Annotated in this window: 174 protein-coding genes, 1 tRNA gene, 1 other RNA gene and 3 pseudogenes (1 of these 179 cut by a window edge); 68 read left to right on the forward strand and 111 right to left on the reverse strand. The window is 33.3% G+C overall.

Features of this window, described 5'->3' with window-relative positions:
* Positions 1–193 precede the first annotated feature (193 nt).
* The 8 genes from pyrR to LNP27_RS08945 all read left to right on the forward strand — a co-directional run bounded on the left by pyrR (position 194) and on the right by LNP27_RS08945 (position 5658).
* Entirely contained in the window at positions 194–733 is a 540-nt protein-coding gene (pyrR, locus tag LNP27_RS08910) for a bifunctional pyr operon transcriptional regulator/uracil phosphoribosyltransferase PyrR (RefSeq protein ID WP_229941295.1), read from the forward strand.
* Positions 734–779: 46 nt separating this feature from the next.
* Positions 780–1706: an aspartate carbamoyltransferase catalytic subunit gene (locus LNP27_RS08915; RefSeq protein ID WP_229941296.1), complete on the forward strand. Its 927-nt coding sequence runs from the start codon at positions 780–782 to the stop codon at positions 1704–1706.
* Positions 1707–1780: 74 nt separating this feature from the next.
* On the forward strand, positions 1781–2113 hold the full coding sequence (locus tag LNP27_RS08920) for a ribonuclease Z (protein ID WP_229941297.1): 333 nt from the start codon (positions 1781–1783) through the stop codon (positions 2111–2113).
* Positions 2114–2186: 73 nt separating this feature from the next.
* Entirely contained in the window at positions 2187–3092 is a 906-nt protein-coding gene (locus LNP27_RS08925; protein ID WP_229941298.1) for a ribonuclease Z, read from the forward strand.
* Positions 3093–3182: 90 nt separating this feature from the next.
* Positions 3183–3827: a pyridoxamine 5'-phosphate oxidase gene (gene pdxH / locus LNP27_RS08930; RefSeq protein ID WP_229941299.1), complete on the forward strand. Its 645-nt coding sequence runs from the start codon at positions 3183–3185 to the stop codon at positions 3825–3827.
* Between the two features lie 163 nt (positions 3828–3990).
* Positions 3991–4494, forward strand: coding sequence for a CAP domain-containing protein (locus LNP27_RS08935; protein WP_229941300.1), 504 nt, complete (start codon positions 3991–3993; stop codon positions 4492–4494).
* Positions 4495–4844: 350 nt separating this feature from the next.
* Positions 4845–4991: a pyridoxine 5'-phosphate oxidase C-terminal domain-containing protein gene (locus tag LNP27_RS08940; RefSeq protein ID WP_229944056.1), complete on the forward strand. Its 147-nt coding sequence runs from the start codon at positions 4845–4847 to the stop codon at positions 4989–4991.
* A gap of 163 nt (positions 4992–5154) precedes the next feature.
* A complete protein-coding gene (locus LNP27_RS08945; protein WP_229941301.1) occupies positions 5155–5658 on the forward strand; it encodes a CAP domain-containing protein in 504 nt (167 codons plus the stop codon).
* Between the two features lie 514 nt (positions 5659–6172).
* Here LNP27_RS08945 and LNP27_RS08950 read toward each other — a convergent pair.
* The 4 genes from LNP27_RS08950 to LNP27_RS08965 form a co-directional block, all read right to left on the reverse strand.
* A complete protein-coding gene (locus LNP27_RS08950; RefSeq protein WP_229941302.1) occupies positions 6173–8113 on the reverse strand; it encodes an OmpA family protein in 1941 nt (646 codons plus the stop codon).
* Between the two features lie 11 nt (positions 8114–8124).
* Positions 8125–9042 carry a PorP/SprF family type IX secretion system membrane protein gene (locus tag LNP27_RS08955; RefSeq protein WP_229941303.1) on the reverse strand — a complete coding sequence of 306 codons (918 nt, stop codon included), beginning with the start codon at positions 9040–9042 and terminating at the stop codon, positions 8125–8127.
* A 150-nt stretch (positions 9043–9192) separates the two neighbouring features.
* Positions 9193–22272, reverse strand: a complete 13080-nt coding sequence (locus LNP27_RS08960) for a DUF7507 domain-containing protein (RefSeq protein ID WP_229941304.1) — start codon at positions 22270–22272, stop codon at positions 9193–9195.
* Positions 22273–22300: 28 nt separating this feature from the next.
* Positions 22301–22822, reverse strand: a complete 522-nt coding sequence (locus LNP27_RS08965) for a hypothetical protein (protein WP_229941305.1) — start codon at positions 22820–22822, stop codon at positions 22301–22303.
* Between the two features lie 762 nt (positions 22823–23584).
* Between LNP27_RS08965 and LNP27_RS08970 the strand changes: the two genes are divergently transcribed.
* The 3 genes from LNP27_RS08970 (at position 23585) to LNP27_RS08980 (ending at position 27138) form a co-directional block, all read left to right on the forward strand.
* The gene (locus LNP27_RS08970; RefSeq protein ID WP_229941306.1) at positions 23585–24070 is read left to right on the forward strand and encodes a SixA phosphatase family protein; all 486 of its coding nucleotides are present in this window, start codon (positions 23585–23587) and stop codon (positions 24068–24070) included.
* Complete coding sequence (gene ppk1, locus LNP27_RS08975) at positions 24067–26157, forward strand: polyphosphate kinase 1 (RefSeq protein WP_229941307.1); 2091 nt, start codon at positions 24067–24069, stop codon at positions 26155–26157. The genes LNP27_RS08970 and ppk1 overlap by 4 nt, the downstream gene beginning before the upstream one ends.
* A 90-nt stretch (positions 26158–26247) precedes the next feature.
* Positions 26248–27138, forward strand: a complete 891-nt coding sequence (locus tag LNP27_RS08980; protein WP_229941308.1) for a Ppx/GppA phosphatase family protein — start codon at positions 26248–26250, stop codon at positions 27136–27138.
* Between the two features lie 14 nt (positions 27139–27152).
* Here LNP27_RS08980 and LNP27_RS08985 read toward each other — a convergent pair whose 3' ends face one another.
* The gene (locus tag LNP27_RS08985; RefSeq protein ID WP_229941309.1) at positions 27153–27596 is read right to left on the reverse strand and encodes a DNA polymerase III subunit gamma/tau; all 444 of its coding nucleotides are present in this window, start codon (positions 27594–27596) and stop codon (positions 27153–27155) included.
* Here LNP27_RS08985 and LNP27_RS15245 point away from each other — a divergent pair.
* Positions 27586–27714, forward strand: coding sequence for a hypothetical protein (locus LNP27_RS15245; protein WP_255673692.1), 129 nt, complete (start codon positions 27586–27588; stop codon positions 27712–27714). The genes LNP27_RS08985 and LNP27_RS15245 overlap by 11 nt on opposite strands.
* Positions 27715–27802: 88 nt before the next feature.
* Here the strand turns inward: LNP27_RS15245 and dnaX are convergent, their stop codons facing one another.
* Together dnaX and LNP27_RS08995 are read right to left on the reverse strand one after the other, a co-directional pair.
* The gene (dnaX, locus tag LNP27_RS08990; RefSeq protein WP_229941310.1) at positions 27803–28888 is read right to left on the reverse strand and encodes a DNA polymerase III subunit gamma/tau; all 1086 of its coding nucleotides are present in this window, start codon (positions 28886–28888) and stop codon (positions 27803–27805) included.
* Between the two features lie 229 nt (positions 28889–29117).
* Complete coding sequence (locus tag LNP27_RS08995; protein WP_229941311.1) at positions 29118–29417, reverse strand: hypothetical protein; 300 nt, start codon at positions 29415–29417, stop codon at positions 29118–29120.
* A gap of 121 nt (positions 29418–29538) precedes the next feature.
* Here LNP27_RS08995 and rnpB point away from each other — a divergent pair.
* Positions 29539–29854: RNase P RNA component class A (gene rnpB, locus LNP27_RS09000), an RNA gene on the forward strand.
* A gap of 77 nt (positions 29855–29931) precedes the next feature.
* Here rnpB and LNP27_RS09005 read toward each other — a convergent pair.
* The 4 genes from LNP27_RS09005 to LNP27_RS09020 form a co-directional block, all read right to left on the reverse strand.
* A complete protein-coding gene (locus tag LNP27_RS09005) occupies positions 29932–31716 on the reverse strand; it encodes a chloride channel protein (RefSeq protein WP_229941312.1) in 1785 nt (594 codons plus the stop codon).
* A gap of 182 nt (positions 31717–31898) precedes the next feature.
* Positions 31899–33584 (reverse strand): gamma-glutamyltransferase, encoded by a 1686-nt coding sequence (gene ggt, locus LNP27_RS09010; RefSeq protein ID WP_229941313.1) that lies wholly within the window; start codon positions 33582–33584, stop codon positions 31899–31901.
* 13 nt (positions 33585–33597) lie between these two features.
* Positions 33598–35283 carry a gamma-glutamyltransferase gene (gene ggt, locus LNP27_RS09015; protein WP_229941314.1) on the reverse strand — a complete coding sequence of 562 codons (1686 nt, stop codon included), beginning with the start codon at positions 35281–35283 and terminating at the stop codon, positions 33598–33600.
* On the reverse strand, positions 35280–35864 hold the full coding sequence (locus LNP27_RS09020) for an acyl carrier protein phosphodiesterase (protein WP_229941315.1): 585 nt from the start codon (positions 35862–35864) through the stop codon (positions 35280–35282). Before LNP27_RS09020 ends, ggt (LNP27_RS09015) begins: the two co-directional genes overlap by 4 nt.
* A gap of 124 nt (positions 35865–35988) precedes the next feature.
* Between LNP27_RS09020 and glmM the strand changes: the two genes are divergently transcribed.
* The 4 genes from glmM (at position 35989) to LNP27_RS09040 (ending at position 40785) form a co-directional block, all read left to right on the forward strand.
* Entirely contained in the window at positions 35989–37377 is a 1389-nt protein-coding gene (glmM, locus tag LNP27_RS09025; RefSeq protein WP_229941316.1) for a phosphoglucosamine mutase, read from the forward strand.
* A gap of 247 nt (positions 37378–37624) precedes the next feature.
* Positions 37625–39112 (forward strand): aminotransferase class V-fold PLP-dependent enzyme, encoded by a 1488-nt coding sequence (locus LNP27_RS09030; protein ID WP_229941317.1) that lies wholly within the window; start codon positions 37625–37627, stop codon positions 39110–39112.
* A 294-nt stretch (positions 39113–39406) separates the two neighbouring features.
* Positions 39407–40045: a rhomboid family intramembrane serine protease gene (locus LNP27_RS09035; RefSeq protein ID WP_229941318.1), complete on the forward strand. Its 639-nt coding sequence runs from the start codon at positions 39407–39409 to the stop codon at positions 40043–40045.
* Positions 40046–40095: 50 nt separating this feature from the next.
* Positions 40096–40785: an SIMPL domain-containing protein gene (locus LNP27_RS09040; RefSeq protein WP_229941319.1), complete on the forward strand. Its 690-nt coding sequence runs from the start codon at positions 40096–40098 to the stop codon at positions 40783–40785.
* A 172-nt stretch (positions 40786–40957) separates the two neighbouring features.
* Here LNP27_RS09040 and LNP27_RS09045 read toward each other — a convergent pair whose 3' ends face one another.
* The 5 genes from LNP27_RS09045 to dinB all read right to left on the reverse strand — a co-directional run bounded on the left by LNP27_RS09045 (position 40958) and on the right by dinB (position 48099).
* Positions 40958–41608 carry a sugar-binding protein gene (locus tag LNP27_RS09045; protein ID WP_229941320.1) on the reverse strand — a complete coding sequence of 217 codons (651 nt, stop codon included), beginning with the start codon at positions 41606–41608 and terminating at the stop codon, positions 40958–40960.
* 955 nt (positions 41609–42563) lie between these two features.
* Positions 42564–43124 (reverse strand): DUF6642 family protein, encoded by a 561-nt coding sequence (locus LNP27_RS09050; RefSeq protein ID WP_229941321.1) that lies wholly within the window; start codon positions 43122–43124, stop codon positions 42564–42566.
* Between the two features lie 60 nt (positions 43125–43184).
* The gene (locus LNP27_RS09055; RefSeq protein WP_229941322.1) at positions 43185–43676 is read right to left on the reverse strand and encodes a hypothetical protein; all 492 of its coding nucleotides are present in this window, start codon (positions 43674–43676) and stop codon (positions 43185–43187) included.
* 213 nt (positions 43677–43889) lie between these two features.
* Complete coding sequence (locus tag LNP27_RS09060; protein ID WP_229941323.1) at positions 43890–46943, reverse strand: DNA polymerase III subunit alpha; 3054 nt, start codon at positions 46941–46943, stop codon at positions 43890–43892.
* On the reverse strand, positions 46933–48099 hold the full coding sequence (dinB, locus tag LNP27_RS09065; RefSeq protein WP_229941324.1) for a DNA polymerase IV: 1167 nt from the start codon (positions 48097–48099) through the stop codon (positions 46933–46935). Before dinB ends, LNP27_RS09060 begins: the two co-directional genes overlap by 11 nt.
* An 83-nt stretch (positions 48100–48182) precedes the next feature.
* Between dinB and LNP27_RS09070 the strand changes: the two genes are divergently transcribed.
* The 4 genes from LNP27_RS09070 (at position 48183) to LNP27_RS09085 (ending at position 52059) form a co-directional block, all read left to right on the forward strand.
* On the forward strand, positions 48183–48959 hold the full coding sequence (locus tag LNP27_RS09070; protein ID WP_229941325.1) for an XRE family transcriptional regulator: 777 nt from the start codon (positions 48183–48185) through the stop codon (positions 48957–48959).
* 273 nt (positions 48960–49232) lie between these two features.
* Positions 49233–50624 (forward strand): exonuclease domain-containing protein, encoded by a 1392-nt coding sequence (locus tag LNP27_RS09075; RefSeq protein ID WP_229941326.1) that lies wholly within the window; start codon positions 49233–49235, stop codon positions 50622–50624.
* Between the two features lie 168 nt (positions 50625–50792).
* On the forward strand, positions 50793–51269 hold the full coding sequence (locus LNP27_RS09080; protein WP_229941327.1) for a hypothetical protein: 477 nt from the start codon (positions 50793–50795) through the stop codon (positions 51267–51269).
* Between the two features lie 613 nt (positions 51270–51882).
* Positions 51883–52059, forward strand: a complete 177-nt coding sequence (locus LNP27_RS09085; protein WP_229941328.1) for a hypothetical protein — start codon at positions 51883–51885, stop codon at positions 52057–52059.
* Between the two features lie 87 nt (positions 52060–52146).
* Here the strand turns inward: LNP27_RS09085 and trpA are convergent, their stop codons facing one another.
* From trpA to LNP27_RS09160, 15 genes are all read right to left on the reverse strand, one after another.
* Entirely contained in the window at positions 52147–52908 is a 762-nt protein-coding gene (gene trpA / locus LNP27_RS09090; protein ID WP_229941329.1) for a tryptophan synthase subunit alpha, read from the reverse strand.
* Between the two features lie 79 nt (positions 52909–52987).
* On the reverse strand, positions 52988–53308 hold the full coding sequence (locus LNP27_RS09095) for a gamma-glutamylcyclotransferase family protein (RefSeq protein WP_229941330.1): 321 nt from the start codon (positions 53306–53308) through the stop codon (positions 52988–52990).
* Between the two features lie 161 nt (positions 53309–53469).
* On the reverse strand, positions 53470–54651 hold the full coding sequence (trpB, locus tag LNP27_RS09100) for a tryptophan synthase subunit beta (RefSeq protein WP_229941331.1): 1182 nt from the start codon (positions 54649–54651) through the stop codon (positions 53470–53472).
* An 18-nt stretch (positions 54652–54669) separates the two neighbouring features.
* Positions 54670–55308: a phosphoribosylanthranilate isomerase gene (locus tag LNP27_RS09105; RefSeq protein WP_487318931.1), complete on the reverse strand. Its 639-nt coding sequence runs from the start codon at positions 55306–55308 to the stop codon at positions 54670–54672.
* A 121-nt stretch (positions 55309–55429) separates the two neighbouring features.
* Complete coding sequence (gene trpC, locus LNP27_RS09110; RefSeq protein ID WP_229941332.1) at positions 55430–56218, reverse strand: indole-3-glycerol phosphate synthase TrpC; 789 nt, start codon at positions 56216–56218, stop codon at positions 55430–55432.
* Positions 56219–56304: 86 nt separating this feature from the next.
* The gene (trpD, locus tag LNP27_RS09115) at positions 56305–57297 is read right to left on the reverse strand and encodes an anthranilate phosphoribosyltransferase (protein WP_229941333.1); all 993 of its coding nucleotides are present in this window, start codon (positions 57295–57297) and stop codon (positions 56305–56307) included.
* 54 nt (positions 57298–57351) lie between these two features.
* A complete protein-coding gene (locus LNP27_RS09120) occupies positions 57352–57918 on the reverse strand; it encodes an anthranilate synthase component II (RefSeq protein ID WP_229941334.1) in 567 nt (188 codons plus the stop codon).
* Between the two features lie 62 nt (positions 57919–57980).
* Positions 57981–58427 (reverse strand): lipocalin-like domain-containing protein, encoded by a 447-nt coding sequence (locus tag LNP27_RS09125; RefSeq protein WP_229941335.1) that lies wholly within the window; start codon positions 58425–58427, stop codon positions 57981–57983.
* A gap of 46 nt (positions 58428–58473) precedes the next feature.
* Entirely contained in the window at positions 58474–59874 is a 1401-nt protein-coding gene (locus tag LNP27_RS09130) for an anthranilate synthase component I family protein (RefSeq protein ID WP_229941336.1), read from the reverse strand.
* 485 nt (positions 59875–60359) lie between these two features.
* Positions 60360–60929 (reverse strand): YceI family protein, encoded by a 570-nt coding sequence (locus tag LNP27_RS09135; RefSeq protein WP_229941337.1) that lies wholly within the window; start codon positions 60927–60929, stop codon positions 60360–60362.
* A 28-nt stretch (positions 60930–60957) separates the two neighbouring features.
* The gene (locus tag LNP27_RS09140) at positions 60958–61590 is read right to left on the reverse strand and encodes an NAD(P)H-dependent oxidoreductase (RefSeq protein WP_229941338.1); all 633 of its coding nucleotides are present in this window, start codon (positions 61588–61590) and stop codon (positions 60958–60960) included.
* 7 nt (positions 61591–61597) lie between these two features.
* Entirely contained in the window at positions 61598–62053 is a 456-nt protein-coding gene (locus LNP27_RS09145) for a MarR family winged helix-turn-helix transcriptional regulator (protein WP_229941339.1), read from the reverse strand.
* A gap of 227 nt (positions 62054–62280) precedes the next feature.
* Complete coding sequence (locus LNP27_RS09150; RefSeq protein WP_229941340.1) at positions 62281–62919, reverse strand: thymidylate synthase; 639 nt, start codon at positions 62917–62919, stop codon at positions 62281–62283.
* Positions 62920–63126: 207 nt separating this feature from the next.
* Positions 63127–63612, reverse strand: coding sequence for a hypothetical protein (locus LNP27_RS09155; protein WP_229941341.1), 486 nt, complete (start codon positions 63610–63612; stop codon positions 63127–63129).
* Between the two features lie 12 nt (positions 63613–63624).
* A complete protein-coding gene (locus tag LNP27_RS09160) occupies positions 63625–64470 on the reverse strand; it encodes a hypothetical protein (RefSeq protein ID WP_229941342.1) in 846 nt (281 codons plus the stop codon).
* Between the two features lie 93 nt (positions 64471–64563).
* Between LNP27_RS09160 and istA (LNP27_RS09165) the strand changes: the two genes are divergently transcribed.
* Positions 64564–66111 carry an IS21 family transposase gene (istA, locus tag LNP27_RS09165; RefSeq protein ID WP_229941343.1) on the forward strand — a complete coding sequence of 516 codons (1548 nt, stop codon included), beginning with the start codon at positions 64564–64566 and terminating at the stop codon, positions 66109–66111.
* 16 nt (positions 66112–66127) lie between these two features.
* Positions 66128–66838, forward strand: coding sequence for an IS21-like element helper ATPase IstB (istB, locus tag LNP27_RS09170; RefSeq protein WP_229941344.1), 711 nt, complete (start codon positions 66128–66130; stop codon positions 66836–66838).
* 111 nt (positions 66839–66949) lie between these two features.
* Here the strand turns inward: istB (LNP27_RS09170) and LNP27_RS09175 are convergent, their stop codons facing one another.
* The 17 genes from LNP27_RS09175 to istA (LNP27_RS09250) all read right to left on the reverse strand — a co-directional run bounded on the left by LNP27_RS09175 (position 66950) and on the right by istA (LNP27_RS09250) (position 83753).
* The gene (locus LNP27_RS09175) at positions 66950–67288 is read right to left on the reverse strand and encodes an AAA family ATPase (protein ID WP_229941345.1); all 339 of its coding nucleotides are present in this window, start codon (positions 67286–67288) and stop codon (positions 66950–66952) included.
* Between the two features lie 15 nt (positions 67289–67303).
* A complete protein-coding gene (locus tag LNP27_RS09180; protein WP_229941346.1) occupies positions 67304–68053 on the reverse strand; it encodes a hypothetical protein in 750 nt (249 codons plus the stop codon).
* The gene (locus LNP27_RS09185) at positions 68031–68522 is read right to left on the reverse strand and encodes a hypothetical protein (RefSeq protein ID WP_229941347.1); all 492 of its coding nucleotides are present in this window, start codon (positions 68520–68522) and stop codon (positions 68031–68033) included. Before LNP27_RS09185 ends, LNP27_RS09180 begins: the two co-directional genes overlap by 23 nt.
* Before the next feature lie 14 nt (positions 68523–68536).
* Positions 68537–69310 (reverse strand): hypothetical protein, encoded by a 774-nt coding sequence (locus tag LNP27_RS09190; protein ID WP_229941348.1) that lies wholly within the window; start codon positions 69308–69310, stop codon positions 68537–68539.
* On the reverse strand, positions 69304–70296 hold the full coding sequence (locus LNP27_RS09195) for a MarR family transcriptional regulator (protein WP_229941349.1): 993 nt from the start codon (positions 70294–70296) through the stop codon (positions 69304–69306). Before LNP27_RS09195 ends, LNP27_RS09190 begins: the two co-directional genes overlap by 7 nt.
* Before the next feature lie 100 nt (positions 70297–70396).
* Entirely contained in the window at positions 70397–71167 is a 771-nt protein-coding gene (locus LNP27_RS09200) for a metallophosphoesterase (protein ID WP_229941350.1), read from the reverse strand.
* An 841-nt stretch (positions 71168–72008) separates the two neighbouring features.
* Complete coding sequence (locus tag LNP27_RS09205) at positions 72009–72614, reverse strand: hypothetical protein (protein WP_229941351.1); 606 nt, start codon at positions 72612–72614, stop codon at positions 72009–72011.
* 185 nt (positions 72615–72799) lie between these two features.
* Positions 72800–73645, reverse strand: coding sequence for an SMODS-associated NUDIX domain-containing protein (locus tag LNP27_RS09210; protein WP_229941352.1), 846 nt, complete (start codon positions 73643–73645; stop codon positions 72800–72802).
* Positions 73642–74526, reverse strand: coding sequence for an ATP-binding protein (locus LNP27_RS09215; RefSeq protein ID WP_229941353.1), 885 nt, complete (start codon positions 74524–74526; stop codon positions 73642–73644). The genes LNP27_RS09210 and LNP27_RS09215 overlap by 4 nt, the downstream gene beginning before the upstream one ends.
* Positions 74526–75041, reverse strand: coding sequence for an HORMA-1 domain-containing protein (locus tag LNP27_RS09220; RefSeq protein WP_229941354.1), 516 nt, complete (start codon positions 75039–75041; stop codon positions 74526–74528). Before LNP27_RS09220 ends, LNP27_RS09215 begins: the two co-directional genes overlap by 1 nt.
* A 1-nt stretch (position 75042) precedes the next feature.
* Positions 75043–76023, reverse strand: a complete 981-nt coding sequence (locus LNP27_RS09225; protein WP_229941355.1) for a CBASS oligonucleotide cyclase — start codon at positions 76021–76023, stop codon at positions 75043–75045.
* Positions 76024–76135: 112 nt separating this feature from the next.
* Positions 76136–79630 carry a DEAD/DEAH box helicase family protein gene (locus LNP27_RS09230; protein WP_229941356.1) on the reverse strand — a complete coding sequence of 1165 codons (3495 nt, stop codon included), beginning with the start codon at positions 79628–79630 and terminating at the stop codon, positions 76136–76138.
* Between the two features lie 95 nt (positions 79631–79725).
* Positions 79726–80274, reverse strand: a complete 549-nt coding sequence (locus tag LNP27_RS09235; RefSeq protein ID WP_229941357.1) for a GIY-YIG nuclease family protein — start codon at positions 80272–80274, stop codon at positions 79726–79728.
* Entirely contained in the window at positions 80274–81266 is a 993-nt protein-coding gene (locus tag LNP27_RS09240) for a ComEC/Rec2 family competence protein (protein ID WP_229941358.1), read from the reverse strand. The genes LNP27_RS09235 and LNP27_RS09240 overlap by 1 nt, the downstream gene beginning before the upstream one ends.
* A 10-nt stretch (positions 81267–81276) precedes the next feature.
* Positions 81277–81399 carry a hypothetical protein gene (locus LNP27_RS15250; RefSeq protein ID WP_255673693.1) on the reverse strand — a complete coding sequence of 41 codons (123 nt, stop codon included), beginning with the start codon at positions 81397–81399 and terminating at the stop codon, positions 81277–81279.
* 51 nt (positions 81400–81450) lie between these two features.
* Positions 81451–82188: an IS21-like element helper ATPase IstB gene (istB, locus tag LNP27_RS09245; protein WP_229941359.1), complete on the reverse strand. Its 738-nt coding sequence runs from the start codon at positions 82186–82188 to the stop codon at positions 81451–81453.
* Positions 82189–82205: 17 nt separating this feature from the next.
* Complete coding sequence (gene istA, locus LNP27_RS09250; RefSeq protein WP_229941360.1) at positions 82206–83753, reverse strand: IS21 family transposase; 1548 nt, start codon at positions 83751–83753, stop codon at positions 82206–82208.
* Positions 83754–83791: 38 nt separating this feature from the next.
* On the opposite strand from istA (LNP27_RS09250), the gene LNP27_RS15255 reads away from it, so the two are divergent.
* Together LNP27_RS15255 and LNP27_RS09255 are read left to right on the forward strand one after the other, a co-directional pair.
* On the forward strand, positions 83792–83920 hold the full coding sequence (locus LNP27_RS15255; RefSeq protein WP_255673694.1) for a hypothetical protein: 129 nt from the start codon (positions 83792–83794) through the stop codon (positions 83918–83920).
* Positions 83921–83950: 30 nt separating this feature from the next.
* Positions 83951–84142 (forward strand): hypothetical protein, encoded by a 192-nt coding sequence (locus LNP27_RS09255; RefSeq protein WP_229941361.1) that lies wholly within the window; start codon positions 83951–83953, stop codon positions 84140–84142.
* Between the two features lie 113 nt (positions 84143–84255).
* On the opposite strand, the gene LNP27_RS09260 is transcribed toward LNP27_RS09255, so the two are convergent.
* Entirely contained in the window at positions 84256–85101 is an 846-nt protein-coding gene (locus LNP27_RS09260; protein ID WP_229941362.1) for an RteC domain-containing protein, read from the reverse strand.
* Between the two features lie 312 nt (positions 85102–85413).
* On the opposite strand from LNP27_RS09260, the gene LNP27_RS09265 reads away from it, so the two are divergent.
* The 4 genes and pseudogenes from LNP27_RS09265 to LNP27_RS09280 form a co-directional block, all read left to right on the forward strand.
* Positions 85414–86391, forward strand: a complete 978-nt coding sequence (locus tag LNP27_RS09265) for a hypothetical protein (protein ID WP_229941363.1) — start codon at positions 85414–85416, stop codon at positions 86389–86391.
* 200 nt (positions 86392–86591) lie between these two features.
* On the forward strand, positions 86592–87545 hold the full coding sequence (locus LNP27_RS09270) for an AAA family ATPase (protein ID WP_229941364.1): 954 nt from the start codon (positions 86592–86594) through the stop codon (positions 87543–87545).
* A 9-nt stretch (positions 87546–87554) separates the two neighbouring features.
* A complete protein-coding gene (locus LNP27_RS09275; RefSeq protein ID WP_229941365.1) occupies positions 87555–90053 on the forward strand; it encodes a S8 family peptidase in 2499 nt (832 codons plus the stop codon).
* A 321-nt stretch (positions 90054–90374) separates the two neighbouring features.
* A pseudogene (locus LNP27_RS09280) lies at positions 90375–90605 on the forward strand (hypothetical protein); the annotation flags it as partial.
* A 252-nt stretch (positions 90606–90857) separates the two neighbouring features.
* Here the strand turns inward: LNP27_RS09280 and LNP27_RS09285 are convergent.
* The 3 genes from LNP27_RS09285 to LNP27_RS09295 all read right to left on the reverse strand — a co-directional run bounded on the left by LNP27_RS09285 (position 90858) and on the right by LNP27_RS09295 (position 94093).
* Positions 90858–92237 carry an AAA family ATPase gene (locus LNP27_RS09285; RefSeq protein WP_229941367.1) on the reverse strand — a complete coding sequence of 460 codons (1380 nt, stop codon included), beginning with the start codon at positions 92235–92237 and terminating at the stop codon, positions 90858–90860.
* A 228-nt stretch (positions 92238–92465) separates the two neighbouring features.
* Positions 92466–93422 (reverse strand): DNA replication/repair protein RecF, encoded by a 957-nt coding sequence (locus LNP27_RS09290; RefSeq protein ID WP_229941368.1) that lies wholly within the window; start codon positions 93420–93422, stop codon positions 92466–92468.
* 146 nt (positions 93423–93568) lie between these two features.
* Entirely contained in the window at positions 93569–94093 is a 525-nt protein-coding gene (locus tag LNP27_RS09295; RefSeq protein WP_229941369.1) for a thermonuclease family protein, read from the reverse strand.
* 64 nt (positions 94094–94157) lie between these two features.
* Between LNP27_RS09295 and LNP27_RS09300 the strand changes: the two genes are divergently transcribed.
* The 4 genes from LNP27_RS09300 (at position 94158) to LNP27_RS09315 (ending at position 96045) form a co-directional block, all read left to right on the forward strand.
* Positions 94158–94961 (forward strand): hypothetical protein, encoded by an 804-nt coding sequence (locus LNP27_RS09300; protein ID WP_229941370.1) that lies wholly within the window; start codon positions 94158–94160, stop codon positions 94959–94961.
* 68 nt (positions 94962–95029) lie between these two features.
* Positions 95030–95482 carry a DUF5675 family protein gene (locus LNP27_RS09305; RefSeq protein ID WP_229941371.1) on the forward strand — a complete coding sequence of 151 codons (453 nt, stop codon included), beginning with the start codon at positions 95030–95032 and terminating at the stop codon, positions 95480–95482.
* A gap of 67 nt (positions 95483–95549) precedes the next feature.
* Complete coding sequence (locus LNP27_RS09310) at positions 95550–95813, forward strand: hypothetical protein (protein ID WP_229941372.1); 264 nt, start codon at positions 95550–95552, stop codon at positions 95811–95813.
* Positions 95803–96045, forward strand: coding sequence for a hypothetical protein (locus LNP27_RS09315; RefSeq protein ID WP_229941373.1), 243 nt, complete (start codon positions 95803–95805; stop codon positions 96043–96045). Before LNP27_RS09310 ends, LNP27_RS09315 begins: the two co-directional genes overlap by 11 nt.
* 185 nt (positions 96046–96230) lie before the next feature.
* On the opposite strand, the gene LNP27_RS09320 is transcribed toward LNP27_RS09315, so the two are convergent.
* A complete protein-coding gene (locus LNP27_RS09320) occupies positions 96231–96653 on the reverse strand; it encodes a DUF6943 family protein (RefSeq protein ID WP_229941374.1) in 423 nt (140 codons plus the stop codon).
* A 587-nt stretch (positions 96654–97240) separates the two neighbouring features.
* On the opposite strand from LNP27_RS09320, the gene LNP27_RS09325 reads away from it, so the two are divergent.
* On the forward strand, positions 97241–97456 hold the full coding sequence (locus tag LNP27_RS09325) for a hypothetical protein (RefSeq protein WP_229941375.1): 216 nt from the start codon (positions 97241–97243) through the stop codon (positions 97454–97456).
* Positions 97457–98069: 613 nt separating this feature from the next.
* Here LNP27_RS09325 and LNP27_RS09330 read toward each other — a convergent pair.
* The 19 genes from LNP27_RS09330 to LNP27_RS09415 form a co-directional block, all read right to left on the reverse strand.
* Positions 98070–98390: a helix-turn-helix domain-containing protein gene (locus LNP27_RS09330; protein ID WP_229941376.1), complete on the reverse strand. Its 321-nt coding sequence runs from the start codon at positions 98388–98390 to the stop codon at positions 98070–98072.
* Positions 98391–98497: 107 nt separating this feature from the next.
* Positions 98498–100093 (reverse strand): reverse transcriptase/maturase family protein, encoded by a 1596-nt coding sequence (locus LNP27_RS09335; RefSeq protein ID WP_229941377.1) that lies wholly within the window; start codon positions 100091–100093, stop codon positions 98498–98500.
* Between the two features lie 654 nt (positions 100094–100747).
* On the reverse strand, positions 100748–101068 hold the full coding sequence (locus tag LNP27_RS09340; RefSeq protein ID WP_229941378.1) for a hypothetical protein: 321 nt from the start codon (positions 101066–101068) through the stop codon (positions 100748–100750).
* Between the two features lie 26 nt (positions 101069–101094).
* The gene (locus LNP27_RS09345) at positions 101095–102807 is read right to left on the reverse strand and encodes an AAA domain-containing protein (RefSeq protein ID WP_229941379.1); all 1713 of its coding nucleotides are present in this window, start codon (positions 102805–102807) and stop codon (positions 101095–101097) included.
* 2 nt (positions 102808–102809) lie between these two features.
* Positions 102810–107330, reverse strand: coding sequence for a sacsin N-terminal ATP-binding-like domain-containing protein (locus tag LNP27_RS09350; RefSeq protein ID WP_229941380.1), 4521 nt, complete (start codon positions 107328–107330; stop codon positions 102810–102812).
* A 143-nt stretch (positions 107331–107473) separates the two neighbouring features.
* Positions 107474–108157, reverse strand: coding sequence for a PP2C family protein-serine/threonine phosphatase (locus tag LNP27_RS09355; RefSeq protein ID WP_229941381.1), 684 nt, complete (start codon positions 108155–108157; stop codon positions 107474–107476).
* The gene (gene mads8 / locus LNP27_RS09360) at positions 108157–113595 is read right to left on the reverse strand and encodes a methylation-associated defense system ATP-binding protein MAD8 (protein ID WP_229941382.1); all 5439 of its coding nucleotides are present in this window, start codon (positions 113593–113595) and stop codon (positions 108157–108159) included. The genes LNP27_RS09355 and mads8 overlap by 1 nt, the downstream gene beginning before the upstream one ends.
* Positions 113596–113606: 11 nt before the next feature.
* Entirely contained in the window at positions 113607–115163 is a 1557-nt protein-coding gene (gene mads7, locus LNP27_RS09365) for a methylation-associated defense system protein MAD7 (protein WP_229941383.1), read from the reverse strand.
* Positions 115164–115165: 2 nt separating this feature from the next.
* Entirely contained in the window at positions 115166–119638 is a 4473-nt protein-coding gene (mads6, locus tag LNP27_RS09370; RefSeq protein ID WP_229941384.1) for a methylation-associated defense system protein kinase MAD6, read from the reverse strand.
* Positions 119629–120978 carry a restriction endonuclease subunit S domain-containing protein gene (locus LNP27_RS09375; RefSeq protein WP_229941385.1) on the reverse strand — a complete coding sequence of 450 codons (1350 nt, stop codon included), beginning with the start codon at positions 120976–120978 and terminating at the stop codon, positions 119629–119631. The genes mads6 and LNP27_RS09375 overlap by 10 nt, the downstream gene beginning before the upstream one ends.
* The gene (gene mads2, locus LNP27_RS09380; RefSeq protein ID WP_229941386.1) at positions 120979–122982 is read right to left on the reverse strand and encodes a methylation-associated defense system DNA methyltransferase MAD2; all 2004 of its coding nucleotides are present in this window, start codon (positions 122980–122982) and stop codon (positions 120979–120981) included.
* Positions 122983–122993: 11 nt separating this feature from the next.
* Positions 122994–123842: a nucleotidyl transferase AbiEii/AbiGii toxin family protein gene (locus LNP27_RS09385; protein WP_229941387.1), complete on the reverse strand. Its 849-nt coding sequence runs from the start codon at positions 123840–123842 to the stop codon at positions 122994–122996.
* A complete protein-coding gene (locus tag LNP27_RS09390; RefSeq protein ID WP_229941388.1) occupies positions 123832–124827 on the reverse strand; it encodes a type IV toxin-antitoxin system AbiEi family antitoxin in 996 nt (331 codons plus the stop codon). The genes LNP27_RS09385 and LNP27_RS09390 overlap by 11 nt, the downstream gene beginning before the upstream one ends.
* A 416-nt stretch (positions 124828–125243) precedes the next feature.
* On the reverse strand, positions 125244–127346 hold the full coding sequence (locus LNP27_RS09395; RefSeq protein WP_229941389.1) for a VapE domain-containing protein: 2103 nt from the start codon (positions 127344–127346) through the stop codon (positions 125244–125246).
* Between the two features lie 97 nt (positions 127347–127443).
* Entirely contained in the window at positions 127444–127725 is a 282-nt protein-coding gene (locus LNP27_RS09400) for a helix-turn-helix domain-containing protein (RefSeq protein ID WP_011964270.1), read from the reverse strand.
* An 89-nt stretch (positions 127726–127814) separates the two neighbouring features.
* Positions 127815–128723 carry a hypothetical protein gene (locus LNP27_RS09405; RefSeq protein WP_229941390.1) on the reverse strand — a complete coding sequence of 303 codons (909 nt, stop codon included), beginning with the start codon at positions 128721–128723 and terminating at the stop codon, positions 127815–127817.
* A gap of 249 nt (positions 128724–128972) precedes the next feature.
* Positions 128973–130190, reverse strand: coding sequence for a site-specific integrase (locus tag LNP27_RS09410; RefSeq protein WP_229941391.1), 1218 nt, complete (start codon positions 130188–130190; stop codon positions 128973–128975).
* Positions 130191–130922: 732 nt separating this feature from the next.
* Positions 130923–131045, reverse strand: a complete 123-nt coding sequence (locus LNP27_RS15260; protein ID WP_255673695.1) for a hypothetical protein — start codon at positions 131043–131045, stop codon at positions 130923–130925.
* Positions 131046–131169: 124 nt separating this feature from the next.
* On the reverse strand, positions 131170–131418 hold the full coding sequence (locus LNP27_RS09415) for a helix-turn-helix domain-containing protein (RefSeq protein WP_229941392.1): 249 nt from the start codon (positions 131416–131418) through the stop codon (positions 131170–131172).
* 980 nt (positions 131419–132398) lie between these two features.
* Between LNP27_RS09415 and LNP27_RS09420 the strand changes: the two genes are divergently transcribed.
* The 3 genes from LNP27_RS09420 to LNP27_RS09430 are packed head-to-tail and all read left to right on the forward strand — an operon-like array spanning position 132399 to position 139521.
* On the forward strand, positions 132399–135464 hold the full coding sequence (locus tag LNP27_RS09420; protein ID WP_229941393.1) for a SusC/RagA family TonB-linked outer membrane protein: 3066 nt from the start codon (positions 132399–132401) through the stop codon (positions 135462–135464).
* Positions 135465–135481: 17 nt separating this feature from the next.
* A complete protein-coding gene (locus tag LNP27_RS09425) occupies positions 135482–136909 on the forward strand; it encodes a RagB/SusD family nutrient uptake outer membrane protein (RefSeq protein WP_229941394.1) in 1428 nt (475 codons plus the stop codon).
* Positions 136909–139521, forward strand: a complete 2613-nt coding sequence (locus LNP27_RS09430) for a S9 family peptidase (RefSeq protein WP_229941395.1) — start codon at positions 136909–136911, stop codon at positions 139519–139521. The genes LNP27_RS09425 and LNP27_RS09430 overlap by 1 nt, the downstream gene beginning before the upstream one ends.
* Before the next feature lie 43 nt (positions 139522–139564).
* On the opposite strand, the gene LNP27_RS09435 is transcribed toward LNP27_RS09430, so the two are convergent.
* From LNP27_RS09435 to LNP27_RS09445, 3 genes are all read right to left on the reverse strand, one after another.
* Positions 139565–139828 carry a DUF6520 family protein gene (locus tag LNP27_RS09435; RefSeq protein ID WP_229941396.1) on the reverse strand — a complete coding sequence of 88 codons (264 nt, stop codon included), beginning with the start codon at positions 139826–139828 and terminating at the stop codon, positions 139565–139567.
* Positions 139829–139916: 88 nt separating this feature from the next.
* Entirely contained in the window at positions 139917–141446 is a 1530-nt protein-coding gene (locus LNP27_RS09440; protein ID WP_229941397.1) for a MauE/DoxX family redox-associated membrane protein, read from the reverse strand.
* Positions 141447–141544: 98 nt separating this feature from the next.
* A complete protein-coding gene (locus tag LNP27_RS09445) occupies positions 141545–142450 on the reverse strand; it encodes a helix-turn-helix domain-containing protein (protein ID WP_229941398.1) in 906 nt (301 codons plus the stop codon).
* A 564-nt stretch (positions 142451–143014) separates the two neighbouring features.
* Here LNP27_RS09445 and LNP27_RS09450 point away from each other — a divergent pair.
* Together LNP27_RS09450 and LNP27_RS09455 are read left to right on the forward strand one after the other, a co-directional pair.
* On the forward strand, positions 143015–143782 hold the full coding sequence (locus tag LNP27_RS09450) for a hypothetical protein (protein WP_132109420.1): 768 nt from the start codon (positions 143015–143017) through the stop codon (positions 143780–143782).
* A gap of 40 nt (positions 143783–143822) precedes the next feature.
* Positions 143823–144014, forward strand: a complete 192-nt coding sequence (locus LNP27_RS09455; RefSeq protein ID WP_132109421.1) for a hypothetical protein — start codon at positions 143823–143825, stop codon at positions 144012–144014.
* 229 nt (positions 144015–144243) lie between these two features.
* On the opposite strand, the gene LNP27_RS09460 is transcribed toward LNP27_RS09455, so the two are convergent.
* From LNP27_RS09460 to LNP27_RS15340, 3 genes and pseudogenes are all read right to left on the reverse strand, one after another.
* Positions 144244–145359, reverse strand: a complete 1116-nt coding sequence (locus tag LNP27_RS09460; RefSeq protein ID WP_229941399.1) for an IS91 family transposase — start codon at positions 145357–145359, stop codon at positions 144244–144246.
* On the reverse strand, positions 145338–145988 hold the full coding sequence (locus LNP27_RS09465; RefSeq protein WP_229941400.1) for a tyrosine-type recombinase/integrase: 651 nt from the start codon (positions 145986–145988) through the stop codon (positions 145338–145340). The genes LNP27_RS09460 and LNP27_RS09465 overlap by 22 nt, the downstream gene beginning before the upstream one ends.
* A gap of 57 nt (positions 145989–146045) precedes the next feature.
* Positions 146046–146312: pseudogene (locus LNP27_RS15340) on the reverse strand (hypothetical protein); the annotation flags it as partial.
* A 309-nt stretch (positions 146313–146621) separates the two neighbouring features.
* Between LNP27_RS15340 and LNP27_RS09475 the strand changes: the two are divergent.
* Together LNP27_RS09475 and LNP27_RS09480 are read left to right on the forward strand one after the other, a co-directional pair.
* On the forward strand, positions 146622–147638 hold the full coding sequence (locus tag LNP27_RS09475; RefSeq protein WP_229941401.1) for a DNA cytosine methyltransferase: 1017 nt from the start codon (positions 146622–146624) through the stop codon (positions 147636–147638).
* Positions 147639–147640: 2 nt separating this feature from the next.
* Positions 147641–148624, forward strand: coding sequence for a BsuBI/PstI family type II restriction endonuclease (locus LNP27_RS09480; RefSeq protein ID WP_229941402.1), 984 nt, complete (start codon positions 147641–147643; stop codon positions 148622–148624).
* 229 nt (positions 148625–148853) lie between these two features.
* Here the strand turns inward: LNP27_RS09480 and LNP27_RS09485 are convergent, their stop codons facing one another.
* The 3 genes and pseudogenes from LNP27_RS09485 to LNP27_RS15300 all read right to left on the reverse strand — a co-directional run.
* Entirely contained in the window at positions 148854–149969 is a 1116-nt protein-coding gene (locus tag LNP27_RS09485; RefSeq protein WP_229941403.1) for an IS91 family transposase, read from the reverse strand.
* Complete coding sequence (locus tag LNP27_RS09490) at positions 149948–150598, reverse strand: tyrosine-type recombinase/integrase (protein ID WP_229942651.1); 651 nt, start codon at positions 150596–150598, stop codon at positions 149948–149950. Before LNP27_RS09490 ends, LNP27_RS09485 begins: the two co-directional genes overlap by 22 nt.
* A gap of 57 nt (positions 150599–150655) precedes the next feature.
* Positions 150656–150922 (reverse strand): annotated as a pseudogene (locus LNP27_RS15300) (hypothetical protein); the annotation flags it as partial.
* A gap of 340 nt (positions 150923–151262) precedes the next feature.
* Here LNP27_RS15300 and LNP27_RS09495 point away from each other — a divergent pair.
* Both LNP27_RS09495 and LNP27_RS09500 read left to right on the forward strand, forming a co-directional pair.
* Positions 151263–153407, forward strand: a complete 2145-nt coding sequence (locus LNP27_RS09495) for an ATP-dependent DNA helicase (RefSeq protein ID WP_229941404.1) — start codon at positions 151263–151265, stop codon at positions 153405–153407.
* Positions 153407–156073 carry a tetratricopeptide repeat protein gene (locus tag LNP27_RS09500; RefSeq protein WP_132109423.1) on the forward strand — a complete coding sequence of 889 codons (2667 nt, stop codon included), beginning with the start codon at positions 153407–153409 and terminating at the stop codon, positions 156071–156073. Before LNP27_RS09495 ends, LNP27_RS09500 begins: the two co-directional genes overlap by 1 nt.
* Before the next feature lie 175 nt (positions 156074–156248).
* Here the strand turns inward: LNP27_RS09500 and LNP27_RS09505 are convergent, their stop codons facing one another.
* Positions 156249–157496 (reverse strand): site-specific integrase, encoded by a 1248-nt coding sequence (locus LNP27_RS09505; protein WP_132109424.1) that lies wholly within the window; start codon positions 157494–157496, stop codon positions 156249–156251.
* A 479-nt stretch (positions 157497–157975) separates the two neighbouring features.
* Here LNP27_RS09505 and LNP27_RS09510 point away from each other — a divergent pair, with 479 nt between their 5' ends.
* The 15 genes from LNP27_RS09510 (at position 157976) to LNP27_RS09580 (ending at position 175106) form a co-directional block, all read left to right on the forward strand.
* Complete coding sequence (locus tag LNP27_RS09510; protein ID WP_229941405.1) at positions 157976–159208, forward strand: phage integrase SAM-like domain-containing protein; 1233 nt, start codon at positions 157976–157978, stop codon at positions 159206–159208.
* 13 nt (positions 159209–159221) lie between these two features.
* Entirely contained in the window at positions 159222–160370 is a 1149-nt protein-coding gene (locus LNP27_RS09515; RefSeq protein ID WP_229941406.1) for a hypothetical protein, read from the forward strand.
* A 117-nt stretch (positions 160371–160487) separates the two neighbouring features.
* Entirely contained in the window at positions 160488–160775 is a 288-nt protein-coding gene (locus LNP27_RS09520; RefSeq protein WP_229941407.1) for a helix-turn-helix domain-containing protein, read from the forward strand.
* 95 nt (positions 160776–160870) lie between these two features.
* On the forward strand, positions 160871–161146 hold the full coding sequence (locus LNP27_RS09525) for a hypothetical protein (protein WP_229941408.1): 276 nt from the start codon (positions 160871–160873) through the stop codon (positions 161144–161146).
* Positions 161147–161301: 155 nt separating this feature from the next.
* A complete protein-coding gene (locus LNP27_RS09530) occupies positions 161302–161898 on the forward strand; it encodes a hypothetical protein (RefSeq protein ID WP_229941409.1) in 597 nt (198 codons plus the stop codon).
* An 89-nt stretch (positions 161899–161987) separates the two neighbouring features.
* Positions 161988–162326: a DUF1643 domain-containing protein gene (locus LNP27_RS09535; RefSeq protein ID WP_229941410.1), complete on the forward strand. Its 339-nt coding sequence runs from the start codon at positions 161988–161990 to the stop codon at positions 162324–162326.
* Positions 162327–162795: 469 nt separating this feature from the next.
* Entirely contained in the window at positions 162796–164055 is a 1260-nt protein-coding gene (locus LNP27_RS09540) for a DNA cytosine methyltransferase (protein WP_229941411.1), read from the forward strand.
* Positions 164052–165533: an ATP-binding protein gene (locus LNP27_RS09545; protein ID WP_229941412.1), complete on the forward strand. Its 1482-nt coding sequence runs from the start codon at positions 164052–164054 to the stop codon at positions 165531–165533. Before LNP27_RS09540 ends, LNP27_RS09545 begins: the two co-directional genes overlap by 4 nt.
* Positions 165526–168303: a Z1 domain-containing protein gene (locus LNP27_RS09550; RefSeq protein ID WP_229941413.1), complete on the forward strand. Its 2778-nt coding sequence runs from the start codon at positions 165526–165528 to the stop codon at positions 168301–168303. Before LNP27_RS09545 ends, LNP27_RS09550 begins: the two co-directional genes overlap by 8 nt.
* Positions 168290–169291 carry a PD-(D/E)XK motif protein gene (locus tag LNP27_RS09555; protein WP_229941414.1) on the forward strand — a complete coding sequence of 334 codons (1002 nt, stop codon included), beginning with the start codon at positions 168290–168292 and terminating at the stop codon, positions 169289–169291. Before LNP27_RS09550 ends, LNP27_RS09555 begins: the two co-directional genes overlap by 14 nt.
* A gap of 3 nt (positions 169292–169294) precedes the next feature.
* Positions 169295–171619, forward strand: coding sequence for an AIPR family protein (locus LNP27_RS09560; RefSeq protein WP_229941415.1), 2325 nt, complete (start codon positions 169295–169297; stop codon positions 171617–171619).
* 40 nt (positions 171620–171659) lie between these two features.
* Positions 171660–172097: a hypothetical protein gene (locus LNP27_RS09565; RefSeq protein WP_229941416.1), complete on the forward strand. Its 438-nt coding sequence runs from the start codon at positions 171660–171662 to the stop codon at positions 172095–172097.
* Positions 172098–172154: 57 nt separating this feature from the next.
* On the forward strand, positions 172155–172709 hold the full coding sequence (locus LNP27_RS09570; protein WP_229941417.1) for a hypothetical protein: 555 nt from the start codon (positions 172155–172157) through the stop codon (positions 172707–172709).
* 870 nt (positions 172710–173579) lie between these two features.
* Entirely contained in the window at positions 173580–173990 is a 411-nt protein-coding gene (locus tag LNP27_RS09575) for a DUF6943 family protein (RefSeq protein ID WP_229941418.1), read from the forward strand.
* 78 nt (positions 173991–174068) lie between these two features.
* Positions 174069–175106: a TIR domain-containing protein gene (locus tag LNP27_RS09580; protein ID WP_229941419.1), complete on the forward strand. Its 1038-nt coding sequence runs from the start codon at positions 174069–174071 to the stop codon at positions 175104–175106.
* Positions 175107–175184: 78 nt separating this feature from the next.
* On the opposite strand, the gene LNP27_RS09585 is transcribed toward LNP27_RS09580, so the two are convergent.
* The 27 genes from LNP27_RS09585 to LNP27_RS09715 form a co-directional block, all read right to left on the reverse strand.
* Positions 175185–175361, reverse strand: coding sequence for a hypothetical protein (locus LNP27_RS09585; RefSeq protein ID WP_229941420.1), 177 nt, complete (start codon positions 175359–175361; stop codon positions 175185–175187).
* Positions 175351–175584, reverse strand: a complete 234-nt coding sequence (locus LNP27_RS09590; protein WP_229941421.1) for a hypothetical protein — start codon at positions 175582–175584, stop codon at positions 175351–175353. Before LNP27_RS09590 ends, LNP27_RS09585 begins: the two co-directional genes overlap by 11 nt.
* Positions 175585–175620: 36 nt before the next feature.
* Positions 175621–176016 (reverse strand): DUF5675 family protein, encoded by a 396-nt coding sequence (locus tag LNP27_RS09595; protein ID WP_229941422.1) that lies wholly within the window; start codon positions 176014–176016, stop codon positions 175621–175623.
* A gap of 1 nt (position 176017) precedes the next feature.
* Complete coding sequence (locus LNP27_RS09600; protein WP_229941423.1) at positions 176018–176773, reverse strand: hypothetical protein; 756 nt, start codon at positions 176771–176773, stop codon at positions 176018–176020.
* 662 nt (positions 176774–177435) lie between these two features.
* Positions 177436–177520 (reverse strand) — tRNA-Ser (locus tag LNP27_RS09605).
* Between the two features lie 167 nt (positions 177521–177687).
* Positions 177688–178821 carry a 3,4-dihydroxy-2-butanone-4-phosphate synthase gene (gene ribB, locus LNP27_RS09610; protein WP_229941424.1) on the reverse strand — a complete coding sequence of 378 codons (1134 nt, stop codon included), beginning with the start codon at positions 178819–178821 and terminating at the stop codon, positions 177688–177690.
* A gap of 8 nt (positions 178822–178829) precedes the next feature.
* Positions 178830–180263, reverse strand: a complete 1434-nt coding sequence (locus LNP27_RS09615) for an LptF/LptG family permease (RefSeq protein WP_229941425.1) — start codon at positions 180261–180263, stop codon at positions 178830–178832.
* An 8-nt stretch (positions 180264–180271) separates the two neighbouring features.
* Positions 180272–180916, reverse strand: coding sequence for an outer membrane lipoprotein periplasmic chaperone LolA1 (gene lolA1 / locus LNP27_RS09620; RefSeq protein WP_428979020.1), 645 nt, complete (start codon positions 180914–180916; stop codon positions 180272–180274).
* Between the two features lie 49 nt (positions 180917–180965).
* Positions 180966–183413 carry a DNA translocase FtsK gene (locus LNP27_RS09625; RefSeq protein WP_229941426.1) on the reverse strand — a complete coding sequence of 816 codons (2448 nt, stop codon included), beginning with the start codon at positions 183411–183413 and terminating at the stop codon, positions 180966–180968.
* Between the two features lie 18 nt (positions 183414–183431).
* Positions 183432–183806 (reverse strand): diacylglycerol kinase, encoded by a 375-nt coding sequence (locus LNP27_RS09630; RefSeq protein WP_229941427.1) that lies wholly within the window; start codon positions 183804–183806, stop codon positions 183432–183434.
* A 10-nt stretch (positions 183807–183816) separates the two neighbouring features.
* A complete protein-coding gene (gene tpx, locus LNP27_RS09635; protein WP_229941428.1) occupies positions 183817–184314 on the reverse strand; it encodes a thiol peroxidase in 498 nt (165 codons plus the stop codon).
* A 190-nt stretch (positions 184315–184504) separates the two neighbouring features.
* Positions 184505–184762 carry a DUF6952 family protein gene (locus LNP27_RS09640; RefSeq protein WP_121926195.1) on the reverse strand — a complete coding sequence of 86 codons (258 nt, stop codon included), beginning with the start codon at positions 184760–184762 and terminating at the stop codon, positions 184505–184507.
* A gap of 58 nt (positions 184763–184820) precedes the next feature.
* Positions 184821–185129: a thioredoxin family protein gene (locus tag LNP27_RS09645; protein WP_229941429.1), complete on the reverse strand. Its 309-nt coding sequence runs from the start codon at positions 185127–185129 to the stop codon at positions 184821–184823.
* A 95-nt stretch (positions 185130–185224) separates the two neighbouring features.
* Positions 185225–185863, reverse strand: coding sequence for a peroxiredoxin (locus LNP27_RS09650; protein WP_229941430.1), 639 nt, complete (start codon positions 185861–185863; stop codon positions 185225–185227).
* Between the two features lie 243 nt (positions 185864–186106).
* Positions 186107–188287 (reverse strand): catalase/peroxidase HPI, encoded by a 2181-nt coding sequence (katG, locus tag LNP27_RS09655; RefSeq protein ID WP_229941431.1) that lies wholly within the window; start codon positions 188285–188287, stop codon positions 186107–186109.
* A gap of 372 nt (positions 188288–188659) precedes the next feature.
* The gene (locus tag LNP27_RS09660) at positions 188660–190258 is read right to left on the reverse strand and encodes a glycoside hydrolase family 3 protein (RefSeq protein WP_229941432.1); all 1599 of its coding nucleotides are present in this window, start codon (positions 190256–190258) and stop codon (positions 188660–188662) included.
* Between the two features lie 124 nt (positions 190259–190382).
* Positions 190383–191642: an MFS transporter gene (locus LNP27_RS09665; protein ID WP_229941433.1), complete on the reverse strand. Its 1260-nt coding sequence runs from the start codon at positions 191640–191642 to the stop codon at positions 190383–190385.
* A gap of 25 nt (positions 191643–191667) precedes the next feature.
* Entirely contained in the window at positions 191668–193200 is a 1533-nt protein-coding gene (locus LNP27_RS09670; RefSeq protein ID WP_229941434.1) for a glycoside hydrolase family 10-like protein, read from the reverse strand.
* A gap of 156 nt (positions 193201–193356) precedes the next feature.
* Complete coding sequence (locus tag LNP27_RS09675; RefSeq protein WP_229941435.1) at positions 193357–194628, reverse strand: acyltransferase family protein; 1272 nt, start codon at positions 194626–194628, stop codon at positions 193357–193359.
* A gap of 30 nt (positions 194629–194658) precedes the next feature.
* Positions 194659–195867 (reverse strand): anhydro-N-acetylmuramic acid kinase, encoded by a 1209-nt coding sequence (locus LNP27_RS09680; RefSeq protein WP_229941436.1) that lies wholly within the window; start codon positions 195865–195867, stop codon positions 194659–194661.
* 171 nt (positions 195868–196038) lie between these two features.
* Positions 196039–199038 (reverse strand): serine hydrolase domain-containing protein, encoded by a 3000-nt coding sequence (locus LNP27_RS09685; RefSeq protein ID WP_229941437.1) that lies wholly within the window; start codon positions 199036–199038, stop codon positions 196039–196041.
* 87 nt (positions 199039–199125) lie between these two features.
* On the reverse strand, positions 199126–200634 hold the full coding sequence (locus LNP27_RS09690) for a sodium:solute symporter (protein ID WP_229941438.1): 1509 nt from the start codon (positions 200632–200634) through the stop codon (positions 199126–199128).
* Between the two features lie 40 nt (positions 200635–200674).
* Positions 200675–201502 (reverse strand): N-acetylmuramic acid 6-phosphate etherase, encoded by an 828-nt coding sequence (gene murQ / locus LNP27_RS09695; RefSeq protein WP_229941439.1) that lies wholly within the window; start codon positions 201500–201502, stop codon positions 200675–200677.
* 53 nt (positions 201503–201555) lie between these two features.
* Entirely contained in the window at positions 201556–202761 is a 1206-nt protein-coding gene (locus LNP27_RS09700) for an exo-beta-N-acetylmuramidase NamZ family protein (RefSeq protein ID WP_229941440.1), read from the reverse strand.
* Between the two features lie 724 nt (positions 202762–203485).
* Positions 203486–204322, reverse strand: coding sequence for a DUF4397 domain-containing protein (locus LNP27_RS09705; protein ID WP_229941441.1), 837 nt, complete (start codon positions 204320–204322; stop codon positions 203486–203488).
* Positions 204323–204348: 26 nt separating this feature from the next.
* Complete coding sequence (locus LNP27_RS09710) at positions 204349–205896, reverse strand: SusD/RagB family nutrient-binding outer membrane lipoprotein (protein WP_229941442.1); 1548 nt, start codon at positions 205894–205896, stop codon at positions 204349–204351.
* A 16-nt stretch (positions 205897–205912) separates the two neighbouring features.
* The gene (locus tag LNP27_RS09715) at positions 205913–208972 is read right to left on the reverse strand and encodes a SusC/RagA family TonB-linked outer membrane protein (protein WP_229941443.1); all 3060 of its coding nucleotides are present in this window, start codon (positions 208970–208972) and stop codon (positions 205913–205915) included.
* A 214-nt stretch (positions 208973–209186) separates the two neighbouring features.
* Between LNP27_RS09715 and LNP27_RS09720 the strand changes: the two genes are divergently transcribed.
* The 10 genes from LNP27_RS09720 to LNP27_RS09765 all read left to right on the forward strand — a co-directional run bounded on the left by LNP27_RS09720 (position 209187) and on the right by LNP27_RS09765 (position 228937).
* Positions 209187–209936, forward strand: a complete 750-nt coding sequence (locus tag LNP27_RS09720) for a DeoR/GlpR family DNA-binding transcription regulator (protein ID WP_229941444.1) — start codon at positions 209187–209189, stop codon at positions 209934–209936.
* 207 nt (positions 209937–210143) lie between these two features.
* Complete coding sequence (locus LNP27_RS09725) at positions 210144–213059, forward strand: FAD-binding and (Fe-S)-binding domain-containing protein (RefSeq protein ID WP_229941445.1); 2916 nt, start codon at positions 210144–210146, stop codon at positions 213057–213059.
* A gap of 236 nt (positions 213060–213295) precedes the next feature.
* Positions 213296–214117 (forward strand): alpha/beta hydrolase, encoded by an 822-nt coding sequence (locus LNP27_RS09730; protein ID WP_229941446.1) that lies wholly within the window; start codon positions 213296–213298, stop codon positions 214115–214117.
* 6 nt (positions 214118–214123) lie between these two features.
* Positions 214124–215962: an outer membrane protein assembly factor BamB family protein gene (locus LNP27_RS09735; protein ID WP_229941447.1), complete on the forward strand. Its 1839-nt coding sequence runs from the start codon at positions 214124–214126 to the stop codon at positions 215960–215962.
* Positions 215963–216017: 55 nt separating this feature from the next.
* Positions 216018–217505 (forward strand): glycoside hydrolase family 10-like protein, encoded by a 1488-nt coding sequence (locus LNP27_RS09740; protein ID WP_229941448.1) that lies wholly within the window; start codon positions 216018–216020, stop codon positions 217503–217505.
* Positions 217502–220006: a beta-N-acetylhexosaminidase gene (locus LNP27_RS09745; protein WP_229941449.1), complete on the forward strand. Its 2505-nt coding sequence runs from the start codon at positions 217502–217504 to the stop codon at positions 220004–220006. Before LNP27_RS09740 ends, LNP27_RS09745 begins: the two co-directional genes overlap by 4 nt.
* 4 nt (positions 220007–220010) lie before the next feature.
* Positions 220011–221315, forward strand: coding sequence for a serine hydrolase domain-containing protein (locus tag LNP27_RS09750; protein ID WP_229941450.1), 1305 nt, complete (start codon positions 220011–220013; stop codon positions 221313–221315).
* A 285-nt stretch (positions 221316–221600) separates the two neighbouring features.
* The gene (locus LNP27_RS09755; protein WP_229941451.1) at positions 221601–223532 is read left to right on the forward strand and encodes an amino acid permease; all 1932 of its coding nucleotides are present in this window, start codon (positions 221601–221603) and stop codon (positions 223530–223532) included.
* A gap of 1128 nt (positions 223533–224660) precedes the next feature.
* Complete coding sequence (locus LNP27_RS09760; protein ID WP_229941452.1) at positions 224661–225884, forward strand: metallophosphoesterase family protein; 1224 nt, start codon at positions 224661–224663, stop codon at positions 225882–225884.
* Between the two features lie 11 nt (positions 225885–225895).
* Entirely contained in the window at positions 225896–228937 is a 3042-nt protein-coding gene (locus LNP27_RS09765; protein WP_229941453.1) for an SbcC/MukB-like Walker B domain-containing protein, read from the forward strand.
* A 415-nt stretch (positions 228938–229352) separates the two neighbouring features.
* On the opposite strand, the gene LNP27_RS09770 is transcribed toward LNP27_RS09765, so the two are convergent.
* A complete protein-coding gene (locus tag LNP27_RS09770; RefSeq protein ID WP_229941454.1) occupies positions 229353–230132 on the reverse strand; it encodes a glucose 1-dehydrogenase in 780 nt (259 codons plus the stop codon).
* Between the two features lie 56 nt (positions 230133–230188).
* A protein-coding gene (locus LNP27_RS09775; protein WP_229941455.1) for an amidohydrolase crosses the window boundary here: on the reverse strand, positions 230189–230686 show its 3' portion. The gene runs 1206 nt beyond the window's last position; the window shows 498 of its 1704 coding nt (coding positions 1207–1704); its start codon lies off the right edge, out of view — the gene reads right to left on this strand; it ends in the stop codon at positions 230189–230191.

The raw sequence follows: 230686 nt of genomic DNA on the forward strand, positions 1-230686 counted from the left end.
ATAGGGTGTGGTCATTTAATTTTTCTGTTATTGAGTTTAAAAGCCATTAGGAACGGTCGTTACAACTTTTAAATAATAACTAAAAATAGAATGTGCGAGTAAAAGTATTGCGACCAATTATTTTCTGTGTTTTTAATTATTAAATCATAAATTGGAATTCGTATATTTGCCGCACCAAACAATATAAACCACTATGAGTCAAAAAGTATTACTTACTGCAAAAGAAGTTACTATCATATTACACCGTTTGGCCTGTCAATTAATTGAAAAACACTTCGATTTTTCAAATACTATTTTAGTCGGCATTCAGCCCAGAGGCGTTTTTTTGGCGGAGCGTTTAAAAGAAATTTTAGAACAAGAATACCAAACTCCTGAAATTCAATTGGGTTACTTAGATATCACTTTTTTTAGAGATGATTTCCGTAGAACTGAAAAGCCACTAGAAGCAAATAAAACCAAGATTAACTTTATTGTTGAAAATAAAAAAGTCATTTTTATAGATGATGTTTTGTTCACTGGACGAAGCATTCGATCGGCATTGACGGCTATACAATCTTTTGGAAGACCTTCTGAAATTGAACTTTTAGTATTAATAGACAGGCGTTTTAGCCGTAATTTACCTATTCAACCTGATTATCGAGGTCGACAAGTGGATGCGATTAATAACGAAAAGGTGAAAGTGAGTTGGAAAGAAAATGATGGTGAGGATGGAGTGTATTTAATTACAAGTTAGTAGGTGTAAAAACGCTAACTATTAAAAACTAATAATCGTAATAAAAATGAAAGAATTAAGCGTAAATCATTTATTAGGCATAAAATATATCAACAAAAATGATATTGACCTAATATTTGAAACAGCCGATCATTTTAAGGAAGTCATTAATAGACCTATAAAGAAAGTGCCTTCGTTACGAGATATTACCATTGCCAATATTTTTTTCGAAAATAGTACTAGAACAAAATTATCTTTTGAACTTGCTCAAAAAAGGTTGTCAGCAGATGTAATTAGCTTTTCAGCTGCACAATCTTCTGTAAAAAAAGGCGAAACGCTAATCGATACAGTAAATAACATACTTTCGATGAAAGTGGATATGGTGGTTATGCGTCATGCTAATCCTGGAGCCGCTTATTTTTTATCTAAAAATGTAAAAGCAAGTATTGTAAACGCAGGTGATGGCGCTCATGAACATCCTACTCAAGCTTTATTAGACAGTTATTCCATTAGAGAAAGACTAGGAGAAGTTGCGGGTAAAAAAGTAGTAATTGTAGGTGATGTTCTACATTCTAGAGTTGCTTTATCTAATATATATGCTTTGCAAATGCAAGGCGCTGAGGTGAAGGTTTGTGGACCTAAAACACTTATACCAAGACATATTGAGTCATTAGGAGTTACTGTGGAATCTGATTTAAGAAAAGCATTAGAATGGTGTGATGTAGCTAATATGTTGCGGGTACAAAACGAACGAATGGATGTGAATTATTTTCCATCAACTAGGGAATATGCGCAGCAATATGGAGTCGATAAATCACTTTTAGAGTCGCTAAATAAAGAAATTGTAATCATGCATCCCGGACCTATTAATCGTGGTGTCGAGATCACAAGTGAAGTGGCTGATTCTGGTCAATCGGTTATTTTAAACCAAGTAGAAAATGGTGTTGCCATCAGGATGGCGGTTATTTATCTTTTAGCGTCAAAAATACAGTAACTAACCGGAAATCTTTGTAAATTAGCTCATTGTGTAATCGGGCTGCTTTTTTGCAGTCTCTTAAACTAATTATTATGAAAGTAGATCAAAAATCCCACACGATAACAATTAAAGATACACAAGGTGATTGCACTTCTTTTTTAATGAAGGTTACACACCAATATAAATCATTTGAAAATCATAACTTAATAATTGATTTACTCAATCATGATAAGCTATCTGTGAACGATATTAAATCTTTTATGCCTTTATCAAAACAACATAAAAAAGCCAAAAAATCTTTTATCGTCGTTGCTTCCGATTTTGATTATAATGCCGTTCCTGCTAAGTTAGCAGTTGTGCCGTCAATGCTGGAGGCTAATGATATCATTGCAATGGAGGAAATCGAGAGAGATTTAGGATTTTAGATGAGTTGGTGGTCGCCGATTAAAACTTGTCCTATAATTTATCTTAGAAGCAAACAACTGAATACGCAAAAAATTGAAACTAACCATACTTGGTTGCTATGCAGCTACACCTCGCACATTTACCAATCCTACTTCGCAAATTTTAGAAATTAAAAACAGACTTTTTTTGATCGACTGTGGTGAAGGTACTCAGGTACAATTACGCAAAAATAAAATTAAGTTTTCTAAGATTAATCATATTTTTATTTCGCATTTACACGGCGATCACTTTTTTGGATTAATTGGTTTAGTGTCTACATTCAGTTTATTGGGTAGAACTACTGATTTGCATATTCATGGTCCAAAAGGGATAAAAGAGATTATTACCATGCAATTGCGTTTGTCTAATTCATGGACCCATTTTGATTTATTTTTTCACGAATTGCAATCAAAGGAAAGCGAAATAGTATTCGAAGATGATAAAGTTTTAATCAAAACGATTCCGTTGCATCATCGTGTTTATACTAATGGTTTTTTGTTCCAAGAAAAAGTAGGTGAACGAAAACTTAATGTAGATGCAGTTCAAAATTATGAAATCGAGTCCTGTTACTATCAAAAAATAAAAAATGGTAAAGACATTACGTTAGAAGATGGAAGGGTTATCGAAAATGAAAAGTTGAGTTTTGATCCTATTCCTGCTAAAAGTTATGCTTTTTGTTCTGATACAGCCTACCATGAAGCCGTAATTCCTATTATCATAAATGCAGATATTTTGTATCACGAAGCAACTTTCTTGCAATCAGAAGAAAATTTGGCTCTTAAAACACTACATTCCACTGCTAAAGAAGCGGCGACGATTGCTTTGAAATCTAATGTAAAGCAATTAATTTTAGGGCATTATTCTACTCGATATGAGAACATCGAAATGTTTAAGCAAGAAGCAGAAACTATCTTTTCCGAAGTCTTATTAGCTGATGATGGAAAAATCTTTGAATTTTAAAGAAATCAATATACTTAATAGCACTGCTATTGGATTTTTCGATTGTTTAAATCGAATGATTTGACGTACTAACAATTTAAAATATAGAATATGAATGATTTAAGTAATTATAGAAAATCGTATGAGAAGAGTGAGTTATTAGAATCTAATATCCCTGAAGATCCAATTAACTTATTTAATAGATGGTTTCACGAAGTAGAAGACTTTGGTGGCGATAGCGAAGTTAATGCAATGACGGTAGCTACAATTGGCTTAGATGGCTTTCCAAAGTCAAGAGTAGTGTTGTTAAAAAAGTTTACAGAAGAAGGTTTTATATTTTATACTAATTACAATTCCGAAAAAGGAAAAGCGATTGCAGAAAATCCTAACGTATGTCTTTCTTTTTTTTGGCACACATTAGAGCGCCAAGTAATCATAAAGGGAATTGCTCGTAAAACTGCTGCAAATGTTTCGGATAATTATTTCGAATCTAGACCTGAGGGAAGTAAGTTGGGCGCCATAGTGTCAAACCAAAGTGAGGTGGTGCCATCACGTGCTTTTTTAGAAGAAAACTTAAAACAGCTCGAAAGTGATTATGAAGGAATTGTCATTCCAAGACCGGAACATTGGGGCGGATTTTTAGTAACCCCTTTATCCGTAGAATTTTGGCAAGGAAGACCGAATCGATTACATGACAGAATTAGATATACCAGCCAAGAAGATTGTTCATGGAATATCGAACGTTTGTCGTCTTAATGTAGGTTATTTATTATAATAGTATTTTTATTATGTAGTTCATCGATTATTTTTGGTGTTTTAACGATAAAATAATTATGTTTGAGAAAGAAAGCAAAACATATTATTTATTTTTTAAAGTTGTTTGCCCCACAATCTACTTTAAGCTTAAAATACTAAAATTATGAATCTAAATCTACTTCGTACCTTATTGCTTGGAGCTATTATGATTACTATGAATTCGTGTTCTTCAGATTCTTCTGAAAACCAAGCGAATGCTACAGCTGTACAAAAAGTGGTTGACTATTCTTATAATTCGATAGAGTTAGAGACTATGGAGTTGATTAATGCTCATAGAGTTAGTATCGGTTTAAATCGTTTGGAAAAAATAAACCATATGTCATACAAGTCAGAGGAGCATGATAATTATATGATTGCAAACAATGTTGTAAATCATAATGATTTTGTTGCTCGCTCAGAAAATATCATGAAAACTTTGGGAGCTAAAGCGGTGAGTGAAAACATTGCTTATAATTACAAAACACCAAAAGCAGTTTTAGATGCTTGGTTGGCTAGTCCTGGACATAAAGTAAATATTGAAGGTAATTTTACGCATTTTGGAATTGCAATCAAAGAAAATCCGGCAAACGGTAGAAAGTATTACACTAATATCTTTGCTAAAATTTAAGTTGAGTTTGTTTATATTTGAAAGGCTGTCTTATCCCCAAAAGACAGCCTTTTATTTTTTGTAGAAATGACAAAACAGGTATTAGTACTAACTGCAATTCAATAAACGGTAGTGCTAACACCGAAAATTCTAATCTTTGTTTTTTTTTGGTACAAATAAGAGCGGTAAGTGGTCAGAAAAAGAATTGCGCAAAAGAACACCATAAATATTTCAAATAATTTTTTCGAATTTCGGCTAGACGCAGGTAAATTGAGTGTCATAGTGTCAAACAAAACTAAGGTAATTCTTTCTGCTGTTTTTTTTTAGAAGAAAATTTAAAACAGCTCGAAATTGATTATGAAGGAATTGTCATTCCAAGACCGGAACATTGTGGCGGATTTTTAGTAACGCCTTTATCCGTAGAATTTTGGCAAGGAAGGCCGAATCGATTACATGACAGAATTAGATATACCAGCCAAGAAGATTATTCATGGAAAATCGAACGTTTATCGTCTTAATGTAGGTTATTTATTATAATAGTATTTTTATTATGTAGTTCATCGGTTATTTTTGGTATTTAAACGATAAAATAATTATGTTTGACGAAGAAAGTAAAATATACTATTGATTTTTTAAAGTTGTTTGCCCCACAATCTACTTTAAGTTTAAACTACTACAGTTATGAATCTAAATCTACTTCGTACCTTATTGCTAGGAGCTATTATGATTACTATGAATTCATGTTCTTCAGATTCTTCTGAAAACCAAGTGAATCCTACAGCTGTAGAAAGAGTCGTTAATTATTCTTATAATTCGATAGAGTTAGAGACTATGGATTTGATTAATGCTCATAGAGTTAGTATCGGTTTAAATCGTTTGGAAAAAATCAACCATATGTCATACAAGTCAGAGGAGCATGATAATTATATGATTGCAAACAATGTTTTTAATCATAATGATTTTGTTGCTCGCTCAGAAAATATCATGAGGACTTTACGAGCTAAAGCGGTGAGTGAGAACATTGCTTATAATTACAAAACGCCAAAAGCAGTTTTAGATGCTTGGTTAGCTAGTCCTGGTCACAAAGTAAATATTGAAGGTGATTTCACCCATTTTGGAATTGCAATCAAAGAAGATCCGGCAAATGGTAGAAAGTATTATACTAATATCTTTGCTAAAATTTAAGTTGAGTTTGTTTATATTTGAAAGGCTGTCTTATCCCCAAAAGACAGCCTTTTATTTTTTAGAGCAATCCCAAACCACTTATTTTTAGTAGCCATAGTCCGAAAAAAAAAAGATATGATTTTTTTTTACAGTTTATTAGCAGTTGAGGTATGATTTTGCTGGCTATTAATCGCATCTTGCCTTAAAACCTGCCCTTTTTATGCTCATAGCTGATAGTAGCTAGCTTAAAGTTCTCTTATTGGCTACTTATCAGTCTAAATTAGTTTCTACAACACGTCGTGTTATTAACCATGCTATATTCTTCTAAGTGTTTATCCATTTTGATTTAATATAAAGCCAATCTACACTTGCGTGAATAGGGCAGAGGCGGTCTTTGGGTTGTCCTTTTAATGATCTGTTTAGCACTAAAACTTATAGGCTACGAAAAGGTGTCTAGATTCTAAATTAGCTTTGAATTTTGGCTATAAAAAAAGGCTGTCTTTCCGGACAGCCTTTTAATCTTAATTAGTTTCTTCTATAAAGCAGTGATGATAAATTCACTTCTTCGGTTCATTTGGTGTTCTGCTTCTGTACATTCCACATTGTCAGCACATTTATTAACTAACTGCGTTTCACCATATCCTTTTCCAGTTAATCGGTTTGGATTGATACCATTTTTAATTAACCAGTTGATAGTCGATTTAGCTCTTCTTTCAGATAACGCTTGATTGTATTTAAATGTTTGTCTACTATCAGTATGAGAACGAATATCTAACTTCATCGCTGGATTTTGATTCAATACATCTAGTATTTTTTCTAAATCAAGTGCTGCTTCTCTTCTAATATTTGATTTGTCTAAATCAAAATAAATCATTTTAATTTTGAAGCATTTACCAAGATCATCTCCTATACTTACAATACATTTTTCATTTTCTAGTGCAATAGGTAAGTATGTTTTTCCATTTTCACTAGCTATTGTAATCTTTTCTTCTTTTGTCTTGTAATCTTGTTTTTGTGCTCTTACATAATATGTTTTTCCACACTCAACAGCAAAAGAATATGCTCCTTTATCATCAGAAGTAGTTGTACTAACATTGTTAAATTGGCTATCAAATAACGTTACTTTACTTCCAGGAAGTATTTTTGCAGTAGCAAAATCTGTAATTTCTCCATGTAATAACTGTTGACAAGTAATTCTTCTTTCTTCTAAAAATTTATAAATATCATCATAACCCTTTCCTCCATCTTTGTTCGAACTAAAAAAACCTCTTCTCGATTTTGTTTCAATTAAATAAGCAAAATCATCTTTTGGAGAATTTATATCAGAACCTAAATTTTGCACATCTCCAAAAGAGCCGTTTGGATTAATAGTAGTTACGAATACGTCTAATCCGCCTAAACCTGGATGACCATCAGATGCGAAATACAATTCATTCTCATCACTTACAAATGGAAAGGTTTCTCTTCCTTCGGTGTTAATTGTATTCCCCAAATTTTCGGGAGTTCCATAAGTGCCATCACTGTTAATTTTTACTTTAAACAAATCAGATTGTCCTAAAGTTCCGGGCATATCTGAAGCAAAATAAAGGGTATTTCCGTCAGGACTTAGTGCAGGGTGTGCTACGCTGTAATTGTCGCTATTAAAAGGAAGTTCTGTTATTTTAGTCCATTTCTCATTTTCTAAAGTAGCTTTATATATTTTTATTAAGGTTACTTTATTTGCATCTTTTCCTTTTTTACCGTCTAAAAAGTTATTTCTTGTAAAGTAGATTGTTTTTCCATCTTTACTAAAAATAGGAGTAGACTCATTGAATCTCGACTTTATGTTAGCATCAAACTTTTGAGTTTTACCTGGAGTCATGTCTTCTCCTAAAGTAGCTGAATATAAATTCGTGAAATGTTGATTCGTCCATTTGTGTTTTCTTTGTCCTAGACTTCCTGTATCTCGTGCTGATGCAAATACGATTTCATTACCGTTTATCGCAGTTCCGTAATCAGAATACTCAGAGTTTACTCCAGCATCTTCAATTTTATACCTTCCAGAATTAGCTTTTATCGCATCAAGATAGTTTACATTTTTCATAAACAGTTTTCCGCGACTATCATTTCCCGATTTTTGATTGAATAGTTTTAGATATTCGTTAGCTTTATCATTTTCGCCAACCGATCTCAAAGAATTTGCATAGCGGAAATAATATTCTGCTTCTAAATCGCCAGTATTCATTGCGAATAATTCGCCATACCATTTCGATGCTTTTTCAAGCTCACCGTTGAAGAAGTAAGAATTTCCTAAATTTTTAAAGAGGTCCACTGATTTGTACCCTTTTTCAGCAACTTTTTCATAGGTTTTTATTGCGTCAATATAAGCGTATTTTTCGTACTGTTTTTCCGCTGCTTTAACCTTTGCTTCTTGAGCGTATATATTCGATGAAAAAGCGAATATTAATGTGATATAAAGAAGTATATTATTTTTCATACTATTTGTTTTTAGAAGAATCGTGGAGTTGTGATTTTATCATTGTTTTTGAATATTTCATAACGCAAGAATATTTCATGTGAACCAGAATTATAATTATTTAATTTGGTTGTCTCGCGGTCATATCCGTAACCTATGTACATTCCGTCAGAAACTTGAAAACCTACCATTGCACTCAAAGCAGCACTCCATCTATAAGCAAGTCCAATAGTGAATTTCTCGCTAAACATGAAGTTTCCTGAGATATCTAGTTGAAGTGGAGCTCCTACGACCATTTTAGAAAGAACAGCTGGTTTGAATTTTACTTCACTACTTAAATCGAATACATAACCTGCCATCAAATAGTAGTTTATTTTTTCTTTGAAAATAGCTACTTCATTGTCATCGTAGCGATTTGATTCAATAAAATTTGGAATCGAAAACCCTATGTATGCTTTATCTGAATGCAAGTAAAGACCAGCTCCAATATTTGGTGAAAATTCATTCTTTATATTCTGCATAGAAGGATCTAATGGGAAAGCATCTACAGGATTCAATTTTGTCATGTCTAAATTGAATAGATTAGCGGTAGCTTTCATACCAAACGAAAGTTTATAATTCTCCGATGTAGGAATAGTATATGATAAATCAGCAGAAATAGTATTTTCATTCGTTGGCCCAATTTTATCATTGATAAAGGTAACACCTAAACCTAAGTTGCTATCATTTAAAGGAGTGTTTATAGAAGCTACATTAGTAACTGGAGCTCCATCTAAACCTACCCACTGGGTTCTATGTAAAGCAAAAATACTCATTGCTCCTCTAGAACCTGCGTATGCTGGATTGACATTAATTGTGTTATACATGTATTGTGTATATTGAGCATCTTGTTGTGCAAAACTCACAAAAGCTGTAAACATCAAAAAGATTAAAAATATTTTTGTTCTCATAGTAGTTTTATTGTTGGGGTTAAACTAGTTCCTTTGAAAGACATACAATTCCGATTAGAATAATGTTATTAGTGCTAAATGTATTAGCTAATTCTATATTTTAATCCTGAGGAAAATTTAGTAATCCTCAGGATTTAAAATTAGTTAAAATTATTTGGTAAGGTATAAGTACCCGTCCTTTTTATTAGTTTGAATATCACCATTTCCATCAACGGAAGTGTAATTTAAAATGTAGAAATACGTTCCAGTTGGTAAACCAGTCGATTGGCTAATAGTTGTTCTTCCACGAGAGATACCTTCGAAATTATTACTTTGGTTGTTATAGTTTTTAGTTTCAAAAACTAATACACCCCAGCGGTTATAAATTTCAACTGTATTCTCAGGATAACAAGAAGTATCACCAATGTTATCAATTGTAAATACATCATTTATTCCGTCTCCATTTGGAGAGAAGGCATTATGAACTAGAATTGTTCCACAACCTAATACTAGAGACTTTTCAACATCTACAGAGTCTGAAGCGCTGATACTAGTGTTATTTGGCGTAAATCCATTTGCAGTAGCAGTATTAGAAACAGTATTATTTACTAGATCAATTTTAGTTATCGTATAGTTTTCGTTAAATAGTTGAGAACGACCAGGTGCTAAGCTTGCTATAGTTGTACTCAATCCAGTTAATGGGTCAGTTACTAGTATTTGATACAAGGATACAGTACCCGTGTTTTTCACTTCGATAGTATAACTAATTACATCTCCTGCTAAACTATAACCATCTGTCGAAGCGGTTTTAACAACTTCTAATTTTGCACTTTGTACTAATGGAGTAGTAGTAGGCGTATCATTTTCTACAGTAGTTCCAGAAATATCTTTCACATCTTTTCCGTTAGGATCTTTACCAGTTGCTAGAGCCGAGTTAGTCACTTTACCAGCATCAACATCAGCTTGAGTAAGGATATATGTTCCAGTTACTGTTGCATTTGCTCCAGCAAGGAGAGAAGCGATTGGGCTATTCGTGATAGTCAATCCTGGCATTGGATCGGCAATAGCGATATTAGTAACTGTTACATTTCCAGTGTTTGTTACTGTGAAACTATAATTGATTTTTTCACCCGCTTGAGCAAAACCATCATTATTAGTGTCAGCAAACACGCCTTTTTTCACCAAGACAATACTTCCTTTTTGCGTTAGCGGAGTGTCAGTAGGGGTGTTGTTATCAACTGAAGTACCAGAGATATCTGTTACGTCATTTCCTTTTGGATCTTGAGCCGTAGCTAAAGCCGTGTTGACTACTTTGCCCGCATCGATATCGGCCTGAGTAATGGTGTACGTTCCTTTGATAGTGGCATTAGAAGCGCCTACTGCAAGAGTTGCAATTGGGTTTCCAGTAATGGTTAAACCTACCATTGGATCAGTTACTACTACATTCGTAAGCGAAGTATTTCCAGTATTGGTTACTGCAAAAGTATAAGTGATTACATCACCCACTTTACCCGTTCCACTCACTGTTGCTGTTTTCACAAGAGCAATACTTGGATTTTGCGTTAGCGGAGTGTCAGTAGGGGTGTTGTTATCAACTGAAGTACCAGAGATATCTGTTATGTCATTTCCTTTTGGATCTTGAGCCGTTGCTAAAGCCGTGTTAACTACTTTACCCGCATCGATATCTGCCTGAGTAATGGTGTACGTTCCTTTGATAGTGGCATTAGAAGCCCCTACTGCAAGAGTTGCAATTGGGTTTCCAGTAATGGTTAAACCTACCATTGGATCGGTTACTACTACATTCGTAAGCGAAGTATTTCCAGTATTGGTTACTGCAAAAGTATAGGTAATCACATCACCCACTTTACCCGTTCCACTCACTGTTGCTGTTTTCACAAGAGCAATACTTGGATTTTGCGTTAGCGGAGTGTCAGTAGGGGTGTTGTTATCAACTGAAGTACCAGAGATATCCGTTACGTCATTTCCTTTTGGATCTTTCGCCGTAGCTAAAGCCGTGTTGACTACTTTGCCCGCATCGATATCTGCCTGAGTAATGGTGTACGTTCCTTTGATAGTGGCATTAGAAGCGCCTACTGCAAGAGTTGCAATTGGGTTTCCAGTAATGGTTAAACCTACCATTGGATCAATCACTACTACATTCGTAAGTGAAGTATTTCCAGTATTGGTTACTGCAAAAGTATACGTGATCACATCACCCACTTTACCCGTTCCACTCACTGTTGCTGTTTTCACAAGAGCAATACCTGATTCTGTAACTGCATAAGTATAATTTCCGGTACAACCATTTTGGTCTTTAATTTCAACGCTATACGTGCCTTTTGTCAAATTAGTAAGATCTTTTGTTGTAGCACCATTTGACCATAAGTAGGTATATGGAGAAGTTCCTCCAGAAACAGTTTGCGTTATGGTGCCATTACTACATCCCACACAATTGCTATTATTTGTTACAATAGCTACTGAAGTAATTGCTGCTGCAGGTTGGGTAATAGTCACTGAAGCAGTAGCCTCACAACCATTGGCATCTTTCACTTTATAGGTATAGGTTCCAGCAGCTACAGCAGTAATAGCAGGATTAGCAGCATCGTAAGTATAAGTACCTGTACCTCCAACTGTAGTTAAAGTTACAGTAGTTGTACCACCGAAACAAGCAATTGGAGCAGCAGTAGCAGTTAACACTAATTGCGCTGGAGCAGCACTAATAGTTACCGAAGCAGTAGCCTCACAACCATTGGCATCTTTCACTTTATAGGTATAGGTTCCAGCAGCTACAGCAGTAATAGCAGGATTTGCAGCATCGTAAGTATAAGTACCTGTACCTCCAACTGTAGTTAAAGTTACAGTAGTTGTACCACCGAAACAAGCAATTGGAGCAGCCGTAGCCGTTAACACTAATTGCGCTGGAGCAGCAGCAATAGTCACTGAAGCAGTAGCTTCACAACCATTAGCATCTTTCACTTTATAGGTATAGGTTCCAGCAGTTAAAGCAGTGATTGCAGGATTAGCAGCATCGTACGTATACGTTCCAGTACCACCAGTTGTATTTAAAATAACGCTAGTTGTACCACCGAAACATGAAATTGGAGCAGCTGTAGCCGTTAACACTACTTGAGTAGGAGCAGCATCAATAGTAACCGAAGCAGTAGCTTCACAACCATTAGCATCTTTCACTTTATAAGTATAGGTTCCAGCAGTTAAAGCAGTGATTGCAGGATTAGCAGCATCGTACGTATAAGTTCCAGTACCACCAGTTGTATTTAAAATAACGCTAGTTGTACCACCGAAACATGAAATTGGAGCAGCTGTAGCCGTTAACACTACTTGAGTAGGAGCAGCATCAATAGTAACCGAAGCAGTAGCTTCACAACCATTAGCATCTTTCACTTTATAGGTATAGGTTCCAGCAGTTAAAGCAGTGATTGCAGGATTAGCAGCATCGTACGTATACGTTCCAGTACCACCAGTTGTATTTAAAATAACGCTAGTTGTACCACCGAAACATGAAATTGGAGCAGCTGTAGCCGTTAACACTACTTGAGTAGGAGCAGCATCAATAGTAACCGAAGCAGTAGCTTCACAACCATTAGCATCTTTCACTTTATAAGTATAGGTTCCAGCAGTTAAAGCAGTGATTGCAGGATTAGCAGCATCGTACGTATAAGTTCCAGTACCACCAGTTGTATTTAAAATAACGCTAGTTGTACCACCGAAACAAGAAATTGGAGCAGCCGTAGCCGTTAACACTAATTGCGTTGGAGCAGCAGCAATAGTCACTGAAGCAGTAGCTTCACAACCATTGGCATCTTTCACTTTATAGGTATAGGTTCCAGCAGCTACAGCAGTAATAGCAGGATTTGCAGCATCGTACGTATAAGTACCTGTACCTCCAACTGTAGTTAAAGTTACAGTAGTTGTACCACCGAAACAAGCAATTGGAGCAGCAGTAGCAGTCAACACTAATTGCGCTGGAGCAGCACTAATAGTTACCGAAGCAGTAGCTTCACAACCATTGGCATCTTTCACTTTATAGGTATAGGTTCCAGCAGCTACAGCAGTAATAGCAGGATTAGCAGCATCGTAAGTATAAGTACCTGTACCTCCAACTGTAGTTAAAGTTACAGTAGTTGTACCACCGAAACAAGCAATTGGAGCAGCCGTAGCCGTTAACACTAATTGCGCTGGAGCAGCAGCAATAGTCACTGAAGCAGTAGCTTCACAACCATTAGCATCTTTCACTTTATAGGTATAGGTTCCAGCAGTTAAAGCAGTGATTGCAGGATTAGCAGCATCGTACGTATACGTTCCAGTACCACCAGTTGTATTTAAAATAACGCTAGTTGTACCACCGAAACATGAAATTGGAGCAGCTGTAGCCGTTAACACTACTTGAGTAGGAGCAGCATCAATAGTAACCGAAGCAGTAGCTTCACAACCATTAGCATCTTTCACTTTATAGGTATAGGTTCCAGCAGTTAAAGCAGTGATTGCAGGATTAGCAGCATCGTACGTATACGTTCCAGTACCACCAGTTGTATTTAAAATAACGCTAGTTGTACCACCGAAACATGAAATTGGAGCAGCTGTAGCCGTTAACACTACTTGAGTAGGAGCAGCATCAATAGTAACCGAAGCAGTAGCTTCACAACCATTAGCATCTTTCACTTTATAGGTATAGGTTCCAGCAGTTAAAGCAGTGATTGCAGGATTAGCAGCATCGTACGTATACGTTCCAGTACCACCAGTTGTATTTAAAATAACGCTAGTTGTACCACCGAAACATGAAATTGGAGCAGCTGTAGCCGTTAACACTACTTGAGTAGGAGCAGCATCAATAGTAACCGAAGCAGTAGCTTCACAACCATTAGCATCTTTCACTTTATAAGTATAGGTTCCAGCAGTTAAAGCAGTGATTGCAGGATTAGCAGCATCGTACGTATAAGTTCCAGTACCACCAGTTGTATTTAAAATAACGCTAGTTGTACCACCGAAACAAGAAATTGGAGCAGCCGTAGCCGTTAACACTAATTGCGTTGGAGCAGCAGCAATAGTCACTGAAGCAGTAGCTTCACAACCATTGGCATCTTTCACTTTATAGGTATAGGTTCCAGCAGCTACAGCAGTAATAGCAGGATTTGCAGCATCGTACGTATAAGTACCTGTACCTCCAACTGTAGTTAAAGTTACAGTAGTTGTACCACCGAAACAAGCAATTGGAGCAGCAGTAGCAGTCAACACTAATTGCGCTGGAGCAGCACTAATAGTTACCGAAGCAGTAGCTTCACAACCATTGGCATCTTTCACTTTATAAGTATAAGTTCCAGCAGTTAAAGCAGTGATTGCAGGATTAGCAGCATCGTACGTATACGTTCCAGTACCACCAGTTGTATTTAAAATAACGCTAGTTGTACCACCGAAACATGAAATTGGAGCAGCTGTAGCCGTTAACACTACTTGAGTAGGAGCAGCATCAATAGTAACCGAAGCAGTAGCTTCACAACCATTAGCATCTTTCACTTTATAAGTATAGGTTCCAGCAGTTAAAGCAGTGATTGCAGGATTAGCAGCATCGTACGTATACGTTCCAGTACCACCAGTTGTATTTAAAATAACGCTAGTTGTACCACCGAAACAAGAAATTGGAGCAGCCGTAGCCGTTAACACTAATTGCGCTGGAGCAGCAGCAATAGTCACTGAAGCAGTAGCTTCACAACCATTAGCATCTTTCACTTTATAGGTATAGGTTCCAGCAGTTAAAGCAGTGATTGCAGGATTAGCAGCATCGTACGTATACGTTCCAGTACCACCAGTTGTATTTAAAATAACGCTAGTTGTACCACCGAAACATGAAATTGGAGCAGCTGTAGCCGTTAACACTACTTGAGTAGGAGCAGCATCAATAGTAACCGAAGCAGTAGCTTCACAACCATTAGCATCTTTCACTTTATAGGTATAGGTTCCAGCAGTTAAAGCAGTGATTGCAGGATTAGCAGCATCGTACGTATACGTTCCAGTACCACCAGTTGTATTTAAAATAACGCTAGTTGTACCACCGAAACATGAAATTGGAGCAGCTGTAGCCGTTAACACTACTTGAGTAGGAGCAGCATCAATAGTAACCGAAGCAGTAGCTTCACAACCATTAGCATCTTTCACTTTATAAGTATAGGTTCCAGCAGTTAAAGCAGTGATTGCAGGATTAGCAGCATCGTACGTATACGTTCCAGTACCACCAGTTGTATTTAAAATAACGCTAGTTGTACCACCGAAACATGAAATTGGAGCAGCTGTAGCCGTTAACACTACTTGAGTAGGAGCAGCATCAATAGTAACCGAAGCAGTAGCTTCACAACCATTAGCATCTTTCACTTTATAAGTATAGGTTCCAGCAGTTAAAGCAGTGATTGCAGGATTAGCAGCATCGTACGTATAAGTTCCAGTACCACCAGTTGTATTTAAAATAACGCTAGTTGTACCACCGAAACAAGAAATTGGAGCAGCCGTAGCCGTTAACACTAATTGCGTTGGAGCAGCAGCAATAGTCACTGAAGCAGTAGCTTCACAACCATTGGCATCTTTCACTTTATAGGTATAGGTTCCAGCAGCTACAGCAGTAATAGCAGGATTTGCAGCATCGTACGTATAAGTACCTGTACCTCCAACTGTAGTTAAAGTTACAGTAGTTGTACCACCGAAACAAGCAATTGGAGCAGCAGTAGCAGTCAACACTAATTGCGCTGGAGCAGCACTAATAGTTACCGAAGCAGTAGCTTCACAACCATTGGCATCTTTCACTTTATAAGTATAAGTTCCAGCAGTTAAAGCAGTGATTGCAGGATTAGCAGCATCGTACGTATACGTTCCAGTACCACCAGTTGTATTTAAAATAACGCTAGTTGTACCACCGAAACATGAAATTGGAGCAGCTGTAGCCGTTAACACTACTTGAGTAGGAGCAGCATCAATAGTAACCGAAGCAGTAGCTTCACAACCATTAGCATCTTTCACTTTATAAGTATAGGTTCCAGCAGTTAAAGCAGTGATTGCAGGATTAGCAGCATCGTACGTATACGTTCCAGTACCACCAGTTGTATTTAAAATAACGCTAGTTGTACCACCGAAACAAGAAATTGGAGCAGCCGTAGCCGTTAACACTACTTGAGTAGGAGCAGCATCAATAGTAACTGAAGCAGTAGCTTCACAACCATTAGCATCTTTCACTTTATAAGTATAGGTTCCAGCAGTTAAAGCAGTGATTGCAGGATTAGCAGCATCGTACGTATACGTTCCAGTACCACCAGTTGTATTTAAAATAACGCTAGTTGTACCACCGAAACAAGAAATTGGAGCAGCCGTAGCCGTTAACACTACTTGAGTAGGAGCAGCATCAATAGTAACTGAAGCAGTAGCTTCACAACCATTAGCATCTTTCACTTTATAGGTATAGGTTCCAGCAGTTAAAGCAGTGATTGCAGGATTAGCAGCATCGTACGTATACGTTCCAGTACCACCAGTTGTATTTAAAATAACGCTAGTTGTACCACCGAAACATGAAATTGGAGCAGCTGTAGCCGTTAACACTACTTGAGTAGGAGCAGCATCAATAGTAACCGAAGCAGTAGCTTCACAACCATTAGCATCTTTCACTTTATAAGTATAGGTTCCAGCAGTTAAAGCAGTGATTGCAGGATTAGCAGCATCGTACGTATACGTTCCAGTACCACCAGTTGTATTTAAAATAACGCTAGTTGTACCACCGAAACAAGAAATTGGAGCAGCCGTAGCCGTTAACACTACTTGAGTAGGAGCAGCATCAATAGTAACTGAAGCAGTAGCTTCACAACCATTAGCATCTTTCACTTTATAAGTATAGGTTCCAGCAGTTAAAGCAGTGATTGCAGGATTAGCAGCATCGTACGTATACGTTCCAGTACCACCAGTTGTATTTAAAATAACGCTAGTTGTACCACCGAAACAAGAAATTGGAGCAGCCGTAGCCGTTAACACTACTTGAGTAGGAGCAGCATCAATAGTAACTGAAGCAGTAGCTTCACAACCATTAGCATCTTTCACTTTATAGGTATAGGTTCCAGCAGTTAAAGCAGTGATTGCAGGATTAGCAGCATCGTACGTATACGTTCCAGTACCACCAGTTGTATTTAAAATAACGCTAGTTGTACCACCGAAACATGAAATTGGAGCAGCAGTAGCCGTTAACACTAATTGCGCTGGAGCAGCAGCAATAGTCACTGAAGCAGTAGCCTCACAACCATTAGCGTCCGTTACTTTATAGGTATAGGTTCCAGCAGCTACAGCAGTAATAGCAGGATTTGCAGCATCGTAAGTATAAGTACCTGTACCTCCAACTGTAGTTAAAGTTACAGTAGTTGTACCACCGAAACAAGCAATTGGAGCAGCAGTAGCCGTTAACACTAATTGCGCTGGAGCAGCAGCAATAGTCACTGAAGCAGTAGCCTCACAACCATTGGCATCTTTCACTTTATAGGTATAGGTTCCAGCAGCTACAGCAGTAATAGCAGGATTTGCAGCATCGTAAGTATAAGTACCTGTACCTCCAACTGTAGTTAAAGTTACAGTAGTTGTACCACCGAAACAAGCAATTGGAGCAGCAGTAGCCGTTAACACTAATTGCGCTGGAGCAGCAGCAATAGTCACTGAAGCAGTAGCCTCACAACCATTGGCATCTTTCACTTTATAGGTATAGGTTCCAGCAGCTACAGCAGTAATAGCAGGATTTGCAGCATCGTAAGTATAAGTACCTGTACCTCCAACTGTAGTTAAAGTTACAGTAGTTGTACCACCGAAACAAGCAATTGGAGCAGCAGTAGCCGTTAACACTAATTGCGCTGGAGCAGCACTAATAGTTACCGAAGCAGTAGCTTCACAACCATTAGCGTCCGTTACTTTATAGGTATAGGTTCCAGCAGCTACAGCAGTAATAGCAGGATTTGCAGCATCGTAAGTATAAGTACCTGTACCTCCAACTGTAGTTAAAGTTACAGTAGTTGTACCACCGAAACAAGCAATTGGAGCAGCAGTAGCCGTTAACACTAATTGCGCTGGAGCAGCAGCAATAGTCACTGAAGCAGTAGCCTCACAACCATTGGCATCTTTCACTTTATAGGTATAGGTTCCAGCAGCTACAGCAGTAATAGCAGGATTTGCAGCATCGTAAGTATAAGTACCTGTACCTCCAACTGTAGTTAAAGTTACAGTAGTTGTACCACCGAAACAAGCAATTGGAGCAGCAGTAGCAGTCAACACTAATTGCGCTGGAGCAGCAGCAATAGTCACTGAAGCAGTAGCCTCACAACCATTAGCGTCCGTTACTTTATAGGTATAGGTTCCTGCAGCTACAGCAGTAATAGCAGGATTTGCAGCATCGTAAGTATAAGTACCTGTACCTCCAACTGTAGTTAAAGTTACAGTAGTTGTACCACCGAAACAAGCAATTGGAGCAGCAGTAGCCGTTAACACTAATTGCGCTGGAGCAGCAGCAATAGTCACTGAAGCAGTAGCCTCACAACCATTGGCATCTTTCACTTTATAGGTATAGGTTCCAGCAGCTACAGCAGTAATAGCAGGATTTGCAGCATCGTAAGTATAAGTACCTGTACCTCCAACTGTAGTTAAAGTTACAGTAGTTGTACCACCGAAACAAGCAATTGGAGCAGCAGTAGCAGTCAACACTAATTGCGCTGGAGCAGCAGCAATAGTCACTGAAGCAGTAGCCTCACAACCATTGGCATCTTTCACTTTATAGGTATAGGTTCCAGCAGCTACAGCAGTAATAGCAGGATTTGCAGCATCGTAAGTATAAGTACCTGTACCTCCAACTGTAGTTAAAGTTACAGTAGTTGTACCACCGAAACAAGCAATTGGAGCAGCAGTAGCCGTTAACACTAATTGCGCTGGAGCAGCAGCAATAGTCACTGAAGCAGTAGCCTCACAACCATTGGCATCTTTCACTTTATAGGTATAGGTTCCAGCAGCTACAGCAGTAATAGCAGGATTTGCAGCATCGTAAGTATAAGTACCTGTACCTCCAACTGTAGTTAAAGTTACAGTAGTTGTACCACCGAAACAAGCAATTGGAGCAGCAGTAGCCGTCAACACTAATTGCGCTGGAGCAGCAGCAATAGTCACTGAAGCAGTAGCCTCACAACCATTGGCATCTTTCACTTTATAGGTATAGGTTCCAGCAGCTACAGCAGTAATAGCAGGATTTGCAGCATCGTAAGTATAAGTACCTGTACCTCCAACTGTAGTTAAAGTTACAGTAGTTGTACCACCGAAACAAGCAATTGGAGCAGCAGTAGCCGTTAACACTAATTGCGCTGGAGCAGCAGCAATAGTCACTGAAGCAGTAGCCTCACAACCATTAGCGTCCGTTACTTTATAGGTATAGGTTCCTGCAGCTACAGCAGTAATAGCAGGATTTGCAGCATCGTAAGTATAAGTACCTGTACCTCCAACTGTAGTTAAAGTTACAGTAGTTGTACCACCGAAACAAGCAATTGGAGCAGCAGTAGCCGTTAACACTAATTGCGCTGGAGCAGCAGCAATAGTCACTGAAGCAGTAGCCTCACAACCATTGGCATCTTTCACTTTATAGGTATAGGTTCCAGCAGCTACAGCAGTAATAGCAGGATTTGCAGCATCGTAAGTATAAGTACCTGTACCTCCAACTGTAGTTAAAATAACGCTAGTTGTATCACCGAAACAAGCAATTGGAGCAGCAGTAGCCGTTAACACTAATTGCGCTGGAGCAGCATTGATTGTAACTGATAATTGTGCAGACGAACAATTATTTTTATCTGAAACAGTCACTACATATAGACCAGCTGATAAGTTATTGATATCTTCAGTTGTTGCACTGAATGGATTACCATCTTTTGTCCAAGTGTAGTTAAACGGTGCAGTTCCACCCGTTGTATTAATGTCAATACTTCCTGTCGTAGTTCCAAAACATTTTATTTCTGTTTTACTAGCAAGACTTAATGATGGTTTTCCATTAATAATTACCTTAATAGCTTTTTTTGGACCGATACAAGAATTAGTTTGTCCTTCAGCAACATAATAAGTTACTTCTCCTACTGTATCTGTTAGCGGTATTATTGATGATTGCGCTGACGAAGTTAGACTTGTGTAATAATATAGCGAAAAAGCAGGATTGGTAGGAACAGCTGTTAAAGCAATAGCAGTATCACCTAAACAATATTGCACATCTGTAGTGGTAGGGGTTGACGTAATACTTGTTACAGTAATGGTGAATTCGAAATAACAACTACTACTTGCTCCAGCAGGAATCGCATAATAGGTTTTAGTCCCTACGGTAGCCGGGAATGGATTACTAGTTGTGTACTGATTCGTTTTTGCAAGTGAATCATAGAATGTTGATCCAGGAGGAAAAGCACCAGCTATGTCCGTAATAGGAATTGTAGTTCCTTCTTTGCAAAATGTGAATGCAGTTACAGTAGGCGTAGCCTGGCAATTGGCGGCTATATAAGCATTTGCATCAATAGCGATTGATAGAGGAGTAGGTATTGCATTTCCTTGACAAATTCCGCTAGTTGAATAACCTTGAATTAATGGCCTATCTGCAATATTTACCAAAGAGGTAGTACCAGTACCGCTCATTAAACCGCCTACTAAAATATTATTGTCACAGCTTGTGTTTTTTAGTAATGCACAGTTTTCAGTTGTCTTAAATTTAAAAGTAAGTTCGCCTAAAACTGTATTTGGATTTGTAGGTAGTGGTAATGTGCCAATGTCCCAAACAATAGATCCATTTGCTCCAAGAGTAGGATCAAATGTCAAACTATTTGGCGTTGGTAACGGACTAAAATTAACAGTTTTTGTAGCGCTATTAGCAACATAGGTTGCATTGTATGGAACAGGAATTACAATTTTTGAATTCTTTATACTTTCGGTTCCTTTATTTTTAATTTGAACTTTATATCCTAATTCTTGCCCTGGTTGTGCAGTAAATGGACCAGCTCCTACGACAGGACTGCCATTGATTGTTGTAGTAGAAAGAACACCTTCCATTTCCGGAACATAGGCATCAACAGCCATTGCCAGAGCGAAAATTACATAAGTATCTTGAGTTGAACCATATCTAAATTTTGTTGTAGTTTGATTGTTCCCTATAATAGTATTATTAGTATTTGGAATTTTAAACATACTAATGTCCAGACCTGTATTGTTAATCAAGTTTGGAGTTCTTGCATTTCCTCCCGTTTGAATAGAAGAGTTAAAGAAATTATCTGTTGTGTTTCCAGAATGATTAAGGTCTGCATAGGTAGTAGTGTATTTTTGTTGAATTTTAAAATAATCTCCAGCGATATCACGATCCCCTTCACCTGCAATTACTCCTACTTTAATCCCTACTTCACCTGTTTGAACCGCATTAAATCCATTAATATCTATGTCATAATTCAAAGTAGCACTACCTGCTACGTATGCGTGACCATCAAAAACAGTTATATCCCTGTTTTTCATGGCAGAATTTTCATAAATCACAATCATTGACCAACCACCGTAGTATCCAGTACTTCCACCATTTCCTTCTACTAAAGCAATGTCAGCGGCAGTATATTGTCCAATACCACGATTTTTTACAAAATTGGTAACATCAGCATAAGCTGAATACATCAATCCATCTGCTGTTGTTGGGTAATAAATTTCGTCATTACTCCCATTTTTGTTTGCTGAAATTGTGGTGTAACTACCGTCATTAGGACCTTTTAAATAAATTTTACTTTTATCAAAAGCCTTAGTAACGCCACCTTTAGTTACAGAAAAAGTTTTACTGCTTCTATTACTATTCGAAGATCTACCTGTCCAATACAAACCAGCAAATACAATATTGGAGCAATCAGAAGCTTTACCATCGTCCGTAGGTAAAACTAATGTTGAAGATGAAGAATTAAAGGTGTTCTTAACTCCATCCACATCAACATATACCATTTTGTTGTTTGAGTTATTAGTATTGTCTCCGTAATTTTCTAAAGTTAAATTAGTATTTCCAATTACGGTAAAATCCCCCTTCACTTTATAATTTTTAGTAAAAGGAGCAGTAGTTGAAGCCCTTTGTGTAAAGGATACCTTTACTTGAGCAGAAGCTGCAAATATATTTCCAAATAAAACTGTAATAATTAATACTAAATAAAGAAATTTGGAATTTATATTTTTAAAGTAGATTTTATTCATGTTTACTGTGTTTTGTAGGTTGGTACAACTATTCTGCTTTGTCTATTTTATAAAATATGCTATATTGGTCATTATAGTTTACTATCATATTTGCAATTTCCTGTTCGGTTATAGTAAAATCACTATTGAAATAGAAATATTTCAAGCTACTAAATTCTGAAAATTGCATCAGGTCAACTTTATAGTTTAAGTCGGATCTATTCTTTAATGTTATATTAATAATTTCAATATTATTTTTTAAAATACTTGGATCTCCAATTCCTGACAAAGACTGAGCATCAGTGTATAGACAAGTAGGATAATCTCCATACGTTTTTACGACACCACTAGATAAATAAACTGCTGACTGCGATTTAAAAACTAAATCTTCTATGCTTTGACTACTTGAAGCTGCCATTCTTTGTTTGCTTGCCGCTGGTTTATTAAGCAGATAAGAACTTAATTCAGTTATTTTAATAGGTGAAGATTGAGCAAATAGCTGGCCTGAAAAAACAAGTAATACTAGAAAAGTGAAAGTGCTATTTTTGATGCTGTTTAATGATGTATTCATGATTTATGGTTTATATTATTTTTTTTGGATTTTAATTAGGCAATTTTAGTTTTTATAGTTATTATTTATTTTTAAAATCTTAAATATTCGGATTTTAAAAATAAAGAACTTACTACTTTGTTAAGCTAATGTATTGGCTGAAAATGTGTGCTTATTTAATTTTAGAAAATTTGTTATGCGAGCTTTAGAAAACAAGAAAGAATTTATGGTTTTCATAATGATCGATAAAAACTTTAAATTTTTGAAGAATAGTATCAGATTGCTTGATTGATACGTTTGTGCGACATAAACATTTGCTATTCTCTTAGAAATTAAGAATAATTTGTTTTGCGATAAGTAAGAGTTTTGTTGTAGGTCAACAATTTGATTTGGGATACTTATTATCATAAGTTATATTTTAAAAATTGGACTATTTATTCTGGGCAAGAATGAATAACGGGATAAAAGTATTCTAATTAAATTAACATCTTTTAATTTTTCTATAAAATACCCAAATACTCGTTTAAGTACTCTATTCGATCTTTTAAAACGTTATAAAAATCATAAAAATCGGTATTTTAGTTAATTAAACTTAAACAAACGTTAAATTTAGGTATATTGTCTTACAACTGTTAGCATATAAGTTCACCATAGCTTGCTTTTTTAGAACTGTTAAATAATCGATCAAAAAAGAAGCGCATTTAGTCTTTCTTTCGTAAATTGTGATGTAATTTTTTATTACGTCAAACTAAATTTTCTAAATATTTAAATAGACTTTTAACTATGAAAAATTTAATTGTAGTACGTCATGCAAAATCAAGTTGGGAAGTTCCAGTGCATGATAAGGATAGAGGCTTGACCTGTCAAGGTATTAAAGATGCGCATCTTGTTTCTAATGAAGTTAAAAATAGAGTTCCAAAAACATATCTATTTTTTACCAGTACAGCAAAAAGAGCGGCAAATACCGCATTAATTTTCGCTCAAAATTTTGCTTATCCGCTTGAAAGTATCATTTATAAAGAGGACCTTTATACTTTCGATGAAAATAAATTGGAAAAATTTATAAGGTCATTTAGTAATACGTGTGAAACTGTTATTCTTTTTGGACATAATGGTGCAATTACAGATTTTGTTAATAAATTTGGAGATATTTTTATAGAAAATGTTCCAACATCTGGATTTGTACACATGAAATTTGAAACTGATGATTGGAATTTAATAAATAGAGGTAGCGTTAAGAGAACAATATTTCCCAAAAACTTAAGATGAATAAAGTATTAGAATATAAATATATTGAAAGAGAAAAAAGCTGGTTAGCATTCAACGCCAGAGTACTTCAGGAAGCTGGTGACAACACAGTTCCGTTATTAGAAAGATTGCGTTTTTTAGGCATTTTTTCAAACAATTTAGATGAGTTTTTCAGAGTTCGTTTTGCATCTATTAGACGGTTGAGCTTGTCAGGAATAACGGGCGAAAAATATTTAGGTGGGATTACAGCTCAGCAATTAGTTAAGGATATTACTGAAATTGTTATTCAGCAACAATCAGAAAGTTTACGAATATTGAATATTATTGAAAGCGAACTTGAAACGAAAAACATCTTCATCATAACGGAAACAGATATTTCTACTGAACAGGAAATTTTTCTAAAAGACTTTTTTATCCAAACAGTGAGTCCTGAATTAGTAACGATAATTTTAAATGATTTGGCTGAATTTCCGGTTTTGAAGGACACATCTGGATATTTAGCGATTAAATTAGTTATGAATGAAAATTCAGAGATTCGTTACGCTGTTATCGAAATTCCTAAAACTATAAATCGTTTTGTCGTATTGCCATCTAATGATGACAAGCAATACATTATACTCCTTGATGATGTTATTCGCCATAACTTAAGTAGCATTTTTAATATTTTTGATTATAAAAGTGTCTCTGCTCACATGATAAAAATTACTCGAGATGCGCAGCTCGATATCGATAGCGATTTGAGTAAAAGTATGCTCGAAAAAATATCACTTAGCGTAAAAGAACGAAGAATAGGCGAGCCCGTTCGTTTTATATACGATCAATTAATTGAGGAAGATACTTTGTCTTTTTTTCTAGACAAAATGAAAATCGAAGCTACAGATAGTATAATTCCAGGAGGACGATATCACAATAGAAGAGATTATATGAGTTTTCCAAATCTAGGAAGATTCGATTTATTATATGAGACTATTGATCCGTTACCTATTCCGGGATTAAGTCTTGAAGGGAGTATACTTGAAAAAATTAGCGAAAAGGACTATTTGCTAAATGCACCCTACCAGTCTTTCTCGTACTTAACGAAGTTTTTGCGTGAAGCTGCTTTAGATCCTAAAGTGATATCCATTAAAATAACATTATATCGTTTAGCCAAGAATTCTCAAATTATTAGTTCGCTGATAAATGCTGCTAAAAATGGAAAGAAAGTAACAGTGCAAATAGAGTTACAAGCGAGCTTTGACGAAGCTTCTAATATTTCGTATGCTGAACAAATGCAGTTAGAGGGTATCGAACTTATTTTTGGTATAAAAGGATTGAAAGTTCACAGTAAAATTTGCGTTATAGAAAGATTTGAAAACGATAAGATAAAGCGTTATGGTTTCATTTCGACCGGAAACTTCAATGAATCTACGGCAAAAGTGTATACTGATGTAACACTTTTTACAAGCCATCAGCAAATTCTGAAAGATATCATGAAAATATTTGATTTTTTTGATGTTAACTATAGAGTGCACCGTTACAAACATCTTATTGTCTCTCCTCATTATACTAGAACACGATTTATAAAATTAATTGACAGAGAAATTACTCATGCATTAGCAGGTAGGAAAACGCATATAAAGCTAAAAATGAATAGTTTGTCTGACTTCCCAATGATTGATAAATTGTATGAAGCTAGTAAGGCAGGAGTTAAGATTCAACTTCAAGTGCGAGGTATTTGTTCGCTGATTCCAGGAATTCCAGGAATGAGTGAAAACATCGAAGCGATAAGTATTGTAGATCATTATCTAGAACATTCTCGTGTGTATATTTTTGGTAATGCAGGACAAACAGAGGTATATATTTCTTCCGCTGATTTTATGACCAGAAATATTGATGGACGTGTCGAGGTTACTTGCCCCATCTATGATCAAGGAATAAAAAATGAGCTTATTGATAATTTTAACATCGGTTGGAAAGGGAATGTAAAAGTGCGTTTTCATTCGTATAAACTAGACAACAAGTATAAACCTCGCAATCATAATCCTATTTTTAGAGCGCAGTTTGAGACTTATAATTATTATAAAAAGAAGCTTAAAGCAGTGATGAAACCTGAAGAAAAACTTCAATAATTGATTAAAGAGAGCATCTAAATTAGTCCAAGTTGGAATTTTGTAGCTAACGAAATCCATTTATTCAAAAATAAACGAATCTATAACAAGATGATTAAAATAAAGAAATATGCTGCAATAGATATTGGTTCAAACGCCATGCGTTTACTAATGGTCAATATTGTAGAACAGGAGGGAAAAGAACCTCAATTTAATAAAAGTTCCTTGGTTCGTGTTCCCATCAGACTTGGGCAAGATGCATTTACTGTTGGCGAAATTTCTGAAGAGAATATTGAAAGAATGTGTGATGCCATGAAAGCTTTTAATCTATTGATGAAAGTGCATAAAATTGAAAGATATATGGCATTTGCTACATCAGCCATGAGAGAAGCATATAACGGAAAGGAAGTTGTAGCTATTATCAAGAAAAAGGCAGATATAAAGATAGAAATTATTGATGGAAAGAAAGAAGCTGCTATAATTGCTTCTACTGATTTACACCATTTAATAAAAACAGATCAAACCTATCTTTTTGTCGATGTTGGTGGTGGTAGCACTGAGTTTACGCTGTTTTCTGATGGTAAATTAATCAATTCTAGATCGTTTAAAGCTGGAACGGTGCGTTTGCTAAACGATATGGTTTGCGATGTAGTTTGGGATGAAATAGAAAAATGGATCAAAGTAAATACAAAAGATTACGAAGAAGTTATATTAATAGGTTCTGGTGGAAACATTAATAAATTGTTTAAGATGTCAGGCAAAATGCAGGAGAAACCTTTGTCATATATGTATGTCAATTCTCAATATGCATTTTTGAATTCCTTATCGTACGAACAAAGAATAGCTGAATTAGCGTTGAACCCTGATCGTGCCGATGTAATTATTCCTGCTGTAAGAATTTATCTAAATGCAATGAAATGGAGTGGTGCGAGAAATATTTATGTACCTAAAATTGGACTTTCTGATGGGATTGTAAAAGCAATGTATTACGGGAAAATATAGTCCAAAGATATTATTTACGCATCTAAATCTAATCCAAATGTTGTACGTAAAAGTTCAATATTTGGATTTATTTCTAGAAGCCTGTTGTAACGGTCTTGATCATTAAAGCTTCTTTTGTTTTCAATACTTTCATTGACAATTACTTCGATTGTAATATCGTGATTGTGTAAATGCCCCTTTAAATGTCCTAAAAGTCCATTTAATTCTTTCTCAAAATCTAATTTAGAACCTTCGTTTGGTAGTTCAATTGTTATTGCTGTTCCATCCAGTTTTGGATCATTAATAAGCAATAAGGATTCCATTATTTTATAGCCTTTATCACCTAAACGCTGAGCATACTTAGTCCATTGCAGTAGCATTTCGGTTTCTGTAAATGCTTCTGTTGGTAAGTGCGCTACCTCTTTTACAATTCCCTTAGTACTTTCTTCTAATGCTTTTTTGGCACGAATGCTAGACAATGAAAAAGCAGAAATCTTTGGAGCAGTAGATTCTGGAGTTGTAAATTTTACGGCGGGAGTAGGAGCTGCAGTAGGTAATATGATTTCCGGCTTTATGCCTATAGCTGGAGCTACGTGATTTTCAATTTTTACACTTTTTGGAGTTTTTACACTTATATTAGTATCAATTATAGAGTAATCATTCTTTCTAAAATAAGTAGGAGGAATTATAAATTGCTCAACTTTTTTTTTTCTCCATCAAAGGTGATAGAGGCAAGTTGCATTAGGCATAATTCAACAAGAAGTCGCTGATTTTGGCTTAATTTATACTTTAAATCACAATCATTAGCAATTTCGATTCCCTTCAATAGGAATTCTGGAGTGCATTTTTGTGCTTGAACGCCATACATTTTTTGTGCTTGTTCCCCAACTTCTAATAAGGATAGGGTGGCAGGAGTTTTAGAAACTAGTAAGTCTCTAAAATGAGAAGCCAAACCAGAAACAAAATGGTGAGAATCAAATCCTTTAGCTAGGATTTCATTAAATGCCATTAGTAATTCAGGGATTTTATTTTCAAGAATTAAGTCAGTAATGTTGATGTAGGTTTCGTAGTCCAGTACATTCAAGTTTTCTGTAACGGCTTGACGTGTTAAATCTTTCCCGCAAAATGAAACTACTCTGTCAAAAATAGATAGCGCATCACGCATTGCACCATCTGCTTTTTGAGCAATAATGTGTAAAGCATCGTCTTCAAAAACTACACCTTGACTGGTGGCAACTTCAGCTAAATGTTCTTTAGCATCCTTAACAGTGATTCTTTTGAAATCGAATATCTGACAACGCGACAATATTGTTGGAATAATTTTGTGTTTTTCGGTCGTTGCCAAAATGAAAATCGCGTGTTTAGGCGGTTCTTCTAATGTTTTCAAAAAAGCATTAAAAGCTGCCGAAGATAACATGTGAACCTCGTCAATAATATACACCTTGTATTGTCCCGTTTGTGGCGGAATACGAACTTGGTCAATTAAATTTCTAATATCATCAACAGAGTTGTTTGAAGCAGCATCTAATTCGAAAACATTAAAGGCAAAATCTTCATTTGGATCATCATATCCTGGCTGATTTATTTTTCGAGCAAGAATACGAGCGCAAGTTGTTTTGCCCACTCCACGAGGACCTGTGAATAAAAGGGCAGAAGCAAGGTGATTGCTTTCTATGGCATTTAATAAAGTGCTGGTAATGGCTTTTTGCCCTACAACATCTTTAAATGTTTGAGGACGATATTTACGTGCCGATACTACAAATTGTTCCATAGGATTTTTATTCGAAAGCAAATATAGGTTTTAATTTAAAGATGGAAAAATTTAAATATTGAAAGATTTTATATTTTACGATATGTGTTTGATTAGTAAATTCCCTAGCCCAGATAAGAGTGAAAATCCTCCATCGCCGTTCCGAAATTTTAGAGACGGCGATGGAGATTGTAGCGGATAGCTGGATTAAGCTCCAAAAGAAGAAATTGAAATTAGTAGTACTGAATGTTTATTTGGCTCTTCCCTTGATGGTAATGTCAATTAGAATTCGTGCTGCATTATTTTCGGAATTAGCTGAAAATCCAGTTACAAATACCCCTTTTTTGCCGTTTTTAGACTTAATCCCATAAACGGTTGCTTCATCATCTGGATTACTGTCTCCCTCATATCGATATATATGTTGAATTTCGCAATGATCAGGATATTGTGTTATTTCGCTGTCGTCGATATTGAAATCAAAGTCAAATCCCATTTCATATAATTCATCCAATGCTTGAGAAACCGTGGTGTAGTGATAGATATTAGACATAATAACGTTATTTACTGTTGATTTATAAAGGTAACTATTTTATGGTTAAGTGATTGCAAACTACTTGTTAAAGTAGGACTAAGAAAGTAGAATGCTAACAAAAAAAAAGTTGTAAATTTGCGCTACAGACCGCCTTATCGCCACGCTTTAGCGTGGAGGAAAGTCCGGACACCACAGGGAAGCATAGCGGGTAACACCCGTCGGCCACGCCTAAAAGCATGGTTAGGACAAGTGCAACAGAAAGTATGTACAGGTAATGCTGTAGTGAAACCAGGTAAACTCTATGCGGTGAAATATCAAGTATATCAGCATTTAAGGGCGTCTCGTTCGTTGCTGAAGGGTAGATAGCTTGAGTCACACAGTAATGTGTGATCTAGATAAATGATAAGGCCACGCTTTAGCGTGGACAGAATCCGGCTTATAGGTCTGTTTTTTTTATTTTAAAGATGCTGCTGACTCTCTTTATAGATCTTTTCCTGAGAGAGGAATTCTACACAATAAAATTGATATCTCATTAATCAATTGTCATTGCTTTAAGTTTAGTTCTATAAGCCTCAAGCGCAATAGATTTAGATATAAATCCGTAATACTTGTCGTTTTTAAGTACTGGCAAATATGTCATTTTTGACTTTTCAAATTTATTCATTACCATTTCCATACTTTCGTCAGGAGTGATAATCTCATTAAGTGGCAACATAACATCTTTGATCTTGGTGTACTTAACTCGATAGGTATTGAAAATTATTTCTCTTATCGTGTTGAAATGCACAATGCCTAGTAATTCATTTTCTGCATTGACCACAGCGAATATTACTTGGTTAGAATGCGAAATTAAATCTACTAGTTTTTCTAAATTTTCATCAGGTGAAACGGTTAAGAAATCGGTTTGAATAATAGAATTTGTATCTAAAGTTGATAATACATTCGTGTCTTTATTACTCGTGAAAGCGTGCCCTTTTTTAGCTAAATTCTTAACATCAATCGAGTGTTTTTCAAAACGGCGAGAGATCGCAAAACTAATTGACGAAACGATCATTAGTGGAATCATTAAATTATATCCTCCAGTAATTTCTGCAATTAAGAAAATTCCAGTTAATGGCGCATGAAATAAACCACTTAAAATCCCTGCCATTCCCACTAATGTAAAATTACTTACCGGTAATTTAGCAAGTCCTATAAGATTCACAAATTTCGAAAAGAAGAAGCCTAAATAAGAGCCTAAAAATAGAGATGGGGCAAAATTACCACCGTTACCACCGCTTCCTAAAGTGATTCCTGAAGCAAAAACTTTAACCATCATTGTAAAGCCAACAAACAGTAGAAGTGCCCAATTATTATCTCTGAAACTACTAAACAAAGTGTCCTCCATCAATTTGCCGGGATCATTATCAGATAATGTTTTTATCGTTTCGTATCCTTCACCGAAGAGTGTTGGAAATATAAAAATAAGAACCGCTAAAATTGAAGATCCGAATAATGCTTTTTTATAGGGTGTCAGCTTTAATCGCGAAAAAAAATGCTCTACTCTCTGAAAATTACGAGAATAGTAGATAGACATAAATCCGGTTAGTATTCCTAAAAGAACATAAAATACGATATTGTGGTAATCGAAGCTTTCTTGCTGTTTGAACGACAATAAGATAGTTTCGTCTAATGCGATTACAGAAACTAGTGCGCCAGTCGCCGCGGCAATCATGATAGGTGTAAATGCTGCAATACTCACATCGACTAATAAAACTTCGATAGCAAATAGTACTCCGGCGATTGGTGCATTAAAAGCCGCAGCAATACCCGCGGCAACGCCGCAACCTATTAACAAAGTTCGATCTTTGTATGATAATTTATAGTTTTGGGCATAATTAGAACCAAAAGCGGCTCCCGTAACTACAATTGGACTCTCTAAACCTGCAGATCCTCCTAAACCAACGGTTAATGAGCTGGTAATAATTTGAGCATACATTTGTTTTTTAGGTATGATACTCGCTTTTTTAGCAACTGCATATAAAATTTGCGAAGTTCCTTTTTGAATCGTTCCGCCTAAAACTCTTTTGACAACAAAAACAGTAAGCATAATACCAATTATCGGTAAAATACCTTTTATGAATCCCAATTTCCAAAATCCAGTTACATACGTAGCAAATGCGAAAACCCAATGGGCAAAAGTTTTTAAAACGATTACTGCAACTGCGGAAGAAATACCTACTAAAACTGCGGATAAAAATATGAATTGCTTGGGTGTCAGCAGGGATTGTGCTATCGCAATTATTACTTCTAATTTAGAAATGTATTTTTTGAACATTATGTTTTTTTAAGGGAATGCAAAATTACTTTTTTTTTAAGGTCATCAACTATTTTTTAATGCTTCTTTTGTAATTTATATTTATGGATAATTGCCGCTTTTGCGAAGTCAAATGGTTAAAGATACGAGGTTTTAAATTAACTCTAATTTGGTTGACTGAACATGTCTTGAAAATATTTTTGTTAAAATCCAACAGCTTTATCATCACCTCTAAAATCAGCTCCTCCTTCTAAAGTTTTATTTGGTAGTACTAAAATTGCATCTACTTTACCAATAACAGGTGTTGTTTTTTCATTAATTAAATATCCTTTTAATTTTAAATTTTCGAAAGTTGTTGTATCGAAAGTATTGGGTTCAAATGTAATTAAATCTGGTAGCCATTGATGGTGAAATCTCGGCGCATTTACAGCTTGTTGCATGCTTAATTTATATTCATACACGTTTAAAATGGTTTGCATTACCGCAGTAATAATAGTAGAACCGCCAGGTGAACCTACAACCATAAATAATTTTCCGTTTTTTTCTACGATTGTTGGTGTCATAGAACTCAACATTCTCTTTTGCGGAGCAATGCTATTGGCTTCATTTCCCACTAAGCCAAACATATTTGGTTCTCCGGGTTTAGCGCTAAAATCATCCATTTCGTTATTTAAGAAAAAGCCTAATTCATCGCAATAATATTTAGAACCAAAACCATCGTTTAGCGTTGTAGTTGCTGAAACCGCATTTCCAAACAGATCTACAATTGAGTAATGAGTCGTTTCTGTACTTTCATTATAAGTTACTTTTCCTTCCTTAATCTCTGATGATAAAGTAGCTTTTTCAAAATTAAAATTCGACATTCTTTGTTTCAAATAATCGGTAGACATTAATTGTTTTAAAGGTATTTTTACAAAATCAGGATCACCTAGAAAATAACTTCTGTCCGCATACGCTCTTCGTTCAGCCTCAACTATGACTTGAATAGATTGAGTAGAGTTATGTCCCATTTTGGATATGTTGAAAGGCTCGATCATTTTAAAAATTTGAGCCATACATATTCCGCCACTACTAGGCGGCGCCATCGAAATTATTTTTAAATCCTTATATTCAAAAGTGAGTGGTTTTCTCCATTTGGCTTCGTATTTAGCTAAATCTTCCATGGTGATTATAGCTCCTTTTTCCTGAAGATATTTGACTAATGTTTTAGCCGTATGTCCTTTGTAAAACTCATCTCTACCATTTTTTGAAATTCGTTTTAAAGTAGCAGCAAGAGAAGGATATTTTATGATATCATTTTCTTTAAATGCATTGGCAAATAGGGTTTTGTCACCGTTTGCTTTTATTATTCTAGCTCGGAAATCATTCAATCGAGCTTCTTGTTTTTTAGTAACCACAACTCCTTTTTCAGCCAGTTCAATAACTGGTTTTAAAATTTCAGTAATGGGTAAGGAGCCCAATTTTTTGTGAACTGCAAAAACGCCTGCAATTGTTCCTGGAACTCCAATTGCAAGAGGAGTATCTGTGCTTTTTCCTTTTATAACATTTCCTTTTTCGTCAAGAAACATATTTTTGCTCGCAGCTAAAGGCGCTTTTTCACGGTAATCTAATGATCCAATTTCGCCATTTGCTTTGCGATAGACCATAAAACCGCCTCCGCCAAGATTTCCAGCATACGGATAAGCAACAGCTAGAGCGAGTTCAGTAGCAACCATCGCATCAAATGCATTCCCTCCCTTTTTTAGAATTTGAGTTCCTATCTTAGAGGCTTCTTCACGAGCAGAAACTACCATCGCTTTAGTCGTAACTAGCCCAGTAGGTTGTGTTAATACGCTTTGAGCGTTGCTGCCCATTGAGATCATGCTTAATACAATTATGATTTTTCTCATTTGAATACTAGTTTTAGAAACCGGCGGCCTTATTGTCACCTCTTTTATCTGCGCCACCTTCTAATTTTCCGTTTGGTAAAACTAAAATTGCATCTACTTGACCTATAATTTCTTTATTTTTTTCATTTACAAAATATCCTTTTTTCTTTAGGTTTGCTAAAACCTCTTTAGAGAAAGAATTAGGTTCAAAAGTAATCTCATCAGGTAGCCATTGATGGTGAAAGCGCGGAGTGTCAACTGCATTTTGCATACTCATTCCGAACTCATAAACATTTAATATTGTCTGCAAAACCGAAGTTATAATGGTTGATCCTCCTGGTGTACCCACAACCATAAAAAGCTTTCCGTTTTTTTCTACGATTGTAGGTGTCATTGAACTTAACATTCTTTTTTCGGGAGCAATACCGTTGGCTTCACTTCCAGTCAACCCGTATAAATTAGGTACGCCTGGTTTAGCACTAAAATCATCCATCTGGTTGTTCAAGAAAAAACCTAATTCATCACAATATATTTTAGAACCGTAATTGTCATTTAGCGTAGTTGTTGCAGAAATTGCATTTCCTTCAGCGTCGACAATTGAGTAATGAGTAGTTTGGTTGCTTTCATAGCCTTTAATTATTCCAGCAGCAATATCTGAAGATTTAGAAGCTTTGTCAAATGAAAAATCTTTCATTCTTTTTTCTAAATAGGATGGTTCTAGTAATTCTATAACCGGCATTTTTATAAAGTCAGGATCACCTAAGTAAAAGTTTCTGTCGGCATAAGCTCTGCGTTCTGCCTCTGTAATTACTTGAATAGTTTTAAGTTCGTTGTGTCCCATTTGCGAAAGATTAAAAGGCTCAATCATTTTCATAATTTGGTTCAAACAAATTCCGCCACTGCTAGGTGGAGACATAGATGTGATTTTTAATTTTTTATATTGAAAAGTAATTGGTGTACGCCATTTTGCTTGGTACTTTTTAAAATCTTCAATGGTGGCATTGCCTCCTTTTTTGGCAAGAAAAGCAACGAGTTTTTGAGCAGTTTCACCTGAATAAAATTCCTCACGACCGTTTGCAGCAATCCTTTTAAATGTAGCTGCTAACGCTGTATATTTTATAGTATCATTTTCTTTATACACTTTTGAAAACAAACTATTTCGTCCGTTTCTTTTTATAAAAGTTTCACGATTGCTATTCAAACTTGCAGCCTGATATTTAGTAACAATTACTCCTCGTTCTGCTAGCGCGATCACAGGTTTTAATATTTCACCTATCGGTAAGGAACCGTATTTTTTATGAACTTCAAATATTCCTGCAATAGTACCAGGAATTCCTGAAGCTAGTGCTGTGGAGGTGCTTTTACCAGCAATTACATTCCTGTCTTTATCTAAATACATGTCTTTAGAAGCGGCCATTGGAGCTTTTTCTCTGTAATCAATTGATCCAGTTTCACCGTTTGCTTTTCTAAACACCATAAAACCACCCCCGCCAATATTACCAGCCTGCGGATGCGCAACTGCCAATGCTAATTCAGTAGCGACCATAGCATCAAATGCATTTCCACCTTTTTTCATGATTTCAACTCCAATTTGTGATGCTTCTTCACGAGCAGAAACTACCATTGCTTTTGTAGTTACTAAACCTGTTGGTTCTATAGTTTTTTCATTGGATTTACAGCTGAAAATAGCTAGAGCAAGCAGGAATATTATCTTTTTCATAAGGTTGTCATTTTATCGTTCGAAAATAGTATTAATTCTTTAAAAAAATGGGTAAACTCGTTCTCAAATTCGGAGTAGAATTCCGTTAAATCTTGTACTGCAAATCGCATATTTGATTGGTTTTTAGTACGTCGATCCATTTGCGTTAAAATATGTTGGATTCCCTCAATAGATTCATACGCAACTAACCAGTTTTCTTTAAATAAAGTAGGCATGATTGTCAGCGTTCTTTCTGAAAGCAAATGCTTATTATTGACCAATGATTGATAAAAATGATCTACAAATTCTGTCAGTTTTTCATCAGAGTAATTTTTCCAGTTTTTTGCTAGGAAATGATCGTATAAAACATCGACAATTACACCTGCATAGTGATGGTAGTTTTGATGAAGTCGCTTTGTACTTTGTCTAAAAACAGGATGTGCATCGGTAAATTTGTCAATGCTACGATGCAAAATGATTCCTTTCTGGATTTCTAAAGGATAGTTTTCAAACTGTTTTCCTCGTATTCCATCGGCCATAAAATTGCCGATTTTAATTAAATCATTATCGCCAGAAAGATAAATGTGTGCTAGAAAATTCATTCGCCTAAATTATGAATTTAAATGCTAATTTTTAAATTCTAAATGACTTTTGTAAACCTTCAATTATTACATTTGTAAAGAATAGAAATTTATACTTTAATATTAATATTTTAAGCACTAATAAATGACTTTAATTAAATCGATATCGGGGATTCGTGGAACAATAGGTGGTAAAGTGGGAGATAATCTAACTCCAGTTGATGCAGTTAAATTTGCCTCAGCATACGGAACCTGGTTGAAAGATTATAGTAAAAAAGAAAAACTAACAGTTGTTGTAGGACGTGATGCTCGTATTTCGGGACCAATGATACATAATTTAGTAGTAAATACTTTAGTAGGATTAGGAATTGATGTTATCGATTTGGGTCTTTCGACAACTCCAACAGTTGAAGTGGCTGTGCCTCTTGAAAAAGCAGATGGTGGTATCATTCTTACTGCGTCGCATAATCCAAAACAATGGAATGCATTGAAATTATTGAATGAAAAAGGAGAGTTTCTAGATGGTGATGACGGAATGAGAATTCTTGAAATTGCTGATGCCGAAGCATTCGACTTTTCGGAGGTGGATGATTTAGGCGAGATAACCATTAATGATGCGTATATGGATATTCATATTGATGAAGTATTGAATTTGTCATTAGTGGATATTGATGCGATAAAAGCAGCTAAATTTAAAGTAGTTGTTGACGGTGTAAATTCGTCAGGAGGAATTATTATTCCTAGATTATTAAAATTAATGGGTGTTGAAGTGATTGAGTTGTACTGTGACCCAAACGGAGATTTCCCTCATAATCCAGAACCATTAAAAGAGCATTTAACCGACATTTCAGAATTAGTTGTAAGGGAAAAAGCTGACTTAGGAATCGTAGTAGATCCAGATGTTGACCGCTTAGCATTCGTTTGTGAAGATGGTGAAATGTTTGGTGAAGAGTATACTTTAGTGGCTTGCGCTGATTATGTATTGAGTAAAACACCTGGGAACGCAGTCTCTAATATGTCGTCCTCTCGTGCTTTACGCGATGTGACCACAGTGCATAACGGAATTTATGAAGCGAGTGCAGTAGGTGAAGTGAACGTGGTTAAATTGATGAAAAAGAATAATGCTATTATAGGTGGTGAAGGTAATGGTGGAATAATTTATCCTGAGTTGCATTACGGACGTGATAGTTTAGTAGGTGTAGCTTTGTTCTTGACACATTTGGCAAACAAAAAAATGAAAATTTCAGAGTTGCGTGCTTCGTATCCTGAGTATTTCATGAGCAAAAATAAAATTGAATTGACGCCTCAAATTGATGTTGATGCTATCCTCATTGCAATGGCTGATAAGTACAAAGACGAAGAGATTAATACTATAGATGGAGTAAAAATTGATTTTGCTGAAAATTGGGTACACTTAAGAAAATCAAATACGGAACCTATTATTCGCATTTATACGGAAGCCGCTACTCAAGAAAATGCAGATGCGCTAGCACTTCGAATTATTGACGAGATAAAAGATGTCGCTGGTTTATAAAATCATATGTTTATAATTAATTACCCTTTCAAAACTAAAATTGAAAGGGTTTTTTTATGAAGTGACGTAAAAAAGCAATTTTAAAATTTTGTCAATTAAGTACATTTTTATGGCAAAAAATGGAGCTAATATTGTCATTTTGAAGATTTGAATCTAAAGAAAACTGTAATTTGATCATATTAACAAATGTAGAAAATGAGTATCTCATAAAATTCAATATCTTTGGAGCCAAATTATACTTAAAAAAATGATTACCAAAATAGCACCAACAGAATTAGAATTATACTTTCAACAGTTTCGCAAAAACATAATAGGAATCGATCAAGAATTTGAATCTCCTTATGGTAAAAAGCAAATTATATACACCGATTGGACTGCGAGTGGCCGCTTATACCGCCCAATTGAAGAAAAGTTGATGAATGAATTTGGTCCTTTTGTGGCTAATACGCATACGGAAACTACTATTTCAGGAACGGCGATGACAAAAGCCTATCATAAAGCCAGAAATATTATTAAGGAACATGTACATGCAAGTGCAGACGATGTTTTGATTACTGATGGAACTGGAATGACAGGAGTTGTTAATAAATTTCAAAGAATTTTGGGTTTAAAAGTACCAGAGAATCTTAAAAATTTCATCACAATTCCAGCGGAAAAGAAACCAATCGTTTTTATTTCACACATGGAACACCATTCTAATCAAACTTCTTGGCTGGAAACAATTGCTGATGTAGAAGTAATTCCTTCTTGTGCAGACGGTTTATTTAGTACAGAAAATCTAGAATTGTTGCTAGAAAAATATAAAGAACGTCCTTTTAAAATTGCCTCAATTACTTCTTGCTCGAATGTGACAGGTATTAAAACTCCCTATCACCAAGTCGCTAAAATTATGCACCAGCATAATGGACTTTGTTTTGTAGATTTTGCTTGTTCAGGTCCTTATGTCAAAATCGATATGCACCCAGAAGATCCTGATAGTTATTTGGACGCTATTTTCTTTTCGCCTCATAAATTTTTAGGTGGTCCTGGAACTAGCGGGGTTTTGGTATTTAATAAAAAATTATATCAAAATTTAGTCCCAGATAATCCAGGTGGCGGAACGGTAAGTTGGACAAATCCATGGGGCGAACACAAGTATATTGATAATATCGAAGATAGGGAAGACGGAGGTACTCCAGGTTTTCTTCAGGTTATAAAAACGGCTTTAGCAATTCAGTTGAAAGACCAAATGGGAATTGAGAATATCTTAAAAAGAGAGCATGAAATTGTAGATTATATTTTCTCTGAATTAGGTAATGTTACAAATATAAAAATCCTTGCAGCGCAACATCAACAAAGGTTAGGCGTAATTTCTTTCTTTGTAGAGGATTTACATTTTAATTTGGGAGTAAAATTATTGAATGATAAATTTGGTATTCAAACTCGTGGTGGATGCAGTTGTGCTGGTACTTATGGGCACTTCTTATTGCACGTAGACCAGGAAACTTCTAGTAAGTTAATCGACGAAATTACATTAGGAGATTTAATCAGAAAACCAGGTTGGATTAGAATGTCTATTCATCCTACGACTACAAGTGATGAAATTGAATATGTTTGCGATGCAATTAAATCATTAGCCAAAAATCATACAACTTGGGCTTTAGATTACGATTATAATCCTGAAACTAATGAGTTCATAAATAAAAAAGCACAACCACTAGAAGACGAATTTGTAAAAAAATGGTTTACAGTCTAACAGTTTAGCTTTGCATTTTATTAAGAATCACTTATTAAACTTTTTAAGGTTTTCTAAGTGATTTTTAATTTTGAATAAGAAGTAGATGTAATTTGTGAAAGCGGAGTAGTAAATATAAATCCTACTTTCGCATCTTAAAATTTAAAAAAAAATATATTCAATTTGCTCTACAAATTACATCTAATATTTTTAAAGAGAAAATAGGTTGAAAATATTGATTAACATTAATTTTTGCCTCTTACTTCCTATACATTTCAGAATCACTATCTTTACAATTCACAATAAACAAACTCTATGAATACCATTTTGATAGCAATAATTATTTTAAATGTTTTAATTAGTTACAAAGGTTTTAATGATCTTTCTTTTTTTAGGAAATACGAATTTCATGTAGGAAGTATTCGTGCAGGAGAACAAATCAGAATGTTGTCATCCGGTTTTCTTCACGTAGATATGACTCATTTACTATTTAATATAATGACACTTTGGTTTTTTGCTCCAGTTGTTATTAATTATTTGGGTGTTTTTTCATTTGTATTAATTTATTTTGGAAGTCTACTGTTTGGAAGTCTACTCACGTTAGCTTTTCATAAAAACGATTATGGGTATAGAGCCGTTGGCGCATCTGGAGCAGTAACTGGTGTTTTATATTCCGCTATTTTATTGCAACCGGATATGATGTTAGGAATCTTTTTTATAATTCCTATGCCTGCTTATCTTTTTGGAATTCTTTATTTATTGTATTCAATATATGGTATGAGAGCTAAAAACGATAACATTGGTCATACGGCGCATTTTGGAGGTGCTGTAGGCGGTTATTTGATAACATTAATCAAAGAGCCCACATTATTGGTAGAACATACTTTGATGGTGGTTTTATTAGCTATTCCTATTGCTGCTCTTTTTGTGATGCAGAAAATGGGAAAACTATAATGGCACAACTTTTGAAAAGGAAATAGTAAAAACAATTAAATTTAAAAAAAATGAAAAAAGCACTATTCATGTTGTCAATATTATTCATAACGATCTCTTATGGACAAGAAGTAAAACCAACTCCTCAGATTAACGTAAGTGGAGAAGGAAAGGTTAAAGTTATTCCAGATGAAGCTACTATCGCAGTAACTGTTGAGACTAAAGGAAATAATGCTAAAGATGTTAAAAAGCAAAATGATGTCAAGATCGAAGCTGTTTTAAAATTTATCAAAAAAATGAATTTGTCGCCAGCTGATTTTAAAACCCAACGTGTTGCATTGAATCCGCAATATGATTATGAAAAAAAGAAACACAGTTATAATGCTACACAAACAATCGAAATTTTATTGAGAGATTTATCAAAATATGATGAGTTAATGGACGGATTAGTGGATGAAGGAATTAATAGAATTGATAATGTAACATTCCAATCTTCAAAGATGGCTGAATATCAATCAGAGGCAAGAAAATTAGCGATTAAAGAAGCAAAAATGAAAGCCGAAGATTATGTTTCTGTTTTAAAACAAAAAGTAGGTCCAGCGTTTACTATAACTGATAATTCACAAACGTATTATCCCCGACCAATGTTCGCTGCCATGAAAACAATGGAAAGTAGTGATATGAGTGCGCCAAGAGAAACACTTGCAGCGGGTGAAATAAATATTACTGCTAATGTTACTGTTAGTTTTATTTTGTATTAAATAAAGATCATACTCAGTAAATATACTTTATCAATTAATCACATTGATTACTAATAAGTACTAATAAATATATACTTCTTATAAAAAAGGAGCATTTGATAGTCAAAATAAATTTATACTATCAAATGCTCCTTTTTTTAGTTCATAGGTGAATGCAAACTATATAATATGTTTATTCCATTAAATTCAAAATTCCAAATGAAGATGCTATGTGAAAATTGGGCTCTTCAGTGTCTGGATCTACCCAAGAAATCCATACGGGCTCAAAAATAGATTTCTCTGTTTCATTATATTTAGCCCTAAAAATTCCGGTTTCAATTTTGTTATCCTTTATTAAATTCAGCATTTTTAAAGATGAAATACTTATTGATCCTTCAACGGTAAAATTATCGTCGTTGATGGATGATTTTACTTCTATATTATTCTGAGGCCAGTTCCAGTCAAAATCAAATTTTTTATTAGGATATGCTACAAAATCCATAATTCGAGCTGCTGTATCAATTTCTAAACAATAGTAAGGATTTAGTGAATTATCAGCTCTAAAAAATAATTCTACTCTATCAGAGCTTCCAATACTTTCAATTCCATCATCTTTTTTTTCGATGTGAATCATTGTATCGAATACAGTAAAACAGAAAAATAAATTTTCACCATCCCATACCGCTTTAAACTCTATTTTTTTAGGTTTCTCCTCATCCCAAGGAGAAGTAAAATCAGTTAAAATTACGGCATTTTGCCATAAAGGATTATCGCCTTTTCCGGTAACTTCTAGAAGATTTTCTTCTACTAACTTTACTTCGTAATTTTTCATTTCTTGATTCATAAATACTATTTTGAGGATGTAAATTGCATTACTTTTTATTTTTTCTAAAGGTGCATAGCAGTACAAAACCAAAATTACAAATTAAACGCATCATGTGGAAATAAAATTGCCTTGTTTGTGTGTTTGTTTATAGGCATATTTGTATGTGCTTTTCGTAAAAAAAGTCCAAGCTAATTAGCCAATTTTTTAGCAATTTTAGGATTAAGTTTTACCACATTATTTTGCTCACCAATAGCTGTGGATATGCAAATAAAAACCACACAGTAAGTTAAGCTATATTTTTGTAATTAATTTTATTGTTAAATAGTTGTATAATCTAAAATAGAATATCTTCTTGTTGTGTTGGATCAAATTTCAATGTATTGCTTCGCTGTTCTATCGCTCGGGTCACAGATTTCCAGTTTTATTTGTTCTTTTAGATAACAATGTCATTTTATAGATATGAGAATTGTTATTCCTTGAAATAATACAAACAATCCCTTGAATTGTATAAATTAAACCGCTAATTAATCTATAATTTAGTAAATTAGAATTCAAGCTAATCTTTACGCTTACTTTTTATTATTAGAAAGGAAATTAAAGAAAAAATTGTCTTCTAATTTAGTTTACTTTTATTAGTCAGCTGAATATAAATTGAATCGATACTTGCTCTAACGAAGGTCACGGGTAGTCAGGTTGTTGAAGTAGCTGTAACGATGTAAGCGCTTTCCACCCGTTCGTTCTTACACAAAAGTCTACGTTTTTGCTTTATGCAGAGATCAGTCACACAACAACAGAACAAGTATCGGTCAATTTTTTAATTATGAAATACAAAATCAGGGTAAATACTAGCTTTATAAATGGTCTTGGTGGTGCATTAGTGTTGACTATACATAATGAATTCATACGAAATGAAAATTAGGATGTGCCTCGAATTGATAGTATTGGGGAATAGTGATTACAATAATGCTCTTTTTTAATAATACAGTCTGAAGTCAAGAAGTTTGCAAAGGGCATATTGTTTATGATGTAAATCTTCGACTATTGTTATTAAATCAGTTTCATCTTGGCATAAATGAAAAAAAAGTTTATCCAGATGAATGCTACTTAAGTTAGCAAATGCAGCTCCATAACCCGATATAGCGCGTGCGCCAGTTATGTCTAAAAAATATTGAGCTTCTTCTGCGCTTAAGTCTAATACTTTTTCATTTGCAAAATGCACAATTTTGCCTTTCATTTTGCCTTCAAATAGTTCCGCTATTTCCTCTAACCTATAATAGTAATCGTGAATGCAAATAGTGTTTTCTTGACCTTGCATCACTAAGTATATAATTTCATAATCCTTAAAATTATGATCATCATATAGTAAAGCACCTAAGCTTTCTTCTAGTCCTTCAATAGTATCACAAGTTTTATAGATGCTTGTAATGCCTTGATCAAAAGCTAATTGTTCTAAGTGTTTGACTACTTCGGTAGTAGTTTGAATTTCTACGTCAGGTACGGCTTCGAGACAGAAAATAAATTTATCCTGATCCATTTTGGGTTTTTAAAGGGCTTTTATAGCAATAGCAAATGTATGTTTTTTGGATAAATATTTTTAATCTTCCTCGTCAAAAAAATTATTGATATCAAAATCATCACCATCAAAGTCATCATCTTCAGTAGGGGCTATAGCACCTGGTGGATTGAATAACCCCCACTTATCCCAAATGTAATTGTTAGTGTCAAAACTGTTTACCCAATCAATAAATAACAAGCGGAATTCCTCGATTTCTTTTCGGATGAGTTTTATATATTCTAAATCGGTGTAGTTTTCATGAAATCGTAAACTACCTACTTGTACATATAAATGCATCGCATATTCTCTAATCAGAGCGGCATTTTGCATTCGAATGCTATATAAATCACCTCCTTCAGCACCTGCGATCTTTGCTGTAATAAGCATTGCGTCAGCGCGCATAAAGTCTTTTGTATCTTGAATATAGTCATCGTCTTCAGGCAAAGAAGCCATTAAGCTTTCTACTAATTGGTAAATTAATTCTGATTTTTGGTATATGGGTAAGTTGCGAGTTTTGTCTAAGCGGGACATAGTTATCTAGTTAATGTTCTTGTTATACCAATTTATAAATATAATTTGAATTAAAGTATTTTTTTTATTCTGGGGAATGGATTTATTAAACATTAATAAAAAATAAACACATTTGACAACTTCTAGTAAAGTGGTTAACTAGAAAAAACGAAGTAGATGTAAAGAAAATTAATTTTTGACAGACTTTATGATGTTATTTTTAGACTAAACATATTATTTAGCACTCATTTTATGTCTTGGCAAATTGATGTCTTGAGGATAAGGCGCTCGTTGTGTCATACTCACATCTTCTTTAATTTGTTGATGCGTTTTGTACTGACGTTCGTTAGAATTAGAATAACGCGGATCAGGAATAAAAGGCATTTTTGCCATTTTAGAAATAGTAATAGTGGGAAAGTGGTAATCGACTTCTACAGTGCCTAATAGTAAATAACAACCTCCGCCTTGAAAAGGATATTGCTTTAAGCTATTAGGGAAATGTGCTGTGTCAAAAAAATTTCCTTCGGCATCGATCCAAGTGCCAAAAAACATAGCGCCCATTTTAGTAGGAACATGTTTTCGGGAGATAAGATAGGCTAACATTTTGACGGTTTTTTTATGATAATTTATTAAATTTTTAGCCAATACATCTCCGCGATATTTAGTCTGCAATAACTCAAAAGGCGAACAAGAAACAGGAAAACTCAATAGTTCTATTTCGTCAAAAGCATCTTCAAAGGGAGAGCGTTTTAGTACCGGAAGTTGGTATTCCTTAACCGGTTCTTGAAGTAACATTAAATTCCGATTTTCAGGTTTGAAATTCACTAATATTAATCGTGCGATAACGAGTAATTGGTTTTTTGTTTGGCCCGTAAAATGAAAAGCACCAATGAAAATCAATAATTGAATTCCTTCAATACCTATAGGAATGCGATTGATAAAATCTTCTAACGATTTGTATTTTCCGTTTTTTTCACGTTCTAAAACAATGTGATGCGCTACTTTGGCTTCAAGCCCTTCTAAATGCATTAAACCTAGAAAAACTTGAATTCCGTATAGAGTAGTTTCATAATCACTGTTGTTTACGCATGGTGTATTAATAATTCCACCAGACATTTTTGCTTCATGTACATAAACTTCTGTACGATAAAAACCACCTTGATTGTTGATAACCGCTACCATAAACTCTATTGGATAATTTACTTTTAAGAACAAACTTTGATAACTTTCTACAGCATAGGAAGCGGAGTGCGCCTTACAAAAGGAATAGCCTGCAAAGGATTCAATCTGTCGATAGATTTCTTGACTTAGTGCTAAAGGATGCCTTTTTTGTTGGCAACAAGCAAAAAAGTTGTCTTTTACTTTTTGTAATGCGGCCGCTGATCGGCCTTTGCCACTCATAGCGCGACGCAGAATATCACCATCAGATGCGGGAACGCCTGCAAAGTGAAGTGCAATTTTGATTACATCTTCCTGATATACCATAATGCCGTAGGTTTCGCCTAATTGCTCCTTGAAAACCTCATGAAAATATTCAAACTGTTCCGGATGATTGTGCCTGAAAATGTATTCTTTCATCATCCCGCTTTGAGCAACACCAGGCCGAATAATTGATGATGCCGCTACAAGGGTTTTGTAATTATCACATTTTAGCCTTCGCAACAATCCGCGCATAGCAGGACTTTCAATATAAAAACAGCCAATAGTATTCCCAATACTTAAATACGCATTGCACTTTGATTCGTTTTTTGATAATTCGGTATCGCGAATGTTGACGTCGATACCTCGGTTTTTTTTAATCAGTTTTACGGAATCATCAATGTGACCAATGCCGCGCTGACTTAAAATATCAAATTTTTCAAAACCAATATCTTCGGCAACATGCATATCAAAGAGTACGATGGGAAATCCTTTAGGAGGCATCTCTAAAACGGTGTAATTTGTAATAGGTTGCTCAGAAATTAATATTCCACAGGAATGCATACTGCGTTGATTGGGATATTTTTCCAGCAACATACCGTATTTTTGTACTAACGCCACTATCGCATTGCTGTCATGCAGTTGCATTGGGTTTTTAGCAAGGGCGTCCAATTCTTCTTTGGGTAAACCAAAAACTTTTCCGACTTCCCTAAAAATCGAGCGGTACTTAAACTCTACATTGGTTCCACAAAAAGCAACATGTTCTCGCCCATATCGATTGAAGATATATTCGAGGATTGCATCTCGTTCTTTCCAACTCCAATCAATGTCAAAATCAGGTGGACTTTTGCGGTTGACGTTTAGAAAACGCTCAAAGTATAAATCGAGTTCAAGCGGACAAATAGCGGTAATACCTAAACAATAACTTACAATACTATTAGCGCCGCTACCGCGACCAATGTGCATGAATCCCATGCTATTGCTATATCTAATAATGTCCCAAGTGATTAAAAAATAACCGCTAAATTTTAATTCGTGTATCACTTTTAATTCTTTTTCTACTCTCGCTCTAGCTAATGGATTGTTGTTGCCATATTTTTTTATTAATCCTTGATTGGCAAGACTGGTTAAAAGTTGGATGTCATTTTCACTACTCTCCGTATAATTGATTTTATTTTTTGGTGTTTTAAAATCAAATTCAAAATTGCATTCTTCAATGATATTTTTAGTGTTTTTAATAATTTGTGGGTATTCACTAAATTTTATTATTAGTTCTTCTAATACAATCATGATGTCTGACGTACTGCAATAATCAGTTTCAGTAAGTTTTGATAAAATAATATTAGTATCAATAGCACGCAATATTTTATGCAGGTTGAATTCTTTTTTAGTGCGGAATGTAACGGGTTGTAAAACAACCATTTTTTCTAGTTTTTCTTTCCATTTAGCATGAAAAAGCAGCGAAAGTTGTTCCGGGCGTATGCCTAAAAATTCAAAATGGCTAAAGCTATCAGGAGCATTTTCGATAGGATAAATTACAGTAACATTTTTAAATTCAGGTGCGCAATTGGGTAGGGGAGTTCCATCAAAATTATGTTTAGTCAAAAAACGATTCATTTCGGCTAGACCTTTTGCGTTTTTAGCCAAGCCAATATAAAGCAGTTTATTATTGTATCTAAATTCGATTCCAACAACTGGTTTTATGTTTGCCGCTTCGCATTCTTTTATAAAATCATAAATTCCAGTAACGGTATTAATGTCTGTTAATGCCATTGCTTTTACATTAGATTGTACCGCAAGTTGTACTAAATCAGCTAATGGAATAGTGCCGTAGCGCAGGCTATGATAGGAGTGGCAATTAAGGTACATCTTTATGTTTTGTTTTTAAATTGGCGCCAGCACAGCGGTTAATTGCATCAAATCCATAACGTCTTTTCATTTTATCCATCGCTTGATAAAGTGATAGCATTTCCTCAGTATCTTCAAATAAATTAATTTGGTAGGTACCGCGAACTAATCCACTGAAGCGAATACCAATCAATCGCAACCGCATTCTGCGTTGGTATAATTTATCAAATAAATCAGTCACGGTTCTTGTGAGCGTATGATCAGCTGAAGTGTAGGCGATTTTAGATTGTTTTGTTTCGGTATCAAAATTTGCGTAACGTATTTTTATCACTACTGTTGAGGTCAGCCATTCCTCAGATCGCAATTGAAACGCTAATTTTTCGACCATACCAATCAAGATTGATTTTAGATTTTTAATATCAATTGTATCTTGAAGGAAAGTATGTTCGGTTGAAATTGACTTTCGTTCTGTGTAAGGTTCAACGGGATTATTGTCAATTCCATTGGCTTTTTTCCATAGTTCTAAACCATTTTTTCCAATCATTCGTTGCAATACTTCAGCTGGCATTTCTGAAAGTGTTTGTATGTTTCGAATGCCAATGCGCGATAGTAATTGAAAAGTAACATTGCCCACCATAGGGATTTTTTGAATCGAAAGCGGATTTAAAAATGGTTGTACCATAATTTCAGGAATTTCTAATCTTCCTACTGGTTTTGATTCACCTGTTCCAATTTTAGAAACTGTTTTATTCACAGATAAAGCAAAGCTAATGGGTAATCCCGTTTCCTTTGTAATGGCTTGTGCTAGCTCATTTGTCCATTGGTAGCAACCATAAAATTTATCCATTCCTGTAATGTCTAAATAAAACTCATCGATGCTGGCTTTTTCTACAATAGGTGCTTTTTCTTCGATGACTTGAGTAACATCATGAGATAATTTAGAGTATAATTCCATATCGCCTTTCATTACTTTTGCTTGTGGACAAAGCCGTAGCGCCATTTTGATAGGCATCGCCGAACGAACGCCAAAAGTCCTAGCTTCATAGGAACAAGAAGCCACAACCCCACGTTCTCCGCCTCCAATGATTAAGGGCAAACCATTTAGTTTAGAGTTGGTTAACCTTTCGCAGGACACAAAAAAAGTATCTAGGTCCATGTGTACAATTGAGCGTGACATTTCGTTTTATTTAGTTTGCAAAATTAGTACAGATAATAACATTTTTTGTTACATTTGCTGTTACAAATTATAACAAAGTTGTTATGTCCTTATTTTCAGACAATATTAGAGCCCTACGTGTAAAGCATAAAATTTCACAGGAAAAAGTAGCCGAAAGTCTTATGATCACTAGAGGACGCTATGTGAAGTACGAAGACGGAACTTCAGAAGCGCCTTATGAAATCCTGAAGAAAATGGCGCAGTATTACCAGATTAGTATTGATTTATTACTATCTGTTGATGTGCGTAAAATAGAAGTTAGCGATTTATTAAAACTCGAAAATAATCGATTGATTTTACCTATTCAAGTAGATCAAATGGGAGAAAATCGCATTGAAGTGGTGACTCAAACTGTAAAGGCAGGCTATCTAAATGGATATGCTGATCCCGAATATATCGAACAATTACAACAAATTTCATTACCATTTTTAGGCGTGGGTAAATACCGTGGTTTTCCGGTTGAAGGGGATTCTATGCCACCGCATCAGGACGGCGATATTATTGTGGGTAGTTATGTAGAACGCTTAGGCGAAGTGCTAGATGGCAAAACATATATTTTGATTACTAGGAGCGAAGGGATGGTTTATAAACGACTCAATAAAAACAAGAAAAATGCTTTAGTTGTAGCATCTGACAATTATTTCTACCCGCCTTATGAAGTCAAAGCATCTGATATTTTAGAGATTTGGGAATACCAATGTAGTATTGCTCGAAGCGATAGGAAAACAGAAGCCTTAGAAAGTGATACGATCAAAAATATGTTTGTAGAATTAAAACGAGACATTAGTGAAGTGAAAAATAGTATTGGTTTAACTAATTAACTTGTTCGAAAGGTAAAGTGGCACAATTTTTAAGTTTACACCAAAACTTAAGTAATGAAAATAATTTAATCTGATATTTTGTCTCGCTGAGCGGAGTCGAAGCGTTACTACTTTTATGCCTTCGACTCCGCTCAGGCTAAGAGAAATAACACTTGAAGATAAATTCGTTTGCGATAACCTATTGATTATTTTATTCTAAATTATTTCTAAAATTAAAGTTGGAGAACTTTTTACTTTCAAAAGCAAACGAGGGTATAACTCAGTATTAAAAAAATGAAAAATCAGGAATACGCAATAGTAGATATTGAGACAACAGGCGGTAATGCAAGTCATAGCCGCATTACTGAAATCGCTATTATTATACATGACGGAACAAAAGTGATTGACCGCTGGGAAACACTTGTAAATCCACAAAAACATATACCACCAGCCATTTTTGCATTGACTGGTATTACTAATGAAATGGTTAGTGAAGCACCAGTTTTTGATGCTATTTCAGATAAAGTTTTTGAATTACTATCTGATCGTGTTTTTGTTGCTCATAATGTCAATTTTGATTACTCTTTTGTACGACATGAATTAGAAACTGCGGGTATTAAATGGACCGCTAAAAAATTGTGTACCGTACGAGCAGCACGAAAAATTAGACCAGGGATGCTTTCTTACAGTTTAGGCCGACTTTGTAAATCTTTAGATATTGATTTAGAAAACCGCCACCGTGCTGGAGGAGATGCCGATGCAACAGCAATTTTATTTACTAAATTGTTAGAATGGGATAGTGAAAAGGAAATGGACAAAATGATCAAGAAAACATCCCAAGATCAAAGACTTCCACCTAATCTCCCACGAGAGAATTTTGAGCAATTACCAGAAAAACCAGGCGTTTATTACTTTTATGACGAACATAAAAAAGTAGTTTATGTAGGTAAAGCGGTAAACTTAAAAAAACGTGTTGCCTCACATTTTGGCGGACATACCATCACACCACAAAGACAAAATTTCTTACGCGATATTCACGCTATTTCTTTTGAAGTTTGCGGCACAGAACTGATGGCTTTATTGCTAGAATGTACCGAAATAAAACAATTGTGGCCCATTTACAATAAAGCATTAAAAAAGTTTGAGCCCAAATATGGCTTCTTCGAATATGAAGCTAGAAATGGATATCGGTATTTAGCTATTGGTAAACTAGCCAAAAATCAAAACTGCATTGAAACTTTCGATACTATTTATGGCGGAATAAACTTACTGCAGGAATTAGCCGCAAAGTTCGAAATTGATTATCGCTTTTGTAAATACGGAAGTATGTCTGATGATGCATTCCCGACACAGAATGATACTGCGGATTTGCCTGAAATAGAACAGCACAATAGCCAAGTTCAAGCGGCAATCGATTCGTATTTGAATACGAGACAAAGCTTTGCTATTATTGATAAGGGAAGGACAAAAGACGAACGCAGTTGTATTTGGGTAGAAAAAGGACATTTTTACGGAATGGGTTATATAGATCTAGATCTAGCGATTAATAATGCATCAGAAGTGAAAGAATACCTAACTCCTTATAAAACGAATCAATACATAATGCAACTGATTTTTTCATTTGCACAGAAATATCCACGCACTGTTCATCTTCAAAAAGATGGTTTTATAGCCTTAGATGTGTAATGGGGTCAAAGTTCATAACTGTACTTTTATAAATTAAAATATCCCATTAAAGAACTCATCCTTTAATTAATTAGGATGAAAATTTATACAAAAGTGACACTAAACATTTTATTTCTTCGTAAATTAGCAATAGTTATACACTGGATTAATTAATTAATAGAAATTGCTATGAAAAAATTAGGTATTTTTTGTTTACTAGTAACTTGTATCGGATTACAAAGTTGTAAAAATGATAAAAGTGAAAAAACTCTACAGGTTAAAGAAGTTAAGGATGCAACAAGCACGGAATGTTACCGAGCAATTTACGAGCAGGATACGCTGAATTTGAAACTCCTTACTTTTAAAGATGGAGAAGTAAATGGTAATATGGAAATGGCAATTGCTAACATGCCAAAAAAAGTAGGAGAAATAGTTGGGGAATTTAAAGGCGATACTTTATTTGCGAGTTATACCTTTATTCAAGGAACCAACAAAGAAAAAACGTTTAAAAATCCAATGGCATTTTTAAAACGTGGTGACCAACTTATTTTGGGTAATGGACAAATACAAATAACAATGGGAGCTTCCCATTTCGTAAAAGGACAGCCTATTGACTTTGATAAAGTTAAATATAAATTTAGTCCTGTTGACTGCGTTGAAAAATAATAAAAGCTAAAGGGGAGAGGAATTTCCCCTTTTTTTATGTTCTTTTTTTAAGTTATTGTTGAGTAGTTATAATAATTTGAACTGGTTAGAGAATGTATTTTAAACTTGCATTGGTTCAAAATATGGTTGCCTAAAACATGATTTCTATCCAATTATCAAAGGTTCAACTTGTTCAGTTTTTAAGCTTGTGAATTGACTGAATTCTTCTATTGATACAAACTCAGTTTAAAGCTTGTTGAGCTCCTTACTTATTTTTTGTAATAATCTAATGCTTTGACGATAAATCTTTCCTGTAATGCATTGTATGTCCTTCGGGTAGATGCACAACCTCTTGTTTTCTGTTCTCATACTTATCTATGGATTTGATTGGGCTTTGATTTACTTGAAACTCCTATATGACCCGTCCTAAAATAACTATACAAGTTATTAAATTAATCCCGCCAATGACGTTAAAACAGAATTGTTGGGTTGTAGCTTATGTAACTTATCACATCGGAATTGTAAGGGCAAGTTCTTCCCGAAAAGCGTTAGAAAAGCTGAAAGATTTGGTTTATAAAGCTTTATAGCGCAATGAAGGCGTAGAAATAAGGATTCAATCTAAAAAAGTAGTGTTATGAATATAGTTCAAAGAGCAAAATCATTAACCCCAAAATTTTTCAAGGTTTTGAGAAGTATTGGATTGGCTTTGTTAAACATAAGCAGAAGTGTCATTGCAGCTCCATTTGTTTTACCAGTGGCAGTCGTGACTCTTGCAAGTTATTTGCCAGTTGCCGGTGGTATTGCACAATAGTTCCAGCAGAGAAATCTTTTCACGAACAAAAAAAACAGCGATTAAAACAATTTTTAAACGCCGTTTTCTAATGAAATAAAAAAGAAATTATAAAATCTCTTTTACAAACTCTCTAATTTTTCCAGTTCCATTCTCAGTTAAATGTTTGATGAATGCACTTCCAATAATTGCTCCCTTAGCATATTGTGTAGCTTGATTAAATGTTCCTTTATTGCTGATTCCGAAGCCTATAACTTGAGGGTTTTTTAGATTCATGTTGGCTATGCGTTTGAAATATTTAGCTTGTTCTGCACCAAAACCAGTTTGTGAACCTGTAACACTGGCGGAACTAACCATATAAATGAAACCATCAGAAACGCTGTCTATAAAGTTGATACGCTCAACTGAAGTTTGTGGTGTGATTAGGAATATATTCTTCAATCCGTATTTTTCAAAAGTGGCTTTATATTCATCAGCATAAACATTAACAGGAAGATCAGGTATGATTAAACCATCGATTCCTATTTCAGCACATTTTTTGCAGAAATTCTCGATTCCGTATTGTAGCATTGGATTAAAATAGCCCATTATTACTAGTGGAATAGAAACGGTTTTACGAATGTCTTTTAGTTGATCAAACAAAACTTGTGTGGTCATTCCGTTATGCAATGCTTGCGTCGAACTCGCCTGAATGGTAGGTCCATCCGCCAAAGGATCACTAAAAGGCAATCCTATTTCGATCATATCGACACCATTTTTTTCTAGATCCTGAATGATTTGTACGGTGTCGTTTAAGCTAGGATATCCTGCAGAGAAATAGATGGAAAATATCTTTTTTGTTTCTTGTAATTTTTGATTTATTCTGTTCATTGCTTATTTATTGTTCCATCTACTAGTTTTTAGAACTTGTACATGGTTTATCTTGTATTATTTTATTAATCGGTTTTACTTAAATTGCGGCACTGTAAGCCCAAGCTTTTTGGTTGGATTGCAAGTGTACTTCCACGCGTCTGTAATGCAGCCCTTCGTACCGATCTACTTGATTCAGTTCTTGTTTTGTGACTTCATATAACATGCCTGAAATGGTATCTTCTGTTTTATTAGTTTCGTTAATAATAGGATAGTGTACTAATCCAAATTCCTCTTCAATTTGGATTTCTTTAAGTATATAGCCTACTAATGTTTCTGGAGTTCCTTCTAGAATACGACCAAAAAGATCTTTTTGATGGTCTTCATTTTTTAGACTGGCGTATGCGAATAATTTTTCCATAGTTTTTATTTTTGAAAATGTAACGTCAATTTTATTTGGTTTTGGTTTGTTTGCATTAAGGATTATAGTGAAAATCCTTTTCCTTTTTTCTTAAAAAGGAAAAGATTGTAACGGAAAGCCTGACCTCGTTGTAACGCTAGTGAAAGCGAGGAAATGCCCCCTTATAATTTGAAATAATCAATATAGGTGTTCAAATCTTTATCGCCACGACCGGACAGATTGATGACAACGACATCCTCTGGTTTGAATTGCATTTCGTCGAGAACTGCAAAGGCGTGAGCACTCTCGATAGCGGGAATAATTCCTTCCATTTTAGATAATTGCAGTCCAAAATTCATAGCTTGTTCATCAGTAATTGAGATAAAAGTTGCTCTTCCAGAAGCGAATAAATGAGCGTGCATAGGGCCAACACCTGGATAGTCTAATCCTGCCGAAATCGAGTAGGGCTCTGTGATTTGGCCATCAGTTGACTGCATTAATAGCGTTTTACTTCCGTGAATGACACCCACTTTTCCTAGGGCTGACGTAGCGGCACTTTCGCCAGAATGAACGCCTAAACCTGCTGCTTCAACAGCTATAATATTGACATCCTCATTGTCTAGAAAATGATAATAGGTTCCAGCAGCATTGCTTCCGCCACCTACACAAGCAATCACGTAATCAGGGTTTTCACGACCTTCTTTCTCTAATAATTGTTCTTTAATCTCCTTAGAAATTACGCTTTGAAAACGAGCTACCATATCAGGATAAGGATGAGGTCCTACTACAGATCCTATGATATAATAGGTGTCAACGGGATTGTTAATCCAATCACGAATGGCTTCATTTGTAGCATCTTTTAGGGTTTTTGAACCTGAAAGAGCGGGACGAACTTCGGCTCCTAGCATTTTCATACGCGCTACATTTGGCGCCTGACGTTTAATATCAATTTCGCCCATGTACACAATACATTGCAATCCCATAAGCGCGCAAACGGTTGCCGTAGCAACACCGTGCTGACCAGCTCCAGTTTCAGCAATGATTCTAGTTTTGCCTAATCGTTTAGCGAGAAGAATTTGTCCAATCGTGTTATTGACTTTATGCGCTCCAGTATGACACAAATCCTCTCGTTTTAGATAGATTTTAGTATTGTATTTCTGGGAAAGTCGTTCCGCAAAATACAGCGGCGTAGGACGACCTACATAATCTTTTAACAGCGCATCAAATTCTGCTTGAAAATCTGGTTCAGCTGTTATTTTTAAATAATTCTGGCGCAATTCTTCTACATTTGGATATAACATTTCTGGAATGTAGGCTCCTCCAAATTCTCCATAATAGCCTTTTTCGTTTACGTTGTATGACATGGTTTTATTTTTAAAATCTTATATTTTAGCAATGCGATACATTGCATCTTGACATAATTGTATATTTTTTAATCCTGCTTCGATTTCGAATTTGCTATTGACATCGATGGCGTGAATAGGTAAGTTTGTTTTAAATAGTTCATTTACGCTATCTAATTCGTTGATTCCAATTCCTCCACTCAAAAAGAACGGTTTTGTCGATGGATAATTTTCTAGTACTTTCCAATCGAATGTTGTTCCGTTTCCTCCTGGTAATTTCCCTTTAGTATCAAAAAGGAAATAGTCACAAATAGCTTCAAATGGTTTTAATACTTCAAAATCAAATGTATCAATAATTGAGAATACTTTTATAATTTTAATCTCGACTTCTTTGAGATTTTTAATTTCTTGTTTCAAATTTAAACAAAACTCAGCTGATTCACTGCCGTGTAACTGAATGACTTGTAAATCATATTGTATGACTTTTGCCAAAATAACTTCGATTGTTTCATTGACAAATACACCTACTTTTTTAATAGATTTAGGCAATTCCTGAATCACTCCATCAAAATAGCGAGCTGATTTTTCCCAAAATATAAATCCCATATAATCGGGTAGAAGCATGGCTACTTCGAGAATATTATCAGGGTGTTTCATACCGCAGATTTTAATCCCCACCCCAGAGCTCGCCAAAGTGGAGTTAGCCGAAGTATCTTGATGGTTTGTATTTTTTTTCATTTTACGTTTAAAGGAAAAATCCACAGATTAAATCTGTGTAAATTTGTGAAATTTGTGTTTTTTATATTTTATTTAAGTTTTGAATAAATTCTTTAGCTGCTTTTCCTGCGTTATCCGTTTTCATGAAGTTTTCTCCTATCAAGAATCCTTTAAAACCAAAAGGTTTTAATTCATTGATCGCTTCGATCGACGAGATGCCGCTTTCAGAAATTTTAACAAAATCAGTTGGAATTTGAGAAGCAAGTTGTTTGCTAAAATCTAAACTTACTTCGAAGGTTTTTAGATTTCTATTATTAACTCCAATCATATCTAATGTTGGCATAATAGATTTTTCTAATTCTTCCTGATTGTGAACTTCTAAAAGAACTTCTAAACCTAAATTTTTTGCAAATTCCGATAGCGATTTAATTTCTTCTCTGGTCAAAACTGCTGCGATTAGGAGAATTAAATCGGCTCCGTGCGCTTTAGCTTCTAGTATTTGGTATTCATCAACAATAAATTCTTTTCGTAATAACGGAAGATTTACTGTGGCTCGTGCCAAAAGTAAATCGTCTAGCGAGCCACCAAAATACTTCCCGTCAGTTAAAACTGAAATTCCACAAGCGCCTGCGTCCTCATATCCTTTAACCACTTCCTCAACGGTAAAACTATAGTTTATTTCCGCTTTTGAAGGAGAACGACGTTTGTGTTCTGCAATTATTCCTGAATTGCTATTTTTTAAAGTACTGCTCAAAGAAATGGTCTTTTTTTCGAAGAAAACAGAAGCTTCTAGTTGTGAAATAGGTATGATTGATTTTTTGAGAATGACTTCTCTTTTTTTGTCAATTATTATTTTGTCAAGTATATTCATATTATTTTTACCAATAAGGCACTACGTTTTTAATCATTTTTATTATGCCTCGAAAGCGCAAAGGCACCAAGTTTTTTGAACTGTCATTATCTACTCAACTCTTGTAATTTCTTCAAAGATAAATGAGCCTTTCCAGATAGTAAACTTTCATTCGCTATTTGAAATCCTTCTAAAGGACTGCATTTTGTAACGGTAGCAATTGCCATTGCTGCATTGGCACAAACCACATTGTTTTGCGCTTCGGTACCTTTTCCTGAAATTATATCAATAAATAATTGCGCCGATTCATCAATAGTTCTTCCACCTTCAATTTGGCTTTGCGCCAAAAGCGAAACACCAAAATCTTCTGGGTTCAACATTCCTTCTCTATCACTTGTAATAAGCTTTGTTGATCCCGTTAAAGAAACTTCATCATAACCGTCAAGCGAATGCAATATGGTGAAATTAACAGCTGTATTTTGGTATAAATAAGCGTACATTCTAGCCAGTTCCAGATTGAAAACGCCTACCAATTGATTCTGTGGAAATGATGGATTTACCATTGGTCCAACCATATTAAAAAAGGTTTTTACCGCTAATTCTTTTCTAATAGGACCTACGTTTTTCATGGCTGGGTGAAATAGAGGAGCGTGCAAAATAGCAATTCCTGCTTGATCCATACTTCGTTCTAGAAAATCAGCATCATTACTGAATTTGATTCCTAGTTTTTCCATTACATTGCTCGAACCGGAAATGGAAGAAAGACCATAGTTTCCATGTTTCGCTACTTTTATTCCGGCTCCCGCTGCTACAAAAGATGCCAATGTGGATATATTGAACGTATCTTTTCCATCACCGCCTGTTCCGCATAAATCTATAGTATTATATTCTGATAAATCGATGCGAATACACAAATCTAATAATGCTTCACGGAATCCCGACAGTTCCTCGATGCTCACGCTGCGCATCATATACACAGTGAGAAATGAGGCAATCTGGCTGGTATTATAGCTTCCGTTAGAAATATTGACCAATACATTTTTTGCCTCTTCTTTCGATAGCGTTTCGTGATTTATTAATCTATTTAATATGTTTTTCATTTTTTTTGTGTTGCTGAGGGAATACGATTTCGATGGTTTTAATTACTTTTTCTACTAACTATTTACCCAGTTTTTTAAAATCTGTTTTCCATTGGGTGTTAAAACACTTTCTGGATGAAATTGCACACCACGAACATCATACGTTTTGTGACGCAATGACATCACTTGTCCGTTTTCTTCATACGAAGTCGCTTCTAACACTTCAGGTAAATTGGCATCAACTACCCACGAATGGTAGCGTCCTACTTCAAATTCATCCGCCAAACCATCAAATAAATGTTCATCGGTTACCGATTTTTTTACGATAGTGGCAACGCCGTGGTATACTTTGTCTAAATTGGATAAGGTGCCGCCAAAAACTTCGCCAATAGCCTGCTGCCCTAAGCAAACCCCTAAAATACTTTTGGTGGAAGCATAATGACGAATAACGTCTTTTAATAAGCCCGCTTCATCTGGAATTCCAGGTCCTGGAGATAATAAAATTTTATCAAAAGAGGCGAGCTCTTCCAATTCAAATGCATCGTTTCGGTAGACTGTTACGTCGCAATTTAAATCTTCTAAATAGTGAACTAAATTATAAGTAAAACTATCGTAATTGTCTATGACTACTATTTTTTTCATTTCATATATTGATTGAAGGTGTAGGAAATTAAAGAGTGCTATTGTTTTAGTCCCTTCTTTATTTAGTTTTTCTCTCTCACATATTTTTCGTTAATAATACGGTTTATGCCTAAGTTTTCTAATTTTTCAGTTCCAATTTGAGTCAGCGTATCGTTCGAAATTGTCACTACAAATTCAAATTTATTATTTTCCCACTGACGATTGTTGAAATAGTCTAGATGTTCGGTATAAATACTGTCTTTCAAAGTGTATTTCCCTGCTCCAGCAAAAAAAACGGCCTTAGTACTATCTTTTCCTTGATGTAGATCGTGATTGAAAAAAGCAAAATGCGAATCGTTGATAATTTTTATCATTTTAGTTGACGAATCAAACGTAGAATAAGAGCTATCTTTCTCCGTAACTTCTGCAGAAATGAGTCGCCAGGTACCTTCCAACTGATTGTTTTTTTTCTCAGAATTGCAGGCTGTAACTACCGCCAATACGGCTAAAAATAATATGTTTTTTTTCATTTTTAAATACTGTTTTAAGTGGTGTACATTTCTAGATTTTTTATCTTTAAATTTTCTCTGCTAAATCTAAAGCTGCATTCAAGGCTCTCAACTTATTATACACTTCTTGCATTTCACTTTCTTCCTCGGAACTTGCTACAATTCCAGCACCTGCTTGTGAATGCAATTGATGGTTTTTACTTAGGAAAGTACGAATCATAATAGCATGATTAAAATTACCTTCAAAATCCATAAAGCCAATGGCACCTCCGTAAAAATTACGATTGGTTTTTTCGTAATCTTCAATTAATTGCATAGCGCGATGTTTGGGTGCACCACTTAAAGTTCCAGCTGGAAAGGTATCTGCAACCACTTGCATCGTAGTTGCCTTTTCATGCAAATGGCCTGTTACTTTTGAAACCAAGTGAATCACGTGTGAGAAAAACTGAACTTCACGGTATTTTTCGACATTGACATCATGACCGTTCCGACTCAAATCGTTTCTTGCTAAATCGACCAACATGACGTGTTCGCTATTTTCTTTTTTGTCTTCTGATAATTGCTTAGCAAGAATGGCGTCTTTTTCGTCATCACCAGTACGCTTGAAAGTTCCAGCAATAGGATGAATTTCAGCTTTACGATCTTTTACAATTATTTGCGCTTCTGGTGAAGAGCCAAATATTTTGAAATCGCCATAATCAAAAAAGAATAAATAAGGCGAAGGATTAATGCTTCTTAAAGCGCGATATACATTAAACTCATCTCCTTTGAAACCTTGTGTGAATCGTCGTGATAGTACTAGTTGGAAAACATCACCTCTAAAACAATGCTTTTTGGCTAAAGCCACATTGTGTTTAAACTCGTCGTCAGTCAAATTAGAAAATCCTTGTCCTTCTTTATAGAATTTATAAGAAGCAATATTCCTAGATTGCAATAATTGTTCGATTTCCGATATATTATTTCTTCCATCTAAGCTGTGGCAGAATATATAAGCTTCATTTTTGAAGTGATTGATGGCAATAATATTTTGGTATACCGCATAATATATATCAGGAATGGTATTGCTATTTTCTTTTTTTGCAATAGTTACTTTTTCGAAATAGCGTACGGCATCATAAGAAATATAACCAAATAAGCCGTTGTTAATAAACTTAAAGTTGTTTTTCTCCGATTTAAATTGGTGAGAGAAATCCTGAATTATTTGAGGTATATCAGTAGTAGAATCAATTGCGATTTTTTCCGAAGTTCCATCAGGATAAGTTTTAGAAATAATTTCGTTTTCTACTTTGATAGAGGCAATAGGATTACAGCAAATGTAGGAGAAACTGTTGTCGTTACCATGGTAATCACTACTCTCGAGCAACAAGCTGTTTGGGAATTTATCTCTAATTTTAAGATACACACTCACAGGAGTTATAGTGTCTGCGAGGATTTGTTTGTAATTTGTATTTAATAAAAATGATTTCATTTTTGTATTTATTTTGTACTGATTAGTAATTGTTTATCAGTTATCATTAATTCGAATTTGAAACAAAAAAAAGGCCTGTCGTGATGACAAGCCTTTTATATATAGTTTTAAATAATACTATAGGAGCTTAGTTCACGACGACTGACGTAAATTGTTCCACCACCAAATATTGTTTAAAATTGTTTTCATAATTTATATTGTTGTCACAAATGTATAAATGAATTTTGATTATTCAAATCATCAAGACGTTAAATTTTTTTGATTTTTTGATTTTTTTGTTAAAATATGGTATCTACTTATAACGAGATACGTCATTTTTTTAAACCATTAAGAAAGTTTATAAAAATTAAGGCCTTGCTACTATTAATGTTTTAGTAGTTTTTTTTTTCTAAGTACTAAAAAAATCTAGATTATTAGTCTTCTACTATATAAAAACAAAACCCCAACAATTTCTTGATGGGGTGTGTGATTAAGTGTATTGAAAATTAGAATTTTAAAGTGACAGCTAAATCAAAATTATCGTTGATTACTTTGTCTCCTAAGTTTTCGAAGAAATTTCCAGAATTGTATTTGATGTCATATTTAGTTCTGTCAATTTTTACATTTGCTGAAGCAGTATTTGCCGTTGTAGCAAGATCAAAACTAACAGGTTTAGTTATTCCTTTTATAGTCAAATCACCATTTACTGTGTAAACATTTGGTGACTTAGCACTTACTTTTTTGAAAACTAAAGTAGCAGTTTCAAATTTGTCAGTACCAAAAAAGTCATCTGCTTTTAAGTGACCTTCTAATTTTTCTTTTCCTTGACCTGCTTTTAAATCGGTTACGATAAGTGAAGTCATATCAACATTAAATGTTCCTCCTACTAATTTTTTTCCTTTGAAAACTAAGTTGCCATCTTTTAGGTTAACTGTTCCTTCATGTTGTCCAGTTACTTTTTTTCCAGTCCAGTTAATAGTACTTTTTGAAGCATCAACTTTTTTAGTTTGTGCTGATACTGATACTGTAGATAAAACTACTACTAATGCTAATGCGATTGATTTTAAATTCTTCATTTTTTTAATGTTTAAATTTGATTAATAATTATAGTGTAATAAATAATTCTTCGTTTGATTTTCTAACTTTTTTAAAATGCTGCGTAGCATCTTCATCATGTCTATAACCCATAGTTGCAATTAATGTTGCATGTAGTCCTAATTTATTAAGTCCTAATAATTCGTTAACTTGCGCAGGTACAAAACCTTCCATAGGAGTTACATCAATTCTTAAATCTGCCGCTGCATTTAATAAATTTCCTAACGCTAAGTAAGTTTGTTTTGCTGACCAAATATTCCTTTCTTCTTCTGAAAGAGCTGTTATAGTTGTTTTCATGAAATCCATATAGCCTTTCATACTTTCAAGGCTAGCCTTCCTTGTCTCACTCACATTTTTAAAGTAACTATCGATTCCTTCTGCTCCAAAATTAACTTCATGTGCAAAAATAATGATGTGTGATGCATCCGTAATTTGAGATTGTCCCCACGCAGCTGGTTGCAACTGTGCTCTTAACTCTGGATTTTCAACAATAATAATTTTATATGGTTGCAATCCGTATGAAGACGAACTTAAGCGAATTGCTTCTTTAAGTATATTTAAGTCTTGTTCTGCTATTTTTTTAGAGGCGTCAAACTTTTTTGTAGCGTACCTCCAGTTCTGATTTTCTATAAAACTATTCATCGTTTCTTTATTGATTCCTGTATTTTTCTAATAATTGGTTTAATTGAGCAATCTCATCTTGAGTTAAATTACTAGATAAGGAATTTTCATGTTTAATTACTTTTGGATCAAGTTCTTTTAAAACATCTAAACCTTTTTGAGTAATAAGAACTTCAATTTTTCGTCTATTTTCAGAACAAACTTTCCTAGTAACTAAACCTTTTGCTAGTAATTTGTCCACTAAGCGAGTAGTATTACTCGTTTTAGCTACCATGCGCTCTTGGAGTAGAGACATGTTTGCCGGATTCCCTTTTTGCCCTCTTAATATTCGAAGTACATTATATTGCTCACTTGATATATCATAAGGCTTTAGTATTTCATTAAAATTCTCCGTAATCATATTGTGTGTGTACACGATATTCAGAATAATTTTTTTCGAATTATCCATTGGGGCCGTCGATTTTAAAACATCTTCAATTTTCATATTTGTATATATGTAATTTGTTGGTACAAATGTAACATATTTTTTATTTGTATATACAAGTTTAAGTGGTTTTTTTTTAAATTATTTTTTAATTAAATGTAAATAGGCCTTATAATCGAAAAATTGAAATGTACACGAATACGAATTCAAATGTACATTTTTTCAACCAAAACAAACAAAGCCAGCACCTCACAGTACTGGCTTTTTAAATAAAGTTTAAACACCATTTAACCCACGTTTAAACTAAACTTAACCGAATCACCGGATAATAGCTGCTGTGTACCTTCAAGGTTGTTTTCATACACGTGGACATTACCCAGAAACAACGTGATAGACTTCAATGGCAAATCAATCTGTTTACTGATTAAATACAAGTGATAGATGTCAGCAGGCAAGCCCAGATTAGCATCACTAGAACGCTGATAAGCACTTATAACGAGCTTTCCTTTCTCTATTTGAAACTGAATTAAACTAAGACAAGGCTGTTGGTTGCTCTCAGTGTTGTTAGAACCAAGGAATAACACATAATTCTTAGAGGTGCGCTTCTCTTTGTTGATCTTATCGATAAGCTTAGGCAGCTGCTCAAAGTACGTTGGATAACTATTGACTAGAATAGGACCACAATAATCCCACCATGAAACCCCAATATCACGATACGCCTCCGTAGAGCGTTCGCCGGCCATAAACAACACTAATTCATCTTTTAGCTTTTTTCGTGCTACAGCATGGCCTTCAAACAGGTCTAGCAAGTCAATTGGCTTTAATTGGAGTTCTTGATTAAGCAAATAAGTGATATTCCCTTTCTTATTTTTTTGAACCTTTCCTTTAGTAATTATTTTGTTTAATATTTGGTGATATTTATTCATTTCGATTTTTGATTGATGATTGATTATTAATTTTAATTTGATTTACTTTGCGCTACCACAGAATTATTAAAATAGCAAAGCCACAAGCATAGAAGACTTATGTCCTCCAACGCCTGTGGCTTCGTGCTATATTTTTAAATTCTGTGGTAAGAGTTGAAAATGTTGGAGGACTATTTTTTACTTCCCGTCTACCTGAGAACTACACACTTACTCTACAAATTGAAATTGATTACTTAGATGTTCACCTTTCATAATTACTGAGTTCAATATCCAATCCTTTACAAACTGATTCGCTGGATTTATTTCAGGACTTTCAAAAGTTCCTCCTGTCAGATAATTCAAAGCATCCTCATAACTTGGAACTCCCCAATCAATCATGGTGTAATCAGTTGGGTAGGCTTTATTATCTTCAATGTATTGGATCAAACCTCTTGGCTCTTGCGCTTCGATATCCGTATTGAATTTGAATGTAGCTTTGCGATTGCTGTTGGTTTCGTCAGCATTCATGCCATGAAAAGCTAAGTAAGATGATTCTAGCACTACAGTTGGTTTGTCTTTTAAGTACATTTCAAAATCTATTCTGAAATAGTTTTGTTTTCGCTGAATTTGAAAAGAGTTTTCTTCAATTACCACATTGTTGAACGTTCCTTCAGTAAGAATTGGCGAATTGTAAATTGGCGCTATTAGTTTCATATATTTTTAATTTTAGTAAACAATCATTTTAATACCTGTGGATGTTCTATATTCACAACCTATTGGTAATCCTGCTGTAAGGGCTGCTGCATTATCTTCGTGAACTGGTATAGAAGTATAAATATGGTAGCCATTTTCATCTATGTATTCTCGTAATATTTTAGTCTGCATATTTGTTGCTACGCCAGTTTTTTGACCTGTAAAAAATTCAAGTCTTGATGTTCCACCACCTTTACCACCAGAAGCTACAAGTTTTAACTTTCCACCATTCAAGTTTGGACTTCCTTCAGCAAAATTTGTCTGCATATATATACCATTAGTAAATGCCGCATACACATTAAGGTTAGGTAAAGAACTTAGTCCCCATGTAGCCCCTAGATTTACAGTTGAAACAAAAGCGCCTGTTAATCCTATCTGTTTATAACTTCCTTGTTGATAACTTCCTGTATATAAATCATTATTAGGCGTAATGGTAATGCTTAATGCAATCACTGTTGAATATAAGATAAAGTCTCCAGCACCACCAACTCTTTTGTATATAGGGCCATCTGTGCAGCCATAAATATCTCCAGTATTAGAAACCGCTAAACCCGTCCAGTTTCTCGATGTGACACCTAGAGCTATAAAATTGCCAGTACCTCCCGTCATTTTATAAACATCGCCACCTTTTACAGCTGCATAAATATCTGAACCTACAGCACACATTCCCATCCAGTTTCTCGAAGTTTGCCCTAATGGAACCAATGAACCAGTACCACCAGTTAATTTATAAATATCGCCACCATAATTAGCAAAATAAATATCATTTGCTACCGTAGTGGAAAAACCGGTCAAATTGACCACCACTTTCCAGTTCAAATTGACCACCTGATTTTGGGTTAAATTGATTATTAAAAACTACTGACTTTTTCATGTTGTTAGCACCATACATTCGTTAAAAAAATACGGATTATGGCAAACAAAATAACAGACATGAGTAAAATTAGAAAAGTAATTAAATTCTATTGTGATGGAAAGAGTAAGTTATTTATAAGTAGCTACTTATCCCTTTCCAGGAATACGGTAAAGAAGTATATTTCTTTATTTGAAGTTCTCGGATTAAACTTTGAATTAATTAACGAAAAAACAGATGCCGAGTTAGAACTTTTGTTTTCACACACTACAGTGGAATCCATTAGCCCCAAATTGCAGAAACTTCATGATTTTTTTCCTAAAATGGAACGGGAACTAAAAAAAGTTGGAGTTACCGTACAACATATGTGGGAGCAATATATTGCCGTAAACCCTGATGGCTATAGGAGCTCACAATTTGGCCATCATTACAAAATATGGGGTAAACGAGTCAATCCAGTGATGCACATGAATCACAAAGCGGGTGATAAAATGTATGTGGATTATGCTGGAAAAACACTCTCGTTCATTGATAAAGACACGGGAGAAATCAAAGAAGTACAGTTTTTTGTAGCCATATTGGGAGCCAGTCAATACACCTATGCCGAAGCTTCAATGAGCCAGCAAAAAGAAGATTTTGTTACTTCGGTAGAAAATGCCATGCGTTTTTTTGAAGGCACTCCTGCGGCAATTGTCCCCGATAATTTAAAATCGGCAGTGATAAAAAGCAGTCGTTTTGAACCTACTATCAATGAAACCCTGGCTGATTTAGCGGAATATTATCAAACCACAATCTTACCTGCCAGGGCTTATAAACCAAGGGATAAATCATTGGTTGAAGGTGCGGTAAAGATATTGTACAGAAGGATTTACGTAACTCTAAAAGAAACCAAATTCTTTTCTCTAGAAGAATTAAACCAGCAGATATGGGATTTATTAGATGCTCATAATAGTCGAAAACTCACAGGACGTCCTTACTCCCGTAAAGAATTGTTTTTAGAAGATGAGAAACAAAAACTACGCCCACTACCACAAGAACGCTTTGAAATCAAATACCAATCCTTTGCAACGGTGATGCAAAACGGACATGTCCAATTAAGTCAAGACAAAAATTACTATAGTGTTCCGTATCAATATGTAAAGAAAAAAGCGAAACTCTTGTATACCAAATCAACGGTAGAGATCTATTACAAATACAATCGAATAGCCATTCATCCGAGGAATTACAAACCTTATGTCTATACCACAACCCCAGAACATTTAGCCAGTACACACCAATTTGTAGCCCAATGGAGCGCTGCCCGCTTCATTGATTGGGCCAGCAGTATTGATGAGGCAGTAGCAGAATATATCATGCAGATAATCGAAAGCAGGAACCATCCTGAACAGGCTTATAAAAGTTGTTTAGGAATACTCAACTTCGAAAAAAAGGTTGGTAAACAGCGATTAATAAATGCCTGTAAACGGGCACTTGATTTTAGAATTTACAATTTTAAGACCATACAAAATATTTTAGAAAACAACTTAGACCATATTGATTTTGAGCAAGAACCCGAGCAGGAACTCCCGAATCACGGTAACATAAGAGGAAAACAGTATTATAACTAAATTAAATCTTGAAAACATGAATGAATCCACAGTAACAAAAATGAAACAAATGAAGCTTTATGGTATGTTCAATGCTTTTAAAACAGCCATTGAAAGCGGGAAAACAGACCACTACACGCTAGATCAGTTTGTATCGATGATTATTGATGCCGAATGGGATGAAAGACATAATCGTCGCATTGAACGCAGTATCAAGAATGCCCGATTCCATTACAAATCAAATATTGAAAGTATCAATTTTGACCAAACCCGTAATCTGGATCGAAACATGGTGCTACGTCTGGCAGAATGTGAATTTGTAGAAAAAAATGAAAACATCTTAATCACGGGAAGTACAGGTGTAGGTAAGAGCTATTTAGGTACAGCATTGGGTTATCAAGCCTGTATACAAGGTTTTAAAGTGAGTTATTTTAATACATCGAAGTTGTTTGCTAAATTAAAAATGGCCAAAGCAGATGGCTCTTACCTGCGAGAGCTTGCTAAAATTGAAAGGCAAGACGTCATTATACTTGACGATTTTGGACTCCAAGCATTAGATAGTCATAACCGAATTACCCTTTTAGAGATCATTGAAGACAGGCATAATAATGGTTCTATAATTGTAACATCACAAATCCCAGTGCAAGGCTGGTATGACATCATTGGAGAAAAAACAATAGCTGATGCAATTTTGGATAGGCTGATACATCAATCTCACCGAATCGAATTGCACGGAGAATCTATGTGAAAAAAAAGGGGCATAAACAAAAGCTAATATTTAAGTATATTTGAATACTAATTAACAGATGAAAAAAAGTAGTTTTTAATGAAAAATGGAGGTGGTCATTTTGCTCCGGAATTAGGTGCTCACTTTAAATTGGAATTGGGTGGTCACTTTAAATTGGAATTGGGTGGTCAATATCACTGGAATTTGCACTAGTCCTTTAAATTCAAGTTCAATTCTTAACTTTTCAGAATCCTTATAGAAATCAAAATCATCAACTTTAATCCACTCATAAGCATGAGTTTTTAAAACTAATTTGATTGCATCAATAATAGCAGTTTTACCAGAGTCATTTTCTCCAATTAAAACATTCAAACCTCTATTAAAAGGGACAATTAAATCAGGATTATCAAGTTCAAAAATTTCTGAACCATATTTTCTAAAATTCCAAAGTTTGAGTTCTGATAGATGCATAGAAATTTTTTTAATTTATTTTGATGAAACTGTTCCTGTTTGCTTTAATCCATTAACATTTCGTCTTGAAAATGTAGCAGTACCAGAATGAAATATGTCAAATATTATATTCAGACAATATCTTTTTTCGAACTCTTCTTTAATTCTTTTTGCCTGTTTGTTTGGTTTGCCCGAAATCATAAGACTGGGAGCAATGTGTATTGGATTCTCTTTTTTTGCTGTATTAGTTAAAATATCTTTCCTTAATTCGTTTACAACTCCTATAAAATTGAACAATAATTCAGGAAATGGATTAAATTGTTTTACCTCACAAAAAGTCATCAAATCTTTATTTTCTACAAAACAAAATCTCCTTTTAGTATCATAATATTCTATTGTTTCGTTAACGGAATCTTTTTTTATAATACTTATGTCCGGTGTTGTAAATATTTCAATATGATGCGAGGATTGTACCGCTAGATTATGCTGAATTTCGAAAATATAATCTTTTCCTTCAATATTTTTAGTTACTTTAAAATGAGAGAAGTTTGATTGTACGCCTGATGTAAAGCATTTGTATCTGTATTTTCCAACTTGAAGGTTTTCGATTGACGCTGTATAGTCATTGTTCTCATAAAAAGTTACTATATGGTTAAAACAACTCATTTCAAAAAAATCACTCATTCTGGTGGCTTGATTTGCTAAGGTTGACTTAAATTTATTTACAAACGCTATAATTTCTTTTTCAAGTAATGCTTTTTCTTTAAAAGGGGAGATCGTCTTCAATGTTTTTTCCGATTCCTTTGTCGTTTCTTTCGTCATAGTCGTCAAATGATTTTACTCTTTTTATATTTGATAAAAATTCTTTAGTTTCTGTATAATCAAAATCATTTTCAGAAATTCCAAACTTCTTAATTAATGTTCGATAGTTAATTAACAATGCTAAAATTTTATTTTTTTCTTCAAAGGTTAAATCATAACTACCCATTGAAATTGTATCTGCTTTGCTTATAGAATTTACTGTTCCATAAAACTTAACGGCACCATCTAAATTTGAAACTACTCGTTTATGAAAAATTGACAATGCAATAAGTAATTCTAATGTTTCATTGTAATCACTTAAAAATTTAAAACGGGCTGAATTTTCTACCAGAAAATTGGCTTCCTTCACTCTGTTCTGGAACTCTTTATATATTTGGTTGGCTAATTTAAAAGGAAGTCCATAAGTGAAAATATTTATTATAGGTGTACTCATTTTTTATCTAATTATTAAACACTATTGAGATTAAAGGCTCTAATTAACAGCCCAAACAACTCTTTAACATCAACATTTCCAGCCCCCATTTCTTTAAAAATTTGTTTGTCTGGCAAATCATCTTTTACGGCTTCAACGAAATTTGCAATGTCTGATATAATGCTTTCGGAAATGGTAAAGTTATCTTCTGGAGTTAGTAATAATAACAATCTGAAAATATCCATTTTGTGTTTTCGCAATTGCTTTTCATCTATTTTTTCGCCGTTTTCCTTACGGGTTTTATAATCCAAGAATGCTTTAGCTTTCAAACCGATCAAAGCTTCCGTATTGGCCAAATGTATTCCGTTGTCTAATTGGCTGTGTTGAATTGTAAAGTTATAGTAATCGTCATCCATCAGTATTGCCGATAGACTCGAAATCTCCGTATCTACAGGAATTGGTGTTAAATGGGTTCCCTCGTTTAAATCTAATAAATCGGGTATTCTTGAGAATAATTCAATTTGAAAAGGGAAGTCTTCCAGTTGTGGTTTTTGAAAACGATAATATTTTCTGTCGTCTTCGCTTTTCTCTTTGACTTCATAATTTCCTTGTTTTATGAATTCCCAAAAATGAGCTACAAATTCCGGGCTTAATGCTTCTATAACTAAAATTATATCAATGTCTTTTGTTGCTCTTGGTGTTAAACCAATATTGTCAATGATTATGTCACAAGCAGTTCCTCCGATGATGATATAATTATCTGTGAAATCTTTAAAATGTTGTCTGAAAATTTCTAAACCTCTTACCATATGTATTTTTCTATTATTTGGTCTAATGCCATATCTGTTCTTTCGTCAATAAACCCATCTTTCAAGCTAATGTATAAAGACAATGGATCTACATTATTTTTCTTTGTGATTCCTTTTGTGATTAATTCCGGATTATATTTCCAAACTTCTAAAGCATAGTTTCCGCTTTCATTATTTAGATTTACTAATTGGTTTGTTTTTTCTAACTCATAGAATTTGCTTTTTTCTATGGCAAAATACTCCAATCTACTTGGATTCATATCACTGTATTCTTCCAATGCCGTAGCGTTAGAGCAATACATTTTTATTGTTGGTTTTTCATCTACATAAACTGTTTTTAGTACTGGATTTACAAGATGTTTTTCAATACTTTTCCAAAGTTTTTGTATATCAGTTTCAAACACAATATTTTTTTCTTTAGTTCCAACAACCTCAACAATAGCTAATCTTTTCAAATTTTCAATTGCTTTTGTTATTCCCATTTGTGTGTATTGGAATTTTTCTGCCAGTTCTTTGAAGGTATATTGACTTAAATTATCTTCTCTGTGCAGTATTTGATATAGCAAAATTAATTGAGAGGAAGGTAGCAGCAGGAATTCTTTTTGAAATGCTTTGTCCTTATTAAAATCTTGAATATCAATAAGTAATTCAGCAAGAAACATTTGTTTTCCCGGAACGATGAAACTAATTTTTTGGTCAATAAGTCTTTTCCGGTTTATAGCCGTGATGTCTTCTGTAACAATAATAATTCTTTTGTCTAATACTTTTTGGATTGCTAAAACTTGTTGTCTTAATTGTGCAGCATTGAAAGCATCTTCTTTATTAACCTGTACTAAAATTAATTCGTGATTGTGTAAATGAGTGACATAAAAATTAAAATTGTTTTTGAAAAGGAACGGTAATTTATTGGTGTAATCTTTTGATAACTCTTTTATTTCAAGGTCTTTTCCTAGTATTTGATGGATGTATTCTTTTAATTTTTCCATAATAAACTAATAATTGTTATAATAAACTCGATTGGTTTATTGTGCAAATATAGGTTTATTATACTAAATGTCAATTTATTGTATTATTAATATTAATTATTTATATTGAAATAATAGCTCTGTCGCTATATCCTATATTCTCATTGTACTTGACATATCCTAATTGGTTTGTTAATAATTTTGTATTTCCAACTATGAAATCATTGACGTTGGTGTGATGATGTCCATAAATCCAATATGCTACGTTGTTATCTTCAATAAAATCAGTCAATTCAGAAGCGAAAGCCTCATTGATTTTACTATCGGCATATTTTTCAGGGTAATTGATAAATGTAGGCGCATGATGCGTGATAACAATCGTTTTTTTAGATGTGTCATTTTCCAATACCTTATGGAGAAACTCTATACTGTCTTGGTGTAACTTATTGTAATCATCTGGATTTAAAAGATGCTCATTACATTTTATGACTTTAAAGTCAGATAAACTTTCTTTAATTAACCAGTATTTGGCAGGAGAAATATTCGACCACAAGGTAGAGAATACAAATTTCACTCCCGAAATTTCTTTGGTACAATTGTTTACCAAAAATACATTGTCTCTGATTTGTTCATCCAAAACACCACTTTTCTCGGCAATATCATAGTAGTAATATTCGTGATTACCGGGTATCCAAAAAGTCAATTTGAAATGCTCAGAAATATAGTCGAAGAAATCTTGATGTTTATCCATTATTGCAAAAGGCACAATATCCCCAGCCAATATTAGAATTTCTCCTTCGGGCTTTATTGGGTTTTGAAGAATATACTTTTTGTTGTCAGGGAATTCAAGATGTAGATCTGAACAATATTGAATTTTCATATTATTTTCCATTAGTGGTGCTCTAAGTTAAATAAATGGATTTAATTTTTCACTAAAAAGGTATTTTTGGGAAAATATTTTCCAGTATAGGTAAACTGTAAAATTTGAAAATGATTACTTTTTTCCACTAAAATGAATTTCAAAAGCATTAAGCGTTATTATTTTCCAGTAAAAGACTATTTAAAGAAAATATTTTCCATTATAAAAAGAAATATTAAAAATTAAGTATCATCACAATATTTATACCTTTTCGGGTATAAATATTGTGTTTTTCGCTTAGTTATACCTTATCGGGTATAAAATTGGATATATTGCATATCGCAATATGCGATATGATCCAGAAGACTTAGAAGAATATACAGATTGTTTAATTTGCAAATTATTCTAATAACGGCGATTATCGCCGTTATTAGCGATTTATTTAAACTTCATTTTATGGTTTCTAATAAAGCGAAAAATAGATAATAAATCTAATTGGTTATTGTTAAAATATAGGTTTACTGTATTGTTATTCAGTTATATGTATTAAATACAGACAGAAATTACTGAAATTATCATACTGATAATACTTTATTTTTTTTATGCTACCGAATTTTGTTTTGCATGTATCATCATTTGCGTCTTTATGAAATTTCCTTTACGCTCATTTCGTAATACGAAAATATGATTTGATTCTAGTGTTTGAAAAATTGAGTGTTTTTTTGTTCACTTTGTTTGCATGTTCACGTTTACGTGAACAGTGTTTTTTTGTGAACATAAATAAGTATAATTGAGGTTGCCTGTGTTATTCTAATTAAGGTTTGATTTCTAACGGGAATATTTCGGGACTTTAAATAACAGACTTTTGTTATTTCTAATTATTATTTTCAAATTTTTCTTTTAGGCGGAGATATTCTCTATATTCTTTTTCCTCGTGCTTCCTTTGGGAAAATGTTTCAAATGCTTCGTATTCCGGGGAATCATAATTCATGAAATCTGGGATTTTTATTATTGCCCAGTCTTTTGCAATATCTTTCCAAGTTTTGGCTGCATTTGCGATTGTATTTCTCCAATCCTCATCGGAATTTCTTTGTATTGTGTAATCGTAGTCAACCGAATGTGGTAATACTATTCGAGCCTGTGAATGCCACCATCCGTGAAAGGGATTCACATAAAATTTATCTAATACCTCTTTTAGAGGATGAAAAAGTGCTTGAGATTGATGGTATTTCATATAAGCAAGAATTTTATAGGCTGCAATTAATTCTTGGTCTTTGTCTTTAAGTGTAACTGACAAATGCCTTGCAGTCTCTTTTAAAGGTGTTTCCTGAAAATATTGCTGACGATTTTCTTTTAGATCATACCAAGGTGAATTGATTGTATTTTCTCCTATTATAAAATCCCTAATTTGCACTTCAGGCACATTTAAGCCTTTCCAATAATTATAGATCTGATTCCACTGTGTCATATAGCTTTTCATAAAATTCAAATTTAATAATATATTTCAATTATTAAATTTATAATATAATGAATATGCAAATAATTCCTATTTAATAAACCAAAATCTGCATGATAAACTTGATTGGTTTATTATGCAGATTTAAGTTTACTGTGTTGTATTTTAGTATATTATAAAAATATTCAATTTATAAATGATAAATTATATTATTCTTTACTCCATTTCATGTTTAAAGCCCACTTTGTATGTTGACCAATATCATAGAGTTTCTTCTTAGTTCTTTTATCGTGTCCTAAACAGTCAATTAGTTCTCTATCTACCCACTTTATGTACTCTGTATCTCCTTGATTCTTCAGTGCTAAAAGTTCTTTGCGTTGTTCTACGTTTGGTAAAAGTTCTAAAATATCATACTGCAATATTTCGGGACAATTCCAACCAGCTGTTCTCTTTACGGGTGTCGTAACTCTACCAAGTAGATTGTAGTTGACATATGGGAAGTTCTCTTTTGATAATAACTCGGCCTTGCCTTCTATAAGTTCTTCGTAAAATTCTCTCCAATGGTTAATTTCACGGTTCTGACCCTCATTAAACCAATCTAGAAATTTGATAGCATTTTTAGCTGGAATAAAGATGGCAAAATCATCCTTCATTAAATCTTTATTCGGAAGTTTGAGATCATCTATTGCCTCAAATTTTTCTTTTAGTAAGCTTTGTGTACCTTCTAATCGTTTGTACTTTCCGCCAACCAATTGGTAATGCCCATAATTTGAATTTTTCACTAATAAATATTCATCGTCTATTTTAATAATATATAAATAGGACATTGAAAATCTGATTTTTTCACCTTTCAATGCAAGAAAATATATTTGCAATAATAGATACAATCTTTTGCTATTTATAAAAATATGTTCAATGAGAAGCTCCATTAAAGTAGCTAAACCTATTACACCAAAAATTACAACGTCTTTTTGGTATTCCGAACCAGACATTTGGAAATAGCCATAGATTATAAAACCAATGGCTATTATTGTTTGAATTATTCTTCTTATCATATTATCTCTGGACTAGGTTGGATTGATACAATTGTTTCTTTGATTATTTCAAAGGTTAATGGTTTGTCTGGATAGGCCTTGGCAACCGCTTCCGGAAGAACTTTTAATCTTATGTCAGAAAACGAATAGCCTACTTTGTCGGTGTCTTTTTTTAGAGACAACTCTGCTAATTCGTTTAATTGTTCACCAGTAAAGGTAATACCCTTTAAACTCTTTTCATAAAGTTCGATACATTCTTCTTTTGTAGGTCTCTTAAATTCAAGTACTACAGCTGCACGTCTTAGAATTGCTTCATCTATAAAATGAAGGCGGTTAGTGGACATAAACACAATGGCACGACCGTTCAATTCTCTTATTTCGTCAATTTTTTGGATTAATGTATTGACTGCGGCTTTTTCTTCCTGATGCATTTGACTTGTCGATCTTGTGGTCGCAATTGCATCTGCTTCGTCAATTAGAAGAAAGGCTATTCTTTTCTTTCCGGCTTGTTCTTTAAGTTGTGAAAATGCATCATTAACTAGTTTACCCATTTCGCCATGCAAACCTTCGCCACGAACACGAGTGCTCAACTTGAGAAAAAATCCTTCTTTACCTAATTCACGAGTCATTCTATCAGCAATTGAAATCGCAGATATCGTTTTGCCAGTACCGGCATCACCCGCTAGAATAATAAGAGGATATTTATCCTTTAACTGCTGTATTATGGGTAACTCAACTTTATGGTGTTTGTTACTCCAATCGGTAAGGCTGCCTTGGTCTAAAAGCAGTTTTAGATTATTGTAAATTCTTTCGAATTTGTTTTCAAAACCAATGAAGGAATCGGTCTGGGTTTGAACTTCTTTACTTGGAAGTTCCATTATGTTATCAAATATTGCAGCCATTATTTAAAATTTGTTTTTTGAAGTTCGTATCCTTTACTTGAGTATAGTTGTGCATTTCCGGAACTAAGATGTGAAAATGAAGTGTCATCAGTAGTCGCTGACCAGCTAAGTCGAAAATAATTGTTGGTTTGAAAATCCTTCTTTTGTTGTTCAGATAGACCGTGCCATTTGGAGGAATAAGACAGATACATTGTTAGATATGTATTGTTGATATTCTCCCAATCATTATTCTGTCCAGGTCTTGCGCTATCTGTTGCATTACCATCTGCATTAATAGAAAATTTTGTTGCTCTTAAAGTATGGTCATTTGAATTTTGTTTCAATGCAATTGAAACATTATCCAAGTAATTATTCTCGGCTAATTTAATTATGTCGTGCATAATTTTATCAACATATTCAGTTGACCATTTATTGGTTCTTCTAGCTATTGTTCTAATGTCTGCTTCAAAATTTTCAAATGTTTTACGAATATCGATAACCGTATACGTATTAGTACTTGTCTTAGTATTGTACATATTAGTTGATATTAAAAGTTGGACCAAATACTCGTTTCCATTCCTCAATGGTAGCAGCTTCATTATTCTTTGATTGGGCATAATTTAAGCAGTCAAAAGCTTCTTCGGCTTGCTCAATAATTTCTTGCCACACCGTACTGTCAATTTTTTTCGAGGCATTATTTTCATTGTTCGTATCATCGGCAATGTAAATTGGAGTGGAATAAGAAGGGATCTTATTTATGGCGTGATCAAATTTGATATTTGGAAAATTCGAACCACTAACAAATTGGAAAAAACGGATAATCGCTTCTTCAATGTTAGTTTCTACACCTAACGTCTCGTCTAGGTAGGCAACTATCAATTCTATTGTAAAGGATGTTATTCCTGGTTCAGTATCCGTTGGCTTAAGCTCCTTGTAATTTTTCCACCATTTTAGTGCTCTTACAATAGCGGTGTAACTTGGATTATTCTTACGCAAACTGATTGAGAAATCAATGTGGTTTTCGATGCTTGTTATGTATTTTCCACCACCGCCTCTTTGTGGTTGCCAAACATATCGTTCAGGTTCGCTAATAGGAACAACAGGAACAATATCAACCTCTAGTCCGGAACCAGAAAAACGAATGGTTATTGATTTAGTATTCCCCGTTGCATCGTATTCTCTTTTGATATCTTTTTGAGGATAGATTTCCTCTAAGTATTTGACAATGTAGTCGTGTAGCTTTTTTAAATCATTTTGGATATTTCCATCTCCACCCACAAAAAGAATTAAATCGATGTCGATTGGATTGTCTCCTGTTGGTTTTAGAATGGTGTGTTTTTTCCACGAACCTGCCAATAGGTATTTGGTAACTTTGAGACCGTTACTTTCGTCATTCTTGATTTTGTCTTCTAACTTTGTTTTGAGATTGTTTATTTGATCTCGGTACTTCTGCATGTTGTCCTTTTGTAGTTTTATTTTATCTACAAAGTACAATAGTTGATTGTTTTCTAATTTCATTTTACAGTATTAAAGATTAACACTGCAAATATTAGCATGAACTATGCATTATATGTGCATAGTAAAAAAGAGGTAAATACTGTTTTTTATAAGTTATTAAAAAAACAGCATTTTAAGTTCCGGATTGATTGTTGTTGAAGTCTTGAATGATTTTGAAAATGAAGTCCGCTTGTTGTTCGTTGAATACACCATCAATGCCTAAGCTATGAAACTTTTTAAATGGGGAGTCGTATAGTTTTGTAGGATCTATTTTTCCGTTTTTGGTTAAGAAAAGTTTGATTGTATCCAGAAATTGTATTTGTACCGCACTCAGTTGGTAATCGTTTATAAATTTAGCGAAAGCGGCATCCACACAATCAGCAGATAAGCCAATTAGTGATATAATGAATTGGACTAGGTTCAATTTTACGCCTAATTCCTGTTCGATATGGTCTTTTTTGATGCCTTTTTTAAAGAGTATAGTTTCTAAGGATTCTAATTCTTTGGCTGTTATCGTTTCCCCTTTCTGGATCCTATTAATGGTTATGTTGTCTTTGTTTTTTCTAATTATTTCCTCCAGACGGTGAATATTACTGGTGAATGGCGATGGATATGGTTCTCGTTTTTCATTGACAAAATCGGTAGTAACCACCTCATCTTCATTTAAGAAATCTTCAAAATCGGTAGTCACGTATTTTTGGTCTATTGGATCGATATACTTTACAAGATCTCTGATTCCCGAACGTATTTTTTCAAGATGTTGAACGCCGTCAGTTTCCCAGAATTTTTCTTCTAATGGTAATTTAATTAACCCTTCTTTCTCTTTTACGTCTGGAATGGTGGTTTTCTTGAGTAACTTTTTTGATAAAATAGCCACTTTTGTGATAGGAATGGTTAAGCTAGCCACAAACTCGGGCGTGTTTGGTGTTTCCAATCGCTTAATCATAAGTGCATACAACAGCTTGTCATAAAACCTTGCTAAGTCTGTATCTCCCTTGGTTGGTCGGACTAATGGTGCTATAATTTCCTGTATGGTTTGAACGTCTTTCTTTGATAAGTGATTCCAAAGTTCTCGATTTTCGCTGCCATATTCTAATACCGCCTGCATTTTCATTTTAACATCAAATCGGTGCTTGTCTAGTTTTGCTATTTCTGAATGAAGTTCGTTTAGTAATGTATTGCGATAGGCTGTTAGATAGGCATCACATTGGAATTTATCCTCTTTTAGATATTGCGCCAATTGTAATTTTAGACCAAATACCACCTCTGATAAACTTTTTTGAGAGCTCGTTTCAAAACCCATTGGATTTTCTTTGAAGAACTCAAAATTACCGCAGAGATCGAATATTAAAAAGCGTTTTTTGTCTTTTCCTATACCAAATAAATCTGGTCGTAATCGTGAACCACGGCCTATCATTTGCCAGAATTTCGAATAGGATTTTACCGGTTTGTAGAATACTAAATTGACACAACTTGGTGCGTCAATTCCAGTATCCATCATGTCTACAGATATTGCAATTTGTGGTAGTCTTTCTTTTTCCTCGTCACAGAAACGCAGTATGAATTCTTCGGCTTTTGGCTCTCCGTGCGTAATTACTTTTACATAGTCATTACCAAATTGTTCTTTGTCCAATTCCATAAAGATGTCTTTTAGGAACTGTGCATGTTTTTTATTTCGAGCAAAGATGATGGTTTTACCCAATTCTTCGTCACCTCGTTTTTTAATCCCGTTTTTGATTACAAATTGAAGTGTTTTTCGGGCGGTATCTCTATTAAAAAGCCATTCGTCCAGTTCTTTTGATTGTATCCATTCATTACCGGACGCTTCTTCACCGTCCAGAATTTCCTCTTCAAATTCTTCTTTTTCTTCGTCTGACAGTTCATCATATTTGATGCCCTCTCTCAAGAATTTAGTTGGTACTTCAATAGATCGGTAAGGAGATAAATGTTTGTTGGCTACCGCTTCTTCAAAGGTATAAGCATCTGTGGGTGACTTATCGGCCAAGCCGAATATGGAATAGGTGTTTTTATCAATGCTATTTTTTGGCGTTGCCGTTAGCCCTAAGTATAGTGCATCAAAATAGTCGAAAATGGCCTGGTACTTTTTGTAAATGGAACGGTGTGCCTCATCAATGATTATTAAATCAAAATGGCCTACGCCATAAAATCGTTTGTCATCCACTTTTGAGCCATCTATTAAGCCCATCATGGTTTGATAGGTTGAAAAAGCAAAACGCGCGTCGGGATTGTCTTTTTCTTTTAGGAGATTTACGCTTGAATGTTCGGGCAATAACTTTACAAAATTGCCTTTGGCCTGACTTACCAAACTTTTTCTATCGGCTAGAAATAATATTCGTTTTGCCCAATTGGCTTCCAGTAATAATTTAGACAGTGCAATACTGGTTCTGGTTTTTCCTGTACCGGTTGCCAATACCAATAAAGCGCCTCTGCTGGTTCCAATGAGGTTTCCGGTGGATTTATCGTTACCTGCAAAATGTTCGGCAATACTTTTGATGGAACGCAGTTGGTAGCCTCTTCCGGCTATATTAGTGTCTATAATCGCAGTTCTAATGTCGGCACGATTCTGACGACGGTACATGAGTGTTTGCAATTCTTTCTTGGTGTAAAAACCGTGAACTAATCGAGCCGATTTGTAGAACTGGTCATCCCACAAGAAGGTTTCAAAACCATTACTGTAATACATTACTGGGCGACGACCGTACATTTTTTCTAAACTATCGGCATATAATTGTGCTTGGTTTTCGCCTTTGCTGGCGCTTTCTAAGGTTTTTTTAGCTTCTACTAATGCCAAAGGCAAACCATCATCATCCCATAATACATAATCTACATAACCCGTTTCCGAGGTATTGGTAGATGAAGGCATGTATTGCACTTTGAATTCTCGGTCTTTTATACCTACCAAATCCCAGCCTGCTTCACGCAAGGAGACATCTATAAAATACTTTCGTGTTTCATATTCGTTACGTGGGTGATGTACGGCATCGTCGGTACTGGCTTCTTGTTTGTTGGCTTCTATTTGGGTTTGTAAAGCTTCAATTTGCTTTTTGAATAACTCATTTTCTTGCTCTAGCTGCTTATTTTTATCAGAAGCTTCTTTGAGTTGTGTTTTAAAAGTAGTTAACTCTTTGTCAAATTGTGTTTGAACACTTTTTAGTTGCTTTTGTGAAAGGGTATTGTGTCCTTCAGTAGGCACCAATTCCCAATCAAACATTTCTAATGGCCCTAGATCATTAACGGCATAGGATTTTGCAAACCATTTGCTGAAATAAAACAGATTGGATATAATTTGCTCTGCATCAGTATCCGAAACAGGTTTGTTGTGTATGGCCAGATTCCCCACTTTACGGATGAGGTCTATTTCATTATACAACTTATGCGGAAATTGTTCTTTGAATTCGTGATGCTTCATCAGTGAATTCAATGAAGTGTCAAAAGGGAGGTGTAGTTCGGAGTCGTTATTGAACATCCAGTTGATAGCGAGTTCCAACGCCATACGCGCGTAGGTCAACGAAGTACGCGGATCTGTAATGGCGTTTTGTTCTGCCTTTTGGCTTCTTTCGAAAAAGGCCGACCATTCTTGTGCTAAAAACTGAAAGTTTGTTTTCATTTGTCGTTACTATTTGTTCTTAATGGTCAAATGTAATTCGCTTGATTTATAAGCTATCAGCATCATACTAAAGTACATTTCATTCGACTAAGATACTAATGTGTTCTGAAACTATTCCATTTAGTTTTGAATTTTCCTGCTAAAATAACTTCTAAAAAATACAAATCGTAATCTTCTGGTATTGAATATAAAACTACTTTGTAATTTTGAATTACTGTTTTAGCTGTATCCATATCCTCGTTTGTGATGGTTGCTCTAGTTGCTTCTTTGCCTTCTAATTTCCATTTTGCCTTTGTTTTTAAATAGGCTAGGGAACATTCGTTGTGGTTTTTGCCCCAAGCGTGTTGTCGCAACCTTCTAAAAACAGTGCGACTAATGCCAACATATACTGGTATAATACAACCATCTTTTTCTTCGCCAAAAATATATAATCCTTTGAATTCCTTTACCTCATTTGGTGAATAGCCCAATTTATCAAATTCCTTTTTGTCTCTTGTTATTTTACCATTTACCGTTCTATATAACTCACCAACTTTTTTACAATGTGAGCTATTAAATTGTAATAAAATAGCTTTAGCTACATCATCTACAAGATTAAGTAAATCACTTAAATTTTGTGGATATGGTTCGTTTTTATAATTCATTATCTAAATCGTAATAAACATCCGTAATTGAAAGCGTTTATTTGTGTGTTTGCAAATATTTTACCCCTCATTTTATTAGCTTCAATTATGTCTATTATATTTTGACGAGGATGTTTATGTGTATTTCCCAATCCAAAATTAATTACCCACCAATTTGCATTTGTATATGTAGTAATTACAGCGGCTTCGATATAATAATCAGCTCCATGGTGCGGTATTTGGAATATCCCAACATTGTCAATATACCTAGTATTTATCCATTTTGACTGCATCTGATTTAAGCAATCTTCATTGAATCTTATATCACCGGTTAATAAAGTTCCTATTGGCCTTCTTAAAGACCAATATGGGAATACCCTAAAATACATTCTATGGTTTCTAAATAGCCTTGATAATTCTCCATGATAAATTACTAAACTAGTATCATTGATTAATTGACCATAACCAAAATTTGAAGAATAAATCGTATTAAAATTGGATTTGAATGTAGTAGTGTGAGTACTTATATAATTGGCAATATCATCAAAATTAACACTAGGAGTACCTAAAAGAGTTCTTAAATCTGAATGGAAATTATTTACTGATGTTAAATCTCTTTGCTTATTGAAAAACTTGAATTCCCAAAAGGCAATGATTGAAAATCTACCTAAAGCGTAATAATGAGAAACTTTTGGGTTTTGTTTTTCAATATTGCTGTTTGGAACTAATTGATTTGAAATTTCAAAATCAAATTCATCAGACAAAAATCTATCGAAATCAGGATCTTTTAAGTCTGGTTCATTGTTGCCGTTTGAGCCTTTTTCATCACTTGGATGAATAAAGACTATTTGTTCAACCTTTCTTTCCAATAAGAAGCTTATAGGGTCTTGAATAAATGCAAAAGTATCAGGATCTCCTCCGGATAAACTGACATCCGTATAAGCGAGTATTAATTCATCAAGATTTAAATAAGGTAGAATTGCTAATTTTGCTCCTCCAGTTTGATTTAACAAATCTCCAATTTTATTGATGTGATTGCAAATTCCAGTGATATTGACCACCCAATTCCAATTTAAAGTGAGCACCCAATTCCAATTTAAAGTGAGCACCTAATTCCGGAGCAAAATGACCACCTCCATTTTTCATTAAAAACTACTTTTTTTCATCTGTTAATTAGTATTCAAATATACTTAAATATTAGCTTTTGTTTATGCCCCTTTTTTTTCTCATAGATTCTCCGTGTAGTTCGATTCGGTGAGATTGATGTATCAGCCTATCCAAAATTGCATCAGCTATGGTTTTTTCTCCAATGATATCGTACCAACCTTGTACCGGGATTTGCGATGTTACGATGATAGAGCCATTATTGTGTCTGTCTTCAATGATCTCTAAAAGGGTAATTCGGTTATGACTATCTAATGCTTGGAGTCCAAAATCGTCCAGTATAATATCATCTTGCCGTTCTATTCTTGCCAGTTCTCGAAGGTAAGAACCATCTGCTTTGGCCATTTTTAATTTAGCAAACAACTTTGAAGTATTAAAATAACTTACCTTAAAACCTTGTATACAGGCTTGATAACCTAATGCTGTACCTAAATAACTCTTACCCACACCGGTACTTCCTGTGATTAAAATGTTTTCGTTTTTCTCTACAAATTCGCATTCTGCCAGACGTAGCACCATGTTTCGATCCAGATTACGGGTTTGGTCAAAATTGATACTTTCAATATTTGATTTGTAATGGAATCGAGCATTCTTGATACTGCGTTCAATGCGACGATTATGCCTTTCATCCCATTCGGCATCAATAAGCATCGATACAAACTGATCAAGTGTGTAATGGTCTGTTTTTCCGCTTTCAATGGCGGTTTTAAAAGCATTATGCATACCATAAAGCTTCATTTGTTTCATTTTTGTTACTGTGGATTCATTCATGATTATTGGGTTTTAATTTAATTATAATACTGTTTTCCTCTGATGTTGCCGTGAACAGGGAGTTCCTGCTCGGGTTCTTGTTCAAAATCAATATGGTCTAGGTTGTTTTCTAAAATATTTTGTATGGTCTTAAAATTGTAAATTTTAAAATCAAGTGCCCGTTTACAGGCATTTATTAATCGCTGCTTGCCTACCTTTTTCTCGAAGTTTAGTATTCCCAGACAACTTTTATAGGCTTGTTCGGGGTGGTTTCTGCTTTCGATTATTTGCAAAATATATTCTCCTACGGATTCATCAATACTACTGGCCCAATCAATGAAGCGGGCAGCGCTCCATTGGGCTACAAATTGGTGTGTACTGGCTAAATGTTCTGGGGTTGTGGTATAGACATAAGGTTTGTAATTCCTCGGATGAATGGCTATTCGATTGTATTTGTAATAGATCTCTACCGTTGATTTGGTATACAAGAGTTTCGCTTTTTTCTTTACATATTGATACGGAACACTATAGTAATTTTTGTCTTGACTTAATTGGACATGTCCGTTTTGCATCACCGTTGCAAAGGATTGGTATTTGATTTCAAAGCGTTCTTGTGGTAGTGGGCGTAGTTTTTGTTTCTCATCTTCTAAAAACAATTCTTTACGGGAGTAAGGACGTCCTGTGAGTTTTCGACTATTATGAGCATCTAATAAATCCCATATCTGCTGGTTTAATTCTTCTAGAGAAAAGAATTTGGTTTCTTTTAGAGTTACGTAAATCCTTCTGTACAATATCTTTACCGCACCTTCAACCAATGATTTATCCCTTGGTTTATAAGCCCTGGCAGGTAAGATTGTGGTTTGATAATATTCCGCTAAATCAGCCAGGGTTTCATTGATTGTTGGCTCAAAACGACTGCTTTTTATCACTGCAGATTTTAAATTATCGGGGACAATTGCCGCAGGAGTGCCTTCAAAAAAACGCATAGCATTTTCTACCGAAGTAACAAAATCTTCCTTTTGTTGGCTCATGGAAGCTTCTGCATAGGTATATTGGCTGGCTCCCAATATGGCTACAAAAAACTGTACTTCTTTGATTTCTCCGGTATCTTTATCAATGATGGAGAGTGTTTTTCCGGCATAATCCACATACATTTTATCACCGGCTTTGTGATTCATATGCATTACAGGATTGACTCGTTTGCTCCATGTTTTATAATGATGTCCAAATTGCGAGCTTCTGTAACCATTAGGATTTAGGGCAATATATTGCTCCCACATGTGCTGTATGGTAACGCCAACTTTTTTTAGTTCGCGTTCCATTTTAGGGAAAAAATCGTATAGGATCTGCAATTTGGGACTAATGGATTCCACAGTAGTCTGTGAAAACAAAAGTTCTAGTTCTGCATCTGTTTTTCTATCAATTAATTCAAAGTTTAATCCGAGAACTTCAAATAAAGAAATATACTTCTTTACCGTATTCCTGGAAAGGGATAAGTAGCTACTTATAAACAACTTACTCTTTCCTTCACAATAGAATTTAATTACTTTTCTAATTTTACTCATATCTGTTATTTTGTTTGCCATAATCCGTATTTTTTTAACGAATGTATGGTGCTAACAACATGAAAAAGTCAGTAGTTTTTAATAATCAATTTACCCCAAAATTAGGTGGTCAGTTTGCTCTGGAACTGGTGGTCAGTTTGCTCTGGAACTGGTGGTCAATTTACACTGGAAAGTGGTGGTCAATTTGACCGGTTTTTCCAGCTATACTTTATGATTTTGTGATTCAGTACGAAAGGAGTATCCTTACTGATCCCATTCTGACTGAAACAGATAAACAAATTATCCTGACCACTACATCTTTTGCCCGACATTCGGCTTATGAGACTAGAACGGAATCGACAGCTATAATTGATCCAGACTGGCGTAAACTTGTAACGCATCTCATTGGTGATAGTGAAACTATTGAGTAGTATCCTCCTGCTTTGCAATTGGCTGTTTTGATTTTATAAAGAATTGACTGCCTTGTTTTTAGGTGTTTTTCACAAGCAATGTTAAAAGGCTGCTCTATTTTGAGCAGCTTTTTTTAATTTTCATCTGCTTCGTCCATACGGATCATGAGTTTGTTTTTGAGTGTATTCAGAAATTTTGTTCTCTCAGATTTTCTGTTTCGGATTTCCAGAAAAACCCTATTGAACTGTCCTAAATCAATATTAAAAGAGTACTCGAAAAAGGTTGTGACTTCTTTTAGTCCTGAAGTTCCGTTATTAAAAACGCCTTCTGTATGGAGTGCATAAATCAATTCAATCAATTCTACTTTTGATCCTGTCCATTTCGGGCCTTTATGGAGTGGGGAAGTTGATTGTATTGTTATTGCCTTTCGGTTTAATTTTGCTATTTGCTCTTCCAGAAAAACTTTTATCTCATCGTTGGCTAGTATTCGAGCCACTTTATAGTCATGGGAGGTAGTGAAGCGATGATCTGCTTGAAAATAAAAACTGTCTACCATTAGTTTAAGATCATATTTTGCCCTTATAAAATATTTATTATCCAGGCAGTTGTTGCCGGTGCGGTAGTAGCGGTAAAACTCCCGGTTCTTCTTGAAAAAGACTTTTAACTTATTGAGTTCTGCTTTATAATATTTACCCATTGTTTTTTGAGACCCGAAAGACTTGTTGGTTTCAATATTATAGATTTCGTTATAGTAAATCAGTTTTGCAGCAAACTTTGGCTTGATGTCCCGGAAGAATTCTATTTCCTCTTTTTTGTTTAGCTGTTTATATTTTATGAAAAAGGTTTTTAGTTTCTCTAAGGCAGCAACGCTATTCTCTATTGCCTGTTCGGCCAACTGTACCTGATTTTCTGTTTCCAGATGGATCAATTTTAACTGATGTTCTAACTCAGACATCAAGGATTCAGCAAACAATTTCATTAGGGCTGTTTTAGATTTACAATTTGACTGATTCAGTAATTGAATCAAGAGGCAAATCTATTTGATGGTTGCTTGGGTTGCAAATGGTGTGCTGTTCGATTCCCGAATTGAATAGTGAAATTCCCGAATTGCATAGTGGTAATAATTTGATTTTTTTCTAGTGTCTATGATACTTACTTAAGTAGTTTTAAAATAAACAGTAGTATTCACGGAATGTGATGCCACCATCGCGAATCAGTATGGTAAATGTCTAGATTTAAACTATCTTTATCTATGATATTACTAATATTTGTTTAGATATTTAATCAATAAATGGAAGAATTTGAAAAAAATTATGCTAAAGTTACAGAGACTCTACTTGATTATGGATGGATACTTACTCCGTTTATACTTAATCGGGATTTTATAAAAATCCAACGATTGGTATCAACAATAGACAGAACTACTTCTCTAACAGATATTGAACGTGAAACATTTCAAAAAGAAATAAATATCCTTCTAACTGATATTATTTTTAATCCATTGTTTCGGGCATTTTTTGTTTATAGGGCAAAGGAGGTTAAGTATATTAAAGATTTTTCACACCATATAGAAAGAGGACTACTTCATTATTATAACAATGATTATTTTTCTACGGTTTTATGTTTGTTACCAGCTATAGAGGGATCACTCTTGGCTTATTATGGATGGGAATATGGAACAATTAGAAAGCCATCAATTACTAAATTAATTCAAGAAATAGAAAAATGTAGGGTTCGCACTTATGACACTGTAAAGTATAAAATGTATTCTAAATGTATTTCTCTTTTTTTACAAAAATGGATATTCTCAGATACAAGTACTGCTGATACCTCTTTTTCTTATTTGAATCGACATTATGTTTTACATGGAATGGGGAATAATAATTATTATTCGATAGCTGATGCCCACAGACTGATTATGTTTTTTGATTTATTCATTGAATTTCTTTCACTTGAGCAAAAGATAAAATATAGTTTTATACCCGACCCAGGAGTTAATATTTCAATTGACAGTAGGAGTGGCTATTATTTTAAGTTGCTTACCACCAAAATAAAGAGAGAAGAAGTTATGATAACGGAATATGAGTTTATGAAGCAAAACATAAACTATTATGTTGAAAAAGATATTCCTAACTTCCAAGAAATGGTTATTCGTTCAGCTAAAGAACATAAAGCATTTATGAATGAAATGGAATCTAAGTTTGGGAAGATAAAAAAGCAAAAACAATCTATTTGCAAAAGAATCAAGCACTATTTTGCTAGAAGGTAACGGTAAAATGTAAATATTTGGGTTTTTTACGTTTCTCATTGACAGTTACGGAATGCAATTATACCTTCATGTATGGATAACTGGTAATAGTTCGATGTTAGGAGACCTCAAAGAGTAGGTTAACTATGGTAGCACTTCTTAAAAATGAAGATAAGAGCAACTAAATATTAAAAAGTCTATTTTTTTATTACTTTTGTTTTATGGCAACAGCTGAACAAATAAAATCCTTACTTCAATCTCATTACAAGAACGATAATGATCGATTTACCTCTATAGCACTACAAGTGGCTGCACATGAAGCGAGGCAGGGCCATATGTCTATAGCTAAAGATATTAAAGCCTTAGTTGATCGTTCAAAAACTGATGGATTTAAAGTTATTAAAATCAATCCCGATTTAAGTGATTTAGTTCTTGTCTATTACCCTGAAAACAAGTTAAGTGAATTAATACTTTCCAGTGAAGTTAATAATAAGCTTCACAGAATCATTAAAGAATACAAACAACGAGATAAAATACAAAAATTTGGTCTACAGAATCGTAGAAAAGTTCTTTTATCTGGATTACCAGGTACTGGTAAAACGGCTACAGCTTCGGCTATTTCCGGAGAATTAAAACTGCCTTTATACGTCATTATGATGGATAAACTAATGACTAAGTATATGGGTGAAACAGCTTCCAAACTTCGTCAGATTTTCGATATGATGATTTCAAATCGAGGTGTTTATCTGTTTGATGAATTTGACGCTATAGGTGCCGAAAGGGGAAGGGATAATGAAGTGGGTGAAATGCGTAGGGTTTTAAATTCTTTTTTGCAATTTATTGAACAGGATAGTTCTGAAAGCATTATTTTCGGAGCAACAAATAATATAAAAATTCTTGATTCAGCACTTTTCAGACGTTTCGATGATATTATAAATTATACGTTACCCACCAAAAATGATATTGAAGAATTAATAAAATTAAAACTGAATAAATATTTAGGGAATTTCTCATTAGATACGACAATTTCGGCCGCTTCGGGGTTAAGTCATGCGGAAATAACAAACGCTTGTTATGATGCGCTCAAAGAAATAATATTGACTGATAAAAATATTGTAACGCAAAAAATATTAATTCAGATGGTAAAAGATAGAAAAATTCACCATATGCTGTAATTACTATTTATGAGCAATGACTTCAAGCCCCATTTATTCCTTAAAAAGGTTTACACTACTCAAAATTTCACTACCACTCAAAAGGGAGGTCCCTCTACTATAATTTTCCCTCAACGAGACAGAGCGCAACATGGCGAATTTTTATTATCTGCTTTAACAGATATCTGGGAATTTCATAATAAAGAGATTACAGAAAGGAAAGAAATAGGGTTACCTGTAAAAAATGGAGAATATATAAGTTTCACCAGTGCGGTAAATGATAATTTGCAATTAAGCTCTTTGGATGCTAATGGTGCAAAATTATTAAATGTTAAATCTGATAAAGAAACGCAACAGCAAATTGCAACTGTTTTTATTCCAGAAAATAAAAAAGAAGGGCTTTTAAAAAAGGTTGAAGAATACTTATCTCAAAATGCTATATACAAGGGCGTAGATCAAAAGAAACCTAAAAACCAGCCATTAGTTGATACAATTGAAAATATCTCCGTTTCTACAATTGAAAATATTTGGAGCAGTCCTATTGAATTTTTACCGCGGGAACAGCAAATATGGTGCGAATTATGGTTAGATACAGAGGTAGCTAATCCTGATCATTATCTTCAACATCTTAAAAGTATTTGCACAATATTTGATATTGAATTAATTGAAAATTATATCAGTTTTCCACAAAGAACAATTGCTGTTGTGAGGGCAGACTACGCACAATTGTCCGAATTAATTAGATCTTTTCCTTTAATAGCAGAAATTAGAAAAACGGAAGAACTAAATAGTTTTTGGCTTAGTCAAATTACAGTTGAACGTGAAGATTGGATTCAGGATGCGCTAAGCAAAATCAATTTCACAGCAACTAATAATTATGTAACTATTTTAGATACCGGTATTAACAATGGGCATTTATTATTAAGTCCGCTTTTGTCCGACTCAAATAGATTAACTGTTGACTCTGCTTGGGGTATCAACGATATGAGTGGTCACGGAACTAGAATGGCCGGCGTAGTAGCTTATGGAAATTTGAATAGTATATTGGAAAATAATGTTAAAACCAACATCAATCACCTGTTAGAATCTGTAAAAATTTTACCGCAAAACGGAAATCAGCCCCATCAATATCCATTTATAACATTAGACGCTGTTAATACTGCTGTGATTAACAATCCTGATTTTAAAAGAATATATTGTTTGGCAGTAACAAGTGAATTTCAAAATGATTTTGGGAAACCTTCAACGTGGTCAGCTGTAATTGATAGTATAATATTTGGAGCAGATGAAAATGACAAAAAACTATTTGTTATAAGTATAGGTAATGTTCGCGATGAAGAAGATTGGAAAAACTATCCAAACAGTAATTTGGATTTAGCGGTGGAAAGCCCAGCTCAATCTTGGAATGCAATAAGCGTAGGTGCATATACTTTAAAAACATTGGCTGATAGGCAAACTGTAGCCAATCATGCCGAATTATCGCCTTTCAGTCGTACTTCAAGTTCTTGGGAAAATTCTTGGCCAATAAAACCTGATGTCGTATTTGAGGGGGGGAATCTTGAAAGTCTAAACAATGGAGACGTATCTCAGGAAGATGATTTAGAAATATTGACAACATCTAATATCTCCATTACAAATAATTTTTCAACTATAAATGCCACAAGTGCTGCAACGGCTTCAGCATCACATTTTTTAGCAAAACTTCGAGACACTTATCCTGAAGCCTGGCCTGAAACACTTAGAGGTTTAATGATACACTCTGCAAGTTGGACAGAAGAAATGTTTAATCAATTTGGATATGACATTGCCAAAAAAAGTTCCGAGGCTTTAAGACTTCTTAGAATTTACGGTTATGGTGTTCCAAATTTGGAAAAAGCAATTAAATGTAAGTCCAATTACTTAACATTTATATCAGAACAATCAATTCAGCCCTATGTATTAGATGGAGGTACTATCAAAACCAAAGACATCCATTATTATGAATTTCCTTGGCCAAAGGAAGTATTGCAAAATTTAGGAGCAGCAAACACAACGTTGAGAGTTACTCTTTCTTATTTTATAGAGCCAAACCCAGGTGATAAAGGGTATTCTACAAAATATTCTTATCAGTCAACTGCGTTAAAATTTTTATTGATTAATCCAGGAGAAGATTTTGATAATTTTAAATTGCGAACCAATAAGATAAATCAGGATGATTTAAAGCAATTGCTTGGTGTACCTAAACTAGATTCAACTGACATTGAAAGAGAGACGGGTAATGATAGATGGTCATTAGGTGCGGATAATGTTTTTAAGGGGTCCATACACAGCAATTATTGGAAAGGGACAGCCGCTGAAATTGCAAGCTGTAATATTTTAGCCATTTATCCAGTGGCCTCAGGTTGGTGGAAACAACTTAAGAAACAAAATAAGGCTAATAGTAAATTAAAATATTCTTTAACTGTCTCAATCGAGACACCTGAAAACACAACCGATATTTATACTACTATTGCAAATAAACTAATTGTAGAGAACCTTATTAAAGTATAGTTTTTCTTCAAAAGACATCAATTTTAATTTATTTATAAAAGTTTAGGTTTATTTTTCTATTTCTACTTTTTCAACTATCGTTTTTAAACCAGTCCTTTTGATGATGATAGCTTTTACATTCGATGAAACTATCGACAATTATAACTGGTATTGCTATATGGATCTCATACCACTGCATTGGGATTATAGACTTGATTAAACCTCAAACCTATAATTTTATATTGGCAATCAAATAGTATGGTGGGTGATTCGGGAATTGGATATTTAGCAGGAAGTGTAGGTGGCAAAAGTTCGAGGTCGAGAGACCTCGAAGAGCAGAGTTATAATCACACTAATTTAACGGGACTCGAAAAAGTAAATGGGGAACACAGTTTAATCATGCTGGTATACAACATCAAACGCTCGATCAATATACTGGGCGTGTCTGATTTAATTGCCAAACTCAAAAAATGGAACTCCCCCTATAAAGCAAAAGTTTATTTTGTCTGTATAACTAACTATTTTAGGGTTTATAAAGACATTATTAAAAATGAGCTACAATTTGCTGCCTAAAAAATAGCTTGCAGTAGATCGACTATATTTCTGTTTAGGTGTATGTATTATTTGCAAAATTATCAGAAAAGGAGGTTTTTTCACAGCCTGACGGTTTGGCGCTTGGCGAAGAAGTGGATTTCGAAGAATTGAACTGTCTGTCAGCACTGAACTTGATACGAAGCACAAAGCTTCATTTAACCACTGAACCCGCTTTTTTGCCAAACGCCTGTTATGCCTTCGTTGTTCTTTTTCCGTGTCAACCATTTGTCGCTATGATGTAAATATTTTACGCACTTTTTTAAATTCTTCATAGTCCACTTTAAGTTCTGTAATTGTCGGTGTTGTATGTATTTCTTCTGGGCTACTATGACCATCAATTGAAACACAACACTTTTCATAAATGTCATTTACCTTTCCCTTGTTGGTGTCGATTTTGCTTCCTTCAATTCTCAAGAGTGATGGAAACGCAACCCCTTTTTTATATCTCTTAACTGTCTTTTTGAGTAAGTCATCCTCCACCGAAATTTCAATTGCAGAACGTAAATGTCCATATCCTTCTGCTGCAAGTTTGGCTTCATCTTGGTCAGGAGATGGTTTTATATCAATAACTGCTTGAAGTTTTTTCGTGTAATAACTAAAAGAATTTATTTCTTCAACTTCATCTAATATTCCAGTTATTCCAAAGTTGTTCTTCACTTTATGAAATTCAAAATCAACATTTGCTTGTTTATTTGTGTCTAGCTCTGATTGTTGAATTAGGCTATGAAGCAATAATATACTATGAGTGAATATGATGACTTGACGTTGTTTAGAAAGTTCAATAAATCTTTTCCCTACTTCATCTATTATTCTATGGTCTAAACTATTAACAGGGTCATCAAAAATAACTGGAGCTTTGATATTGTCCAATTGCAGTTCAGTTAAAAACTCGGCTAATGAAATTGCTTTTTGCTCTCCTTCACTTAATATATCTGCAAGTGTATAACTTGAATTAAGTCTATGCCAAATCTTGGATTTCCCTTTATCGGTTCCAAAATTAAGTTCAATTTTTAAATCTGATTTTTTGAATAGTTTTAATTCTGCTTGAAACAAGTCATTGAAATTTTGTTCAACTAATTGTTCCCTTGCATCTGTTGTTTTTCTGCTTATTGCATTAGTGGAAAAGCTATTTGATTTTGATTGAAGTGCTTTGACTATTTTAAGGTTTGAGATTATTCCTTTAATTTCAATCACTTTGGTTGAAAGAAATTTGCGGTCTTTCAGTTCATTAATTTTATTTTTCAGTTCTGTTTCTTTTGTTGCAAGATTTGATAGTAACAATTTCTTTTGCTCAAGAACTATATTAATAGCTGTTTTTTTATCGGTTAAAAAATTAATGTATTTGACATAGTCAAAGCTGAATAATGAACCGTCAATAACTTTATCTGTTATAAAAGTTGATTTTAATGCTTCTAAAGTGGTATTGAATTCTAATATTTCTGTTGGCTGAATTGCTTTTTGGTTTTCATCTATACCGAATGTCGATTGATGAAAAAGTAAGTTTGTTTCAATTTTTAGGACTTGATTTATAAGATTTGTTTTCTGTTGTTTTAATGAGGATAAATTTTCCTGCGTTTTGTCATTTAGAAGTGTCCTATAACTTAATAACAAAGTTTTAGCTTCATTTTCAAGTGGTTGTAAACAATAAATACAACTTTCCCCTTCATTAGGATATTCTGGCTTGTTAATGACTTTTATATAATCTTCTGCTGCCTTTATGAAAGATTGGAATTGAGGAGTTTCGTAAAACTCAATTCCGTTACTCTCTGCTATTTCTTTAATTCCTGTTTTGGTTTGACTTTCTAATGTTGCTATTGACTTATTTAAGTCAATAAGTTTCTACCAATCCAGTGATGTGAAATTTGTTTGCGAAGTTTCGATTTTAGTGATTATTGACCCAAGTTCAGTGAATGAACTGTTAAGGTTTTGAATTTCTGTTTCAAGTAAAGCTTTGTTTAATTGTGATAATTCTGTTTGCTTATCAATTAATTCTTGCTCTTGTGTTGGAGTTATATTCGAAAGTTCTAATAGTTTTTGTTCAGTTGAAGTTGCAGAAAGACTTGACACAAAAATTTGTTGTGGCGTTCCTAAATTCAAAGTGTCTGCCCAAGAAATTGCAGTTGGATGTAAGGCAATTTTAGCATTTAGTAATTGTGTAAGTTCATTAAGTTCTGATGATACAATATTGAAAAGATGAAAGCCAATAGGTGAAACAATTAATTGTCTATCGGAAAGCGAAATTTGAACGCAATTATTATTAAAAACTGAAATATTTTGAAGTTCAGAATTTTTGTTATCTCCAGTCCAATTAAATGTTTGAGTTATTCCATTAGATTTGAAATTTATGATTGCTGTTTTCGCTTCAGCTGCACCATAAATATTTGGATGAACGGTATTGTTTGGATCATAACTAAATCCTAAACTTTTTAGTACTCTGCCGTATCCCGTTTTTCCAGTTCCGTTTTCCCCGTAAATGACTGTTATGTTTTTACTAAATTTTAGGGTTTGATTTTTTGCAAGTTTATTTACTCCTGTTATGTCTGATAACGTTTCTAATTCTATTATTTTATCCGTTGGAACATAGTTTGGTTTTGTCGTAGTTAGTGCAGGAAGTCCTGTATGCAAATTTATTGATTGCAAAAAGTAATTGAATACTTGGTTTCTGTCGGCTGGTAATAAATTGCTTTCTGTGCTTACGATTTTCTCAATAAGTAACTTGCTCCATTCTCCATTACTTTCAGCCCACTCCCAAAGGAAGTCAACAATTTCTTTTTTGTTTGTTGTCGTAGAAGCCATATTTTTTTGTTTGTCAGTTTGTTGTTAGCAGGGTCGCCCTACAATGAGGCATAACTTGTATATATCTTCTTAACGCCTGTAAAGAGTTGTATTTATTGGTACTTTTTAATTTTTAAAACCCTATAGTACAACATAAGTACAACAAATCAGAATACTTTTATTTGACTATAGATCCCAATATTATTAAGCTGCGCTTGGCGGTTCATCGCTTGATACTCTGCTAGCTTACCACAATAATATTGTTGGGTTGCTTTAGCATACCCATTTTGTAAAAGTAATTCATTTAAACATAATCCACTAGGCAAAATTACATACCCTAATTGTCTGTTCCAGTAGTCATAATAGTTCTCCTGTTCTGTAATAATAGTTACAACCGTTTTAGGCGGTGCAACCGACAAAACGAAGTGCAAGGATTGCAAACCAAATTGGAGCAATAATTGGGCAGGTAAACTGCTTTTCTCCTCATCCTCTATCATCTTCCTATTAATCTTTACTTCTGGTGCATCCAAGCCATAAAGTCGGATTTCTTTTTTCATTTGAGTGAAACGATGGCAAATGATTATGCTATCTCCATCAAGCACTTCTTCAATTTGCCAATGGGTTTCCACTATGTACGGTGCTTTTGCATTGTATTGCATTGATTTACAGTATTTTAAGTTATTGATAATCAAAGATAATACTTGAAATTTGTCTTATGAATTTTATCTAATTATTAATCCATTAAAACTTAAAAAAATGGCAAGACAGAAAGGTGTTATCAAGTATGTTGGAACTCTTGGAGATATCCGACACTTCAAAATCAAAGGACAGGAAGGCTACTTCGCTGGAATGGTTGGTGGACCAACTGGTGACCAAGTGAACACAGCTCCTGAATTTGAGAGAACTCGTGAGAATATGAACGAATTTGGCGCTTGTGCCAAAGCCGGGAAATCTGTTCGAACTGGTTTGTCTCAAGTAATGAAACAAATGGCGGACAGCCAAGTAACTGGAAGATTGACTTCTATAATGAAGAAAATCAACCTTGAAGACCAAACGGAAGCCAGAGGTTACCGTAAAATTGAAATCTCTACACAAAGAAATTACTTAAAAGGTTTTGAGTTTGACAAAAACTCTTCTTTCAATGGTATTTTCAACGCTCCTTACTCATTAACTCATACAGTTGATAGAGAAAGCGGAGAGTTTGTAGTTCCTGATTTTAATCCAGCGAATTTGGTTAATGCTCCATCTGGTGCAACTCACTTTCGTTTGATTTCCTCTCTTTCAGTAGTGAGTGATTTTGAATACAACGCTACCACAAACAGCTACGATCCTATGGATGCAGATTTGAATGAGGTAAACGACATTCAATACAGTCCTTTCTTGGATTTGTACGCTCCAGTTCCTGCCACTACAATTGTTGCAACTTTACCTGGTGGAGTTCTTCCAACGGTAAACACAACCGTTTTGCAGTGCATCGGAATTGAGTTCTACCAACAAGTGGGACCAAATTACTACTTGTTTTCCAGTGGTAACTGCTTGAAAGTTGAGGATGCTTTTTAGAAAAACCTTCCGAAAATCCCTCGCCAAAAGTGAGGGATTTTTTGTTTAATCTCAAATCTATCAAGACTATGGAAAGCAAAATAATAAGAGTAGCCCAGGGCAAAGAAAGTACATTGAGCCAGCTATACATTAACGGAATATTTCAATGCTATTTGTTAGAGGATAAAATTAGAGAAGTAAAAATCCCTTCTCAAACTGCCATTCCAAAAGGTGTTTTTAATTTGAAATTGAACACTTACGGAGCTAAAAATGTGGATTACAAAAAAGCATTTGGAAAGCTGCATCAAGGAATGATTGAGATTTCTGGTTTACCCAACTTTAGCTTTGTTTATATCCATACCGGAAATACCATAAAAGATACTGCTGGTTGTCCGCTTTGTGGTTTTGGTTTTGGGTTTGTTGATGGAAATTACCAAGTTTCTCAAAGTGTTGCAGCTTACAAAATGATTTATCCAAAATTGGTTGCATTGGCAAAAGTTGAAACCAATACAATGATCATTGAAAATAATTTTCAATTCTAAATCCTCATCCGTCCTTTGGACACCTTCTCCAAAGGAGAAGGAAAAAGGATTTTAATTTTTTAACACAATGGAAAATATCAACATCATCGCTACACTTTTTGGAACACTTATCACTTTGCTACTCTCGATTGTGGCTTATTTTATAAAACAATTACATACCGATTTTAAGAGTATGGAAAAAGATTTGGTTGAAGTTAAAACGATGGCTTTAATCATCAAAACCGAGTTCAAAAGTGGTAACGATTTACTTAACCAAAAAGTAGAATATTTAGAAAAAAGAGTAAATAACATCGAATTAACAATTTTAAAAAATCAAGATTATGAAAAATAAAAATATGAGTGTCGTGGAAAGAACATTGGCACCAATTCCAAAATGGTTTAAAATACTTCGTGCTGTCGGAATTGCTTTGGCTTCTGTTGGTGGAATTATCATCGCTTCGCCTATTGCCTTACCTGTTGGACTGGTTTCGGCAGCTGGTTACTTGGTTCTTGGAGGTAGTATTATTTCAGTAGTTTCTCAAACTGCTGTAAAATCGGAAGAACTGCCAGAACCAAAGGAATAAAAAAACTATAAAATGACTTTAGAAGCTCCGTTTTTCGGGGCTTCTTTTGTTTATAGCAGTCAATAAAAGCAGATTGCTTTGCTTTTCTTCGATTTATTTAAGTGGTGCAATCATATTGCACTTATGCGTTGGTTTGCTTGGGAATAAGGCGCAAACAATCCTAGTCCAGTTGGACCAGGATTGTTTTATTTTCTACAGTAACGGTATAAAATGGCTCTGCGGATGTCATTTATGAGCATCATATCCTCTTTGTATTGTTTTTCTTTTTTCTCCAGAAGTTTGAGAGCTGCAACATTTTTTTGGTGCTGCTCGTGCTCCACCATCATTAAACTGGCTTGTGGATTGAATTGTTTTTTGAAATCTGGAAGACGCAAAAACGAAATTACAGAACCAACTAAATGCTGATGCCAGAATTTTGTTTGCCATAAACTATAAGCAATGAAAAAAAGGCTTTCGCAGTCTTCTTCGTTTGAAAAAATGATAACAAAACTGTTAGTAAATGGCGTTTTTTGTGGCTTTCCGCTGTTCATCCCCTTGTTAAGTACAAATAAATGGGGTTTTGTGTAAACGGTGTCTTTCCGGTGGGTCTTGATGATGAAATTTAGCATAACATTCGGCTTTAAAAATGGATTAGATTTTCAATTTTCCGCAGGTTTTCAGTTGAACTACTGGTGTGCCTCGCTACGCTCCGCCCATTAAATTTTTCAAAAGAAAAAAAAGAAAAAAAGAAAGCCGTTCGTTTAAGTGGAAGGTTTCAGAAAAAAAAGTTTTTTAAAAAAAATACTACCCGATACATCAGCGGAAGTATGAGTGTGAAATCGGATATGGGTATTGTTGCGAACCGTTATGGGTGGAGATTTTTTTTAAAACCCGTAGGGCTTGAACTTTTTTTTCTGAATACCTGGAACTTATCTTTGCTCTCTTTTTTTTTATTTTTTATTTTGAATATCCAAATCAAATGTTGTTGTTTAATCGGGGTAAATGTGAAGGATTGAGTGTTGAATTGGAAGATGGTCGTCTTTGGAAAGTGTGTAAAATTTTGAGTGACGGATGAAAAAACTACATCAAATAATAAAAATGCTTTTCATCCGGCACTGAAATTTTACACTCTTTCGTTCTCCTTTTGATTTTTGAGGATGCTTGGTCGTCAATCGGCAGTAGTAGTTTACAGGTAGCAGTAGATATTCTTGTGGAAATGGGAAGCATCTTCAAAAAACAATGCAACTACTTGCGTAGTGCGTTGGCAGCAGCTCGGAGCAAGTGTATCATTTTTTTATTTGCTGACTGGGATGTTTCTGATTGCTTTTGTGGAAAAGGTGATGCCATAGACTTGAAAGAAAGAGAATGCTTCAAGCTTGAAGAAAATATATTAAGTAACGGTATGGCATCGGCTTTACCGCTGAAGCAATGACTTGGGTTTTTCTGGCAAATGAAAAAATGATACTCTTGCTGGCTTCTTTTGGTTTTGTGGGTGTTGTGAATTGCTTAATCTGAGATTGTGAATTTTAGAAATAGATTTGATAAGCGATTTACAACACTTACAAAAGCAATGCAAATACTATCCGATTTAAACACAAAGTTGATAAAAACAGTGACCGTAAACGTTCTTAAAAGCAAGTACAACCGTAAATTTTCTTATGAAATAGAGAACGTTGTTGAAGACAGTGGCGAAGGACGGTTTTTTTTATTGCCGGCTGGTGCGAGGAAGCAATGAAAAAAGTTGTCCTGGAGCCACTGGCACGAGCGTTGGGTGTGGCGGCTTTTTTACATAATGTTATTATAGTGCATCCGTGATTTTCATTAGAAGCAGGGTGTTTCTTTATGCACTATAATGCCACATTATGTAACTAAGCTTGGGGAAAAAAATTACTGGCACGAGTTGCGAAGCGTACGTGTTTTTTTTGAAAACCGTGCCAGTAATTTTTTTTGGAGCGTTGGCAAAGGAGTGGCATTTGAAATGTAAGACTTTCTATTTATTACCGAACGTAAATATTCGTCCTTTGGAGTAATTATTGAGTTTTAAACTAAAATTTTCTTGGGTTTTTTCTAAGGTATTCCATTGCTTCATTTTCAATATCGTCGCGAGTTTTTATTCTTTTTGAGAATATCCATTCTTCAATTTCTTCTTTTTTGAAATAAAGTCTTTTACCACTTTTGTAGTGTGGAATTTCACTTGTGGAAGTCAACTTATAGATTGCAGAAACACTAAGTTTCAAATATTCCGATAGATTTTTTACATCCATTGGAGCATTATTTACTTGTATTGGATTAGTAGTATTTAGACTTGCAATAGCTTTTTCAATTCTATCCAGTCTTTCTAAAATGAGTTCAAAAGGATTTTCCATAGTTTAAATGAAATTAGTGAAATGAAGCAAACAAAGATGTGAGTTTTGGAATACTTGGACTAAACGAAGATTTTGTGCAGTTGAATGAGATAATGATTAAAAAAAAGCTATTCTTTATAGACAACTTCTTTAGCCCTTTTACCTGCTTCAATTTTCGCAGTCCTTTTTGCTAGTTTGAGCTCATATCTTTGATATGATTTGTTTTTTATGTATTGTTCTAATATGCTAAAATGGGAAGTTAACTGTCTTTTTATACTTAAAGAATTCATCCCTTCTTTTTTAACACCTTTTGAGTTAGAATAAAATTCTTTTGAAGAATTTATCGCATAAGAAAGAAAGTTTCTTTTTCCTAAATGAGAATATCTTTCAAATATTTGCTTTTTGAGTATCTTGTCTTTTTTAGATTTATCACTATACGACATCATTATTGACTTTATAATTCTGCCCTTCATTTTTCTAAAATATCGTGATAAACTACCGGGACGAATGTATATATTTTGACCATTAAATTCAAAACCTAAATATTGTAAATTCTTATAATATTGTTGTTCGTTTTGGCTATTTATTGTCGCATTATTTTTATTTATTTTACTCTTATTAAATCCTCTGATTACTCCTTTAGAATTGGCATAGAATTCAATTAACTCTGTTTTCTTTCTTTGAATTGTAACTTTATATTTTTCAATTTCTTCGACTAGTTTTTTATTTATAAAAGTAGCATCACTAGTATTACAAATGATGATGATATCATCACAATATCTTCTGTATGTGAAATCAAGTTTTATACTTTGCTCTTTTAACCAATTGTCGAAATCAATAAGATAAATATTTGAAAGTACAGCACTCATAGCAGAACCTTGTGGAATACCACGATGTTCAATTGTGCCATCAGTTTTATTCTTTTTTTCTTTGTTGGTTACAATCAATTTTCTTCTACGCAATAAATTGAATTTTTCTTTGAATGTAGAACCAGCCACACTATCAGGTATTAAATCTAGAAGCGATTGCCAATGTTTGTCGTATTTGTCTAAATTAATTTGAAAATGCTTTAAAATACTATTCTTACTTACATAACTGTATTTTGTTAATGATCTAAATACTTTATATTGGTCAATAGGTAATACAGGTAGTCCAAGAATTTTATGCCACTTTTCTTTTAATATTGAATGGTCAATATTATCAAAATATCCTGTTATATCAATGGCTATTGCTGAACACGACTTATTATTTGTAATTCTTTGTTGAACAATTTCAAAAACTTCTTTTGCAAATTGGATATTGCATTTACCATCTAAATCAGTTCGGTAAGCTAATATACATTCATCAAATTTATTTGTATTTATGTATTCTTGATACTTTTCATTTAAAGCAAACGCATAAAAACCATATATATATGTATCAAAATGAGAAGCAAATGCAATTGGCCTAATCTTAGTATCCAAAGCAAATTGTTGTTCAGTCTCTTGATATCTAAATCTTGGAGTTTTAGTTAGAATTTTAACAAAAGGTAAAAAAGAATGATTGGCTATAGCATTTAAACTGCTATCAGAAACTAATTTTTTTATTTTATCACTGTCGTTTTGAAAATCAAAAAAAGGATCTAATTGAGGATATTTTTTAATGACAAATTCTTCTTTGCCATCAACAACTTTGTCATAATATCTTTGCCAAAGCTCATCTGTGTATAATGATTGTACTGCCATATTTTTATAGGGACATTAGCGAGCAAGCAATATCAGTCCTTTTCAATACTCGCTAATGCACAATGTTTATCATTGCTTGGCTGATGACTTGCCTCCATCATCTAGGATTTGCACCTTTACAAGCCTTAATCCACACTTGGTCAATCATAAAGACAAAAACGCCTTGTATGTGACACTTCAGATTAGATTTCTCTAACCCTTTCAAGATTACTTACAGCGGGACTGCACTGCTTTTATTTTAAAACTTGAAACCTTGCAGAATATGTTTACTATCTGCTCGGACATACTAAACATAAAGTTTAGGAGACTTTTTTAACAAAGTAAATGTTATGAAATCAATAAATAAATCAATATACTTGACAACAGGAGTATTATGTATGATATTAGTGGTTCTGTCAGGCAGCCTGACAGCTAATATAGAAGCATTGGTACAGTTGTTGCTGGTCTATCAACAATTCATCAACTTAAACATCTAACCACTTGGACGTTTCCAAGTGCATTTCAATTCCTACAAATATTAAGCCAAATAAATAAGATGTCACATTGACATAGTTTATCTAGGAAATTAGTGAAATGAAGCAAACAAAGATGTGAGTTTAGGAATACTTGGACTAAACGAGGATTTTGTGCAGCTGAATGAGATAATGATTAAAATTAATCTACAAACATAGTTATCCTAAAATCTAATGCTTTCTTTTTACAATGTGGACAATAGTTATTGACCGTATTTAACTTTAAATCAAAATTATTTATTGTGTTTTTATCGTGATTATTGCCTTTTAGCACATCATCAGTGTAGAAAAGATATTTATCTGAATTCTTGTGTTCTAGATAATTAATATTTTCAAATTCTAAGGTTTCTTTATTAATCGCCGGAACAGGACAATTCGTTTGATAACTAAACCTACCACCACCGTATCTGAACTCATTTGAAAAACCACAAGATTTACATTTTGATACTATTATGTTTCCCATTTATTTTTAAAATATAAAATATGAATTTATGAATTGGTTATTATTTTATTCCAAAACTCAGCTACTAATCCAGTAGCTGGGTTAATATTCTCAAAAATTGAATCAGTTATAATTAGTGTACAATATCTTGCTCTACTCGTAGCTACATTAAAACGATTTATATTAAAACTAAAACTAGGATTATCATATGGTATAATAAAAAAAGTGAAATCACATGTTAAACCTTGAATTCTGTCAATTGTTTCAATTACAATGTTTTCATTATTAGATATTTCAGAATAAATGTTGTCTTGCAGAAAATTACGTGATTTTCTGAACGCTGTCAATATGGCTATTTCTAAATCTGGTTTTTCACTTTGTAATTCCTTTATTATTCTAATAAGTAAATGTGCAATTGAAATTGTAAACTTGCCTTCGTGTTTTATTTCTGAAAAATATATTGAAGTTCCTCCTTTAGGATTAAATAGATTATTTAATTTTTCAAATTGGATAGAAGGTGTTTCTAATTCAGATAATGATATTAAAGAGTTATCATAGAAAATACCAGTTTGGTTAACTGCTTCAGGAAGCAATCTATATGAACCTGTCAGTCTTATTTTTAGACATTCTTCTTTTGAAGCAAAATGCTTTAGCCCATATATAAGCCAATTTATTTTTTTATCAATAATAGAAGGATTTCTCTGTGAAACAACAGGAGGCAATTGCATGTGATCACCAACTATTAATAATTTACGACCAAGAGCTTTAGCACAAGCAATTGTACCTAAAAACGATTGACTGGCTTCTTCTAATATTACATAATCAAAAATAGTTTCAAAATCTGTTTCATTGGCAATGCCCGTCATTTTATAATATGTAGTTAATACTAACTCTCCTTTGGCTGGTAAGACTGTTTCACAATTTTTTAACCCTTTACAATGTTTTTGCTCTTCTGAATTTAAATTAGTTTTTGAAATTTTACCAGCATTTAAATGATTTGATAAACCATCCTTAGTGACTAATTCAATTAAAGCACGATTTGTTAAAGCGGTCACTAAAACTGATTTATTGTGTTCTAATAAATAATTGCAAATTTTAGCTAAAATTGTTGTTTTACCAGTACCAGGTGGTCCTTGAATAATAGCAACATCAGAGCTATCAAAATTATTATTTATTTCTACTAAAACATCTGTATTTTTATCTTCTTTGGAAACCTCAAAATTATTATCATTGTATTCATTATCAAGAATTCTTCCTGGCATTGAATCTGAGTTAATTTTTTTTGTTGCTTCAATTAAGTTTGTATAATATTTTATTGGAGGTTCTTTTCTTCCAAAAACAATATATTGACCAATTATTAATGATTCTAAAAAAGTAATTTCTGCCTGGCTAAAACCAACTTCAATAAATTCATCCTTTTCGTTTTTTTGAATAAAGATTGGAAGTACATCTGAAGTAATTTCAGCATTACTTCTTAGGTTTTCATATGAGATATTTTTCCAAGTTGAGAAATCAAAAACAGAATCAGGAAACTTTAATGCTAAAAGAGGTACTTTTAAAGCTGGCGCTGTTGTTTTTCTAAATTTTACAATACAATTACCTCTTATGCTATCTGTACCTAAATAAATACCTAAAAATAATTCTTTAGAGTTTTTTAAGTCATCAATATTTGATTTAAAATAAAGTTCATATTCATTTAGAAGAGATTCTATTTCTCTTTCATAAAATTTAATTTGTTTGTCTCTAGTTAATGAACCCATACTTATAAATAATTTTCGTCACCAATATTACTATTCTTTGTAATCATATTATTTTCATTATTAAAAATATCGGTATTTAATTTTTCCGCCATTTCTTGATTTGTAATGAATAATAATTTAGTAGAACTGACTGGTGCGTTTTCCATCAATTTATTTACTAATTCAATATCTTTAGCACTATTATCAACACGGATTAATGTATATGGATTATAGGGTAAGTTTATTAAATCGTCTTTTGAATATATTATTTTGAAATCATCATTTCCTAAGTAAATCCAAAGCTCTATATTGTCACCTTCTAATTTTTTCCAGCTATAAGGATCCAAATACAATAATCCTTTTACTGATGAGCGAAAAATAATGTTTCGTATTTCCCCTTTATCATTTTTGAAAGATTTGACATTTGTTTCCCGAAATTCTTCTGGGTTACTTGGAGAGAAGCCAATACTATCCAAATTTAATATCCCTTTAAGTGATGCCGAAAAGTTTGCTTCTAATTGAGATGTTAATTCTTCGGTAAGTTCTCCTCCAATAATTTGTTTAAGAGTTTCTATTTCGGTTAATGAAAAATCGTTTGAATTTGTATAATTGGGTTCTATATTTTTATTTAAATAATCTTTATTTTCATCATTTTTAATTACCTTAAGTTTGTTAAGTTTTTTTCTAATGACTATTTTATCTGAATTATTTATCCCAAATTCTTCACATAATACATCCAATAGAATTAATTCATCGGCAAAAAATAATTTCTTATTATTTTGATCATTATAGAACATAACGGGCTCAGAATATGTAGGATAATTATCAAAAGTTAGTTCAATATTTGAGCATTGAACAAAATCATAAGTATTAAAAAAATATTCAATTTCAGAAATATCGTGAGCTATTATTTTGTCATTAAAGTATTCTTCAACAACTTCTTGAATTTCTTCAATAATTATTACGCTTTCTATTTCTTCTTTTGTATGCTGTATTGTTAAATTAATATCCTTAATAACAGTAATACCAAGTTCAGTCAATTTGTTTTTAAATTCTTCATTATAATCAAGATTGTCAATGGAGATTTTATATAAGTTGTTAGATTTTGATATTATAGAAATTGCTAATGATTCTAAAGATTTATCTAAATATATTGTATCAGTTATTTTCCTAAAGTCATTATCTGAACATCTAAATTCAATAGATTCACAAATAATATCTTTTTGTTCATCAGTAAAATCAGCATTGTTAAGATGGTCAATAATTAGATTATTATAATCGTTGTTTTCATATTCTTTATTTGATAGCAACGCTTTTATAATATCTTGACTATCTAGTTTGTCTTTAAAATTTAAACACTCAGAAAGACCATTAAATTTCTTAATATCAAAAGTTAAACAATTATCATTATCCTTTAAATAAATTTCTAAATCTGGAGAATATACCTCTTGAGCTGAAACACAAATACCGCTTTTAATTGGAAAATATTTATTGTCTGGATAATTTAAAAATAATATAAAAAGACTTTCATTAATTTTTGGATGAGTAAGGCCTGTGTTTACTTTTTTTATAATTAAATGATAGTCACTAATATTAATTAGCTTATCCCAAAATATATTTAAGTTGTCATATTTATTATTAATATGTTTAAAAAAAGCGATGTAAAAAAAATTGTCTCTAACAGTATAATTACCAATCGGAAATGGATATGTTTTAAATTCCTTTTTTTCATTTAATTGATTAATTTTAATACCAGGAGTGATATTAAATTTCAATAAAAAATTATAAAAATCAATATGATTTTTTTTATCTAACAATTCCATGTATTCAGAAGAAATATATTTTACATCATCAATGTTTTGAAATAATTCTTTAGAATAAAAATCCACTTCGTCAATATATTTTGAAAATGAATTGTCAATAAATAAATTCAATTTTGCTGGGCTGACAATTGAATTATCAGAACATAATATTGGGAAATTAAATAAATTGTCGCGATTTACATCAAGATCTTTAATTGTGCTGAGAAAGTTAAAAATGGATATTAATGAATTTAAAATATCATTTTGATTACTGCTATGAACTTCTTTAAAATCATTTTTAGATAATTTTCTTAATGTTCTATTAAATAGTCTATTTTCTGTAATTTCTATATCTGCAATTTGTTTTATAAATTTAATAAATTCATTTTTTTGAATTTTGTATTCATTACATATTTTATCAATGTTAACATAATTCATATCGTTGTCACCATATCTTTCATTTAAGAATGAGTAATCTTCCTTGCTATTATCCACTTTCATCATTATAGCATCCTTCAATACAATCAATTGCCCGTCATTACATTCAATTAGAAGTTCAGAAAATTGATTATTAACTAAAAGATTGTTTCGTGAATCGACAAGATCTTTATTAGAAAAAAGAAAATACCAAAGATTATTAATGTACTTTTTTTTATTTGTTTTTAATTCATCACTATCAACCTCATTTAATAATAGTTTTTTGACTATTTCTTCAATATTCTTTGCTATTAAATCAACTGTGAATTTTACATCATAATCATCGATTGATAATATGTTAAATAAAGATTTTATATTTAATTTACTAACAAAAATATTTTCTAATTCCGAAGGACAAGGTTTATATAATTCTAAATAATTAAAAGTTTCTTTATATGGTGCGGGTATGAAAACAGTAATATCTGAAACATAATAATCTAGACCGGATATTAAAAAGGGTGTAACTTTCTCACTAATTATTTTATATATTCTTTTATGATTTTCTAAAATTCTTATTCTAAACAAGAAAAAAATAAATTGTTTGTAACTAATAAAATAATCTTTTTTGAAAGTAACTAGATTAAATAAATCAATTAAATCTTTTTCATTGAAGGTATCAATTTCCAAGTAGTCAATTAACTTATCTTCTTCATCTATTAATAAAGAAGATAGAATGTGTTTATCTAAGAATTTTTCTATTTGATTAATGTATTTCTTATCAATAATTTTAAAAATTCCAGTCTTATCAATAATTAAGTTATCCTTTTTAATATTTACGTTATCAAGGTCTGGCAATTCTAATTTGATACTATTCGCCAAATAGTTTTCAGCTATTATTTCTAAGGCACTAATATTACTATTTTCAAAATCAGGGATTAATTTTAGAAAATCTGAGTACTTATTATCATTTATTAAAATTTGTGAAAAAGTAAGTAGTGTTTCTGAAGCAAATTTTAAAACTTCATCATTGTATTTTAAGTTCTGTACTAAATCTGTTCTATCTAAATCAGGAATGAAATCAGCATTTATGATATATGGCAGACCGTGTTTTGTGTTTGACAAAGGCAGATAAGTAAAAAGATTTATCAGTTCGGAATTGTCAATTAATGGTAAAGCAATACTAACTTTTGGCTTTCTAAAGTTTCTCATTTTAGATGGAATTGCAGTAATGTTTTCATCTAACAATTCAGCTATTACTTCTGGATTTGTAATTTCATATTCTTTAGAAATAGTCAAATATTTACCATCTTGATTATTATTCACTTTTAAAGTTAGTATATCGAAGTTTTTTTGTTTTTCGATTTCTTTTTCTAATAGGATAATTTCACCTGGAATTTTTATTTCTAGACTAACCAGGTTTTCTAAGAATATTAACAGATATGGATTTTGAGATAATTGTTTTAAATATTTTATAACATCACTTTTAAGTTCTTCACTTATCAGTTCAATTGCAAAAGCAACAGGAACGTTAAAAAAATCAAATTGTTGAATTTCATCAACTTTATCTTTTTCCAATTGAAATATAGGCAAAACTTCCCAAGGTAAATGAGCACCAGTTTCAGCTTTTTTAAAACTAAAACTAAAATTACCGGATCTAATATACACATTGTGTGTGTATCTAAATATTGATTTAAAACCGATGCCTTTATAACCAATCCTTTCTCTATCACTTTCATTAATTTGTTCTCCAGCTAAAATACCCGTAATTGATTTAAAATTATTTTCAGTAAACAATGAGCCGTTATGTTTTACTAATAAATAATTGTTGAATATTTCGAAGGTTACAGATACATTTTTAAAATTTTTATTTGGGTGATCAACTGCATTTTGAATTAACTCATACAAGAAAGTAAGTTCATTAGACGATAAATCTCCTCTTAATCTATCTAGCATATTTCTATGCATACTAAGGTATCTTTCTGGTAAACCTAGATGTTCTTTAAGTTCATTTTCTATTATCTTTTTACTTCTTGTAAAAGATAAAACATCATCTAAATAAGTTCTGAATACTTTAGTGCTTAGATTAAAATTTTGTTTTTCATCATTATAATCAGTTATTGCAACAGACAATATATCTCCCTTTTTTATAACTGAAAATAGCTTTTGTGACAATTCTCGCTCATTAGCAATATTTGAAACATGCAATCTACAATCATATCCTTCAATTTTGAACAATATAAGTTGAGCTTCTGTTAAAATATTTTCTACTTCAAGATTATATATTGAACCAAGTTCATATTTAGATTTTATTTCTTGCCAAGTCATAATTTAAATAGTTGATTTATTTGTTTTATGCAAATAATTTATTTTTTAATAATTTTATTTTAACCACTATAAATAATTATTTATGTGAATATATACTCTGTAGTTAATCTCATTTATTTCACCAAGAATTTTTTTCTATAGTTTTACAAATCATTATTAATTCCAATAATATAGCTGTAATTATCTTTTGATTTTTCAATTAATTCATTATTTATTTTTTCAAAGTCTAATCTAACAAAATCTAGAATTGATATTGTGTCAGTTACTCCATCTGAACATATAACAAAACTGGAATAATCATAATTCATAATTTCAAAATATCCCTTTTCAATTATTTCTCTTTTACCAGAGATAGACTTTGTTACAATATGTTTATATTTTTCTATATTTTCAGAAGAAATAATATTTCCCATATCCAACATTTCATTTATTAAAGAATGTGATTTTGATTTAAATATCTGATTATCATCTTTAAATAAATACAATGAAACATCACCAACCCAAAATAGAAAAGATTTTTCTTGACCTAGTATTAAACATCCTAAAGTTGCTCCAGACTTAGTGTCATATTGGTCAATTAACCCCTTTATTGATAAATTAGCTTTTTTTATAGCTTCATCTATTGATGTTGAGTTGACTTGGTTACAATTCCTTAGGTAATTAAAAACTGTCCCTGCAACTAAATCAGCAGCTTTCTTCCCATTTTCATAACCACCCATACCATCAGCAATTAAATAAATTTGAGTATCCGAAGATAATTCCTCAATGAGAATAATATCCTGATTTTCCTTTCTTTTACCGATACCTGTATGTGAAATAATATTCATTATTTTCTATCTGCTTTTAAAGTTGCTCCACCATGTTTAGTAAATCGAGGTCTAGTTGAGATTTTAACTGGATTGTTTGTGATACCTAACTCTGTTGCTTTAGATGACCAGAGAAAACCTTCTCCTGGTTTTAACATACTTAAATCATTAGCTGATAAGTTTCCTAATTGATTTATTGACTTTTGTATATGCTTTAGCCATTGAGGAGAATTAAATTTATGTAATAAAACAACTGAGCTTAATTCAATTATTTCATTTGGTAAACTTGGTGGGTCTTGACTTGCTATCATTATACTAACACCTTTATGACGCATTTCTCTAATAGCAGTCACAATATTATTTGTTAAATCTTTGTTGTCCATGTACTTGTGAGCTTCATCAAATACAATAAACTTATTAAACGGTTTTTCATTATAAACTTTTACCCCAGAGAAAATGTTTAACATTATTACAAATAAACCTAAAGCTTCATCTTTTACAATAAATTCATCTCTTAAGTCTACAATAATTAATCTGCCTGGTCTTATTATTTCTTTAATATACAAATCATCATTAATATATTCTTGAGCAAAATTTAATTTCTGACGTGCTAAAGCTTTTTGAGAAGAAGTAAGCAGTTCCGATTCTTCAACACTCTCACGTAAACCAACTAATGAAAGATCATTTCTTTGAGCTCTCATTATAGCTTTAAGTTGTCTTATGTATGCAGAATCGTTACCAATTGCACCTAAAAGAAACATCCAATCTTGAACATTTAATTCTTTTGAATTAAAAGAAATTGGCAAGACTTCAATTGAAGGAAACTCAAGTCTTCTCTCTTCAATTTTATCTATAGGTGATAGTAAGACAACATCTTCAATTGATGCTGGATTTGCCCCATATTTTTCTTTTAAGATAGCAAGTTCACGTTGTTGATCATTTTCAAAAATCATAGAAGTGAACTCTGGCTCATAATCCATGCTTTCACTATAATGAAAAATAACTCCTGCCAAAGGTGAGTTCAAAATATTTACATTTTGAACTTGTTTTAATACCATTTCTGAAATGGTACCAATTGTGTAACTTTTACCACCACCTTGAATACCAAATAAACTTATGGTATTTGTTTCAGATAAATCTATTGCTATTTTTTTATTATGAATTGACGTGCCCAGTAAACCAAACTGTTCAGACGATGACGATTTACCTATTAAAATATCATATTCAGGAGCTTTAAAACTTTCAAAATTGTTTTTTTTATCTGAATCTATTTCAACAATTTCAGATTTTTCAATTGCTATTATTTCATTATTATCAAGCAAATGCTCATCTTCCAATTTAGGATTTTCCTCGATTTCTAATTCTTTATTCTCATCCTTTTTCTCAATAGTGTGATTTTGTGAACCGGGTCTTTTTTCCTTCTCCACTTCAGAATCACTTCGCATATTTTCGTCGTTTGACGGTTTTAGTTTCGGTTCATATTTTTTTAGAAATGGTTTTAGTTTTTCATTTGCATTAATACTAATAGCTATATCTTTTGTTAAATCAAGGTCCTCTAATCTTTGTGTATTTAAATCTGAATCTACGTCCAATATTTCTTTAATTAGCGAATGCCCAAAAGTAAAGATTGTAGTATTTTCATCTAAAATCTGTTTTAGATGTTTTTTATCAAATGAAAAATCAAAAATAAATCCAACTCTATTAAATTTTAAAGTATAACCATCATTCAAGGTTTGAATAAAGTTAATATATGAATTATAAGCATTGTCCGAAAGATATTGATATCGAAAAGCTCTCTCAATGTAAAATTCTAAGATACGTTTAAATTCCAAATTTTTTATTTCTCTATCTAATCTATCTTGCGATTTATAGTTATTTGGGTCAAAATGTGTTTTTAAAGCAAGTATCGTATTTTCGATTTGCTCCATCATCTTACTTTTTAATTCATCTCTTTCACTTGTACTTAAATATGTTCTACATTTAATTTCTAATACAGAAATGTTTATTTCTCTTGTTTGAGTATTTACGGTAAAAACTAAATTATCAGCTCTACTTTTAGAATTTGAACTTAAATTCTCAAATAATTCTTGATGCAAGTCTATTGGAACTATAAAAGCATTTTCTAAAAGACCTTTCTTTTGAAGAACTCTTTTTGAAAAGGCAGAACCAATAACTTCAAATGCTTTATTTTTTGAAGAATTTAATTGTAAAACCAAGGAACTACTAATTGCTCTTAAATCTTCTAATAAAGTTTTAATACAGATTATATCTTTTTCATTAGTTACATCTAAACCAAATTCTTCAAAATGTGGACTCAAAAGACCTACAATTTCGGATGAAGGTTTTGTTGTTAAATAAGATGAAATCCCAGAAATATCTTCACTTGGTATATAATCTAAGAGGAAAGGTATTTCATTATCAACCGATGGTTGGTCAAATATTTGAGGACCTAAATTTTTATCAAAAGTTATCACCCAATCTGAGTATTCATGTAAATGAGAAATTAAAACTTTATCGCGGTCATTTAAATCCAATTGAATTGCTGGTATTGCATCTGTATTATGCGAAGCTAGTGCACATGCAATATTTTTTTGAAAATTAGTAAATATTGAAGTTGAAAAAAATGATTTTGCTTTATTAACATCAATATAATTTATCCATCGCATCGTATCTGTACCTTTATCAAAGAATGCATCCGTTGTATTTATTGTAAATAAACCATTTAAGAAATCTGATTTAAAATCTAAATTTGGTTTAGTTAATGTAATTTTTGATGTAAAAGGATTTACAAGGAAGCTTAAATGAGCATTGAATTCTTCAGGTGTTGTAAGGAAATCTTCAATACTATTAATTGAAAATCTTAACTTCGGAAACAGTCTATTTTCAGAAGCTTGAGAAAACAATTCCGCTTCCTCAGATATATTAGTTTCTGGATTTATTAACTCTTTTAAAGCATTTCCAGGCTCAATTAAAGATACATTACCAATAAAAATACGAACTTCAAATTTAGTGTCAGAATATTCATTTATTCGGCTTAGTTCCACAAAAGCATCTGCAAATTTGTCTGCATCGCCAACGTTGAATAAATTAATAACTAACTTATCTGTATATGGGTGCTGAATCAAAAAGTTTTTAAGATGTTTTACCAATAATGTTTTACTTACTTCATTATCAGTATAATTATCTTTAGATATATTTAGAATTGATTTATAATAATGTTTTAATTGATGGGTTACAGGTACAAGGTTGTCTTTACCTTTTAGATTTTCAACGTTAAAATAAATACCCCAACCAAAAGTTATTTCACCAGAATATTCATAATTAATAAAATTTGAAGGATCGACAAATACATAAGGATTATTGCTAGGATGTATTTTACCAAGAAAAATCTCTTGTAGTCTATTCCAATCCTTCGCGTGATCGATATATTTTATAGTTTTATCTTGCCAGTTTTCAAAGACTTCTATCAGATTATAAAACCACGCTAACCTTAATGGATGCAATGGCGATATTAAAACTGCACTAACACTTTCATTATTAGGTAACTTCGTTTTAACTTTAACTAGATCTAAAAACTGAATTTCTGAATAAACTAGCTTAAGCTTTTCTTTGTCACTTTCGTCAAAATCAGTCTTACTAATTTTTTTGTTTAATTCGTTAATCCAATTATTATATCTGTCAAGATATTCTTTAATTTCTTCTTTGAAATCAGCGATATTAGCGGTTTCAAAAATTCCATTTTGATTATTGTTTGTTGCTAATATTTTTTTAAATAATTTCTCTCTTGCTATTAGTAATTTTTTTGGTGCAATCTCATTTAAATTACTTGTTAAAAATTCTATACTTTCAAATCCTATTGAAGTCTGATTGTTGCTTACTTTAACATTCACATAACCAATTGAAGAAGAATTTTGTAAAAACTCTTCTTCAATTTTACGAAGTTTCGAGGAAACTATAATTTGATAATTATGTTTCTGACTATAATTTATATGAAATATTGAGTTTGTTTTTTCTTTTTCATCATTTAGCCAAATATTTGATGTTTCACTTGGTGTAGGATTTTGAGAGTCTGAACCTTCTTTCAATAATTCAATATTAAATTTAAAGTGACCTTGTAAGACATTATTCAATTTGTCCTTTCTTTGATTTTCTTCTTTATCAGGATTCTCACTTATTTCATATTCAAAGTCTTCCGTATCAGAACTTAATTTGAAATTATAATTTTGTTTGGATTCTTTTGTCTTACCTTCCTTTTCCCATGCTTCTTGAATTTTATCACTCAAAAAATCATCGTTTATATTTAAAATGTTTCCATTTTCATCTTCAGCAATTATTTTAAAAAAATAGGACCCTTCTTCTAAATTATTTGTGTTTAATTGTACAGTAGCTTCCCTATATTCTTGTTTAGCATTTGAATTTCCTAATTTTCTCAAAGTATTTATTTCAACACCAGCATAACCATCTACTTCCATTAATAGAACTCTAAAAAACTTTAATTCATTAACTTGATTTGGTGGTGGTGTTGTTTTAAAACGTATAGTTACATTTGAGTTAGAGTTTTCTTTCGCTTTTAAAACTTTTCTTCCTTCTTCTTCTACAAAATCTGTTGAACGAACTTCTAATACTTTTAGCTTTATTTCTTTAAAATTTAAATTTGGTATTTTCCAATTGTTAAACCACAGATTTGGATATTTATTTGAGACAATATCTACTAAATCAGAAATTGATTTAAGTTCCGATTCTTTTTTAAACAAATCAACAATCTCTTTTTGAATTGAATCTTTTTCAATCTCTAAACTTTCAACTCTTTCATATAGTGTTTTGTTAAAAGTAGAAAGCGTTTGACAACTTTGAAGATTAAGTGATAATCTCGATCTTATTGAATTAAAATCATTTAAGAGTGCTTCATCTGGTAGAATTTCTAAAAAATTGAGTGATTTACCAAATGATATTTTGTCATACGAATTATCTTTAATACTAATTAAAAATAATATGTAATTAAATTTGTTATTTTTTGAAGGTTTTAAGATGTCTTCAATTGCTTTTATTACAATTTTGAATTCAGAAGGTATATCACTAATCAATTCTTTCAATAACTCATTTTCTATATTATCTAAAGCTATTTCCTTAAATGTCGCATTACCATATGAATCCTCTGCAGCTGTCCTATTGTTGGCTGGGATTAAAATTAAAAGAGGTTTGCTTTGATTATTTCTTAATTCAATTAATTTAGTTGCTGAAATAAAACAATCTTGTTCTTCAATTTCATTAACAATAAAAACATCAATATTAGGAAAACAAATAGTAAGTTCTTGCCACAGTACCTTTAATTGATTTTCCCCTAGACCAGTTATTTTCATACAATGTCCAGGCTTGGCAGTTTCAAATTCATTGTTATGTAGCTTAGTTATTAAGCTTACTATTCTTGAGTAATATATTTCTTTATAATTATTTTTCATCTTAAAAAAATTTAATCCATTTGATATCTAGGTCTGACCTTTTGTAGAATATATGCATCACTTAAATCGTTATAAAAGCCAATTTGTCTTAATTTAAATTTAAACGCTTCTACATTTTCTTTGAAAGCCAAAATAGTATTTACATCAGCATTACTAAATCTTTCCTCACTTAACCCATTGATAATAAGACCGTATCTTTCTCGTAAATTCTTAGTTAATTCTTCTATTGACAAACTTTTTGTAACAAAACGATCGTTCTCTAAATGTAAAACCTGAATTTGAACTAGCGTTTCTAACAGTCTGGTTCCTAAGACATATCTTCTAGGGTGTTTTTTGCTTCTACCCTGTGCGAGATAGCCTCTTTCATTATTTTTTTGAGAAATACTATCCATAAATTGAGGATAATATTTCAATTGATATGGCCCCTTTATTTTCATTAATAATTCTACATATCGATCAAAATAGGTAGTTTCATATTTTACCATTTCGTTAACCAAGTCTTTATCTTCTTGTTCGAAGTTTCCATAAATGTAATCCCAATGTGTTTCAAACTTTAACTCGAAAGATTCACTTTTTTCCTTTAATATTCTTAAAACTTCTATTAATGAATCTGAATCGGTCTTATCTAATTTAAATCTTGCAATTACAGCATTTATTTGAAAAGTAGCTTTGATGTAATTATACAGTGAATTATAATTTTTAGCTGCATCTTCGATGGCAATTGCAGATATTTTACTTTCAAAATTATCTGTAACATCAACGACAATGTTCCAATCTTCTTCCATTTTTAGATTACCTTTTTCTATTAATTGAGGTAATGAAGAAATAACTTTATTTACGTACAATGACAAATGAAATGAAGTTATTGTTTTTAAATAATCAATTAGAACATTTCTAGGAATTTCATTTTTATAAACTAATAATTTATGGACATCATCACAATACAGTTCCGCCTGTTTTTTATTAATTGGAGATATTTTATTCAATTCTGAATTACTTTCTAAAAACCCAGGATTAATATTTTTTATTAAATGTAAAATCCCTAAGCTATCTACATCCAAGTTATTACCATTTAAAAACTGACTTTGGCTTGCATCCCAACCCTCCATTAAGAAATTTTTTAATTCGTTTTTAACTGCTGGCTTTTGACTTAACATTAAATATAATTGATCAGCACTAAAGAAATCTCTAGTTTGTTGCGCATTACGAACTCTGTAGCTTTCAAGATGAATTGGTCTTAAAGAAGATATTTTTTCTTTTTCTGAATTTCCTCTATTTACAAGATTTATTAAATTTGTTCTTAACCATAATTCAACCGCCTCGGGGTTTTCTTTAAATCCTTCAATACCTCCATCTTCTTCTAACTTTATAAAGATTTCTTTTAGTTTTTCCAATTTAATGAATACATTTTCGCCTTTACGTGCTCTTTGTTTTGGTCTTACGCCATTATGTTTTAACAGCATAAACAAATTTACTAGTGTGCTATCTATATTGTTTACTTTGGCATCGGCAGTAAATATTAGTTCATTACGGAAAATGCCTTCATCTTTATTTAAATTTATTGCCATACTTATATTGTTACTTTTTTAATTGTTATTTTACTTGAACCCATTTTTTTGATGGAAAAGAATTCCTTATTGTTTGGAGTTACAACAATTTCATCATATTTAAGATTTTCTAATAGATTTTTAAACACTATTAGTTCCACAAATTTTCCTTTTAAATCATTTAATGATGGGCTAAATCCTTTTTGAATAAAATGAAGCATTTCATATAAATCTAAAGAAATGGTTAAGCTAATATGTTTGTGCTTTTTATGCCTAAAAATTAAACTATCCGCTTCATACTCTATGTATTTTGTGAGATGCTCTGATTTATTTACAAATAAATCAAATTCTTCTAATGGGAAGAGTTTGAAAGATTTTCCATAAAGATCTTTAATTTCAGTTGAAGCTAATACTAAATTTTTCTCATCTAAATCTTGATTGTTACAACCTTCATTTAAAGAAACCGCACGAGATATCGATTTTTTTATAGAATCATCTAATTCTGATTTGCTCAAAACGTTGACGAAATCATAAACTGATTTATATGGCAATCTTAATAAGTAGCCGGGTTTACCTAATTCAACATTTTTATTTTCACCATCATTACTTTTATGTATTGTATTTATCTTGCCAAAGAATTTACCTTCATAGAATTGGTGTCTAACAAATACTTTTTGTCTGTTTCTTATTCTTTCAATATACTCATCACTTTGGTCATAAGCAGCCTTATAGTTTTTTGCTTCATTGAAAATTTCTAAAAAATCAAAATTCCTTTCTTCAAATAGCAAATAATCTTTATGGTAATGTTTGTTAAAAAATAATTCTCTGTCTAAATTAGGAATCGCTACTTCACCAATATCTGTTTCCCTTATTAATTTAATAAGACGGTCTTTGTTTCCCGAATCTATTATTTTAGGGTTAGAAATATTGAAATAATAATATTGCCATAAACTTTCAATTTCATTTTTATTGTTTTCTACTAATTCCGGAATGTCTTCACAAGCGACATCTCTAGTTAAAAGAAAAGCGATAAAAGATCTTATATCACGCATAGTAATATGTAATTCTCTTTTTAAGCTGACAGTTCTCAAGAGCCATTCTAACCTGTTTATAACTGAATCTCCAGAAATATCATCATTTAAGGTCTTTACATTGTAATTAATAAAACATGAATTAGCTAAATCACAACCTTCACAATTTCTCCAAAGTTCTTTTCTTGTGAGTTGTTTGACTTGTTTTTTAAACAAACTTCCAATTGCATCATTATCTGAAACAACAGAACGGAGATTAAGATTTATAACTAAAATACCTTCTGGAAGGTCAACATTACCCTCTTCATAAAAATAATCTTCAATGCTTTTTGATAATTTTTTATGTTTTGTAGAAGTTGTCAAAAATTCTACTAAACGACCTTCGTTGATTGCTATTATTCTTCCTTCAGGAGCTCTGTTGTAATTTAAAAGATTTTCGAATGGATTAAAAAACTTCTCTAAAACTGCTGTGTTATCAATATCTTTTTCGTCTTGAGATCCATCATAATTACTTTCATAATTAACACCATTTATCATGAAACGTGCCCCATTATTATGTTCAAAATGGTGGATATTTTTTACTGATGGATTTTGCTCAATTTTTTTTACGAAAGCTGTTTTACCATCACCTGCATTTCCTGTAATAATTACTAGTTTATATTTACCATCAATTATTGCTGGCAAAAGCGTTTTATCAAGTTTTGTTGGAGTATAGGTTTCATCATCTAATTCACTTGTTTTGATATTTACTCTAGTACCAAAATTTCCATATTTTGATTGACTATACAATGAATTGACATAATCAACCATGTTTATTCCTTCGACTGAAATTTTATGCGACTTGATTTTGTCTTTGTTTTTATCAAACAAATCTTTAATTGCATTATAAACTCTATCGACATTGCCAGGATTAAAATTACGGGCACCACCATTCCAAAAGACTTCATTGATAATCATTTCATCATCTACCTTTAGGACTAACTTAATTTTTTCTCCTAAGTCAATAGACGTTTTGTATTTTTCAATATTATCTTTAAATCTTTCAAGTGCGTTTTGTATGGCAGCATGTAAGTCAACATAGGTATTATTACTATTGTGTAATTTTAAATTGAATGACGGTGATTGTATTATTGAAATTTGGGTATGATATAATTTGTTTCTTGAACTAGCTTCCTTTGTATTTGGAATAATTTCTTCTAATAAATTTGACTCTAAATTTTTGAGAGCTGAAAGCATTTCTTCAGCTGTTTTAAATCTATCTTCCGTATTGGTTTCAATTGCTTTTGAAATGAAGTTTGAAAATTCATTTGAAATACGAGGTTCAATTGATTTTGGAGTATTGGCTTTCCTATCTCGTATAGGCATTTTATTGGGATGCCAAGGATATTGTTTACAAATTAACTCAAATAAAGTAACACCTAAAGCAAACAAATCAGCGGATAAATCCCAGTTTACTTTATAATTACTTTCTATTAAATCAGGAGCTAAATATGGGTTTGTACCTACAAAATCTTTGTTTTGATTCATAGTTGAAGCTACATTAAAATCAATCAACACAAAACGTTCACCATTATCCCAAATGATGTTTTGCGGTTTAATATCCCTATGAATTATTGGTTTTTCTCTGTTTTGCATCGCAACTAATGCGGAAAGAATATCTACGCCAACATTATACGCTTGATGTATTGGTAGACTTATATCTGTTGAAGTATATTGTCTTAGATTCTCTCCTTCTAAGTATTCCATCAATGTGTAAAATTGACCGGAAGGTGTTTCACCATTCCACTTAAATTTGACAATATTTTGATGGTTTAATTCGATTAAAGCTGCGTATTCATCTTTTACAGAATTTACATTTACACTATCGTTAAAAAGTTTCAGCGTATAAAAATTATCTTGCAAGCGATGCTTTACCTTAAAAACTTTAGAATATCCACCTTTGCCTAAAACTTTATGTATTGCAAAATCGCCAATTGTATCTCCTTCTTTAATTTCTTCAAAAGATATTATTTTCGATGGCTCGTTTTTTTCCTCATCCTTTTTACTTTTAGTTGTATTTAAAGATATAGCATTGTCAATTATCTCTTGTAGTTTTTCAATACTTTCAATACGCAGAAACTCATCTGTAATTATAGTCTTAGAACAAATCTCGTCAATCCATTTAGGAAGATTAGTGTTTACATGAGATGGCATTAGATTATCTGGTAATTTACCTCCTAAATTATTTAACTCAAAAGGTGAGGAAAAAGGCTCTTTGTCTGTAAATAACCAATAAATCAATACTCCTAAAGAATAAACGTCTGAGGCAATAGAAGCATCACCAATAGTCAATTCTAATGGATGATAGGCAGTTGCATTACTTTGATTTATGGTTGGCATAACCGTATAACCTTCATCTGAATGGTCCATAAAATATGACTTACCAAAGTTTCCTAAATAAGCATATCCACTGTTTAAATAAATGTTGTCTGGATTGATGTCTCTATGGAAAATATTTTCTTTATGTGCTTCTTTTAAAGCCACCATTACGTTTTTGATAATATCAACCTTTTCTTTGAACGTAAATGTTTTAATTCGAGATTCAGAACGCAAAGAGTTTTCGTCCATGAGATCTGATATTTCGTAGAATAAATGGTTTTCCTCATCAATTCTAAAATCAACGTTTAAAATAAAAGGTTTTCCTTTTATATTTTTGAGTGCGTTGTATTGGTTTTTAATTTTGTCTTCTCTATTTTTTAATTCCTTAGGAGACAAACCAACCACCTGCATAGCGTACTCTTTTATTCTTCTGTTTGATGATGTCGATCCGATTTGCTTCGCCAAGTATTCTACAAAATTGTTTTCTTGATGAAGTATTTTGATAATTTCAAATTCATATATGCGTTTCTTTTCTTCTGCTCTTTTTTGATTTTGCTGACCTGTTAGATAATTAAGAATTGGCTTTTGAATGTCTTCAATTGCATCTTCACTTTTATTCAATTCACCGGCATCTGTAATAAAATTGATTAACCTTTTATTTAGTTGAAAGGTTAGTTTATCGTCTTCAGGAGTAATAATAGGAATGGTATAGTTATCATACGAAAGAGTAACGATATTTTGAACCCAAGCTCTTGCCCAAGATGGATTGAACTCTTTTAGCTTTGATGCTAAAATTGCCGATTTTTGCCGATTGGTTCTTAATGGATTTCTACGAGGTTGGTCGTTTAAATACCAAGTATTATCATCTCCTTCAATACGACCACGCCAATCTTTATTTTCAATATTAAAAATCGCATGTGGTGCAATTACAATTAGATCATATTCCCAATATTGAGTAAGATTATTTTTTGTGTTTGTAGAAATTAATTCAACATTAGGAATTAAAAAGAAATCATCTGGAAGATTGACTTCTAAAAAATCCATTAGTTTTTTTTCTCCAGCGTTTACTACACTATCAAAATAGGTGGGTTTAACTATTATTGCCATGCGTCTATTTCTTTTTCGATTAAGTCTATTGCTTGGTTTTCTTGTAAAATTGCTTGGTTTATATTAGATAAATAAATCTCAATTTTAGTTTCAATTAAAAGAATTTTGTCCTTATCTAAAATGGGAACTTTAATATCACCAATATATTCTTCATTTAAATGTAGAATTACAGACCCATAAGAGCCCGATACTAATGAATTAATACCAATATTAGATTTTAAAAATGCAAATAAATATTTATTGCTTACAGCAGAATTATCTTTAAGCACGATTCTAATTGCATCTTCAGATACTGCAAATCCTTCTATACAAGGTAATGAATAGACCGTGTCACCTAGTGTTCCGCTTCTAGTAGTTAAAAGCCAACCTTCTTTAACAATGAAGCCTTTTGAAGCTTTCTCGCTTATGAATTTTTCGGTTTTTGTAGGATTTGCTTTTTGCATTTCAGAAGTTGATAAAAATGGGATGCCATTTTGAACATAATTTCTTTTTGATCTTGGCCCTATAAATATACCGCTCGTTAAATCCTTAAGTGTTACAAATTCAATATTTTGTTTATTTATAATATTTTCAACATTTGCAGAAACAACATTATAATTAGCGTCAAATCTTTTTTTATGATCATTAATTTTATTTATACAAATATTAGAAGTAATATACCCACCAGATTTATATTTAATATCCATAAAATCAAACAATTCAAGACATTCCTTCAAATATTGATTTGCTTCAACTCGCAGATTGGCTGAGTCTACAATTAATTGATGAAGTAATTGTTGCTTCTTTTCCTCCAATAATGGTACTGGAATAGCTTTAATCATTTCTTCAGAAATATATGGTTGTACACCACCGGATGCTAATTTGTGGAAAAATGTATTACCATATTTAGATACTAAATAGGCATAAATATATCCTGATATTTTTTTATCTTTTGCAGTAATTCTAATTATATTATCAGAACCCATTGCTTTTAATTCTTCATATTCTGAATTAATGTAAGAAGTTTGTCCAATTGCACCAACCCGACCAGTTACAATCATTCCTTCTTTAAGCACAGATTTTTCGTCAAAACCATGTTTTTTTGAATTGAAATTACAATTTTCAAAAGGATTATTTTTTGAAATATCTGAATTGCTCAAATATGGATAACCTTTCTCTTTTGAAGTATAAATTCTTTTTGTACGTCCGGCAGTAAATATCTCAGAAGCTAAATTACCAAGAAAATCAAACTTCATTTTTTGAATTTTACTCGAATACAAAACTCCTTCAGATAAATGATAGGAACCATCAAACCTTAAAGAAGAATTAATTTCATTATAGTTTATTGTTGCGTATTTCATCTAAAATCTATTTTTGAATTTAATAAATTCTTCCACAATTTTTGGTAAGTCATCATCTAAAAGTTTCTGTTTTTCCTTACGTACTTTTACTTCTTTAATTTCGTCTTTATTTGTAATTACATATTTGTTTTCAACTGTATAAAGAATTTCAGCACCATCTTCGTCTCTAACATAAATAGGATTTCCTCTTCGGTCTTTCCCTAATTTCTCTGCAATTGCCATAAACACATCATAATCTTCATCCGTTTCGCGCGCAATATTTTTAGTATTATCTGTTTTCTTTTCTAAAAACAACAAAGAGGATTGAACACCCACTTGAGGTAAAAAGGCCTCAACTGCTAAATCTACAGAAGCTAAAATTTTGAAATTTTCTAAAATCCATTCTCTTACTGGTAAGGTGTTTGGATTTCCTAAAATACCATCGGGCAATACTATTGCCATTTTACCACCTGGTTTTAATAATTTGTAACAAGCTTCTATGAATAGTACTTCCGGAGCATCTGAATATTTAGATAAAAAGAATTTAGCGGCAATTTCTTGCTCTACCTTTACTTTAGCACCAAATGGAGGATTAGTAAAAATCATATCGAATTTACCGCGAGCATCATCAGTATAATTGTTATCGATGTCTTGCATTTTATCTAAGCTCTTTTTTATAGATGCTTTAATTTTTTCTAATTCGTTAGGATCTTCCCAGTTTGGGTAATCTAAAGAATTTACGTGAAAAATATTTGCGTGACCATCACCAGCCATCACCATGTTCATACGAGCTGCCTTTTTTAAATCTGGATCAAAATCAAAACCATAAATATTGGTTTCGGCATATTTACGAACTCTTTCATTTACTTCATAGGTATTGAATTTTTCAATTAGCAAAACCTCTTCCAAATCAGGATATAATTCTTTTGCAATTTGTTTCCTTACATGTTCTAATACCATAACTAAAAAACCTCCTGAACCACATGCCGGGTCCAAAACACGAGTTTTTTCGTTAGGATTAAGCATTTCAACCATTGCTCTAACAATGTTTCTTGGTGTGAAAAATTGACCTGCTTCTTGTTTTAAAGTGTTGCTTACAATAGTTTCATACGCCATTCCTTTTACATCGACAGTTGCATCTAGAAATGAATATTTAGCTAATTCACTAGCAATAAAAGCAATCCCTTTATCTGTAAGTGCTATTGCTTCGTTTCCATCGAAAACATCTGAAAAGGTACTTTCACCTTTTAATTCTTCAAATATATCTTTTATACGTTTGGCGACACTTTTTCTTCCTTCATCAGTATTTTTTTCTTTTATTCCAACCCAAAATTTTCTGCGGTATGATTCACCAGTTTCTATACAAATAAATCGTCTTTTTTCATCGTATAGTTTACAAAAGATAAGGTATAACAATTGCCAAAAGGCATCTTTTTTTCGCCCTTCATTGCCATAAATATAGTCGTGAGAACGTTTGAAAACCTTTATTAAAGAGTCATTTGCTGGTTTGCGGCTATGAGAACGGTCAGCACGATCAAGATCATCGATAGATTCACCATGTCCTGGAATATCTGCTAAATCAGAAAAGATAAAATCGAAACCTAAAGTATCGTCTTCTTTTTGAAGGTATTTTAAATCATTGCCATTCGTCCAAAGACCGAAATCACAATTATCTAAAGCAGCTAGAGCATTCTCTAAAGTGATGGTAACACCTTTCTTTTTATCGTTTTCCTTTATTTTCTCATCTTGAACGACTGCGATTCTAATAATGTCTTCTTGATTTTGATTGGAATTTTCTTGATAAACAACTACTTCAACTTTTTGTTTTTTTGTCTTAGCAGTGTCCGGATCTACGAATGTTATATTTATATCACGAGCAATGTTTTTTAAATCAAAACCATACTCTTCACTAAGCATACGGATTATAGATTGTATATTTTTTTCTTGTGAAGTTGCTTTTTTGGGTTTGTCTGTTAAAACACAAACTAATTGATTGTCTTCAATAATAATTTCTTCAGTTGCCATATTTAGTTTTGTTATTTTTTTAATTGATTTACGATTATTTGAATACATTCATATAATTCATCGAATTGTAAACCTGTGTGTGTTTCTATCATTTGATTTAAAAGTACGCTCCCTTCTTTCTTTTCTAGTTCAACATTTAGCGTGGCAATTAAAAAATCTAGAAGCTTTGCATTATCTTTAACTAACTCTTTTAGATCAATTCCTATTAAACTTGAACTAGCTTTAAGTTCAGTATAATTTTCAATATCATATACTTGATCATAATATTCTGTTGCTGCTCTTTCATCATTAATATTTAAATAGTTCTTCATAATGAAGACTAAGTCATCAGCATCTTTATTTACTTTTTGATTTCGGTCTCTCCAGGCAACAATTTTTAAAAGGAAGATGCCTATTAGGTTTACTACATCAAATTCAATTTCATCATCTAATGTTACAGAAACAGTTGCTTTTTGAACTTCATTAAAGCCTAATACAGTCATTGCGAAGTCTTGGTCTGGAGGCCAATAGATTTTATCATTTTCCTCCATTATATCTCCATACGGAACAATATCTAATTCAAATTTATCCAAATATAAAAACCTTTGTTTTTGATTTTTATCCTTAGAAAAATTATCAAGTTTAGTAAGTTCTTCTGAAATTTCTTTGAACTTTTCCCATTTATCAATAGTAATTGCAATATCAATATCTTGAGTTCTTCTTCCTGATTGCTCACCATTTATTTCTAAAATAATATCTCTTGCTGTTGCACCTATAACAAAAAATTTAACTCCTTCTTTTTCAAAAAAAGGAATTAATTCTTCGAGTAAAGGCTTCAATAATGGATGCTCTATTTTTTCGCTACTTATTTTATAACTCATTTTCTAATATCATTTTAGCAGCTTCTATATTTCTACTGTTATTTGTTCCCATTAAATCGGCATAAACAACCAGAGATGGTGCCAGATTATTATTAATTTTTGATAAACTTTCTAACCAACAAGTATTATAAATCTTAACATTACCGTTGTTATCAGGGATTAATTTTAACTCTTTGCCTAAATTTGTTAATTCCTCGTTTGAATAAATCGTATATTCCAGAGGTTTAAGGTAGTTTGTTATTTTTTCAGCAGCAGGTTCACCTCCGAAAAATATATTATTGTTTTTATTATTATTTACGGATAACCGTAATTGTTCAATATTTATAGCTTTATATGCTTTTCTAAACAATCTAGGCTTTAAGGTTTCATTGTACGCAATAAACCATCTTTCTATAAGTTCATCAATATTTTTAAGGATTCTTTTTTCTTTTGATTTTAAGATATAATTATTATTCTCTAATTCTTTCATTATTTGACTCACAGAACCTAACGCAATATTAGATTGATCAGCCAATGCTCTGTATGAAAAATCAAGAGATTCTTTATTAGTAATTAACAATAATATCAATTTCAAACCAGCTTCTTGAAATACTCTAGCTTGATTAACATTTTTAGGTTTGATATGTTTTTTTCCTTCAATAATTATCTTTAAATCTTTTGTGTTTATATAACAATTTCCTGCTACATCTAAATAATTGATTTTGTTTTCAATTAATGAATCTGCGACATCTTTTGCTATATATTCACCAACAAAAAGTGTGTTTTTATTGTTTATTATTGAATTCCTAAATTCATTTATTTGATTAATTATTATGCTCAAATTAGAATTTCTGGCGTTTTTCTTAGCTATACAATAAAACGTTTGATCATTGATTTGTATAACAGCGTCATAAGGCTTTCTGTTACTATCAATAGTAATTTCAGACTTTATAAGTTCTTGTAAATTAGAGAAGGCTTCGTAGACAAAATCATTATCCTTATACATAGTGTTCAATATTTATTAATGTTCATTGACAATGAACGTTCAAATATAATGAACATAATATTAACAAAAAAATTATTCTATGAAAAAAAACAACTTCAAATGTATTTAATATTAAAAAGGCAAGGAGGGTAAGGTAATTTGGGATAAAAGATTTTTTATTATTTTAAAAAATAAAAAACAGATTTATGTGGCTTTTCTGGCGCAAAGTGGAACTGCAACTTTATCGTTTTGCATTATTGTAGTCTTATGCTACCCGATTGTTTGAAATGGAAAAAAATAAAAAATGTTTGTTGTGTTTTTTGGTTACCCTGCCTGCCCTTTGAATTTAGTGCAAAATGGTAGAAAGAAAAGAAACAAAAAAAAGTGACTAAATATTGAATTTAGTCACTGATTAAATTGATTAGCACAGATAACAATTACTTTTGTTCTTCGTCTACAGTTTTGTTTTTATTGTCAACTTCTTCGTAGGTGTTTTCGATTAAAGCATATACTGCCAAGCCATTTTTTTTTAGTCTGATGAAGTTGTGTTTTTTTAATGCTTTCCCTAATTTGTTTATTGTTGCATCATTAATATTTATTTTAGCTTTTTCAGCAATTTTTGATGCTATCTGAGAAGCATTTAAAAAAATATTTGCTTTGTCTCTCTCGCAAGGTGAAAACCACGTTAACAATAATTCTTCTTCTGGGCTATGTAGTTGGTATTGTTCGTTATTTTCGGTGATGGATTTGATTTCTTCCTGATCAAACCAAAATCTAAAACCACTTTTAAAAAGAAACAAAGCTTGTGAAAAAGCCATATTAATATCCACATCGTGCTGGTATTTGATGCCTTCCAACTCGAAACAAAGAAACCTTCTACTTCCTGTACTATCGTTTAAGAACTGTGCTGTATTGACACTTCCAGCAAATGATGCGCGTCTTGGCATTGTTTCATTATTGTGTCCGTAGGCTTTTCTCATTCTGATTTGGGTTTTTGTAATGATTTCTTTGAGTGATCCAATTTCAGAACGGTTTAAATTTTCCAGCTCGTCCAAATTAATTAACATACATTCCGCTAGTTGTACCAATGTATCTTTATTGTTTGGGTTTATAGTACCGGAAAATAAATACTCTTTCAAAGGTTTTGGAACTAACTTTTCAACCCAAGTTGTTTTACCTAATCCTTGTTTGCCACTAAAGACAATTACAGTGTGATTGATTACTTTTTCATCTAGCACACATCCCACCATTGCCACCAACCATTTTTTGAAACATTGCTGCCAAAGGTCTTGTTTTGTGGTCGTTATTGTGTTGGCTAATTCGGTAATATAATCGGTCTTTTCATCATAAGTAGGCAAATTGAAAAAGTAATCTTCAAATGGATTGAACAGCTCACAAAAATCAGAATACAATAGATTTCTTAATGAAGATAAATTTGTTTTAATTCGACCTTTTAGACATTCGCGAAGCATTGAATTTTCAATAAAATCATTCATTACATTCCATTTCTTTTTGCCAAAATATTGAAACTCTAACTTACCTGAAACCATATTATGACGAAATACATATCTTGTTGATAAAAACAGCTCTAAACGGTCTATTTGAGTTGGTTTTGGTTTGTCTTCGTCGTCTTCATCAGTTGTATCTGTAATTGAAAAATTGGCTGCCTTTTTTGGTTTATTAGGTTGTTCAAATTTTTCATTTTTACCAAACTCGTGAATGTTACCATAGGCACTGTTTACTGCTTGTGTTACTTCCTTTTCATCATAGCCAAAATCTGTTAGAATATATCCTAGAGCTTCCTGTAATGCAATACCTTTTCGGTTTAGATTACACGCAAGTTGGTGTACGAATACGTTGCGACTACCATTCACGAATTGCACTTTTTTTTCAGTAAAATTTACGCAATGGTTGTAGATGGCATCGGTGTTGTCGGTTGTTGGTTGCACTTCGACAGGCTCAGTGTGACAAACGTTTTCAAGAGGCATCTCGACTGCGCTCGATGTGACAAAGGTTGAAGCGTTTTCATTTAGGTATAGATTTTCATCCCAGGAATAAAAACATAGTCTTGTTACATCTTTGCCTGATTTGTCGATTTCTAGTTTTAGAATACTTTCATAATGTGCTTGGACCAATAGAAATGCTTCTTTGTGATTTGCTTTGTCTGAATTTATTTTTACCAGAATTTTTAATCCGTTTCCAGATGGACTAATAAAACACGCATACGTGAACTCACTTTGTGCAGCTATCATCTTTGCATTTTGTAATTGTTCTTTGCTTAATTTGTCGATGTCGAGAATGATGCAATTTGAATATTCTGCCAAGAACTCCAATTTACGACCACCAACAAACTTACCTGAAGGTGTGAATGCCGGAAGTGATTTTTTGGCTTTGTTGTATGCTTCCTCTTTCTTTTCAGCCAGTGATTTACGCAAATAAATTATGCCGGGTTTGTACTTTCCTGTTTTGATTTCTTCTAAAATTGTTGGAATTGTTTTGTGTTCCACCACTTCGTTGAAATTCTTGAATATTGTTACCATAGTTTAGAGTTGATAGTTGTTGGTTGGCAGTTGTTGGTTCTCATTTGTGTGAAGTCTGCATTCACAAACTTCACAAGTTCCGTTGCAGCTGCTCATACTATCGTCCTTTAAATGATTTGTTGTAATGCTCCGTAAGGAGTTTTTCAACATCAGAAAGTTTGTAATAGATTTTGTTTCCCACTTGACTAAATGAAATTTTACCTTCGTCTCTCCAGGTTTGGGCTGTACGTTTTGAAATTTTCATCAATAATAGAAATTCTTGATTGTCCAGAAAGGTTTCTTTCTTAGGGTCAGCCTTGATAGAGATTTGGCTTTGAATTGTGTCTAATTTACTCATTAGATCTGTGAACTGGTCTTTTGTGAAGATAATTGCATCCATTTTTAAATGTTTTAAATTGTTATGGTGCAAATGTGAGAAGTAGTAAAAAGTCTTTTAGTCCCCACTTGGTCTCCAGGGGACCATTTTGTTTAAAGCAATTTGTCGATGTCCAGTCTTTTATGGGTGTTCGGACGTTTATCCTCTTTGGAAGGTTTGAGGATTGTTTTGACTGTTAGGGGACTTATTTCTTTACCCTCCTTATCCAAGAAGGAATTTACAATCCAATCCGCTAGATCGTTTGTGTTTTCGTCAATATAAGGTTTGCCATCAATAAAAAGTTCGCGATTTAATTGGTAAAACATATCTACTAATTGGTTTAGATTTCCATTGAATTTTAGTTTTTTGTTTGGATTTGGGCTGCTTAATTTTAGTTTTTGAGCTTCTTCAATTGCCGCTTGTATTTTTTGTAAGGCATAAATATTCTCTATTTCTTTGGTGCATTGTGCATCATAAAACGGTGTCTTTTGATTGATAAACTCAATATTAGCTTGTTGGTATTCAAACATTTCTTTTGTTAACAACAATATTTTTTGATTGTCATCATTGATATTATCCAACTGCTTTTTTATCTCATAAAATGAGAAATGACGGTCTTCACTTTCAGCATTAATGAATTTTTTAGGAGTTTTTACTACAGGTTCTTTTACTCTGGAAGATTGCAGCTCAGTTCGTTTTTTCTCGATTAAAAAATACAATTTATTGTATCTACTCATAGCTGTTTTGGAACTGAAAAAGGCTTCATTATTGGCTAATAATTTTTCGAGTTTACATATCCATATTTCCGGGTTCTTCACCTGGTTGAATTGATAATCGATAAATGCAGGAAATTGGGATTGTTTGAGTTCTAGAATTTTTGCAATTAAAGCATTGCAATAGTTTTGAATAGTGATTTTTTCTTCAACGATTATATCAAATAAAGGATTTCTGGCTAGAGCCGAAGGCACTGCCAATAATTCTACAAACGGAGCTGTTTGCATATTTTGATCCTTTGAATTCAAATTTTAATATGTTTTTTTTGGTATTCATTTAGTATTGAAAGGTAATTAAAAGCGGTTTTAAATTGGTTGCTTTTTGGAATTCCTAGTGTTTTCTACTGGAATTCGTTTATCACTCGTTTCGAATGCTTTAAAAATTACTTGTTTACTTTGTTGTAAAGTTATAAAATAAAAAAAATCCTTGTTAAAGGATTTTAGTTGAAGTTATTAACAATCGTTTATGGTCAATAAAATAGGTGCTTAACAGATTTTTTAAAAAATATAGTTGTCAACCGCTTTATCCAGTTCTTCGCTGATGATTTTGGCATATACTTGCGTTGTGCTGATGTCTCGGTGGTCCATCAATTTAGAAACGTGCTCAATTCTCATTCCATTATTTAAAGCATTGGTTGCAAAACTGTGTCTTGATAAATGGAAAGAAAGGTCGAAAGGGAGTTTTATTTTTGTCCCCAATTTTTTAAGATGCCAATTTGCCAATTTATTGAAAGCTGCTGTTTGAAAATAACGTTTTGCCTCGCTTTCCAAATAACCCTTTTTGTCGACAATAACCGGAAAGATAAAATCATCGTGATTGGCATTTTCTTTTTTGTATTTTTCTAAAATATCGATAGCCACTTTACCAATTTTAAACTGGTGTACTCTTCCAGTTTTACGAATGTGTTTGTTGATTTTATGTTCAGCTTCATTGTAATTAGAATATTGCATTTCGATAACATCACTAAAACGCAAACCTCCGGCATAAATAGAGAAAAGAAATAAATCTCTCCACATCATAGCTTTTTTTCCTTCTATGAGCTTTAAATTGGTTAAAGCATCAATCTGTACTTTATTAAGAAATAATCTTTTAGAAGAGCTGATTTTTAGGGTTATTTTGCTAAATGGAAACATAGTTTCGGGAATTACTTCTTCACGAATAGCATCCCTGAATATGGTTCCGAGCACAATTATGGAAAGGCGTTGCGTTGTATCTCCGTTGCCTAAAGTATCTCCTAAATGAAATTTATAGTCGTTTAATAGTGCTACCGTAATTTCATCAAAATACACATCCTTTGTTCCCATATATTTTTCAAATTTATCAACCTGAGAGGTGTATGCTCTGTAAGTGGAATAAGAAACAGTACTTTTGATTTTCTCTAATCTCTTTCTGGCATATTCAAAAAAGTTTGGCACTTCTTTTCCCTTTATGGCTTCTTTGAGCTTTTTAACCGATACGGTTTTTACTTTGCGTTCCATATCTGCAACCTGACCTTCAGCATCAGCGATCTTTTGAGATAATGCAGCATTCATCCGGGCACTGTTGGAATGGTTCTTTTTTACTTTCTGCTTTGCTTCATCCCACTCGTTCTCTTTTAGCTTCACTCCAGCAGTGATAAATTTCGTTTTTCTATCTTTTATAATTCGGATATACAAAGGGCTGTGTCCTGTTTGGTCTACCTGATGTGTTCTTAAAATTAGTTTTACTGATGCCATAATAATAGGAATTTAGAAATGTTATACTACTTTTGTAAAGTAATGCAAACGAGTGAAAGTGTTGTAAATAAAGGGTTTTCAATTGGGTGCATCGTGATACGAAGGTACAACATTGGGTACAACAAAACAAGTATTTCGTTGCTTTTTGTTGCTTAAATTTGCATTGTTCATTTTTATAAAGTCAATGAATACAACACTTTAAGTGCAAATGGGAGGGTTGAATGAAAAGTTGTAGATAACTTGTATATAACATCTACGAGTAACACTTTTTTTTAAGTTTTACAATATCTCAAGCTATATATTCTAGTTCGTAAATAAAGACTTTTAAAACTATTGTTACAATACCCACATTTAGTGATATTTTGACTTTAATTTAAGAATATAATAGTAAGCTAATTCTAATGCCGTATTTTTTTCATTTCTTTCTTCTAGTTCTCCAGCTATCATTATAATGCCTATTCCTCATACATTCATAAAACTTCCCTCTCAGATATAAACCTAAAACCCATACCACAACAAACCCAATGATTTCATACCATTCCATATTTTGAATCTTTAAGTAAGGTCAAAATAGGGGTTTAAATTTTTATATAATATGCATTTTGGGAATTTCGATATGCAATGTGGGAATATCTATAGACATAAAAAAAGATGCCTGAGCATCTTTCTACCTATTGTTTTCATATTTTGAGGATAACGTAACCCTTTAAATAATCACAAATCTACTATTTGTCACTTTCGTTTAGGCGGTTTTAATGAAGGTGTATTACCAGGAGTGTCTTTATTATCACGTTGGCGTTTGTCTGGCTGTCCTGTTGATGTTGCTGTTCTTTTTGGTCCTGGTTTAAGTGCCATAATTTCAGAGTTTTAAGTTGTTAAATCTAAATATATAAAAAAAGTCAGAATAATAAAAATGTACAATTAATTTCATGAAATCTTTGGCGATGGGTGCTTAGTTGTGGTATTTGCACTATCTAAACTATTCTTTTTCTAAATCTACTTTAAAATCAAAAAACTCCTTAGGCTGTATTTTAAGTCCATATGATAAATTAAGTATTGTTTCTAATGTTATATTTTCAGTTCCTTTTTCAATTTTACTAATAAAACTTGCGTCGAGATCACAATTTTCAGCAATCTTCCTATAACTTAAACCTTTCTGTTTTTTTATTTCTCCGAGCCTTTTACCAAATTGCAGTAAAAGTGCACTTTTTGTAGTTTCATTAATCATAGCCTATGTTTTAGGCAATTTCTTTAAATTTAAAGAAATTAATGTGGCAATATATTACCACGTTAATGTTTTTTAGTATATTTGTTTTATCATTACATTAAAGTAGTGTATTTTTGCGATTCTTCAAATACAATATTGAAGCATTCGCTTTGAATCTCGTTTCAGAAAACTGGTAATTTTAACACACGAGAAGATAAGTACTATGCTCACGTCCCATGGCGTGGGCTCACTTATTCGTGTGTAGGGTATACCAGTACCTTGATAGCGTTTAAGCTGAGTTCCATGCCATTTTTTATTTATAATGGGCTCAATACTTTTCTTAGATTCTTAGCACCTCTTCATTTTTTTTTATAGTCTCGCAGCAGTTCAAACCGCTAAAATCCGTATGCCTATGAAATAAATATAAAATATAACTTACTTAATGCCTGCGCTGTTTCTTTATTTTGAGTTAGTGTTTCAGTGCGGGCTCATTTTTAATTTTTAATTGTGAAAAAAAAAAGGAGTAAAGGAACAAAGGCGCAAATCCTAAAAATCAATCTTCCTTTTTTATATCACACTTACGCCACATTACCTTAGGAATACAACTGGGTTTATAACATCTGAATTATTATAATGAAATACTACAAACAAATACAAATAGGAATAATTTTACTTTTTATAGCAACGATGTTCATGTGGCTTTATGGTTGAGATAGTTTCACCGAAGCTGATCTTCTAAAGTCATATTGTGAGGAGCAAAGAGGCCATTTTTATTTTAAATTTTGAATTTTAAATTGGGGTAAATAATAAAAATATAAATCTAACTAAAATCATGCCTATGATAGAATAATAATATTGCAGTTGCTTTTCGTCGTATCTCGAAATGAGATTGCTTCGTGCCTCGCAATGACATAACAAAAAAAGGCCCTCCAACCGTCTGGACAACTGCATAGAGGACCAATGCTAACAAAACTAAAGTTTCATTTAACTATACCAATATTATGAATAAATTTTCATTTTACAAGGGTAAATGGTGGATTCCTATTTTTCTATGGGTTTACCTTATTCTTACACCACTATTTTCTTACGGTTCGATATGTGTCGTAAATTCAAAATTCGAAAGTCATAAAGTAATTCCCTCGACTGCGCTCGGGATGACACAATCTATTGTAATTACCGGAACGGTAACTGACAGTCAGGGTGTACTGCCTGGTGTTACTGTATCGGTTCAGGGAGAATCAACAGTCACCATTACCGATTATCAAGGTAAATATGGCATAACGGCCACGGCCACTGATATTCTTGTTTTTTCTTTCGTAGGGTATACCACCTTAAATATTCCTATAGCTGGACGCACTATAGTTAGTGTACATCTACAAGAGGATGCCACCCAACTGCAGGAAGTGAAAATTAATGCTGGTTACTATTCCGTTAAAGAAAGCGAGCGCACCGGAAGTATTGCGAAAATTACATCAAAAGATATTGAAATCCAGCCTGTAACGAATGTTCTTGCTGCGATGCAAGGGAGGATGGCAGGGGTGCATATTACACAACAGACCGGAACTGGTGGAGGAGGGTTTAACATCCAGATTCGCGGACAGAACAGCGTAAGAAGAGGCGGCAACTCACCTTTGTACATTATTGACAATGTGCCGTATTCAAGTGAGGAAATTGGGAACGGAATGTCGATGTCGGTGATGTCGATGAATACTAATCCGCTAAACAGCATAAATCCAACCGATATTGAAAGTTTGGAAGTTCTTAAAGATGCGGATGCAACTGCCATCTATGGATCTCGTGGTGCGAACGGAGTGGTATTGATTACGACCAAAAAAGGAAAGAAAGGCAAGACCCGTTTTAGTGCGTCGGTAGCACAAGGTAGGGGAAGCGTTCCACATTTTATGAAAATGATGAACACGGAACAATACCTTGCTATGCGTGCAGAAGCATTTGCGAACGACGGCATAGCGGAATATCCGGAAAGTGCCTATGACATTAATGGAACTTGGGACCAAACCCGATCTACCAACTGGCAGAAAGAATTAATGGGAGGCACTTCAAAAATTACCAACATTAACGGCTCTATCTCCGGAGGTTCAGAGCAAACCCAATTTATGGTATCTGGAACTTATGGAAAGGAAACAACCGTGCTCCCTGGTGATTTTGGTTACAACCGTGTTAATGCGAGGACAAGCATTAATCACGCATCGGCTGACCATCGGTTTAAGATTGCTTTTACGGGTGGCTATGGTATACAAGATAACAACCAACCCTCGACCGATCTTACCACGGAGGCTTGGCGACTAGCTCCAAACGCTCCGACGCTTTATGATGCGGAAGGGAATCTTAATTGGGAAAACAACACTTTTGAAAATCCGCTGCGCTACTTAAAAGGGTTATCGAAATCTAACACCTACGACCTTGTTGCCAATACAACACTTTCCTATAATTTACTCGACAACCTTGAAATAAAAAGCAGTTTTGGGTATACCGACCTAAACCATCATGAAAGCAGTACTTTTCCCTCGACAATGTATAACCCATCCTTTGGGATTGGTAGTGAAACTTCCCGTATTTTTTATACCGATACCAAAAGGAACTCGTGGATTATCGAACCACAACTGAACTGGAAACCTACCTTGGGGGCTGTGAAAACAGAGTTGCTGCTAGGAAGCGCTTTCCAACGTCAAAATAATAGATCTCTTTCAGTTCAGAGCAGTGGCTTTTCCAACAACAGCATGATTTATAATCCCGCTGCGGCCACAAATACTTCGATTCTTGGCTTTGACGAATCAGTATACAAGTATCAATCGTTTTTTGGCCGTGCTAATTTTAACCTAAAAGAACGCTATATCATTAACCTCACGGGAAGGCGAGACGGTTCAAGCCGTTTTGGTGCTGGTAAACGTTTTGCATGGTTCGGAGCCGTAGGAGCAGCGTGGCTTTTTTCGCGTGAGAAATTATTGCAGGACAATAATGTGCTGAGTTTTGGAAAGCTTCGTGCCAGTTATGGGACAACAGGAAATGACCAGATTGGGAATTACCAATTCCTGAATACGTACACGCCATCAAATGCCAATTATGACGGAGTAATCGGTCTGCAACCCTCACGTTTGTATAATGCTAGTTTTGGGTGGGAAACCAACAAAAAACTTGAAGTAGCGTTAGAGACCGGATTTTTGAAAGAGCGAATCTTTCTGACCGCGGCATGGTACCGCAACAGATCTTCCGATCAATTGGTTGGAATACCGTTGCCGGGAACTACGGGTTTTACTGAAATACAGTCGAATCTTAATGCTTTAGTTGAGAATCGCGGGGTAGAACTAACCTTGCATACTGTAAATGTGAAAACTACTGGTTTTAACTGGAGTACCACAATCAATTTTTCGGCTTCAAAAAACAAGCTGCTCTCGTTTCCAAACCTTGAAAGTTCTACCTATAGTAATTCGTATGTGATTGGGCAGCCATTGAATATTGTAAAAGTATATCATTATACCGGCATTGATCCTGCAACGGGTATTTACACTTTTGAGGATGTAAATGGAGATGGTATATTGACAGAGCCCGCAGACAAGCAGACCGTGAAAGACTTAAACCCGGCTTATTTTGGAGGAATTCAAAATACGTTGCGGTTTCAAAGATGGCAATTTGATTTCCTCTTCAATTTTGTAAAGCAACAGAATTATAATGTACCACGAACGATGGGAGTTGCCGGCACGATGAACAACCAAAGCATCGCTATAGTTGACCGCTGGCAATCTCCGGGAGATATAGCTTCTTCACAAATATATACTTCGGGCGCAAACGGCACAGCTGAAAATGCCCTTTACAATTATGCAGCCAGTGACGCAGGGATAACAGATGCATCATTTATAAAACTCAAGAATGTTTCCATCAGTTATGAATTTCCAGAGCGGTGGCTTAAAAATGTTAACTGCAAGGCAACTGTTGAAGCGCAAAACGTGTTCACTATTACTGGCTATAAAGGGGCTGATCCTGAATTTGCCGGTTATGGATTTTTGCCGCCATTGCGCATTATCACCGCGGGATTACAATTTAACTTTTAACCTTTAAAGAAAGAGATATGAATACCAACAAATTTTTTAATCCGTATTGTACCAAAAAAGCAAGGGTTTATAGGATTCTTTCCGGCGTGACCCTTTTGTTTATTATGTTCTGGTTTACCAGTTGCGATGACTTTACAGCGATTGATACGCCAGTATCACAACTAAACACCGTTGCTGTTTTTGAAGAAAAAAACACCTCATATAGTGCGATGGCAAATGTTTTTGCGCAAATGCGCGACAATGGAATGCTAACCGGAAAAACTACTGGAATGCAGAAAGAAATGGGATTGTATGCCGATGAACTCACCTGGTATGGAAACAGTGCTCAGAGTTCGGCTAATTTCTTCACTAATACGCTCATTTCGACACATCCCACTTTAGCCATCTGGTGGAATAACAGCTATAGCCAGATCTACGCGGCCAATGCTGTAATTGAGGGTGTAGCAGGATCGACAACACTCTTGCAAGTTGATAAGGATCAATTGACAGGAGAGGCAAAATTTGCCAGAGCATTTGTTCATTTTTATGTTTTACAACTTTGGGGCAGTGTGCCTTACGTTACCGGAACTGATTATATGTATAATAGTACCGTTAAACGTTTGCCCGCTGCTGAAGTATATGCAAAGATTATTGAAGATTTAGAATCTGCCATTACGTTGTTGCCGGAAGAATATACAAATCCGACACGAGTTCGACCGAATTTGTACGCAGCGCAAGCCTTATTGGCAAGAGTCTATCTGTATGCCGGAATGTTGCCTGAGGCAGCCAACAGTGCGTCTACAGTACTGAATAAGACTGATACCTATACATGGGTCACTGAACTCAATACTGTGTTTTTAAAAGGAAGTACAGCAACCATTTGGCAATATGCGCCAAGAACACCAACAAGAAATACCGATGAAGGAACCACTTTTATATTTAATGCGGGTCCGCCCAATTCCGTGGCGTTGACTAACTCCTTAGTGAATACATTTGAGGCAGGCGATCAACGCAAGGCTAAATGGATTCGATCAATAAGTAAAGGCAGTACCACTTGGTATCATGCTTATAAGTACAAGAAAACAGGTAGTAATACCCCCCAACTTGAATTTTCTGTAGTGTTGCGTCTTGCTGAAATGTATCTTATTCGCGCTGAAGCCCGAGCAAGACAAGGTGAACTTACCAATGCTAAAGATGACCTAAATGTAATCAGGAATACTGCTGGTCTTGGAAACACAACCGCTGTTACCCAAGATGAAATACTTGATGCTATACTGCATGAGCGACGAGTGGAATTGTTTAGTGAGTTTGGCCACCGTTTCTTTGATTTGAGACGTTTTAATGCACTAGATCGGACACTATCGGGTGTTAAAGGGGATTGGAACAATACTGATAACTTGTTACCACTGCCACAGACCGAGTTGAACCTGAACCCTAACATTGGGCCTCAAAATTCTGGTTATTAATGAAGGCTCTATTTTATAGTATTGGACGTACCTTTTTAGATAGATGTCGGCCTTCGTGTTTTTTGTTTCTTTTTTTTGCATTGGTTTCCTGCCCTTTGATGGGGCAGGGGTTACAAAAGAAAGCTGTAACAAGAGAAGATTATCCACTGTGGCATTATATGGATGCCGAAGCGATTTCTGATGATGGAAATTGGATTAGCTACCGTAACTATTATGATGTCACTGATTCGTTATTTGTTAAACACCGAAAGTCTGCCAAACTTTATAGTTTTGCAAAGGGAAAAGACGGGGCTTTTATAGCTAATCATTTCGTTTGCCAGACCCCTGACAGCATTGTTCATATTGTTTCGTTGCAGAATGGAGTTGAAAGGAAATTGAGAAATGTTAAAGCATTTACGGTTTCTAAGGCTTTTATCGTTACAACGGAGTACGGTGAAATCGGGGATTTGTTATCCGTTTATACTTTAGATGGTGTTTTGTTACGCACTGATACTGATGTAGAATCTTTTTCTGTAAGTCCTGACACTAAATTTATTGCAGTGGCGGTGAAAAGAGAAAATACCTATCAAGAACTTCTGGTAAATATGGAAGATATTAAAAAGCAAAAAATCATAGCTAAAAGTGAAAAAAGAGGACCTTTCCTAAACCCTAGCTGGTCAGAAGACAGTAAAGCAATTGCTTTTATGAATTACAATGAAAAGGAATCAAATCTTTTTTATTACAATTTAGCTGAGAAAAGACTTGTAACGTATTCTACCAATGCTATTGAATTCCCCAAAACCATGAATCTAATACCGTCAAGGAAATTAACGATATCGAAGAACAACAAGCGTGTTTTCTTTAAAATAAAGCAACGGAAGGAACTTGACATTGTGCGTAAAGAAAATGACGTACAGATATGGAATGCAGCGGACAAAAATATTTATCCCAGTCATATTGTTACAGAGGGGTATTCTAAAAACCCGAAGCAGGTTATGTGGGAACCCGATACCGGTCGCTTCTTACAGTTTACGGATTCAATACAGCCTTATGGCGCATCTGCTGGGGACGAAAGCTTTGCTTTAACATTTAATCCAAAAGACTATGAACCACAGAGCAAGTCGGTACCTGACAAGGATGTGTATATTAAAAATCTTACTACCGGACAAAGTAAATTAATGCTTCGCAGGCATGTTGGTGGTGACTTCAATCTTCTAGTTTCGCGGAATGGAAAATATATCAGTTATTTTAGGGATGGGCATTGGTATGTTTATGATGTTGCACAAGGAACTCATACATCAATCAGCAGTAATTTACCGTATACCTTAAGCTTTCAAAGTCTTACTGAGAAAGAGGAAAATGGCTACGGTAATCCCGGATGGACGGTCGAAGGCGAATGTTTGTTGTATGATCAATTCGATATCTGGAAAGTTCAATCAGACGGATCTAATCCCGTAAGGTTAACACAGGGTCGTGAGCAGGGAATCATTTTTAGGATTGTAGCACAAAGTAAAGAGCAAACACCAACTATAGCCGACAGGATATTTACTAATGCAGAATTTGACCTTAAGAACTCACTGCTTTTAAGTGCGAGAGCTGTTGATTATTCCTTCAATGGGTTTTACTTATTGAAGCCAGGAAAGGGAATGACAAAAATATGCTATGTGAATAAAAGTGTGACCGGAATAATGAAATCTGAACGAGGTGATTATGCATGGGTGGAAGAAGATGTAGACCAGCCCCGACGTATCATGGTTGGTAAAGTTGACGGTAAATTTACTGCTGTAGTTGACAGCAATAAACAGCACAAAGAATTTCACTGGACCAAATTGCAGGTAATACATTATAAAAATTTAAAGGGAGAATCACTACAAGGACTTTTGTATTATCCATCAGGTTACGATAAAAATAAGCGCTATCCCATGATAGTACACCTTTATGAAAAGCAATCGTACCAAAGGCATTCCTATGTTAATCCTACTATGACGAATGAAGATGGTTTCAACATCAGCAATCTGACTGCTAAAGGGTATTTCGTTTTGCTTCCAGATATTACCTATGAAGTTGGCAATGTTGGATTTTCAGCATTAGAATGTGTAGAAGCCGCAGTAAAAGAGGTGAAAAATTTAGCTCTAATTGAGGATGCAAAAATCGGTTTAATTGGGCACTCTTTCGGAGGCTCTGAAACAGATTTCATTATCACCCAAAGCAATTTGTTTGCGTGTGCAGTAGCAGGATCCGCTACCACGAATTATTTAAGTTCCTACTTATCCGTTTCCCAAATTTTACAGATTCCAAACTTTTTTAAAATGGAATATGGCCAGGCTAGGATGAAATCATCTCCGTACGAGAATATGGAATGGTATCTGAAGAATTCGCCGGTTATTCATGCTGCAAATGTTAAAACTCCACTATTATCCTGGACCGGGTTGAAAGATCCGCAGGTAGAACCGAGGCAAAGCTTTGAATTTTATATGGCGTTGCGACGATTGGGTAAAACTCATATCATGCTTGCTTACCCTAATGAGGGACATGGTATGGAAAAGAAAGAAAATGCAATAGACCTAACAACAAAAATTGAGGAATGGTTCGATCATTACCTTAAGGGTAAGAAGGCTCCGATATGGAAATAGTAACAAAGCAGTCCCAAGGGACTGCTTTGTTTTTTTTAACTACTTATGGTTTGTAACCGGTAAGTACACACTCGTCATTACCGTCCATAATTTTTAATTGTGCTCCGGTACTTACTTGCCCCACTCGACAAACAATACCGTTGTTCACATTACTACAATCATTTTTTTGTTCACAATCCGTACCTTGAGCATTGTGAGGAATAAATCCCGGTACGAGACCTGAACTTCTTTTTGCTGATGCATCCGTACTGAATGCACTGGTTGCTGCCGCAACAATTACCAGCATTGGTACAATTAATTTTTTCATGATATAAAAAATTTGTGGTTATGGCTTACTCTGTTTACAGGTTTTCAGCCTTTTCCCTGATACCGGCCGGGTATATTTTTAGTTATGTTCATTTTGATTTTTTATACGGTACTTCATAAGTATCAGTTATCTTTTTGCTAATTCTATTTACAGAAAGGTACTTTCCGGAAAGTGCATATAATTTATTACCATTAACCCGAAAGCTTGTCATTTCGTAGTTGTCGATATTATAAATGTATATGGTACCAACGTAGGTTCCATTTGTAAGGTTGTAAACATCTACAATTGAAGCTTCTTTTAAAATCCTGTTGTCCTCATATCTGCCAATACGCTGAGATTTGATGAACAATAAATTATTATATACTGCTGAGGTTTTATTGATAATCAAAGGTGGTTTTGACATTTGCTTTTCGCCACTTGTCATTTGAGAAACCTGAATTTGTGCGACTTGTACTGTGTCAATCGTTTTTCCCTGAGCAGTCATTTTCATTGTCGGACTGATGGATAAATATTGATTTCTATAATAAAAGATATAGGTTAACTTGCCAAGTTGGTTGTTGTAGTGCAGCATACCGTCGGTATCAAAAATACCGTCCACTTGTTTTTTAAGTACGTTTGTATTTTCCGCGATTATTCTTTTTTCATTCAAGCCGTACGTCACCAACCTGTTGTTCTTTTTAATATAACTAGTAAGCCTTAATGCGACAGTTGAAGAATCTATTGGTTCAGCTATTGTAAAATACGGTATTTTTCCTAACTGGCTTGTGGCTTTCCAATCCTTCATTTTTCCTTTAAATATTGAACGTACTGTTCCATCTGTCACGAAAAAGTATGGAGAAACTATCTTTAACTTTATATCCCTAAAAGGAAGTTGAGGTTGATCAAGCTTCACTTTTACGCGATTTTTTGATTTTAATGCAGTATCAATTTTTGTAATATACAGCGGTGTACTATAATTCCCCAAGTAGATTGTGTCCTTATCAAAACCTGCAAAATAATACGAGTTTATCGCGAGGTCATATTTGTTATATGCCGCTTCAGCGTGGGACGGAAAGCGGCGAATAAAATTATTTCGTTTGTGGATAATGTCTTCAGAAATTAGAAACAGCACTACTACTGAAGTTATACTTAAAGCAGCAGCAACAGTTACTGTTATTGAAAATTGTAGGGTTTTCATTTTTGTAAGCCAATATCTTTGGTCCGAAAAGGTGAGTATAAGCCCTAAAAGAGCTAATAAAATAAATATTATATTGAATATCAGGTGCTCATTCCAACCAAGATCCTGTAAAATTCCACCACAGGAACACGGGATATTTGAACTAAAATTTAAGATGATGAAAATATAAGCTGTAAAGGCAATCATTAGACAGAAAGAAGCAAATAACCCACTAATCCTCCATCGTGGAAAAATTAACATTAGAACTATTATCAACTCTAAAACGGGTACACCAATAGCGACATAACCTGCAAATGCGCTCAGTAATGGAGATTGACCAAGTTTAATTCTAAAATCATGGTAATCCAGAATTTTACTAATTGCAGCATATGTAAAAAGGAATGCGTACAAATAGCAAATTGCTAAAATAATATTATTCTTTAAATTTGTTGGTGATTTCATTTTGTGTTAGTTTGATACTGTAAAATTGTAAATAAAAAACTTATAACATTATGCAAATCAGGCATTTCGTTATTCAAAAATAAAATAACGCAAAAGTATTAGGGTTGAAGATCTTCTTCAGGTCTCGAAATGTCACTTGGTTTGTAGCCAAATCTTTTTTTGAAGGCTTTGTAGAAATTAAGATAGCCCTTAAAGCCATTCAGATATGCAATTTCTTTTAAAGAAACGGAGGTTTGCCGGATCATTACATGTGCTCTTTTCAAGCGTTCTTCTTGATAAAAGTTATAGACACTGGTTTTAAAAAAGGTTCTAAAACCATTTTTTAATATGTGTTCTTCAATAGCAAACATTTGTGCCAAGTGATGTAATGTGGGTAAAGGTTCATCCAGATGGCTTAAAATATATTCATGTAAATTATGTACTGCAGTCACTTCATTGTGTTTGCGAATTTTTGAACCAGATAGACGGTCGTTAATGTCAAGCATCTCTTGAAGTATGGTTGATACTGAACTTACAATTATTTCATCGCTATATAGTAATCGAGATACTGTGCAAAATGACGGTAGCAGGTGATTATCACCAGTAATTAAAATTAATTGCAAAGTAGTGTTGTAATGGGGGTTTTTATCTAATTCAACAAGAATGCCGTTCCAAAGATCTTTCGATTGCTGAGCGATCAATTTTCCAAAATCGGTATTGACAATTGTATCCGGTTTATATTTAAGAGTGAGTGGTACCTCATTATTAAAACTCAGTAAAATAAAATCATTATTCAATACAAATGTTAATTGAATTAGATTTTGGTACAGATAGTAAGCACTGATATAGCCTGATGCCAGATTTATTTTTTGGAGATCTTCCGCAATTTTATTTAATGTGACAGCAATACTTTTTAATTCATCATTGCTATTATCCTGGATGCGGATGGTCATATTTCCACTTGCCATTTCAAACAGCATTTGGTAAATACGTTTAATCCGGACCTGATTAAATTGGTCTGACATAATTATATTATTTGAAGTGATTTGCTGGAGGAAGAAAAGGAAAAACCTTTGCAAACCTATCTAAATAAATTATACGAAGCTAAAAGTATGGTGTGCAATTCGGGAATTGAATAGGTGTTTTTTAGTTAAAAGTGAGTGGTAAATCGTTTTTTAATTCCATAATCAAAGAGTAATTCTCGATGCGTTTTAAAGTTGGGGTATGGAGTAATTGTTATGTGGCTTTTACTTCTTTTCCAGAGATGGAAGGTTTATGAGTTTAGGAGGGATTATAATAAAAATGATAGTTGGAAGAGTAGGAGGAAGGAATAGAAAGATGCTAGGAGGTGTCATTTTTTGTTTTATGCCGATGTGGGATACATATCAGTTGGGTATCCAAATAAATAGTTCTTTTGATTATTTGTAATAAAAACTTTATATCTATATTTGTTCAAAACGGACAATCAATAGCGACAATCAACCCAATTTTGAGTGTATAGTCGCTACTTTATAGCGAGTATAAGCAAGTTATGGGCAAGTTGACCGGAACGCAATAAAATCACTATAAAAACCAAAACGTCTGAACCAATGGAATATCCAGAAATTTTTGTAAAAAAAGCAAAAGAATGTAAAAAAACAGAAACCTATATTGGAACAGGTAATCCAAATGGCAAAATTTTAATTGTTGGTAAAGAAACAGCAACAGACACTGAAAACAAAGCAAATGGAAACGAACTGTACGTAAGATTTCAAAATGAAATGCTTCAAGATTTCAAGGAGAATGCTATTAAATGGAATTTAAATATAGAAAATCTAGTTAATGTAGATTCTTTACCAAATTGGATTGGAGGAAAAAATTCTCCTTTGACTTCAAATCCATTGTTCCCTTTTAAAAGTTTACATCCTAAGGAATTGAGAGAAGGTCAAACTTGGAGTAAATATCAAAAGCTACACGATTTAATATTTTTAAACGATTTATCATTAATAAAAGAAAAACAGATTGATTTTCACAATAATTTCTTTTTGACAGAGATGAATAGTTCACCCGCAAAATTCACAAAAGATGCTGACAAGAGCGGAATTCCAAATAGAAAACAATTTTTCAAAGAAAGTGATTTTTTTCAAAATTTTCCTGTTGTCATATTAGCTTGTAGCAATTATATCAATGGTAATGAAATCGAAGAGATTTTCAATGTGAGTTTTGATAAACAATGTGGAGTTGAAAAGCAATTATTTTGGACACATTATAATTCTGATAAAACAAAATTGGTAATTCATACAAGACAATTAAGCACAAATGTTTCAGACAATTTGTTGATAGAAATTGCTAATGAAGTTCGCAATTTCTTAAAATAAAAATTAATTAAAACCGATTAAACAAATAAAACACATTATTATGGCAGTTTATAAATTAAAAGCAAAGGGAAGTTACGGGAACATGTCTAAAGGATATGAATTTCAAGTTATTTCTTCAACAATTCCGACTCCAAATGCAACTGACATCGAAAAAGAAATTGAACGATTAGGTTTTAATTCACAAGCAAAATCATATAAAAGTGCTGGGAATTTTGAAGTAACAAAACTGTAACTAAAAACACAACCTGCCCATAACAGCTAGGGATTCGTTGGGTGCGAAGCACCAACAATGAAGCACGTGTTGAACGGAACCGGTCACTGGCAGGAACTATGGAATTATCGCAAAATTAATTGAGGAATATTTAGAGGATTTAGTATCCTCTTTTTTTTTGGAGTATTTTTTCAGTTGGTTTTAATCTGTTTTACGTCACAATAGAACATAAGTTCCCTTACCCATAAAATTAACTTTCACAGGAAGTAGCACTTTGGCTACCGCCAAGATACCAAGCAGGCGGACCACGCTGGTCAAAAACCGCTATTCGGTGTAAATTCCCAGTTTTACAACACGGACATTTGGGTAAAAAGGGCTTTTTTTCTACTTTTTCCAATGTTTTAACCTTGAGTTTCTCCTGCAAAAGTTTCAACTTTTGGCGCTTCCAGCTGCTACTCAAAAAGCCATAATGACGGATTTTTACAAAACGTTTGGGCAAAACATGCAATGAAAACCGCCTGATAAATTCCCCGTGAGTGAGCGTCATTTGCTTCTTTGCTCCCGCTACCCGATAATCCTTGTAATCAAAAGTGACGTTTTGATTGTCGATATTTTTTATTCGATGGTTGCTAATGGCGATTTTATGGGTGTATCTTCCTAAATATTCTACCACAGTCTTTGGACTTCCAAAAGGCTTCTTTGCAAAAACTACCCAAGGTTTTCTCCATAATTCTTGACGTATTTGTTCGTATTTAATCGGCTCTTTTGCTTTGAGTTTTTCGCAATATTTCGCCTTAAAAACTTTTGATAAAGCTTTTACTGGAAACAAGAATTTACCATCCATTCTGCTATTTTGCCATTTCCCTTCTTTATTCACTCCTCCACCAGGAACAATACAATGCAAGTGCGGATGCAAACTCAATTGCTGTCCCCAAGTGTGCAAAACGGCTATCATTCCAGTCTGTATATCCTTGGTTTTACCAAATTGTCCTAGCGTTTCCCAAGTCGCTTCAAACAAAATGTCATAAACCATTTTGGGCTGATGAATTGCTAAAGAATTAATACTATCTGGCAAGGTAAAAACCACATGAAAATAAGGTACTGGCAAAAGCTCAGTGGCTCTTGCCTGAATCCAATCTTCTCGCTTGTTACCCTGACACTTTGGGCAATGCCGATTGCGGCAACTGTTGTAACTGATCCTGATTTTTCCGCAACCATCACAGGCATCAATATGGCCACCTAGTTCTGATGTTCTACAGCGTTTTAGGGCAGATAAAGTTCGGAGTTGCCAAGTGTTTAATCCTAAAGTTTCAATTCTTGTTCCAAGCTTTCTCAGCACATCGGCTACTTCAAACCTGGGCTGCATTGAGCAAAAAGAGTATCAAGCGGACTAAATTTTTGTTGGCTCTCTAATTGAGCAATCTGCAAATATTCTATGGTTGTTTCTATATTTTGATGTCCCAAAAGGTCTTTGAGCGTTATGATATCCATACCGTCTTCAAGCAAATGTGTGGCGTAGGAATGGCGTAGTGTGTGTACATGAACTTCTTTGATAATCCCAACGGCTTTGGCGACTTGTTTTACCGCCCATTGTACGCCGCGCTGGCTGTATCGATTGTCAAAATCGCCTCCAGATCGCTCTATCGGCTGACCATTAAAAAGATACTCTTTGGGTTTTTCGGCTTCAATATATTTCTTTAATCCTCGGATTAAATGAACCGAAAGGGGTACATAACGGTCTTTCTTTCCCTTGCCCTGTACCACTTTGAGTTGTTTTCTATCAAAATCTAAATCTTGTAAACGCACCGAACGTGCTTCCATACAACGAAGTCCACAGCCGTAAAGCAAACCGATAAGGACTTTGTGCTTGAGCAATTTAGCCCCTTGGAGCATCGCCCAAACTTCAGCTTTACTGAGTACTACAGGAAGTTTTTTCTCGTGTTTTATAGAAGGTAAACGTAAGTATTCATAAGCTAACCCCTCCGATTTTAGCAAAAATCGAAGACCGTAAACAGTGTGTTTAAAATAGGTTTGTGAAGGGGTTTTCGACTTTTTTTGTAGATAAAAAAGGTAGTCATGTATTTGCTCAGGGTCCAATTCGGTGGGAATCTTCCCAAAATACAAAGCAAGAGAAGCTACATGGAGCGAATAATTTCTAAAAGTACTTGGGCTTCGTCCTAAAACCGAAATGGTGCGCTCAAATCGATCTATTAGTTCCTCAAAACCCGGAACTTCTCGCCTGGCTTGGTTGAGAATATTGTTTTCTCTTAAGGCATCAGGATGCTTTTTTTTGTAGTCATAATAATAGATTTTAGTTATCTTTGAAAAGTACTACTTTTTCGGTTTCGCGCTACCGAAGGTTTAGTTCAACACTCGTTTGGCAATAGAGCAAACTTTAGTGGTAGCATCGTGTTTACGTTTATAATTTAATTTTGTAGTTTCCGAAAAATCTCGGTTTTAATTTTTGCTCCATCGCCAAGCGAGATAACGTTGTGTGTAATGCTAAAAAACTTTGTGGTAAATTCACTAAATCATTACATTATAATTCTTAACAATTTAGTTGAAAACTCATAAGTAATAGACTTTTTATCTTCTTATTTTTTAACTAAATTTGACAAAAATCATTTAATGAATTATATAGACCACATAAACACTATACTTAAGCCACAAATAACTGAAAAAGAAGTTGTACTTGACTTATTTGCAGGTTGTGGAGGTTTATCATTAGGTTTTGAAGCTGCTGGTTACAAAACTATAGGTTTTGAAATGGAAATTGCTGCCTCTGAAACTTATAAAAAAAATCTTGTGGGAGAATGTCATGCAATAAAACTTGACCTATCATTTGAATATCCTAAAGCTGACATTATAATAGGCGGACCACCTTGTCAACCATTTAGTGTTGGAGGAAATCAAAAAGGGATTGAAGATGCAAGAGATGGATTTCCGTTGTTTATTGACGCTGTTCAAAAATTGAAACCAAAAGTTTTCATGTTTGAAAATGTACGTGGGCTTTTATACTCTAATAAATGGTACTTTGAAATAGTTATAAAAGAACTTCAAAAGTTAGGTTACTTTATTGATTATAAACTATTAAATGCTGTTAACTTTGGCGTTCCACAAAATCGTGAAAGACTTTTTGTTATTGGACATCGAAGTAGGTTTGATTTTCCAAAACACAACCCAAACAAAGTTACTGTCGGTGAAGCTATTGGAGATACAATGCATACAACTCCACCTGAAAGTAAATTTTTCACGGCTTCAATGGATACTTATGTTGCAAAATATGAAAAAGCTTCTTCGTGTGTAAATCCAAGAGATTTATATCCTACTAAACCTGCAAGAACATTAACATGTAGAAATCTTGCTGGTGCAACTGGTGATATGCAACGTGTAAGACTTGAAGACGGAAGACGTAGAAGATTATTACATAACGAAGCTGCAAGGCTTCAAAGTTTTCCAGATTGGTTCGAGTTTGTCGGTAATGAAACTCAACGATTTAATCAAATTGGTAATGCAGTTCCTCCGCTTTTGGCTTATCAAATAGCATTAGCTTTAAAGGAATGTTACCAAAGGGAAGATCAATTTTCACCAGAAGAAATTTTAGAAAAAAAAATACAAGCTAACAATATGCTTACTCTATTTTAAATATGAAAAACTACATCACCAAAAGCAAGAAATCTAGATCGGTTAAAAAAATTATTGACGAAGCTCTTGATATTTTAGAAAGTGTTGGAATTCCTCTAAATACGAAAACTGAAAGAGGGATGGAAAAAATGGCAGTTTGCTTTTTAGCTGTTGCAGGTGTAAAAAAAGATTGGAGTAAAGCGATAGAAAATGCTAATCTTAAATCACGTGACATTATAAATATTGTCAATGAGAACTTTGAAGAAAACATCTCTCCAGGTTCTTATGACGACATTAGAAGAAAAGATTTAAAACTTCTTGTTTTAGCTGATATTATCATTAATAGTGGTGTAAATAAAGGTTCAGCAACAAATGATCCAACTAGAGGCTATGCTTTACATCCTGACTTCAAAAATCTAATTACAACATATAAAACAACTGATTGGAAAAACTCCTTAAAAATTTTTAATGAAAATAAACCTAGTTTAGCAGAAATACTTTCAAGAAAAAGAAATCTTGAGCAAATTCCTGTAAAACTTCCTGACGGTAAGCCTCTTGAACTATCACTTGGAGAACATAATGTTTTACAAAAAGAGATTATTGAGCAATTTTTACCACGTTTTGGTAGCGATTGTTCCGTTCTTTATATTGGTGATACTTCTAATAAATCTTTACACATGGAAATAGAAGAATTGAAGAAACTTAATTTCTTCGAACTATCGCATGATGAACTTCCAGATATCATTGCATATAGCAAGAAAAATAATTGGCTTTATCTTATTGAAGCTGTTCACAGTTCTGGACCAATGAGCGAAATTCGGGTTCACCAATTGAAAAAACTTTTAAAAGACTCTAAAGCGGAATTAATTTTTGTAACGGCTTTTCTTGACAGAGCTCAATTTAGAAAATGGGTAATGGATGTTGCTTGGGAAACCGAAGTTTGGATTGCTGACAATCCAGATCATATGATTCATTTTAATGGACATAAATTTTTAGGAGCATATTAATCAAACAGAAGCACTACACACAACAGCTAGGGATTCGTTGGGTGCGAAGCACCAACAATGAAGCACGTGTTGAACGGAACCGGTCACTGGCAGGAACTATGGAATTATCGCAAAATTAATTGAGGAATATTTAGAGGATTTAGTATCCTCTTTTTTTTTGGAGTAGTTTTTCAGTTGGTTTTAATCTGTTTTACGTCACAATAGAACATAAGTTCCCTTACCCATAAAATTAACTTTCACAGGAAGTAGCACTTTGGCTACCGCCAAGATACCAAGCAGGCGGACCACGCTGGTCAAAAACCGCTATTCGGTGTAAATTCCCAGTTTTACAACACGGACATTTGGGTAAAAAGGGCTTTTTTTCTACTTTTTCCAATGTTTTAACCTTGAGTTTCTCCTGCAAAAGTTTCAACTTTTGGCGCTTCCAGCTGCTACTCAAAAAGCCATAATGACGGATTTTTACAAAACGTTTGGGCAAAACATGCAATGAAAACCGCCTGATAAATTCCCCGTGAGTGAGCGTCATTTGCTTCTTTGCTCCCGCTACCCGATAATCCTTGTAATCAAAAGTGACGTTTTGATTGTCGATATTTTTTATTCGATGGTTGCTAATGGCGATTTTATGGGTGTATCTTCCTAAATATTCTACCACAGTCTTTGGACTTCCAAAAGGCTTCTTTGCAAAAACTACCCAAGGTTTTCTCCATAATTCTTGACGTATTTGTTCGTATTTAATCGGCTCTTTTGCTTTGAGTTTTTCGCAATATTTCGCCTTAAAAACTTTTGATAAAGCTTTTACTGGAAACAAGAATTTACCATCCATTCTGCTATTTTGCCATTTCCCTTCTTTATTCACTCCTCCACCAGGAACAATACAATGCAAGTGCGGATGCAAACTCAATTGCTGTCCCCAAGTGTGCAAAACGGCTATCATTCCAGTCTGTATATCCTTGGTTTTACCAAATTGTCCTAGCGTTTCCCAAGTCGCTTCAAACAAAATGTCATAAACCATTTTGGGCTGATGAATTGCTAAAGAATTAATACTATCTGGCAAGGTAAAAACCACATGAAAATAAGGTACTGGCAAAAGCTCAGTGGCTCTTGCCCGAATCCAATCTTCTCGCTTGTTACCCTGACACTTTGGGCAATGCCGATTGCGGCAACTGTTGTAACTGATCCTGATTTTTCCGCAACCATCACAGGCATCAATATGGCCACCTAGTTCTGATGTTCTACAGCGTTTTAGGGCAGATAAAGTTCGGAGTTGCCAAGTGTTTAATCCTAAAATTTCAATTCTTGTTCCAAGCTTTCTCAGCACATCGGCTACTTCAAACCTGGGCTGCATTGAGCAAAAAGAGTATCAAGCGGACTAAATTTTTGTTGGCTCTCTAATTGAGCAATCTGCAAATATTCTATGGTTGTTTCTATATTTTGATGTCCCAAAAGATCTTTGAGCGTCATAATATCCATACCGTCTTCAAGCAAATGTGTGGCGTAGGAATGGCGTAGTGTGTGTACATGAACTTCTTTGATAATCCCAACGGCTTTGGCGACTTGTTTTACCGCCCATTGTACGCCGCGCTGGCTGTATCGATTGTCAAAATCGCCTCCAGATCGTTCTATCGGCTGACCATTAAAAAGATACTCTTTGGGTTTTTCGGCTTCAATATATTTCTTCAATCCTCGTATCAAATGAACCGAAAGGGGTACATAACGGTCTTTCTTTCCCTTACCTTGTACTACTTTGAGTTGTTTTCTATCAAAATCTAAATCTTGTAAACGCACCGAACGTGCTTCCATACAACGAAGTCCACAGCCGTAAAGCAAACCAATCAGGATTTTATGTTTCAGTAGTTTGGCACCTTGAAGCATCGCCCAAACTTCAGCTTTACTGAGTACTACAGGAAGTTTTTTCTCGTGTTTTATAGAAGGTAAACGTAAGTATTCATAAGCTAACCCCTCCGATTTTAGCAAAAATCGAAGACCGTAAATAGTGTGTTTAAAATAGGTTTGTGAAGGGGTTTTCGACTTTTTTTGTAGATAAAAAAGGTAGTCATGTATTTGCTCAGGGTCCAATTCGGTGGGAATCTTCCCAAAATACAAAGCAAGAGAAGCTACATGGAGCGAATAATTTCTAAAAGTACTTGGGCTTCGTCCTAAAACCGAAATGGTGCGCTCAAATCGATCTATTAGTTCCTCAAAACCCGGAACTTCTCGCCTGGCTTGGTTGAGAATATTGTTTTCTCTTAAGGCATCAGGATGCTTTTTTTTGTAGTCATAATAATAGATTTTAGTTATCTTTGAAAAGTACTACTTTTTCGGTTTCGCGCTACCGAAGGTTTAGTTCAACAGTGGTTTTGCTCAATGGCTTGGGCTTGGTTTTTTCCTGCGGAAAAAACGCTGTCCGCCAAAATTGGGTTTGTGTTTGGAGAGTTCGGTCTTGAATCACAAGCCACTGCGCAAATCCACGGGACGTTATGCCTCATTCTAAAAAGACGACAGTGCAACAAAAGAACGACAGAAATATGACGGAAAGAAAAGCCAATGCTTCCGCAAAATCAAAAGAGGTGCAACCCAACGCACAAGCCGACTCACGGTTGCACTACATTTGTTTTTTCCAAAACGTACAAATAACAATATGAATCTTAAGGAAACTTTTGCTGAATACGAGCTAACTCCAGGACAAACAAATCTTATTGCCGAATTGGAAGAATTTCTTGCCGACAAATCAACATGCTTTTTGCTTAAAGGTTATGCAGGAACTGGAAAAACTTTTATGATGAAAGGGCTCACAGACTTTCTTTCTACAAATAAAAGAAGTTTTAGAATTTCTGCACCGACAGGGCGAGCAGCTAAAGTAATTTCACAAAAGACAAAACACAAGGCATATACAATTCACAAATCAATTTATTCAAGCAAAGACTTGAAAGAATTTAAAGTAAAAGAAGAAGACGGAACAGAAACTTACAAATTCTATTACGACTTAAAGAACAATGTAGACCCTGCAAACACAGTTTACATAATTGATGAATCGTCAATGCTCTCAAATGTTTACTCCGAAGGAGAATTCTTTAGGTTTGGTTCAGGTTACTTATTAAAAGATTTAATTAATTATATCAATTTTGATAACAATGACCACAATAAAAAAATAATTTTCATTGGTGACAATGCACAGTTACCTCCAGTCAATATGAATTTTTCGCCAGCATTGGACTGCAAATATTTAAAAGAAAATTGTAACATTGAATCAAAAGAGTTTGAGCTCACAGAAGTAGTAAGACAAAAAGCGGACAGCGGAATACTTCATAACGCAACCAAAATACGTGAATCATTAAAAGCTAATCTTTTCAACCAACTTGATATTGAAATAAATTTCAAAGACATAAATAAAACGAAACACGAAGAACTTCTTTCAAAATATTTACAAGCTTGTAACAATAGCATTGATGACGAAACTATAATTGTGGCTCATTCCAACTCATCAGTAAAAGAGTATAACGACTTTGTTAGAAACCACTTTTTTCCAAATCAACAATTTCTTACGGTTGGAGACAAAGTGATTTTAGTTAGCAATAATTACAATCATCAAAAAATGGAATTGCTTAATGGCGATTTTGGCTTTGTAAAACAAGTATCGCCAGTAAATGAAAGCAGAGTAATTAAATTGAAACGAAAAAATAGAGTTGGAAAATTAGTCGAAATTGATGTTCGTTTGACTTTTCGCAACGTAATGATTGCTTTTACGGACGAAGAACAAAACAAACAAGACATCGAATGCAAGATAATTGAGAATCTACTCTATTCTCACAATCGTGATTTAAGTTCAGACGAGCTGAAAGCTATTTATATTGATTTCAAAATTCGTAACGGCTCATTAAAAGCAGGAACTAAAGAATTTAAAGATGCTTTGAGAGCAGACCCTTACTTCAATGCTTTAAGAATAAAATTTGGTTATGCAGTAACTTGTCATAAGGCACAAGGTGGAGAATGGAAAAATACTTTTCTAAATTGCAAAACGTCAATGGGTTATTTCAATTCAAGTTATTTTCGTTGGCTTTACACAGGAATCACAAGAGCAAAAGAAAATCTATTTGCAATTGACGAACCACATTTTAAAATTGGAAGTAACCTTCAACCACCAAGGATTGAAAATATCGCGCCCCGACAAGACATACTTGTTTTAAGTGATGAAATATTAGAAATGGAAATACCTTTTGACCTTCCAAACGAAACACCATTTTTAAGAAACATATTTCTTGCAATAAATGATGTTCTGAAAGATGCGAACTTGAAGATTAATTCAGTCAAACATACAAGTTATTTGGAACATTACACTTTCTCACAAGGAAACGAAAATGTAGTTTTCAAAATCCATTTCAACAATAAAAATAAAATCACAAGAATTGAAAAACCAACAAACAGAACAGAACTTGTTGAGTCAATTTATTCTGTGTTAACTCAACTTGAAAATAAAGCAATCATTTTAACAGAAGAAAAAACGACCGAATCAAAAAGCGAGAGCCTATTTGAATTTGAAAAACCATTTTTAAAAGAGTTTTATGACAGCATAAAACTGAAAATAGAACCCACCAATATTTACATCAATAGTATTGAACACAACTCTTATTGCGAAGTATATGAGTTTAAGAAAAACGGACTCATTGCAACTTACAAGTTTTGGTATGACGGTAAAAGCATCTTTAAGAAAACGGAAATTATTCCAGCAAGAACAACAGGTTTGACGGATGAAATTAATGAACTTCTAAAACACACTAATAATTAATGGATTCTAAAACTGTTTTTGAACTTAGAAATGAAGCCAAAAATTTAGAAGGTATCTCAAAACTCAATAAATTAACTGAGGCATTAAATCTTGCACAAAGATTATTTTCTGTCGAACCTTATGATGAGTGGATTCAAAAGGCATTTGCTTACACTCTAATTGATTTAAGTAAATACTATATTTTCAATAAAAACATCAATCAAGCTGGAGTTTATTATAATCAGCTACTTTTAATAAACTTTCAAGAAGTTGACGATATTATAGAAAGCCAAAAGAATTTTCTTCGTCCGAAAATTGATGTCAATTATACAGAAGTTCAAAAAGCAGAGGAACTAAGTAAAAATGGAAATCATCGAGATGCTTTAAATATTTTCAAAAAACTGATTACTGAAAATCGTCTAACTGAGCTTCACCACGAAGCTTATGGTTGGGTAATATACAGATACATAAAAGATAAAGAAAATGAATTAACCTCAATTCAAGTTAGAACCTTTCTAAGAGATTATATAGATTTAAAGAATGAAAGACCATCAATGCTTCATTCTATGATTTTGAATTTCGCACTGCATTATTCAAAAGACCATTCTGATTTCAATCTTTATAATTTCTTTAAATTATGGAATCCTTTAAACTTAAGGAATGAAGATAAAAAGAAGCAGCATTTTAATGATAAGGAAATCCCATCATTAATTTCAAGAATATTTAGAGAATTCAACGAAAAAGATTTATCAATAGATATTGACTTTCTAATTGAAAATACTGATTTAAATATCGGGGAGGATTTGAATACTTGGGAGTGTTTTTTAGATTGGGATGATTTGAATACTTCGGTTAAAATATACACTTCTACTCAAAAGGTATTAGATTTATTAAGAGAGCCTTATTTCTGGAGATTATTCAATGCCTACAAAGAAAATAAGAAGTCTGAACTATGGAATGTCTTCAATAAATACAATCAGACTTTTTCAAAATATGAAAGGTCAAAATGGCATTCTGAAATTTTGAGTATTGCCGAACGATATATGCAAGAAACCGAAGAATGGAGATTTTTAGATTTTTTCAAAATTTGGAATCCTGAAAACCTACTTGACGAAGACTGGAAAGAAGTTAAGAAAGATAACAAAGTTTATAAACCACTCGCTATTAAATGCATAAAAAAGACTTTTGAAATTATAAAGACCCAAAACAAAGAGTTTAGTGAAAATTGGTTGATACCTATTTATTCAAAAGCCGTTCAACTTTATCCAAATGATGAATGGCTTTTAAGGGAGAACGCTTTATTACTCATTAAAAACAATGAATTTGAATCAGCAATTAATATTTACAGAAAACTAGTTTTAGAGTTAGGCGACAAATCGTATATCTGGAATGAGTTTTCTTCTTGTTTCAAGAACAAAAAAGACTTAAAAATCGGAATGCTTTCAAAAGCTATTCAGCTTGAAAAAAATGAAGATTTTCTTGGCGATATTCATCTAGAACTAGCTAAGACACTTTTTGATAATGGCTTAATCGAAAATTGTATTGTTGAACTTAATTCTTATAAAATACATAGAGAATTGAAGGGTTGGAGATTATCAGAATCATTTATTGAAATTTCGAACAAAACAAAAAATCAGAACACTAACCTAAAAGACAACAAAAGTCTCTATGACAAATATATTCCTATTGCTGAGCTATATGCTTACGAAGAAATTGACTGGACAGAAGTAATATTGGTAGATAAATGGAAAAATGAAGGCAAAGAAAGAATTGCTTTTACAAATGGAAAAACAATTGATTTTTCAATTGGTAGCAGACGATTTGGTTTATTAAAACAATCATCAATAGGTAAAGTCTATAAATTTAAGTTGCACAAGCAAGAAATCAAAAAAGAGGTTGAAGCCAAATTTGCTTGGATGGGAAAAACAACTATCACAGATTATAAATACATTCCATTAATTGTTGATAAATCAGAAAAACCAGACTGGTCAATTCTTGATGATATTTATGCTACAATTGATTACATCAATACTGAAAAAAATATAATTCACGCTATTACCACGGATAACAAAGAAGTATTTTTCCCAAAAGGCAAAATTCAATTACAGATTGGCGACTTTATTAAAGCTAAATATTACAGCAAGAAAGTAAAGGATGAAATCAGAATTGAATTAAAAGACATTGCCAAGATTGACAAAGAAAATGCAGTTGTTCATTTTTCAAAAATAATTGCAGTTATTGATGGAGTAAACAAAGAAAAGAATCTTTTTCATTACGTTGGAAGCGCAACTGTTCAAGGTATTATTCGATTCACAGAAACCGATATAATTCCAGAAGAAGGGAAGTTTTTAGAAATATTTTACACTTCAAAAAAGCATAGAACCGAAAATAGAACAATTATTAAACCAATTCAGATTAATGAAACCGAAGAAATAAATCCTAAATTAATAAAGTCTATAAATGGTATTTTGGTATTGAAATATAAAACTAGTGGAGGTACTGTTGATTTTTATGACTTGGATGAGGATGATATGAGCTACACATCACCTGACTTTGGTTTTGTTGGAGATTTTTATGTTCCAAAAAATGTTTTATGTGAAAATAAAATAACGACGAATTGCAATATTACAGCAACAGCAATTTTTTCGGGAGACAAATGGAAAATCATAAAATTAGAAAAAGTATAAGCCACCGCATTTGGTAGCACATTTGCAGTTTTTTCCAAACGCAAAACGACACGAAAATGAACAAGTAAACAACGACTGAAGAAATAAGAACGAGGCATAACTGCCGTTTGGCAATATGTCGGGTTTTAGGCTTAATTTGAAGTTGGTTTTGTATTTGTGAGAATTTAAAAAAGTGTTAATTGGTATTTTTGATAATTTTATCATTGTTGCTGTTTGACATTTTGTTTCTTAAAACCATCATATCCTCACTCACTTTTTTATCCAATATTTTAGCATAGTGTTGTGTGGTTCTTATGTTTTTATGGCCCAACATTTTACTCACACTTTCTATTGGAACACCATTTGTGAGCGTTACAGTTGTCGCAAAAGTGTGTCGGGCAATGTGGAAGGTTAAATCTTTTTTAATGCCACAAACATCCGCTATTTCCTTTAAATAGCTATTCATTTTCTGATTGCTTAAAATGGGTAGCAGTTTATCTTCATTTATGCATTGTGGATGATTGGCATATTTCAGAATTAATTCTTCCGGTATAGGGAGGAGGGGAATACGAGAAGCGGTTTCTGTTTTTTGACGATGGGTGAATATCCATTTTCCACCATCAATACCCATACTGATGTTTGATACCGTTAAGTTTTTGACATCGATGTAAGCCAGACCGGTAAAGCAGCTGAAAACGAAAATATCTTTGACTAGGTTTAGTCTTTCAGTTATGAATACTTTGGAATAGATATCCTGAACTTCTTCTTGCGTTAGATAATCTCTTTCGACTTCCCTAATTTTTGATTTATAGTTTGCAAATGGATCTTTATCTAGCCATCCATTTGAAATACAGATTTTGATTATCTTTTTGAAGTTCTTAATGTATTTGACTGCTGTGTTGTTAGCGCATTTGCGGACACTTCTTAGATAGAATTCATATTCTGTTATGAAAGGATGGTCTATTTTATTGATTTCAATATCGGATATGTTGTATTTCCACTCCAAAAAGTCTTTGGTGTGCTTGAGTGAGGTTTTGTATCGCTCTAGTGTTCCAGGTGCGTATTCGAGCCCTATTAACTCTTCTACTTTCCGGTTGTGCTCTTCGAAAATAGGGATGAGCATACGTTCACGCTCATTGATGCCGAGAAGTCTATTTTTGAAAACTTCAATTGTGAGGGGTTCATTGCGGTGAATTAATTCCATTTGGATATCGAATATTTTTGATTTCAGTAAATCAAGGTATTCATTTAATGAACGAGCATTCTCTGTGTTGCCTTTCATTTTTGACATCTCAGGAGACCATTTAGCGGAATCTATGAATTTTTTGGTACTGAACTCTATTCGATTTCCATCTACAGTTAATCTTACATAGATAGGAAGTAGACCAGCAGCATTAGCTTTTGTGCTTTTGGCATAAAAGTGCAATGTGATTTTAGTTTTCATAGTGGTAACCTTTTAATTATTATTCAATTTAGATTTCTAAAGGATATCAAACAAGATGTTTAAATAGTGGACTAGTGTTAAATTAGCCATTGAACAGGTTGTTTGAAATGCTTAAGTTGATTCAGCGAGACCCTGATTTTTGAAAAATTCTAGGGTCTCGATTTTATCTCGTTAAGGATGAGATTAGATGAATAATTTGAATATGTCATAAAAGCAAAAACCCCGTAAATCATAAGATTTACGGGGTTTTGATACCATTTGTTTTTCTACTGGCGGAGAAAGAGGGACTCAATTTTTAAAAACTTCCAAAAAATGAATAATCCTATCTATATGTATAAAGTCAATAAATCCAAAGCCTTACAGAGGTTTTTAATTTTATTATCTCTATATGTCTGGGATTAATTTGGATAGTTTTTGATAAATGTGGGCTAGATGTGGACTAGATTTTGTATCTTTATGTAATATAAAAAGGCAAAATTATGGCTTCAATCAATCTACTTTTACAAAGTAAAAATAGTCCAGCAGTAATATATGTTCGATTACGTGATGGAAGAACTCTTGACATCAAAGCTAAGACAAATTATCATATTGACATTGATAATTGGGAGGAAGCGGAACAAAGACCAACAAAGAAAGCTATGAAGTTAATTGACTTCGCCAATCTGGACACAGATTTAGCAACTTTAAAAAATGACCTCCTCAAAGCGTACAACAAAAGTAAAGGTGTTAAAACTGTTGACGCACAATGGTTAAAAGATTTTGTAAACCCACCCCAAGTAGGCGAAAAGCATACGGATAAACTTGTAGATTACATTGATACTTTTATAGAGTTTAAAAAACGTGATGTAAAAAGTAGCACTATAACAAAATGCAATGTTATTAAACATCTATTGGAGCGTTATCAGAACCATACTAAGTCAACTTTATATATTCGTGACATTGACACTAAATTCAAAATGGATTTTGAAAAATATTGCATTAGTGTTGGTTATGCTCCAAATACAACCTCCAGGAACATTCGTTTTGTTAAAACTTTCTGCAGGCACGCTAAATCAAACGGTGTAGAAACACATCATCAACTTGATAGCATCAAAGCAAAATATTACAAAGTTGAAAGTATCTATTTATCCCTAAAAGAGATAGAAAGCATCGAGAAAATTAAAGCTAAAAAATTAACCGATGGTTTAGAAAATGCTCGTGATTGGTTATTAATAAGCTGCTATTGTGGCCAGAGGGTTTCTGATTTCTTACGTTTTGATAAATCGATGATTAGATATGAAAAAAACAAAGCCGGAGAACTAAAGCCTTTAATCGAATTTACACAGGTTAAAACCGAAAAAATAATGACAATTCCATTACATTCAAAAATAATGGAAATACTCAAAAAATACAATGGTGACTTTCCTAGAAAGATTTCAGACCAAAAATACAATGAGCATATCAAGAAAGTTTGTGAAAAAGCAAAAATAAATGAACCGATTCACGGTATTTTGTTTGACCAGGAAACAAAAGAAAAAGTTGAAAAAGACTATCCAAAATGGAAATATGTTTCTTCTCACATTGGAAGACGTTCTTTTGCTTCAAATAATTACGGTATTATACCAACCTCTTTTTTAATGTACATTACTGGTCATACTACAGAAGGGATGTTTTTAACTTACATCGGTAAAAGCAATAAGGATATTGCAATGGAGTTAACTAATTATTTTTAATAAATACTTGAAGATGGAAGTTAAAAAAGCAATTGAAAAGTTATATAAACTTGATAAATTATCAGAAAAACTGGAATATTACAGAAGCTGTTTTTGGCCTCCAATCCAAGTGGGATTTTATTCTGAACCTACAGGTTATAATATTAATGGAATACAACACCAACTTTTTTGTTTATGTGATCAATGTAAAGTCAAAAGCCCTTTTATGGATTTTGAAACGTATAGAGATATTCGTAACCAAGAAACCCAAAGAATTGCAGATTTTTTTGAATCAAAACTAGACTATGAAACTAAGGTTGAATATTTTTTCAAGATAAGCCAAGATTGTGGCACTACAAGTTTTACTTTGACTTTTGTCCCGGATAAATTAGAAGAATTGGATATTAAAGTACTTCCATATAAAAATATATATACAATCGACATCTCTCCAAAAGATAATGCCGAAATATCTATATTAAAAAGCCATCTTAAACAAAGACTATTAATTGGCAAGTACTCATTTTTTATGGCTCAATTTACTTTTGAAAAAAGAGTTGAAGATCTTGAGAAACTTTTAAATATTAATAGAGTAAAGGATAATCGTGACGATTTGTATTATGAGGAACTTGATAAAATTAGGAAATCTAAAATAAATAGGGATTCTAAAAAACAAAAGGATATTACTTTATTTAAAATATTAGCTATTGCCGATGATATTATTAAAGGCAATCATATAGAATCATATAATGATTTTTCAAAACTAGAAATGACAATTCTTGCAGAAGATAATAATAAATACAAGGAACATTTAACTCGTTTATTAGAGGGCAATAATATTCCATTTGTAAATCAAAAAGAAAATTCTAGTATTCAATCAGAAGATAAATATTTAAATTGTATTTGGTTTCAAATAGGATTGGTTTTCGTTAATGGCAAAGCACAAGAATTGTATGAAAAATACAAATTAGAAAAAGGACATTTTTTAAAAATTACTTTAGAATTAGGTTTCAAGAAAACAGATAGACCTTATTTTTCTGAAACTTTAAATAATTCTACAATCAATTCTAAAAATATTTATAGAAGTGCTAATAAAATGAAGACTATTTACAAATACTGTTTGGAAAACCAAATTTCATTAAATGATAGTTTTATGAGCATTTACAATGCCTTACAAATTAAATAAAACTAAAACAACTTTGGTACTAAAAACAGTACTAAAACAGTACGGTACCGCAATGTAGTACCAAACGTATATACTCAATTTTGCCTTGTTAATAATTTTAAAACAGGCAAAATTTATATGATCACAAACTCAATCCTACTCGAATGCTTATCTGTTGAACAACTCCAACAAATGATAGGCACATCCGTTAAAAACGGAATTCAAGAATTTCAAAATGAAATTAAAACAAAAGACAATTCCGAGGAATTGCTTTCTAGGGACGAAACTTGTCAATTTCTTAAAATCGATTCGTCAACGTTGTGGGCCTGGACCAATGCAGGTAAAGTTAAAGCCTATGGTATTGGTGCTCGCCGTTATTATAAAAGGAGTGAATTATTAGAAAACCTCATCTTACTCAAAAAGTAGGAAAGAGGTTTTCTTTTTTTTAAGCGGGCTAAAAAATACTACAGCCCGCCTGATCTTCAAAATTCACAAAAATTAATAACATCAAAACTATAATTATGGTTCATTCACGTGCGGAAAGACTGCAAAACATAGAAAAACGGTTAGAGGATTTAACAAAAATAGTTATTCAAAGACAAACCCAAAATAAAAAGGATTTGTTTATTGATGACGAAGAATTTCAATACATAATGGCATTCTGTTCCGGAACAGCAAGATACTGGAGGGATTTAAATATAATTGAATACAGTCAAATTAATGGCAAAATAGTCTATACAATTGATGCTGTAATTAAGATGCTTGAGGAACAATTTAGAGCATTAAAAAAAAAATAGAGACCAACAATCACATTTCGGTTCCTATTGAAATGTTGATCGATTCCCAGAAATTTGCTTATCAAAAAGACTTATGTTTTTTTCTTTTTTTAAAACTTACTTTCAAAGAGGGTAAGGTAAAATTAGATTCAAAGGGGTTATTGATTATTGAATTTATGCTTCAAATAAAATGCAGAAAAACATCACTCAGATACATTCAACTCTTACTGGAATTAAACTTTATAACTTACAATGAGAGAACAAGCTATTACACAATTAATTCATTTGACAAAATAAGACAATTTCACGATTGGAAAGTAAGACTAGCTTTTCCGATAGATTATTCAACATATCACAAAATACAAGCAGTTACAGGGGCAGTTATTTATGGTTATCTCCACAAGGATTTTTGGAGAAAAGTGAAGAGAAAGAAAAGCGTACAAATAAAAGGGTGTACCTATAATTTTCCATCTCCAACTTTCAACTATAAAAAACAAATGGCTCCTGTTTCTGTTATTGGTGTAAGCAAGCTTTTTAAAATATCAATTGCGACAGCTTCAAGATTAAAAACCGCTGCTTACAAAGAAGGATTTATCAAACTTAAAAAGAACTACGAAGATATTCATATGGATATTCCATTATTGGTATTAATCCATAAATATGTTGATTTGAATGATAATATTGTTTATCACAAGGATGATTATCGAATGCAGTTAATTGACACCGTTTATCCTCTTTTTTATTTTATAAAGAGAACTAACCTGAAAACATAAAGAAAAGGGATTATAAGGGAAAGCCGAAAGGGATTAAAATCTTTTCAAATTTGATTACATTTACTATCCATTTCATCAAAATATAAATAATGAAGAAACCAACATACAAACATCAGGAATTCATTATAAACAAAGACTACGAAAGAACAGAACAAAAAAGATACTGGCTAGAATTGACAATCAATAAAGATTGTACTGAAAACATAATTGTAATAATGAAAAACCCAAGCAGAGCAACTTTGGAAGTTTCAGACAAAACAGTTTTCAACCTTTGCAATTACATCTTTCTAAACAAAAACGATAGGGCAGAATTAAAAAACATTGGAAAAATAATAATCCTAAACCTGATTCCTTTTTATGAAACATATTCAAAAGAATTAATTGCACTCAAAGGCGATTATAGACTCTGCAAATTTGGAACTAATTAAAAAGTACACATCTAAAGACAGCAGGGTTATAATTGCTTGGGGAATCATCCCAGCAAACTTTATAAGGAGTATGAAATCCTAAAACAAGAAGTATTTCGAATTTTGAAAGACAATAATAACGAAGTGTACTATGTAGATAAATTTTCTGATGCAGGAAATCCAAAACACGCTCAAATTTGGGGATATAAAAATGAACTAAAAAAAATTGATATAGAATAATCATCATTATCATTGTTTTCATTTTTTCTAAGTTTTGAAACTATGAGGCTGATTATATTTTATAATTTATTTGAAAAATATTCAGCTATTACGGAAAACCACATTTTTAAACCATTACAATAAATTACATTTGATTATTATTATTATTATTATTATTAATCTGATATATTCATTTGTATTAAAATTGTACATTTGAAAAAGACACTAATAACATACAATTGACAGCACAAGAATACATAAACAAAAATAAATGAAGTACAATTTCATAGACTTATTTGCTGGTGCAGGTGGGCTTTCGGAGGGATTTATCCAGGCAGGGTTTGAGCCTATTGCCCACGTTGAAATTGAAAAATCCGCTTGCAACACTTTAAAAACAAGAGCTGCCTATCATTACTTAAAATCAAACAATAAGTACAAAACTTATGTGTCTTATTTAAAAGGCGAAATATCAAGAGAGGAATTGTATAGCTGTATCCCAAAAGAAATATTAGATTCAGTAATAAATTTACCCATTGGAGAAGAAAATAATCAATTAATCCAGAATCAAATTGATAAAAGTTTGGGTAAAGAAATGGTAGATTTAATAATTGGAGGTCCTCCTTGTCAGGCATATTCATTAGTAGGAAGATCGAGATCCAAAAACAATATGGAAGGTGACCCCAGAAATCATCTGTTTGTCCAGTATGCTGAATATTTGGAAAAGTACCAACCTAAAATGTTTGTTTTTGAAAATGTAATTGGACTTAAATCGGCTAAGAAAGGACATTATCTAGCTGAGATGGAAAAGCTATTCAATAAAAAAGGTTATCAAATCAAGTTGTTTACACTTGAGGCAATTAATTTTGGTGTATTACAAAACAGAAAAAGGGTCATTATTTTAGGATGGAAACCAAATAAAAAATTGATAGTTCCAAATCTTGAAGAAATTAAAATTGATAGTACTTTTTTAGTCAATGATTTACTGAAAGACTTACCGATAATAATGGCAGGAGAAGGAAAAGATAAATTTTTAAAATATAAATCTTCTACTACAGACTATTTAAAAAAACACTCATTAAGAAATGGCATTGATGTTTTAACACAGCATATTGCCAGACCACACCGTGAACAAGATAAGGAAATTTATAAAATTGCCGTAGAAAGTTGGAACACTAACAAGGAACGATTAAATTACAACAACTTACCGGAACGACTCAAAACGCATCAAAATAGGACATCATTTTTTGATAGATTCAAAGTAGTTGCGGCAGATGTTCCCTACTCCCAAACTGTAGTTGCCCACATTGCTAAAGACGGTCATTATTATATTCATCCAGACATCAAACAGAATAGGTCTATTAGTGTTCGTGAAGCTGCCAGATTGCAATCTTTCCCTGATGATTATTACTTTGAAGGTGAAAAAGAAGGAGCCAATAGAACAGCTGCATTCAAACAAATTGGAAATGCTGTACCACCGTTAATGGCAAAATTCATAGGAGAAGAAATTTTAAATGTACTAAAAGGCATATGATTGATTACTCTAACCTACAATCTACATCAGCAGAACCGGAAGCGAGTTCTATGATTGAAACCTTTCGAGCCATCGGTTATTCCATTGAAACCGCAATTGCTGATATTATTGATAATTCAATAACTGCTGGTGCAAAAAACATATGGATTGATTATGATTGGAAAGGTCCAAAAACAACTCTATCAATTTTGGATGATGGTAATGGTATGAACAACGAACAGCTCATTCACGCAATGAGACCTGGAAGCAAAAATCCTTTGGTCGTTAGAAATGCTGATGATTTAGGACGTTTTGGATTAGGATTAAAAACAGCATCATTTTCTCAATCAAGAAAATTTACAGTTGTATCTAAAAGCACTGATTACAAAGCTGTTTTATGGAGTTGGGATTTAGACTATGTGAATAAAGTAAAGTCTTGGAAACTTATTCGTTACGTACCCTACGAAGAAAGATGGATTGAAAAAATAGAATCCGTAAACTCAGGAACTTGCGTAATTTGGTGGGATTTAGATAGATTAACCAAAGACACATCCGAGGACAGTGAAGAATCCAAAAGTAAGTTTTTGGGAACTATGGATAGCGTAAAATCCCATCTATCAATGGTATTTCATAGATATATGGATGATGGATTGAAAATATTTTTTAGAGAAAGAGCTATCACCCCTTGGGATCCTTTTATGATTGGTATAGATGGGTTACAAACAAAACCAGAAACTCGACTAGAGGCTGGTCAAATTAAAATAAAAGGGTTTGTGTTGCCTCATCGGTCAAAACTTACGGTAGAACAATATAATTATGGTAAAGGTCCAAAAGATAGTTGGACTGCACATCAAGGGTTTTATGTTTACCGAAACAGGCGACTTTTAGTTGCTGGAGATTGGTTAGATCTTTTCAAAAAAGAGGTGCATTATGATTTATGTAGAATTCAAGTTGATTTACCTAATAATTTTGACGACGATTGGCAAATTGATATTAAGAAATCAATTGCAAGACCGCCATCCAAATATATTGAATCTATTATTGCTTTAGCAAAAGAAGTTCGAAATCAAGCTGTAGAAGTATATAGACATAAAGGTAAAGTACTTAAAAGAAAACTCGCATCTGATGAATATTTTCCGTTTTGGGAAGAACGTGCAAGACACGGAAAAAGATTTTATAAGATTAATCGAAATCATCCCTTATTGAGCGAGTTATATTCAAAATCCGGTGATTTAAAAAGAGAAATTGAAAAAATAATCCAATTTATTGAAGAGACAATTCCTATTCCTTTAATCACGCTTCAAGAGAGTGAAAACGATAAACCACACGGACAACCTTTTGAAGGAATTGAACACAGCGCTATAAAAGAGACAATGCAAAAGTTATTCAACAGTTTTATAGCAAACGGTTTGACTATCGAAAAAGCTAAATCACGAATCATAAATACAGAACCATATAATTTCTATCCTGAATATATTGAATTTTTAACCAATGAGTAAAAAAGACCCAATAAAAAATATAAGGCAATTATTATCAGATAGCACTTCTTATACACGTGTTGAAATTGAAGATGCAGTCGATGAAGTACTTAAAATGAAGTATTTTGTTAATGAGAATCGTGAAATGCTTATAAGAAGAATTGAAGAGCTTTACACGATTAGACAAGATGAATTTAAGTCTATCGAAAAGGCTGACGAAAACTTACCTTGGTTAAGCGAAAAAAGAGTTGAATTAGATTTCACAAATGGATTTTGGGGTAGATATAGAGAGTATTTAGAAATAGAGAAGAATTTTGCTCCTGATGTTATAAATAAGTTGGACAGGCTTACAGATAGCATACTTGACAATCTTTTTGACCCATCACTTAAAATCACCATTAATAAAAAGGGATTAGTTGTTGGGCAAGTCCAATCTGGTAAAACTGCCAATTACACCGGTCTTGTTTGTAAAGCAGCCGATTCTGGATTCAAGCTAATAATTATTATGGCTGGAATTCACAATAACCTGAGAAGCCAAACACAATTAAGAATAGACGAAAGTTTTCTTGGATTTGATACACAACACACTAGGGCTTTTGACCAAAGAAGTATTCAAATTGGAGTAGGAGATCCATATTTTGGCTCTCCAATCGTTGCTCATTCTTTGACTTCAAGTATTGAAAAAGGAGATTTTACACAAGGAGCTGCAAATGCTTTAGGATTAAATTTCAACACATCAGAACCCATAGTAGCAGTTATTAAGAAAAACCCGCACGTTCTAAGGAGAATTCATCAATGGTTAGCAGCGCAAGCCAGTGAAGATAATGAGTTAGGTAGGGTTATTAGAAATAAATCACTTTTATTAATTGATGATGAAGCCGATAATGCTTCAATAAATATCTCAAACGACCCTGAAAAACAAAGTTCCATTAATAGTTGGATTACTCAAATTTTGAATCTTTTTGGTAAAAATGCTTATGTTGGATATACAGCAACACCATTTGCTAATATTTTCATTCCACTAGATGATCAAAATTTGTTTCCTCGAAATTTCATTAAAAATATACCAGCACCCTCAAATTATATTGGTCCAGAAAAAGTATTTGGTTTCAGTCCTCTTGAAGAGGATGAAGAATCAAATACTGTATTACCTATTGTAAACAGAATAAATGATTATCGTGATTTCGTACCGGATAGACATAAGAAAGACGACCAACTTCCATCTACACTCCCTGAATCATTAAAAAGAGCAATTCGTTGCTTTATAATAACCTGTTCAATTAGACGATTGAGGGGGCAAACAACAGTTCATAATTCAATGCTGGTTCACGTTTCACGTTTTCAACGCTGGCAAGATCATATTTCTGAATTGGTTTCTAATCAATTTTATTATTATCGTGTAGGGATTGATCAAAATGATGCTGAAATAATTAATGAATTTAGAAAGACCTATGAAGAGGATGAAAATGGCTATAAATCTTTTATAACTGTTTCTAATAGTATACTAAATTCGGAATTAACAAATCTGGATTCTCAAACACAGATTCACTCGTGGGATGATGTTGTACTACATTTGAATGATGCTGTTTCAAGAATTAAAGTAAAATCTATTCACGGTGGTTCTGGAGAAGCATTAGACTATTTTGACCACAAAAATGGTTTGTCAGTTATTGCAGTCGGCGGCAATAAACTCTCTCGAGGGCTTACTCTTGAAGGACTTTCCATTAGCTATTATTTACGTGCTTCCAGAATGTACGATACTTTGATGCAAATGGGAAGATGGTTCGGTTATAAAGGAGGTTATGTTGATTTATGCCGTCTTTTTACAAGTAGAGAATTAAACGAATGGTTTTGCCATATTACCTTAGCCTCAGAAGAACTAAGAGAAGAGTTTGATTATATGTCAGATATTGCAGGCTCAACACCTGAACAATATGCTTTAAAAATTAGAACATCTCCAGATGGATTGATGATATCTGCAATAAACAAAATGCGCAATGCAACTACCGTTCAAATCTCTTGGGCTGGCAGATTAGTTGAATCATATGAATTCAGAAAAGATATTTCAGTAATTAACAATAACTTCCAGAATACTAAAAGATTCATTTCAACTTTACAAGCATATAATATCCCAAGACCAAATAATGCCTATTTGTGGTATGATGTTTCGGCACACAATATTATTTCATTTTTTGAAGGAATTCAATCGGTTGAAAATTTAAAAAAAGCTGAACCAAGAAAATTAATTCAATTTATTACAACCCAAATACGAAATGGTGAATTGACAGATTGGAGGGTTGCATTAATGTCAAAACCTAATGCAATTAATAATTCGGATTTTACCATAAACAATATCACCACGCCAGTTGGTCATTGGAAAAGAACGGAAGATGACAAAAACTCAAGTGAACAATTGTATTACCTAAGAAAATCACATATCATAAGTCCATCGGACGAATTTATAGATTTTACTGAGCCTGAAAAGGTAAGAGCAATGGAGCTTACTAACCTTCATAGAAAAAAAGAGGGTGAGGCTACGTATCCAAACGGACAAGTTGTTAGAAATGAATTGAGAGACCCAAAGCAACCGTTGTTATTAATTTATTTACTTAATCCAAAAGAAAGTCAGACAAATTTACCTGATGGAACTAATCCATTTGTTGGTTATGCTGTAAGTTTTCCAAAAAGTAACTTCAATGCCCCAGTTTCTTATGCTGTTAATGAGGAGTTAATTGATAAATTTGATTTTGTTGAAGAAGATTTTGAAGACTATGGAGATGATGAAAACTGAAAATATTTGGATGAGTTTAGAAAGTGACACTTCTACTCACACTGGATTACTTTATAAAAGGTATGATGCCACAGTAATACCAGATGTTTTTATTGCAATAAAAGCACCTGAAAAACTTAGGTGCATTGCTTTTAGGATAAGTACTTCATTTTCATTTGATGAAAATCAATGGAACAAACTCAAAGACATCAAGATTGAAACATTGCCTGATGAACGAGATAAATCAAAAAAGTTTTTACTTATTCTGTTGCTTAATAAACAACATAAGGACATATTCTCAACTCTATGCGAAGATTTAATTTTTGGTGTGTCAGAAGTCACATCTGAAAAGTCTTTAGTGGAAAAATTGCTTGAAAGATTAGCCAAGTGGCAATCATTATTTGAAAAAGTTGGCAATCAAGGATTATCAGATGAAGCACAACGAGGTCTTTATGGTGAAGTTTTTTTCTTGCGAGAGTTTTTAAAAAATTCGTTAGACATAAATTACTGTCTTAAATCTTGGCTTGGACCAGAAAGGTCAATTCAGGATTTTCAATATTCAAATTGGGCGGTAGAAGTAAAAACAACCCACGGAAACAATCATCAAAAAATACACATCACAAGTGAAAGACAATTGGATGATTCAATAATAGAAAAAATATTTCTTTACCACCTCTCTCTTGATGTTCGTATTGGAAATGGTGAATCATTAAACAGTTTGATTGATAATGTTTTGGAATCATTATCTAACAACACAATGGCAGGTAATTTATTTCGATTTAAATTATTGGAATCAGGCTATTATGAGGTTCATAGACAACTTTATGAGGAATGTGGGTATACTATTAGACAAGAAAATCTTTATAGGGTTACAGAAAATTTTCCTAGAATAACAGAGTCTCAAATTCCTATAGGTGTTGGTGATGTTAAATACTCCATTGTACTATCTGAATCAGAAGAATGGAGAATTAATCAAGATTCGCTTTTCAACGAAATAAATTCAAAATAAAAAATGAATAATAAAGAACTAAATAAGTTTTATATAGATATTCAGGAAGAAATAAATTCCAACCTAATATCAGAAGAAGAAGGAACAAATCCTGAACAAATTTTCACTGAAATTGTATTGTCTTTTCTTGCTGATGCTGGTGAAACCGAAAATTATCGTGTTTGCTATGATGAGAAAATTAGTAAAAGAGGTGTTGAGCATAAAATCAATGGATATTCTCTTTATGAAAATTATGAGACCCTTGATTTATTCGTAACAATATACAATAGTGACGAAACCGTTCAATCGGTTACAAAGGGAGATGCCGAAAAAACCATTGATAGAGCAGCTAAATTTTTCAGAAATTCTATTTATAAGGATTATGTAAATGAAATTGAAGAAAGTTCAGAAATTTTTGACCTTGCTCAAACATTAGCAAATGTGCCTGAAGTAAAAGAATTCCTTACAAGGGTTAATATTTTCTTGATTTCCAATGGAGATATAAAAGCAGATTTAAAAACTTCAGACAAAATTGCTGGCTATACTGTTTTTTATAGAGCAATAGATATAAATTACTTATTCAATCTTTCTGTAAAATCTCGAATGCCTATTGAAATTGATTTTGAAAAATCAGGATACAAAGTACCCTGTATCGTCAATGAAACTGAAAATTCCGATTATCAATCTTGGTTAGCTATAATCCCTGGCATCGCCTTAGCAGATATCTATGAAGAATATGGAGCACGTTTACTAGAACAAAATGTACGTTCTTTTCTCCAATTTACTGGAAAAATAAATAACGGGATTAGGAAAACCATTCTAGGTGAACAGCATATGTTTATGGCTTACAATAATGGTATTGCAGTTACTGCCGAAGAGATTACAATTTGTATTTTACCAAACAACCAAGGTAAAGCAATTGCACAAGTTAAAGATTTTCAAATTGTAAATGGTGGACAAACAACTGCCTCAATTTACCACACTTGGAAAAAAGATAAAGTAGATATTTCAAAAGTATTTGTTCCCGTTAAACTAACCATTGTAAAAGACCGGAAAAATTTCTCAGAAATTGTTGGACGAATTGCCGAATATGCCAATACTCAAAACAAGGTGTCAGCTTCTGATTTGAGTTCAAATAAAGAAAATCACGTTCTACTCGAAAAATTATCAAGAACAATTTGGGCTCCACCCTTAACAGGTGAAACATACCAAACTCGCTGGTTTTTTGAGAGATCACGAGGTCAATACAAAAATGAACGCATACGTTTTGGTTTAAATCCTACCAAAAGAAAACAGTTTGACAAACAAAATCCTAGAAATCAAATGTTTACTAAGGAGTCACTGGCAAAATTCATCAATGCTTACGAAGAAGTTTATAATGGAAAAAAACTCGTTATAGGACCACATATAGTTGTGAGAGGAAGTCAAAAAAATTATGCTCAATTTCTTAATTACAATTTCAACAAAAAACCAGATAATATATGGTTTGAAGATGCAATTGCTAATGCAATTTTGTTCTCTTCTGCAGAAAAAGTTTATGGTGTAAAACCAAATGCAATTGGAGATATGCGTTACATCACAGTTCCTTATTCTATTGCTTGGCTTGGATTTAAGTTAAACTACAAACTTGATTTGTATAAAATCTGGAAAGAGCAAAGCCTTAGTGATATTTTGAAATCTAAGTTGCACGAGATTATGTCAAAGATGGAGGAATTAATTAAAACCAAAGCCCCTGGCTCTTTATATGGTGAATGGGCAAAGAAAGAAGAGTGCTGGAATTTCATTAAGGAACAAAATTTTCACATTGACCTTGATGTTTTAAAAAGTGGTTTAGAAAACAAAACCCCTGAAAAAAGAAAAAAACTTTCAGAAGACGAAACCCAACAGGCAGAAACCGAAGCCTCATTGAATAGACTGAAATCGATTCATTTTAAGACTTGGAAAAAAATTGAAAACTGGGGTCGAGAAACAAGTAATTTAAGTCAATATCAATTCGATATGGCTTATACTCTTGGAAATAAAATCAAGTCAAACCGTGCAATAACAGATATAGAAAGAAATCAAGGAGAAATAATATTAAATATTGTAGCTGACCAAAATGCGGAACTGTTCTATGATATGGACGAATTCTTTAACGAAGAACAGAAAGTAGAGATAAACGAAGTTGAAATTACATTAGATCTTATCGAAAAAATTGTACAATGGGACAAAAAAAACAAGAGACTCGATGCATACAAATACGGGTTTATGGCAGATTTGTTAAACGGTAAAAAGACATTAACCGAAAGGAACAAATTTCTAGCTAAATTAAACCTCAAAACAATTGAAAAATTCGGGTTCAGAAACTAACCTAAAAGCAATATTTTATTATGTTTTTTTTAAATAATTAATGAGAGTAGAAATCTTTATCAACGGATACAAATACTTACGGCCTTCAAAAAATTTCAGTCAATCATTTTTAAAAATCATTGATTTAGCTTCCTTAATGAAGGAGTATTTCGATTTATATAAGACAAAAGCGGATGAAATTAAAATACTAAAAGAGGTTTGCCTTAATGACGATCTTGTGTTTATAATTCACAAACATTTGACCTTAGAGATAGATTTTGCAATGAATTTATGCCCGTACGATATTGTTTATTGTTCTTGTCTGCAACCATTGACAGAAAGAGGTGAGGTTATTAAAGAATTAATGATCGACAATTATCAATTAATCTTAACCAATAGAAATTGGCTAGAAACTAATTTTTTGAAACTATACTTCGAATTGGTAGATTATGGCGAAGCAGATGAACGTCTAATAAATGCCCTAAGACGAAAAACTTAAGTATTATATAACAATTTCCATTAGGTGAAACGGTCATTCAATTTAATTTATATAATTATGAGTACTTTTTTAATAATATTTCTAGTTCTTTCATTAATTGGGGGATTGATGTCAAGGTCAAGTGGTCGGGTTGAAGTCAAAGAATTTAAAAAACCTGTTTTTGCTAATGAGGTTGAACCTGCTTTAAATAAACAAGAATTAAAAGCTATGATTCTTGACAAAGCTAATGACACATTATATGCATATAATAATGGTAATCTAATGATAAAACTTTGTCAAGATTATTTCCATCGTTTTGGCTGGGATGTAGTTATTCTAGAAATTATTATTACAGCTTTAGCTTCGTATAAAAGATTTGACGAAGCATATAAATATGCTAATATACTGTGTAATGATGAATTAAGTTATATGTGGGGATTTTTCTTTAAAGCTGAAATGTGTTGGTATAAGGGTCAAATATTTGAAGGCAATAGATTTTTTAGAATTTCTGTTGAAGAATGGGGTATGGATCAAGAATATGTTAATACTAGAAAAAAAGAACTATTGTGGGAGGTCAAACCATTTGAGCTTAGAGATAAAAATGCTCTCGACGATGAAAAAAAGTATTTATAAAACAATCATTTTATCACAAAATTTTCTAGTCAATATTTTTCTTTACAATAAATAATGTACTTGAAATCAAGGGCAATCAAGCGGTCTCTCTTCGGTCGTTCTCATTGTTCCGTTCGGCTGTTCCAGTCAGTCGTGCCTCCTTCCGTTCCACAGCCACTTCACAGCACTAAAAAAAACAGCAGCTTGAAAATAAGCAGCTATTTTTTTTGCGCTGTTCGTTCCTCATCTTCACACGCTCTCTTCCTTCGTTCGGTCGGGCTTATGCATCCACAATACAGCTTCATTCCGTTACAGTCATTCGTTCGCTTAACGCTCCATTTCATTCCACTGCAAGCTCTCTCTTTCTCTTCACTTCATTCCAGCCGTATTATGTCTGCCGCCCTCAGTTTTTTCAGCGGTTGCTCCTTCGCACAGCCATCGGGGTTGGCTCCGTTCAGTAAAAACTTCACTTTACCCTAAATCAAGGTACGCCTTCGGCTGACTTATATTTTTTCCCCGCCGTTTCACGCTGCTATCCCTTCTCTCCACTTCGTAAAAACTACGTTCTGTTTTCGGTCTAGCGTGGCTGTTCGATTGCCGCAACACCGCCAACTGCGCTCCTCATTCATTCCGCTATAATTCCGCTATCGCTACATTTTAGCTCCATTCCTTGCGGTGCTTGGGGGTGTTAAAAATCTTCAACGACTACCACTATGCATTTTCTTGAAAAGAAAGAGAAAAAAATCCAGCAAATTTAGCATCCATTCCTCACTTCCAGTCGGTCGTTCCTTCCTCCGTTCCCGTTCGTCATTTCTGCTGATTATATGGCTTTCTTTTTTTCTCTTTTTTCTTTCAAAAAAATAAGGTCGAATATTTTAAACCAACAGCACTATGCCAAATTTCATCATCAAGACCCACCAAAAAGACACCATTTACAAGGGAAACCAAATCTTTATTCTCAACAAAGGAATGAACTCTGGAAAACCCCAAAAAGAACCTTTTACCAATAGCTTTGTAATTATATTCACGGACGAAAAAGATGCCGAAACAATCTACTGGTTAGCGTATAGTCTATGGAAATCTAAATTCTGGCACCAATTTTTAATTGGGTCCGTAATTACATTCTTGCGGATAAAAGATTTCAAAAAAGATTTTGACTCAAAAGTCAGTACAATGATGCAGGAACAGGAACTCCACAATAAGCAAGTCCAAGCGTTGCGGTTGCTAGAACAAAAAGAGGATCAATTGCATCAAAACATTTTGCTTATAAATGAAATGCGCAGAGCGATTTTAAAATCGTAACTGTAAGAAAAAAAAATATTGAATAAAAGATATATATTTGATATAATTCACAATTTGGAACAATTACATAAACATTCAATGAAAAGCAATTTTACAATATTTTACTCTTGGCAATCTGATTTAAAGAATAATTCAATACAAACTTGTATTGAAAAAGCTATTAGGGAAGTAAAAAGAAAATTTGAAAAAGAAATTAAATTAGAAATTAATGTTGATCGCGACACTAGAAACAAAAGTGGTAGCCCAGCTATATCATCAACTATATTAAATAAAATAGATTTATCTGACATATTCATTTGCGATGTAACAATAGTTAATAAAAAATGGATTAATAAAATTTTTAATTACAGAATAACTCCAAATCCAAACGTTTTAATTGAATTAGGTTATGCTATTAATCAAGTTGGTTGGGAAAGAGTTATTTGTATAAATGATTTAAATTTTTCGAAATTAGAAGAATTACCATTTGACATACGAGGTCATCGAATTACTTCATTTAATAGTTCTAGAGAAAATTTTAAAGAAGAATTAAAAAGTCAATTGATTATAGCTATTAAATCAATAATTGAAAACTATGATAAAATTATAGAAGAGCAGAATAAAAAAAACAATAAATCTCACGATTTAAAATTATATCACAAATTCACCGAATTATGTAGTGAAGCAATTTTGTTAGACAGTATTTCGCTATCTGTGGATAGTTTGCATATAACTAAATACTATTTTGAAAAATGGGATTTGTTACAAGAATTCTACAAAATATCTGAAAATATTTTCATTGATGAGTCACTAAATGAAACCGTTTTGAAATTTCTAAAAGAATTAGATAAATTTCACTCTTTGGTCGTAACAGCTTTTCATTTAGATAATGATAATAGTCAATACAAAGAATATTTGTCATTAAGAATGAGCGATATTGATCTAACTGAAGAACAAGAATATGAGTATAAGCAAGTTCAAATTTATAAGCCTATAAAAGAACCATTTAGAGAGGAAACTTGGACGGATTCCGATAAAAGAATCCTTACTCTTCAAGATAAATTATATGTGCAGGGAGAAATTGTTAAATCCTCATATAGAGATTTTGTTATTACTATTAAAAAGAAATTATTATAACAGTCGCTAAAAAAAAAGCCAGGTCTCACGACTTGGCTTTCTTAGTTAGTCCGGAAAAGGTTACCAATAATAACCGGACTATTTTTTTTTGATTTTTGTCAACCATTTCAATAGGAGGGAAACCATATAACTGACAGTTGCCCCAATGACCGCTAGGATAATTGTTTTAGCAATATCTTCTGAAAGGATATTAGGCAAAACACTCAAAAAAGTTCCAGATACGGTTCCGGTTCGGAGTGAAATGTTAGTCTCCATCTCTAGGTTTATTTAGGTTCTCTTCAACTACAGTCATTTGGCTAACTGCGGATAAAACACCTCCTGCAACTGCCATATAGCCAGCAACACTGACAACGACTACGGGTAAAACCACAGGGGCGGCGATCACACTGCTACTGATGGCCAACAATACCAGACCAATACTTCTCAAAATCCTAAAAAACTTCGGAGTGGGAGCTTGCGCTCTTTTTATAATATTCATATTTTCTCGTTTTTGTCATTTCCGTCAAAACGGAAATTAAGATTGAACAATTACCGAAACATTTTCTTTGCTGTCCAAAGCCTTATATACCAAGTCTTTTAATTTGGAATAAGCTTTTCTAGACATTAGACCTAAACCAGGTCCGGAAACTTTCGTTACTGGAGCAATACAACCATTCAATTCTTTCTGTGCATTATTGGCAGGATGAAACAAAATAAAGCTTCTGTTTTTCACGTCAACCACTTCTAAATGCCATTGAAATCTGCTACTGTACCGCTTTTTTAATAAATATTTCCCTTCCGGAATGCAGGAAACCCTTTTCTGGTTTTCCATCCAAGGTAACTCAATTGTATAGCAAATGAATTTACCTTCACATTCGAGTTTTCCGTTCGTTCCGTCAGGGAAATAAGTTCTTTGTAGTACGATGACCATTCTACAATCCGCTCACCTGAACCAATGCCAATGGGTTATATGCGCCATTTTTCAAGGCGTACATTTGTCCATTTACCTCTTGGTAAAACTCAACTCCCAAAGCCAAAAACAAGGGTTTGGTACTTCCCGGACTAACTGTATTCACTTGGTTGATGGCTACCGTAGCAACAGCATCCCAAGGTAAAATCGCAGTTTCGGAATGTGCTTCAACAAATGTTTCGGTTTCAAAATCAATTTCGGCACCAGCAGAAATGATTTTGAAATGAGTGGTTCCAGTTGGTGCAGCAATCATATTGGCTGGAATAAATTCCGCCAAATCAACAGTGATTTCTCCCGAAACGCGGTCAATTGCTCCCACAAATGGGGCAAATAAACTGGTTCCCAGTTTTCCTCTAATGTTGAATTCAAATCCTGAAAGTAATTCCGCTTCTCCATCAATCACGTTTCGTTGCCCTCTCAAACTGGTAACATCCGCCTGGATCACTTTTACCATTGCTTGAGTAAGTCGGCTTACCATTCTGCCATCGCCAGTATTGATGAGCAAAGCTCTCAAGGAAGTTCTCAAAATCTTGCCGGCCTTGCCAGCTCTTCCAAATTCAGAACCGTTCTCACGTGTTCTCTGGAATGCAGGGTCGCTCGCAATTCTGCTCGCATCGATTCCACCTTTTTCACGAGCCAAATGCCCGTCCTGGGTTTTGTAAAAAGTAATATCTCCGATAGTACCTTTCAACTTAATTATGCCTTTTTGCCTTGCCATAATTCCTAAAATTTAATTAATAATTTGTCTAAAATTCCATCAATCATCATCCTGTTGCAACATCATTCGATTGAATTGGTAACAAATATGTCATTTAAAGTTTTAATATAAAAGAAACGTTTCATTACTTTGTACCATAATGATATAGATGTCAAAAATAAGCATAAATGTCACTTGAAAATAAAAGAATATATTCACTAATTTTATAATCTGTAATGAATAATTTAGGTAGTAGTCAAAAGCTACTCAAAGCCTAGTCAAAGCTATAGATAGTGTATGAAAATCGAAAATAGGAGGTTGTGTATCTACCCGAAGGATATACAACGCATTACAGGAAAAAGTTATCGTCAAAGCATTAGATTGCTGCATAAAATCAAAAAGGAGCTAAATAAGCTCCAAAATGAGTTTGTAAGCATAGAAGAGTTCTGTCAATACACCAGTCTAAAACAGGACCAGGTGGAATTATTGATAATTGGGTAATATTAACTTTAAGTTGTTTGTGATTTGTTCGAACCCTTAACATAGAAACCAAATTTGTTATTAATAACCACCGGTATTTGGTGGTTATTTTTTATTCAATTGATTGTGGGCTAAATGTGGGCTAAAACTAAAAATAAAAAACCCTAACGCCTTTGTTTACAAGGGTTAGGGTTTTAATTTCGCGGAGAAAGAGGGATTCGAACCCCCGGACCTGTTACAGTCAACAGTTTTCAAGACTGCCGCATTCGACCGCTCTGCCATTTCTCCAGTGAGCGACAATCATTACCTGATTGCGAGTGCAAATATAAGCACCTTTTTCGATTATCAAAAATAATTTGAAGAAAAATTTCAACAGTTTTTCGAACTATTTTTTAATTGTTTCATTTCCTTTGCGTTACCACAAAATTATTTTTTACAAATAAAATTAAATAGTGCTAATAACGTACGTATTCTGTTATTTCAAGTCCATAACCAATCATTCCTACACGTTTTCCTTGCTCGGTATTAGAGACCAATCTAATTTTAGAAATATCAATATCATGTAGAATTTGCGCCCCAATACCAAAATCTTTATTATCGATTTTAATTTTTGGTGCTTTCAATTCACCAGCTGCTTGCAATTCTTTCAATTCTGTAATACGATTTAGTAAATTTACCGATTGCATATCTTGGTTAATGAAGATAACAGCGCCTTTTCCTTGCTCATTGATTGTTTTAAACATATCGTCAAGTTGCTGATCTGCATTGTTAGTTAAGGTGCCTAAGATGTCATTATTTACCTGCGAAGAATTAATTCTTGTCAAAATAGCCTCTCCTAAGTTCCAAGTCCCTTTAGTCAACGCAATATGAATTTGCTTATTTGTCGTTTGTTGATAAGCTCTTAAACGAAAAGTTCCAAAACGAGTTTGGATATCAAAATCTTCTTTCTTGATAATAAGGCTGTCGTGCTGCATACGATAGGCAACAAGGGCTTCGATAGAAACTAATTTTAAGTCAAACTTTTTAGCTACTTCTACTAATTGCGGTAGGCGAGCCATAGTTCCATCTTCATTCATGATTTCTACAATAACACCTGCTGATTTAAATCCAGCTAAACGCGCAAAGTCAATTGCTGCTTCTGTATGCCCAGTTCGTCGTAAAACACCACCCTGTTTAGCAATAAGCGGAAAGATATGTCCTGGCCTTGCTAAATCGTGTGGTTTAGTATCTGAATTTACTAATGACAATACCGTTTTAGCTCTATCGGCTGCTGATATTCCAGTAGTTACTCCGTTTCCTCTTAAATCTACTGAAACTGTAAAAGCAGTTTCCATTGGATCCGTATTATTGGTAACCATAACATGCAAACCTAGTTCTTTGCAACGGCTTTCCGTCAAAGGAGCACAGATTAATCCTCGTCCGTGCGTAGCCATAAAATTTATCATTTCGGGAGTTACTTTTTCGGCTGCTGCCAAAAAATCACCTTCATTTTCACGATCTTCATCATCAACAACAATTATAATTTTTCCTTGACGAATATCTTCAATTGCTTCTTCAATTGTGTTGAGGTGTATTTTATTTAAATCCATTTAGGGTATTAGTTTTGTGATGGTAATATTTTTTTTATTAATTTTTGGAATGGCGCTAAAATGACATCCATATTTACTAAACCAATATCATTTGTAGCTCTATAAGTTAACAAAATGGCTAATGGAGTCAAAATAAATGAAGATAACCAAGCTCCCATAAATGGAGTCATTCCGTTTTCTTGAGCTAATCTCTTTCCAAAAGTATTTACAAAGTGAAAAGTTATAAATATTAAAATAGCAAATACAATAGGCAAACCTAGACCACCTTTTCTAATAATTGCGCCAAGAGGAGCGCCAATGAAAAACATTAGAAAGCAGGCAAATACAATTACAAATTTGTCGTAAACGGCAAGTAAATGGTTGTTGATGTTTTTTTGCTTGTTAAGAAATTCAGTATTTGACGATTCTATCGAATACATAGTGTTTGACAAGTTACTGCTAGCTGAGTTTAAAATTCCAGATTTCTCAACATTATTATATAGTGACAAAATATCGTTTGGGAGCGGTTTTTTTTTCGAACTTACCACTAATTTATTTTTAGTTGGGAAAATCACTTTAGCATTACTGTTATCTGAAAAAGCAATAAGATCCGCTTTCATGTTCGTTTTTAATGAATCTATGGTGTAATTTAGTTCATTGACATTAAGCATCGTATTGGTGTTTGCAACTGATTCCTGATTGATGTCGACTTTGTTAAGTTCTGATAAATCAATATTTATAATTTGCTTTTTGAAAGAGCTTTTCGCGAAAGGCATTTTTTCACGGTCTACGTAGCTCTTAGGGGTTATGTCTTCATAATAATAACCTTCATTGAGCACTAATTGTAAAATGTTAGATTTTTCGCTGCTTACTAGTTCTCCATTTTTAGCTTTAATAACGGTTTTGTTTCCATCTCCATTTTGTGATTTTTTATGAATGGTAATTCCGGTAAGTGTATTTCCTTCTGGACCACTTTTTTTATTGACTTTGATATTATAAAACCCAACATCATTAAATTGTCCTTCGGCTATAGCCAAAGCAGGCTTGAGTTGTGCAATGTTTTTTCTAAAATTGATGAACTTGTATTCTGCAAATGGGATTACATTATTAGCAAAGAAAAAAGCAACTATACTTAATAATAAAATAAATATAGTTAAACTTCTCATTGCTCTTTGTAGTGAAATCCCTGAAGACTTCATCGCTGCAAATTCATAGTTTTCAGCTAAATTTCCAAAAGTCATTATGGAAGACAATAATATCGAAAGCGGCAATACTAATGGAACAATTCTAGGCATAGAAAAGCCAAGAAATTTAAAAACCATGATCAGGTCTAAATCTTTCCCGGCTAATTCCGATATGAATAACCAAACGGTTTGAAGTATAAATATGAAAAATAGGATTACAAATACAGTAGTAAATGTAGTCAGGAAGGTTTTTAATAAGTATTTGTCGAGAATTTTCACCTAGTGCATTAATCTAATTTGTTGATGTAGTAATTTGGATATTTACTCGCCGCAAATGTAAATTGATTTTTTGACAAAGGTTGGTTGGTTTTGAAAGAATTAACCGTTAATGTTGTTTTTGTACCTTTTTTACCTACTTCTATCAAATTGTAAATGTGTTTTGTTTGCACATCGATTCCCAAAAGGACTTCTTTTCTTTGGTCCTTAGGATTTGTAGAAACCAATTTGATATACTGAATCTTTCTTCCTTTTACATTTTGCAATATATCCATATTATACTTGTATCCAGTATTGAAAAAAGTAAGCATTTTTGAAGGTGTAATCGCTGAATCGTCTTTTTCATTAACAGTAGAAACAGTTATTTCCTCGTCTTCAGGTACGATAGTATATGTTTTTTTACCATCAAAAACCTTTGTAACTCCCATGAAATTCAATACATATTGATTTCCTTTCATAGTAACATTTCCTTTACTATCCTGATTAATGTTCTCTTTAGTGTTATTCAACGAATATTTAAAGTCAATTGTAATGTTGTCGTAACTTCTAACTTTAGCGGTAACTTGGTCTAAGAGGTCTTTTGCTTTTTTGTCTTGTGCTTGAATTGAAAATCCAAAAAGGAATAAAGTTGTTAATAAGAGGATTCTTTTACCCATGATTTGTATGTTGTTTTTCTTAGAATCTTGATTTTTTGATTGCATCATATTATTTATTTTGTTCATTATTGAAAAATTGATCAAGAGAACTCATATCTAGAATATTTACACTTCGTGCTTTACTACCTTCAAAAGGACCAACAATTCCAGCAGCTTCCAGTTGATCTATCAATCTACCAGCTCTATTGTATCCTAATTTTAGTTTTCGTTGTAGCAGTGAAGCTGATCCTTGTTGTGCATTTACAATAATTTCAGCTGCTTCTCTAAATAAAGTGTCTCTGTCCGATATATCCATATCAAGATTAATGCCACTATCTTCTCCAATGAATTCTGGAAGTAAATAAGCAGTTGTATATGCTTTTTGAGAACCAATAAATTCTGTTATTTTTTCAACCTCTGGTGTATCAATGAATGCGCACTGTACACGTACCACATCGTTTCCATTAGTGTAAAGCATGTCTCCACGACCAATTAATTGATCCGCCCCTTGTGTGTCAAGAATAGTGCGAGAGTCGATTTTTGAAGTAACTCTAAAAGCTATTCTAGCAGGGAAGTTGGCTTTTATCAAACCTGTAATTACATTTACCGATGGTCTTTGTGTTGCAATAATTAAGTGAATTCCAATTGCTCGGGCTAGTTGTGCTAATCGTGCAATAGGAACTTCTACCTCTTTTCCTGCAGTCATAATCAAATCGGCAAACTCATCAACGACTAACACGATATAAGGAAGAAAACGGTGTCCATTTTCAGGATTCAATTTTCTAGCCTTAAATTTGTCATTGTATTCTTTGATGTTACGCACCATCGCATCTTTCAATAAGGAATAGCGGTTGTCCATTTCAACACAAAGTGAATTTAATGTATTTACTACTTTTGCATTATCAGTGATAATAGCATCATCCATATCTGGAAGTTTCGCTAAATAATGTCTTTCGATTTTATTAAAAAGTGTCAATTCTACTTTTTTAGGATCGACCAATACGAATTTAACTTCAGCTGGATGTTTCTTGTATAAAAGCGAAGTTAGGACAGCATTCAAACCAACAGATTTTCCTTGACCTGTTGCTCCAGCCATTAGTAAGTGAGGCATTTTAGCTAAATCAACTACAAAAGTTTCGTTAGAAATTGTTTTTCCAAGAGCAATTGGCAACTCCATTTCTGCTTCTTGAAATTTGGCTGAGCCAATAACACTTTTCATTGAAACCATCGTAGGATTCTTATTGGGAACCTCGATTCCTATCGTTCCTTTTCCAGGAATAGGAGCGATGATACGAATTCCTAATGCCGACAGTGATAAAGCGATATCATCCTCTAAACTCTTGATTTTTGAAATACGAATTCCTGCCTCAGGGACAATTTCATATAAAGTAACCGATGGTCCAACTGTTGCTTTTATCTGCGCAATTTCAATTTTGTAATTGCGAAGTGTATCTACAATTCGGTTTTTATTTTCTTCTAACTCTTCTTGATTGATTGTAATTCCACCAGTCGAATATTCTTTTAATAAATCAATTGTCGGGAATTTATAATTGGATAAATCCAATGTTGGATCGAATAATCCAAAGTCAGCAACTAGACGAGAGGCCAGATTTTCTTCGACAATATCTTCTTCAGGTGCTGTTTCTATTACAAAAGAGTCGTCGACAGTTGACATTACTGTTGGTAATGGCGGCGGAGTGATTTCCATTGCAATTGGTTTTACAACAGGATCTCTATTAATATCTGATGAATTACTTATTGTTGGTTTCAAAGCCTCTTTGTTGATTTCAAATTGAGAACCATTAGTTTTCAAATGTATGTCATCAAGTTCTTCTTCAACAACCGCAAATTCTTCAAGATTATAATCTCCTTTTTTATTGTTTAAAGGATTTGTAATGGAAACAGATTTAATCTCGTTTTTAGTATCATTGAAAAAGGACTGAATGTTTTCCGGAGAAAGTTTCATTTTGAAAATGATATATATAATTAATCCAAATATCAAAATCAATAATGTCCCTGTTTTTCCTAAATAATCTTGGAAAAATAAATTCAGTTCATATCCAATTGTTCCTCCTAATTCTGGTGCAGAAGTGGCAAAAAAACCAAACAATACGGATATAATAATGATTACAAATAAATCCCAAAACCAGATGTTTTTCAATTTTCGAACACTAATATCCAATACCATATAAATTCCAGAAAGGAAAAATAAACGCACAAATATAAATGCGGCAAGTCCAAAACCGCGGTAAATTAGTAAATCAGCCAAGTAAGCGCCAAATTTACCCAGCCAGTTTTCAACCACTTCTGAACGGTTGGTTAATTCATGAACAGCACTCTGATCCTGTTTTCCGTATATGAAAAACGAGATAAAAGCAAATAATAAAGCAATAGAAAATAATACCACTAATGAACCAATAACAAATTTATGTTGTTTCGTTAGTTTAAAGGGAGTTTTTACTACGGATTTAGAATCTGTTTTTTTATTTAAAGGGGCTGTTTTTGTTGTCTTTGCCATTCTTGCTTGTAAAAATACCTATAAAAAATATGGTACGTATATTATTAAACCAACTGCTATTGCTGTCATTGCTGCAAAAAATACTGCTCCTGCAGCAATGTCTTTTATGAATCCAATTTTTTCGTGATAATTAGGATGTATGAAATCAGCTATTTTCTCAACGGCAGTATTTAAACCTTCCACACTCATAACCAAACCAATGGCAAAAGTCTGAAAAATCCATTCTGCTTTAGTAATTCCAATATAGAAACCAGCAATAGTCATCAAAATTCCTAACGAAAATTGAACCATTATACTGTGTTCAGTTGTAATTAATTTTTTAGCTCCCTGAACGGCATAAGTCATGCTTTTCATTCGTCCGGAAACGAAGGTATTGTCTTTCTGAAATTCCATTAAAGAGAGGTTATAGTACAGCTAAAGCAGCTTCATAATTAGGTTCATTAGCAATTTCGCCCACTTGCTCTGTGTGCGTAACTGTTCCGTTTTCGTCAAGAACTATAATCGCTCTAGAGTGTAATCCAGCCAAAGGTCCTTCAGTAATTTCTAAACCATTAGTTTTACCAAAAGCACCCGTTTGAAAATCAGATAAATTAATTACATTTTCTAATCCTTCAGCGCCACAAAAACGTTTTTGAGCAAAAGGTAAATCTCTTGAAATGCACAATACTTTTGTATTAGCTAAGTTAGCAGCAGTTTCATTGAATTTTCTAACTGAAGTTGCACAAGTTCCTGTGTCAATACTTGGGAAAATATTCAAAACTAATTTCTTACCAGCAAAATCACTTAGTGAAACTACTGAAAGATCATTGTTGATTAATTTAAAATCAGCCATTTTAGTACCTACTGTTGGTAATTCTCCTGAAGTATGAATTGGATTTCCTCCTAATGTAATTGAAGCCATGATGTTTGTTTTTTTGTGAGGTTCAAAAGTATGAAAATTATTTAAGAAAATCTTATGAAATGGGGGTTTAAAGTTTGCGTTTTTAAGTCAAACGATAAACATTATAAACTGCAAACTCTTTTATTTATTGCAAAAAAAAAACGCGCTCGTTTAAGAGTGCGTTCCTATTTATATTGTATTCTGAATTGTTTTATTTGTCTATCGAACCTAAAACTCGTTTCATGAAAGTATTTAAAGCTTCTTTTTTATCGGTTCCAGATTTTACTAATTTATTTACTTCTAATGCGCCGTACATGTTTGAAATTAATTCACCAATTACATCTAATTCTTCATCTTTCAATGATGAAATTTCAGTCATTGCTTCCAGAACCTCTATAGTTTCGATGATGTAATCTTCATCATTTTCTTCTATAAATTGTGTCAAATGCTTAATTACAGGTAATTTCATAGGTCAGTTTTTTTGTTTATTTTAGAGTATTCGTTAGTTGTAAAAACTACCGTATAACTTATATAATTTCTTGTACTAAATCAATAAGTACTTCTTGCTTATTAGTTTGTGTTTCGTTTACCAGTTTACCATTTACAAAAGTGGCAAAAGTTGGTAAATTACTAACATTAGCTAATTTTCTTGATTCAGGAAAATTCTCAGCGTCAACTAATGCAAAAGTTATTGCTTCGTTTTCACTCGCTAATTTTTTGAACTTTGGCTTCATAATTCTACAGTTTCCGCACCACGATGCTGAAAATTGAACAACTACTTTCTCGTTTTTTGAGATTAAATCTTGTAACGTATCTTCGGTTAATTCGATTAACATATTTTTATTTTTTAAAATTCAATTTCAATTTCAAAAATCAATGGCAAAATTCAATAGTTGAAATTGATTTTTGCCATTGAAATTGATTTCTTGTTTTAGTTTAAGCTTAAATATTCAGCAGTACTTTGTCTGTCAGCGCTCATTGCATCTTTTCCTGCTTCCCAGTTTGCAGGACAAACTTCACCTTTCTCTTGAATATGAGTGTAAGCATCAACCATACGTAAGTATTCGTTTACGTTACGACCAAGTGGCATATCGTTTACACTTTCGTGGAAAATTTTACCAGTTTCATCAATTAAGTAGGTAGCTCTAAAAGTAACATTAGAACCTTCAATAATTACTGAATCCGTTTCTTCAGAATATTCAGTTGAATCAATATCAAGAATACCTAAAATGTTAGATAAGTTTCTGTTTGTATCAGCAAGAATTGGGTACGTTACACCTTCAATTCCACCGTTGTTTTTTGGAGTGTTTAACCAAGCAAAGTGTACTTCATTTGTATCGCAAGAAGCTCCAATTACTATTGTATTTCTTTTATTAAATTCTGGTAAAGCAGCTTGAAAAGCATGTAGTTCAGTTGGGCAAACAAATGTAAAATCTTTTGGATACCAAAACAAAAGTACTTTTTTGTTGTTTTTTGTAGCTTCTTCAAAGATGTTTATTTTTAAATTATCACCCATTTCTGAAATGGCATCAACTGCAATACTTGGGAATTTTTTTCCTACTAAAGACATATTATTTTATTTTAAATGTTATTGTTTTTTGTTGGTGCAAAAGTACTCAAAAATCACTGAGTTTCGCACTAATTTTATCCTATTTACTTATGAAATTATAAAGAAAAGCTATAATGCATAAAATGTTGTATTTGTAGATTTACAAGCCTTTTATTTTATTGTAAATCAGTATTTTATATAAAATTAAAATCCACCGTTTAACTGGTGGATTTTAAAATTAATTATATACTAATTTGATGTTTTTTAATTCAAATCGAATCGATCTAAATTCATCACTTTTGTCCAAGTTTTAATAAAGTCTTGGATAAATTTTTCTTTATTGTCATCTTGTGCATATATTTCAGCATAAGATCTCAAAATCGAATTAGATCCAAATATTAAATCAACTCGCGTTGCGGTCCATTTAGTAACTCCAGTTTTTCTGTCGACTATGTTGTATAAATTTTCTCCAACTGATTTCCAGCTGTAGTTCATATCGGTTAAATTTACAAAGAAATCATTAGTCAAAATACCTTCATTATTAGTGAAAACCCCCAGTTTTGTACCATTGTAGTTAGTGCCAAGTACACGCATACCACCAATTAAGACCGTCATTTCTGGAGCTGTTAATCCTAAAAGTTGTGCTTTATCTAACATCAATTCTTCAGGTTTTACTATGTACTCTCTTTTCATGAAGTTTCTAAAAGCGTCATTAGTTGGTTCTAAAACAGCAAAAGATTCTACATCCGTCTGTGCATCAGTTGAATCTCCTCTTCCTGCGTAGAAAGGAACTTTCACATTAAAGCCTCCATCTTGAGCCGCTTTTTCAATTGCTGCACTTCCGCCAAGTACAATTAAATCAGCAATACTCACTTTTTTAGTTAATCCAGATTGGATTTCAGTTAGTTTTGTTATTACTTTTTGCAGTCTTTCTGGTTCATTTGCAATCCATTCTTTTTGAGGAGCTAAACGAATTCTTGCACCATTTGCACCACCCCTAAAATCAGAACCTCTAAACGTTCTGGCGCTATCCCAAGCCGTGTTGATTAATTCGACTCTTGTTAAACCGCTATTTAATAATTGTACTTTTAATTCTTCAATTTCAGCTTCTGATAAAGTGTAATCAACTGTTGGAATTGGATCTTGCCAAACTAACTCTTCTGAGGGAACATCAGCACCTAAATATCTGTTTTTTGGACCTAAATCTCTATGTGTTAATTTGAACCAAGCTCTAGCAAAAACATCATTAAAATAAGCTGGATCTCTGTGGAAACGCTCTGATATTTCTCTGTATTTTGGATCCATTTTCATTGCCATATCGGCATCAGTCATGATAGGATTTCTTTTTACTGCAGGATCAAAAGCATCAACAGGCATGTCCTCATCTTTGATGTTTATTGGTTCCCATTGCCAAGCACCGGCAGGACTCTTTTTCAATTCCCAGTCATAAGTTAAAAGTAAATGGAAATATTCATTATCCCAACGCGTAGGATGTGTTGTCCAGGAACCCTCTAAACCACTTGTTATCGTATTTGCGCCATTTCCGCTTGGATTTATCCAACCAAAACCTTGATCGTGAATTTCACCACCTTCTGGTTCTTTTCCTAGCTTAGAAGCATCTCCATTTCCGTGTGCTTTCCCAACGGTATGACCTCCAGCAATCAATGCACAGGTTTCTTCATCGTTCATAGCCATTCTTTCAAAAGTAACACGAACATCATGAGCTGTTTTTAAAGGATCAGGTACGCCATCAACTCCTTCTGGGTTTACATATATTAATCCCATCATTACAGCTGCTAATGGATTTTCTAAGTCTCTTTCTCCAGAATATCTGCTGCCTTCACTCCCTGATTTTGCTAACCATTCTTTTTCTGCTCCCCAATATACTTCTTTTTGTGGGTGCCAAATATCTTGTCGTCCACCAGCAAATCCAAAGGTTTTGAAACCCATTGATTCATAAGCCATGTTTCCAGCTAAGACAATTAAATCTGCCCATGAAATTTTATTACCATATTTTTTCTTGATAGGCCATAATAACCTTCTGGCTTTGTCTAAGTTTCCGTTATCAGGCCAGCTGTTTAAGGGTGCAAAACGTTGATTTCCCGTTCCACTGCCACCACGACCATCTGATATCCTGTACGTTCCAGCCGAATGCCAAGCCAATCGAATCATTAATCCACCATAATGACCCCAATCTGCAGGCCACCAATCTTGGCTTTCTGTCATTGACTTTTTTAAATCATTTTTTAATGCTTCTAAATCTAATTTTTTAAATTCTGCAGCATAATTAAAATCATTTCCTAATGGATTTGTTTTGGAATCATGTTGACTTAAAATATCTAAGTTTAGTGATTTTGGCCACCAATCTTGACTATTAGATACGCTTATTGAAATGTCATCTTTTTGATGAAAAGGACATTTGCCAAGTTCATTCGAATTTTCCATATGATTTCTTTAGGTTTGTGTTAATACTAAGTTCTACAAATTTACAACAGAGATGTAGTTTTATAATTGATTTTGATTATAATTTTTTATAAAATCATAATAATTAATGATAGTTGTGCTTTTTGTATTTTTTAATTTCGTTTAATGAACTGAATAAACATTAATTGTTCTTGTTTGAACAGAAATTAGCATCATTCTGCGCTTTGAATAGTTATAACAATCAATAGTAAATATAAGAGAATAGATGATAAAAAACAAAACCTATGAGCTTTTAAAAAACTCATAGGTTTACTAGATATTGTATTTTATTATAGCTTTGAAATTTTACTACAAGTGATACTTTATTAATCAATAGTTTAATTGAAAAAAATATTATAAACCATTGATGAACACTGGAAGAGATCCTTCGCATTCCAAGTTATGTATCAATTGCTGCGCAGCAATTTCTTGAAACTCTGTAAAATCTTGATAAACTTGAATAATTCCGAAAGTAGATTCCAGATTTGGAATTACTTGTAACGAATACGGGTTTCCAAAAACATATAAAACACATTTTTTACTACTAAATATGTTTTTTAAGAATTCTAAAACTGCTTCGTCAATATCAAATTTATTCAATGGTTTTGCTTTTGGAACAAATAACGATAGTATTAAGGTGTCGTATTCAGCAAGATTTTTTTCTAAGGCTTCAATTTCATGTATAGATCCCATTTCAATTGAAAATTCTGGGGAAGAAATTGTTTTGTTTAAAGTTTGAAAAAAAGTGTTTTCAGTACTTTTGTATAAACTTATCTTTGCGACTTTTCCTTTTTTGGATCCATCCAAAAAAACAGAAGTATTGTTGTTATCTTTAATTTTAGTGATAGAATTCTGAGCTATTTTTGTATTAAGTTGAGCTGTTTTTTCAAAATCTAAATCACCAGAAATAAAACTATTTGAGTCAATAATTCCTACTTTTTGTTTGCATTTCATCAAGCGGTTATAACTAGCTTCTATGCGTTCAGGTGAAGCGTTTTTTAGGATTTCTTGAATTCCTTCAACAACATTTTCTGCAAAACATAACACATCATTTCCAGCATTGAAAGCTTCCCATTCCAGTTGGCCTTTTTTATCATACAAACTCGAAACACTATGCATGTTCAGCGCATCAGAAATGACTAAACCATCATAACCCAATTGCTTTCGCAAAAGCGTTTCTATAATGGATTTCGATAAAGTTGCCGAGGTGTTTTTACCTTCATTTAAAGCGGGAACGGCCAAATGGCCAACCATAATAGAATCGACATTATTTTCAATTCCTTTTATAAATGGAACCAATTCGTTTTCTAATAATTGCTCTAAATTTTCTTCTAAAATAGGCAATCCTAAATGAGAATCGACGCTTGTGTTTCCATGACCCGGAAAATGTTTAAGACATCCTAAAACGCCTACATCATTCATTCCTTTGAGATATTCTAAAGCAAAATTGCTGACTTTTTCTTTATTTTCACCAAAAGAACGATAGCCAATTACAGGATTATTTGGATTGTTATTAATATCAGCTAAAGGAGCCAAATTGTAATGAACTCCTGCAGATTTTAAATCCAGACCTATTTGTTTTCCTACTTCATAAACTAAATGTGATTCGGACTCTGGTAAGGCGCCCAAAGTAATTGCATAAGGATACTGAGGCGTTTTTTCGACACGCATGGCTAATCCCCATTCGGCATCAATACTCATTAATAATGGAGTAGAAGCACATTTTTGATAACGTATAACAAGATCTTTTAAACGTTGATAACTATCATCATTGAAAACTACCTTTTTTTTAGTTTCATAATTGGTTGCGGCACTCGCTCTACTATGAAAAAATGTGAGTCCACCTATGTTATGCTGCTTGATTAATCGCTCCATTTCCTGAATATTTTCTTCTGTATCATTGATGAAAACTGCTGGAAAGAAAAATTGTCCTATTTTTTGTTCTAATGTCATCGTTTTAATTTTTGAGTAACAAATGAAGATTTAAATGTTTTCTAAAAGTAAATTTGGAGATTTATAATAATAAAATAACCTGCATATCTGTGTAAAATTTTTGTACCAATTCTTAATAATACTATTACTCTTGTTTCTTGCCAAACTCTTTTGGAAATATCAAAAATCTTGAAAGTATCAATCCTGGAATTGTGGCTATAAATACCCAAATAAAGAAATTACCATATCCTAAATAATCTTGAATATAGCCACTCACCATTCCTGGAAGCATCATTCCAAGTGCCATAAATCCAGTTGCAATAGAGTAGTGGGAGGTTTTTGATTCGCCTTCAGCTACGTAAATCAAATACATCATAAAAGCAGCAAAACCAAAACCGTAACCGAATTGTTCTGCTATTACGGTCAGATAAATGTAAATAACCGAACTAGGATGGAAATGTGATAACAAAACAAATCCTATTATTGGTAAGTGCATTGCTAAAATCATAGGTAACATCCATTTTCCTAAACCATGTCTCGAAATAGCAATTCCGCCTAAAATTCCACCAATTGTTAACGCAATTAGTCCAAAAGTTCCATAAATAATACCCACATCTTCAGTTTGTAATCCCATTCCGCCATCAGAGATCGGATCAACTAAAAATGGAGTTAGCATTTTTAATAATTGTGATTCTCCCAAACGAAATAAAAGAATGAAAGCCAGTATTAATCCAATTTGTTTTTTCTTGAAAAAGCTGCCAAAAACTTTACCGAAACTTTTCTCTTCATTTTCTCCAAATTTAATTGAAAGTTCCGCTTTTGGCGTAGCAAAATAATTATAAACAGTTAAAATTGACATAACAATTCCCACGAAAATCATAGTATAAGACCACGCTTGTACATTATTACCAAAACGATGCTCTAAATAACCTGCTAGCAAAATAATTAATCCATTTCCAGTAAGCATCGATGCTCTATAAAATGTACTTCTAATCCCTAAAAAGAAAGATTGTTGTTCTTTCTCTAGAGCTAGCATATAAAAACCGTCACTTGCCACATCATTTGACGCTGATGCAAAAGCAGCCACCCAAAAAACGGCTAAACTTAATATGAAAAATTGATTAGCTGGAATAATGAGACCTACAATTAAAAAGGCAATTGAAATGAGCAATTGCATCGATAAAAACCATTTTCTTTTAGTCCCGTATAAATCTATAAATGGACTCCACAATGGTTTTATTACCCAAGGCAAATATAATAAACTGGTATATAAACCAATGTCTTCGTTGCTTATTCCCAAATTTTTGTACATTAATACCGAAACGGATATTATGATTACATACGGAAAACCGGAAGCAAAGTTTAAAACGGGAATCCAATACCAAGGTCTGTTATCTGTTTTCATCAAGGGAAATTAAAGTCGGTTAAATTTATAGTGTGAAGTTTACTTCTGTAGCTTCACTTTCGTTACCATAATAATCAATAAAGGTCACGGCGTATTTTGTGTTTTTATCTATTTTATAAGCAGGGATGGTAACTTCTACAGTATCATTATTTGTTTTATAGGGTATTTTATCCAGTATTTGAGTTGCATCGTTGCTATCGATTTTTGCATTAAATTCGGCACCATAAACCATAAGATATCGTACTTTACTGTACATTGGATATTGCACCGTAAAGCGAGAAGAAATAGGATCAGATAGTACGTTAGTTACTGTTGGCACAATAACCATGTTTCGAACAGAATTGGCAACTACAGGAGTAAGTGCTGGATATTGATATTGATTTTCCATCAATAATTTAGTGACACTTTGATTTTTGTTCAGGAATGATTTGGCACTAAAAAAAGCATTACCCTGAATGTTTTTAAAGCTTCTCGCATAATCAATTTGATTCGGAATTTCTTTTGGATTATTCCATCTTTTATCTGAATCAGCATTGACTTTATAACTTCCATTACCAATATAAACGTTTACATTAGTTGAGTTTTCAGACCACCAACGCAATAATTTTGAATAAGAAGCTGTAGGATGATCCATACTCCAATACAATTGTGGAATTAGGTAGTCAATCCATTTGTATTGCATCCATGCCATTGGATCAGCAAATAAATCATCATAATTAGTTTGTCCAGATTTAGTGTCTGAACCTTTAGGATCCACCGATTTATTTCTCCAAACACCAAAAGGACTAATTCCAAATTGTACCCAAGGTTTGATGTTTTTTATCGAAATAGAAATACATTTTACAAATTCATTTACGTTTGATCTTCTCCAATCTTCCAATGTCATTCCGTTTCCATACTTTTGAAAAGATGCACTATCATTGAATTTTTCTCCAGGAACTTTATATGGGTAAAAATAATCATCAAAATGAATCGCGTCAATATCGTAATTGGTAACAACCTCTTCAACCACTGCCGTTAAATGATTTTGAACCTCTGGAAGCGCTGGATCGTAGTAATATTTCCCAGCATATTTAATCATCCATTCTGGATATTTAAAGAAGTCATGATCTGGACTTAACTCGTTAGTTTTTAAATTCATCGTGGCACGATAGGGATTTAACCATGCGTGAAATTCGAAACCTCTTTGATGTGCTTCGGTTATCATCCACTCTAAAGGATCAAAATATGGACTGGGTGCTTTTCCTTCTTTTCCAGTCAAATATTTAGACCATGGTGCTAGTTTTGAAGGATAAAAAGCATCTCCAACACTACGAATCTGAACAATTACGGCATTGTAGTTTAATTTTTTGTACGTATCTAAAATCTCTAAATAATCTGCTTTTTGCTTCGCTACATTATCATTGCCACTTTTGGGCCAGTCAATATTAACTACAGTAGCAATCCATACGGCTCTAAATTCATTTTTTGGGTTGTTAGTTAATTCTTGTGCGTTGCTATTCGAAAAAGAGAGTAATAAAATCCAAATAAATAAAATGGCGTCCTTGTAATTTGTCATTAGAGTTTTGTTTATAAAGTATTCAAAAATAGTTTTTTTACTACTGTTTAACCAATTAAATCAGCTTTAAAAATTTGATTTTATTCACTAGCGCAATTTCTTTGCCAATTAATCACAGTTTTGCTCAAAAGGAAAATTTTGGTTCAACTTGAAAACTTATACTTTAAAAATTAATTTATATTTATAAAAAATCCATAAGATTACAGACCAAAAAACAGCGTACGATAACGCATAAAAGAGTGATGCATTTAACGGATTACTAAAAATTGGAACAATATTAAAATCATAGATAAATTTCTGAAGATTGATTTCTTCAGATGGTATTTCTGGATTATTGATTTTAATTGCGCTCAAAGCTCTAGGGATTATTCCTGAAAAGAAAAACACAATCATCGGATTTACACCCCAAATTAAAAATAACTTGGTCCATTTTTTATAATTAGCCACATCGATAATATAATATAAAAACGTTAGACATAGTGCAGCAATTCCAGCTGTATATAACACATAAGAGCTCGTCCAAAGTGATTTATTTATGGGAAAAACAGTGTTCCAAATTAATCCTAGAACTACTAACACAATCCCTATAATTCCTATTTTTTTAACGATTTCAATTTTTGTGTTTTGTAAGTTCAGTATTTGGCCAATGAACATTCCTAAAATACCGGTAGCTATTGCAGGCAATGTACTTAAGATTCCTTCGGGATCCCAAGTTTTTGAGGAAGCCCATAAATGTCCGTTTAATAGTGAATTGTCAATCCAAGCCGCTAAATTGGTGCCTTTTTCAAAATTAGGTGCTCCAAATTCTGGAACCGGAACTAAAGCCATTAAACCCCAGTACGCCAGTAAAATAACTGCGGCTACTAGAAGTTGTGTTTTCAGATTTGTCTTCAAATAAAGTAGAGAGCTAAAGAAATATACAATTCCTATTCGTTGCAAAACTCCAGGTAGTCTTACATCTTGATAGGCTGAAATTCCGCTGTAGGCTAAGAATAGAAGCGCTGCTAGAATTAGAAAAACCAAGTAGGTTTTAATTTTTAAACTAAAGTTACCTAAAAGGGCATAAGCAACTGCAAAAGTAATGAGTAGTCGAAGTAGCAATAAAGGAACTCCTTCTAGACTTAAGATTTGAATTCGGCTAAAATAATTCAAGAACAATCCAAGACAGAAAATACGTAACGAACGAACAACAATTTTATTAAAAACGGCTAAATCAAAATGTTTAGATGGCATTGCAAAAGGAACTGCCGTACCCATTATAAAAATAAAAAACGGAAATACTAAGTCAGTAGGAGTGCAGCCATTCCACTCTGCGTGCTCTAAAGGAGGATATATGTGTGCCCAACTTCCGGGATTGTTAACAATAGTCATCAATAGAATTGTGAATCCTCTAAAGACATCAAGCGAAATTAAACGTTCTTTTTGCATTTTATTTTGGTTAATTTTGGTTAGTGTTTATTAGTTAGGAAATGAAATTTTCCCCATTGAAACAGATGGAATACCTTTTCGGATTCCGAAATCAGAGGTACCGCCGGAAACGGTTTCGTTTGCTAAAATTGCAAATAAAATCGCTTCTTTAGCATCACCTGAAATTCCTAAAGTATCAGTTGTGGAAAATTGACAAGGAAGTAATTCCTTCAGCCATTCTACTAGTAGCGGATTGTGCGCTCCGCCACCCGACATGTAAATGGTGAAATTTTCAACAGTATATATTGTGTTTGTTATTGCTGTATGTATAGCTTCTGCAATGGTTTCAGCACTAAATCGTGTTAATGTTGCTAATAAATCGGGAATCGAAATGTTTTGTGTATTGCTTACTGCTCGTGCTTTTGTAACGTACTCGACACTAAAAAGTTCTGGTCCCGTAGTTTTTGGAAATGGCTTTGCAAAAAAAACATCTGATTTTAAAATTGTCAAAAGTGCTTTATTGACAGTACCTTTTTTAGCAATTTCTGCATCTTTATCATATGATTTATCTGGAAAATAAAGTTTTGTAAAAGCATCGATTAAGGTATTTCCAGTTCCCGTATCAGTAACAAAAACTTCTTCGGGATTGCTACTTGCTGGTAAATAAGTAAAATTTGAAATTCCTCCCATATTCAGCATAATTCGATTGTCTCCTTTTTTTGAAAACAGAAAATAATCACCATAAACTGCCAAAGGAGCACCTTCGCCACCTGCAGCAACATGTTTTTGCCTGAAATCAGAAAGTGTGATTATTCCTGTTTTTACCGCTATGTGATCGCCATCTCCAATTTGTAAAGTAGCATTTGGAAACTTTTCTTGCTGGTGTAAAATCTTGGGTGCATGAAAAACAGTTTGCCCGTGTGATGCTATTAAGTCGACTTTTTCTGGAGAAATATCCCAACGCGTGAGACATTCTAGAATCATATCAGCATGTAAAGCTCCAATCCATTCATTTAACAGAACTAGTTTTTGAAAATCGATGGTTTGTTTTGCAAAAACAGATCTAATTTCTAATTTTATATCATCTGAGTAGTCAACAGTATTAAATTGCATCAAATTCACTTTCGTTTCTTCGCCAGAACCTGATATTTCGCATAAAGCCACATCTAAGCCATCTAATGAAGTTCCAGACATCAAACCAATAATGGTTCGCGTTGGTTTTTGAGCAATTTTATAAAGAGATTCTAGATTTGAATTCATGATTCCAGATGTAAGTAATGAAATTAAGGACTGTTTTTAACTATCTAAGAAATTTAAGAACATCTGCATTTTTGCTTTACCGTTTTCTTAAATGATTAAATATGACAAGTCGTAAAGTTAAAAGTTTTAATTGTTTTAAATAAGATTATGTAATTTAACTCAGTTAGAATTCTATTTTATAATCGCATCTTGGATTATTTTCTGAATATCTTCTCTAATTTTCTCTTTGGCTAATTTATTTCCTGCCGTTGTAACTTCTGGATAGGTTCTGTTTGAGAGAAAAATATAGACAATTTCAGTTTCAGGATCTACCCAAGCAATGTCACCCGTAAAACCGGTATGACCAAAACTAGACTCAGAGACACATCCACAAGTTGGACCATCTTTTCCTACTCTTTTATCAAAACCTAAACCTCTTTGTACGCCTTCAGCGGCGTAGTACGAGGTATTAAAAGCATTGAATGTTTGTTCAGAAAAATAACGTTTGTTGCCGTAATTTCCTTTTTGCAAAAATAATTGCATCATTTTAGCCACATCCATCGCATTCGAAAAAATTCCGGCGTGTCCCGCAACTCCGCCTTCCATTGCTGCTGCCATATCATGTACATATCCTTGCACGACCTGGTGACGGAAATAATTATCCACTTCTGATGGTGCAATATTATTTTTATCAAACTTTGTTAATGGATTATATAGCGTATTGTTCATCCCAAGCGAGCTATAAAAATTTTTCTGACTCAGAATTTCTAAAGGTTGTTTTGTCTTTCTTTCTAAGTATTCTTTTAGAATAATAAAGGTAAAATCACTGTATTTGTATTCCTTTTTTAAGGACAATGGACTTTCAGCTATAAGTTTCATAATGGTGTCATGATAATCATTTCTAAGGTAAAGATCATCCGCCACTTTAGTTGAAAATTGTTCATTTGGAACTTTCCGATAATACTTTTCCATAGGTGAGTTATCACTATTTAACGTTGCTTTATAAAATGGAATCCAAGCTTGAAGACCAGCATAATGGGTTAGTAAATCCTTGAAACTGATATTCTCTTTGTTTGTGTTTGCAAAAAGAGGCACCATTTTTTTTAATTTAGTATCTAAATTAACTTTCTTTTTATCATACAATTGCAGCACATTTGGCAGTGTTGAAATCATTTTCGATAAAGATGCAACATCGTATAAATCTGAATTGGTAACCTTTTTTGAATTATCATACGTAAGATGGCCATAGGATTTTTGGAAAATCACATTTCCTTTTCTAGCTACTAAAACTTGCATTCCGGGAGTCATTTTGCCATCAATTGCTTTTTGAGCAATGCTATCAATTTTAGATAAAATCTGTGGATTCATGTCTTCATTTTCAGGAGCTGTAAAACCCAAACGATTCAATTTTTCTATTGATAAACCATAGTTTACTGGAAAAGAATTATTTATAGAAACTGGTAGTTTTCCTTTGGCCTCGACCGCACCAAAAAGTAATTCTGCAGAAACAATCTGACTTACATCTGAGTTTTGGTAGGAAACCACTAATCCTTCCATATCATCAAAATTTGTAATAGGAAGTAAGGAATATGGTTTTGTAAAAACATCTAGAATCACTTTGTTGTGTTTTGCAATTTCTTGTAACCAAAGCATTTCTGTTTCTTTGAAATCTTGCTTGGCCCAAGTTTTATTCTCTTTGTGGAAACCAATGATAACGGTATCGTATTTTTTTAATTCAGTATTTAAGCTATCAATATTAGTATGCGAAACTTCGGTTATTTCAGTATATTTTTTTAATGTTGATACAAAAACACTGTTTACAGCATCGCCTAATTTTACGTAAGCTATTTTTTGACTTAAATCTTTAATAGGTACGATATCCTTCTTATTTTTCAAAACGGTAATCGCATTTCCGTACAGTTTATAGCTTAAAGCTTCATTCTGAGAAGGATTTATGTCAGAAATTAGGTTAGCCATTTCAACAGGTTTGTACGAATTTAATCCCGATTTGAATTTATAATGCAATATTTTTTTTACCGAATGAGCCAAACGTTCTTCAGTAATAACTCCTTCGCTGTAAGAAGCTTCTAATTTTGTCATGGCAACGGGAACATTTTCGGGGCAAAGCAAAATATCATTTCCTGCAAGAAGTACCGCTAGCTCAAGATCACCAGGACCTTTGAAGTTACTAGCTCCTTTCATCGCTAAACCATCGGTAATAATCAAACCATCAAAACCCAACTGATTTTGAAGTACGTTCGTCACTACATTATACGAAGCAGAGGAAGGATAATTTTCTTTAGTCTCTAAACTTGGAATATTAAGGTGACCAACCATAACAGAAACTAAACCTTCATCAAACATTCTTTTATAAGGATACAATTCGATGTTATCAATGCGTTCTTTTGAGAAATTAACTAATGGCAGCGTGTAATGAGAATCAGCAGAAGTATCGCCATGACCAGGGAAATGTTTACCGGTGCTAAAAACTCCTTGCCCTTGGACTCCTTTCATTAAAGCAATGGCTTTATTGCTGACATTAGTTTTGCTTTCGCCAAAAGAACGATTCCCAATAATAGGATTTTTAGGATTGGTATTAATATCCAATACAGGTGCAAAATTGAAATGGATTCCCATTCGTTTTGATTCAAGTCCCATTTGTCTACCCACTTTTTCAATTAAATCTAAATCTTGGATCGCTCCTAATGTCATATTCCAAGGGAAAACGTAAGTAGAATCTAATCTCATGCTCACACCCCATTCGGCATCAAGTCCAATAAATAAAGGCACTTGTGCTTTAGCTTGATATTCATTTGTCAATTTAGCTTGACGAACTGGTCCACCTTGAAAGAAGATAACGCCCCCCACTTTATAATCTGTAATCAACGCTTTAATCTGATTTTCGTGAATAGAATCTTTATTCGAATAGGCTGGAACCATAAACAATTGTCCTAATTTTTCGCGAACGGTCATTTTGCTATAGATGCTATCTACCCAATGAGTTTCAGCATCAGAATCTTTGAAGAATTTTTTTCTTTCTGATTTATTTAATGCCGTATAAATTGCATTATCTTCTATAAAGGAGTCCTTTTTTATGTTCGCAGCCGTACTTGATTTTTTAGTAGTAGCACAATTGGTAATTAAGAATAGAAATGCTGTGTAAAAGCTAATCTTTATTAAGAAATTTTTCATTTACTTTATTTTAAGTGAAGTGCATACCTGTCTCTTATTAGAGCGGTACACAATAATTTAATCTAATTGTGTAAGATTTTTATGGGACTAAAAACTTATTCTTTCCGTGCTGCGCGAACTGGTTATCAATAAACCGAGATAAGTCAACAATCCGTTGAGAACTATTAATTCATTGTCAAATACATATCCAGAAAATAAGGTTCTGGAATACTCATTTATTAAGTAGGTAAATAGGGGAGACAGTAAGCAAATAAAGGGAACTAATTTGTCATTGACATTCCTGTTTTTTTGGAATAAACCAAAAGCATATAATCCTAATAATGGCCCATAAGTATAAGAGGCAACTCTAAAAATCATTCCAACAACAGAACTATCGTTAATAGAATTAAAAATAAGTATTACTAAGAAAATTAATGCTGAAAAACTAATGTGTACAAAATGCCTAGTAAGAACAGTATTTTTCTTAAGTTGATTTTCGGCTTTATCCATACCTAAAAAATCGACGCAAAAAGAAGTTGTCAATGCAGTCAAAGCCGAATCAGTAGTAGCGAAAGTAGCTGCAATAATCCCTAGTAAAAACACGATAGCTGGAATTATAGAGAGATGATTTAGGGCTATTTCTGGAAAAAGTAAATCAGTTCTTGGTTTGCCTGTAATTAAATCTGTAGGCACTGCAATTCCGTTTTTGTTTGCATAAATGTAAAGTAATGCACCTACACTCAAGAAAAATATATTGATAACTACAAAGATTCCTGTGAAAGTAAACATGTTTTTTTGGGCTTCGCCAATGTTTTTACAACTCAAGTTTTTCTGCATTAAATCTTGGTCAAGACCTGTCATTGCGATCGTGACAAACATTCCGCCTAAAATTTGTTTCACAAAATGGAATTTGCTTCCTAAGAAATCATCAAAGAAAAATATTTTAGAATAATTACTATTTTTCACCTCTTCAAATGCACCAATAGCACTCAAATCCATACTATCACAGATGAAATAAATTGTTAAGAAAACGGAACTCACTAAGAAAAACGTTTGTAACGTATCTGTTATAATGATGGTTTTTAGTCCACCTCTATAAGTATAAGAAAATATAAGTAACAAAGAGATCAAAACGGTCATCGCAAACGGAATTCCATAAAAATCAAAAACATAGCGTTGCAAAACAATAACTACTAAATAAAGTCGGAAAGCAGAACTTATTGTCCTACTAATTAAGAATATAGAAGCTGCAGTTTTATAGCTGTAAAACCCCATTCTCTGCTCAATATAGCTGTAAATTGAGGTCAAATTCATTCTGTAATACAGCGGTAATAATAATTTTGTAATTATTATAAAACCAATGGCATTTCCTATGATAAACTGAAAATACTTGAATTGTTCACCACCAGCTGCACCAACTTCTCCAGGAACTGAAATGAAAGTCACGCCAGAAAGAGCAGTTCCTATCATCCCGAACGCCACTAAATACCATTTTGAATTTTTATTGGCAGTAAAAAATGCTGCGTTTCCATCATCTTTCCGACTCACTCGGTGTGAGATATAAAATAATACTCCGAAGTAAACGATGATAAGGATGAGGATTGCGCTTGGTGTCATTCTATGTGGTTATTGTTTGGTTAGTATATAGTTGTTTAAATTAATGCTCTAAATTTTTATTTTCAGCTAATAAAACAGCTCTTACGCTTTTGTGTTTATTCAGCAATTCAGCCGCTAATTTTTCATCGATTTTTAGTTCTTCAACAATCATTTCTACACCTCTTTGCACGAGTTTTTTATTTGATAACTGCATGTCAATCATTTTGTTTCCATACACTTTTCCTAGTTTAATCATCACCGAAGTAGAGATCATATTTAAAACTAATTTTTGTGAGGTTCCCGCTTTCATACGCGTGCTTCCTGTAAGAAACTCGGGACCTACAACAATTTCGATAGGAAAATCAGCTTCTTGTGAGATTAAGCTATTGCTATTACAAGAAATACTTCCGGTGTTAATATTGTTTTCACGAGCCATTTTTAAACCTCCAATTACATAAGGTGTATTTCCCGATGCTGCAATACCAATTACGAAATCGGCACTTGTGATATTGTGTTTTTTCAAATCTTCCCAAGCTTGATTAAAGTCGTCTTCAGCGTTTTCAACCGCTTTTCTAATCGCATAATCACCGCCAGCAATAATTCCGATTACTAAGTCATGAGGTACGCCAAAAGTAGGAGGGCATTCTGAGGCATCTAAAATTCCAATTCTTCCAGAAGTTCCAGCACCTATATAAAACAAGCGACCACCATGTTGCATTTTTACAACAATAGCATCTACTAGTTTTTCAATATTCGGAATTTGTTTTTTTATTACGCTCGAGACTTTCTTATCCTCAGCATTGATTCCCATGAGTATTTCTTCAGTACTCATTTTTTCTAGATTAGCGTAAAGCGATTCTTTTTCGGTATCAGGATTATTTTTAGCCATTTTTTTAATATTTAAAAGTGAAAGAACTTTAATTAATAGCAGTGCTACTAAATTTAATAAATTAGATATTTGGTTCGCATTTTTTTAAATGCAGTCAAATCTTTCTGCCAACTTTGTCTTATTTTATTTTCCGAAACTCCGTTTTCAATTTGCTGTTGTAATTTTTTTGTTCCAGCTAGTTTTGTAAAAAAGGCATTGAAAAATTTAGTTTTATCAGTTGTATTTTGATAGGCTTTTATTACCCATTTTAGTTCTAATTGAGTAAGTTTTGGGTACGATGTTAGATCTTCACCAAAGCATTCTTTTCCATTATGCATGGGATCTTTTGCACCAAAATTTGGTTTTGGAGTAAAACTAAAATCAAAACTTTTTTTTGCTAAAGAAGGAGAGCCATAAATTTGAAATTGTTTTTCAGTTCCGCGACCTACACTTACATTAGTGCCTTCAAAAAGACACAAACTAGCATAAAGATTTATAGATTGGTCGTTGGGTAAGTTGGGTGATGGTTTTACAAGTAAGCTATATTGCATTTTGCGGTTATAATTAATACAAGGAATCACAGTTAGTTTGCATTGTGCTGCATTTTTTAACCATTTTTGACCATTAATCATTTGACCATATTCGCCAATTGTCATTCCGTGGAGCAATGGAATAGGGTGCATGCCTACAAAGCTGGTAAATTCTTTTTCTAAAAGTGGTCCATCTGCAATGCTACCATTTGGATTTGGTCGGTCCAAGATTATAAGTGGAATTCCATTTTCAGCACAAGCTTCCATAACATAATGTAAAGAAGATATATAGGTGTAAAAACGCGCGCCAACATCTTGCAAATCGAATACCATTACATCAAGGTTCGCTAATTGTGCTGGTTTGGGTTTTTTATTATCTCCGTAAAGTGAAATAATGGATAATCCAGTTTTTGGATCTTTTCCGTCAACCACATGTTCGCCTGCATCTGCAGTTCCTCTAAAGCCATGTTCAGGAGCAAATATGGTTTGAATAGCTATTTTTTTCTCCAAAAGGAAATCGACTAAATGAGTATTGTCAGACAAGATTCCAGTTTGATTCGTAACGATTCCAACTTTTTTGTCTTTTAATAAAGGAAGATATTTTTGGTAATTATCGGCTCCGGTTATGATTTCTGTTGTATTATTTTTGAAAACATATTGATTATTATTTAGCTGCAATGAACTAGAATAAGTTGGAATGTGTGCCGTAAATAGTAATATAAAAGCGACTTTAGATATTAGTTTTGTCATTGTAAATTCTTGTTTATTAATTCGAAAAAAATTAGATGGTGTTTATAATTCAGTATTTATCATCTTCCTGTTTCCAAATAAAGTTATTATCACTAGTTGTAAATTGAACTCAAACCTAAAACAACCTTTCGCAAAGAAAGATATTTTAATTTTTAATTATTTTAAAACTTTCACTTATTCCATTTTCAAAACTAACTTTTACAAAAGGACTCCACAATGGAGCAGGTGCTACTCCTTGCATACCCGCAAGCCATTCTGACCATGGTTCAATGGATGATTTATAGAGTACGGCACTTTTTCTATACGAACTTGAAAAAATACACTATTATATCCGTTTGTTTTCAAATTATCAGTCATTGAAATTAATTCTGTTTATTGTGCAGTAGGCGTTGCCAAGCGGTTTGCGCACCAATTTAAATTGTAAACAGAGTCTACAAAAACGCCGCGTAGATCTCTTTTAGTATTGGTTTTACTAAATTCCACGTTTAGTGCGAATAGAGCGCGGTTTGTAATTGAGCTTACAAATAATAGTGCTGTTAATGAAAGTTTTATAATTTTTTTCATATTTCAAAATCTAAATAGTTTTAAAAAAAAATCATACAATATCATGTACCACTAAATATCAACCCCAAAAAACCTGTTAATTATTGAATAAAATAAAGTGCTTTGAAAAAAACCACTTTAAAAAGTATAAAGTGGTTTTTTTAAATTGGAGCAAAATTGTTTACTTATTTGTGTAAAATGTTACAACTGGGATATTAACAGTAGTACTTGGTAATCCATTGTTTAGACCTCCTACATAACCTCTACAAAATAAAGTGTATATTCTTCCTTTTCTCGGGGTAAGAGTTCCTTTAGCAACTACAGTAGTGGTTCCTATAGTTCTTAACTGAATTTCGTAGGTTGTTGTTTCCAAATCTGGTACGGCAGTAATTGGGATAAAGACTTCGTTACCTGACAAATATTTAACTTTAGAGTAAATTATAGTATTAGAATTTAATTCCTTAATTGATAAGTCATAACCGTCCGCTGGAGAATTTGGAATAAGATTTAAAAAGCGAATGTACGCTTTGCTTGGATCTGAATTTGCGACAGAAAGATCATCTTTTACGGTATAAGAAGCATAATTTGGAGAGCTTCCCACAATAAAAGTAGAGTAATAACTTTGCGCTTCTAAGTTCAATGGAAAAGTTAGTAAAGTTGAAGCTGGTAATGTGGCAGTTTGTGGTACTTCTACTTTAATAGATTGATTTCCTGCAGCTACTAGCGAATAATTTATCGTTGCTGGAAACTGAGAGCCATAAGGCACACCAAGAGGAAGACCGTTTAAAGCCGTTACGGTAACAGAAGTAGCTTTCACATCATTTGCAAACCAGTTTACAGTAAAGTTAGTTCCATTTGGCCCTATTGTAGCATTAGTAAATTTTACTTTTGCATCCTTATCAGAAACAAGTCCTGCATTTGGGTAAAAATTGTGCTCCTCACCACATGAAGTTAACAACGTAGCTGTTAGTATTAACGTGGCAAAAAAACCTTTGGCGATTATTTTTTTATTTTTCATTTGATTTTTTTTTAAAATTAAAATACTTACGGTTGAGAAAACCACATTTCTACGGTATGATAATCAGGTTTATCAGCTCCTATTGACTGTAGTGCAACAAAGTTCCAAACATATTCTGAGTTGAATCTAGGACGTACTCTATAAGCCAACTTACTGTTGTTATTAGCAAATAACGAAGGGAATGCTATAGTTTCGTACACTGTGTTATCATAATGATATTTTCTCATATCCGTCCAAGTTTCTAGGAAACCAAAACCAAATAATGCTACATATTTTTGCATCATGATATGTTTTATCGTCAAATTAGCAGCGGTAGGAACCACATTAACATCTGCTAAAAAAGCAGTTTTTTGTGCAGGTGTAATTACGGAAGCTGTTGGATAAACTGTACTAACAATAGTGTTTTTATTCACCATATCTATACTTGCTTCAATACCTTTTTTGTATGCTTCTAAAGCCATTCCTTTATCTCCTTTGATAAACGCAGCTTCAGCTTTGATAAATTGTAATTCTGAATAGGTCATTAATGGGAAGTCAGCATTATTTCTAAATAAATATCTTCCTGTTAATGAAGCTACAGGCTGTGTCGTTCCTCCCCATAAATTTGGAATACGAGTCGCTGCTACTGTTCCAGCAGATGTATTTAAAGGATTTCCTCTAACAACTCCATCTGCCGATGGCACTAAAACATTCGCCATTCTAGGATCAACAGCACCTGTAAAAATAGTACCGTCCATTGCTCTCACAATAAAATCTGATTGTCTATATAAAGATAGATTATTGCGTAAATTTCCGTAAAAATTACCATCTGCAGTACTTGTACCACCATGTTTTACATAACAATCGTCAGCAGGGCTAGCTAGTGCTTTATCAACGTATTCAATTACTTTAGTTGGATTATAAGTAGATTTGTTAATTAAGTTATTTGCGTTTCTAGCTAATAATCCATAACCAAATTTTATCCATTTAGATTTATCTCCACCATATATTAAGTCACCTTTTTTTGTATAGCTGATGTCATATTTACCATCCGTTCTCTCCATGTCAGCAATACCTTCTAAAGTTAATCTTGTAACTTCATCATAGGCTTCTTGTTGGGTTGCATAGTCAAATGTTAGTCTAGCAGTAAAAACTTGGTCAAATTTAATTATCTCACCATGATAATCGGTTGTTTGTTGCCATGACCACGCTCTAATTACTTTTCCCATTCCTTGAATATCATACCTTTGCGCTTTTTCTGCCTCTGTAATAACATTTGATAAGTTACGTCCTATAGAATAGTAAGCCACCTTCCAAATTTCACCTCCAGAATCACTAGATGCAGCATAACCATATCGATCCCAAACATCTCCAGTTGTTGCATGAGATAAATATTGTGTGTATTTACCTATAAATCTTGAATCAAATTGTATTCCCACAGCCATTTGCGCTTGAATGCTTGGCAAAAGGAAAATAGGTTCAACAATAGTAGGGAAGCTTGGATTTATATTCACTTCTGCAATTTCATCTCTATTACAAGCTGTAATAAATAGAGTTAAGAAGGTAACAGCTATATATTTATGTATATTTTTCATTTTTTTTAATGTTTTATTAAAGTCCAAATTTAAAACCTAAGTTAACTCCTCTTGAAGTAGAAAGCACCCCATAATCGAATCCTGTGCCTCCGGCACCTCCAGAACTAGCATTCAAACCATTTACCGCAGGATCTGCTCCTTTGTAGTTTGTAATCATGAATGCATCCGTAACTGTTAGATACATAGCCATGCTTTGGAATAATTTACTTTTTTGAATTAGCTCAGGAGAAAAACGATAACTTAATGTAATATCTCTCATACGTAACCAATTGACATCTCTCTCAATAAAATCAGATGATACTGTATTCGAGTTATAATAATCGTTTTGAAAATAAGGTGTAATTTGAATATTGTTTTTTGTAGGAGTAGGAGAATCTTCTAAACCATCTTTTATAACACCATTGATAACGATTGGCTGTTCTCTATTTACAGTTTGTGTACTTAAACCTTGATTAAATAAGTATGCTTCTGTTGCGTTATAAATATCACCACCTTTACGAATATCTAAAAGAAACGATAATTTGAAATTTCTTAATGTAAAACTATTTTGTAATCCTATAGAAAAATCTGGGTTCCTATCTCCAACGATTGGGAAATTTGTATCAATTAATGGTTGACCCGTAGACGGATTTATTAAAATATCACCATTCTTGTTTCTTATGTTAGTGTAACCAGTAAAAGTAGTTAGTGGCGATCCAACTCTTGCACCACCTCTAACGTTTCCATACATCCAAGTGTCTGAAGTATAAAATTCAGGTAACGTTGAAGGTAAACTCAATAATTCAGAGTCCGTTTTTGTAAAGTTAGCCAATATATCCCAAGTAAAGTTTTCACTTTTTATAGGTGCACCTGTAAATGTAACTTCTATACCTCTGTTTTTTAAGGAACCAAAATTATAAGCTGTTAAAACAAATCCTGTTCCGTAACTTAAACGCATTCCGTTTATGATAGGGTTATCAGTTCTTCTTTCGTAAAGAGCGACATCTAAACCAAATCTGTTTTTAAAGAAACGAAGTTCAGTTCCTATTTCCGTCGAAGTATTCATTTCTGCTTGAAGCGCTGGATTTGCTCCTGTTACAGAGTATCCAAATCCACCACCCGTTGTAGTTTTAGGTTCGTAAGCAGGTGTTATAGAGTAAGGTCTTGCATCGTTTGCAACTCTAGCCCAAGAAGTTCTAATTTTTCCAAAAGATAAGATTTCATTATCCTTCAGAGCATTAAGTTCTGAAAAAACAAAACTCATAGAGGCTGATGGATAAAAAAATGAGTTATTATCTCGCGGAAGAGTAGAGGAAACGTCATTACGTCCAGTAAGTGTTAAGTAAAGTAATTTGTCATAATCCAACGTGAATTCTCCAAATATTCCATCAACACGTTTTTTGATAATTCTTTCTAAAGATCTTTGTGTTGTTGGGTCAGTATTATTTATGGAAGTAGCATCGGCAACATAGAACTTTTCTCCCTTAGATGATAAAACAACATAATTATCTAGTTTTCTAGCAGTACCAAGTCTAAGTAATCCATTAAACTTGCCTAATGATTGCTTTGCAGTACCAAAAAAAAGGAAATTATAATTTTTTGTCTGATCTGTGTATTGCTCATAATATCCTCCGGACGCGCCAGCTTCTTGTGATTCAGGATGTGAAGATCTAAAACCTTGTGTAGAGTTAGCATCTACACCAAAACGTCCTGTAAAACTTAACCATGAAAGCGGATCGTAAGTAAGAGAAGCATTTGTTATTACACGTGCATTTTCGTCACTTGCTTTGTTCTTATTTACATTAAAAAATGGGTTATCTGCTTCTGTATCTAATGAACCATCAGTTATTTTTTTTCTGCTTCCATCAGTATTCAGGTAATCTCTAACATCAATATCAGAAGGAAAAGATAAAAGATTAAGTAAGAAACCTCCAGCACCTTTTGATGCTTTGTCAGTTTTAGATTTTACGAAAGCCACAGAGGCTTCTGCTCTTAATTTGTCTGTGATTTTTGCAGTTCCACCTAACGTTAAATTTAATTTTTCGTATGCTGAGTTTGGTATAACTCCTCCTTGTTCTAAGTTTGCAACCGAAAGTCTGTACGTTATAGTTTCACTTCCTGCATCTAAAGTTAAGGAGTTTGACTTTTTTATACCGGTCTGAAAAAAGTTGTTTATGTTGTCAAACATTTGTGTTCCAGGAGCATATTTCTCACCAAAATATCTTCTGTAATTGTTATTAGTAATTCCGGAAGCACCTCGTTGATACACTTTTTGAGTTTCTGGAAAACGATAGACATCATCAAAGCGAACGTCTGTTGAAAAAGTGATAGTGCCTCTTCCTTTTTTTCCTTTCTTAGTAGTAATTACAATTGCTCCATTTCCTGCTTCAATTCCGTACAATGCTGCAGCCTCAGGACCTTTAAGAACAGTAATGCTTTCAATATCGTCTGGATTGATATCAGCTCCACGGCTATTATAATCAGCATTTCTATTTGGAGCATTCGAAATTAATAATCCTTGATCTAAGGTGTTATTACTAATAGGTAGACCATCTACAACAAACAATGGTTGATTGTTACCACTCATTGAGTTAACGCCACGCAACTGAATTGCAGCTGAAGCTCCAGGAGCTCCAGAAGTACTTGTAACAGTTAAGCCAGCAATTCTTCCCTGTAAAGCATTTGCAAAATTTTCTCTTTGTGTGTCAGCAAGATCTTCACCTTTTACACTTTGTGTAGCATAACCTAAAGATGCTTTTGCTCTCTTGATACCAAATGATGTTGTTACTGTAACTTCCTTTAAACTTTCTACACTTTCCTCAAGGGAAACATTTATTGTCGATCCTATTGCTTTAAGTTCTTTAGTTGTAAACCCCATATAGCTAAAAACAAGTACATCAGATGGTGATGCATTGATTAGATATTTACCGTCCATATCAGTTACACTGCTCTTAGTAGTGCCTTTAATCAGAACTGAGGCTCCGGGAATTGGAATTCCATCAGCGTTGTTTTTAATAGTTCCAGTTATTGTTTTTGTTTGTGCAAACGTGGCTTGTACTAAAAAAAACAAAAATGAAATCAGTAATAATTTTTTCATAATTATTTGGTTTTTTAAAGGTTATTGTACAAATATATTTAATTAGTGCATATAAATGCAATATTTTTCCAATTATTTTTAAAATAAAGATAAATAATGCAACATAATGCATTAAATTACATTTTTTTATATAAATTTGTTAAATAATGTTGAGAAATGCCGAATCTTTAATTAAATATTTTAATACATTTGTAACCTACATATACACTTTACCATGCTTAAAGCTGAAAGACATAAATATATAATAACTAAACTTGCTGAAGAGCATCGTGTAAATACTATTCAGTTAGCAGTAGATTTGGATGTTTCAGAAGATTCTATACGACGGGACTTGAACAAGTTACATGAAAAAGGCCTGCTTGAAAAAGTATATGGCGGTGGAATTCCAGTCGCTGAGAAAAACAAAAGTGTATTTGATATTCTAATAACCAATGAAGATAAGAAAAAAGAAATAGCGGCTAAGGCACTTTCGTTACTTCATGACGGTCAAGTGATTATCATGAGTGGTGGTACCACAAACTTGATTTTCTCTCAACTTATACCGCCTTTGCTAAAAGCTACTATTTATACCTATAGTTTGCCTATAGCGATGCAATTATCGCAGTACCCAAATATAGATCTGATATTTATAGGAGGAAAAATGCAAAAAAATGCAATGGTTACGATAGGAATCGATGTGCTACAAGTTTTGTCAAAAATCAAAGCAGATATTTGTTTTATGGGAGTAAGTAGTATAAATATCAAACAAGGTCTTACTGAAATGGGTTATGAGGTATCAATTGTTAAAAAAGCAATGATAGAATCATCAGATAGAGTTGTGGCGATGTTTACCACGGATAAACTGAATACTAAAAGGCCGCACGTAGTTTGCGATATTAGTAAATTAGATACTATTGTAACCGAATTAGATCCTTCTGATGCAGCACTTGAAGAGTATGTAAAGTCTGGAGTTTCCATTTTATAAATATCACAATAATAAAGTATTATTGTTTTATACTGTATAAAGTTTAGAACATTATAATACCAAGTTGTACTCCAATATCAATTGCACAATTTCTTAATTTATTTAGTAGAAATCGAGGAGTCTTTGCTTTGTTTTTACTTGTGATTAAGATCCAAGCCAGCGCATTTTAGATTATAATATTTTAGTTTTTAATAAAATTAGATTTACATGTCCATTTCCCATAAATTATCTCATTTATCTCAGTCACTAGAAGGAGAGCTTTTATACGATGATCTTCATAAAATTTTATACGCTACTGATGCATCTGCATACAGGATTACACCTACCGCAGTAGCGATTCCAAAATCAGTAGATGATATTGTTAAAATCATTCGCTTTGCAGCCGAAAACAAAATTTCGGTAACACCTAGAACTGCTGGAACTTCTTTAGCAGGACAAACTGTTGGTGAAGGAATAATTGTAGATGTTTCTAAACATTTTACCAAAATTGTTTCTTTTGATAAAGAAAATAAAACAATAACCGTTCAACCCGGTGTGATTCGAGATGAGCTGAATTTATATTTAAAACCCCACGGATTATTTTTTGGGCCCAATACTTCGACCTCTAATCGATGTATGGTAGGAGGAATGGTAGGTAATAATTCATCAGGAACAACCTCGATTCGATATGGTGTTACGCGTGATAAAATCGTTGAGATAAAAGCTATTTTGAGTGATGGAAGTGCAGTTGCATTTAGGGAAATGAGTTCTGCTGCATTTATAGAAAAAACAAAAGGTGACAGCCTAGAAAGTTCAATTTATAAGACAATTCATGAGGAGCTTTCTGATAAGGATCATCAGATCGAAATTATAAAGGAATTTCCAAAACCTGAAATTCACAGACGAAATACTGGATATGCTGTTGATTTATTACTAAACTCGGATCTTTTTGGAGGAACGGAGAACACAATAAATTTAGGAAAATTGCTGTGTGGAAGTGAAGGAACACTAGCTTTTACAACTGAAATCACGCTGAAAGTGGATGATTTGCCTCCAACGAATAATGTGATGGTAATGGCTCATTTTCATACCATTCAGGAAAGTTTAGAAGCCGTGGTAACTGCGATGAGGCATCATTTGTACACTTGCGAAATGATGGATGATACTATATTAGATTGTACTAAGACTAATCGAGAACAAGCTAAAAATAGGTTTTTCATACAAGGAGAGCCAAAAGCAGTTATAATGTTAGAAGTGGCATCGCATATAAGTATGGAAGATGCCGAAAGACAAGCTGATGCTTTGATTGCAGATCTTCAAAAAAACAATCATGGATATGCTTTGCCAAAAATATTCGGAGCTGATATTGATAAAGTAAATGAATTGCGAAAAGCAGGTCTTGGACTTTTAGGAAGTATTGTAGGTGATAATAAAGCTGCTGATTCCATTGAAGATACCGCTGTTGAATTGAGTGATTTGCCAAATTACATTGCTGAATTTTCAGCTATGATGGAGCGTCACGGTCAGAGCGCTATTTATTATGCACATGCCGGAGCAGGAGAATTACACTTACGTCCCGTTTTGAATTTAAAAACAAAAGAAGGATTACATCAATTTAGAAATATAGCGACCGAAGTTGCTGTATTAGTTAAAAAATACAGAGGCTCGCTGAGTGGTGAACATGGTGACGGAATTGTTCGTGGTGAGTTTTTACCCTTCATGATTGGCGATAAAAATTATGAATTACTAAAACGAATCAAAAAAGCCTTCGATCCCAATACAATTCTGAATGTCGGAAAAATTGTAAATGCTTCTAAAATGGATGAGAATCTGCGAGTAGAAGCGGGCAGGGTAGAACCGGACATTGCGACTATACAAGATTTTTCAGATAGTTTAGGGATTTTACGAGCTGCTGAAAAATGCAATGGATCTGGCGACTGCAGAAAACTACCTTCAGCTGGTGGAAGTATGTGTCCTAGTTATCGTGCTACTCGAAATGAAAAAGATACTACTCGTGCTAGAGCAAATGCATTAAGAGAATATTTGACACATTCTGAAAAAGTCAACAAGTTTGATGAAGAGGAATTATATAAAGTGTTCGAATTGTGTGTGAGCTGTAAAGCTTGTGCTAGTGAATGTCCAAGTAATGTGGATGTAGCTGCTTTAAAATCTGAATTTTTATACCAATATCAGAAGGCTAATGGGTTTTCATGGCGAAATAAAATTTTTGCCTTTAATTCAAAATTGAATGGTTTAGGAAGCATTACGCCAAAGTTTACCAATTTCATGATCAATTTGCCTTTTGTCAAAAAAAGTATGGGAATTGCATCACAACGGGAAGTACCACTTTTAGCTCCAAGGACATTTAGAAAATGGTACGAAAAAAACTGGAATCAAGAAGCCAGTGCAACATTTGTAAACGGAAAAGTATGTCTGTTTTGTGATGAATTCACAAATTTCTACGATGTTTCTGTGGGAATAGATGCGTATGAGTTGTTGACAGCATTAGGTTACGAAGTCATCTTAGTCGATCATGAAGAAAGTGGAAGAGCCTTTATTTCTAAAGGTTTTCTAGAGGAAGCTAAAGCAATTGCGAATACAAATGTGAGTATTTTTTCAGACTATATTACTGCAGATTGTCCACTAATAGGAATTGAACCTTCGGCAATATTGACTTTTAGGGATGAATACATTCGATTAGCTGATGATAAAGAAAATGCAGAAAAGCTAGCTGAAAATGTATTTACCATTGAAGAATTTTTCAAAAATGAAATTACCAAGGGTAAAATTTCTTCGGATCAATTTTCTGATAAAGTTAAAACTATAAAAATTCATGGGCATTGTCATCAAAAATCATTGAGTTCTATAGAAGCGACTTTTGCAATGTTGAATTTACCCAAAAACAATTCGGTTACTATTTACAATTCGGGATGTTGTGGTATGGCAGGTTCTTTTGGATATGAAAAAGAGCATTATGAAATCAGTATGCAAATGGGTGAAGATACTTTATTTCCAAAGATACGAGCCACTGATGCGGCTGTCGCAATTGCTGCGGCAGGAACGAGTTGCCGCCATCAGATTTTTGACGGAACTAATAGAAAAGCATTGCATCCAGTGACAATATTGAGGGATTGTTTAAAATAAATTGTTCAATTGCATTTTTTGTTTTACTACGATAATATGTTTTTATAATTGGAGTTTAGGTGTTTTTTTTAGTAAATAAAAACATCTTTATTATGCACTAAGTTGGGAAGGTTTGTTTACTTAGATTTTTCAAAATGCTAAACAGTTTTCCTTTTGTCTTTGTGCCTGGTAGAATAATAACACGCCATATTAGTAAAAGAATCTATTTTTTTTAAACTAAGAGAAACCATAAGTCTATGAAAAAATCAATCTTTTTCACTTTTTTTTTATTCGTTTTCTTATCTGCCAAAGCGGCTAAGATTGATACTATAAGTGTTTTTAGCTCAGCGATGAATAAAAACATAAAAACATGTGTAATAACTCCAAAAGGTTATAAAAAAAGCAATAAAAAATTCCCCGTTGTATATCTTCTTCATGGCTATAGCGGCAATTACGCAACTTGGGTTAAAAGTTTTAAAGAAGTTGCAAATCAGGCTGATAAATATGGTTTTATAATAATAGGTGTTGATGGGAATTATTCGAGTTGGTATTTTGATAGTCCAATAGATTCGACCTTTAAATATGAAACGTATATAGTAGATGAATTGGTTCCTTTTATAGATAAAAAATATAAAACCATAGCCAGTCCTGCGGGAAGAGCCATAAGTGGTTTAAGTATGGGCGGACATGGAGCGTTGTACTTATCGTTCAAACATCAAGATGTGTATGGAGCATCAGGAAGCATGAGCGGAGGAGTTGATATTCGTCCATTTCCTGAAAACTGGGATATAAAAAAACGCCTTGGTTCCATTACTGATTTTCCTGAAAATTGGAACAAAAATACCATCATTAATATGCTTAACTTGGTAGGAAATAATCATTTAAAACTAATTATTGATTGTGGTGTTGACGATTTTTTTATTGAGGTAAACAGAAAGCTTCATGAGAAGATGCTTGCTTTAAAAATCAATCACGATTATATAGAGCGTCCGGGGAAACACAATATCGATTATTGGGAAAACTCATTAAAATTTCAATTGTTGTTTTTTAATAATTTTTTTAAGCAAACAGTAAACTAATTAATTATGAAATATATATATTCTAAAATTCTATTTCTTTTTATAATTACATCTTGTTTGTCCCAAAATATAGATAGTAAAGAGGATATCAAATTTGTACATCTTACTGATATACATGTTACTGAAGGAAATGAAAATGATTTTTTATTGCAAAAAATTATTAAGGAGATTAATGAATCAACTAATGAATTTGTAGTAATTACAGGTGATTTAACTAATCGTGGAGATGACGAAGAGTTAAATCATGTATACGCGATTCTATCGAGTTTAAAAATACCGTACCATATAATTTCTGGAAATCATGAAACTACGTGGAGCGAAAGCGCAGGTTTGACTTACAAGAGACTTTGGGGAGCAGATCGCTTTGTTTTCTCAAAAGGAGATTACCTTTTTGTTGGCTTCCCTTGTGGACCTTATATGAAAATGGGTGATGGTTTTGTGAAAAAAGAGGATCTTTTGTTTTTAGACAAAACAATTAAGGATAGTCTTAATGGTAATTTAAAAAAAGTTCTAAGTTTTTCTCATTATCCTTTAGATAATAGTCTTAGTAATTACAAAGAAGTACTTTCTGTTTTGGAAAAATATCCAACAGTAGCTAATTTTTGTGGTCACGGTCATACTTTAAAAGAGTATAATTTCTCTGGTTTGAGTGGTATTATGGGAGCATCTATTACTTCTCGAGACGGAAAAACTAAAAGTTATAATGAAGTAATTATTGGTAATGATAGTATTCGTATTTATAAAAAAGAGTTAGATAAACCAAGTGTTTTTAAATTTTCTATTTCTTCACAGCCTTCTAAAATTGAAATTGTGGATGATGAAATAAATCAGCTTTTCGAGCCTTTTATTGCTGATATAGCATCAATTTATAGTGTTCCTAGTTTTGATAAAAAGAACCTTTATTTTGCAAATTCTCTAGGACAAATTCAGTCTGTAAATCTGAAAAGTAAAATTTCGAATTGGAAAATAGAAACGGCTAATTCTATTTATTTTACTCCTACAATTGTCAAAAGTACATTAGTAGTGGGCACAATTGAAGGCAATATTTTAGGGTTTGATAAAGATACAGCAAAAGAGAGATGGAATATTTCGGTTGGAGGAGTTCTAGTTGGTGCACCAATTGTAGAAAAGAATAAAATCTACACAGCAAGTTCTACAAAATTTATTTGTGTTGATGCAGTTACAGGAAGAATGATTTGGGAAAGCAAATTACCACTGTCTTATTCACAAGGAAAACCATTAATTCATGGTAATACAATTATTTTTGGATCGTGGGATACCTTTCTCTATTGTTTAAATAAAACTACTGGAGCACTTTTATGGAAATGGAATAATGGCAATGAAAAACAAGAGCTGTATTCACCAGGTAATGTCAATGTAGTGGCTTCAAACAAAAGACTTTATTTTGTTACTCCACAGCGCTTCCTTACTATTTTGGACTTAAATACAGGAAAAACTTTATTGAGAACCTCTAAATGGAAGGTTAGAGAATCAATGGGCAAAAGCCAAGATGGTAAATGGTTTTATGCTAAAACAATGGATGGTGAACTTTTGAGATTACCACTAAGCGATAATTTAGAATTGACTGAAGAAAATTTAGTAAGCCAAAGTAAAGTCTTAGATTTAAAAATAGGATATGAACACAATCCTGCACCAATTCTTGAGAAAAACGGTAAAATTTATGTGGGTAGTCGTAAAGGTGAAGTTGTTATTGTTGATGCTAATAAATTTGAGATAATAAAAGTAATTAAATTGGGGAGTTCAAGTATAAACGGATTTTCAATTGATGAAAAAGGTAGCGTTTGGACTTCACTCATTGAGGGTGGAATTTACTTGTTAGAATAATTTGTAACAATCTTTCTCTCATTAATAATTCAACTAATTAATTTAAATCGTAATCATGAAGAGTATAAAAATTTTAATTCTAGTATTATTTTTTCAAACGAATATTTTTAGTCAACAACTCCAAAAAAGAGACATGCGTGCTGCATGGATATCAACTGTTGATAATATAGATTGGCCGTCAAAACCAGGACTCTCAGACCAAGAAATGAAAGGGGAGATGATTCGGATTTTGGATAATTTAAGGTCATATAATTTGAATACTGTTGTTTTTCAAATTCGCCCTACGGCAGATGCGTATTATAAATCTTCTAAGGAACCTGCTTCTCATTGGATTACCGGAACGCAAGGAGTTGCTCCTGGTTTTGATCCGCTGCAATTAATGATTGACGAAGCTGGTAAAAGAGGAATGAGTGTACATGTTTGGCTCAATCCGTATCGCGTACAAAAAGACACTACTATAGATGTTCTTAGCAAATCACATTTGTATTTTAAAAAGCCAGAACTGTTTCTCACTTATGGAAAAACGAGATATTTTAATCCAGGTTACCAAGAAACCAGAGATTTTGTAGCTGGAGTAGTAGGGGAGATTGTTCGAAATTATGACATTCAAGCCATACACATGGACGATTATTTTTATCCTTATAAAATAGTAGGCGAAGAATTTCCTGACGATAAGGCTTTTGCTACTGAACCGCGACAATTTAAAGACAAAGAGGATTGGAGAAGGGACAATGTAGATTTGATTATCAAGCAAATAAGAGATACGATAATTGCCAATAAACCAGAGGTTGAATTTGGAATTTCCCCTTTTGGAGTATGGCGAAATAAGTCCAAAGATTCAGAAGGTTCGAATACTGTTGCTGGTGCTACAAATTATGATGATTTGTATGCCAATATTTTAAAATGGCAAAAAGAAAACTGGATTGATTATGTAACGCCTCAATTGTATTGGCATATAGGTTTTGATAGAGCTGATTTTGAAGTTTTAGCAAAATGGTGGGCAGCACACAAATATGGAGCGAATGTTTATATTGGCTTAGGTGATTACAAAATTTCTAAAACCGCTAAAGAAATCGAATGGAGAAGTACAGATCAAATAGTAAAGCAGTTAGAAATGATTCGATCCTTGCCACTAATTGATGGTTCCATGCATTTTACGGCTAACGTTTTTGGAAAACTAGGGGATTCATTTAGAAAACCGCTGCTCGAAAAACAATATAAATATATCGCTCTAACACCCGAATCAAATAGAATTACGAGAATTAAACCACAGCCGCCAATGGAAACTTCGGTTCTTAAAAAAGAGAACAAAATGGTTCTTAGTTGGAAGCCTGGAAAAGACAATAAAAAGTATGTCATTTATAGATTTAGCAACGGTAAAATAACTGATTTTTCTAATCCTGAAAATATTTATTACGTAACTACTGCGACAAATTTAGAGGTGCCAAATGCTGATTTCCAAAATTATATTTATGCTGTTTCTGCATTGAGCACAACTCAAACAGAAAGTTATCCTGTACAATTTAATCAAGTAAAAAAATGAAAATATATCTGCTACTAATTGCTGTTTTTTTAAGTTCATTAAATACAGTAAACGCTCAAAAACTAGATATTATTCCGAAACCTGTCAAAATAGAACAGCAGTTAGGAGTGTTTCTAATTCCGTCAGAAGTACATATTATTGTTGACAAAAAGATAAAAAATAGCACTAATTATATTGGTAGTGAGTTTCTGAAAAATACGGGAACTACTCCAAAAATTTCAATTGGAAAAAAGCATCACAAAAATGGAATTCAGTTTTTAGTAGATGATAAATTGAGCATTCCCAATGATGGTTACACTTTGAGTATTGACAAAACAGGTGTTATTATTAAAGGGAATTCTCCAAACGGATTACGGAATGGTTTTCAAACATTACTTCAAATTTGTTCTGCCAAAGACGTGAAAAAAGGAACAATTCCTTATGTGCAAATAGAAGATTATCCTCGTTTTGAATGGCGCGGAATGATGCTTGATGTTTCAAGACAGTTTTTTGATAAAGAAACTGTTAAAAATTACATCGACTGGTTAGCAGCGCATAAAATGAATGTCTTTCATTGGCATCTTACCGATGATAATGGTTGGAGAGTAGAAATTAAATCGATGCCAGATTTAACTTTAAAAGGTGGATTTAGAGGTCCAGGGGAAGTTTTGTTACCTTCTTATGGTTCGGGAAATAAGCGTTACGGAGGTTATTACACCCAAGAAGATATCAAAGAAGTAGTAGCTTATGGTCTAAAACGCGGAGTTTCAATTATGCCCGAAATTGAAATTCCAGGACACTCTCGAGCTGTAACTGCATCTTATCCTGAAATTGGTTGTGTTACAGAACAGGAAACAAAAAGTGTTCAGGGAGAAGTAAAAAATGTATGGTGCGTTGGTCGTGAAGAAAATTTTGAAATTTTAGATGGAATTATCAAAGAATTTACAGCAATGTTTCCTTTTGAATACATTCATATTGCAGGCGATGAGGTGAATCGTGCGAATTGGGAGCAATGTCCAAAATGTAAAGCAGTAATGGCAAAGGAAGGATATACAGATACTTTTCAGTTGCAGAATTATTTCTTTAGACGCATCGAAAAAATTGTTGAAAAATACCATAGAAAGTCGGCGGGCTGGAACGAAATTATGAAAGGTGGGGAGTTAAGTCCTAAAACCGAGATTTTTGCTTGGCAAGGTATAAGCTACGGAATAGAATCTGCCAAAAAAGGGCATCCCACTATTATGATTCCAGGACAATATACCTATTTTGATATGGCACAGTCTGAAACCGAAAGAGGTCATCGTTGGGCTGCGATTATCGATACTAAAAGAGTGTATTCGTTTGAACCAGTTCCTGAAAATGACTTGTCATTAGGCGAGCAAAAATTAATAAAAGGGGTTCAAGGTGCTTTATGGAGCGAATATCTTGATCTGCCAGCTCGATTTATGGAATACCAAAGTTATCCACGAATTACGGCTTTATCTGAAATAGCTTGGTCTAAAAAAGAAGATAAAAACTGGAAAGATTTTTATGGAAGATTGACTAATAGTCATTTGCAACGATTAGCAAATATGGGAATTGCTTTTAGAGACTTTCCACCAACAGCAATTTATAAAAATGGAAATATTACTGTAACTCTGCCTTATGAAGGAGCTGTTGTTCGTTACGATTCGCAAGGAAACGAACCTACAAGAGAGTCCCCTTTGTATTTAAATCCAATTCAAACGAAGGATTATGAGAAATATATGTTTAGAACTTTTTTTAATGAGACTGCCGCAAGTCCTGCTGTAAAAGTAGAGAAACTGCCAGTTGCAAATTGGAACACATCTAAAGCGGAAACGCTAAATGTTTCGGAAAATATTTCGGAAAATATTGATAAAAATGGAATTTGGTATCTCACTTTTGATGCAGAATCTGACGCATCTAATAATGGAAGTATCAAAGCAGTTTCCCTTTTTGAAAATGATAAATTGATACAAACGGAGTCAGCAGCAAGAACTTTAAAATCAAAACCTCGTTTGCGATTTGTGATTGAAAATTACAACGAAAAAAATAGCTATCGTTTGGATTTTACTGTTGAAAATAAAGAAGCAAAACAATCAGCAGCGAAGGTAAATTTCGATTGCTCTCCCTATCAGGAACCAGAAGTAAAAGTAACTTCATCGATGGCAGAAAACCCGAAATTTCCGTTTTCTAAGCTGGAAGATTTCAATATCGAAACGTATTTGCGTACCGATGTTCCTTGTGTGAATGGTGATTGGATTTTATACACATTTACGAAGCCTGTTACTTCTTCTAAAATTGATGTCTTGACTGGAATTCCACATCATCCGCGCTTTATTATTAGTGACGGTCACGTGGAGTACTCTTACAATGGTGTTGATTTTATAAAGGGAGATAGCTTTGATTATGGTAATGCATCCATCTTTCCTAAGCAACCGGTAAAAGCAGTGAAAATTGTAATTACTGGAACAAATAACGAACCTATTATGGCAGGACAAGATTTGAGAATTAATCCGTAACAAAATGAAAAATACAACAATTAAAATACTTCTTGTTTTCGTAGTTTTGTTAGGAATTAGCTGTAGTTCGGTAAAAAAATCAAGTAAATCTTTCGACACTAAAACGAATGAAGTTTATATCGATTCGATGATGAGTAATGCACTTGAAAAAGGTTTTTTCCCCGGAGCTCAAATTAGTGTTGGTAGTAAAGATTCTATCCTTATTTTGAAAAATTATGGCTACCACGACTATTCAAAAAAAGAGCTGGTAAAAACGGAAGATGTGTACGACTTGGCTTCTATGTCTAAAGTTTTAGGAGCGACTCTTGTAGCGATGCGGTTAGTTGGTGATAATAAAATAAAATTGCAAGACAAATTAGGAGATGTGGTTGCAGTTTATAAAAGCACAGCTATTTCTGACCTGACACTTTTTGAATTATTAACGCATACAACAGGGCTTAAATCAGGAATTACTTTTTATCAAAGTTTGCTTTCTACACCTGACGGATCACCATTATTAAGTAGTCAAAAATCCGATGTTTATATTGAATTATTTGACAATATGTATGTCAACAAAAACATTGTTTACGATACAAAATACTTGTCATTTGAACCAAGAGATAATTACATTCAAGTTTATAAAAACATGTGGTTGAATCCAGATTTTTATAAAACGATTTATGAAAAAATAGGGTTAGCCAATACTAATACACGAGGGAATTATTTATACAGTGACCTCAATTTGATTCTCGTTCAACAAATGATGGAATCAAAAACAGGTATGAAACTAGATCAATTAGTCAAACAAAATTATAATGATTTAGGTATCTCAAAAATTGGATACAATCCTTTAAAATGGACTTCTGACCAAAATGTGACACCAACGGAATTTGATCCTTTTTTTAGAAAAGATACGATTAAAGGATATGTGCATGATGAAGCAGCAGCTATTTTAGGAGGAGTTTCTGGAAATGCAGGATTATTTGCCAATGCAGAATCCATTTCTGTGATTTGCCAAATGCTGCTTAATAATGGAAAGTATGCAGGTAAACAAATCTTAGAAAAAAAAGTAGTTAGAGAATTTATAAAATCGCCGTTGGTAAAAAAAGGAATTTATCGTGGACTTGGTTTTGACAAACGAAAACCAGATGCGTTTTATCAAGAGAATGATTTTGGTCATACCGGTTTTACGGGAACTTTTTTCTTTATGAATCCAGATAATAATCAGTTTTTAATTATTCTTACTAATCGTGTCAATCCAACGCGAACTAACAAACTGATGTATAATGATAATTTTTCTTCTAAAATTTGGAAGCAAATAAATAATTGAAAAAATAAAATTCAATTTGAATCAATATGGGCCAAATATTATAACTAAAAAGTAGGTAGGAGTTATACTTTACGTGATATATTGCTTTTTTTAAATTTAGTATTAATTTTGTCGCAACTCTTAAAATAAATTTGATTTTTTTGATTAAACTTTAAAAAAAGTTTAATCAAATCTTTCATAATTGAATTTGTTTTATACATTTGGTTTTAAATAATATTTGCGTTATTTCTAAAATATCGGGGTGTTACTTGCATAATATTAATTTTTAATGAGAAAATTTACAATATGGCGTTAAATGGTTTATTTAGAAAAAAAACAGTTCAAGATATCTTAAAGCAAGTTGAAAAGAATAATGCGGATGGACATGATGCTCTTGGTAAACATTTGACTGCAAGAGATTTGACTGCATTTGGTATTGCAGCAATTGTAGGAGCAGGTATTTTCAGCACTATTGGAAAAGCAAGTGCTGACGGAGGACCTGCTGTAATATTTCTATTCTTATTTACTGCTATTGCTTGTAGTTTTGCCGCTTTTGCCTATGCTGAATTTGCTTCTATGGTTCCCGTTTCTGGGAGTGCCTATACCTATTCTTATGTTGCTTTTGGTGAAATAATAGCTTGGATTATAGGTTGGGCATTGATTATGGAATATTCTGTAGGAAATATAACAGTTGCCATATCGTGGAGTGATTATTTTACAGGATTGCTCAAAAGTGGTGGTATTGAATTGCCACAATGGGTTCAAATGGATTTTTTAACCGCTTCTCATGGATTTAAGGATGCTACGGCATTGATGCAAGGAGGTAAAGAATTTGCAAATTTGAGTCCTGCTTTGCAAGATGCTTATACAGCTTGGACGACTTCACCAATGATAGGTTCTTTTCATTTTGTAGCTGATCTTCCCGCTTTATTGATTATCGTTTTAATTACTGCATTGATTTATCGTGGTATGAAAGAGTCCCGAAATGCGAGTAATATCATGGTAGTTGTTAAATTATGTGTGGTACTATTAGTTATTGCCGTAGGGATATTTTATGTCGATACTGCTAATTGGGATCCTTTTGCACCAAACGGTGTTACGGGAGTTTTAAAAGGAGTTTCCGCAGTGTTTTTTGCCTATATTGGTTTTGATGCTATTTCTACAACCGCTGAAGAATGTAAAGATCCGCAACGTGATTTACCTAGAGGAATGATGTGGGCCATAATTATATGTACCCTTTTGTATATTGCGATTGCTTTGGTATTGACTGGAATGGTGAATTTTAGTTTATTAAATGTAGGTGATCCATTAGCTTTTGTTTTTCAAGAATTAGATCTTAAATGGATGTCAGGAATTATTGCAGTTAGTGCGGTGGTAGCCATGGCAAGTGTTTTATTAGTTTTCCAGATGGGACAACCTCGTATCTGGATGAGTATGAGTCGTGATGGATTATTGCCAAAACGTTTTTCAAGAGTACATCCTAAATATAAAACTCCTTCTTATGCAACGATCGTTACTGGTTTTGTTGTAGCGGTTCCCGCTTTATTTTTGAACTTAACATTAGTTACAGATTTGTGCAGTATTGGAACTTTATTTGCATTTGTGTTGGTTTGTGCGGGAGTACTAGTTTTACAAAATAGAACGGATATTCCTCGTGGAAAGTTTAAAACACCATATGTAAATTCTAAATTTATAATGCCCGTTTTAATAATTATTGGATTAGTATTTGCTTTTGGTTACAACAAAAAAGCAACTATGGATTTCATTACAAATGAAACTCAAGTTAACAATGCTGAAGCTATTGTAACTTCGTTAAATAAAGAAGAGACTCAAAAAGTGTACGATTATTTAGTCAGTATTGATCCTCAAAATAAAACGGTTGGGAATCCAGATTTAGAAGTTTTATTAAGTAAATATCATAAAGATGATGCTACCTATTCAAATGTAATTGCTGGTTTACCAATAGCGGATTCTATAAAATACGAAAGCGGATTTAGTTTGTTCAAACACAAAATTCCAATGTGGATTTTTCTAATTGTTTTGGCAGGCTTAGTAGTTTGGTCTTTTAAATCGAATTTATCTCTGATACCATTATTAGGATTAATTTGTTGCTTGTATATGATGGCCGAATTGAGTGTTTGGAACTGGATTTATTTCGGAATTTGGCTATTGATAGGACTGGTTATTTATTTTGGCTTTAGTCATAAAAATAGTAAACTGAATGATGTAGAAGCTTAGGAATTATTACATACAAAAAAACCGTCTCGATTCAAATCCAGACGGTTTTTTTACGCCAAGTAATTTGGAGAAATAGATAGTTTCAATAGTAGTTTAGCTTTTATGATTTCCATATATGTTATTTATTTCAAAGAATTATATTGATTAAAAAAGCGAGCAACTTCAATTTCAAAAATAGTTGTAGATATTTAATGTCCCATCCTTTTATGAATAAAGATCTGAAAATCGGTTTCAGTAATTCTATTTTTAGATAACCACTTCAGGGTGTCATTTACTTTTATGATTTGGTCCTCGCCACCTAATGCAAAATTCAGTTGAGGAGCTGCGTTCCGATGATGTAGAAGTTTTTTCTATAGGTCTCCATTTTTAATTTTGAACGACGTAACTTTTGATTGGATTGTGCGTGCGTTTGAATTGGTGAGAAGGAGTTGTTTACAAGTGAGCGGGTTAGGGAAATTTGTGTCAGTTTATTCTAATCTATTTTATTAAAATAATTTCGACAGAAAATAAAGGCAATGAACTGCTTTCTCGCGCTTGCTATATTTCTTTTAGTTTTAGGTAATTGGTTTAAAGTAATCATATTTATTATAAGACTATCTAGAATTAGTCAAATGAGCTAAAGATCTTTGACAATTATCTCAATAAATGCGTAAAAGATCCTTCTGGGAAGCCGCTTAAACAATGGATAGATGAAGTTATTATATTGTACAGTCAAATTCTTTTATAAGACCATTCAAGAGATGCAGCTGGAATTGCCTTTGAGTTAAACTATCAATCAACTTCTTATTTTGCGCCTTTGTTCAAAAAAAAAGGGAGTAACCAGAGTATAACATAAGTTAGATACTGAAGTGGGTTCGTTTTTAAGTCTAGTTTCTGTTTCAAACTGAGCTTCATTCCACTTAATATTGAGCAAATTCAGTATTTGTAAAGTGGCTTCCCAACTTTTTTTTCACGTAACCAAATACAATATCATTTAAAAATTGTGTCATTAAATTCTATCTTAAACAAAATTTCAACAATTAATTTTACTGAATTATGCTTTTTTAAAAATTATTATTAGGATATTGCTATTGCAAAAAACAATCTTATTTACAGAACATAAGTAGTTAATACATACAATCATAAGGAATGAAAATACTGCATACTGCCGATTGGCATTTAGGAAAAAAACTGGATCATTTTTCCCGTTTGGACGAACAAAGATTGGTGATGAATGAAATTTGCGAAATTGCAGATAATCAAAATGCAGATCTTGTTATAGTTGCAGGTGATTTATTTGATACCTTCAATCCGCCAGTCGAAGCAGTTGATTTACTATATAAGACCTTAAAGAGATTAACTAATAGTGGTAAACGGCCAGTTATTGCTATTGCAGGAAATCACGATAGTCCAGATAGAATTGATTCTCCTAATCCTTTAGCGCGAGAATGCGGAATTCTGTTTGTAGGAAATCCAGATATTGCAATTCCCTGTATAACTATTGAAAATGGATTTGAAATCATACAATCAGAAAATGGTTTTATAGAAATAAAATTACCGCAATATGATTTTCCGATACGCATAATTACAACTCCTTACGCTAATGAAATGCGTTTGAAAACCTATTTAGGTGCCGAGAATAAAGAAGAGCAATTGAATCAATTATTACAGGATTCATGGTCAACAATCGCTAATAAATATTGCGACAACAAAGGAGTAAATATATTGACCACACATTTATATATGTTAAAACGTGGTGGTGAAATCCTGGAAGAACCAGATGGCGAAAAGCCATTGCGAATAGGGAATGCCGACATTGTTTATAGCGATTGTATTCCGCACCAAATACAATATACCGCTCTAGGACATTTGCATCGTTTTCAAAACGTAGGCGGTCATCCTAGTCCTGTAGTGTATTCCAGCAGTCCATTGTCTTATAGTTTTTCAGAAGCAGGACAAGATAAAAAAGTAGTCCTAATCGAAGTACAACCTCATGAAGCGGTTCAATACACTGCAATCCCATTGCAGTCTGGCAGAGTTTTACACCGCAAACGATTTGAATCTATTGATGATGCAGTCGAGTGGTTATTAGCAAATCCGTATTGTTTAGTTGAATTGACTTTAGTAAGTGATACTTTTTTTGCGACTCAGGATTTAAAAAGAATTCACGAAAGTCATGACGGAATTATTTTTATTATTCCAGTTTTAATTAAAAATACTATTGAAGAATTAAATACACCAAAAGTAAATCTAGAGCAAGATATTCAGGGATTATTTACCGATTATTTTAAATCCAAACACAAACAGGAACCTAACGAAGAACTGTTGGATTTATTTAATGAAATTATTGGAAGTCAAGCTAAAAACGAATAAACAAAGCCTTTATGCTACCATTAAAATTAAGTATTACCGGTTTGTATTCCTACCAAAAAAAACAAACCATTGATTTTGAAGAATTGACTAATGCAGGTTTATTCGGGATTTTTGGAGCCGTAGGTTCTGGAAAATCTTCAGTTTTAGAAGCCATTGGTTTTGTGTTGTACGGTGAAACGGATCGTTTGAATAAAACGGATAAGCGTGCATATAATATGCTAAACCTAAAATCGGATCGTGCTAATATTGAATTTGAATTCTTAAATTTTGAGGAACGAAAATTTAAATTTGTTGCGGACTGGAAACGAAAAAAGCGTTTTGAGGAAACCACTACCATTGAGCGATTAGCCTACGAATGGAAAGAGGAGCAATGGATTCCCATGACTTCTGCTGATGCGACTGAAATAATTGGACTTACCTACGAAAATTTCAGACGTACGATTATTATTCCGCAAGGAAAATTTAACGAGTTTTTAGGATTGAAAGGCAAAGAACGTTCGGATATGATGAAGGAAATTTTTCATCTGGAACGTTTTGATTTGAGTTACAAAGTTTCCGCTTTACAAAGAGATACAACTAGTAAACTGGATTTTCTCAAAGGAGAATTATCTGGTTTTGAGGCTATTTCTGCTGAAGCGATTGCCCTTTTAGAAAATGAAGTTGTAACTGCTGCTGCTGAATTGCAAAAGGATAAAATAGAGTTGAGTTTAGCTGAGATAGAACTGAATAAGCTTACTGTTTTAAAAGCAAATTTTGAAGCTTTAGAAAAGAAGAAAAGCCAGCTTTTGACACTATTTGAACAAAAGCCCAAAATGGATGCTTTAGAAGCGGAGATTGTTGCTTTTGAAATCACCGAGAAAGCTTTTAAAGCGATATTGAATGAGCAGGAAGTGGCAATAGTTGCTTTCGAAAAAACAAAAGAACAATACCTTTTTCTTGAAAATAAAAAGAAGGAAGTAGAAATTGATAAAGCAAGTAACCAAGGCAGAATTAATGCATTACAGCCACAATTTGACCAACTAGAATCTTCCAAAAATAAAGTATCCGACTTGGAATCAATTGAGAAAATTCTTGTGTTAGAGCAAGAAGTTGCTTTAATTGTGAAAAAGGACAAAGATGCTGAGCTTTTATTTTTGGAAACTGAAAAGAAAGAAAACGAACTGAAGAATGAGTTAAAAAACTTTTATGTAGAGTTGACGGATTTAAAGTCTAAAAAAGTAGATGGGACAAAATTACTGGATGTTGGAAATTGGTACGCTAAAGAGGAATTATTTCAGCTTCAATTAACTGAAAAAAAGACCAGAATAAACACTATTCAAGATTATTTAGTAAAGCAGAAAACTTTATTCTCAGAATTAGAATTGCCATTTGATAGCTGGAAAGCCGCAGTAGAAGCGAAACGAGAAGTACTTCTAGTTGATAATAAAGCTACTTTAGAAGTGAAAACAAAACTTTTAGTTTCTAAAGAATTAGCCCACTATGCTGATAATTTACACGATGGAGCGGACTGCCCTTTGTGTGGATCGCAGGAACATCCTAAGGTGATGCAAGCTGAAGATGTTTCGGATCAATTACGAGTAATTGAAGCAAGGATTTCACAATTAGAAAATCAGGCGAAAGAAATTGATGAAATCCAAACCAAAGCCTCTAAAATCGAACATTTGATTGGGCATGCTGTGGAACAATTGCAACTGACTTTGAGTGAAAAGGCAACTTTAGAAGCGGAAGTTAAAATCCACTTATCAAAATTTGTGTGGACTGATTTTGTTGCCAGTGACAATTCTGCTTTTTTAGCTAAAAGGAATGAGCAGGAAATCATTGAGAGAACCATCGCCGCAACAGAGCTAAAAGAAAAAGAAATTCGTGTGCGTGAGCAACAATTGGCGGAAGAGTTAAAACAACAATCGGCTAATAAAACTATTATTGCTAGTGATAAAGCAGCAAAAGATGCAACAATAATTAATGAACTATCTCAGTTAAAAGCACTGGCTTTCGCAGATTATGCTGAAACTAAAATTGACCTAATTCGAGAGGAGAAAACAAAATTACATCAGGAAAACAACCGAGTAGCATCTGAATATAAATTAAATACGGAAGCCATTCAATTGCAAAACAATGAATTGTCAGGCCTTAAAGCAAATTTGAAACTGCTAAATGAACAAGCAGTTTCATCTGAACAATTGCTTCAAGAAATTCAAAAAAATATTGCTGAGTTACTTAAGATTCATCATTTTGATTCTCTTGAATCTGTTCAGATTATTCTGTCTAAGACTTTGGATATTTCTTTCGAAAAAAATAAAACAAAGCAATTTGCAGTTGATTTGAAAGTACTAGAAAAGGCAGTCGCTGAATCAGAAATATTAGTGATGAATCAGACCTTTGATGCTAAGATATTTGAAGAGAAAGGCAATCTTGTTTCTAGTCATAAATTAAAATATGAAAATCAATTAGGAAAAGTGTCCACTTTGCAAGATAATATTGAGCGAGTTAAAATGGAATTTATAAAAAAAGCAGACTTATTATCTCAATTTGATGTGCTGAAGACGCGTTCTATAAACTTAGCAACATTAGCAAATATGTTTAATGCGAGTGGTTTTGTAAATTATGTTTCGAGTATATATTTGCAAAATTTAGCAGATGTAGCCAATGTTCGCTTTCATCGAATGACTAAAAATCAATTGAGCTTAACGATTAACAGTTCAAACGAATTTGAAGTAATTGATTATCTAAATAATGGATTTTCGAGAAGTGTCAAAACCCTTTCTGGAGGTCAGGGTTTTCAGGCTTCTTTATGCTTGGCATTAGCGTTAGCGGAAAGCGTTCAATCTTTAAATAAAAATTATAAGAACTTCTTTTTTATTGATGAAGGTTTTGGTACGCAAGATCCAGAAAGTATTTCAGTTGTTTTTGAAACGCTACAATCACTTTATAAAGAGAATCGCATTGTGGGGATTATATCACATGTTGGAGAACTACAAGAAAGAATTCCTCGCTCTGTAAATGTATTTAAAGACGAAGAAAACGGGAGCGTGGTAAGCGAAAGTTGGAATTAGTTTTGAATAAAAATTTTCTAAAGTTAAGAGTTTAGTCTTCATTAGATTAAAATGTAAATACCGATTCTCCACAAAAAAAAAGTAAATAACAAAATCAGTTTTTATTCTCTTTATTTTTTAAATTGGATTTTCATTTTTGATACCCGCGATTGAAGCTTTTGAGTAAAACACTCATAAAAAATAATTTGTGCGTTTATCAATTGGGAAATTATAACTGCGAAATACAAACTTGCACCGGCAATATCTTCGGCTTTCTCAAATATTTTATAGTTGCATATTGTAACATCATTTTGTCAACCGCAATTTATATTAGTTTTAACCGCAGCAAAAGAAAAGACGTAATACAAAATCTAACTTTTTTTAAAAAAATAGTTTATTTGTATTACGTCCTGAATTTTAAAATTTCTTTTACGATTTACATATCCAAAGTCTGCTCACCACCACCATTGATGAAAATAACTTGACCACTTGTCCAGCTTGAAATTGGCGCGGCAAAATAAAGAACGGCTCCTGCGATGTCTTCAGATTCACCTAGTCTGTGGATTGGTGTGTGTTTCAACATAGCTTTTTCCAATTCTGGTGTTAATACTGTACTTAAGGCGTGGGTTCTTGTTGCTCCAGGTCCAATTGCGTTTACTCGAATATTGTCTGGCCCGTAATCGTAAGCTAGATTTCGCGTCATATGGTTTATTGCTGCTTTTGATGATGCGTACGCACTTATTGCAGGACTTTTGTTAATAGAAGCCATGGAGGACATATTGATAATACTACCGTAACCCGCTTTTTTCATATGCGGTGCAACTAGTTGGCACAGACGCCACATGCTAAAAACGTTCATATCGAAGACTTTTTTAAATTGTGCTACTTCAATATCATATGGACTTTCTTTTCCTGCGCCGCCGCCGCCAACGTTATTTACTAATATTTCGATGCTACCAAATTTTTCAATAGTTTTATCTACTAAATTAATTAAAGCCATATCTTCAAGTACGTTACAATCTATTGCTATTGATGTTCCACCGTTATCGTTTATTGCTTTTGATGTTTCTTCAGCAGCCGCCAAATTATAATCTGAAACCACAACTTTTGCGCCATAAGCAGCAAGTATCTCGCAGCACGCTTTTCCTATTCCGCCCGCGCCGCCTGTTACTATTGCAGTTTTTCCTTTTAAATCAAAATGTTTTGATATATCCATAATCGTATTAATTTTAAATGTTAATTTAGACAACTCTAGTCTTTTATTCGAATGATTTATTTTTTATAAATTGTTTTTCCTTCTTTAATAGTTTCTATCACTTGTATATTTTTGATTTTCATTGGTTTAACTTTTAATGGATTTTTATCTAAAATTACAAAATCAGCTAATTTTCCATTGCTCAGAGTTCCTTTTATATTTTCATCAAATAACTCGTAGGCAGCGAAAGAAGTAATGGCTTGTAAGGCCGTATAAGGATTTGTTCTTTCTGCAGCGCCAATTACTGCACCTGTACGAGAAACTCTATTAACGGCTGTCCAAATGGTGAAAATTGGATCAATAGGTGTAACCGTAGCATCTGAGTGATTCGTTGGTTTTAAGCCTGATTTTTTTGCTGAAACCATTGGACTTAAGAAATCAGCACGTTCTTTCCCTAAATTTTGCACGTGAACATCACCCCAAAAATAAGCGTGATTGGTAAAAAAGGAAGGTTCCATATTGTATTTTACAAACGTATCTAATTGTTCTGGACGAACAAATTGCGAATGAATAAC

The organism is Flavobacterium galactosidilyticum (genome assembly GCF_020911945.1).
Lineage (GTDB): Bacteria > Bacteroidota > Bacteroidia > Flavobacteriales > Flavobacteriaceae > Flavobacterium > Flavobacterium galactosidilyticum.

Excerpts from the sequence above, each read along its gene's own strand:
- LNP27_RS09200 (WP_229941350.1), bottom strand. The coding sequence starts at position 71,167 with ATGGAAAATAATATGAAAATTCAATATTGTTCAGATCTACATCTTGAA.
- LNP27_RS08995 (WP_229941311.1), bottom strand. The coding sequence starts at position 29,417 with ATGTCTAATATCTATCACTACACCACGGTTTCTCAAGCATTGGATGAA.
- LNP27_RS09350 (WP_229941380.1), bottom strand. The coding sequence starts at position 107,330 with ATGACTTGGCAAGAAATAAAATCTAAATATGAACTTGGTTCAATATAT.
- LNP27_RS09120 (WP_229941334.1), bottom strand. The coding sequence starts at position 57,918 with ATGAAAAAAATAGTAGTCATAGACAATTACGATAGTTTTACTTATAAT.
- LNP27_RS09725 (WP_229941445.1), top strand. The coding sequence starts at position 210,144 with ATGTCCATTTCCCATAAATTATCTCATTTATCTCAGTCACTAGAAGGA.
- LNP27_RS09745 (WP_229941449.1), top strand. The coding sequence starts at position 217,502 with ATGAAAATATATCTGCTACTAATTGCTGTTTTTTTAAGTTCATTAAAT.
- LNP27_RS09330 (WP_229941376.1), bottom strand. The coding sequence starts at position 98,390 with ATGGAAAATCCTTTTGAACTCATTTTAGAAAGACTGGATAGAATTGAA.
- LNP27_RS09735 (WP_229941447.1), top strand. The coding sequence starts at position 214,124 with ATGAAATATATATATTCTAAAATTCTATTTCTTTTTATAATTACATCT.
- LNP27_RS09035 (WP_229941318.1), top strand. The coding sequence starts at position 39,407 with ATGAATACCATTTTGATAGCAATAATTATTTTAAATGTTTTAATTAGT.
- LNP27_RS09410 (WP_229941391.1), bottom strand. The coding sequence starts at position 130,190 with ATGGCATCAGTAAAACTAATTTTAAGAACACATCAGGTAGACCAAACA.
- LNP27_RS09145 (WP_229941339.1), bottom strand. The coding sequence starts at position 62,053 with ATGAAAATTGAAGATGTTTTAAAATCGACGGCCCCAATGGATAATTCG.
- pyrR (WP_229941295.1), top strand. The coding sequence starts at position 194 with ATGAGTCAAAAAGTATTACTTACTGCAAAAGAAGTTACTATCATATTA.
- LNP27_RS09300 (WP_229941370.1), top strand. The coding sequence starts at position 94,158 with ATGGCAAGACAGAAAGGTGTTATCAAGTATGTTGGAACTCTTGGAGAT.
- LNP27_RS09190 (WP_229941348.1), bottom strand. The coding sequence starts at position 69,310 with ATGGTAAGAGGTTTAGAAATTTTCAGACAACATTTTAAAGATTTCACA.
- LNP27_RS09210 (WP_229941352.1), bottom strand. The coding sequence starts at position 73,645 with ATGATAAGAAGAATAATTCAAACAATAATAGCCATTGGTTTTATAATC.
- LNP27_RS09730 (WP_229941446.1), top strand. The coding sequence starts at position 213,296 with ATGAAAAAATCAATCTTTTTCACTTTTTTTTTATTCGTTTTCTTATCT.
- LNP27_RS08960 (WP_229941304.1), bottom strand. The coding sequence starts at position 22,272 with ATGAATAAAATCTACTTTAAAAATATAAATTCCAAATTTCTTTATTTA.
- mads7 (WP_229941383.1), bottom strand. The coding sequence starts at position 115,163 with ATGGCAATAAATTTAAATAAAGATGAAGGCATTTTCCGTAATGAACTA.
- LNP27_RS09715 (WP_229941443.1), bottom strand. The coding sequence starts at position 208,972 with ATGAAAAAATTATTACTGATTTCATTTTTGTTTTTTTTAGTACAAGCC.
- LNP27_RS09275 (WP_229941365.1), top strand. The coding sequence starts at position 87,555 with ATGAGCAATGACTTCAAGCCCCATTTATTCCTTAAAAAGGTTTACACT.
- LNP27_RS09585 (WP_229941420.1), bottom strand. The coding sequence starts at position 175,361 with ATGGAGACTAACATTTCACTCCGAACCGGAACCGTATCTGGAACTTTT.
- LNP27_RS09325 (WP_229941375.1), top strand. The coding sequence starts at position 97,241 with ATGGGAAGCATCTTCAAAAAACAATGCAACTACTTGCGTAGTGCGTTG.
- LNP27_RS09095 (WP_229941330.1), bottom strand. The coding sequence starts at position 53,308 with ATGGAAAAATTATTCGCATACGCCAGTCTAAAAAATGAAGACCATCAA.
- LNP27_RS09480 (WP_229941402.1), top strand. The coding sequence starts at position 147,641 with ATGAAAAACTACATCACCAAAAGCAAGAAATCTAGATCGGTTAAAAAA.
- LNP27_RS09505 (WP_132109424.1), bottom strand. The coding sequence starts at position 157,496 with ATGAAAACTAAAATCACATTGCACTTTTATGCCAAAAGCACAAAAGCT.
- istB (WP_229941344.1), top strand. The coding sequence starts at position 66,128 with ATGAATGAATCCACAGTAACAAAAATGAAACAAATGAAGCTTTATGGT.
- LNP27_RS09230 (WP_229941356.1), bottom strand. The coding sequence starts at position 79,630 with ATGAAAACAAACTTTCAGTTTTTAGCACAAGAATGGTCGGCCTTTTTC.
- LNP27_RS09525 (WP_229941408.1), top strand. The coding sequence starts at position 160,871 with ATGGTTCATTCACGTGCGGAAAGACTGCAAAACATAGAAAAACGGTTA.
- LNP27_RS08970 (WP_229941306.1), top strand. The coding sequence starts at position 23,585 with ATGAAAAATTTAATTGTAGTACGTCATGCAAAATCAAGTTGGGAAGTT.
- LNP27_RS09355 (WP_229941381.1), bottom strand. The coding sequence starts at position 108,157 with ATGAATATTATTTCACATACAGGTATCGGTAAAAGAAAGGAAAATCAG.
- LNP27_RS09175 (WP_229941345.1), bottom strand. The coding sequence starts at position 67,288 with ATGCATCTATCAGAACTCAAACTTTGGAATTTTAGAAAATATGGTTCA.
- LNP27_RS09700 (WP_229941440.1), bottom strand. The coding sequence starts at position 202,761 with ATGACAAAACTAATATCTAAAGTCGCTTTTATATTACTATTTACGGCA.
- LNP27_RS09310 (WP_229941372.1), top strand. The coding sequence starts at position 95,550 with ATGGAAAATATCAACATCATCGCTACACTTTTTGGAACACTTATCACT.
- LNP27_RS09075 (WP_229941326.1), top strand. The coding sequence starts at position 49,233 with ATGAAAAATCAGGAATACGCAATAGTAGATATTGAGACAACAGGCGGT.
- LNP27_RS09570 (WP_229941417.1), top strand. The coding sequence starts at position 172,155 with ATGAGTACTTTTTTAATAATATTTCTAGTTCTTTCATTAATTGGGGGA.
- LNP27_RS09590 (WP_229941421.1), bottom strand. The coding sequence starts at position 175,584 with ATGAATATTATAAAAAGAGCGCAAGCTCCCACTCCGAAGTTTTTTAGG.
- LNP27_RS09630 (WP_229941427.1), bottom strand. The coding sequence starts at position 183,806 with ATGGAATTTCAGAAAGACAATACCTTCGTTTCCGGACGAATGAAAAGC.
- LNP27_RS09450 (WP_132109420.1), top strand. The coding sequence starts at position 143,015 with ATGGAATATCCAGAAATTTTTGTAAAAAAAGCAAAAGAATGTAAAAAA.
- LNP27_RS09420 (WP_229941393.1), top strand. The coding sequence starts at position 132,399 with ATGAATAAATTTTCATTTTACAAGGGTAAATGGTGGATTCCTATTTTT.
- LNP27_RS09070 (WP_229941325.1), top strand. The coding sequence starts at position 48,183 with ATGTCCTTATTTTCAGACAATATTAGAGCCCTACGTGTAAAGCATAAA.
- LNP27_RS09225 (WP_229941355.1), bottom strand. The coding sequence starts at position 76,023 with ATGAAATTAGAAAACAATCAACTATTGTACTTTGTAGATAAAATAAAA.
- LNP27_RS09215 (WP_229941353.1), bottom strand. The coding sequence starts at position 74,526 with ATGGCTGCAATATTTGATAACATAATGGAACTTCCAAGTAAAGAAGTT.
- LNP27_RS09665 (WP_229941433.1), bottom strand. The coding sequence starts at position 191,642 with ATGAAAACAGATAACAGACCTTGGTATTGGATTCCCGTTTTAAACTTT.
- LNP27_RS08955 (WP_229941303.1), bottom strand. The coding sequence starts at position 9,042 with ATGAGAACAAAAATATTTTTAATCTTTTTGATGTTTACAGCTTTTGTG.
- LNP27_RS08980 (WP_229941308.1), top strand. The coding sequence starts at position 26,248 with ATGATTAAAATAAAGAAATATGCTGCAATAGATATTGGTTCAAACGCC.
- LNP27_RS09435 (WP_229941396.1), bottom strand. The coding sequence starts at position 139,828 with ATGAAAAAATTAATTGTACCAATGCTGGTAATTGTTGCGGCAGCAACC.
- LNP27_RS09670 (WP_229941434.1), bottom strand. The coding sequence starts at position 193,200 with ATGACAAATTACAAGGACGCCATTTTATTTATTTGGATTTTATTACTC.
- LNP27_RS09650 (WP_229941430.1), bottom strand. The coding sequence starts at position 185,863 with ATGTCTTTAGTAGGAAAAAAATTCCCAAGTATTGCAGTTGATGCCATT.
- LNP27_RS09445 (WP_229941398.1), bottom strand. The coding sequence starts at position 142,450 with ATGTCAGACCAATTTAATCAGGTCCGGATTAAACGTATTTACCAAATG.
- LNP27_RS09640 (WP_121926195.1), bottom strand. The coding sequence starts at position 184,762 with ATGAAATTACCTGTAATTAAGCATTTGACACAATTTATAGAAGAAAAT.
- LNP27_RS09270 (WP_229941364.1), top strand. The coding sequence starts at position 86,592 with ATGGCAACAGCTGAACAAATAAAATCCTTACTTCAATCTCATTACAAG.
- LNP27_RS09645 (WP_229941429.1), bottom strand. The coding sequence starts at position 185,129 with ATGTTAATCGAATTAACCGAAGATACGTTACAAGATTTAATCTCAAAA.
- LNP27_RS09185 (WP_229941347.1), bottom strand. The coding sequence starts at position 68,522 with ATGAGTACACCTATAATAAATATTTTCACTTATGGACTTCCTTTTAAA.
- LNP27_RS09705 (WP_229941441.1), bottom strand. The coding sequence starts at position 204,322 with ATGAAAAATAAAAAAATAATCGCCAAAGGTTTTTTTGCCACGTTAATA.
- LNP27_RS09685 (WP_229941437.1), bottom strand. The coding sequence starts at position 199,038 with ATGAAAAATTTCTTAATAAAGATTAGCTTTTACACAGCATTTCTATTC.
- LNP27_RS09495 (WP_229941404.1), top strand. The coding sequence starts at position 151,263 with ATGAATCTTAAGGAAACTTTTGCTGAATACGAGCTAACTCCAGGACAA.
- LNP27_RS09315 (WP_229941373.1), top strand. The coding sequence starts at position 95,803 with ATGAAAAATAAAAATATGAGTGTCGTGGAAAGAACATTGGCACCAATT.
- LNP27_RS09340 (WP_229941378.1), bottom strand. The coding sequence starts at position 101,068 with ATGGGAAACATAATAGTATCAAAATGTAAATCTTGTGGTTTTTCAAAT.
- LNP27_RS09515 (WP_229941406.1), top strand. The coding sequence starts at position 159,222 with ATGGAAGTTAAAAAAGCAATTGAAAAGTTATATAAACTTGATAAATTA.
- LNP27_RS09085 (WP_229941328.1), top strand. The coding sequence starts at position 51,883 with ATGAATATAGTTCAAAGAGCAAAATCATTAACCCCAAAATTTTTCAAG.
- LNP27_RS09195 (WP_229941349.1), bottom strand. The coding sequence starts at position 70,296 with ATGGAAAAATTAAAAGAATACATCCATCAAATACTAGGAAAAGACCTT.
- mads6 (WP_229941384.1), bottom strand. The coding sequence starts at position 119,638 with ATGGCAATAATAGTTAAACCCACCTATTTTGATAGTGTAGTAAACGCT.
- LNP27_RS09205 (WP_229941351.1), bottom strand. The coding sequence starts at position 72,614 with ATGAAAAGCTATATGACACAGTGGAATCAGATCTATAATTATTGGAAA.
- LNP27_RS09660 (WP_229941432.1), bottom strand. The coding sequence starts at position 190,258 with ATGACATTAGAACAAAAAATAGGACAATTTTTCTTTCCAGCAGTTTTC.
- LNP27_RS09690 (WP_229941438.1), bottom strand. The coding sequence starts at position 200,634 with ATGACACCAAGCGCAATCCTCATCCTTATCATCGTTTACTTCGGAGTA.
- LNP27_RS09760 (WP_229941452.1), top strand. The coding sequence starts at position 224,661 with ATGAAAATACTGCATACTGCCGATTGGCATTTAGGAAAAAAACTGGAT.
- LNP27_RS09290 (WP_229941368.1), bottom strand. The coding sequence starts at position 93,422 with ATGGCTTCTACGACAACAAACAAAAAAGAAATTGTTGACTTCCTTTGG.
- tpx (WP_229941428.1), bottom strand. The coding sequence starts at position 184,314 with ATGGCTTCAATTACATTAGGAGGAAATCCAATTCATACTTCAGGAGAA.
- ribB (WP_229941424.1), bottom strand. The coding sequence starts at position 178,821 with ATGGATTTAAATAAAATACACCTCAACACAATTGAAGAAGCAATTGAA.
- LNP27_RS09260 (WP_229941362.1), bottom strand. The coding sequence starts at position 85,101 with ATGAAATTGTTTGCTGAATCCTTGATGTCTGAGTTAGAACATCAGTTA.
- istA (WP_229941360.1), bottom strand. The coding sequence starts at position 83,753 with ATGGCAAACAAAATAACAGATATGAGTAAAATTAGAAAAGTAATTAAA.
- LNP27_RS09060 (WP_229941323.1), bottom strand. The coding sequence starts at position 46,943 with ATGTACCTTAATTGCCACTCCTATCATAGCCTGCGCTACGGCACTATT.
- LNP27_RS15260 (WP_255673695.1), bottom strand. The coding sequence starts at position 131,045 with ATGGCACTTAAACCAGGACCAAAAAGAACAGCAACATCAACAGGACAG.
- LNP27_RS08935 (WP_229941300.1), top strand. The coding sequence starts at position 3,991 with ATGAATCTAAATCTACTTCGTACCTTATTGCTTGGAGCTATTATGATT.
- LNP27_RS09595 (WP_229941422.1), bottom strand. The coding sequence starts at position 176,016 with ATGGTCATCGTACTACAAAGAACTTATTTCCCTGACGGAACGAACGGA.
- LNP27_RS15255 (WP_255673694.1), top strand. The coding sequence starts at position 83,792 with ATGAAAAAGTCAGTAGTTTTTAATAATCAATTTACCCCAAAATTAGGT.
- LNP27_RS09235 (WP_229941357.1), bottom strand. The coding sequence starts at position 80,274 with ATGAATTATAAAAACGAACCATATCCACAAAATTTAAGTGATTTACTT.
- LNP27_RS09020 (WP_229941315.1), bottom strand. The coding sequence starts at position 35,864 with ATGAATTTTCTAGCACACATTTATCTTTCTGGCGATAATGATTTAATT.
- LNP27_RS09440 (WP_229941397.1), bottom strand. The coding sequence starts at position 141,446 with ATGAAATCACCAACAAATTTAAAGAATAATATTATTTTAGCAATTTGC.
- ppk1 (WP_229941307.1), top strand. The coding sequence starts at position 24,067 with ATGAATAAAGTATTAGAATATAAATATATTGAAAGAGAAAAAAGCTGG.
- trpC (WP_229941332.1), bottom strand. The coding sequence starts at position 56,218 with ATGAATATACTTGACAAAATAATAATTGACAAAAAAAGAGAAGTCATT.
- glmM (WP_229941316.1), top strand. The coding sequence starts at position 35,989 with ATGACTTTAATTAAATCGATATCGGGGATTCGTGGAACAATAGGTGGT.
- istA (WP_229941343.1), top strand. The coding sequence starts at position 64,564 with ATGGCAAACAAAATAACAGACATGAGTAAAATTAGAAAAGTAATTAAA.
- LNP27_RS09565 (WP_229941416.1), top strand. The coding sequence starts at position 171,660 with ATGAGAGTAGAAATCTTTATCAACGGATACAAATACTTACGGCCTTCA.
- dnaX (WP_229941310.1), bottom strand. The coding sequence starts at position 28,888 with ATGGAACAATTTGTAGTATCGGCACGTAAATATCGTCCTCAAACATTT.
- LNP27_RS09560 (WP_229941415.1), top strand. The coding sequence starts at position 169,295 with ATGAATAATAAAGAACTAAATAAGTTTTATATAGATATTCAGGAAGAA.
- LNP27_RS08965 (WP_229941305.1), bottom strand. The coding sequence starts at position 22,822 with ATGAATACATCATTAAACAGCATCAAAAATAGCACTTTCACTTTTCTA.
- LNP27_RS09710 (WP_229941442.1), bottom strand. The coding sequence starts at position 205,896 with ATGAAAAATATACATAAATATATAGCTGTTACCTTCTTAACTCTATTT.
- LNP27_RS09335 (WP_229941377.1), bottom strand. The coding sequence starts at position 100,093 with ATGGCAGTACAATCATTATACACAGATGAGCTTTGGCAAAGATATTAT.
- LNP27_RS09455 (WP_132109421.1), top strand. The coding sequence starts at position 143,823 with ATGGCAGTTTATAAATTAAAAGCAAAGGGAAGTTACGGGAACATGTCT.
- LNP27_RS09545 (WP_229941412.1), top strand. The coding sequence starts at position 164,052 with ATGATTGATTACTCTAACCTACAATCTACATCAGCAGAACCGGAAGCG.
- LNP27_RS15250 (WP_255673693.1), bottom strand. The coding sequence starts at position 81,399 with ATGAAAAATGGAGGTGGTCATTTTGCTCCGGAATTAGGTGCTCACTTT.
- LNP27_RS09305 (WP_229941371.1), top strand. The coding sequence starts at position 95,030 with ATGGAAAGCAAAATAATAAGAGTAGCCCAGGGCAAAGAAAGTACATTG.
- LNP27_RS09580 (WP_229941419.1), top strand. The coding sequence starts at position 174,069 with ATGAAAAGCAATTTTACAATATTTTACTCTTGGCAATCTGATTTAAAG.
- ggt (WP_229941314.1), bottom strand. The coding sequence starts at position 35,283 with ATGAAAAAGATAATATTCCTGCTTGCTCTAGCTATTTTCAGCTGTAAA.
- LNP27_RS09345 (WP_229941379.1), bottom strand. The coding sequence starts at position 102,807 with ATGGGTTCATTAACTAGAGACAAACAAATTAAATTTTATGAAAGAGAA.
- LNP27_RS09550 (WP_229941413.1), top strand. The coding sequence starts at position 165,526 with ATGAGTAAAAAAGACCCAATAAAAAATATAAGGCAATTATTATCAGAT.
- trpD (WP_229941333.1), bottom strand. The coding sequence starts at position 57,297 with ATGAAAAACATATTAAATAGATTAATAAATCACGAAACGCTATCGAAA.
- LNP27_RS08915 (WP_229941296.1), top strand. The coding sequence starts at position 780 with ATGAAAGAATTAAGCGTAAATCATTTATTAGGCATAAAATATATCAAC.
- LNP27_RS09150 (WP_229941340.1), bottom strand. The coding sequence starts at position 62,919 with ATGAATAAATATCACCAAATATTAAACAAAATAATTACTAAAGGAAAG.
- lolA1 (WP_428979020.1), bottom strand. The coding sequence starts at position 180,916 with ATGGGTAAAAGAATCCTCTTATTAACAACTTTATTCCTTTTTGGATTT.
- LNP27_RS09030 (WP_229941317.1), top strand. The coding sequence starts at position 37,625 with ATGATTACCAAAATAGCACCAACAGAATTAGAATTATACTTTCAACAG.
- LNP27_RS09765 (WP_229941453.1), top strand. The coding sequence starts at position 225,896 with ATGCTACCATTAAAATTAAGTATTACCGGTTTGTATTCCTACCAAAAA.
- LNP27_RS09390 (WP_229941388.1), bottom strand. The coding sequence starts at position 124,827 with ATGTATAAGGATAATGATTTTGTCTACGAAGCCTTCTCTAATTTACAA.
- LNP27_RS09430 (WP_229941395.1), top strand. The coding sequence starts at position 136,909 with ATGAAGGCTCTATTTTATAGTATTGGACGTACCTTTTTAGATAGATGT.
- LNP27_RS09555 (WP_229941414.1), top strand. The coding sequence starts at position 168,290 with ATGATGAAAACTGAAAATATTTGGATGAGTTTAGAAAGTGACACTTCT.
- LNP27_RS08945 (WP_229941301.1), top strand. The coding sequence starts at position 5,155 with ATGAATCTAAATCTACTTCGTACCTTATTGCTAGGAGCTATTATGATT.
- LNP27_RS15245 (WP_255673692.1), top strand. The coding sequence starts at position 27,586 with ATGCTAGACAATGAAAAAGCAGAAATCTTTGGAGCAGTAGATTCTGGA.
- LNP27_RS09045 (WP_229941320.1), bottom strand. The coding sequence starts at position 41,608 with ATGAATCAAGAAATGAAAAATTACGAAGTAAAGTTAGTAGAAGAAAAT.
- LNP27_RS09385 (WP_229941387.1), bottom strand. The coding sequence starts at position 123,842 with ATGAGTTATAAAATAAGTAGCGAAAAAATAGAGCATCCATTATTGAAG.
- LNP27_RS09680 (WP_229941436.1), bottom strand. The coding sequence starts at position 195,867 with ATGAATTCAAATCTAGAATCTCTTTATAAAATTGCTCAAAAACCAACG.
- LNP27_RS09135 (WP_229941337.1), bottom strand. The coding sequence starts at position 60,929 with ATGAAGAATTTAAAATCAATCGCATTAGCATTAGTAGTAGTTTTATCT.
- LNP27_RS09740 (WP_229941448.1), top strand. The coding sequence starts at position 216,018 with ATGAAGAGTATAAAAATTTTAATTCTAGTATTATTTTTTCAAACGAAT.
- LNP27_RS09540 (WP_229941411.1), top strand. The coding sequence starts at position 162,796 with ATGAAGTACAATTTCATAGACTTATTTGCTGGTGCAGGTGGGCTTTCG.
- LNP27_RS09375 (WP_229941385.1), bottom strand. The coding sequence starts at position 120,978 with ATGAAATACGCAACAATAAACTATAATGAAATTAATTCTTCTTTAAGG.
- ggt (WP_229941313.1), bottom strand. The coding sequence starts at position 33,584 with ATGAGAAAAATCATAATTGTATTAAGCATGATCTCAATGGGCAGCAAC.
- LNP27_RS09220 (WP_229941354.1), bottom strand. The coding sequence starts at position 75,041 with ATGTACAATACTAAGACAAGTACTAATACGTATACGGTTATCGATATT.
- mads2 (WP_229941386.1), bottom strand. The coding sequence starts at position 122,982 with ATGGCAACTGAAGAAATTATTATTGAAGACAATCAATTAGTTTGTGTT.
- LNP27_RS08950 (WP_229941302.1), bottom strand. The coding sequence starts at position 8,113 with ATGAAAAATAATATACTTCTTTATATCACATTAATATTCGCTTTTTCA.
- LNP27_RS09395 (WP_229941389.1), bottom strand. The coding sequence starts at position 127,346 with ATGGTAACAATATTCAAGAATTTCAACGAAGTGGTGGAACACAAAACA.
- LNP27_RS09625 (WP_229941426.1), bottom strand. The coding sequence starts at position 183,413 with ATGGCAAAGACAACAAAAACAGCCCCTTTAAATAAAAAAACAGATTCT.
- LNP27_RS09575 (WP_229941418.1), top strand. The coding sequence starts at position 173,580 with ATGCCAAATTTCATCATCAAGACCCACCAAAAAGACACCATTTACAAG.
- LNP27_RS09040 (WP_229941319.1), top strand. The coding sequence starts at position 40,096 with ATGAAAAAAGCACTATTCATGTTGTCAATATTATTCATAACGATCTCT.
- LNP27_RS08920 (WP_229941297.1), top strand. The coding sequence starts at position 1,781 with ATGAAAGTAGATCAAAAATCCCACACGATAACAATTAAAGATACACAA.
- LNP27_RS09265 (WP_229941363.1), top strand. The coding sequence starts at position 85,414 with ATGGAAGAATTTGAAAAAAATTATGCTAAAGTTACAGAGACTCTACTT.
- LNP27_RS09050 (WP_229941321.1), bottom strand. The coding sequence starts at position 43,124 with ATGGATCAGGATAAATTTATTTTCTGTCTCGAAGCCGTACCTGACGTA.
- LNP27_RS09320 (WP_229941374.1), bottom strand. The coding sequence starts at position 96,653 with ATGCTAAATTTCATCATCAAGACCCACCGGAAAGACACCGTTTACACA.
- LNP27_RS09005 (WP_229941312.1), bottom strand. The coding sequence starts at position 31,716 with ATGTTCAAAAAATACATTTCTAAATTAGAAGTAATAATTGCGATAGCA.
- LNP27_RS09425 (WP_229941394.1), top strand. The coding sequence starts at position 135,482 with ATGAATACCAACAAATTTTTTAATCCGTATTGTACCAAAAAAGCAAGG.
- dinB (WP_229941324.1), bottom strand. The coding sequence starts at position 48,099 with ATGTCACGCTCAATTGTACACATGGACCTAGATACTTTTTTTGTGTCC.
- LNP27_RS09770 (WP_229941454.1), bottom strand. The coding sequence starts at position 230,132 with ATGGATATATCAAAACATTTTGATTTAAAAGGAAAAACTGCAATAGTA.
- mads8 (WP_229941382.1), bottom strand. The coding sequence starts at position 113,595 with ATGAAAAATAATTATAAAGAAATATATTACTCAAGAATAGTAAGCTTA.
- istB (WP_229941359.1), bottom strand. The coding sequence starts at position 82,188 with ATGAATGAATCCACAGTAACAAAAATGAAACAAATGAAGCTTTATGGT.
- LNP27_RS09750 (WP_229941450.1), top strand. The coding sequence starts at position 220,011 with ATGAAAAATACAACAATTAAAATACTTCTTGTTTTCGTAGTTTTGTTA.
- katG (WP_229941431.1), bottom strand. The coding sequence starts at position 188,287 with ATGGAAAATTCGAATGAACTTGGCAAATGTCCTTTTCATCAAAAAGAT.
- LNP27_RS09500 (WP_132109423.1), top strand. The coding sequence starts at position 153,407 with ATGGATTCTAAAACTGTTTTTGAACTTAGAAATGAAGCCAAAAATTTA.
- LNP27_RS09125 (WP_229941335.1), bottom strand. The coding sequence starts at position 58,427 with ATGAAAAAAAACATATTATTTTTAGCCGTATTGGCGGTAGTTACAGCC.
- LNP27_RS09510 (WP_229941405.1), top strand. The coding sequence starts at position 157,976 with ATGGCTTCAATCAATCTACTTTTACAAAGTAAAAATAGTCCAGCAGTA.
- LNP27_RS09520 (WP_229941407.1), top strand. The coding sequence starts at position 160,488 with ATGATCACAAACTCAATCCTACTCGAATGCTTATCTGTTGAACAACTC.
- LNP27_RS09460 (WP_229941399.1), bottom strand. The coding sequence starts at position 145,359 with ATGCAGCCCAGGTTTGAAGTAGCCGATGTGCTGAGAAAGCTTGGAACA.
- LNP27_RS09600 (WP_229941423.1), bottom strand. The coding sequence starts at position 176,773 with ATGGCAAGGCAAAAAGGCATAATTAAGTTGAAAGGTACTATCGGAGAT.
- LNP27_RS09130 (WP_229941336.1), bottom strand. The coding sequence starts at position 59,874 with ATGAAATCATTTTTATTAAATACAAATTACAAACAAATCCTCGCAGAC.
- LNP27_RS09485 (WP_229941403.1), bottom strand. The coding sequence starts at position 149,969 with ATGCAGCCCAGGTTTGAAGTAGCCGATGTGCTGAGAAAGCTTGGAACA.
- LNP27_RS09055 (WP_229941322.1), bottom strand. The coding sequence starts at position 43,676 with ATGTCCCGCTTAGACAAAACTCGCAACTTACCCATATACCAAAAATCA.
- LNP27_RS09535 (WP_229941410.1), top strand. The coding sequence starts at position 161,988 with ATGAAGAAACCAACATACAAACATCAGGAATTCATTATAAACAAAGAC.
- pdxH (WP_229941299.1), top strand. The coding sequence starts at position 3,183 with ATGAATGATTTAAGTAATTATAGAAAATCGTATGAGAAGAGTGAGTTA.
- LNP27_RS09475 (WP_229941401.1), top strand. The coding sequence starts at position 146,622 with ATGAATTATATAGACCACATAAACACTATACTTAAGCCACAAATAACT.
- LNP27_RS09530 (WP_229941409.1), top strand. The coding sequence starts at position 161,302 with ATGCTTCAAATAAAATGCAGAAAAACATCACTCAGATACATTCAACTC.
- LNP27_RS09400 (WP_011964270.1), bottom strand. The coding sequence starts at position 127,725 with ATGGATGCAATTATCTTCACAAAAGACCAGTTCACAGATCTAATGAGT.
- LNP27_RS09155 (WP_229941341.1), bottom strand. The coding sequence starts at position 63,612 with ATGAAACTAATAGCGCCAATTTACAATTCGCCAATTCTTACTGAAGGA.
- LNP27_RS09140 (WP_229941338.1), bottom strand. The coding sequence starts at position 61,590 with ATGAATAGTTTTATAGAAAATCAGAACTGGAGGTACGCTACAAAAAAG.
- LNP27_RS09080 (WP_229941327.1), top strand. The coding sequence starts at position 50,793 with ATGAAAAAATTAGGTATTTTTTGTTTACTAGTAACTTGTATCGGATTA.
- LNP27_RS09720 (WP_229941444.1), top strand. The coding sequence starts at position 209,187 with ATGCTTAAAGCTGAAAGACATAAATATATAATAACTAAACTTGCTGAA.
- trpB (WP_229941331.1), bottom strand. The coding sequence starts at position 54,651 with ATGTCATACAACGTAAACGAAAAAGGCTATTATGGAGAATTTGGAGGA.
- murQ (WP_229941439.1), bottom strand. The coding sequence starts at position 201,502 with ATGGCTAAAAATAATCCTGATACCGAAAAAGAATCGCTTTACGCTAAT.
- LNP27_RS09755 (WP_229941451.1), top strand. The coding sequence starts at position 221,601 with ATGGCGTTAAATGGTTTATTTAGAAAAAAAACAGTTCAAGATATCTTA.
- LNP27_RS09675 (WP_229941435.1), bottom strand. The coding sequence starts at position 194,628 with ATGCAAAAAGAACGTTTAATTTCGCTTGATGTCTTTAGAGGATTCACA.
- LNP27_RS09415 (WP_229941392.1), bottom strand. The coding sequence starts at position 131,418 with ATGATTAATGAAACTACAAAAAGTGCACTTTTACTGCAATTTGGTAAA.
- trpA (WP_229941329.1), bottom strand. The coding sequence starts at position 52,908 with ATGAACAGAATAAATCAAAAATTACAAGAAACAAAAAAGATATTTTCC.